This window comes from Oceanicella sp. SM1341, from assembly GCF_003448965.1.
Taxonomy (GTDB): Bacteria; Pseudomonadota; Alphaproteobacteria; order Rhodobacterales; family Rhodobacteraceae; genus Paroceanicella.
Genome location: NZ_QRGC01000007.1, coordinates 1 through 196,103, shown reverse-complemented (window position 1 = coordinate 196,103; position 196,103 = coordinate 1). Strand labels below are relative to the sequence as shown.

Genomic DNA, 196,103 nt, shown 5'->3' with positions numbered 1-196,103 from the left:
GCGAAACGCACTCCCCATCATGAGATGGGTATCACCTCGCAACGCCAGAGCTCATCTACAACGTGGGCCCCAGACGCCGCTTACGAAAGACTTCCATCCAGGCAGCGAAATCTCCGGGCGGATAGGGCTCCGGCTCGCCAATATCGCTCAGATAGCCCGTGCAATAGCGGGACGGAATGTTCATGCAGCGGCAGAAGGCGATGGCGAGATGCGCAAAATCACGGCAAACACCGGCCCGGCCGGCAAGCGTCTGAGAGGCTGTGCGGGTCGCATTCGCCTGCATATAGTCGAAAGCCACAGCCTCGTGGACGAAATCGCAGATCGTCTGGACCCTGGCCCATCCGGGCTTTGTGTTCTCAATCAGCCGCCAGGCTTCGTCGGAAAGAAGATCCGTGTCGCAATATCGGCTGCCGAGCAGATAGACGAGCGTCTCGAAAGGCAGCTCCTGAACCGCGTGTTGGACCGCCCCCGGCGCAACTGGGTCGGGCAACCCGCCATCCCGGAAAACGCCATCCGAAGACAAGGTGAAATCGCCCGCTGGTGCCACCATGCGCGTGCACCAGTTTCCGAATCCGTCACGGTAGCTTTCGAGCGGGACGCTGGGAGAGGTCACGAGATAGTCGGCGCGCTCCAGATCACCGAAGCGCGAGTAGTGCACATTCAACATCGCGATCAATGGCGTCGGCTGGGTCAACGCGTAGCGCAGGCGGCATCCTAAGCTGACGCGCATGCCGGACGCTCGAGAAGGGCCAAAGGCGTGTAGATCATCGTCCACGAGCACAGACCCCATCGGACAATCGAAAGCCTCGGTCACAACTCCAGCGATTGCCTGATCGATCGAGATGGGCGTTCTCCGGCAGCACGATCACGACGCAGTTGCGATCCTTGCGCTCGTATCCTCGCTCACAGCGCCATCCCGGCCCATACGAATCCGTGTCCAGAAAGGCATTTGCCGGTAACACGATGGCATCGCAGCGACCGTCAACCTCGGAAAAGCCTCTTTCGCAACGCCATGTATCGCCGTAATCGGTGTTGGTCAGGTAGCCGTTATCCGGCACGGCAATTGGAACGCACGCGCCATCGCCCGCTGCAAAGCCGCGATCACAGGTCCAGCCTGTGCCTCCGGGATCTTCCGTGAGAAATGCGTGGTCCGGCAGGATGATTGGAACGCAGGTTTCGCGGTCCTGCCGATATCCGCGTTCGCACTGCCAGTCGGAACCGTAAGATTGCAGGAATGCGTGGGCGGGCACAAGGATGGGGGCGCACGATGCCTCACCCCTCTCTTCGTATCCGCGGCGACATTCCCACCCCGTTCCGTAGGAACGACCCGTCGCATAGGCATTCTCCGGCAGTTCGATCGCAAGGCACTCAGCGCCATCCACCCGATACCCCAGGACACAGTTCCACCCTCCGCCATAGCTGCGGGCCTGCGCGTTCTGCGGGATCGGTCCAGTCCCGTCCTGCGCAAAGACCGGAAACGCGAGAGAGGCGATCATGCCGGCCACCGCAGTCAGTTTCGCAAAAAGGCGCCCGAGGGTCCTGCCATGTGAATGCGCATCGTGTGCCATTTGCTCCATCCTTCAAGTTCTGGGGCAGTTCGCTTGCTTGTGGGATTTCGAGCGCATCGGCTGAAGTGTGCCGTTTGCTGCCCCGCCGCCGAGACATTCGGCAACACAGATGCAATATCTGGTCTTGTCGGCATGCCTTCGTTCTCGGCTGCCTGGATCGCAAACTCGCTCGGTCCAGTAGGTTGAATGCCGAGGATCATGGCAGTGACAGCTTTAACAATGCCGCAGCTGCGTTGGCGTGCTCCTCTTGGTGGTAGTCGCCGCGAAAGACGCCGTTGACCGTCACGTGCCATATGCCGTTTCTCTGTTGGACGAGAACCTGGTCGCGTTGCGCATGCGGATCGGAGCCCTCCAATCTGTCGTTTTCAGAGGCGCTAGCGCGTTTCGCAGCCTTCGACGGATCGACCGGCGGCTGGCGCGGTTCACCGAGAAGCATCACGGCGCGGATGAATTCTTCCGCATAGTCGTCGGCCCCCCGATAGTCGTGCTCGTGCCGAGCCATGCGCATCGGTTCCACGAACCGTTCTCTCAGATGATCGACAAACCGCGGCTCAGTTCGGGACATGTATGCGATCAGCGCCTGAAGGACCCTTTCATGAGCGAGCACGCGACGTTCGAGCTCGGTTCTCTCAGCTCGGGAAGCGGAAGACTGTTCCATCGCGGGCAGGGTCTTTTCGTTGCCGATATCCGGGGACTGTTGCATTCGGAGGCTCTAAAATTGGAGCTCTGCGAGACAAGCTTGCGCGATGTCGCGGTCCGGAGCGTCGGTGCCGGGTACGGTCGCCCATCCCGCCTTGATAAGCGCGTCGCGCCTCTGGTAAGTTGACGCAGCCTTGATTGTTTCCATCTTTGCGGCCCGCTCCGGATCAGTCCGGGCCATTTCCAGACAAACGGGCACCATGGCCGCGACAACATCCTCGTGGGCCATGGTCAAGGCTCTGTCGCTCGAAGTTCCGCCGGTCACCCAGCCGCCCCATGTAAATCCGACGACACCGACAATGACCGCGCCGATTACGGCGCCGTAGATGCCGGGTTTGAGCCATTCGGGAGTGTTCATTTCAAGTCCTCCGACGGGGAAAGCGCCGTCTCGCTATCTCGGGTCGGAAATCTCCGGTCCAGGCCAAGTGCCGTTTCCAGATCCCGCTCGCTGGTCGATCGCAGTTCGACCCGTCCAGCCCTTTGCCCCTTTCCTCGAACGGTCAGATACGTCGCCGTCCTTCGGTAAGCCGCGAAGCTGAGACCTTCCAGAAGCTCTTCCTGAACGACCACGTCATAATCGCCAGCGGGCAATTCATCCGTGTAACCGGACAAGAAAAACGGGTGTTTGAACGTCACAGTCGAATTGGTCGAGCGCATGGCCATACCTGATCTCCGTGCTACCTGCAGGGGTCCAGCACCAAGTCCGAGTCCCCCTAGCTTCGGGAAGGAGGCTCACTTTGCTGGTATCAATGCTTCTACCTGGTGATAGGAATTCACGCGCTGACCCAGGTTAGCCTCGCTCGTAATGGTGAGCTTGCAGACATGACCGGGGCCGGTATGGCAGTCAGGAACGACGGCTTGGCGGCAGACTGATCTGCGTCAGCCCGCATAGGGCCGGATTCGGGCAGGATCAAAGCAATCCGAAATATCCTCGGTCGGTCTTGGCGAACCAAATCGTTCTGCGTCTAAACCTGCCGCGATCCGGAGCCACATATCACATATATCGAGGAAACAACGATGTCAGCAGCCGATATTCTCAACCCCCATGACCCCGCACTGGAACGGTTTCTCTTCGCCTCCGTCGGCGAAGACCGAAATGGCTCCATCGTGACCGTGCTCTCTGCGCTTGCCAGGCTAGAGCTCGATCCATGGGAAGTGGCCGCCGAGCTTGCGTCTTCGGGTCGTCAAGCCGCGGTTTCGCGATTGGGAACGCTGCTGTCACGCTGCAAAGACGTGCCTGCACTCGCGACGGAGAATGGAGAGGTGGCCCGCACCCTTGCCCCTCTCCTTCCGGGTGCCGCACCGGCCGCTACGAGTTTTAGCGATGCGTTGCATAAGGGCATCGCCTTCTCGCCGGGAACAATCCTGTCAGTGGCGGTCGTGATACTGATCCTGATCCAGGTAATCCTTTCCGGTACATGGGAGACAGCCGAATGACCCTCCCCGTGCCGCGAAAGACTACTCTCGAGCATGCCGCAAATAAGATCGGCAAGCCCTCTCCAACGGATCAGGAAATTCTCTGGGATATGGAAGAGCGCTTCTGGACCAGTGGCTCCGACAACGCGCGCGCGACAACCGCGGAAAACGCGATCATGATCTTTCCATACCCTCCGGGTATCCTACAGGGTGAGCAGATCTGGCACGGCCTGAAGCGCAGAACCGGCTGGCGGTCCGTGGCGATGACTGGGCGCAGAGCAACGCAATGTGGTGACATTGTCATTCTCAGCTACCATGCCTCCGCTGAGAAGCCCGATCTGCCCATCTATGAAGCACTTTGCGCCTCCACATATCTGAACGATGCGGGTGGCTGGCTCCGCACGTCACACCAGCAAACTCTAGTTGTCTGAGCCGCGGGAGAGATAAGAGAGCCAGCCAGCTCACTCCGCGATCATCAGGTCTAGGTTTTCTGAAGGCAACAGAGCCCAACCTGCCTTCAGGGGAGCATTGCGCCGCAAAAAATTTGGCGATTGTATATTTGACAAACCACTACTCGGACTTGTCGAAATTCCCGATGTTGGCGAACAGGTAGCCAATGAATGCCCCGATAAGGGCCGCGCTGGTCTCTCCGCCGATATAGCCGCCGGTAGCAAGGATCACGACGCCGGGTACAACCATCGCTGCTGCCGTAAACTGGACAAGGCGAACACCGATGCCCTTCCCGGATGCCCGCCGGTTGATGATGACGGCCAAAACCACAAGGGGAAAGACAGCGGCCGACGCAAGCTGTACCCACTCAATCGTCGTTGTCGGCATCGGCTTCTTTCAACTCCGGCTTCTGCTTCGCCAGCTTCTTCAGCCGTTCGTTGAACCGCTCTTCGTCGTCGTCCGTCTCTAGCTGGCGGGCGGCTTCCTTGAAGCGGTCTAGTTGGGATTTGTCCTTGTCCATATGCCCAACGTACTCCGACGCTTGCGACAGAAAAAGGGGCGACCCGAAGGCCGCCCAAGTTAGGTTACATACAGGCACCCGCCACCGAACCGCTAGCGCATAGCCCGGCAGCGCCCAGTCACCACCTCAGATCTGAACCGCGCCGGGTATTCCGGAGGCTGATTTCGGTTAGTTACGCGGCCATGTCTTCAGTTTCCAGAGCGGCGTAGAAGTTTGCCTCTGCTTCAGCCGGAGGGCTGACCGGCACCGCCGTCGCGGGGGTGGGCGAGATCGGCCAAACGTTCGATACCCGGCTTCAGTCCAACCCAGAGAACCTGACCCTGATCTACAGCCTGGGTTACGACTTCGGTGACGCGCCGCTGACCTATCTGTCGCCTACGCACGCCATCGCCTCAAGCCCAACTGTCTATCTTGGCACCGCGGTCCCCGACGCAGAGCCCTTCACGCAATCCGATCTCACTGCGACTGGCGATGATCTGGCGGGTGTAGACGACGAAGACGGCGTGGTGCTTCCGGTGCTGACCCAAGGCACTATCGTCACGATCACGGTCGATGTCGCAGGCGAGGGTTACCTGCAGGCATGGCTAGACTTCAACGGCAACGGACTGTTCGAGAACACCGCGGTCGAGCGGGTGGCAGCCGATTTGCGGGACGATGGCACAGGCGACGACATCGCCGCCGGCGATGGCGAAGTGCAGGTGTCCGTCACCGTACCCGACGACGCCACGACCTCCACGACCTATGCGCGCTTTCGCTGGGCCAGCCAGGCGGGCCTTGGCAGCTCAGCCCCAACACTCGATGGCGAGGTCGAAGACTATTCCTTCGTCATCGTTGCCGCCGACCTGGTCGACCGAGGCGACGCGCCTGCAAGCTACGGCGACCCACGCCATGTGGTGGTGCCCGAGATCTACCTTGGAGCCGGGCTTCCGGATACCGAAACCACGAGCCAGTTCAGCGTCGACGCCCAGGGCGACGACATCGACGGAATCGACGACGAGGACGCGGTCGCCTCCTTTCCCGAACTCGTTGCCGGAACCACCGTGCCGCTGACCGTGCGCACCCACGAGACCCTGAGCCTCCAGTACGACCTGGGCCTGCCGGTACTCGTGCCCGGAATCACCAACCTGCAGATCTGGATCGACTTCGACCGGAACGGCACCTTTGAGTCCAATGAACAGGTGGCGCTAGACTACCGTGATGGCGGCACAGGCGACACCGATGGCACCTTCAACAACCAGATCACCCTGAATATCGACGTCCCTGCAGACATCCAAAGCGGCACGACCTACGCTCGCCTGCGTTGGTCCACCACCAGCGCGGTGACCGCCGATCCGTTCGACGGGCTGAACCTTGATGGCGAAGTCGAGGATTATCTGGTCACCCTGTCAAATCCCGACGGGCCCCTGACCTGTTCGGACACGTTCTACATGATCGCCACTGAAACCTCGCAGAACCTGCCGGCGCTAAGCGCCCTCACCATCTCGGAAAGTGGCGGAACTTACACGCTGTCTCAATCCCTGTTGCCACCCGACTATACCGGCAACTATCTCGTCACCGGATGGGGGTACAATGAGCTCGACGGCTACATCTACGGGGTCCGTCAAAGCCCACGGTCCCTAGTGCGTATCAACGCGTCGGGTCAGGTGCGCGAGGTAGCGGACCTGTCGGCACTTGCCATCGAGTCTCCCGACACGAGCAGCGACATCCTGCCCAACGGTATCCTGGTCTACATGTCCGGTACAAATTTTGGTCGCTATCAGCTGCTCGACATTTCGGATCCGGCCACCCCCGTTGCCCTGGGCGTGCTCGACACCGGGCAGCCCACCATCTACGGGCGCGACATCGCCTATAATCCGCGCGATGGCATGCTGTATTTCATTGACCCCAATCGCGACATCTATGCGATTGATGCAAAGGGCGGCACGCCCGGCGCCACCATCGTAACTTTCGTGGGCAATGTGCCGCTGCCCGCGGGGTATTTTTCCATCGACATGGACTCGGTCTGGTTCGACGGCTCCGGTTTCCTCTATGCCTTTGACAACCAGTCGCGGCAGGTCTTCGCGGTCGAGGTTGGCTCCGAAGGAAGCCGTCCGGCAAGCTTCTCCTTCATCGAGCTTCAGGGCACGGTCGCCGCCCTCACCTACCAGGGTAACGACGGCGCGTCGTGCCGCGCGCCCGGCCCCTTCGCTTCGTCCGTCTTTGCCGAAGGCTCGGTCGCCGGAGCACTTTATCAGGACGCCAATGGTTCGGGTGTTTACGAGGCCGGTGAAACGCCTCTGCCGGCCGGCATTTCCGTCACGCTCTACAACGACAATGGTACCCCTGCCGATATCTCCGACGACGCTCTTGTCGCTACCGCGGAAACCCTTTCCGATGGAACCTACCTGTTCGAAACAGTGGATGCGACACTGACCTACCGGGTAGAAGTCGACGTGAACGACCCCGAGATTCCCGCAGGTCTGACCGTTTCCACAGCAAACCCTTTGACCGGGGTTACGGTTGCGACAGGTTCGACCACCGGCAGCCAGGACTTCGGCTTTGCCGCCGCCCCGGCCTCTGCGGACCTGTCGCTGAGCAAAACCGTTCTGAATGCGGCAAGCGGCCAACCCGCGAGTGAGGCGATCCTCGGCGAGGAGCTGGATCTTCCTTACCGTCACTAACGAAGGACCAGGCAACGCCACCGGCGTCACGGTGCGCGATCTGATCCCCGATGGCTTCGCCTATGTCTCGGACGATGCAACGACACAATCCGACAGCTACGACAGCGGCACGGGCCTCTGGACCCTGGGCGACGTCGCTGCAGGCAGCAGCCACAGCCTGATTATCCGCGTCACTATGCGCGATAGCGGCGAGCACACCAACACCGCGGAAATCACGGCATCCAACCTGCCGGACCCGGACAGCGATCCGCAGACCGGGATACTGGTCGACGATCTGGGCGACGGCATCCCTGACGACGATGAGGCCAACGCGACGGTTGCGCTGAGCGGCACCGGTGCCACCCTTTCCGGCACGGTATTCTTCGACAACGGCGCCGGAGCAACTGCCTATGACGGACTTCAGGAAGGCAGCGAGTCCGGAACGGACAGGGCTACCGTTCAAGTGTTCGACGCGGCCGGAGATCTAATCGACACCCCTGCCCTGACCGCTGACGGGCGATGGAGCCTGACCCTGCCCGCAGGATATGCCGACGCCGTGACTATCACAGTACAACCAAGGGAACGGGCCTATCTGGTGTCAGAAGCGCAACCCGCCCTGCCCGGCTTGTCTAATCCCGACCCGCGCGACGGCAGCGTGATGTTTACCCCCGAAGCAGGGAAAAGCTATGAAGGCATCAACGTAGGGCTGATTACGGAGGCGCGCCTTAACGAAGATCAACAAGGCGTCATCCGAGCCGGACAGGTCGTCGCATTGCGCCATGAGTATATTGCGGACGCTTCTGGTTCCGTCACCTTTGCCATCGACACCCAGGACAGCAATGTCGGCGCAGGATTTTCGGCCGCGATCTACCTCGATCTCTCCTGCGACGGCACAGCGGACCAACCGATCACAGATGCACTTTCGGTCAACGCGGATACGGTAATCTGCATCATCGCAAGGGTATCGGCATCCGCTGCTCTCTCTCAAGGCTCCTATTACGCATTCGACCTGCTGGCGGTGACAACCTATGACGGCGTCGGCATTACTGAAGAAGATCGCAACCGTGATCGTGTCACTGTCGAAGCTTCGCAAGGGACATTGTCCCTGTCCAAGACAATCCGCAACGTGACGCAAGGTACCCCCGAGGGTGTCAGCAACGGCGCGGGCGCTGGAGATGTGCTCGAGTACAGGATCTACCTCGAGAATACTGGGACGCTGCCGGCATCCGATATCCAGATATTCGACAGGACACCGCCCTACACGGTCCTGGCCGGTCCGGTGCCGAGCCCCGTGACGATTTCAAGTGGGGTCACCTGCTCTATCGTATCACCGACCGTAAATAGCCCCGGCTATTCGGGTGACCTTCGTTGGAATTGCTCCGGCTTGTATCCGGCCGGGGCACAAGGTGCGGTGAGCTTTCAAGTGAGGGTCTCCCCCTAGGCGAGAGCAACAGTCTGCCCGTCGAATGCTTACTTTGGCAGGCAGACAATCCGCTCGCCAGAAGAGGCGCGCAACAAGAAACTTGGTACACATGGGCTTGATGCCGTTGTCCTTAGCTCATCGCGCCAATGAGACCTATACAGCCCTTCACGCAACGCAAAGATACGAATACAGATCACAGTCTTGCCAATATGGTAGAGGAATGATATGTTTTCAGATCAATGAGGACTGTATGAATCGCAAAGGTATCCTTCGTGCCTGAAACAACCTCTCTTCACACGATCGGCGCGCAGCTTCGACGGGCGCGGCTGGCCGCCGAGTTGACCCAGGAACAGGTCGCCGAGTTGGCTGGCATTTCCCGCCCGCGCTACCGCGACATTGAGACAGGCGCCGCCGCCGCGCGCGCCACCACGCTGATGAATGTTGCGCGCGCGCTCGGGCTCGAGATGATGTTGATCCCGCAATTCCTGGTGCCGGCGGTCAACACCTTGCTTAACCCCGAGGCTGGGGAGGATGCCCCGGCCTTCATCCCCCAGCCGGAGCCTGACGATGAGCGCTGAGCGCACCGCCGCCAATGTTCAGGCGCTCGACATTTTCCTGAACCAGCACAAGATCGGCACCATCGTCCGAACCCCGGGCGACTTCAACGCTTTCAGCTTCGATCCTGCCTATCGCGCGACAGGCGGATACCCCATCCTCAGTCTGTCCTTCCGGGCGGCGAATGGCGGGCTGCGCAAGGATCCGCGGCCGATCGCAGGTGCCCTGCCGGCTTTCTTTGCCAACCTGCTTCCCGAGGACAAGCTGCGCGACGCGATGGAAAAGCATCACGCCGGGCGCGTCCGTCCCGGGAATGACTTCGACCTGCTCGCAGCGCTCGGGGCCGATCTGCCCGGCGCTGTGCGCGCCCTGCCGGGCGACGGCCCTGCCCTGGCCCCGGCGAAGCCCACGCAGACGGCGCCGAAAGCCCGCTTCTCTCTGGCCGGCGTCCAGATGAAACTCTCGGTGATGAAGAACACCGGTAAGGGCGGCGGGCTGACCGTACCGCTTGGCGACGGCGACGGACAATATATCGCCAAGTTCCCCTCCACGGCTTTTCCGGCGGTGTCGGAGAACGAATTTGCCAACCTCGCACTGGCCGAAGCGATCGGCATGGAGGTGCCCGAGCGCGAGCTGGTTACCCGCGACCAGTTCGACGGCATCCCAGCGGAATTCGAGACCATAACCGAGGGGCAGGTCCTGTTGCTGCGCCGCTTCGATCGCGAGCATGGCGGCCAGCGCATCCATATCGAGGATTTCGCCCAGGTGTTCGGCATTCCTCCCGCGCGCAAGTACGAAGGTGCAGCCTATCACGATATCGCATCAGCGCTCAGCATCGCCATTTCTCCGCTGGCGGCGCTGGAGTTCGTCCGGCGTCTCGCGCTTTCGGTGATCATGGGCAACGGCGACATGCACCTGAAAAACTGGTCGCTGATCTACCCCGGGGACGGCAACGCCCCTGCCCTCGCGCCCGTCTACGACCTGCTCTCGACCATCCCTTATCTTCCTGCGGACAACCTGGCCCTGTCGCTCGGCGGCGAGCGCGCCTTCAAGGCACTGACCTCAGCGCGCTGGAAGGCTTTCGCCAACCGCGCCAAGCTCCCCGAACCCGCCGTTTTGAAGGCGGTTGTCGAAACCGTTCAGGCGGTCGATGCGCATTGGTGGGATCTGCCCGAACGCGCCGTCGTGCCCAACGCAGTGCTGGAGCGCATCGACGCCAATGTCCGGACAATGACGGCCGTTCTGGTCGGGTGACCGGGCGAGCTAGGTCGGCGATTTCCAGACCAGCCTCACTTGGGGATCACGGATCGCAAGCCATATCGGCAATGACGATCGGTCCAGCCTAATGGCGGGACGGACACCTCATTCGGAAGGAGCTTGCGCAGATTACATGAAGATCGGGGTTACGATCGCTGAATCGCAACGTAGCGCACGAATGAGAAGGAAACAAAGCACGAAAACTCGTGTGCAAATACTGCACACATAAGTCATCAAGTGATTGATCTAAAACACAAATCAATCCCATCCATCATCGGGGCGATGGACAGGCAGGCGGCCGTCGATCTGCCGTGCTTCATGCTTTTCTCATCCACTTGCGGGCACCTGCTGTTCGACACTTTTCGGTTCATTGCGGACCAACCCGTCGATCCTGGCGTCCTGTCTGGTCCTGCGGAGCGGACGGGGCCACCGTCACGGGCGCGATCACCACACGCAAACGCAAGGATCTCGGGTACAGGGCACGTGTACGAGTGACGGGCGACGGCACCGTCTATCACGAGACAAGCGCTTTGGACAGACGCCCGGCCGCGACCGCCCGCACCGTGAAGCGCGCGCGGGAAGCGGCCGGGCCGGAGGCCCCGGAGGCAGCCGCACCGCCGCCGCGCCCGGACGGGCGAGCAAAGCAGACCGGACCGACCCCGGCCAAGCCGAACGGCGCTTCGGGCCGGGCGTCGTTCGCCGGAGGATCCACGCGCCGGGGGAGCGCGCGGAAAGAGCGCGGGATCCGGGGGGAGCGGATCGCCGCGCCTTTCGTTGGCCGGACAGCTTTGCCGCCCGGCAGCCGAGCCTGCCTTGCGGGGGCCCGCTCCCGCCCGGTTCCCGGTCAGAACTGCTGGCTGGTCGGGCGCAGAACGATCGCATTGATGTCGACATCCGCCGGCTGTTCGACCGCGAAGGCGATGGCCCGGGCCACGCTGGCGGCCGGGATCGCGCGCTCGTAGAAATCGTGCACCGCCCCCGTCGCGGTGCCCGTCGTGCCGAGCTTGAGCTCGCTCTCCACCGCGCCCGGCTCGATGGAGGTGACGCGGATATGCTCTCCGACTTCCTGACGAAGCCCTTCCGAGATGGCGCTGACCGCAAACTTCGTGCCCGAATAGACCGTTCCGCCCGGCGCGAACACCTTGATGCCGGCCACCGAGCTGAGGTTGATGATGTGTCCGCCCTGCTGATCGAGGAACCGCGGAAGAACGGCGGCGATCCCGTAGAGGACACCCTTCACGTTCACGTCGATCATCTGGTCCCATTCATCGGTGTTCACCTCGCTCATGGGCCGGATCGGCATCAACCCGGCATTGTTGACCAGCACGTCGATCCGCCCGAAATCGGCGACGACGGCTGCCACCACCGCCTCCATCCGGGCCTTGTCGGTCACGTCGAGGGCGTAGGCCCGGGCCGTTCCGCCCCCGGCTTCGATCTCGGACACGACCTCGGCCAGCTTGTCCGCGCGGCGCGCGGCGACGGCGACCCTGGCACCCTTTCGAGCCAGAAGGCGTGCGGTTTCGGCGCCCAGGCCGCTGCTGCCGCCGGTGATGAGGACGACCTTGTCTTCGATGTTGTTGCTCATGTCATTGCTCCGGTTTCATGAAGGCGCATCTCGCGCCATCTGCTTGCTCTGGCGGGGGCGCTCCCGCGCCTCCGCCGGTGTGCTCGTTTCGGATGCTCGGCGGGCGGCCGGACAGACGCTACCCGGCGGCTGCCACCGCCCCGGCCCGGTAGGTCGGGTAGTCGGTGAAGCCTTTCTCCGCGCCGCCGTAGAGCGTCGTCGGATCAAGGGGGTTGAGCGGCCAGCCATTGGCGATGCGCTCGGGCAGGTCGGGATTGGCGATGAAGGCACGGCCGAAGGCGACGAGATCGGCAAGGCCGCTCTCCAGAAGCTTCGCGCCGCGCTCGACCGTATATCTGCCGGCGCAGATCACGCGACCCGAGAACACCTCGCGCACCGCCTCGCGGAAACCGATCGGCAGATCGGGCGCGCCCTCCCAGTCGGCCTCGGCGATCGACAGATAGGCGACGCCCGCCTGCTCGAGGATCCGGATGGCTTCGATATAGGTCGCATGCGGGTCTGACTCGACGAGGCCGATATAGACGCGCTCCTGGTCCGTGCTTTCGAACAGAGGCGTGAACCTGACACCGACGCGGTCGGCGCCCACGGCTTCGGACACCGCGGCGACCACCTCGCGGAGAAACCTCAGGCGGTTCCCGAGCGAGCCGCCGTATTCGTCGGTGCGCGTGTTGGAATGCTCCGAGATGAACTGGTTGATGAGATAGCCGTTGGCAGAATGCAGCTCGACCCCGTCGAAACCCGCCGCGAGCGCGTTGCGCGCCGCCCGGGCGTACATGTCCACGAGGTCGTGGATCTCGGCCACGCTCAGGGCGCGGGGCGTCGGCGGGGCGACCAGTTGCCCCTCACCGGGCGCGGTTTCGATGAAGGCCTTCACCTTCTCGGGCGCGATCGCGGAAGGGGCGACCGGCGCATCGCCGTTCGGCTGCAGCGCATGGTGCGAGACCCGGCCGACATGCCAGAGCTGTGCAAAGATCACACCGCCCTGCGCGTGCACCGCGTCGGTGACCTGGCGCCAGCCTTCGATCTGGGCGATCGAGTAGATGCCCGGCGTCCAGGAATAGCCCTGTCCGCGCGGCTCGATCTGCGTGCCTTCGGTCACGATGAAGCCGGCGCCGGCGCGTTGCCGGTAGTATTCGGCCATGAGCGACGTTGCGCTGTCGCCCGGGCGGGCGGCCCTCTGCCGGGTCAGCGGGGGCAGGACGATGCGGTTGCGAAGGGTGTGACGGCCAAGCGTCACCGGGGTGAAGTAGGGATCGGCATGTGTCATCGGGGTGTCTCCGTTCGGGCAGGCACAGAACGACCCGGCGCCCGGGCGTGGCCGGGAGCGGCGTCCTGAACTCCTGGTGGGTGATGAAGGCGGTGCGGGGACGGCCCCGTCCGGGCCGCCCCCGCTGGCGCTCACTTGTGGATCAGCACGGTCTTGGGATTGGTGAAGAGCTCACGGCCTTCGCGGCCATGCTCGGTGCCCAGACCCGACTGCTTGACCCCGCCGAAGGGAATGTCGACGCCCTGGGTCTGGATCTCGTTGACCCAGACCATGCCGGCCTCGATCCGGTTGGCGACCGCGACAGCGGCCCCGGTGTCACGCCCCCAGACCGAAGCACCCAGACCCCAGATGGAATCGTTGGCGCGCGCCACGACCTCGTCGACATCGTCGTAGACGAGGATCGGCACGATGGGGCCGAACTGCTCCTCCTGGACGATCTTGCTGTCTTCCGGCGGGTTGTCGACGACGGTGATCGGGAAGAAGTAACCCGGCCGGGTCTCGTCGATCTCGCCGCCCAGAACGATGTTCTGCCCGTTCGCCTTGATGTCGGCCAGGAAGGTCTTGAGCTTCTCGAACTGCATCCTGTTCTGGACCGGACCGACACCGACCTCGGCATCGAGGCCGTTCCCGACCCTGACGGTCCGGGCGTAGTCCACGAAGGCCTTCACGAAGTCGGCGTGGATCTTGCGGGGAACGTAGAGCCGCTTGATACCGACACACCACTGCCCCTGGTGGCCGAGGGCACCCCAGAAGAGCTGCGGGATGATCGCCTCGTAATCCGCATCCGGCATCACGATGGCGGCGTCGTTGCCGCCGAGCTCGAGCGTCACGCGCTTGACCGAGCCGGCCGCGGCGCGCAGCACGTGCTTGCCGGTTTCGGTCGAGCCGGTGAAGCTGATCTTGGCGATATCGGGGTGGTTGGTCAGCTGCGGCCCGAGGTCGTCGCCCCCCGTCACCACCGACAGAACGCCTGCGGGCAGCACGCTCTGGGCGATTTCGCCGTAGCGCAGGGCCGTGAGCGGGGTGAACGGTGTCGGCTTCAGCACGAAGGTGTTGCCGGTGATCAGCGCCGGGGCGATCTTCCACAGCGAGAGCAGCACCGGGAAGTTCCACGGCGTGATGCCCCCGACCACGCCGAGCGGGACATGGTGCAGCTCGACGATGTGGTCGGCGGTGTCCTCGACGATCTCGACGGGAATACGGCGTTCGGCGATCTGGCGAATGTATGAAATCGACTGGTCGACTTCCGGCATCGCCATGGTGACCAGCGGCTTGCCCTGCTCGAGGGTCAGCAGATAGGCGAGCTCGTCGCGCTTCTCTTCCAGCGCATCGGCGAACTTCTTGAGGTAGACCTCGCGCGCGTCGTAGCCGAGAGCCGACCAGCTCCGGAAGGCGGTCCTGGCCGCGGCGATTGCCTCGTCCAGCTGTTCGGCGGTCGCCGCAGGGGCCTGCGCGAACACCTCGCCGGTGGCGGGATTGATGACGTCAAACGTCTTCTCCGCCCGTACGAGCCTGCCCGCGATCGAGAGATGGTACGGATCCGAGAAGAAGCTGCTGTCTTCTGCCGGAACGTTTATCGTGGTACGTTCATTCATGATACTACTCCTGGTGGTAGTAAGGGAAGCCCTCGGGCCGTTACATCCTTCAGGTCTTCCCTGACCGGAGGTCGCTTCCCGCGACCCCTTCCGACCGGGTCGTCACCGTTGGCGCGGTGGCGGCCCGGCTTCGCTTCAATCAACCTCGGCCCCGGTGTCCTTTGCCTTGCCCGGGCGCGCGGGCCTCATGAAAACTCCTGTTCCTCCTCCGGCCCGGCGCCGGGCGACGCGGCCTGCCGGAGCGACCGCCTCGCGCCGCCTTCGGGCATCGGGCCATGGCCCGGCTCCTGCCGCCTGCGCGCTACATTGGCGGCCGTACGGTGCTGTCATCGTTGCGGGCCATGCTCCGGTCGCTCTCGATATTAAAACTGACCGGTCGTCTATTACTTGGTGACGAAGCACCGGCTGTCAAGCCGCCCGGGCCCGCTGCTGCTATTTTCCCGACAGCAGCAGGTCCGTCGCGATCATGGCTGCGTCGAAGGGCGCGGGTTTGCGTTCGATCTTCGCCATCACGCTTGCACCGAGCCAAAGCTGATAGAGGGTCTCCGCGATGTCGAACGGGTTGCGCGTGCTCTCGACCGAACCGTCCTCGAGGCCGTCCCTCAGGGTTCGGCACAGGCGGCTGACGATCCTCGACGTGCCCTTGCGAAGCTCAAGGCGCATGTCCTCCGAAATGTCCGACACTTCGGCACCCAGCTTGACCGCCAGGCATTTCCCTTCCGGATCATTGCCTTCCTGGTTCGTCCTCCAGAAGCGCCAGTAGGCCTGAAGCCGCTCGCGCGCGGGTTTCCCCTCGTCCGCCAGCATGGTCTCAAGCTCGGCCAGGTAGCCCTCGAAGTAGTGCTCCAGCAGGGCCCGCCCGAAAGCCTCCTTGGACTCGAAGTAATAGTAGAACGACCCCTTCGGCACGCCGGCTGCCGCAACGATCTCGCTCAGCCCCACGCCGGAGAAGCCGCGCGCCGCAACCAGGGCCTTCGCGCTGTCCAGGATGTGGATCTTCACGTCACCGGATTTGTCAGATGTCCTTGTCCTGGCCATTGCTTGCTCCAAACTAGCCGACTGGTCGAATAAGTGGGGATCGCCCCGGCGGCTGTCAAGGAGCGCCCTGCCCCGCATTGCATCGGCGCCCGGCCGCCTTTGCCGCCGGGCGCGCGAGGCTTCACAGCGCAGGTCGCAGGCCACGGACCGGGCTCACGCTTTCGAGGGTCGAGGCCACGTTGAGGATCGTGGTTTCAGCCAGCCAGCTTCCGACGATCTGGACATTGATCGGCAGCCCTTCCGTGCTGGTGCCGAACCGCATCGAGATGCCGGGCAGGCCGGTGACGTTGAGGGGAACCGTCGCGCCCTGCAGATAGGTCGCGTCGACCGTCCGGCCGTTGATGACGAATTCCTCCTGTCCGTGCTTGTGCGCGGGCAGCGGCAGCACCGGCGTGATCAGCGCGTCGAACTTCGCGAAGTATTCCGCGAACCCGTCGCGAAGACGCTCTGCGGCCTGCTCGGCGGCGATGTAGTCCCCCAGCGACGTATCGGGAAGGGAGAGCATCGTCCTGGACATCTTGTACATCTGGTCCTCGTGCCCCTCCGTCACGGCGGCAAACTCGGGCTTCATCTCCATCACGTGGAGCTTGTTGAAGACATCGAGGGCGAAGTCCTTCTCGAGCGCGGGAATGCGGACGGGCTCGACATGGAGGCCGCTCTCCCTGAGGGCTTCGGCCGCGGCTTCGACTGTCCGCGCCACCTCGGGGTCGATCGGGCCGAAGCCGGGCTCGACCAGCCAGCCGACACGGAGCTGGCGGTACGGCTGACGCCCGATGCCCGCGTCGAACGCCGCGGTGCTCGTGGCGAAGGCGTCCTTGCCATCCGGCCCGGCCAGTTGCGAGAAAGCCAGGGCGAGGTCGCGGATGCTGCGCGCCATCGGGCCGACGTGCCAGAAGCGGCGCGGCGCACGGGGGTAAATGCCGGTCATCGGCACCCGCCCATGCGTGGCCTTGAGCGAGACGATGCCGGTCTGGGCGGCCGGGCCGCGAACCGAGATGGCCAGGTCCGTGCCCAGGCCCAGGGGCGACATGCCCGCCGCGATCGCCGCGGATTCACCGCCGCTGGACCCGCCGGGGGTGCGCGTGAGGTCCCAGGGGTTGTTCGAGCGCCCGGTCAGCAGGTTGTCGCTCTCGATCCAGTAGGAGAACTCGGGGAGGTTCGTCTTGGCGAGGAGGATGCCCCCTGCCCGCTTCAGCCGCGCGACGCTGGTGGCATCGACCTCGGGGACGCGCCCCTTGAAGATCGGCGAGCCACGCTGTGTCAGGACGCCCGCCGTGTCGATCGAATCCTTGATCGTGAAGGGCACGCCATGCAGCGGCCCGACATCCTCGCCCGCCTGTATCGCCGCCTCCGCCCTTCTCGCCTCGGCGAGGGCATTGTCCGCCAGCGTGACGATCGCGTTGATTTCGGGGTCGACCGCCTCGATGCGATCAAGGTGAGCCTGCACGACCTCTACCGGCGACAGTTCCTTGTTTCGAATGCGTGCCGCCAGCCCGGTGGCGTCGGAATAGGTGATGTCTTCGCTCATGGTGCGTCTCCTGATGGATGCCAGGCGCAGGACTGTGCCCGTCGCGTGGCTGCCGAAGCCTACCTAACACTTGGTAGACAGCCAGATAGATCTTCCCCTTCCCGCCGTCAAGGACTATCTAACAATTGGTAGGTAACTCGCAGCGCAGGTCGAAAGGGTCCGCGATGAGCAGGAATGCAAGGGAAGCGATTCTGGCGGCCGCCAGGCAGATGGCGCAGGCGCATGGCTATGGCGGGCTGAACTTCCGCGACCTTGCCAGCGCCGTCGGCATCAAGGCAGCCAGCATCTACTATCATTTCGAGAACAAGGCCGATCTCGGTGCCGCGGTCGCGCAGCGGTACTGGGAGGACACGGCGGCGGAGCTCGACGAGCTGCTGGAGCAGTCGCCCGACCCGAGGGCGGCGCTGGTTCGGTATCCGTGGATCTTCCGCAGGTCGCTCGAGAACGAGAACAGGTTGTGCCTGGGCAGTTTCATGTCAGCCGAGTACGACGATCTCCCGGACACGGTGAAGACGCAGGTGCAGGCGTTTGCCGACGTCAATGTCGCCTGGCTTGGCAAGGTGCTCACCGAGGCCGGGCTGGGCGATGCCGCCTCGCGCGAGGATCGGGCCAGGGCGATCTTCGCGGCCATCGCGGGGGCGCAGCTTCTCGCACGCAGCCGGGCGGACATCGGGCTGTTCGACACGCTGGTGGAGAGCTACCGCACGACGGGCCTGCTGCCGTGATCCGGGCCGGCCGGACCGATCGCGGGCAACGCCGACGCGCCGGCGGCGCGATACCGGCCGCTCCCGCGCCCGAGGCGGCCCCCTCGAGGGAGGCCGCCCGCAGGATCACTCTGCCTCGACAGAGGCGAGGAACGCGCGCAGGGAGGCGGTGACCTCTTCCGGGGCTTCCTCGGCCACGTAGTGACCGGCCTCGGGCAGGTGTTCGAGCCGCGGGTTCACGAACCGCCCCTGCAGGAACTCGACGAGCAGGACGTTGCCCAGCCCGCCGATCCCCAGCGAGGGCACCTCCAGCTTGTCCGGGTAGGTCAGCTGGTCGTCGAGGTCGGTCGGATAGGCCTGATACCAGCCGTTGCCGCCCCGGATGCCGTCCCTGGTGTTGTAGGCCGCGGCATAGACCGCGCGGTCCCGCTCGCTCAGCGCGTCCTGATTGTAGAGCAGCGAGTCCCAGAACCAGTTCTGGTAGATGTGCGCGCGGCCTTCGATCAGCTCTTCGGGCATGTCATGGACCTGGTTGAACGCGAACCACCAGAGGAAGAAATCCTGACGGAACTCCCCGGTCAGCGGCGCGGAGGGCACGAGGCGCATGTCCCGCGTGCTCTGCGGCTGGGCCGACACGTCGAGGAAGCTGACGGAGGTCGTTGCCTCGGGATAGTTCGCGGCGAAGGCATAGGCCACCTGCGAGCCGATGTCGTGGCCGACCAGATGCACCGCGTCGTATCCCAGTTCGCCGATCAGCGCATGGATATCCGCGGCCATGGTCTTCTTGTCGTAGCCGCCCTCGGGCTTGTCGGTCTCGCCCATGCCGCGGATGTCGACGGCGATCACCGTGTGGTCTTCGGCCAGGTCGGGCATGATCTTGTTGAAGGCCCACCAGGTCTGCGGCCAGCCGGGCATCATGATGACGGGCGGACCTTCGCCGCCGGTCACATAGTGCATGCGGATGCCGTTCACCTCGGCAAACCTGCTGGCAAAGCCGTCGAGTTCGCCGACCAGCGCTTCGGTCGAGACGTCGATCCCCTCGTAGGGGCTCCCCTTGTCCGTGGTCTGGGCGGCCGCCGCGACAGGCAGGGCGAGCGACAGGGCGGCTGCCGCGATGGTGCGTTTCGTGGGATGCATGCGTGTGGTCCTTATGCGTGATTTTCGGATGACAGGGACCGGTCCCGTGCCGCGCCTGTGCGTCACGGGGTGATATCCGGTCCGGTGTCGGGAGAGGGTGGGGCTAGGCGCCGGAGTATCCGGCCAGCGCTTCGGCGCGTTTCGCGAGGCCTTCGACCCAGGTCTGGTGATAGTCGTAGAGCGCACCGGGTGCCTTGCGGCCGATCTCCTCGAGATAGAAGGGCCCCTGCAGGGTCTCTTCCGTGAGGATGTGGGTGCCGGTCGCGGTGGGCGTGAGCACCCAGCCGTGGTAGGCGGTCGACCCGGTCTCGTCGCCCTCGACCGTGGTCGACCAGGCCAGCCGGCGCATGGGAACATGCTCGGTGACCCGGCAGCTCATCGCAAAACCGACGGTGACCCGGGTGAAACGCGTGCCGGGGCCCAGCTCCCGCGCGCCTCCGAGGATGCTGATCCGGTTCTCGGCCGGAAAGTGCTCGAACCAGCTCCCGGCCTCGACCAGCAGTTTCCATACCGTCTCGATCGGTGCCCGGGCGTCGATTTCGTTGAGCGCGTAGAGCGAGGAAACCCGTGGGTCGTGATCCGCGGGAAAAATGACTTTGTCGAGCATGGCTCTTGTCCTTCTTCAGATGTGCACCGTCGTGACGTGCCCTGCGGGCGCAGGCCGGCTCCGCCACCACGGAAGATCGGCGGGCCGGCGCCCCCGGCTCCCGGTGGCGCCGGTATTTATGTATCGTTCGACACATAAATAGGTAGAGAGCTTGCCAGACGAGGTCAACGGATTTATGTATCGATCGATGAAGAATTTTCCCGAGGCAGATAAAGGCTCCCGAAGACCCCGCGGTCGGCCGCGGAACTTTGACCGCGACGCGGCGCTCGAAGCCGCGACCCGGCTGTTCTGGGAGCGCGGGTACGAGGCGACCTCGATTTCGGACCTGACGGCGGCCCTGGGCATCGGGTCACCCAGCCTCTATGCCGCCTTCGGCTCGAAGGAGGCGCTCTACGCCGAATCCGTGGACCATTATCGGGCCCGCTACGAGAAACTCGTCTGGGACAGGTTCTTCGCCGCCCCCACGGCCCGCGAAGCGGTTTCGGGCCTTCTGCAGGACTCCGCCGCAGCGCTGAGCGGCGAGGTGGCCGATATCCCGCGCGGCTGCATGGTCACCCTGTCTGCCGTGGGGAGCGAGGGAAACGAGCAGCTCGGCGAGCTGGTTCGCAAGGCGCGCCACCTGACCTATGAGCGGCTGAAGCGCCGCATCGAGACAGCGGTGGACGAGGGCGAGTTGCCCGCCGGCGTGGATGTCGAGGGCCTGGCCCGCTTCGTTCAGACGGTCCAGAATGGCATGTCGATCCTGGCGCGTGACCGGGTGGGCCGGGCGTCGCTGGAGGCTGTTGCCCGGGTTGCCCTGACGGGCTGGGACAGCCAGGTCGCCACGGCATCCCCGGCGGGCTGAAGCGGGCCGAAAGCGCGCCCCTCCCGCGACCGGAGCGCCGCCGGACCGAGCCGGCCGGCCCGGGCAGCCGGTTCCGCCCGGCCGGTCATTCCGGGCACATCCCTTGCGAATTGCGCCTTCGGCAGGCCTTGCGAATTGCGCCTTCGGCAGGACGCGCCCGGGTGCTGGGCCCCGGGCAGGAGCCGGCGCGGGCCTCCCGCCCCCGGCCTGTCCCGGTCGCGATGCGACGGCTTCCGCGGAGGCAGGGGGCGGCGGGGCCCTGCCCGCGTCACGTCCGGGCCATGGCCGCGACGGCATCCGCGATCGGGGTCGGGCCGCCGGTCACTTCGAGGATGATGCGGCTGACGTCCGGCTGGCGCAGAACCTCCACGACCGTCTCCGCGACGTCATCGCGGGTGATCTCCTCGTGAACCTTCGCGAGACCCAGATCGACAAGGCCGGTACCGGGGGCGTTGCTCAGCGCCGAAGGGCGCACGATGACCCAGTCCCGATCGGTGAGCACGAGCTCGACCTCCGCCTGCTTCTTCGCAACCATGTAGTGCTCGAACTCCTCGTCCATGCGCCGCTCGCGCCAGGCCTCCGGAAAGACCGATACCAGGACAATCCGGCTGACGCCGGCGATCGCGGCTGCCCTTGCCAGCTTTCCCGGGCCGGCACCGTCGATCTGGTCGACGGTTTCGGGACCGCCCTCCCCCCCGGCACCCGCCGTGAAGACGGCCGCATCATGCCCGCGTATGATCCCGGCGAGCTCCTCGGCGGAAAGCTTCACGATATCCCCGAGCGTCGCGGCGACACCTTCGGCGGCCAGCTCCTCGACCTGGGCCGGCCTGCGGACCAGCCCGCCCACCTGATCGCCCTGCGCCACGAGGCGCGCTGCAACCCGGCGACCGACACCGCCCGCGATCCCGACAACAAATACTTTCATCATGTCACTCCGTCTCATCTGTTTCCGCGGTCCGGATGGCCGTGTCCCGAGGCGCTGCCGTTGTCAGCACACACGGGTCTCCGCCCCCGCGCCGGCCTCTTGTCCGAGAGACGCACGAACGGCACCCGCACCGCAATGATCGCCACAAGAGCGGTGTGGCCCCGTCGTTCGCCCAGGCGCCCCGGTCACGCCTGCAGCAACCAGCCCGGATACTCGCGGGGCAAGGCGCTGGCCGCATCCAGCCGCAGCATGTCCTCGCGATCCAGCCTGATCCGGGTCGCCTCGAGATTGTCGTGCAACTGTCCGACGCGCTTCGCGCCGATGAGCACGGTCGAGACGACGGGCTGGGCAAGCAACCAGGCAATCGCCACCTGCGCCGGGCCGCTGCCGTGCTTCTGCGCCACCTTGCGCAGTTCCGCGATCAGCGGCTCGCCGCGGGCCCGGTCGATCGGAGGAAAGTCCAGCCCGGTCTGCCGCCCGCCTTCCGCGTCACCGCCGCCCGAGTATTTCCCGGTCAGGTATCCGCCGGCAAGCGGGCTCCAGACCATCAGCCCGACCCCCTCGGATGCCAGCAGCGGCACGAGCTCCCGCTCGAGATCGCGGCCGACCAGCGAATAGTAGGCCTGCAGCGACGTGACCGGAGCGAGATTCCTGGCGCGGGTGATGCCGATCGCCTTCATGATCTGCCAGGCGGCCCAGTTCGAGAGGCCGATGTAGCGCACGTCTCCCGCGCGCACCAGAGTGTCCAGGGCATCCAGGGTCTCCTCGACCGGCGTTTCCGGATCGAAGGCATGGATCTGGTAGAGGTCCATGTGTCCGAGCCCCAGCCGCTTGAGGCTGGCCCGGGCCTCGGACAGGATGTGCCCGCGCGAGGCCCCGCGGCGGTTGGGCCCTTCCCCCATCGCCGAGGCCACCTTGGTGGCGATGACGACGTCATCGCGGGCGACGCCGAGGTTTCGCAGCGATTGGCCGAGGATTTCCTCGCTGCGGCCCTGCGCATAGACATTCGCCGTGTCGAAGAGATTGATCCCGGCATCGAGGGCCACCTTCACCAGGGCGTCGGCATCGTCCTGGCCGAGCCGCCCGACCTGCCCCCAGATGCCATCGCTGCCGCCGAACGTCATGGCGCCGAAGGCCAGCTCCGAGACATGCAGTCCGCTGTTCCCGAGTTGTCGCAGTTCCATCTTTCATCTCCTCGTGTCCATGCTTCGGGCCGATCGGCGCTGCTGTCGGAGATGGTGCGGTTGTCGCGGCCCGGTTTCTATGCGGATCGGATCAGGGAGTGGTGCACTGCTCTCAAACAGCGGAGACTGCCATGCGAAACGCGGCGCGGCCCCGGGCCGCGCGAGGCGGAGACGTCCGACGCTGATCGGATCGCGCTCGGGCTTGATAGGATTTGCATAGCCCCATACGCTCGATGATGGTGTGATCAGATCACGGCCGGGCGAAACACTCGTACCGATCGCATGGGCGCCTCGCCGCCCCCCGCCGGCAGACGAGTTTGCCGTCACGCAACATGTCAGAGGTTGAATCGCCGTGGAAACACCAAGTTTTGCCGATCTGCTGGAAGTCATCGAACGTCACGCCCGGTACGATTTCGAAACGGAGATCCCGGGACTGAAGGTGGTGCGGTCCGACTACCCCACCGAGATCGGCCACTGGCTCTATCAGCCGTCGTTCGGGGTGGTCGCGCGGGGCGAGAAGCAGCTGATGCTCGCCGAGAAGCCCTTTCACTACAGGGCCGGGGGTTCGCTGGTCTGCGCCGCGGATGTTCCGGTGACCTCGCAGGTGACCGAGGCCAGTCCGGCCGCGCCTTACCTGGCGGTCCATCTCGACCTCGACCCGCAGGTCGTGGTCGAGCTGTTGCGCGACCGTTCGGGCCTGCGTCCCGACCCCGACGCGACACCCATCGCAGCCATGCACGAGCTTTCCCCCGACCTGCACGACCCGCTGATCCGGCTGCTGTCCCTGCTCGACCGGCCGCGCGACATCGACGTGATGGCGCCGCTGATCCGGCGCGAGATCACCTGGAGGCTGCTGCACACCGAGCACGCACTGCAGCTGAGCCAGCTCGCCTTCGCCAACGGCCACGCGGCGCGGATCGGGCGCGCGACCGCCTGGATACGGGACAATTTCTCGGAAGCGCTCAGCATCCCCGACCTGGCCGGAATGACCGGCATGAGCGTCCCCAGCTTTCATCGGCACTTCAGGGCGGTGACCTCCATGTCGCCGCTGCAGTTCCAGAAGCGCGTGCGCCTGCAGCAGGCCCGCCGCGACCTGCCCGGCGCCAGCACGATTTCCGCAGTCGCCTACGAGGTCGGCTACGAGAGCCTGTCCCAGTTCAATCGCGACTATCGGCGCCTGTTCAATCTGACGCCGAGCGAGGATTCGGCGCAGCTCCGGGCCACCCTGGGGCAGGAGTTCGTGCCCTCCGGCCACTCCGCCCTCGCCTGACCCCGCGCGGCGGGGCCGGAAACGCGCCCTGCCCCGCCCTGCCCGCAAACCGGCATCCGCCCCGTTTCGCGCGCCCTCCACGAGGACGCGTGTCCCACGGATAGAGGAAATCGCAATGTCCGCCCCCGAAAAAAACTTCGCCGATCGGCCGTCGCGGAGGAGATCGCTCCCGGCTCTTCTCTCGCTTGCCGTGCTGGTGCCCGCTGTCGGGCTCGCGGGTTGCCTGAACTCCGGCCCGATCGCGGTCGCGCAGGAGACGATCGAATTTCCGTCGCAAAACGGCAGCGTGTCGGTGAGATCCGTCCGGCAGATGAGCGTGGGGATCTCGACCGCAGCGGGAGCGATCGTGACCGATCCCACCGGGAGCGCCAGCAGCTACGCGGCGTTCGGCACGCCCGAACTGATCCTGGTCTCGCATGAACACGACGAGCATTTCGACCCGGACACGCTCGAGGATCTCGCCGGGCCGGACACGCGCATCATTGTCCCTCCCTACGTGATGGAACGGCTTCCGGCGGCCCTGCGCGACAGGGCCATCTCGCTCCCCAATGGCGACAGCGCCGAGCTGGGGCGGTTCACGGTCGAGGCCGTGGCCGCATACGGGCTCGGGGGACAGGCCGCGCAATGGCATCCGCAAGGGCGCGGCAACAGTTACCTGGTGTCCTTGGAGGGGCAGCGGCTGTTCATCGCCGGCTCGACAGAGGCCGTTCCCGAGATGCTGGAGCTGCGCGATGTCGATCTCGCCCTGCTGCCGCTCTACCCGCCCTATGCCCTCGGCCCCGAAGACGCGGTGCGGGCGATCTCGATCATGCAGCCGGGCGCCGTCTACATCTACCAGTACGACAGCACCCGCACCCGCGATGCGTTTCTCGACCGGCTGAGCGGCGCCTCGCCGCACCCCGGTGTATCTGCACCCGACATTCCCTGACCGTACCGGGCGGAGGCTCCATGCCACGCGCCGGGGCCCGAACGCCCGGGGGGCGTGACGGACACCCCGACGGGGCCGCGGTGTCACCCCCCCGGCCCCGGGCCTTCGCCGGCACTTCGGGCCGCGCCGGGGCGCATGCCCGCAGTCCCGGCCGATCCTAGCGGGCGGAGCGCAGCTTGTCGGCGCCTCCGAGGAAGGGGGCGAGCAGCACCATCACGAGCGTGACGCCGGCCAGCATCCAGAGCGGCAGCTGCATGTCGCCCGATCGGTCGTGCAGCAGCCCCACCATGAGCGGCCCCAGCGCGCCGACCCCGTAGCCGAAGGCCAGCACGAACGCGTTCCAGGCGGTCGCCTCCTCCGAATCCGACGTGTGGACCAGTGGCAGGGTCATGCCCAGCGTGAACGAGCTTCCCACCCCCAGGGCCAGCAGCGCGACAAAGGCGCAGGGCGGCGCTCCGGGCACCAGAAGCAGCCCCAGGACGCCCGACAGGATGAACAGGGCCGCAAGGCCGATGTGGATTCTCCGGTCGCCCTTGTGCCCGAAGAGCCCGGGCAGCGGATTGGCGATCATGAAGGCGATGGTGTAGGTCGTGAGCGCCAGCCCCGCCGTGGCCGCATCGTGGCCGCGTTCAATGATCAGCGTGACGAGCCAGACCAGGACGCCGAAGAACAGGATGTTGTTGGCCGCGAAGTAGATGGCGATGCGCCAGGCCGCCGGGTTTGCAAGCGGAAGGCGGGCCCGTCTGGCAGGACCGGCGGACACGGGCCGGGCCGGTTCGCGGCGCGATACGATGATCCAGGCCGCGATGGCGGACAGGCCCGGCACGACCCAGACGCCGGCACCCACGCGCCAGGTGTCCGCCAGGCTGGCCAGGGGCCCGGTCAGAGCCGCCGACAGCGTTGCGCCGAGCCCCAGCGACATGGCGTAGAGGCCCATGAACAGGGTCACGCGCTGCGGAAAGTTGCTTTTGACGAACCCCCCGATCAGCGCGCCCGCCACGGCAATGCCCGCGCCGACGGCCGAGGTGGTCACGAACAGCATCAAGCTGGTCTCGATCAACGCCCGCGCCGCCGTGGCGAGGGTCACCAGCAGGATGGCGGCGATGATGACCGGGTTGCGCCCGAACCGCTGCGCCAGCCAGGGAGACGGCAGCGCGAGCACCCCCATCAGGAAAGGCGGAATGGCGGTCAGCACGGCGACCTGCGTGCCGGAGATGTCGAATGCCTCGCTCAGGCTCGGCAGCAGAGGGCCGATCGAAGCGATGGCGGGGCGAAGCTCCACCCCTACGGCGAACACGCTGACAAGGCCGAGCCAGAGCGGCAGACCACTCACGACTGTCGCGGAGAGAGCGGGCTTGCCGCGGCGGGTGTCGACGGGCTCATGCCGTCCGGGCGTCATGTTCATGGTCATGGGACAAACCTTCGAAAGAGGGCTGGTGGCCGGAGCGCTCAGAGCGCGCCGATGCCGGGCCGCGCGACCCGCACGTCCTGGGCCACCGTTCCGGCGCTGGTGCCGATGGCGCCCGTGACGCGGCCATCGCGCATCACCGGGATACCGCCGCCGAAGACGACGACCCGGCCGTCATGTCCGTGCCGGATGCGGAAGAGCTCGGCACCCGGCTGGCCGAGCGCGCCGGGCGCATCGGTGGGCTGCCGGACCATCGCGGCACTCCAGGCCTTGTCGGTGGCGCGCCTGATGCAGCCCGGCTGGCTGCCGCCCCGGCGGGCGAACGCGACGCGCCGTGCCGCCGCGCCGACCACGGCACTGCAATACGCAAGCCCGATGCGCCCGGCCCGCGCCCCTGGCAGGGCGAGCATGGCGCCGACCTCCTCACGGGTGCGTGTTTCGATCGTGCGGGGCATATCCTGTCCTCCGGGCAAGGCGTGGACAGCCGCGCCGCTTCCGCCGCGCGCCGCGGGCGGGGAGACAGGGGCTGACGCGGGAATGGAGATCCCGGGCGGCGTACCGCCCGGGGAGGGATGCGAGCCTGTGCTCAGACACCGTCGATCATGAAGACCCGCGTCTCGCTGCCGGCCAGCCGATGCCGGCGGGCGGCCTGATAGGCCGGGCTGTGATACCAGGCGCGCGCGGCGTCCATGTCCGGAAAGGCCAGGATCGCGGCCCCTTCGAATTCCGGACCCTCGAGCACCTCCCGGGCGCCGTAGAAGGCAACGGGAGAAAGCTCATGACCCTGCCGGGCCAGCGGCGCCTTCTCGCGGTAGAGCGCCATCTCGGCAGGGTCGCCGGTCTTCTCGCGGATCATCACCACGTAGGCAGGCATCACGCGGCGCCCCGTGCCGCGAGCGCGGCAATCACGCGCTGCGCGGCTTCGGCGGAGGACGCGGGGTTCTGGCCGGTGATCAGCAGCCCGTCCTCCACGACGAAGGACCCCCAGTCCTCGCCCTTCACGAACTCGGCGCCCTTCGCCTTCAGGGCATCCTCGACGAGGTAGGGAACGACGTTGGTCAGGCCCACGCCTTCTTCCTCCGTGTTGCTGAAGCCCGTGACCCTGCGGCCCTTCACGATCGGCGCGCCGTCGGCGCCCTTCACGTCACGCAGCACGCCGGGCGCGTGGCACACGAGCCCCATCGGCTTCTCCGCCGCATTGAAGGCTTCGATCAGCGCGATGGAAGCGGGGTCGACCGTCAGGTCCCAGAGCGGACCATGGCCGCCCGGATAGAAGACGGCATCATAGTCGCCCGCGTCGACCTCGGACAGCTTCACCGTGCTGGCGAGCGCCGCGATGGCCCCGGCATCCGCCTCGAAGCGGCGCGTGTCGTCGGTCTGGAAGTCGGGCGAGTTGCTCACCGGGTCCAGCGGCGGCTGGCCGCCCTTGGGCGAGGCCAGGGTGATGTCGGCGCCCGCGTCGCGGAAGGCGAAATAGGGCGCTGCCAGTTCCTCGAGCCAGAAGCCGGTCTTGCGGCCGGTGTCTCCGAGGGTGTCGTGCGAGGTCAGAACGATCAGAACTTTCATCACTTCATTCCTTTTCAGTCGTTTGCGGGGCAATGCGCCCCAGGGAGGACCCTGCTTCGGGCCGGAGCCGGGGCCATGGATGGCCCCGTCCTCATTTCAATTCTGCAGACCGGCCATATCTAGTAGACCAGTCGTCTCTATCCTTGGCACAGATAGGGTCATTCCGGTGCCCGTCAACCCGTGCGATCAGAGCAGCCGGGCTTTCGTGACCTCGAGAGCGGCCCTGAGCGGTGCGTCGCCCTGGCTGATCTTGGCGATCAGGCTGGCCCCGAGCCAGTACTGGTAGAGCTCCGCCGCGAGGTCGCGGGGACGTTCCCTCACCGACAGCGACCCGTCGGCGATGCCGACCTCGATGATCGCGGTCAGCCTGGCGCAGATGTTTCCCGTCCCCTGCAAGAGCACGCGCCGCATCGCCTCGGACAGGTCCGAAACCTCGGCTGCGAGCTTGACGACAAGACATTTGTCCTGCGGATCGTCGGTCGCCTGGGTCTCGACCCAATGCGACCAATAGGCCAGCAGGCGCTCGGCCCCGGTGCTGTCCGACCGGGAAAACTGCTCCTCCATTGCGGCCAGGTATCTTTCGAAATACCGCTCGAGCAGTGCCTCTCCGAAGGCCTCCTTGGAGCCGAAGTAGTGATAGAACGACCCCTTCGGAACATCTGCCGCTTTCAGTATCTCGTTCAGTCCCACCGCCGAAAACCCCTTTCCACTCATGATGGTCTGGGCGGACGACAGGATGTGCTCCCGAACGCTGCTGCTTTGTGTTTCGTCTCTCATGTGCAGCTACATAGCAATAAACAGACCAGTCGTCTAGTGGGTGGTGAACATTTTTCTGCCCACCCGCCGGCCCCGGTGCGCGAGGCCCGCCGCGAGACGATCCTCCTCGCTTTCGCGGAGCGACCTGCCCCGACGCCAGGCGCACCGGCCGCAATCCCTGCGGCGCGGGCCGGAACATCGCGTGTTCGTGGCTGTTAGCCCAATGACACGAACACGGAGAGACGCGATGAACCATCCCAAGCCCCCCTTCCCCGAACAGCCCCAGAGCCCGCCCGGCCGCACCGACCGCATGGAGCCGCGCCCCGATCACGGGGAGGACAGCTACAAGGGGTCCGGCAAGCTCGAAGGCATGGCCGCCCTCGTCACCGGCGGCGACAGCGGCATCGGCCGCGCCGTTGCGCTGGCCTATGCGCGCGAGGGCGCCGACGTGATGATCTCCTGCCTGGAGGAGCACGAGGACGCGGACGTCACGCGTGCGCTGGTGGAAGAGGCCGGACGCCGGGCCTTCGTCATGCCCGGCGACATCCAGAGCGCCGATCACTGCCGCGCGCTCGTCCGCGGCACCCACGAGGCCTTCGGGCGGTTCGACATCCTCGTGAACAACGCCGCCCACCAGATGCATTTCGACACGCTGGAGGACATTCCCGACGAGGAGTGGGAGATGACCTTCCGCACCAACATCCATTCGATGTTCTACCTGTGCAAGGCGGCCGTGCCGCTCATGGACAGGGGGGGAGCGATCATCAACACCGCCTCGATCAACTCCGACAAGCCCAACCCGGGGCTGCTGGCATATGCCGCCACCAAGGGGGCGATCCAGAACTTCACGGCCGGGCTGGCCCAGATGCTGGCGCCGCGCGGCATCCGCGCGAACTGCGTGGCCCCCGGGCCGGTCTGGACCCCCCTGATCCCCGCCACGCTGCCCGAGGAGGCCGTGGCGCATTTCGGCGAGAACAAGCCGATGGGCCGCCCCGCCCAGCCCGCCGAGCTCGCCACCGCCTTCGTCATGCTTGCCGATCCGCTCTCGAGCTACACGAACGGCGCGACGGTCGAAGTCACCGGCGGCATTCCGATGATCTGAGCGCCGCGCCTCGCGATGCCGTCAGGGCAGCCCCCACGGGGCTGGCCGATGGCGGCGCCGGCGCAGGTCGGCACCGGCGATGAACCCGGCACCGTCCTGGCCGCGCGGGAGGAGCGATGCCTCTTCCCGGTGCAGCGCCGGCCTGTCGGCGCGGCAGGAGCGGAGCGCGGAGACCGTCCTTGCGGTGGAGATCCGGCGGGCCTGCCTTCACGGCGCGGGGCGCCGGAGGCCGCGCGGCATGCACTCTCGGGCGGATCAGCACGCGCCGGAAGCGCCAGGGTCGCGCCTCCTCCGTACCGGCCGGACCACCTGGCCGGGATCCCTCGGGCCCGTACATCGAGCGGGGCCCGGCTCGGCCGGGCGGTCGCGGGCCCGCCCGGCCGTAGCCCCAGCTCCCATCCCTCGGCAGGTTTCGGCTCCTCGGCCGCATCCACGCACCCTGCCGGTGCAACGCCATGGGTGCAGTCGCCTGGAGCAACGAGTGTCACCGTCGCGATGGCGCCGCCTCGGCAGGCGCCGGAACGCAGGCAGTCCAGTCGGGTTCCGAACGCGCCCCGCCGCGCGAAGGATGAATTCCCGTTCCCCCCGCACAGCCCCGGGCGCGCCCGGCAGGGGCGCCGGGGATCACGGCGCGTCCGCCTCCCTCTGCCGCTGCTCCCTCCTCAGGATCCCGGCGTCAGGACCACCTTGGTCCACTCGTCCTGATTGGAGTGGAAGTTCCTGTAGCCCCGCGGTGCCTCTTCGAGCGGCAGGCGGTGCGAGATCAGGAAGGTCGTGTCGATCTCGCCCTCCTGGATGCGGCGGAGCAGGTCATGGGTGTACTTCTGCACATGGGTCTGCCCGGTGCGCCATTGCAGGCCCTTCTCCATGAAGGCCCCGGTGGGGAACTTGTCGAGAAAGCCGCCGTAGACACCCGGCATGGAAACCCGCCCGCCCTTGCGCACGGCCATGATCGCCTCGCGCAGCACGTGGCCACGGTCGGCACCGATGCCGATCTTCTGCTTCACCGTGTCCATCGCGTTGTCGGGCTGGAAGCCATGGCTCTCCATGCCGACCGCGTCGATAACCGCGTCGGGGCCGATGCCGCCGGTCATCTCGCGCACGGCCTCCAGCACATGCGTCCGGCGATAGTCGATCACCTTCGCCCCGAGCTTGCGCGCGAGGTCGAGACGGTTGGGATAGTGATCGATCGCGATGACCTGGTGCGCGCCCATCAGCAGCGCGCTCTGCACCGCGAACAGGCCCACCGGCCCGCAGCCCCAGACCGCGACGGTATCGCCCTCCTCGATATCGCAGTTCTCCGCGGCCATCCATCCGGTGGGCAGGATGTCGGAGAGAAACAGCACCTCCTCGTCGGACGGGCCGTCGGGGATCACGATCGGCCCCACGTCGGAGAAGGGCACGCGGACATATTCCGCCTGGCCGCCGGGGTAGCCGCCGGTGAGCTGGGAATAGCCGAAGAGACCCGAGAGCGCCTCGCCGTAGAGCGGCTCGGTGAGGTCCTGCTTCTCGGCCGGGTTCGAATTGTCGCAGGCCGAGTACTGCTGTTTCATGCAGTGGAAGCACTTGCCGCAGGAGATGGTGAAGGGCACCACCACGCGCTGGCCCTTCTTCAGCGTGCTCTCGCGGCCGGTCTCGACCACGCGGCCCATGAACTCGTGGCCCAGGATGTCGCCCCGCATCACGCCGGGGATCACCCCGTCGTAGAGATGCAGGTCGGAGCCGCAGATGGCGGTGGCCGTCACCTCGATCACCGCGTCGCGCGGGTTGACGATCTGCGGGTCGGGCACGGTGTCGACGCGCACGTCGTGGGTTCCGTGATAGGTCAGCGCTCGCATATTGCTCTCCTCAATCTGTCACGCGGTTCCGCGACGTCGCCACCTCACCGGTCTCCATCAGCATCTTCAGCCGCTTGAGTTCATGCCTGCCCTGGATGCGCGGCTCCCTCCCGAACAGCTTCGCGATCATCTGCCCGAGGCGACCGACGGGGGGGACATAGGCGATGACGGCCTCCACCTCGGTGCCGCGTCCGCCGGGCGCATCGCGGAACGACACCTTGCCCTCGGTGTCGATGTCCGAGCCCTCGACCGAGCGCCAGACGATCTCCTCGTTCTCGCGCTCGGAGACGATGCGGGTCCGGACCGTCACGGTGCGCCCCGCGGGGGCGGCGATGGTCCAGGTGGTGAGGTCGCCCTCGGTCTTCACCGCCGCGACGTTGGACATGAAGCGCGAGAGGTTCGAGAAGTCGCGCCAGAAGGCGTAGACCTCCCCCCTCGGGCGGTTGATCGTCACGCTGCGGCCCGAGACCGCGTAGTCGCCGTAGCGGCCCTGCCGGCTGGTCCGCCCCGGCGCGCTGTCGGGCGGCACCGGCGGCCGCGGTTGTCGCGAATGGTGCCAGAATGTCACCGCACCGGCCGCGAGGAGCCCCGTGCCCAGGATCAGGGCGAGGTCACGGCCCCCGAGGCCGCGGTGCCGTCCAGTCTCATGCTTGTTCATCGAGTACCTCCGTTTAAGACCGAAACAGCGATCCGCCGACAATGTTCCCGGGCCGGCCTTCCCGAGACGGCGGCATGGCCCCGCAGCCCGACCGACCGGCGGCGATCGCTCTCCCCGCCCGGGAGGGACCGCGCGGAGAGGCTGCCACTTGCGCGGCACCTTGCTGATCCGGGTGGAAGTGGAGTGACTGTCCGGGGGAACGGCGAGCGATCAGCCCCATCCTTGCGGCGGTCGGGGCACCGGCCTGCGCGATCGGTCAGGCACCGCCCGCGAGATGTCTCGGCGGCCCCGACACCTTGCCCGCCAAGCGAAGGGGAGCCCCACCGGCCGTCCTGCCGGCGGGGCCTGCACGGGCGCGGCCCCAGGCGCGTCGCCTCGGGCGGCCCGACGCCCCCGGCGACCGGTCGCGATTGCCGGCCGCCGGGGAGCTGCCTCAGGCGGCCCGGTTGAGCCGTGCGTTCGCGACCCTGGTGAGCTTCTCGTCGGCGGCCTTCTCCTCCTCGAGGGTCTTCCTGAGGATCTCGGCGCATTCGGGGCGGCCAAGCTCCTCCGACCACGCGATGAGCGTGCCGTAGCGCGTCATCTCGTAGTGCTCCACGGCCTGCGCCGCAGCGGCCAGGGCCGCGTCGAGCACGTTCTGGTCGGCAATGTCGCCGGCCACCTCGTTGGCTTCCTTGATGATGCCGTCGATCGCCGGGCAGGTGGCGCCCTTCGGCTCCTCGCCGATGAGGCGGAACACCTCCTCCAGCCGCTCCACGTGGCCGCGGGTTTCGCCGAGATGCCCTTCGAAGCCGGTCTTGAGCTCGGCGTTGCTCGCCTTCTCGATCATCCTGGGCAGCGACTTCTCGATCTGCTTTTCAGCGTAGTAGATGTCCTGCACCATGTGGAGGTAGAGCTGTTCGAGGGTTTCGATGTCTTTCGAGAACAGTGCCATGGTCCGCTCCTCTGCGTTGAGTGATGACGGCCCCTGAACAGTTCCCGCCGGACTATGTTCCCGCCGCGGCCCCCGGCATCCGCCCCGACGGCCGGTTCGCCGCCCCCGGTGCGCCAGCGCAGGGCCCGCGAGACGCGCCGCCCCCGCGGAGGGGAGCGACCGGAAGGGTCCTCGTCGGGCCGCCGAACGCGGCGTCCGCGGGGACGCAGCCTGCATGACCCGGGGCCCGGCCGCATGCTCCTTCCCGCGTGCCCCGGGGCGGGGCGGGCCGGGCCACCGGCCCTTTCCCCGGGGCGATGGCGATCAGTTCGGCGAGGCGGTGGGGCGGATGGTGATCTCGGTGGTGTCCACCGTCCCGGGCGCCTCGATGATCTGGCGCAGGGCGCGGCCGATATCGGCCGGCTTCAGCGCCACGGCGCGGTAGCCGTCCATCAAGTCGCGGGTCCCGGCATGGGTGATGGTGGCGGCGAGTTCGCTTTCCACCACGCCGGGGTTCACGCAGGTGACCCGGATGTGGTTGCTCTCCTGCCGCAGCCCGTCCGAGAGGGCGCGCACCGCGAATTTCGTCGCCGAGTAGACCGCGGCGGTGGGCACCACCTGCAGCGCCGCGATGGAGGCGATGTTGATCACCTGCCCGGAGCCCTGCCGGTCCATCACCGGCTGCACCGCGGCAATGCCCCAGAGCACGCCCTTGATGTTCACGTCGACCATGCGCTCCCATTCGTCGTGCTTGCCGGCGGAAAGCGGCGAGAGCGGCATCAGCCCGGCATTGTTCACCAGCACGTCGATGCGGCCCCAGAGGTCGAGCGCGGTGCGGGCGAAATCCGCCATCTGGCTGCGGCTCGTCACGTCGAGCTCGAAGACTTCCGCCGTGCCGCCTTCCGCGCGGATGTCGGCCGCGAGTGCCTCGAGCCGGTCGGTGCGCCGCGCGCCGAGCAGCAGCCGCGCGCCGGTGGGAGCGAGAGCGCGGGCGATGCCCTCGCCGATACCGCTCGAGGCGCCGGTGATCAGAATGACCTTGTCCATGTCCGTCTCCTTCTTCGGTGGGGTCCGGGCGAAGATGGCGGCGGTTTCCTGTCGCCTGTAGCCGCCCGATGCTGTACGAACCGGTTAGCAACGCTGGACAATGCCGATGGACCTGAACCTGCTGCCCGTGCTCGTCGCCGTCGCGGAGGAGCGCAACTTCCGCGCCGCGGCCGACAGGCTGGGCGTCACCCGCTCGGCCGTGAGCCAGGCCATCCGCCGGATGGAGGACCAGCTCGGCACCGCGCTCGTGCTGCGCACCACGCGGGCGGTCCACCTCACCGAGGCGGGCGCGAGGCTCGTGGGCGCGCTCGCGGCCCCGCTCTCCGACATCCGCTCCTCGCTCGACGAGGCGAGCGCCGCCACCGGTCCGCGCGGCCACCTGCGCCTCACCGCCACCTCGATCGCCGAGCCCTTCCTCTCCGGTCCGCTGCTCGCGGCCTTCCTCGCGCGCTATCCCGACATCACCCTGGACGTGACCGTGACCGACGAGGACTTCGACATCGTCTCCCGCGGCTTCGATGCCGGGGTGCGGCTGGGAGAGGTGATCGAGAAGGACATGATCGCGGTGCCGCTCGGCGCGGAGCAGCGCGAGCGGGCGGCCGCCGCGCCCTCCTACCTCGCGGAACGCGGCGCACCCGCCCACCCGCGCGACCTCGTGCACCATCGCTGCATCGGCTGGCGCATCGCGCCGGACACGGCGCCGCATCGCTGGGAATTCGTCGAGAACGGCCTGCCCTTCGACGTGGCCGTCGCCCCGCAGGCCACCACGAACGACCTGCGGCTGATGCTGCGCCTCGCGCGCGCCGGCGGCGGCATCACCTTCGCGCCGGAGGAATGCCTGCGCACCTCGTTCGAGAGCGGCCGGCTGGTGCCGCTGCTCGAGGAGTTCCTGCCGCCGTTCCCGGGGTTCTTCCTCTACTTCCCGCAGCGCCGCAACATGGCGCCGAAGCTGCGCGCCCTGGTCGACCACGCGCGCGGCTGGCAGCGCCGGAGCTGAGCGGGAAGCGGGGCCGGGCAGGACGGGCGCTCAGGCCCCCTCCTCTCCGCCCACCAGCTTTTCCAGCAGGCCGGCGAAGGCCGCCCGCTCGGCCGCACTCAGCCGTTGCAGCTTCTCCTCGTAGCGCCGCGACAGCGCCTCGCGCGCCTGGCCGAGACATGCGCGCCCCGCATCGGTGAGCACCAGCCGGTGGCGGCGCAGGTCCCGCGCATCGACACTGCGCGAAATCAGGCCGCGTGCCTGCAACGCCTTGAGATGCTGGGTGAGATTGGGCCGCGACAGCGACAGGTAGCGGGCGAGCGCGGCGGGAAAGGGCCGGTCCTCTATGCCGTCGAGCACGAAGAATTCCTTGCCCGCGAGCCCCAGCGCCTCGAGGTCCGGCGCCATCGCGCTCAGCGTGGCGGTGGAGAGCAGGAAGTTGAGCCGCCACACCCGCGCGGCCGAGGAGAGATCATGGTTCATGACTTGACATAGTTCATTTTTGAAACCACCTCCCGCTCGAAACTTCACATCGGCCTGCAGGAGGTATAGCCCATGCCCGCCACGACACGGAACACCGGCTTCCGCAGCGGGGAGCATTCCCTTGCCGCGGTGCTGCACCTGCCGGAAGGCTTCGAGGAGAGCCGCCGCCACCCCTGCCTGCTGCTCGCCACGCCGGGCAGCAGCGTGAAGGAGCAGGTGGCCGCGATCTACGGCGCCCGGCTGGCGGCGCGCGGCTTCGTGGTGCTGGCGTTCGACCCCTCCTGCCAGGGCGCGAGCGAGGGGCTGCCGCGCGGGCTCGAGGACCCTGCCCTGCGCGTGGCAGACCTGCTGGCGGCAGCCGACCATCTCGCCACCCTGCCCTTCGTCGACGCCGGGCGCATCGGCCTGCTCGGCATCTGCGCGGGCGGCGGCTACGCGGTGCGCGCGGCCCTCACCGACCGCCGTTTCCGCGCGCTCGCCACGGTGGTGGGCTCGAACATCGGCGCCGCCTTCCGCACCATGCTGAGCCCGCAGGCCCGGTCCGAACTGCTCGACGAGGTGGCCCGTCAGCGCAGGGCCGAGGCGCGCGGCGCCCCGCCGCGGCAGGAGCCCTGGATCCCCGACAGCCTCGCCGAGGCGCATGCGCAGGGGGTGAGCGACCCCGACCTGCTGCAGGCCGTCGCCTTCTACCGCGAGCCGCCCTGGCGCCACGAGAATTCCACCAACCGCCTGCATTTCACCAGCTTCGCGCATATCCTCGCCTTCGACGGCTTCCACCTCGTGCCGGAGCTGCTCGCGCAGCCGCTGCTGGTGATCGCGAACGGCAGGCGCGGCGAGACCCGGGCGCATGAGCAGAGCCGGGCGCTGTTCGACATGGCCCCCGGCCCGGACAAGGCCTTCCACGTGGTCGAGGGCGCGGGGCACTACGAGATGTACCACGTCGACGCCCATGTCTCCGAGGCGGTGGAGCATCTCGACGGGTTCTTCACCTCGCGGCTGGCGGCCTGAGCGCCGGGCCGCAAACGCAAGAGGGGCCGGCTGCGGGCCGGCCCCTTCCGTCGTGTCATGGCCGCTGCGGCGCGGCTCAGTGCGCGGGTGCAGCCGCGCGCACCGCGGCGACGTCGCCCGCGCTCACCGGGCCCGCATCATTGCCCCAGGCCTCGCGCAGGAAGCTGCTCAGCGCCGCGATCTCGTCATCCCCCAGCCGGTCGGCGTAGCCCTGCATCGCGAGATGCAGCGGCCGCCTGGCTGTGGAGGGCAGGCTCGCCCCGTGAAGGATGACGGAGATCAGCGGCGCGGTCTGCGCCGAGGTGACGAGGGTGTTGCCCTGCAGCTCGGGGAAGATCTCCGGCGCGCCCTTGCCGGTCACGAAGTGGCAACCGGAGCAATTGTCGAGGTAGAGCCGCGCGCCCAGCGGCATGTCGGGCTGTGCCTCGGTGAGCATCCGGGCGGTCTCCCGGCCGGCGGCATCGGCCGGCTCGGGGGGCATGGCATGGCCGGAGGGCGCGGCGGCCAGCTCCTGCGGCACCTCGCCCACCGCGCCGTCGAGCCCCTTGAGGAAGGCGGCCATGGCGATGTTGTCGGCATCGGAGAGATGCTGCAGCGATTCCGCCACCACGAGCCCCATCTCGCCATTGGCGGCGGAATGCACGTTGCGGCCGCTGGCGAGGTAGCCTGCCAGCGCGGCCACGCTCCAGTCCTTCACCGCGGAGGCGGGCCCGTGCAGCGCGGGCGCGCCCCAGTCCCCCACCACGCCGCCGGCAAGGAAGCCCGCGTCGCCGGCATGCACCCCGTCCTGTGCCATCACCGCGTTGCGCGGGCTGTGGCAGGCGGCACAATGGCCCGGCCCCTCGACGAGGTACTGGCCGCGGGCCTGCAGCGCGTCGGAGGCTTCGGGGTGGAAGCCCGCCTCGCCGCGCAGCGCCACCCAGTTCCACGCCCGGATGCCGAAGCGCAGGTTGAAGGGGAAGGAGAGCTCGGTCTCCGCCACCTCGTTGCGCACCGGCGCCACCTCGTTCATCAGGTAGTCGTAGAGGGCACGGATGTCCTCCTCGCTCATGAAGCGGTAGTTCTCGTAGGGCATCGCGGGGTAGAGATGCGTGCCGTCCGGCGCCACGCCGTCGACCAGGGCCGCGCGGAAGTCGTCGAGCGACCAGCCGCCGATGCCGGTCTCGGCATCGGGGGTGATGTTGGTGGCCCAGATCGTGCCCATCGGGCTCGCGATGGCGCGGCCACCGGCCATGGGCTCGCCGCCCGGCGCGGTGTGGCAGGCGGCACAGTCGCCCGCGCGCATCACGTATTCGCCCTGCCCGGGCTGCGGCGCCCAGTCGGCCGCGAGCTGCTCCGTGGGCGCGGTGCGCTGCACCGGCACGAGGATGAAGGCCAGCAGGGCGACGACGCCCAGAACCACCAGCCCGGCGATGATCTTCAGGAAGGTTTTCATCTGCGCGCTCCTCAGACCAGCGGCCGCGGGTTCGACAGGTACTGGGTGCGGATCGCCTGGACCGTCCAGTAGGCCAGGCCGCCGACGAGGCCGGTCGGGTTGTACTGGGTGTTCTGCACGAAGTTGCCGGCGCCCATGGCGAAGACGTTGTGCGCCTTCCAGGTCTGGCAGTAGCGGTTGACCGCGCCCTCGCGGGCGGTCTCGGACATGATGTGCCCGCCGGTGTTGTGCGTGGTCTGGTAGGGGCGCACGTCGTACTGCGCGCCGATGCCCTTGAAGCTGGACTGCATGACATCCGGGTTCATGGAGGCGGCGAGCGGCTCCATGCGGGATTTCTGGTACTGGTTCATCTTCAGGTCGTTGTCCTGCCAGTTGAACGTCATGCGCATCAGCGGCCGGCCGTGGCGGTCGGTGTAGGTGGGGTCGAGGTCGAGGTGGTTGTTCGCATAGGCCATGTGCGAGCCGTGCGAGCCGATGGACATCGCGTGGCCGTACCACTTGCCGATGCCCTCCTTCCAGCCCGCCCCCCAGGAGGGCGTGCCCTTGGGCAGCGGCATCGAGCGGATGGGCTGGCCGTTGAACGTGCCCGAGCGCCAGTAGGAGCCGCCGATGAAGCCGAGCGCGCCGAAATCGTTCTGGTTCACCGAGAAATCGTCGATGCACACGCCGTTCGCGCCGTGGCCCACGAAGGGGTTGAACTCCGCGTCCTCGAAGAACAGCGAGACGCCGCCGTTCATCTGATAGGCGTAGTTCTTGCCCAGCGTGCCGGTGCCGGTGAGCGGGTCATAGGCCTCGCCCAGCCCCGAGAGCAGCATCAGGTGCACGTTGTTGAGCGAGAAGCTCGACAGGATGACGATGTCCGCGGGCTGGAACACCTCCTCCTGTGCGGCCTCGTCCCAGTAGGTGACACCGGTCGCGGTCTTGCCGTCCTCGGCCAGCTCCACGCGCAGCACCTCGGATTCGGTGCGGTACTCGAAGTTGGGCATGCGCTTGAGCGCATCGAGGATGGCCGTCTGCGGCGAGGACTTGGAGTACTGGTAGCAGCCGTAGCGCTCGCAGAAGCCGCAGAAGTTGCACGGGCCCATCTGCATGCCATACGGGTTCACGTAGGCGGTCGAGGCGATGCCCGCGGAGGCCTGGAACGGGTGGTAGCCGGCCGCGAGGCAGGCGTCGCGGAACTTCGAGCTGTCGTAGGTGGTGGGCAGCGGCGGCATGGGGAACTCCTCGGAGCGCCAGCCCTCGAAGGGGTTTCCGCCCTCCCGGATCTCACCCTTGAGGTTGCCCGCCTTGCCGGAGATGCCGGCCACCTTCTCGAAATGGGTGAAGAAGGGCTCGAGCTCGTCGTAGCTCACCGGGTAGTCGCCGAGGTTCATGCCCTCGGGGATGATCTCTTCGCCCCAGTTCTCGGCCACGTAGGAGCGCAGGCGCAGTTCCTCGGGCTGGGGGCGCCAGTTGAGGCCGTTCCAGTGCGTGCCCGCACCGCCCACGCCGTTGCCCGGCAGGAAGGAGCCGAGCGAGCGGTAGGGCAGCGCCGTCTCGTCGCCGCTACGGCGCACGGTGACGGTCTGCCGGCTCGGCTTCTGCATCATCTTCAGACGCACGCCGTATTTCAGCTCGTCGATCTGGTTGGGATACTTGAAGTCCGGCACCGTGGCCTGGTCATGGCCGCGCTCGAGGGCGAGGATGTCGAGCCCCTCGCGCGCCAGCTCGATACCGGCGATCGACCCGGTCCAGCCGAGGCCGACGATCACCACGTCGCGTTTCTTGTCCTGACGTGCCATGTTCAGGCCCTCTCGCCTTTGATGGACACCGGGCCCAGCGGATATTTCACGTTGTGGCGCTCGGGCCACTCGCGGAAGGCGGCGCGCGCACCCGGGAAGCCGATGTAGACCCAGGACTGCATGCCGTGGTTGCCGCCGTACATCGGGTCGGCGAAGTAGCCTTCCTTGGTGTTGGCGAGCAGGGTGGCGAAGAACGGGCTGAGCTCCGGCGCCAGCGGCACCTCGCCCTTCTGCAGCGCGGTGAGCGCGGCGTCCTGCGCCTGCCCGTCGAGCGCGGCGAAGGCGGCGCCATGGGTCTCGGCACACCAGGCGTCGAAGGCCGGGATGGCCTCTCGGTAGAGCCCGGCCGGGGTGAGCGGCGTCTGCCAGCCGCGGTCGGGCGCGGCCTCCGCGTCGTGCGGGCCGACCATGTACCAGTCGTCGGCGGTGCCGTAGTCACCGGCAAGCTGCAGGTCGATGAACACCGGCACGCGTGCCTCGATGGCGCCCGGCCCGTCGCCCTCGGAGGGGATGAGCCGCGCGGTGGCGGCCATCACGAAGGCCCATTCGTCCGCGGTGAGATATTCGGGTTCGTAACGATCGAGGGGAACCGGGGGCTGGGCGTCCTGCGCCTTCGCGTCGAGCGCGACCCCGGAAAGGGCCAGCCCCGCGGCCGAAACCTTGAGGAAGCCTCGGCGGCTTGGGTAGCCGGGCAAATCTGTCATCAACTCTGTCCTGCCGATGGGTGGAACATGCGACATCCCGTACATGAGATGGATGGTCGCATTACGCGCCCCGTTCCCGATCCGCAACCACTCCCGACCCCATGGAGCGCCAAGAATATTCCGCAGGTATACCACACAAGACGCTGAAATGGCGCGGAAACCAACAGGTTAACAGATTAAGTTCCACATTTCGGTATACCCATGGTATTCGAGCATGGCCGGTATGCCCGTGACGCCTTGCCTCGCATCCCGGCCCGAAACGCCGCGATTCGAGAGGCGCGGATGCCCCTCCGCGAAGGCCATCGGCGACCGGCACGCCCGACCCCCGCGCATCAGACAGCCGGGCTCGGCCCGCAGGCTTCCCGGCCCGCGGGCTGCGGCCCGGTGGCGGGCCGTTTGCCATGTCGGTGTCACCTGCCGGCAGGCCCGGCCGGGCGCGGCAGAGGCGGCGGCGTCAGAGGAGGAGGAGGAGGGAAAGGCGGTGGCGGGCCGTGCCGGCGCTAACCGCCCGCCCCGGGGGCTCACTCGGCGGCCTGCGCCGCCGCCAGCCCTGCCACCGCGGCAGTGAAATCGGCGGTGTTCGACACCCAGCCGAAGAAGGCCTCGACGTTGAACACCGAGGCCGCCTGCATGAACTCGGGGCCCGAGGCACCGGCGGCATCCTCGAGCAGCACGCAGAAATACTCGAGATGGAAACAGTCGCGCAGGGTGGACTCCACGCAGACATTCGTCGCGATGCCGCAGAACACCAGGTTGCGGATGCCGCGGGCGCGCATCTGGCTGTCGAAGCCGGTGTTGAACACGCCCGAGTAGCGCGGCTTGTGCATCACGATCTCGCCGGGCGCGGGCTGCATGCGCTCGATGAGCGCGTGGTCCCAGCCGCCGCGCGCCAGCAGCTTGCCCTGCAGCTCGGGGCGGGCGCGCATGGTGCGCAGGGCGTTCGACTTGTGCCAGTTCGGCGAGCCGGGGCCGCCGGCCTCCACGTAGTCGGGGTCCCAGCCGTTCTGGAAGTAGAGGATGGTCATGCCCGCCGCGCGGCCGGCCTCGATCACCCGCACGCAGTTTTCGATCACCCCCGGCGTGGTGGCCGAGACAAGGCCCGCATGGTCGAGGTAGCCGCCGGGCGAGGCATAGGCATTCTGCATGTCCACCACCACGATGGCGGTCTCGGCGGGGTCCATCAGCAGCGGCTCGGGGCGCGAGGGCAGGCGCAGCCCGGTTCCGGTGCCGCGCGGGTTCGTCTCGATCTGGGTCATTTTCCTGCTCCGGGGGCCCGCCGCGGGTGCTGCGGGCGGTAGGGTGGCGCGGCCCGGCAGGACGCCGGGCCGGATCCCCCTACCCTGACCGCCCCGCGCGCCGGGTCAAGCCCGCGATGGCCGCGGCCGTCCGGCCCCGCGCCGGTCGGGCACGCCGCTCCACCCACCAGCGGCGCAGACACCCCGGGGCGCGGCACCGAGGCCGAGGGTGAAGGCCGCGATGGCCGGGCCGCAGAGCACCAGGCTCACCGAACCGGCCGGAAAGCCGGTGATCTCCCTCAGGATGGAGGCCAGGACGGTGAAGGAGCCGCCATGGCCCGGCGCGGTCAGGCCGAAGGCACCTGTTCCATGAGCCCGGCCGGCGCGGGCCGCGGCCGCAGGGCGGCAATGCCGGCCAGCGCCACCGCGCCCTGGCCCGGAACCTGGCGCGCCAGCCGACCCTCTGCCGGACCAGCGTGCCCGGCTGCCCCCCGGTGAACGTCGGCGCGATGGCCGGGGCGCGGCGGCCTTCCGGCACGGGACAGGCCGCGATCGTGGCCCCGAAGACCCGCGGGACATCCGAGATTCCGCTTTCGCCCGCCCTCCACCCGGAATATGCATGTGCACCTTAACAATTTATTAACCTTTGTGATTGCGTGAGACCCATGGATCTGGACCAGCTTGCGAACGACAGGTTCGACGAGACCGACATCCGCCACCGCCTGACCGGCATGCTCAGCGACATCTTCCTCAACACGGCGCAGAAGGGCTTCAGCGTGTCCGCCCGCGACATCGCGGCGCTTCGCGAGGCCCGCGACGCCTCCGCGGCCCTGGTCACCGATTACTTCGACCGGATGATCGGCCTCGCGGAGGAGCGGCGCCGCAACCTCCCCCTGTTCTGCGGCATCCGCTTCGTCTCGCTCGGCGAGGACTGCTTCGCCCGCACGGTGCTCGCCCGCTGGGGCGTGCGCGGCTTTTCCGGCATCGGCGACCGCAGCGGCCCCTTCGACCTTGCCGTCCACCCGCTGGCCAGTGTCACCGAGCTGATCGGCAACGGCTTCGACGGCTACATGGACCCCGCGAACCTCGCGTTCCGCCCCGAGCGCAACATCTGCGTCAACACCCGCTACGACGTGAAGTTCAATCACGAGGCGGACGAGCGCTTCGCCGCGGAGGACTTCGGCCTGCTGCGCAGCACCTACGCGCGGCGCATGGCGGTGCTCGACGAGATCATGCGCGACCCGGCGCCGGTGGTGCTCGTCGCCCATACCAAGACCCCCGCCCGCGCGCTCGACGCGCCCTTGCTGGCGCTCTGGGAGGCGATCGGCCGGCGCTGGGGCACGCAGGGGCGCATCCTGCTGGGGCTCGACACCTGGCCCGGCGCCAACAACGATCGCGCCGCCGGTGTGCGGCAGATCGCGCCGCAGGTGACCGCCTTCGCCATCCCCCGGCCCGGCGCGGACTACACCTGGCACCGCCCGCGCGCCTGCTTCAGCCCCGAGGGCGAGGCCTTCGAGCGCCGGGTGGTGGATTTCGTCAAACACGCGGCGCAGGCGGCCTTCGCCCCGGCCGGGGTGCGCGAGGCGGAGCCCGTCGGCTGAGCCGCGCGGGGGGCGGAGCGTCCGGCGCTCCCCCTCAGGCGCTCGAGGAGGCGGCCCACAGGTTGATGTCCTCCTCGGTGGCGTAGGTGTCGATCTCGCGCAGCTCTTCCCCGGTGAACTCCAGGTTTTCCACCGCGCCGGCGCAATCGGTCACCTGCTCCGGGCGCGAGGCGCCGATGAGCGCCGAGGTGATGCCGCCGCCCCGCAGCACCCAGGCGATGGCCATCTGCGCCAGGCTCTGGCCGCGGGCCCGGGCGATCTCGTCGAGCTTGCGCAGGTGCTCCACCGCCCGCGCCGAGAGAAATTCGGGCCGCAGCGTCTTGCCCTGCGTCGCGCGCGAGCCCTCCGGGATGCCGCGCAGGTATTTCGCGCTCAGCATGCCCTGGGCCAGCGGCGTGAAGGCGATGGAGCCGATGCCGAGCTCGGCCAGGGTGTCCTTCAGCCCGTCGGTCTCCACCCAGCGGTTGAGCATGTTGTAGCTCGGCTGGTGGATGAGGCAGGGCGTGCCGAGCCCGCGCAGGATCTCCGCCGCCTCCCGCGTGCGCTGGGTGTTGTAGGAGGAGAGGCCGACATAGAGCGCCTTGCCCTGCCGCACCAGCGTGTCGAGGGCACCCATCGTCTCTTCCAGCGGCGTGTCCGGGTCGACCCGGTGGGAGTAGAAGATGTCGACATAGTCGACCCCCAGCCGCTTCAGCGACTGCTCGCAGGAGGCGATGATCTGCTTGCGGCTGCCCCAGGCGCCGTAGGGCCCGGGCCACATCAGGTAGCCGGCCTTGGAGGAGATCACCAGCTCGTCGCGGTAGCCGCGGAAATCACTGCGCAGGATCTCGCCGAAGGCCTCCTCCGCCGCCCCGGGCGGGGGGCCGTAGTTGTTGGCAAGGTCGAAATGCGTGATGCCGAGGTCGAAGGCCGTCCGGCAGATCTCGCGCTTGAGCGCATGCGGCCGGTCCTGGCCGAAATTGTGCCACAGGCCCAGCGATACCGCCGGAAGCTGCAGCCCGGAGCGGCCGCAGCGGCGGTAGACCATGGTGTCGTAGCGTGTGTCAGCGGGGGTGTAGGACATGCGGAATTCCCTCTCGGTGGGCGGATTCGGGTGGCTGTCATGCGCGGGCGGGCGGGCTCAGCCCTCGCCGGCCATCCAGGCGCGGAACGCCCCGGCATGCTCCGGGTGCCAGCGCGACAGCGCAGGGCGGTTCTCCAGGATGTCGCCGAAACTCCAGCGCATGCGGCGCAGGTCGGTCTCGCGGTCGGTCTCGCCGTCGGGGCAGAGGATGTAGAAATCCCCCGCCGCCATCCCGGCCAGAAGCCGCTCCGCCACCTGCTCCGGGGTCCAGGCCGCATCGGGCCGCGCCGCGACCCCGCGCCGGCGGGTGAAGCCGGTCCAGGTGAAGCCGGGGATCAGCAGGTGCGCGCTCACCCGGCCGCCGGTCTCCTGCACCAGATCGTGGGAGAGCGACTCGGTGAGCGCCTTCAGTGCCGCCTTGCTCACGTTGTAGGCGGTGTCGCCGGGCGGCAGGGTGATGCCCTGCTTCGAGCCGGTGCACACCACCGCCGCCGGCCCTCCCGCCGCGATCATGTCGGGCACGAAGGCGCGGATGCCGTGCAGCACGCCCCACAGGTTGGTCTCCAGCGTGTCACGCCAGACCGGCTCCGGCGCCAGGATCCTGCCGCCGCCCTCGCGCCCGGCGTTGTTCATCAGCACGCTCACCCGGCCCAGCGCATCTGCCGCGGCCTTGAGCCCGGCGATCTCCTGCGGGCGGGTGACATCGGTGGCATGGCCGATCACCCGCGCCCCGCCGGCGGCGAGCCGCTCCGCCGCCTGCTCCGGCGCAGCGCCCGGCAGATCGGCGATCACCACCCGCATGCCGGCCGCGGCGAAGGCCTGCGCGGCGGCAAGGCCGATGCCGCTCGCCCCGCCCGTGACCACCGCCACGTTCCCCTCTGCGATTGCCGGATGTGCCATGCCGCGCTCCCCCCCGATGCATGCCCGCGCCGCCGCTCTGCGGCCGGCGATCTGCGGGCAGCATAGGCCATTGCGCGCCGCCAGGCATAGACGCCACGTGCGCCGGGCCCGGGAAGGGGCACGGGAACCGGAAATTTACCTCCCTGCCCTTACCTGATGCGCATCACCGGCAAGGCGGAGCGCAAGCGGATGCACGGCACAGGGGAGACGATGCGACAGGGCGGTGCGGAGCGTGCCCCGGCCGACATGGCCGGGCAGATGGCCACGCGCCTCGCCGGTCTTCACGAGGCTGCCCGGCTGCTGGACCGCGAGGGCGAGCCGGTGGACAGCCCGTTGCGCCTCGCCCTGGCCGAGCGGCTGCAGGACATGTTCGCCGCGCTGCTCGAGCAGGAACCGGTGGCCAGCACGCTCGAGATCGGGGCCTTCGAGGCCGGGATGAGCCGTCGCGCCCTCGCCTTGCGCCCCGACCTCGCCGCCTACGCGCTGGAGGCGAACCCCCATGTCTACGCCCGCTTCGCGCGGGACGCGATCCGCGCCCGGGTACGCTACATCCATGCCGCGGCGGCGGGCAGCATCGGCACCGCGCGCCTGCGCATCCCCCGCGCGATCGACGGGCGCGGCCTGCCTCCGGTCAATCCCATCGGCAGCCTCTGCCCCCGCGCCCAGGGCGAGGTGCGCTACGAGGAGGTGACGGTGAGCACCATCCCCCTCAACGCCCTGCGCCGCATGTATGCCATCCCCGCGCCACACGCGCTCTGGATCGACGTGGAAGGGGCGCAGATGCAGGTGATCCGCGGCGGCGGCCGGGTGCTGGCCGACACCGCGATCCTGTTCATCGAGCTCGAGAGCTTCGGGTACTGGAGGGAGGGCGCCCGCGCCGACGAGGTGACGGAGGCCCTGGCCCAGGCCGGTCTCTTCCCGGTGGCGCGGGATTTCGAGGCCCCCGGACAGTTCAACGTCATCTTCGCCCGGCACGAGGTGATCGAGCGCCGGGCGGAGTTGCTGGACACCGGCCTCGGGCACATCGAGGCCCTGCTCGCCGCCCGGCCGGCCCGGGCGGCGCGATGACGGCGGCGCGATGACGGCGGCGCCTCAGCGGATGCCGGCCTGCGCGAGCAGCGGCAGCACCCGGTCGCGGAAGAAGGGAAACTCCTCCGCGTAATCGACGAAGGACAGGGTGGTGCCGGCAAAGCCCGCCGCGTGCAGGCTCAGGATGCCCTCGACCACCTGCTCGGGCGTGCCGACGAGCGGGTAGCCGCCATGGCCTGCCGCCATCAGGTGGCGGATCTGCGCCAGCAGGTCATGGGGGAAACTCTGGGCATGGGCGAACTGCAGCTTCACCAGGTTGTCCACTGCCTCCCAGTCGGCATTCGTCTCCGCGGTGTGGGTGAGCCAGTCGCGGGCCTCGGCCTCGGTCTCGCGGCAGATCACGTGGGAGAAGGTGAGCACCCCCACCTCGCGCCCCTTGCCCGCCGCCTGCGCCTTCAGCGCCGCGATCTCGTCGACCGAGCGGGTGAGGTCGATGGCCGGGGTGAACAGGTAGTCGGCGTTGCGAGTGGCGAACTCGCGCCCCTGCCCCGAGCCCGCGGCATTCAGGATCGGCACGCCGCCGCGCACCGGCCCCGGCGCGCCCTTCACCCCGCGCAGATGGAAATACTCGCCCTCCCAGTCGAAATGCGTGTCGCTCTGCCAGAGCTTGCGCACCACGTCGAACCACTCCTGCGCATAGCCGTAGCGGGTCTCGTGGTCGGCCGGCAGGTCGAGGCCCAGCGCCTCGTATTCCGGCTTGTTCCAGCCGGCGACGATGTTGAGCCCGGCGCGCCCGCCCCCCACCTGGTCCATGGTGGCGATCTGCTTTGCGGTCACCACCGGGTTGTTCGCCGCCGTGTGCACCGTGGCAAACACCGAGATGCGCTGCGTGGAGGCGAGCAGCGCCGTGGCCCAGACCACCGGCTCCAGCACGCCGCCGTGGAAATCGGTCTCGCCGCCATAGCCGATCCAGCGCGCGATGGGCAGCATGAAGTCGATGCCGGCCTCGTCGAGCATCCGGCCCAGCTTCAGGTTGTTCTCCCAGCTCGCGTCCCAGCGCTCGGGGATCTTCGTCACCGTCATCCCCGAGGAGCAGTTCGAGGAAAACGTGCCGAGCTTGAAGCCCTCGCGGCGCAGCATGAGGTTTTCGGCCATGCGGTCTCTCCTTGTCGGCCGCCGGAAGCCCTGGCGGGCCCGGCGGATATGTTTTGAATTAATTTTTGCATTGAAAGTCTATCCAAACTTGGCATTGCGTCAAGCGTGGCGCTATCGTCATCTGCCGGGCCCCGGCCCTGCCCAGAGGAGCGCGCCCATGACCGACAGCGACGAGCCGCAGCCCCGGCGCGGCGATCTCGACCTTTCCTGGCATCTCTCCGAGAGCCCGCCCGAGGTGGCGACGAGCGAGCTCGAATTCGCCCTGATGCGGGCCTTCGAGGGGTTCAACCGCTGGCAGGCGGAATGCCTCGCCTCGGTGTCCGATCTCGCCGCCACCGGGCCGGAGAACGCGCTGCTGCACGTGATCCGCATGAACGACCGGCCGAAATCGGTGAAGGAGCTCGCCCGGCTCACCAACCGCGACGACATCCCCAACATCCAGTACGCGCTGCGCAAGCTGCTCGGCGCGGGGCTGGTGGAGAAGCAGGGCTCCAGCCGCACCGGCATCACCTGGCGCGCCACCGAGGAGGGCCGGCAGGTGACCGACGCCTACGGCGCCCTGCGCCGGCGCCTGCTCATCGAGGAGATCCACGGCCTGCCCGGCTTTGCCGAGCGCCTCGCCGCCGCCACCCGCACGCTCAACGTGCTCACCGGCATCTACGAGGAGGTGGCCCGCGTCGCCGCCACCCACCGGCGCTGAGCGCGCACCACGGCGCTCAGGGGGCGGGCGCCACCGGCATGTCGAGCCCGGCGCGCACCCTGTCCATCACCACGAGGGTACGGAAGAAGCGCAGGTTCGCGTCGGCGAAGAACACCCGGCGGGTGAAGGCCTCGTATTCGGCCATGCTGCGCAGCGTGAGCAGCAGCACGAAATCCACCTCGCCGGTGACGTAGTAGCATTGCTGCACCTCCGGCGCGGCCGAGAAGGCGCGCTTCGCCGCGTCCAGCAGCTCGGCCGACTCGCTCTCCAGCGCCACTTCCACGATGATGGTGAGCGCGCGTCCCAGCGCCTCGGGCGCCACCAGAGCCACGTTGGCCGTGATCACCCCCTCCGCCTCCATCCGCCGGATGCGCCGCTGCACGGCCGGGGCCGAGAGCCCCACCTCCTCGGCGATGCGCCGCTGCGGCGTGCGGTTGTCGCGCTGCAGGATCGCGAGGATCGCGCGGTCGAAACGGTCGGGCTCCTGCATCGCCGGGGGCCTCCCTCGTGAAGCAAACTTGCATCGGACGGGGTGAAATACAGCGGATTACTCCCCTCCCGTGCAATAGCATTGCGCGGGTCAGCCGAGGAGACCAGCCATGTACATCGCCAATCGCAGCGCCCTGCGCGGCGCGCCGCTCTTGCCCGCGGACGCGGAGCTCTTCGCGCCCGGGGGCGTGGCCCGCGCCGCCGCCTTGCTGCCCCTGCGCCCCGACCACGGGCCCACGCCGCTCACCGCCCTGCCCGGCCTTGCGGCGCGCCTCGGCCTCGGCGCCCTGCACGTGAAGGACGAGGGCGCGCGGCTGGGGCTGGGCAGCTTCAAGGCGCTCGGCGGCGCCTACGCGGTTCAGGTGCTGGTGCTGGAGGAGGCGGCCCGCCGGCTCGGCCGGCCCGTGGCCCCGCAGGACCTCGCCTCCGCCCCGGTGCGCGCCATCGCCGCCGGAATGACCTTCGCCTGTGCCACCGACGGCAACCACGGCCGCTCCGTGGCCCAGGGCGCGCGGCTGTGCGGCGCACGGGCCGCGATCTTCGTGCATTCCGGCGTCAGCGAGGCGCGCGTCGCCGCCATCGCCGCCTTCGGCGCGCGGATGATCCGGGTGCAGGGCAGCTACGACGCCTCGGTGGAGGAGGCGGCGCGGGTGGCGGAGGCCGAGGGCTGGACCGTGGTCTCCGACACGTCCTGGCCCGGCTACGAGCGCATTCCCGGCCTGGTGATGCAGGGCTACACCGTGCTGGTGGCCGAGGCGCTGGCCGCCCTGCCCGCCCCGCCCACGCATGTCTTCCTGCAGGCCGGCGTGGGGGGCTTTGCCGCCGCGGTGGCCGGGCACCTGCAGGCGCTGCTCGGGCCGCGCATGCCGCGGGTGGTCGTGGTCGAGCCGCAGCGCGCGGCCTGCCTGCTCGCCTCCGCCCGGGCCGGCGCGCCGGTGCGCGTGCCCGAGGAGGCACCGACGGTGATGGCGATGCTCGAGTGCTACGAGCCCTCCCGCGTGGCCTGGCGCATCCTCGAGCGGCTGGCCGAGGGTTTCCTCGCGCTCGACGAGGAGAGCGCCCCCGCCGCCATGCGCCGGCTCGCCGCGCCCGAGCCGGGAGACCCCGCCATCGTGGCGGGCGAGAGCGGGGCCGCCGGCCTCGCCGGCCTGCTCCACGCGCTCGACGACGGGCGCCTGGGCGACGCACTCGGCCTCGGCCCCGCCGCCCGGGTGCTGGTGATCAACACCGAGGGCGCGACCGACCCCGCGCTCTACCACAGCCTCACCGGCCTGCGCCCGGAGGCGGTGCTGGCCGGAGCGCGCGCATGAACGCCCCCCTCCTCGCCCGCATGACCGGCTGGCGCCACCGGCTGCACGCGGCCCCCGAGTTCGGCTTCGAGGAACACGGGACCGCCGCCTTCGTGGCCGACACGCTGGAAGCCCTCGGGCTCGAGGTGGCGCGCGGCATCGGCGGCACCGGCGTGGTCGCCACCCTGCGCCGCGGCGCGGGCAACCGCGCCATCGCCCTGCGCGCCGACATGGACGCCCTGCGCATCGCGGAGACCCCCGGCCGCCCGCACGGCTCGCGCAGCCCCGGGCTGATGCACGCCTGCGGCCATGACGGCCACGTGGCCATGCTGCTCGGTGCGGCACACCTTCTGGCGGCGGAAGGCGGTTTCGACGGCACGGTGCGCTTCCTCTTCCAGCCGGCCGAGGAATGGGGCCGCGGCGCCCTCGCCATGCTCGATGACGGGCTGCTGAGCCGCTTTCCCTTCGACGAGATCCACGGGCTGCACAACATGCCGGGCCTGCCGATCGGCCATGTCGCCACCCGGCCCGGCGCGCTCATGGCCGCGGAGGACATTTTCGAGATCACCCTGCGCGGCACCGGCGGCCATGCCGCGCGCCCCGACACCGGGCGCGAGGCGCTGGTGGCGGGCTGCGCCCTGGTGGGCGACCTGCAGGGCATCGTCTCGCGCCGGCTCAGCCCGGCGGAGGCGGCGGTGGTCTCGGTGACCGAATTCCTCACCGACGGCACGCGCAACGTGCTGCCCGGCACGGTGCGGCTCCTCGGCGACGCGCGCAGCTTCACCCCCGCCGTCTCGGCCCGCATCGAGGCGGAGATGCGCCGCCTCGCCGCCGGCACCGCCACCTCCTATGCGCTCGACGTCACGGTGGAGTACCGGCGCGAGTTTGTGCCGCTGCTCAACGACCCCGCGCTGGCGCAGGAGGTGGTGGCCGCCGCCCGCAGCCTGCCCGGCGCCACGGTCTGCGCCGCGGCGGAGCCGGTCTGCGCCTCGGAGGACTTCGCCCGCTTCCTCGCCCATGTGCCCGGCGTCTTCACCTTCATCGGCAACGGCGAGGCCTCGGCGCCGCTGCACAACCCGGAGTACGACTTCGACGACCGCGCGCTGATGCCCGGCGCACAGCTGCTCGCCGCCATCGCGCGCCGGCGGCTTGCGGCGGCCTGAGGCGCGCCTGCCGCGGCGCGTTGCCACGGCCCGGGGCTGCGCCCGGACCTTCGCACCCGGTGTGAGCGGGGCCTGCCAAGCTCCTGATTGCACTACCTTCCGGTGGAATGAAGCGGCCCGCCGCGCCGCGTGCAGCCGCTCACGCAGTGTTCGCGCTTTCGGGAAGCTTCTGGAAATGTTGACGAAGCTGACCATTATTGTCTGTTGCGTTGCGACAGGCCAACGCCACGACACAGGGACCAAGGGGATCAGATGCATCTGAACAGACGCGACATGCTGCGCGGCACTGCCGGCCTCGCCGCTCTTCTTGCCACGCCGCTCGCCGCCCGGCGCGCACTCGCACAGGGCGCCTTGCAGCCCTTCTCCTACGAGGAGCTCGTCTCCCGCGCCGAGGCCGCCGCGAAGGCGCCCTACACGCCCCCCTACCGGCCCATGCCCGAGGTCACCGCGCAGATCGACTACGAGGCGCACGGCAAGCTGAAGTTCAAGACCGACCGCGCCCCCTTCGCCGACCGTCACGGCGCCTACCCGGTGACCTTCTTCCACCTCGGCCAGTTCTTCACCAAGGCGGTGAAGATGCACATGGTCGAGGGCGACACCGCCACCGAGATCGCCTACAGCCCGGACCTGTTCGACATGCCTCAGGACAGCCCGGCCCGGCAGCTGCCGCCCGATTCCGGCTTCGCCGGCTTCCGCCTGCAGGAATGGAACAGCGAGGCCGACTGGCCCACGCAGGACTGGGTGGCCTTCCTCGGCGCCTCCTACTTCCGCGCCATCGGCGCCTCGGGCCAGTACGGGCTCTCGGCGCGCGGCGTGGTGGTGGATGCCGCCCTGCCCGACCGGCCGGAGGAATTCCCCGATTTCACCGAGTTCTACATCGAGGAGACCACCGACCCCGACGCCCCGGTGACCGTCTGCGCCCTGCTCGACGGGCCCAGCATCACCGGCGCCTACCGCTTCCGCATGACCCGCGGCATCGACCGCACGGCCGGCGTGAACATGGAGGTGGAGTGCGCGCTGTTCCTGCGCGCCGACATCGGCCGGCTCGGCCTCATCCCGCTCACCTCGATGTTCTGGTACGGCGAATACGGCCGCGAGCGCATCAACGACTGGCGCCCCGAGGTGCATGATTCCGACGGGCTCGCGCTGTGGACCGGCGCGGGCGAGCGCATCTGGCGCCCGCTCAACAACCCGCCCTTCACCTCCGTCGCCGCCTTCCAGGACCATGATCCGAAAGGCTTCGGGCTGATGCAGCGCGACCGGCTGTTCGACCATTTCCAGGACGGTGTGCGCTACGACCGACGCCCCAGCCTGTGGGTGGAGCCGGTGGAGCCGCTGGGCGCGGGCGCGGTGCAGCTGCTCGAGATCCCCACCGACGACGAGATCCACGACAACATCGGCGCCTTCTGGGTGCCCGAGGCGCCGGCCACCGCGGGCAGCAGCTACCGGCTGCACTACCGGCTCTACTGGCAGGACGGCGAGCCGCACCCGGCCGAGAACATCGCCCAGACCGTCGCCACCCGCATCGGCCGCGGCGGCGAGCCGGGCAAGCCGCGCCCGGCCAACCAGTACAAGTTCGTGGTGGAGTTCGACCGCCCCTCGGTGATGACCAGGATCCCCTACGGCGTCTTCCCCGAAGTGGAGGTGAGCAGCTCGCACGGCCGGGTGATCCGCACCTTCGCCGAGCCGGTGCCCGACGGCAATGTCTGGCGCGCGACCATCGACCTCGAGCTCGAGCCCGAGCAGCAGGCCACCGAGCTGCGCATGTACCTCTCGCTCGACGACGCGCCGCTCACCGAGACCTGGCTCTTCCAGTTCGACCGCCGCAACATCGTGCCGAGCTGAGCGGGGCCGGCTCCCTCCGGCGTGAACACCATCAGAGCGGCCCCGCCCTTGCGCGGGGCCGTCTGCGTTCCGGCCTGGCCGATTCGGCCCGATTCGCCCCCGGCGTGAGTGCGGACCTCCGCGCCGCACGGCGCGAGGCGGCCGAAACCCCTGCGTAACCGACTGGAATCCGGCGGGCTTCGCCCTCCGCGGGTGGGTGGGGAAAATTTAGCTCAAAGGTGGAGCCGGTTCTGTGTTACAGAATGTTTCGTGTCTTCGTTCCGAGCGTGATGATCTGGGGCAGAACCGGATAGAGGCAACGCGCGACGCCGCCATCCGGTGACCTGTCCGACCCACGTACCAGAGCCGACGCCAAACTCTCCGCATATCCGCGGGGCTGGCAACCCGCTCCCGGCAGTGCCCTCCGCGGCACCTGCCCCGTGCTGATCCCGGCGCGGAACGAACGCGACCGCTCCTGCCGCCCGCCCGGGCCGGCATGGGAGTGTCCCGAACAACGCACCGCTGTCCGGCCCCGCCGGGACCGGCGGCCGAATGCGAAAGGACCACGCAGATGACGATCCAGACCCCCGGTATCTCGCATGCCGCGCTCACCCGCACAGGGCAGCGCCGCCGCGCCATCTCCGAGGATTTCCGCCGGCGCTTCACGCCGGAGGACCGCCAGGAGCTGCTCGAGACGCTTTGCATGGAAGACGGTGCCGAGACGGCCTGGGCCGAGGATGGCTGCACCATCGTCATCCTCGGCGCCTCCGCCACCGCCAACTCGCTCGACGAGGCGATCCGCGCCTGGTGCGAGCAGGTCCGCCCGGACCCCGCGCTCAGCCAGGGCGCCTGACCCCTTCCGGGGCCGCCGCGGCGGCCCCGCACCGTCCCCCTCCCGCCGGGCGCCCTCGCGCAGGGCAAGGCGGCTCCCCCCCACGGCCTACTCTGCGGCGAGCGCCCCGGGGCGCGGCCCGTCGAAATAGGCGGCGAGCGCCTCGAGAAAGCTGTTCAGCAGCCGCGGCTTGCGGTCGCCGTAGCGGTCGACCGCGATGAGCTTGGGCCCCGGCAGCGCCTCGTCGATCGGCAGGCGCAGGCAGCCGCTCTCCACCTCCAGCGGCCGGGGCGGGCGCAGGTTCAGCACCGTGCAGCCGAAACCCGCCGCCACCGCGCGGATCACCGTGTTGTAGCTGCGGCTCTGGAAGCTCACCTCCGGGCGCTGCGCGGCGTAGTCGAAGAGCGTGAGCAGGTAGGTGACCGTGAGCGGCTGGCTGAGCAGCACCAGCGGCTCGCGCGCCAGTTCCTCGATGCTCACGCTGGGTTTCAGCGCCAGCGGGCTCGACAGCGGCACCATCGCGTGCGGCGGCGCGCGGCAGATCTCGGTGATGGTGCCCTCGAAGTCCGGCCCGAGGTCGTAGGCCAGTGCCACGTCCACCTCGCCGCGGTCGAGGAAACGCTTCAGCCGCGGCTGGTCCGCCTCCATCACCTCGACGTTGAACGGCCCCACCTGCGCCTTCAGCCGGCCCAGCACCTCGACCATGAACATCGAGCCGAAGGGCTCGAAACAGCCGATGCGCAGCGGCCCGTGCCGGTCGTTCAGCCCCTTCACCCGCGTGTTGAAATCCTGCTCCGCGGCAAGGAGCTGGCGCGCCGCGATCAGGAAGCGCTCCCCCGCCGGGGTGACGACGACACCCTTCGCCCGCCGCCGCTCGAACAGCCGCGCGCCGAGGTCGCTCTCCGCCGCCTCGACCGCGGCGAGGATGGAGGACTGGGAGATGTGCATCGCCTCGGCCGCACGCAGGAAGCTGCCGTGCTCGGCCACTGCACAGACGTAGCGCAACTGTCGAAGGCTCGCGCTCATTTATCCGGCCTTTCTACATTCGATGTATAAACTTTATACAAACAATGCATTTTATCCAGAACCAACCGCACCGCAGCATCCGTTAACCATATCTTAATTCGACGGACGGCCCAGCGTGCAAGACCCTGACACCACCCCCATCGCCGATGCCCCGGAACTCTGCCGCATGGGGGCCCGCGCCCTCGCGGCGGCCTATGCCGAGGGCCGGCTGTCGCCGGTGGAGGTCACGCAGGCCGCGCTCGCGCGGGCCGAGGCGGTGCAGGCGCGGCTCAACGCCTTCTCGATGATCGACGCGGACAGCGCGCTTGCCGCCGCCCGGGCCTCGGAGGCGCGCTGGAAGGCGGGCAACCCGCTGTCGCCGGTCGACGGCGTGCCCTCCACCATCAAGGACATCGTCTCGGTGAAGGGCTGGCCGGCGCGCTACGGCTCCACCACCACCGATGCCGCTCCCAAGGCGGAGGACGCGCCCTCGGTGGCGCGGATGCGCGCGGCGGGGCTGGTGTTTCTCGGCATGACCACCACGCCGGAATTCGGCTGGAAGGCGCTCACCGACTGCGCGCTCACCGGCATCACCCGCAACCCGTGGGACCCGGAGGTGACGCCCGGCGGCTCCTCGGGCGGGGCGGCGGCGGCGGCGGCCTGCGGCGCGGGCGTGTTCCACCTCGGCTCCGACGGCGGCGGCTCGATCCGGGTGCCGGCGAGCTTCACCGGCATCTGCGGCATCAAGCCCACCTTCGGCCGGGTGCCCGCCTATCCCGCCAGCCCCTTCGGCACCGTGGCCCACGTGGGCCCGATGACCCGCCGGCCCGACGACATGGGCCTGATGCTCGACGTGATGTCGGGCCGTGACCGGCAGGACTGGCTGCAGGGCGAGGCGGTGTTCCCCGGGCTCGACCCGGTGGAGGTGTCCTTCGCCGGCCTGCGCATCGGCTACTGGAAAACCCCGCCCTCCGGCACTGTCGACCCCGAGATCGCGGCGCGCATCGACGCGGAGGTGGCAGCCCTCGCCGCCGCGGGCGCAATTGTCGAGGAGATCGCCCTGCCGATGTCCGAGAGCCTGCTCGAGACCTTCAACTTCCACTGGTACGCGGGCGCCGCGAGCCGCCTCTCCGGCCTCAGCCCCGAGCAGCGCGCCGCGGTCGACCCCGGCATGGCCGAGATCGCCGCCGTGGCCGAGGGCTGGTCGGTGCCGCAGTATCTCGCCGCCGTCACCGCCCGGGCCGAATACGGCGCGGCGATGGACAAGCTGCTGGGCGAGTACGACTTTCTCGTCTCTCCCGGTGCCGCGGTGCTGCCCTTCCGCGCCGGCGAGGAGGTGCCGCCGGGCTCCGGCCTGCCGCGCTGGATCGAGTGGGCCGGCTTCTCCTACCCGATCAACCTCAGCCAGCAGCCCGCCGCCTCGCTGCCCGCCGGGCGTTCGGAAAGCGGGCTGCCCATCGCGCTGCAGGTGATTGCCGGCCGTGGCCGCGACGCCGAGGTGATCGGCTTCGCGAAGGCCTACGGCGCCGCCCACCCGGAGCGGTTCCTCTGAGATCCCCGGCGCCCGGCCCCGCGGGGCCGGCGCGCCAGACTGCCAGAACAAGCGACCCGCACCAGAATGCAGGCGCCATCCAACAAGGAGTGCTGACGATGCTGACCAGACGTTCCCTGCTCAGGGGCTCGGCCGCGGCGGGTGCCGCGGGCACCGCCCTGCTCGCCGGTCTCAACGGCGCGCGCGCCCAGGCCGAGGGAGATCCCATCCCCGTGGGCGCCGCCCTGCCGATGTCGGGCATCGCCGCGGCCGACGGCATCGAGTTCCAGAACGGGCTCACCATGGCGGTGGACGAGATCAACGCCGCCGGCGGCGTGCTCGGCCGCCCGCTGGAGCTGCATGTCGAGGACACCGCCGATATGGGCGCCGACCTCGTCTCCCAGGCCATGCAGCGGCTGATCGACCGCTACGAGGCGCCGGTGATCATCAACGGCTACAACTCGGGCACCAACATGGTCGAGATGGACGTGGCGGCGGATAACGACGTGATCTTCTGCCACTACAACACGATGATCTCGCACAACAACAAGTTCAAGGAAGACCCCGAGCGCTACTACGGCTGCTTCCAGGGCGACCCGCCGGAATATTACTACGGCCCCGGCCTGCTCACCTATCTCAACACGCTGATCGAGAGCGGCCAGTGGACACCGCCGAACCGCAAGCTCGCGCTCATCCCCTCGGCCAACGAGTATTCCATCGTGATCGCCAACGCGGTGCGCGACCAGGCGGCGGAATACGGCTGGGAAATCTCGCTCTACGAGACCGTGCAGTTCCCCAACAACCAGTGGGGCCCCACCCTCGCCAAGCTGCGCCAGGACCCGCCGGCGGTGATCGCGGTGACGCATTTCCTGCCCCAGGACCTCGCGCAGTTCATGGTGCAGTTCGCGCCGCAGCCGATGAACAGCCTGATCTACATGCAGTACGGCCCCTCGCTGCCCGCCTTCAAGGAGATCGGCGGCGACGCGGTGAAGGGCGTGCTCTACTCCACCGTGGTGGGCTGCCTGCCCGATGAGTTCTCCGAAGCCTTCCGCAGCTCCTACCGCGAGCGTTTCGGCGAGAATTCCTCCTACCTCACCGGCTCGCAGACCTATGACGGGCTGTGGAAATGGGCGCTCGCCGCCGCCATTGCCGGCGGGCCCGGCGCGCCCTTCGACCGCGAGCAGGCGATGAAGGTGGCCGCCTCGATGAACCGGCTGATCTACCGCGGCGTGAACGGCATCTGCCGCTTCGACCCCGAGGGCCAGTCCGCCTTCTGCTACCCCACCCAGATCGCCGACGCCTCGCTGGGCATGCCGCACCAGTTCCTCCAGCACCAGGACGTGGCCGCCGACCCGGTGATGGTCGCCCCCGGCTCCTACGCCAAGGCGCCGTTCATGATGCCGCCGTGGATGTCGTGAGCCCGGGCGCGGCACCGATCCTGACCTGCAACGCGGTGAGCCGCCACTTCGGCTCGCTGCGCGCGGTGGATGCGGTGTCCCTGCAGGTCGCCCCCGGCGAGGTGCTGGGCATCGGCGGGCCGAACGGCGCCGGCAAGACCACCTTCTTCGACGTGGTGACCGGCATCACCGCCCCCTCCGGGGGGCGGATCGACTTCATGGGCCGCGACATCACCGAGGCGGGCGCGGACGAGATCTGCCACGCCGGCATCGCGCGCACCTTCCAGCTCAACGCCGCCTTCGAGCATCTCACCGTGGCGGAGAACGTGGCGGTGGCCGCCCAGTTCGGCCGCCACGCGCGGCGCTTTCCGGGCCTGCGCCTCTCCGCCGCCTCGCGCGCGGCGGCGGCGGAGGCGCTGGAGTTCGCCGGCCTCGGGCCCAAGGCGCACCTGCGCGCGGGTGATCTGCCGGTGCTCGACCGCAAGCTGCTGATGATCGCCGGCGCCATGGCCACCGAGCCGCGGATGATCTTCCTCGACGAGCCGGTGGGCGGGCTCAACAGCGCCGAGATCGACCTCGTGCAGGAGCTGGTGCGCCGCATGCAGGCCCGCGGCATCACCATCGTGCTCATCGAGCACGTGATGCGCTTCCTGCTCACCCTCTCCACCCGGGTGCTGATCATGCATCACGGCCAGATCATCTTCGAGGGCCCGCCCGACCGCGTGGCCGAGGACGAGACCGTGGTCGAGACCTATCTCGGCCAGGGCGCCGCCCGCCGCCTGAAGCGCCATTTCGCCGGAGCGCCCGCCCATGCCTGAGCCCGACATCGCGCTGAGCCTCGAGGGGCTGACCGCCGGATACGAGGGGCCGGACGTGCTGCGCGGCATCTCGCTCGAGGTGCCCCGGGGCCGCATCGTCACCGTCGTCGGCCCCAACGGCCACGGCAAGTCCACGCTCTTGCGCACCGTCTCCGGGCTGGTGCGGGCGCGCTCCGGCCGCGTGCTGGTGGGGGGCGCGGAGGTGCAGGCCCTCGCCCCGCACCGCATCGCGGCCGCCGGTGTCGCCCACGTGCCGCAGGGTGATCTGCTCTTCCCCGAGATGACCGTGCACGAGAACCTGATGATGGGCGCCTACAGGGAGGCCGACGCGGGCGTGATCGAGGCGCGGCTCGCCGAGGTGCACGCCCTGCTGCCGCGGCTGCGCGAGCGGCACCGTCAGCTCGCCTCCTCGCTCTCGGGCGGCGAGCGGCGCATGGTGGGGATCGGCCGCGGGCTGATGGCGGGCGCGCGCATCCTGATGCTCGACGAGCCCTCCCTCGGCCTCGCCCCCCTCGTGATCGAGCAGATCTACGAGGTGATCGGGCGCCTGCGCGAACAGGGCCGCACCATCCTGCTGGTGGAGGAGAACCCGGCCCGGGTGGCCGAGCTCTGCGACACCATGCACCTGCTCGACAATGGCGAGATCGTCTGGTCCGGCCCGCCCGCGGAGCTGATGGACCGTGACGAGCTGCTCGCCACCTACCTGGGAGGCTGAGATGCTCGACATCCTCACCGCCGTTCTGGTCACCGGCCTCACCAACGGCGCGCTCTACGCGCTGGCCACCGTGGGGCTCTCGCTCATCTGGGGCTCGATGGGCATGCTCAACATGGCCCATGGCGCGATGCTCGCACTCGGCGGCTACATCACCTTCACCGTGGTCGAGACCCTCGGCCTGCCGCTTCCGGTGGCGATGCTGGCGGCCGTGGCGGCCGGCGCGCTTGCCGGCATGCTGCTCTACCTCGGCATCGTGCGCAGCCTGCTGAAATCCGGCGGGCCCGGCTTCGAGACCAGCGTGATGATCGCCACCGTGGGCATCGCCATCGCGCTGCAGAACGCGCTGCTGCTCGTCTATGGCGGCCAGCCGCTGCGCCAGCCCTTCGCCATCTCCGGCGCGGTGGGCGTGGGGGCGGGCGTGGTGCCGCTCCTCAACATCGTCATCGTGGCGGTGGCCGTCGCGGTGATGGTGGCGGTCTCGGTGCTGATCTCGCGCACCCGCATGGGCCGGGCCATCCGCGCCACGGCGCAGAACCGCGACGCGGCGCTGCTGATGGGCGTGCCGGTGGGCCGGGTCTACCTGCAGGTGCTGGCGCTCTCCGGCGGGCTTGCCGGCATCTGCGGCGTGCTGGTGAGCTCGATCACCCAGCTCACGCCGGGCCTCGGGGCCGACCCGATGCTGAAGGCCTTCATCATGTGCGTGGTCGCAGGGCTGGGCAACCTGCCGGGCGCCATCGCCGCGGCCTTCGGCCTCGCCATCATCGAGGCGGCGGTGCAGTTCGGCGCAGGGGCGCGCTGGGGCTTCCCGGTGCTGCTGCTGCTCGTGATCGCCATCCTGATCTGGCGCCCCGCCGGCCTGTTCGGCCGCGCCCAGATCCGCCGCATGTGAGGAGCGAGCCATGACCGACGCATCCCTCCCCGCCGCCGCCCCTGCCCCCCGCCGCGGCATCGCGACCGACCTCGCCGTGGGGGCACTCCTGCTCGCCCTCGCCATCGCCGCCCCCTTCCTGATCGACAGCCGCTACGTGCTGGGCCAGATCGTGCTCGCGCTGTTCTGGGCCTCGGTGGCGGCACAATGGAACCTGCTCTTCGGCTATGCCGGGGTGTTCTCGCTCGCCCAGATGGCCATCTTCGCGGTGGGCGGCTACGCCACCGCCATGCTCGCACAGTATCTCGAGCTGTCGATCTGGGCCGCGATCCCGCTCGGCGCGCTGATCGCGGTGGTGTTCTCGGTGATCGTGGGGCTCGCCTGCCTGCGGCTGCAGGGGGTCTACGTGGCGCTGCTCACGCTTGCCATCGCGCAGGTGCTCTACCTGCTCATCGTCACCGACACGGCCTGCTTCCGCATGGAGGGCACCTCGTGCCGGCAGTTCACCGGCGGGGCCACCGGCTTTGCCCGTTTCGGCGATTTCGGCATGCGCCAGCTGCTGCGCGGCGACTGGATGATGGGCAACTACGCCATCGTGCTCTGCGGCTTCGTGCTCACCATGGTGATGTCCTGGGTCATCATCCGCTCGCCCATGGGCCTCGCCTTCAAGGCGCTGCGCGACAACCCGGCCTATGCCGTGGCGCGCGGGGTGAACCGCTTCCACACCCAGCTCCTGGTCTTCGCGCTCTCGGCCTTCTTCACCGGGCTCACCGGCGGGCTCTATGCCGCGCATTTCCAGGCCATCGGGCCGGGGCTGTTCTCGCTCTCCCAGCTGCTCTTCGTCATCGCCATCGCTGTGGTGGGGGGCGTGGGCACCTTCTGGGGCCCGGTGGTGGGGGCGATCGTGCTGATGCTCGCCGACGAATTCATGCGCGAGGCCGGGGAGTTCCGCACCCTCGGGCTCGGGCTCATCATCGCCGCCGTCACCGTGCTCCTGCCCCGCGGGCTGGTGGGCAAGGCGGCAGACCTCTTCCGACGCCGCCCCTGAAAGGACCGCTGACATGTACGACACAATCATCGTGGGCGCCGGCTCGGCCGGCTGCGTGCTCGCCTCCCGCCTCTCGGCCGACCCCGACCGGCGCGTGCTGCTGCTGGAGGCGGGCGGCGAGCCGCCGATCAACTCGCGCATCCCCTCCGACTGGGTGACCCTGTTCAACACCGCCGCCGACTGGGGCTACTACACCGTGGCCCAGCCCGGCTGCCGCGGCCGGCGCATCTTCTGGCCGCGCGGCAAGATGGTGGGCGGCTCGGGCGCGATGAACGCGATGATCTACATCCGCGGCCTGCCCTCGGACTTCGACACCTGGGAAAGCCTGGGCTGCCCCGGCTGGGGCTGGAAGGACGTGCTGCCCGATTTCATCGCGACCGAGGGCAACACCGGCCAGACCGACCCCGCCTACCACGGCACCTCCGGCCCGCTGCACGTGGAGGACGTGGCCTGGACCCACCCCTGGGAGCGCGCCTGGATCGAGGCAGGTGTCGCCGCCGGCTACCCCGCGAACCCCGACTTCAACGGCCCCGAGCAGGAGGGCTTCGGCTTCTTCCAGTTCACCATCCGCGAGGGCGCGCGCTCCGGCACCTCCCGCGCCTTCCTCGAGGGCGCGCTCGCCCGGCCCAACCTCACGCTCAAGACCGGCGTGCTGATCACGAAGGTGATCATCGAGAACGGCCGGGCGAAGGGGGTGGAGTATCTCGAGAACGGCGTGCCGAAGAAGGTCTACGCCGAGGCGGAGGTGGTGCTCTCCGCCGGCTCCATCGGCTCGTGCCAGACGCTGATGCTCTCGGGCGTGGGCCCGGCGGACGAGCTCTCCGCCGTCGGCGTCACCCCGGTGCTCGACGTGCCCCAGGTGGGCAAGAACCTGCAGGACCACATCAACATCCCCTTCTCCTACTACGCCAAGGAGGAGGGCGGCATCGGCGCCTGGGACGAGGCCTTCCTCACCGCCTCGCAGGAGGAGTGGGAGCGCGCGAAGACCGGGCCGCGCACCTCGGCCTGGGTGGCGGCCGGCGCGCATGTGCGCTCGCGCCCCGACGTGGAGCCCGACCTGCAGTTCTACGGCGCGGCCTCCCCCCACCGGGACTACGCGCGCTTCCTCGCCTCGAAATCCGGCATGACCATGCACTGCACCCTGCAGCGCCCGGAGAGCCGCGGCGAGATCCGCCTGCGCTCGGCAAACCCGCTCGACCACCCGGACCTCGACCCGAAGTATTTCATCTCCGACCCCTCGGGCCGCGACATCGCCACGCTGGTGGAGGCCATCCGCATCCAGCGCCGGGTGGCGGCGACAGAGCCGCTCGCGAGCCTGCTCGGCGAGGAGATGCAGCCCTCCGCCGAGTGCCGCAGCGATGCCGAGCTCGAGACCTACATCCGCGGCCATTGCACCACGCTCTACCACCCCGCCGGCACCCTGCGCATGGGCACCGACGCGGCCGCCCCGGTGGACCCTTCGAGCTTCGCCGTGAAGGGCATCGAGGGGCTGCACGTGGCCGATGCCTCGCTCTTCCCGCGGATGATCTCGGGCAACACCAACACCGCCACGGTGCTCATCGCCGAGCGCGCGGCGCGGGCCATCGCAGGCCGGGTGCCGGCGGCGGCGGAAGCGGGGGCGTGATGGCGACGGGGTTCAACTTCCACGAGCTCTACCTCTGGCACGACACGCGCAACTACGCCGCCGTCTTCCCGCCCGGGCTCACCATCGAGCCCGGGGAGCACGCGGAAAACCCCGCCACCAAGCGCCGGCTGCGCAACCTGCTGGAAGTCTCCGGCATGCTGGAGCACCTCACGCCGCTCCCCGCCACGAAGGTGAGCGAGGAGGACATGCTGCGTGTCCACACCGCGCCCTACATCGCGAAGCTGCGCGCGCTCTCGGAGGCCGAGGGGGGTGACGCCGGCGGCCTCACCCCCTTCGGCCCCGGCTCCTTCGAGATCGCGCGGCTGGCGGCGGGCGGCACATATGCGGTTCTGGAGGCGGTGCTGCGCGGCGAGGTGGCGAACGGCTACGCCCTCACCCGCCCGCCCGGCCACCACGCCGAGAGGGACATCGGCATGGGCTTCTGCCTGCTCGCCAACATCCCCATCGCGGTGAAGAAGGCCCGCGCCCTGCACGGGCTCGGCCGCGTGGCGGTGGTGGACTGGGACGTGCACCACGGCAACGGCACCGAGCAGGCCTTCTGGGAGGACGGCGAGACCCTCACGATCTCGCTGCACCAGGACCGGCTGTTCCCGCTCACCACCGGCGCCGTGAGCGCGCGCGGGGCGGGCGCGGGGCTGGGGGCGAACATCAACATCCCCCTGCCCCCCGGCTCGGGCCACGGCGCCTACGTCGCGGCCTTCGAGCGCATCGTGCTGCCGGCCCTCGCCGCCTTCCGGCCGGAGGTCATCGTGGTGGCGAGCGGCTTCGACGGCTCGGCGAACGACCCGCTGGGCTGCATGATGATGCACTCGGGCACCTACCGCGCCCTCACCCGGGCGCTGATGGACTTCGCCGGCGCGGCCTGCGGCGGGCGCATCGCGATGAACCACGAGGGCGGCTACTCCGCCTCCCACGTGCCCTACTGCGGCCTCGCGGTGATCGAGGAGCTCTCGGGCCACGCCACCGGCATCGAGGACCCGTGGTTCTCCAACATGGCCGCCTATGGCCAGCAGGAGCTCCAGCCCCACCAGGAAGCCGCCATCGCCGCCGCCGCCGAAGACCAGCCCCTGCTCGCACGCTGACGTGCCCGGCGGCCCCGGCCCCCGGGTCGCCCACGGCCCGAGGGGGCTCGATGCCCCCGACGGGACGTATCCCGCGAGAGGCCGGCAACCCGCGCGCAACACCCCGGCCGCAGTGCGGGGCGAAAACGCCCCTCGGGGGCATCGAGCCCCCTTCGGGTCGTCGGCGGCCGGGGCCGCCGGCAGCGGTGAGCGGGTCCCGGTGTCCCGGCCTCAGGCGATGCGGATGACGGGCTCCATGCCGTCGAGCACCTCGCGGGAGAGGTGGCATTTCACCCCGTGGCCATGCCCGAGGTCGCGCAGCGGCGGCACCTCGGTCTCGCAGCGGTCGCCCGGCACCTCGGCCTTGCGCGGGCAGCGGGTCTGGAACGGACAGCCCGGGGGCGGGTTCATCGCCGAGGGGATGTCCCCCTCCAGCACCACGTGCTTCTTCACCACGCTCGTGTCGGCGATCGGCACGGCGGAGAGCAGCGCCTCGGTGTAGGGGTGGTAGGGCGGCGAGAACACCTCGTCGGTGGTGCCGATCTCCACAACGTGGCCGAGGTACATCACCATCACCCGGTCCGCGAGGTAGCGCACGATGGAGAGATCGTGGCTGATGAACAGCATCGTGGTGCGGTTGCGCCGCTGGATCTCGGTGAGAAGCTCGGTCACCGCCGCCTGCACCGAGACATCGAGGGCGGAGACCGGCTCGTCGGCCACCACCACTTTCGGCGTGCCGGCGAAGGCCCGGGCGATGCCGATGCGCTGCTTCTGCCCGCCCGAGAGCTGGCGCGGCATGCGGGAGGCGAAGGCGCGCGGCAGCTTCACCATGTCGAGGAGCTCCAGCATGCGCTCGCGCCGCTCCGCGGTGCTGTTGCCCACGCCGAAGAGCTCGAGCACCCGCATGATCTGCGCCCCCACGGAATGCGAGGGGTTGAGCGTGTCGAACGGGTTCTGGAACACCATCTGGATGCTCGAGACCGTGCCGCGGTCGCGCGCCTCCACCGCGATGTCCTGGATCTCCTCGCCCGCGAGGGTGATGCTGCCGGCGGTCGCCGTCTCCAGCCCCAGCAGCAGCTTGGCGAGGGTGGACTTGCCGCAGCCGCTCTCGCCCACGATGGCGAGCGTCTCGGCCTCGCGCGCCTCCAGGGTCACGCTCTCGTTGGCCTTCACCACCCGGGCCTCGCCGGTGCCGAAGGCCGAGCCCGCCACCTCGTAGTACTTGCGCAGCTCGCGCACGCTCAGCACCACGTCTCCGGGGGTGACCGGCTCGGTGTCGGCGCTCGCCACCGGGCCTGCCAGCCAGTCGATCTCGTCGTGGCGCAGGCAGCGGGTTTCGTGGCGGTCGTCGCCGGGCACGTCGGCCATCGGCACCGGGGCGGCGTCGCAGCGCCCGGCCTGGAAATAGTCGCAGCGCGGCCCGAAGTTGCAGCCCGGCGGGCGCTCGTGCGGCAGCGGGAAATTGCCGGGGATGGCGACGAGCGGCCGGGCGTTCTTGTCGGCCCCCGGCAGGGGGATCGAGCGGAACAGGCCCTGCGTGTAGGGGTGGCGCATGCGGTCGAACACGTCGGCGATCGAGCCGCGCTCCACCGCCTCGCCGGAATACATCACGCAGAGCCGGTCGCAGGTCTCCAGCACCAGGCCGAGGTTGTGGGAGATGAACAGCATCGAGGTGCCGAAGCGCGCGCCGAGGTCCTTCACCAGCTCGACGATCCCGGCCTCGACCGTCACGTCGAGCGCGGTGGTGGGCTCGTCGAGGATCAGCAGCGACGGCTTCGACATCAGCGCCATGGCAATGACGATGCGCTGCTGCTGGCCGCCGGAGAGCTGGTGCGGATAGGCCCTGAGCATGCGCTCGGGGTCCGGCAGGCGCACGGCCTCCACCACCTCGAGCGCCAGCGCCCGCGCCTCGGCCGCAGAGGCGCCCTGGTGGATCATCGGCACTTCCATGAGCTGCCGGCCGATCTTCATCGCCGGGTTCAGCGAGGCCATCGGCTCCTGGTAGATCATCGCGATCTCGTTGCCGCGGATGCGGCGCAGCTCGGCAGCGTTGAGGGAGGTGAGGTCGCGGCCCCTGAAGCGGATGGAGCCGCCGGTGATGCGGCCGTTGCGCCCCAGGTCCTGCATCACGCCCAGCGCCACGGTGGACTTGCCGCAGCCGCTCTCGCCCACGAGGCCCAGCGCCTCGCCGGGGCGCACGGTGCAGGAGAAATCCATCACCGCCGGGATCTCGCCCCCCTGGGTGAAGAAGCTGATCGAGAGCTTGTCGATCTCGAGGATCGGGGTGTCGTCCGTGTCCGTCATCGCCTGTTCCTCTCTGCGTTGCGCCCCGCGGCAGCCGGGCAGGCCCCGGCATCGGCCAGGATTCGGGGGCCGGGGCGCCGTGTCTCCCGCCCCACGGCCCCGCCCCGCGCCGCGGCGTCCCGGGCCTGCCCCGGGACCTCCCGGCCGGTTGCCCGCGCCGCCATCAGTCCTTGAGCGACTGCTCGCGCAGCCCGTCCGCCAGCAGGTTGAGCCCCAGCACCAGGCTCATCAGCGCCACGGCGGGGGCGATGGCGGCATGGGGGTAGACCGAGAGCAGCCGGCGGCCCTCGTTGATGGTCATGCCCCAGGTGGGGCTCTCGGGGGAGATGCCGAGGCCGAAGAAGCCCAGCGTGCCGAACAGGATGGTGGTGTAGCCGATGCGCAGGCAGAAATCGACGATCAGCGGCCCGCGCGCGTTGGGCAGGATCTCCCAGAGCATGATGTACCACGGCCCCTCGCCCCGGGTCTGGGCGGCGGAGACATAGTCGCGCGTCTTGATGTCCATGGTCAGCCCCCGCACGATGCGGAACACCGTGGGCGAGTTCACGAACACCACCGACACGAAGATGTTGAGCAGGAACGGGTCCATGTAGAGGACGCCCAGCGGGTCGGCGTTGAAGGCGAGGCCGAAATAGGCCCAGAGCCCCACCACCAGCGCGAGGCCGAGCCGCGGCGCGAGCTGCGCCGGTCGCCGCCCGAAGCGGGTGCGCAGCAGCATCACCACGAACACGAGCGGGAACAGGAACAGCACCGCCGCCATCATCTGCGGCAGCGACAGGCCGAGCCCGCCGAGGCTCACCATCGGCTCGCGCGCGATCTCCGGTGTCACCAGCAGGTAGAAGAGCAGGATCACCGGGAAGGCGAGCACCAGGTTCGCGAGGAAGCTCAGCGCGGTGTCGAGCCTTCCGCCGAAATAGCCCGCCGGCAGGCCCAGGATGATGCCGGCCATGAAGGCGATCAGCGTGGCCGCCGGGGCGATGATCAGCACCGATTGGGAGCCCCAGACCATGCGGCTGAACACGTCGCGCGCGAGGTTGTCGCCGCCCAGCAGGTAGTAGAGCCCGCCGCTGTCCGGCACCGGGGTGCCGGGCACCTTGTTCTTGAGTGCCGCGATCTGCTCGAGCGGCGCGAAGGGCGCGATCTGCGGCGCGAAGAGCGCGGTGAGCGCCCAGAACAGCACCAGCGCGAGGCCGATCAGCCCGATGGGCGAGCTGAAGAGCTTGCCGTAGAGGCCGAGGTGCCGGCGCGCCGCATATGAGCCCGCGAAGATCACCGCCAGCCCGGCCCAGACCGGCCAGAAGGCGACGAGGATGCCGGAGAGGATGCCGCCCCAGGAAAGTGGTTCCATGCCCTGCCCCCCTCAGCGCACGCGGATGCGCGGGTTGAGCCACACGTAGCCCACGTCGGAGATGAGCTGGGTCACCAGCACCACCAGCACCGCCACGATGGAACAGGAGAGCAGCAGCTCGATGTCGTTGTTGGAGGCGGCCTGCACCAGGGTCCAGCCGAAGCCCTTGTAGTTGAACAGCGTCTCCACGATCACCACCCCGGTGAGCAGCCAGGGAAACTGCAGCATGATCACCGTGAAGGGCGCGATCAGCGCGTTGCGCAGCGCGTGGCGGATGACGATGCTGGGAAAGCTCACCCCCTTCAGCCGGGCGGTGCGGATGTATTGCGCCGTCATCACCTCGGCCATCGAGGCCCGGGTCATCCGCGCGATATAGCCCATGCCGTAGAGCGCCATCGTGGCCACCGGCAGGGCGAAATTCTCGAAGGTGATGCTGTCGGTGGCCGAGGTCGCCACCCCCTTCAGCAGCGTGCCGCGCTCGAGGAAGATCGGCGAGAGCCCGCCGCGCGAGGAGGCGAAGAGCACCACCAGGATCACGCCGGAGACGTATTCCGGCGTGGCGGTGGAGGCGATGGAGAAGGTCGAGAGCGTGCGGTCGGTGCGCGAGCCCTCGCGCATGCCGGCCAGCACCCCGATCAGCAGCGCCGAGGGCACCATCACCACCATCACCCAGAACATCAGCCAGCCGGTGTAGCCCAGCCGCTCGCCCACGATCTCCGCCACCGGCTTGCGGAACACGCTGGAGGTGCCGAGGTCGCCCTGCACCACGCCGCCCACCCACTCGCCGTAGCGCAGCAGCAGCGGGCGGCGGTAGCCGTGGCCTTCCAGCCAGCTCTCGACCTGTTCGTCGGTCATGCGGGCGTTGGCCTGCTCCTTGGCGAGCTTCTCGAGATTGGGCTCGAGGTTGGTGAGCCAGAACACCACGAAGGTGAGGCAGAGCGCGGTGAGCAGCATCACGCCCAGGCGCTTGAGGACGAAGAGGAGCATCTGTCTCCTTCCGGCTGGAGGCCCGCGGCAGGCGGGCCCCGGGCTCAGGCGCCCGCCCGTGCGGGGCGCGCCTGCGGGCCGGGGGGCGGCGGAACCGCCCCCCGCAGGCGGTGCATCAGCTCTCGATCGACCACAGGTCGTGGTGATGCTCGAAGGTCGGGTGCATGTCGGCGCCCTTCACGTATTCGCGGAAGTGCCGGTAGAGCGAGCGCCAGTAGGGCTGGATGATCACCCCGTCCTCCTGGAGCATGGTCTCGACGTCCTTCATCACCTCGCGGCGCTTGTCGGCATCGGCGATGGCGAGGGCCTCGTCGAGCTTCGCGTCGAAATCGGGGTTGGCATAGGCGGTCTCGTTCCAGCTGCCGCCGGTGACATAGGCCAGCGAGAGCACCTGCACGCCGAGCGGGCGCATGTTCCACTCGGTGGCCGAGAACGGGTACTTGGTCCAGTCGTTCCAGAAGGTGGCGCCGGGCAGCACGGTGCGCTTCACGTTCATGCCCGCCTCGCGCATCTGGGCGGCGATGGTGTCGCAGGTGGCGCGCTGCCAGTCATCGTCGATGGAGATGAGCTCGAACTCGAAATCGCTCATCCCCGCCTCCTCGAGCAGGGCCTGCGCGCCCTCGATGTCGCGCTCCTTCTTCGGCAGCTCGTAATACTCGGGGTGCATCGGGCCGACGTGGTGGTTTTCCGCCACCTGCCCCAGCCCGGCATAGCCCAGGTCGAGCACGGTCTGGTTGTCCACCGCCATCTGCATGGCGCGGCGCACCTTCACGTCGGCATAGGGCGCCTTGCCGTCCACCTCGGCGGCCTGGTTGGGCCGCACGCAGAGCGTGGCGGCGGTCACCACCTCCGACATCTCCAGCCCGAGGCTGGAGAAGATGTCCACGAACTCGCCGGTGGACTGGTAGACCATGTCGATCTCCTCCGCCTCGATGGCGGCGACGAAGGCCGAGGGGTCGGTGCCAAGGTCGATGTACTCGATCCGGTCGAGCCCGACATCGCCGCCCCACCACTCACCGCGCTTGGTGAGCACCGCGCCCACGCCCACGTCGACGCTCTCGATCATGAACGGGCCGGTGCCCACGGGGTTTGCCGTGAGGTCGGCGCCGGTGTCATCGAAGCTCGGGTGCACGATCAGGCAGGGATAGTCGGCGAAATTGGGGATGAGCGCGATGTCGGGCTTGGCGAGCTTCACCGCGATGGTGAAATCGTCCACCTTCGTGACCGCGCCCTCGGCGAGCTGGCCGGTTTCCGGGTCGATCATGTTGGTGAGGCGCGAGGCCATGGAATTGCCCTCTACCGAGGTGTCGCACCAGCGGGTGAGGTTGTAGATCACGTCATCGGCGGTGAAATCGTCGCCGTTCGACCATTTCACCCCCTGGCGGACGTGCAGCGTGTATTCCGTCGCGTCGTCCGAGACCTCCCAGCTCTCCAGCAGCCAGGGCTCGAAGGTGAAGTCGCGGGTGTAGCGCACCAGCGTCTCGCACAGGCCGCGCGCGACATTGGACATCTGCGACCAGTCGAAGATCCGCGGGTCGGCGACACGCTTGATCTCCATCTGCACCCGCAGGGTGCCGCCGGTGCCCTGCGCGGCGGCGGGGGACGGCGCCACGAGGCCGGCCAGCCCGTAGGCCCCTGCCCCGGTGACACCCAGCGCCGTGGCCAGGGCGAGGAACTCTCGACGCTCCATGCGGCCTTCCCGGGCCTCGCGGGCGTACATCGGCACGGCCGGGTGCATGGGTTTGCCGTTGATCGTATCGTCAGACATCGTCGTCCTCCTGGGTCTTGTGTAGCCTGCGCCATCGGAACGGGCGCTTGCGGGAGGGCCCGGGGCAAGGCCCGGCCTGGGTTTCAGGTAGCCCGACACCCCGGAAATCGAGCGACTTCCGGCACTTCGGTCTCTCGTGCTGTGCTGCCAGCTAAGCACACACCGGGCCGCGGATGAACCCTGTACGCGCAAGCATCGGCGGATTCCCGCCGCAAGCCGCCCGCGTTTGCGGCGCATGGCGCGCATTTCGCGACAGGCCGGCGCGAGGCCCGGCCGCTCATGCACGCCTGAGGTGCAGCAGCGGCGGGCGGGCGAGGCCTCCCGGCTCCGGCCCGGCGGGCTGCCAGGGCGTTCCGGCATAGTAGCGGTTCGCGCCGGTGTTGCGCAGCGACAGCTCCAGCCAGCCGCTGCCGGGGTGCAGCGGGAAGCGCGCCTCCCCCGCCAGGTGCCGCAGCACCGGGCCGCCGGCAAAGCGCAGCGTGCCGCTGTGGCGGAAGCCGGGCAGTTCCAGCTCCCAGCCCAGCCCGGCCCCGGGCTCGGGCAGCTCCAGCCAGAGCCGGTAGAGCCCCGTGCCGGCGAAATCCGCCCCGCCCTGCCGCTCCCAGCCCGCGCGCACCGAGACCGGGCGGAACGCCGCCCCCGCGGGCAGCGCCAGTTCCCAGCCCTCCTCCAGTGCCCGGCTCTCCGTCACCGGCCCCGGCGGGGCAAGGAGCGGGGCTTCCCTCTGCGCGTCCGGCCCGCGGGCCCAGGCGGGCCCGACCGGTCGCGCCGCCTCCCGGCCCGCAGCCGCGCGAGCCCCTGCCGGGCCGGCGCCGGACAGCGGCTGCCCGGCCGCGCCCGATGCGGCTGCCACGAGGCCGGACGCCGCCGTCGCGGACATGCCGTCCCCGGGCATGGCGCCGGCCTGCTCGCGCGGCGCGAGCGCCAGGCAGGCGCAGGCCCCCGCAGGCAGGTGCAGGCGCAGGCGGCCTTCGCGCAGCCGCGCCGGCCCGATGTCGCCAGTCTGGGCATCCCAGTCGCGCACCGCCCAGGGGCCGGGGGGCAGCGCGATGTCCGGCGCCAGCGGCGCGTCGGTGTCGTTGAACAGGACGAGCTTCCAGCCCGCGCCGTCGCGCAGCACGCAGTTGGGCAGCGTGCCCGGGTGCAGCGCCATGAGCCCGGCGAGGGCGCGGCCACGGGCCGCGATCTCTTCCGGCGTGTCGCAGCGCTCCGCGAGGTCGCCCGGCTCCGCCCCGTCGAGCGTGCGGGCCGGCAAGGGCGCGGAGGCCAACACCCGGCCGCCCGCGGCGCGGAAGGCGGCGATGAGGGCTGCCTCCTTCGCGCTCTCCAGCACCTCCGCCCCCGGCAGCACCAGGGCGCTGAAGCGGCCCGCGGGGGTGACGAGCGTGTCGCCCTCCAGCCGAGCCGCGGCAAGTGCGCGGTGGTCGATCACCTGCCAGCCGACACCCGCGCGGTCGAGCGCCCCGGCCCAGAGCCCGAAGGCATCGCAGCAGGCCGGCGGCGCGGCCCCGGCTGCGCGCAGGGTCCAGAGCGGGTAGAGCAGCGCCACCGGCCGCTCCGGCACCCCCTCCTCGAGGAAGGCCGAGACCCGGGCGCATTCGCTGCCCAGCGCCGGCATGTCCTCCCACCAGGGCTGCAGGTTGAAGCCCGGCGGGAAGTCGAAGCGCGGGTTGAGGAAGGGCACCGGCTCGGCCTCGCGCCCCGCGTCGAGCCAGAGGGCGTGCAGGGTGACGCGCCGCGCGCCGGAGAGCACATGGCGCAGCATCTGCGCGCGCAGCCGCGCGGGCGTGAGGCCCCAGTTGCCCGCCCCGCCGGGAATGCCGCTCTCCCGCCCGGTGGAATACTGCTCCACCGTGCAGCGCGACCGGCCCGAGGCGCGGGCGACGGAATCGCCCATCCGGGCGGAGAGCTGGGGCGCGTAGTCGGCCGCGTCGGCGGTGGTGGCGGCGCGCCAGGCGTCGATGCCGAAGTAATCGAGCCCCGGCATCACGCGCGCATCGAAGCCCGAGAGCCCGTCACGCAGCCCGTAGCCGCCCACGTGGCACAGCAGCTCGTGCCCGGAGAAGGCCACCCCTCGCGCCGCCCACCAGCGCGACAGCGTGCCGAAGAACGCCTCGTGCAGCCGGTTGCCGTAGACCTCCCAGGCCCGGGCGCGCAGGGCCTCCGTGCCCGGGCCCGCCGCACCGGTAAGGGCGGCGAGCACGCTGGCGAGCGGGGCCAGCCGCTCCAGCGCGGGGCCGAGGCGTGCATCCCACAGGAGCGCGTTTCCGGCCGCACCCGCTTGCTGGTCCCAGGTGTAGAAGCCGGCGTGCGGATGGTCGAAGAAGCTCGCCTCCGCCCGGCCGCCAGAGGCCGCGAGCATCGGCGCGCAGACCGCTTGCGCATAGCGCTCCGCCGCCTCGGGCATCAGGTAGTTGATCAGCCGCGAGGTGGCGCAGCGGGCGGCGAGGAACACGGTCACCTCGCCATCGCCCTCCACCACGGCCTCCGCGCCCTCGGGGCCTGCGGCGGTGAGGCGGGCTGCCGCCGTCACGTCGCGCGGGGTGCCGTCAGGCCCGCGGGCGACGGCGCGGACGATCTCCCATTCGTCCCAGGCCGGCCGGCCGCCCTCGTAGAGCCAGTCCTGCCCCACGGGGCCGAGGAAGCCGAGGAAGGGGAAGCGGATGCCGCTGACGCTCAGCGGCGCGCCGGCCGGGCCGGTGCTCCAGAACAGCAGGCGCTCGCGCAGGTGGCCGGCGCCTTCCACCGTGCGGCCGGCGCCCTGCCCCGAGATCCAGTTGTAATCGTCGTAGATCTCCACGCCGATGCCGACACGCCTCGCCCGCTCGGAAGCATGCGCGAGGGCTTCGCACCAGGGGCCGGAGAGCCAGTCGGCCCGCGGCAGCGCGAGCCGGCCCTGCACCAGCACGGCGCCGATGCCGGCGCGGGCCATGTCCTGAAGCCCCGCGTCGATCTCCCCCCGCTCCGGCAGCCGGTGCCAGAACCAGAAGGCCGCGGTGCGAAAGCGCCGCTCCGGCGCGCGAAACCACTCCGGCGCGGGCTCAGGCATCGGGCGCGTGGCAGATCTCGAGCATCGCCCCCTCCGCCGCGGCGGAGATGTCGAAGCTCAGCGCCTCGCCGGTGAGCGGGGTGAGCGGGGCACCGGCGAGCCGGGCCGCGATCAGCGCGCCGGGCCGCACGCCGGGCAGCGTGAGCGTGGCGGCAGCGCCGGGCACCTCGGGGAAGAGCCGGCAGCGGAACAGACCGGGCGCGAGGGTGATCCCGCCCAGCCGGCCGCGGAAATCGGTCTCCAGCAGGCCTGCCTCGCCGCGCGAGAGGCTCAGCCGCCCGGCGGCGCTTTCCAGCAGCACCTGGCCCGCCGGGCTCGTGACCGGGCCGAGGCGCAGGGGCGTGCCGTCATGGCGGATCTCCCAGCCGGCCCAGGGGGTCACGTCCATCACCTGGCCCACGGCCATCAGCGGCAGCATCGCGCCCCAGGTGTAGAACGGGTCGGTGTCCGGCGCGTCACGCACCTCGCCGGTCTCGGCGCTGTAGTTCTCGCCGGCCTCGCGCGCGGCCCAGTTCTGCGCGAACAGCTCCCAGGAGGAGGCGGCGAGCGCATCGGCCTCGGCCGCGAGCCCGGCGCGGCGCAGGCCCTGCCAGACCATGTAGTTCACGTTCGGCCAGATGCGTCCGCGCCAGTAGGTGTTGTCGGCATAGGCGGGCTCCGAGCGCGCGGTGTTGGGCAGCCCGTAGCGGCCGGCGAAGAGCGCGGGGTCGGCGAGATGACCGCGCAGCGCCTCGGTCTGCTCCGCGTCCGCCGCCCCGCACAGCAGCGGGTAGAAGCTGGTGGGCGAGAGGCTGCGCACGAAGCCGCCATGGCGCTGGCGGTTGGCGAAGATGCGCCGCTCGGGGTCCCAGAGCCGGGTGCGGATCAGCGCGCGGGTCTGCGCGGCGAGCGCTTCGAGCTCGGCCGCGCGGGCGCTCTCGCCGAGATGGGCCGCGATGCGTGCGAGCATCTCCGCGTCGAGCGCGAGCGCGCAGTTGAGGCCGAGGTCGAGGGTGGACAGGGTGCGGGTGCGCGGGTCGTAGACCGCCTCGTCATGGGTGGCGGAATTGTCCATGCCGGTCTCGTTGCGCGCGCCGAAATGCGTGCCCTTGTAGAGGCTCGCGCCCACGTCCGACGTGCCGCAGGAGACGAGGCCCTGCCCGTCCGGGTCACGCTCGCGCCGCCACCACATGTGGTTGGCGAGCAGCGCTGGATAGGCCTCGGCCAGCAGGTCCGGGCCGGCCGCGCCGCGCAGGTGCATGAGCCAGAGCATGAAGCTCGCCATTGGCGTCTGCGTGCGGTCCACCCAGGCGTCGCGCGAGGTGACGATGGTGGCGAAATTGCCCTGCGGCGTGGCCGAGGCGAGGGCGGCACGGAAATTCTCCGCCGCGAGGCCCGGCTCGAAGAGCCCGCTCATCAGCGCGGCGTAGGTCTGGTCGTTGAACCACACGGCGAAGGCGCCCAGCGGCCAGAGCCGGCTCACCGAGGTGTAGGGGCGGCGGTTCACCGGGTCCCAGACCGTGTTCCAGCCGATCACGTCGGCCACCGCCTCGAGCGCGCCGGCGAAGGGGCCCTCCTGCACGGGGCGCGGCGCCGCGGGCGCCTCGGCGCGGGCGAGGCGGGCGCGGGCGGCGGCGATGGCGCGCTCGCGGCTGTCGGCCACGGCGGCGGCCAGCGCGCCTTCGGGCATCATCTCGAGGTTGAAGCGCAGGCCCAGCGCCCTGCCCCGCACACCCCGGCTGCCGATGTGCCAGTAGCCGTGCGCCTCGAAATCCTCCGCCAGCGCCTGCGGGCTGTCATGCACGCTCACCTCCACCGGCGCCTCGCGGCACACGAGGGCGAGGTGGCGGGTGCCGATAGTGATGACCGCGGCGCCTGCCTCGGCGTCCCACTCCGCTTCCGAGCCGTCCTCGGCCGAGATGCAGTAGCTGAGCCAGAAGCGCTGGCCCCATTCCGCCAGCCGCCCCCGCGCCCAGGTGCCGAGCACCGACCAGGGCTCGTCGCGCCGCCAGCCGAGGGCGAGCTCGCTGCCCGCGTGCCGCGCCGTGCAGGAGATCTCCGCGCCGTCGGGCGAGTGGGCGTCAAAGCGCAGGGCGGCGGCCGGGAGGAGGCTCGCCTTGCCCTCCCGCGCGGAGAACACCACCGGCGTGAGCCGCAGGCCGAGCGGCAGGAACACCATCTCGGCCGGCCGGTCAGACCAGGTGTTCCAGGCGCGCGAGAGCGGGATGGTGGTGTCGAGCAGCATGGCGGGCTCCCTGCCGGCGGGGGTCATCGGGGCGCGGCCGATCCCAGGGAGAGGCGCCGGGAGGTCGTTCGCACACGAACGGAATAGCCGCCCGTTCCGGGAGATTGCACCGCCGCGCCCCCCGGGGCAACACCCGCGACGGCCCGCGGCCTCTTCGCCCGGGCCCACAGTGGTCCGGGCGACGGCTTCAGGCTCCGCGGGCCGGGTCCGGCCTGTCAGGCAGTCGGCCTGAGGCCGGCGGCTTCAGGCGCTGCGCGCCAGCGCCATGGCGGGGTAGACGGCGCGGCGCACCGTCTCGTCCTCCAGGTCGAGCCCGTGGCGCTCGCGCAGCAGGTCGAGCCGGTAGCGCAGGGTGGAGGGGTGGATGCCCAGCGAGGCGGCCGTGCGGCGGATGCGCCCGCCCTGCTCCACGAACACCAGCGCCGTCTCCGACAAACGCCGGGTGCGGGCGTCGGGCGCCGCGGCCAGCCGGTCGAGGGCCGCGGCGTATTCCGGCGGGCAGAGGGCGCGCAGCGGCGGCTCGGCGCCCGTCGACGGCGCCTGCGCCCGCGCCTCGGCATTGAGCGCCGCGGCGAAGACCGCGGCGAGGGCCGTGAGCAGCTCGCGCTCCGCCTGCCCGGGCCGGTGCACCGGCACCGCGTGCAGCGTGAGCACCCGCGGCAGCGCGCCGGGCAGCGGCAGCAGCGCCACGGCCCGGTAGCGCTGCACCTCGGCGTCGATGCGGTAGAGCGGCCAGCCGGCCTCGGCCCGGATGTCCTCGATGAAGAGCGGCGCCCCGCGCTCCAGCGCCAGCCGCGCCGGGCTCTCGGAGAGCGGCCAGCGCCGCGGCAGCCCCTCGAACAGCGGGCCCTGCGCGCCGTGGCTGCCCTCCAGCCGCACCAGCCCCGCCGCCTGCTCCACCGCCAGCAGGCCGGAGGAGGACCAGGGCGCATGCCCGGTTGCCAGCCGCTCCAGCGCCGCGTCCGTCACCGCGCGGCCGGAGGCGGCCTCCGAATCGAGGAGGGTCGCGAAAGCGGCGAGACGTGTGACCATGGTGGCTTTTCCTGCGTTCCGGCGGAATTTCCGCGGGGCAATTCGGCGCTTGTGGAGGATGTATCAGCGCGCGGTCCGGCGCAATATGTCTCCTCCACGAGCTTCCGGAGACCAGCCCCATGCCCGCCACTGCCCAGCGCCAGATGCACCTCGTCGCCTACCTCAAGACCGGCCCCACCGCCCTGCACCCCGGCGGCTGGCGCCACCCGGAGGCGCGGCTCGACGACATCTTCGAACCTGCGCGCTACGAGCACATCGCCCGGGTGCTGGAGGACGCCTGTTTCGACGGCTGCTTCTTCGCCGACCTGCAGGGGCTCTACGACATCCACAAGGGCGGGTTCGACACCTACGTGGCCCAGGGCGGGCAGATCTCCTTCCTCGACCCGATGACCGTGCTGCCGGTGATGGCGCGGGCCACCAGCCGGCTCGGCCTCGGCGCCACGCTCTCCACCACGCTGCTCAACCCCTACCACATCGCCCGCTCGCTGCTCTCGCTCGACGTGTTCTCCAAGGGCCGCGTGGCCTGGAACATGGTCACCTCCGCGACCGAGCTCGAGGCGCAGAACTACGGGCTCGACGCCCTGCCGCCCAAGGACGCGCGCTACGACCTCGCCGACGAGGTGGTGGAGGCCTGTCTGAAGCTCTGGCGCAGCTGGGATACCGACGCCTTCGTGCTCGACAAGGCGCGCGGCCTCTTCGCCGACCCCGCGAAGGTGCATTACGCCAATTACGAGGGGAAGAGCGTGCGCACCCGCGGCCCCCTCTCCATCCCGCAGAGCGCCCAGGGCCACCCGGTGCTGATGCAGGCCGGCGCTTCCGAGCGCGGGCGCGAGTTTGCCGCCCGCTGGGCCGAGGTGATCTTCGCCGCCCAGCGCGGCATCTCCGACATGGTGGCCTTCCGCCGGGACATCCACGCCCGCATGGGCCGCTACGGCCGCAAGCCGTCCGAGACCGCGATCCTGGTGCAGACCACCTGCATCGTGGGCGAGACCGATGCCATCGCGCTGGAGAAGGCCGCCTTCGCCGAGAGCCTGATCGACGACGAGCTCGCCATCGCCTCCACCTCCTCCTCGGTTGGCGTGGACATGAGCCGCTACCGCGACGGCGAGCCGATCGAGAAGCTGATGGGCAACCAGGGCATGCACGGCACCCTGCAGCTCCTCGAGCAGGCCCAGCGCGACGAGAAGATCTCCCTCGCCGAGGCGGCGAAGCGCCGGCACCCGAACCTGCTCGTCGGCTCGCCGGTCACCATCGCCGACCGGATGGAGGAGATGTTCCGCTCCGGCGCCTGCGATGGTTTCGTACTCACCCCGGTCACCCACCCCTCCAGCCACGAGGCCTTCGCCCGCGCCGTGGTGCCCGAGCTGCAGCGCCGCGGCCTGTTCCGCACCGCCTACCGCGCCGAGACCCTGCGCGGCCACCTGCGCGACGACGCCTGAGCGGCGCACCCCCCGGGGCGGCCGCGCCCCCGGGACCTTCCGGCCGGTGCGGCGGCGCCGGTTGCCCGGCGAAAACTTGTTTGCAGGCAAATGAATTGTATTGACCTTTCCGCCGCAACGCAGAAAAATCCCTCACAATAAGGCACCGCCAGCGGTAAGACTGCGCGGGCCCCGCCAGATGGCACCAACATGGAGATGAGACGATGACGAAGCTGCCCGCGGCCAGGACGGCCCGCTCCCTGCTTGCTACCGCTGCCACGCTCGCCCTCACCGCCGGTTTCGCGCAGGCCGACGAGATCCGGGTTCTGAACTGGCAGGGCTACGGCACCGACGAGGACTGGGCCCTGGAGGCCTTCGCCGAGGCCACCGGCCACACCGTGGTGCATGACTATTTCAACTCCGAGCAGGAGATGCTCACCAAGCTGCGCACCAATCCCGGCGCCTACGACGTGGTGCTGATCAACACCGCCTACACCGGGCAGGCCGCGGCCGAGGGGCTGATCGAGCCGGTGAGCTACGACGACTTCCCCCATGCCGACGGCATCTCCGACGCGATGAAGGAGACCGCGGCGCTCTACCATGACGGCCAGCTCTACGGCATTCCCTGGGTCTGGGGCGTCACCTCCATCGCCTACAACACCGAGGTGGTGAGCGAGGCGCCGCAGAGCATCGAGCTGCTGTGGTCGCCGGAGTTCGAGGGCCGGGTGGGCTGGCGCGACGACGCGGTGGAATCGGTGCAGATGGCCGCCATCTCGCTGGGCCAGGACATCAACAACCCCACCGATTTCGACGCCATCGCCGCCAAGCTCAAGGCGCTGAAGCCGCAGATCCGCACCTTCTGGAGCTCGGAGAACGAGTGGAACCAGTATTTCTCCTCCGGTGAGTTCGACATCTCGGTCTACTGGTCGGGCTCGGCCGCGCGCTCGGCCAACAACTTCGGCCTGCCCGTGGGCTTCGCCATCCCCAAGGAAGGCGCCATCGGCTGGCTCGACGAGCTCTCCGTGGTCAAGGACGCCCCGCACCCCGAGGCGGCGAAGGCCTTCATCGACTACATGATCGACCCCGAGTTCTACGTGAAATGGGACACCGAGGTGGGCGCCCCGGTCTCGGCCAATGCCGATGCGGTCGCCGCCCTGCCCGACAAGGCCTTCAACAAGGTGATGGCCAGCGACGAGGGCGTGGCCGCGCGGCTGAAGTTCCTCGGCCCCATCGAGGACGACGTGCGCCAGAAGATGCTCGAGGTCTGGCAGGCCACGAAGACCGAGTTCCAGAACTGATCCGATGAGCGCCCGCATGACCAGCCCCGCGAAGGGAGCGCCCGGTCAGGCGGGCGCCATCCTTGCCCTCACCGGCCCCGCCTATCTCTGGCTCACGGTGGCGATCCTGCTGCCGCTGTCGGCGATGTTCTACTTCTCCTTCCTCTCCGAGGCGCCGCTGGCCGGCAAGACCGGGGAGTGGACGCTGGCCAACTACCGCGCCTTCTTCGAGCAGGGCTTCTACGGCACGCTGATGCTGCGCTCGCTGCGGCTGGGGGCGGAGGTGGTGTTCTGGTGCTTCGTGCTCGGCTTTCCCTGCGCGCTGGTGCTGGCGAAATCGGTGAAGGGGCGCTGGCGCGAGGCGCTGTTCCTGCTCGTGATCCTGCCCTTCTGGTCGAACGCGCTGGTGCGCATCTTCTCCTGGACGATGATGCTGCGCGGCAACGGCATCCTCGAGCGGGCGATCGACTGGGTGGTGCCCGGCCGCTTCCGCCTCGACATCATGTTTACCTACGAGGCGGTGGTCATCGGGCTGGTGCACTCCTACCTGCCCTACATGATCCTCACCTGCTACATCTCGCTCCAGGCGGTGCAGGACGATCTCATCGAGGCGGCGCGCTCCATGGGGGCCTCGCGCCTCACCATCCTGCGCCGCATCCTGCTGCCGCTGTCGCTGCCCGGCATCCTCGCCGGCGTGGTGCTGATCTTCGTGCCCGTCATCGGCTCCTTCATGGAGCCGCGCATCCTGGGCGGGCGCAACGGCACCTTCATCGGCACGGTGATCGAAGACCAGTTCACCGCCGTGTTCAACTGGCCGCTGGGGGCGGCGCTGTCCTTCATCATGCTGGGCTGCGTGGGGGTGGTGTTTGCCCTCTCCCGCCTCGCACTGGGGCGGAGGGGCTGATGCGCGCATTCTCCCTCGGCGGGCTGGGGCGGGTCTATCTCGTCCTCGTGCTGCTGTTCCTCTACTGCCCGATCATCGTGATGGCGGTGATGTCGTTCAACGAGAGCCAGTTCTACACCCTGCCGGTGAAATGGTCGTTCAAGTGGTACGGGGCGCTGGCGGGCAACGAGCGCATCCTCTCGGCTGCGGCAAACTCGGTGGGCATCGCGGTGCTCACCACCCTCATCGCCTCGGTGCTGGGCACGGCGGCCTCGCTCGCCTTCTTCCGCTACCGCTTCCGCGGGCGCGAGGTGATGCAGCTGCTGCTGTTCCCGCCCATCGCCATTCCCTGGCTCATCACCGGCACGGCGATGCTGCTGTTCTTCTTCTGGATCGGCATCGGGCGCGGCCTGCATGCCATGCTGCTCGGCCACGTGGCCCTCGCGCTGCCTTACGTGATCATCGTCACCTCGGCGCGGCTGAAGGCCTATGACCCCGATCTCGAGCTCGCCGCCCGCTCCATGGGCGCGCCGCCCTGGATGGTGTTCCGCCGGGTCACCCTGCCGTTCCTGGCCCCCGGCTTCCTCGCGGCGGCGCTCTTCGCCTTCGCCGTGTCCTTCGACCAGTTCGTGATCTCCTACTTCCTCTCCGTGCCGGGCACGTCCACCCTGCCGGTGGAGATCTACACCGCCATCCGCAAGGGCTTCACGCCCGAGATCAACGCCATCTCCACCATCGTCATCGGCTTCTCGATGGCGCTGCTGCTGGGCGTGGCGCGCTTCTACAAGTTCGGGGGAGAGCGCAAATGACCGTCATTTCCGTGGAGGGCGTCACCAAGACCTTCGGCAGCCACGATGCCCTGACCGACCTCTCGGTGCAGTTCGACGACGGCGGCTTCTACGCCCTGCTCGGGCCCTCCGGCTCGGGCAAGACCACGCTGCTGCGGCTGATCGCGGGGTTCGAGTTTCCCACCTCCGGCCGCATCCTGTTCAACGGCGAGCACATGGAGGGCCTGCCGGCCGAGAAGCGCGACGTGGGCATGATGTTCCAGTCCTACGCGCTCTTTCCCAACATGAGCGTGTTCGACAACGTGGCCTTCGGCCTCACGGTGCGCAAGCTGCCCGCCGCCGAGATCCGCACCCGCGTGGCGGAGGCGCTCGAGCTCGTCCGCCTCACCGGCTACGACAAGCGCAGGCCGCATGAGCTCTCGGGCGGGCAGCGCCAGCGCGTGGCGCTTGCGCGCGCCATCGTCTTCCGCCCCCGGGTGCTGCTGCTCGACGAGCCGCTCTCCGCGCTCGACAAGGCGCTGCGGCTCGGCATGCAGGTGGAGCTGCGCCGCATCCAGCGCGACGTGGGCATCACCACCATCTTCGTCACCCATGACCAGGAGGAGGCCCTCACCCTGGCCGACCGCGTGGGCGTGCTGCGCGACGGCCGGCTGGTGCAGGAGGGCCCGCCGAAGCAGCTTTACGAACGCCCGGCCTCCGCCTTCACCGCCACCTTCCTCGGCGAGGCGAACCTCTTCACCGGCACCGCCGCCGAGGGCCGGCTCGCCCTGCCCGACGGCACGCTCCTCACGCCCGACCGCCCCGCCGCGCCGGCCGACACCACCTGCGCCGTGCGCCCCGAGCGCGTCGACATCCTCGCCCCGGCCGAGGACCCCGGCGCGCGCAACGTGATCACCGGCACGGTGAGCGAGGTGATCTTCGCCGGCACCAGCCTGCACTACCTGGTGGACTGGCAGGGCCGCAGCCTGAAGGTGACCGCCACCAACCGCGGTGCCGAGGGCGCGGCCGCGGGCGAGACCGTGCGCCTCGCCTTCGCCCCGCGCGACACGGTGCTGGTCACCCCGTGAGCGGCCTGCCCTTCGGCCCGCTGGGGCCCCGGCCGCTGATGGTGTGCATCGACATGCAGCGCCTGTTCCTCGAGCCCGGGCCCTGGCACACGCCGGCCGGGCACGACATCCTGCCCGCCTGCGCGGCGCTCGCCGCCGCCCGGCCCGGGGCGAGCCTCTTCACCCGCTTCGTGCCGGCGGCCAGCGCCGCGCAGGCCCCCGGCGCCTGGGCGCGCTACTACCGCCACTGGGACGCGGTGACGCTGGAGCGCGCCGGGCCGGAGACGGTGGAGCTGGTTCCCGCCCTCGCCGCCCTCGCCACCCCCGACCGGGTGTTCGACAAGCTCACCTACGACGCCTTCGACGCCGCCCCCTTCGCCACGGCCATCGCCGCCGCCGCCCCCACCGCCCTGCTCTTCACCGGCATCGAGACCGATGTCTGCGTGCTCGCCACCCTGCTCTCGGCGGTCGATCTCGGCCACCGCTGCCTCGTGCTCACCGATGCGGTGGCGGGCAGCGACCCGGCCGCCCATGCCGCCTGCCTCGCCCATGTCTACCCGCGCTTCGACCAGCAGGTGGAGCTGGTGACCACCGACGCCGTGATGCCCTTCTGGGCGCCCTGAGCCCCGCCCCCCGCTTGCACAGCGCCCGCCCGGGCACTAGGTTTGGGGGCCAGCCGCCCCGAATGCACGGGGCGTGCGCAAGCTTGCCCGGGCCCCGGGCCGGAGGACGAGATGACCGCACCGAAGCTCACCGACCCGTTCGAGCGCGACATCAGCTACCTGCGCGTCTCGGTGACCGACCGGTGCGACTTCCGCTGCCAGTACTGCATGGCCGAGCACATGACCTTCCTGCCCAAGAAGGAGCTGCTGAGCCTCGAGGAGCTGGACCGGCTGTGCTCGCAGTTCGTGCGCCTCGGGGTGCGCAAGCTGCGCATCACCGGCGGCGAGCCTCTCGTGCGCCGCGGCATCATGGGCTTCTTCAACGCCATGGGCCGGCACCTCGAGAGCGGCGCGCTCGAGGAACTCACCCTCACCACCAACGGCAGCCAGCTGCGCCGCCACGCGGCCGACCTCTACGCCGCCGGCGTGCGCCGGGTGAATGTCTCGCTCGACACGCTGGACGAGGCGAAATTCGCCGAGATCACCCGCTGGGGCCGCCTCGCCCAGGTGCTCGACGGCATCGACGCCGCCCAGGAGGCGGGGCTGAAGATCAAGATCAACGCCGTCGCGCTGAAGGGTTTCAACGACGTCGAAATTCACCGGATGGTGGAATGGTGCGGCGCGCGCGGCTTCGACCTCACCTTCATCGAGGTGATGCCGATGGGCGAGATGGACGCCGACCGGCTCGACCAGTACTGGCCGCTCGACGCGGTGCGCGCCGAGCTCGCCACCCGCTGGCGCCTCTCCGAGAGCTCCCACCGCACCGGCGGCCCCGCGCGCTACATGCGCGTGGAGGAGACCGGCGGGCGCATCGGCTTCATCACCCCCCTCACGCATAATTTCTGCGAGAGCTGCAACCGCGTGCGCCTCACCTGCACCGGCCAGCTCTACATGTGCCTCGGTCAGGACGACGACGCCGACCTGCGCGCGGTGCTGCGCGCCAACCCCTCCGACGACGCGCCCCTCGAGGCCGCGATCCGCGAGGCGATCTCGCGCAAGCCCGAGGGCCACGACTTCGACTATTCCCGCCGCGAGGTGCGCGGCGAGGTCTCGCGCCACATGTCGGTGACCGGCGGCTGAGAGGCCCCTCCCACCCCCTGAACCGGCCCCCGGCAGCATCCCTCTCAAGCGACGAGGGACGCGCCCGACCCTGGGTGGGCGCAGCCACGCCCGTGGTGGGCGCTTTATCCTGAAAGCCCCGGACGAAGGCTGAGCGGCTCAGGCCATCGCCATCGCGCCCTCCCGTGGGAAGGGTCGGGCGCGGCCCGGGCTAGTCGCCCGGGCGAACGGGGCGAGCGGAGAGCAGCCATGCCCACACCCATGAAGGCGCGCCGGACGCCGCAGAGCGCCGACCACCTCCCCATTCAGCGACGAGGGCTGCGTCCGACCTTGGGTGGGCGCCACCACGCGCGTGGTGGGCGCTTTATCCCCAAAGCCCGGGCGACGGCCGAGCGGCAACCGACATCGCCATCGCGCCCTCCCGTGGGGAGGGTCGGGCGCGGCCCGGGCTGGCCGCCCGGGCGGGAGGACGGAGCTTGGACCGGAGAGCGGAGAGCGGAGAGCGGAGAGCGGAGAGCGGCCATGCCCACGATCAATGGAAGCACGGCAATGCCCTCACAGCACTGATCGACACCACCTCCCTATTCAGCGACGAGGGCCGCGTCCGACCCTGGGTGGGCGCCACCACGCGCGTGATCGGCGCTTTATCCCCAAAGCCCCGGACGACGGCCGAGCGGCTGGCGACATCGCCATCGCGCCCTCCCGGGGGGAGGGTCGGGCGCGGCCCGGGCTGGCCGCCCGGGCGAAAGGGGCGAGCGGAGAAGCCCCGCTTCCCACCGCCCGGAAAAGCGCGCCGGATGCCGGAAGGCGCCGGCAACCTCCCCGTTCAGCGCTGAGGGCCGGGCGCCCGGGCGAGCCTCGCCTCAGAGACAGTCGTTGATGAAGCCGATCTGCCGGGCGCGGAAGGCGCGGGCGATGTCGAGGTCGAAGGCATCGAACGCATGCACGCCGCCGGGATAGACAGCGAGCCCGGTCTCGATGCCCGCCCCCGCCCAGCGGGCGGCGAGCTGCAGCGTGTCGTCCATCAGCGGATCGTTGGTGCCGACCTGGAACAGCGCCGGCGGCATGCCCGAGAGGTCGGCCAGCAGCGGCGAGGCCACCGGGCCCGCGCGCGTGGCCGCCTCGGGCATCACGTTGTCGATGAACCAGGCCACCGTGGGGGTGGAGAGCACGAGCTTGCGCGCGCCCCAGTTCGCCATCGAGGCGGTCATGCGCATGTCGAAACAGCCGTAGTTGAACACCGCGCCCGCCACCCGCGCCATGCGGCCCGCGTCGCGCAGCGCCACCAGCAGCGACCCGGTGAGATGCCCGCCGGCCGACTCGCCGCCGATCACCACCGGCAGGTCGGGCCACTCGGCCCGCACCCAGTCGAAGGCGGCGATGCAATCCTCGAGCTGCGCCGGCCAGACATGCTCGGGCGCCAGCCGGTACTTCACCGAGACCACGGTCATGCCCGTGCTGGCGGCGATCTCCTGGTTGGGCATGTCGAAATGCTCCGGGCTGCCCAGCGTCCAGCCGCCGCCGTGGATGTGCAGGAAGATGCCCCGCGGCTCGGCCACCGGGCTGATGCGCACCCGGTTGCCGTTCGCCAGCTCGCGCCAGGACGATCCCTCCAGCGGCCCGCGGATGGGGAAGATGCCCTTGCCCTCCTCGCGCGCCTTGCGGGTAACCTCCACGGGCACCTCGTGGGTGGCGGGCAGGTCGGCGAGCATCGCCTCCAGCCCGGCATTGAACCGCGCGGTCTCCTCCGAAACGGCAGCGGCATCGAAGAGCGCCGGGTCGAGCACCGGCTTCATGTCATGTGTGTGCATGTGCTGCATGCTAGTGCGCGGCCCGGCGCGCGCAAGGGATTCGGCGGCGGGGAAGTGTCATGCCTCATCGCCGCCCCCCGGGCGGCACCGGTCACGCCCGGCCCGGCTGGCAGAGGCGCGGCGCAGGCCTCGCGCCGTGAGGCCGCGAGCGAACCGGCGGCACCCGCGCTCAGGCGCTGCGGGCGCGCAGCAGGCGGGCGCGGGCCTTGGGCACCCCGCGCACCTCCACCCCGGTGAACACGTGCAGGGTGTTGAGATCCTTGTCGATCACCGCGTGGTCGGACACCCAGCCCCCCATCACCAGGTAGGTGCGCAGCAACGGCGGCATGCGCTTCATCGCGAGCTTGAGGTCGGGCTTGCGCAGCCGCAGCCGGGCGGCGAAGCGGAAGACGCGCGGCGCCTTCACCCGCGGCAGCCAGTGCCGCGGCGCGAGATGGCGCTCGGCGAGCAGCGCGAAGGCGTCGTGATACTCCTCCGCCTCGGTGCCGTGGAAGCTCGAGCAGCCGAAGAGCAGCTCCACCCCGTTCTCCTCCACGAACTCGGTCACCGCGGCCCAGGCCACGCGCAGGATGTCCGGGTGCCGCGCCGCGGGGTCGACGCAGAACCGCCCCATCTCCACCATCGGGCCGGTGTAGCTCGCGAGCGGCCCGAGATCGTAGTACTGCGCCGAGTAGGACCGCCCGATCTCCGATCCGTCGCGCAGCGGCAGGATGCGGAAGCAGCACACCAGCCGGCCGTCGCGGGTGTCCTCCACCAGCACGTGGCGGCAGACATCGTCGAAATCGTCGGCGTCGAGCCCGGTCTCGCCCTCGGGCCCCGGCGCGGCGCGGAAGCTGCGGAAGCGCAGGCGCTGTGCCGCGAGGATGTCCTGCGGGCTCGCGGCGAAGCGCGCGGCGTATCGGGGTTTGCGGAAACCGGTCATGGCTGGCCCTCCTGTCCTTCACCGGCGATCCTGCACGAGGCTGGTGTCACAAGCGTGACTATTGCATTTTCGTGCGGCATCGCCACATGGACGTGTCGTTCCCAGGCACAGAATCAATACCCGGAGGAGTCGAATGACCGAAACGACCGACAAGCTCATCAAGTCGGACGCCGAGTGGCGCGAACAGCTGAGCGATCTTGCCTACCAGGTCACCCGGCAGGCCGGCACCGAGCGCGCCTTCTCCCACCCCGGCTTTCCGAAGGGCACAGCGCTGTTCCGCTGCGTGTGCTGCGATGCGCCGCTCTTCGCCTCGGATGCGAAGTTCGAATCCGGCTGCGGCTGGCCGAGCTTCTTCCAGCCGATCTCCGACGAGGCGATCATCGAGCACGAGGACAATTCCTGGTTCATGACCCGCACCGAGATCCGCTGCGCGCGCTGCGACGCCCATCTCGGCCACGTGTTCAACGACGGCCCCGCGCCCACCGGCCTGCGCTACTGCCTCAACGGCGTGGCACTGCGCCACGAGCCCGTGTGAGGCCCCGAGCCGCCACGGCGGGCCCGGCAAGCGCCGGGCCTGCCCTGCCCGCTGCCTTACTGCAGCAGCGAGCCGGAGGAGAAGTTGAACATGTTGCCCAGCAGCTGCTGGACCACGTTGAGCTCCTTGCCGTAGGTCGGGGTGGTGCGGGTGACGAGGTCGATGACCTGGCCGTTCTCCATGCCGAACTGGCGCACGTCCTGCACGGTGCCCTGCTCGTCGAACAGCACCACGACCACGGTACGGTCGACCACCTCGGGAGCGTAGAAGAGATATTCCTTCTCGGTGGAGCCGACGTAGTACCAGGCGTCGTTGCTCACCAGGCCCTGCGTGCCGGGGCGGCCGATCTTCTCGCGCACCGAGCCCTTGGTGTCCTGCCCGGCGACGATGCCGCTCAGCTCGTCGGGTTTCGGCGCATAGCCGTGCCCGCGATAGGTGGCGCTGCACCCGCTGACGGCCAGACAGCCTGCAACAGTGAGAACGAACAGCCCGTTGCGCAGCGTCATGGTCTCTCTCCCGGCAACCCAAATCCCTTGGTGACGTACCTTGCGGATAGTGTAAATTCAAGATGTTCCCGCGGCCCCCGCTCTCGCGGCCGGCCGCCCAGGGTGATGTGAGGAGGACACCAATGCCGAAACACGCCAGGCGCCCTGACCTGCCCCCCGAAACTCCGGAAATGTCGCGGCCCGTGCGGCTCGACCGTCTCGGGGCGTCCGAGCCCCGGACCTATTCCGAAACCGCCACCGACGCGGAGCGCAAGGCGCTCGCGCGCCTGTTCGACGCCCATGCGGTGGACAAGTTCCGCTTCACCGTCACGCTCAGCCCGCTGGGCAGCAACGGCTGGGCGCTCGACGGCACGCTGGAGGCCTCGATCATCCAGAGCTGCGTGGTGAGCCTCGCGCCCGTGCCGGCGAAGCTTTCCGAGCCGATCCGCCGGCGCTTCCTGCCCGAGGGCACCCCGGTGGACCCCGAGCTCGAGGACGAGACCGAGCCGCTCGAATCCGTGGTCGACCTGGGCGGAATCGCCATCGAGACCGCCGCCCTCGCACTCGACCCCTACCCGCGCGCCCCGGGCGCCGGCCTGCCGGCCGATGCGGCGCCCGCACCGCAGCCCGAGGCGGAGGAGGAAACCCGGCCCAATCCCTTCGCCCGGCTCGCCGAGCTGAAGCAGAAACTTGGCGACGGGAGCTGACACCGCAAGAATCCGCTTGCAGACCCGGACTTTTCGAGTATTTTCCGGCTCTCGTTTTTCCGGCTGGCACAGTCCCGGCCCGCGCCCCGTGCGCGGCGGGAACAGGTTCGGCCCCACCCGAGCGCCGCAAGGCCAGACACTGAGGTTGAGACATGGCTGTCCCACAGAACCGCAAGACCAGCTCCAAGCGCAACATGCGCCGTTCGCATGACGCTCTTGTGGCATCGAACCCGAACGAATGCTCGAACTGCGGCGAGCTGAAGCGCCCGCACCACGTGTGCGGCTCCTGCGGCCACTACGATTCCAAGGAAATCGTGGCGGTGGTCGAGGAAGTCGACCTCGACGAAGACGCGGCGTAAGACGACCTGGCGGAACAAGTGGTCTGCACAGCCCGTTTACCCGGGGCTGAAATGGGGGCAGAACCAGAGATATGACCCGCCAGATTGTGCTTTCGATCGATGCGATGGGCGGGGACCGCGGTCCCTCCGTCGTCATCAGCGGCATGGCAAAGTCCGCCGCCAAGAATCCTGACATCAGGTTTCTTCTGCATGGCGATCCGCAGCAGCTCGAACCGCTGCTGCGCCGCCGGCCCAACCTCGACCGCATCACCGAGCTGCGCCCCTGCTCCAGCGTCATCGCCATGGGTGAGAAGCCCAGCCACGCGGTGCGCCACGGCAAGGGCAGCTCGATGTGGAACTGCGTCGACGCCGTCGCACGCGGCGAAGCGGCGGTCGCGGTGTCCTGCGGAAATACCGGGGCGCTGATGGCGCTCTCCATGCTGCGCATGCGCCGCGCGCCGGGCATCGACCGCCCCGCCATCGCGGTGCTCTGGCCCTCGCGGAACCGCGCGGGCTACAACATCGTGCTCGACGTGGGCGCCGATGTGCGCGCCGACGCCGCCTCCCTCAGCCAGTACGCGATCATGGGCGCCGAGTATGCCCGCGTGGGTCTCCATCTCGAGACCCCCCGCGTCGGCCTGCTCAACGTGGGCACCGAGGATCACAAGGGCGGCGCGGAGCGGCACGAGGCCAATGCCACCCTCGCCCGCATCGCCTCCGGCCCCGGCGCGGCCTTTTCCTACCACGGCTTCGTGGAGGGCGGGGACATCACCGGCGACAAGGTTGACGTGATCGTGACCGACGGCTTCACCGGCAACATCGCCCTGAAGACCGCGGAGGGCACCGCGAGCCTGATCGGCTCCTTCCTGTCGGAGGGATTCCGGGCCACGCTGCTTTCACGCATCGCTGCAATTTTCGCCTTCAGGGCCTTGCAGAGGCTCAAGAAACGCATCGACCCCCGCCGCGTGAACGGTGGCGTTTTCCTCGGGCTGAACGGCGCGGTGGTAAAATCGCACGGCAGCGCCGATTCGACCGGTTTCTCCGCCGCGATCAAGCTCGCCTTCCACATGGCGCAGGACGGATTCGCGGAAAAGGTGGCGGCACGGGTTGCATCGGGCCTGCCCGGAGGCATAACTGCGCCCGGGGTGACAAGCGGAGCAGGAACAGATAAATGAGCGTGACACGCGCGGTGACGATGGGCTGCGGACATTACCTGCCGGAGCGCGTTGTCGAGAACGCCGAATTCGAGGCGACACTCGACACCTCCGACCAGTGGATCCGTGAGCGCACCGGCATCGAGCGCCGCCATTTCGCCGCCGAGGGCCAGCTCACCTCCGATCTCGCCATCCGCGCCGCCAAGGCCGCGCTGGAGAACGCCGGCATGACCGGGGCGGACATCGACGGCATCGTCCTCGCCACCGCCACGCCCGACGAGACCTTCCCCTCCACCGCCACCAAGGTGCAGACCGCCATCGGCATGAAGGGCGGCTACGCCTTCGACGTGCAGGCCGTCTGCGCCGGGTTCATCTACGCGATGACCACGGCGAACGCGCTGATCTGCTCGGGCCAGGCCAGGACCATCATGGTGATCGGCGCCGAGACCTTCTCGCGCATCATGGACTGGTCGGACCGCGCCACCTGCGTGCTGTTCGGCGATGGCGCCGGCGCGGTGATCCTGCAGGCGGCCGAGGGCACCGGCGGCGCGGAAGACCGCGGCGTGCTCTCCACCGACCTCAATTCGGACGGCCAGTTCCACGACCTGCTCTATGTCGACGGCGGCCCCTCGAGCACCGGCACCGCCGGCTTCCTGCGCATGGAGGGCCGCGAGGTGTTCCGCCACGCGGTGATGAAGCTCGCCGCCTCCGGCGAGGCCGCGCTGGAGAAATCCGGCCTCTCCGCCACGGACGTGGACTGGATCGTGCCCCACCAGGCCAACCTGCGCATCATCCGCAAGACCGCGGAGAAGATGGGCGTGGGCATGGAGCGCGTGGTGGTGACCGTGCAGGACCACGGCAACACCTCGGCGGCGTCGATTCCCCTTGCCCTCTCGGTGGGCGTGGCGCGCGGCCAGATCAACCGCGGCGACCTGCTGCTGATGGAGGCCATCGGCGGCGGGCTTGCCTGGGGCGCTGCCGCGGTACGCTGGTAACGGCCCCGGAGCAGGGTTTTCCGTGCTCCTTCAAGCCCTTGATATTGACTCTCAAAGCAGTTTCTCCCACGCTTTGGCCAGATCCGGTCCCGGGCAGCGGACTCGGCCATCCATGGGAGAGAGATTTTGAGCAGCAAGACCCTGACCCGTATGGACCTGAGCGAGGCCGTGTATCGTGAGGTCGGTCTGTCGCGCAACGAATCCGCCGTGCTGGTGGAGAGCGTGCTCGAGCACATGTCCGACGCGCTGGTGAAGGGCGAGACGGTCAAGATCTCGTCCTTCGGCACCTTCACCGTGCGCGCCAAGAGCGAGCGCATGGGCCGCAACCCCAAGACCGGCGAGGAAGTGCCCATCGAGCCGCGCCGCGTGCTGGTCTTCCGCGCCTCGCACATCATGAAAGACCGGCTCAACCAGAGCCTCTGAGCTCCCGAGCCACCGGACAGACTATGAGCAAATCGCCCCAGGCGTTTCGGACCATCAGCGAGGTGTCGGAAGTCCTCGACATCCCCGCGCACGTGCTGCGCTTCTGGGAGAGCCGCTTTCCGCAGCTCAAGCCGATGAAGAGCAACGGCGGACGCCGCTACTATCGCCCCGAGGACGTGGACCTGCTGCGCGGCATCCGCGAGCTGCTCTACGATGACGGGATGACCATCAAGGGCGTGCAGAAGATCTTCCGCGAACAGGGCGTGAAATCCGTCATGGTGCGCGGCCAGGACACGGTCGAGCCCGAGGAGGAGGACGAGGACAGCCCCGCCCTGCTCGGCGACGATTTCACCGCCGCCGCCGAGGCCGAGGACGGGCTCGACGACGAGGGCTCGATCTGGGACGATTCGGACATCGAGCCGATCGACAGCGGCTATGACGATGCTCCGCCCCCGCCGCCGCCCCTCGCCGGCCGCCATCAGCCCGACTACATGGCCGAGGACGAGCGCACCGGCGACGATGACGGCTTCGGCCCCGCCGAGGCGGAGGAGGACGAGGAGGAGGACTCCGGTCGACAGGGCGCCTTCCTGCTCGAGCCGCAGCCGCCGCAACGTCCGGCCGCGAAACCCGTGTCCCGCACCCTCGAAGCCGCCGCGCATTCGGGCCCCGAGACCGGCGCACGCACCGCGCGCGATGCGGCCGTGCGCCAGGCGATCACCCGTCTCGAGGCCATCCGCGCCCGCATTCTTCGCGCTCTCGACGAGGAGTGATTTTCCCGCTTGCACCCCCCGCGGAAGGCTTATAGAAACCCCGTCAGTCGGGCCGTGGCGCAGCTTGGTAGCGCGCTTGCATGGGGCGCAAGAGGTCGTGAGTTCGAATCTCGCCGGCCCGACCATTTCGAAACGCCGGCGCCTTCGGGTGCCGGCGTTTTCGCTTGTCTGACGGCCCCGCAGCCGGGGCCCGCCGCGGGAAGAGCATGGGGGAGATGGCGATGAACGCGACAGCCGGCGCACTGCCGTCACAGGCCATCGAGGCGATGATCGCCTCCGGCGAGATCCGGGCCGCGGCCCCGATCACCGGCAATCTCGTGCAGCCCGCCAGCCTCGATCTGCGCCTCGGCACCGAGGCCTACCGGGTGCGCGCCTCCTTCCTCGCCGGCGAGGGGCGCTGCGTGTCCGAGCGGCTGGAAGAGTTTCAGATGCACCGCATCGACCTCACCGCGGGCGCGGTGCTGGAGACCGGCTGCGTCTACCTCGTGCCGCTGATGGAGAGCCTCGCCCTGCCCGCCGATGTCTCGGCGGTGGCGAACGCGAAGAGCTCCACCGGCCGGCTCGACCTCTTCACCCGGCTGATCTGCGACAACGGCACCGAGTTCGACCGTATCGAGCCCGGCTACACCGGCCCGCTCTGGGCCGAGATCTCGCCGCGCAGCTTCTCGGTGCTGGTGCGCCCGGGCCAGCGGCTGAACCAGATCCGCTTCCGCCGCGCCTCCGGCGCGCTCTCCGACGCCGAGCTGCGCGCGCTGCACGCCGCCGCACCGCTGGTCGACGGCACGCCGCATATCGACGGCGGGCTCGGCTTCTCGGTCGACCTTCTGCCGCCCGAGGGCACGCCCGCCGGCTACCGCGCCAAGCCGCATTCCGGGCTGATCGACCTCGATCTCATCGGCCATTACCCGGTCTCGGAATTCTGGGAGCCGGTGTTTCCGCGCCGCGGCGGCGGCATCATCCTCGACCCCGGCGCCTTCTACATCCTGGTGAGCCGCGAGGCGGTGCACGTGCCGCCCGACCATGCCGCCGAGATGGCGCCCTATCTCGCGATGGTGGGGGAGTTCCGGGTGCATTACGCAGGCTTCTTCGACCCCGGTTTCGGCCATGCCGCGGCCGGCGGCGCCGGCTCGCGCGGGGTGCTGGAGGTGCGCTGCCACGAGAGCCCCTTCGCGCTGGAGCATGGCCAGATCGTCGGCCGGCTGGTCTACGAGCGCATGGCCGAGCGGCCGGAAATCCTCTACGGTTCGGGCCTCGGATCCAACTACCAGGGCCAGGGGCTGAAGCTCGCGAAGCACTTCCGCGCCCCCTGAAGCGGAGCCCCGCGATGAGCGACACGCGCAGCGAGAAGCAGAAGATGCTGGCCGGCGATCTCTACCGCGCCGACGACCCCGAGCTGCGCGCCGACGCCGCCCGGATCGCGCGCTGGATGGACCGCTACAACGCCTCCCAGGCCCGCCCTGCCGCGGAAAGCCGCGCCCTGCTCGCCGAGGCGCTCGGCAGTGTCGGCGACAGCGTCACCATCCGCCCGCCGTTCTTCTGCGACTACGGCTACAACATCCACATCGGGCGCGACGTGTTCCTGAACTTCAACTGCGTGCTGCTCGACGTGGTGGAGATCCGCATCGGCGACCGCACGCAGATCGGCCCCGGGGTGCAGATCCTCACCGCCGACCACCCGCGCGGCGCGGCGGAGCGGGCAAGCTTCCTCGAGTTCGGCCGCCCGATCCGCATCGGCGCGGATGTCTGGATCGGCGGCGGCGCGCTGCTGATGCCCGGCGTGACGGTGGGCGACGGCGCGGTGATCGGCGCAGGCGCTGTCGTCACCCGCGACGTGGCGCCGGGCGCCACCGTGGTCGGAAACCCCGCCCGCCCGCGCTGAGCCGGGCGCAGCCGCTTCGCCCGGGCGACCAGCCCGGGCCGCGCCCGACCCTCCCCATGGGAGGGCGCGATGGCGATGCCATCCGCCGCACAGCCGTCGTCCGGAGCTTTCACGATAAACCGCTGACCACGGGCGTGGCAGCGCTCACCGGGGGGCCAGGCGCGGCCTGCGCACCTTGCGGAGCCTGTAGATAAGGGATGGGCACTGGCGAGCGCGGCGCAACGATGCCAGTGCACCGCCGGGCTCAACCCCGCCCACCGGGGCACGGTAGCCCATGGCAACGGCTCGCGCACCGCAATATCAGCGCCTCACCCCTGCGGCCGGACGGTGGGTGGACTCGCAACGGCGCACCGCACCGATCGGCGCTCCCGCCCGGGCGACCAGCCCGGGCCGCGCCCGACCCTCCCCCCGGGAGGGCGCGATGGCGATGTCATCCGCCGCACGGCTGTCGTCCGGGGCTTTCACGATAAACCGCTGACCACAAGCGCAGCAGCGCCCACCCAGGGTCGGGCGCGGCCCTCGGCGCACAGCGGTGAGCGAGCCGTCGATCAATGGACCTCCGCGATTGCGCAAGGCCGGGGAGGCGGTGCCGGTCAGATTGTCCCTGCCCGGGGAGTGAACGGCCGTGGGGCTGCATCATCCGGCAGTGGCGCGCCCTGTGGCCCATGCGCCTTCGCTTGCGGCAGGCCGCCCTCAGCCCTCTTCCCAGCCCTCGATCAGCTCGAGGAAGGCGGGGCCGAAGCGCTCGAGCTTCTGCTCGGTCATGCCGTTCACCCGGGCAAGCTCGGTGATGCTGCGCGGGCGCAGCTCGGCGATGCGGGCGAGCGTGGTGGTCTGGCAGGAGAGGAACTTGCCCAGGCCCTCGGGCCCGCGCGCGAGGCGCACCTGCGCCTCGTGCAGGGCGTCGAAGAGCGAGCCGCCGCCGGCCCGGGCCAGCTTCACCCGGGCGGGATGCGGGCGCTCCATCTCCTCGCCGGCGATGACGGAGAGGAACTCGGTGCCGTAGCGCTCCAGCTTCTTCGCGCCCACGCCGGAGATGCGGGCCATCTCGTCGAGCGTGGCGGGTTTCTTCGAGGCCATCTCGATCAGCGTCGCGTCGGGGAACACCACGTAGGCGGGGGCCCGCTGCGCCTCGGCCAGTGCCCGGCGCTTGGCCTTCAGGGCCGAGAAGAGGGCCTCGTCCGCCTCGCCCACCATGGCGCGCGGCAGGCGCTCGGGCCGGTCGGCGCGGGTGATCGCATCGCGGCGCAGCTGCACCGGCACCTCGCCGCGCAGCACCGGCCGGCCGGCCTCGGTGATGCCGAGCGCGCCGTGCCGCGCCGGGTTGGCGCGCACGATGTCGAGGGCCGCCATCTGGCGGAAGATCGTCCGCCAGGCGGACTTGGAATAATCCTGCCCCACGCCGAAGGTGGGCAGCTTGTCATGCCCCCACTGGGTGATCTTGGCATTCGCCTCGCCGCGCAGGATCGAGATCAGGTGCTCGGCGCCGAAGCGCTCCTCGGTGCGCAGCATGGCCGAGAGCGCCTTGCGCACCGCCTCGGTGCCGTCGAACAGCTCGCCCGGGCGGCGGCACAGGTCGCAGTTGCCGCAGGGCTCGGCGCCGGTCTCGCCGAAATAGGCAAGCAGGGTCTGGCGGCGGCAGACCGGGGCCTCGGCCAGTGCGAGCAGCGCGTTCAGCCGGGCATGGTCGGCCTGCTTGCGCTCGGGCGGTGCCAGCCCCTCGTCGATCTGGGTGCGGCGCAGGCGGATGTCGTCCATGCCGAACAGGGTGAGGGTTTCGGCCGGCGCGCCGTCACGGCCCGCGCGGCCGATCTCCTGGTAATAGGCCTCCACCGACTTGGGCAGGTCGGCATGGGCCACGAAGCGGATGTCGGGCTTGTCGACCCCCATGCCGAAGGCCACCGTGGCGCAGACGATCAGCCCGTCCTCGCGCTGGAAGCGGGCCTCCGCCTCGCGCCGGGTGTCGGGGTCGAGCCCGGCGTGGTAGGCCAGCGCCTCGCGCCCGGCGCCGCGCAGCGCCTCGGCGAGCTGCTCGGTCTTGGAGCGGCTGGAACAGTAGACGATGCCGGCCCGCTCCGGCCGGGCGGCGACATAGCCGAGGATCTGGTCGCGCGGCTTCTGCTTGGGCTCGAAGGCGAGGTAGAGGTTCGGCCGGTCGAAGCCGCGCAGGAACACCTCCGGCGCGGCGTCGAACAGGCGGGTGACGATCTCGGCCCGGGTGTCCTCGTCGGCCGTGGCGGTGAAGGCGGCGGTCTGCACGCCGAGCGCGCGGCGCAGCTCGCCGATGCGCAGGTAGTCGGGGCGGAAGTCATGGCCCCACTGGCTCACGCAATGCGCCTCGTCCACCGCGAGCAGGCTCACGTTGATCCGCCGCAGCAGCCGCTCGGCGCCGGAGAGGCGCTCTGGCGCCATGTAGAGCAGCTTCAGCCGGCCCTCGTCGAGGGCGGCGAAGACCTCCTCGTTTTCCTCCGGCGTGTTGGCGGAGGTGAGGGCGCCCGCCTCCACCCCGTTCTCGCGCAGGGCGCGCACCTGGTCGCGCATCAGCGCGATGAGCGGGGAGATCACCACCGTGACGCCCTCGCGCATCAGCGCGGGCAGCTGGTAGCACAGCGACTTGCCGCCCCCCGTGGGCATGATGGCCAGCACGTCGCGCCCCGCGGCCACGCTCTCGACGATCTCGCCCTGCCCGGGCCTGAACGCGTCGAAGCCGAAGACCGAGGCGAGGAGCGCATGTGCTGAACTGGTCATGGGGAAGTCCGTCCGTGGGGCTGGGCCGGGGGCGCGGCCGGTGCCGGGCACCCCCCGGAAATGCGAGGACCGGCCGCGGGGGGCCGGTCCGTCGTTCTGGCAAGGCCGGGTGGCGCCGGAAGGGCGCTCAGCCGTTGACCACGTCCTTGAGGGCCTTGGCGATCACGACCTTCACGGCACGGTCGGCCGGCTTCTCGATCTGCTCGCCCGTGGAGGGGTTGCGGACGGTACGGGCCGGGCGTTCGCGGCAGACGAACTTGCCGAGGCCGGGAAGCGTCACCGCGCCACCGCTTTCGACCTCACCCGCGACAATGGCGGCGAGGGCGTCGAGCGTCCGGTTGGCGACCGCCTTGTCGATGCTGGCCGCTTCGGAAAGCGAAGCGACGAGCTGGGTTTTGGTCATCGGTTTCTGTGACATGATCACTGCTCCTGTCTTGTCAGTCGGATTCGGTTTAATCCGATCTTTCCGACAGGAACAATCCCTTTCCGTCCGGAACGCCCCGCTCAGATTGAAAAACTGGTACCACAGCCACAGGACGAGGTGGCATTGGGGTTTTCAACCGTGAAGCGCGCCCCGATGAGCTCTTCGGTGAAGTCGATCACCGCTCCGGTGAGAAACGGCAGCGAGGCGGGGTCGATCACCACGCGGGTGTTTCCGCGCTCGAGCACGAGGTCGTCGGTCTCCGGGGCTTCCTCGAGGCGGAAGTCATACTGGAAGCCCGAGCAGCCGCCACCCTCCACGGCCACGCGCAGCAGCGGTGCGTTGAGTTCCTCGAGGCGGGCGAAGGCCCGGTCGGTGACTTTCGGAGGCAGGGCAAGGTCCATGTCTTTGCGCCTTCAATGATATGTTGTATCCCGAATTTAGTTTCTGCCCGCCCTGCCTGCAAGTGAGGACACCGAATGCCTGCCCCCTATGCCTCCGACCCCGGCGCGAGCCGCGGCAGGCTTCATGCCGAAGACCCCTCCGCCCACCGCTCGCCCTTCCAGCGCGACCGGGACCGCATCATCCACTCCTCCGCCTTCCGGCGCCTCAAGCACAAGACGCAGGTGTTCGTGGAGCACGAGGGGGATTATTTCCGCACCCGGCTCACCCATTCCATCGAGGTGGCGCAGGTGGCGCGCACCATCGCCCGCACGCTCAGGCTCAACGAGGACCTGACGGAGGCGGTGGCGCTGGCGCATGACCTCGGCCACACCCCCTTCGGCCACACCGGCGAGGACGCGCTGGCCGAGATGATGGCCCCCTGGGGCGGGTTCGACCACAACGCCCAGGCGGTGAAGATCGTCACGGCGCTGGAGCAGCATTACGCCGAGCATGACGGGCTCAACCTCACCTGGGAGACGCTGGAGGGCATCGCCAAGCACAACGGCCCGGTGGGCAACCCTTCCTTCGCGCTGGCCGAGTACAACGCCATCCACGATCTCGAGCTCGCCACCCACGCGAGCGCCGAGGCGCAGGTGGCCGCCCTCTCCGACGACATCGCCTACAACAACCACGACCTGATGGACGGGCTGCGCGCCGGGCTCTTCCTGGAGGAGGAGATCCGCGAGCTGCCGGTGATCGGCGCCTGCTTCGACGTGGTGGACAAGCGCTGGCCGGGGCTCGAGCCCTCGCGCCGCCAGCACGAGGCGCTGCGCCGCGTCTTCGGGGTGATGGTGGAGGACGTGCTGCGCGAGAGCCAGCAGATCCTCGACCGCTCCGGCGCCGCGAGCCCGGAGGACATCCGCGCCCTCGACTACCAGGTGGTGCGCTTCTCGCGCCCGCTCTGGGAGGACCTGAAGATCATCCGCAAGTTCTTCTTCGACAACATGTACCGCCACTGGCAGGTGCGACGCATGCGGCGCAAGGCGGCGATCGTGGTGAAGGACCTGTTCAACATCTTCCTCGAGGACACCGGCATGCTGCCCGACGAATGGCGCCGCAAGGCGAATTTCGCCGGCGAGGGCGTGGGCCGGGCGCGCGTGGTCTCCGACTACATCGCCGGCATGACCGACCGTTTCGCCCTGCAGGAACACCGCAAGATCATGGACCCCAGCGAGCGCGGCTGAGCCACGGGCGAGAAGCGCCGCCCCCGTCCCCGCGCCTCCCGGGGGGAAACGTCCGCCTCGCCGAGGGGCTTCGCCCCGCAGCTCCGCGGCCGTGGCGAAGGCCCCGAAGGGCCTCCGCCGGTGCGGGCGTCGGTCGGCCCGCCTCGTTCGCGGCCTGACATGACCGATCCGACAGCGGGCTCCCGGCCCCACCCTCCCGCCCGGGCGACCAGCCCGGGCCGCGCCCGACCCTCCCCCCGGGAGGGCGCGATGGCGATGCCGCTTGCCGCACAACCCTCGTCCGGGGCTTTCACGACAAACGCTGACCACAGGCGGCGCTGCGCCCACCCGGGGTCGGGCGCGTCCCTCCGCACCAAGCCCGGAGCGTGCAGCGGCAGGGATTGCCTGCGCTGTGCCCTCCGGGGTCGGGCGTGGCGCTCGGCACGCGGCCAGACAGGGGACCGAGAGGCGCCGATGCCCGGAAGCCCGCGCGGCGCACGCCCGCCCCCGCGGCCAAACCGCTGTGGCGGGGCCGGCGGCCATGTGGTATTCGCCGTCTCGAACCAGAATACGGACGCCGCAGATGAACCTTTTCGCCGATATCAAGACCCTCGTTCTCGACAGTCTCGCCACGCTCACCGCGCAGGGCACCCTGCCCGCCGGGCTGGACCTGGGCAATGTCGCGGTCGAGCCGCCGCGAGACCCGGCGCATGGCGACATGGCGACCAACGCGGCCATGGTGCTCGCGAAGCCCGCCGGCCGGAAGCCGCGCGACATCGCCGAGGCCCTCGCCGCCCTGCTCGCCGACGACCCGCGCATCGCCTCTGCCGAAGTGGCGGGCCCGGGCTTTCTGAACCTGCGCCTCGCGCCCGGTGTCTGGACCTCGGTGATCCCGGCCGCCCTCGCCGCGGGCACCGATTTCGGCCGCTCCGCCATGGGCGGCGGGCTGAAGGTGAACGTGGAATACGTCTCGGCAAACCCCACCGGCCCGCTGCACGTGGGCCACACTCGGGGTGCCGTGTTCGGCGACGCGCTCGCCAGCCTGCTCGACTTCGCCGGCTATGCCGTGACCCGCGAGTATTACGTGAACGACGGCGGCGCGCAGGTCGACGTGCTCGCCCGCTCCGCCTACGAGCGCTACCGCGAGGCGAACGGGCTCGAGCCCAAGATCGCCGACGGGCTCTACCCCGGCGACTACCTCGTGCCCGTGGGCCAGGCGCTGAAGGAGAAATACGGCGACAGCCTGCTCGAGCGCCCCGAAGAGGACTGGCTCGAGGAGATCCGCCTCTTCGCAACGCAGGCGATGATGGACATGATCCGCGCCGACCTCGCCGCGCTCGGTGTGACGATGGACACGTTCTTCTCCGAGAAATCCCTCTACGGCACCGGCCGCATCGAGGCAGCACTCGCCGATCTCGAGGCCAAGGGCCTGATCTACGAGGGCGTGCTGGAGCCCCCGAAAGGCAAGACCCCGGAGGACTGGGAGCCGCGCGAGCAGACCCTGTTCCGCTCCACCCTGCACGGCGACGACGTCGACCGCCCGGTGAAGAAATCCGACGGCGCCTGGACCTACTTCGCCCCCGACATCGCCTATCACTACGACAAGGTCAGCCGCGGCTTCGACATGCTGATCGACGTCTTCGGCGCCGACCATGGCGGCTACGTGAAGCGCATGAAGGCAGCGGTCTCCGCCCTCTCCGAGGGCCGCGTCCCGCTCGACATCAAGCTCTGCCAGCTGGTGAAGCTCTACAAGAACGGCGAGCCGTTCAAGATGTCCAAGCGCGCCGGCACCTTCGTGACCCTGCGCGACGTGATCGACGAGGTGGGCCCGGACGTGACCCGCTTCACCATGCTCACCCGCAAGAACGACGCCGCACTCGACTTCGACTTCGCCAAGGCGCTGGAACAGTCGAAGGACAACCCGGTGTTCTACGTGCAATACGCCCATGCCCGCGTGCACTCGGTGATGGGCCGCGCGGCCGAGGCCGGCATCCCCACCGATGCGGCCGCCATCGCCGGTGCCGACCTCACGCTGCTGGCCCACGAGGCCGAGCAGGGGCTGGCGGCGAAACTCGCCGAATGGCCGCGCATCGTGGAGGCGGCGGCCGCCGCGCATGAGCCGCACCGCATCGCCTTCTACCTCTACGATCTCGCCTCCGACCTGCACGGGCTGTGGAACCGCGGCACCGACGACCCCTCCCTGCGCTTTGTGCAGGAAGGCAACATTCCCGCATCACTTGCGCGCCTGGCGCTGATTCGTGCCGTTTCGGTTGTGATTGCCGCCGGTCTTGGTATTCTTGGCGTCACCCCGGTACAGGAAATGCGCTAGAGGCAGCGCAGGGGGCGGCCGGACACAGGCGACACCGCGGCCCATTGCCGGAAACGGCACGGGACCGCGGGCAGGATCGCCGGGCGGGCGCCCGAATTCCCGGGGTTTGATGCAGGCAAGCCACAGGAGACGTGTGGCAAGAACAGGCGATGGACCCCGATGCAGGACCCGTACGATTCCCACCCCGACGATTCGGATCACACCCGCCGCAGCCGCACCGGCGCGGCCGGCAAATGGCTCGGCGCCGTGGTATCGGTGGCGATGATCGGCGCCGTCGGGGTCTGGACCTACAAGCTCGGTGAGCGCGATGCCTCGGCCGTGCCGGTGATCCTGGCCATGGAAGGCCCGGCGAAAGTGCAGCCGGACGATCCGGGCGGCCTGCAGGCAGCCTACCAGGGCCTCTCGGTCAACGAGGTGATGCGCGGCCAGCCGCCCTCGCCCCGCCCCGATGACGTGACCCTCGCCCCCTCCCCGGCCGAGCCGACCGACCAGGACCTCGCCGTCTCCGAGCTGCTGCCCGAATTCGCCCGCCAGCCGGCGAGCGCGCGCGGCACCTCCGCCACGCCGCCGGCCAGCCGCAGCGCCTCGGCCGCCGCCCCCCAGGCAGGCCCGCAGGCCGCGCCCGAGCCCACGGAGCTGAGCTCGGTCGAGGAGGACGAGGAAGACCTCGGCTTCGCCCCCGCCGGGGAGAGCGCCCGCGCGGTGACCGAGGCCAGCATGCGCAGCGACGCACCCGCCCCCGGGACCGCCCCGGAAACCGCGGCCGAACCCGAGCAGGCCGAGAGCACGCCGCTCGGCTCCGACAGCCAGTACGCGCTCGCCCGCTCGCAGAGCCCGCGCCAGCGCCCGGCCGACCTGCGGCTCGCCGCGGCCACCCCGCAGGAGAGCGCGACGGTTGCCACCGCCGCGGCGGCTCCCGCGCCGGCCGCCGCCCCGCAGCCCGCCGAGGTCACCTCCGAGCTGCCGCGCGGCACGATGATGATCCAGCTCGGCGCCTTCGATTCGCCGGACGTGGCGCGCTCGGAGTGGAAGCGCCTTTCCTCCGCCCATGCCGACCTGCTGGGCAAGCGCCAGCTGGTGATCCAGCGCACCACCTCCTCCGGCCGGGTGTTCTACCGCCTGCGCGCCGCGGGCTTCGACGATCTCGCCGCCGCCCGGGCCACCTGCTCGGCGCTCACCGCGCGCGGGCCGGCCTGCATCCCCGCCCGGCAGGACTGATCTGCATGGCCCGCGCCGCGATTCTCGGCTGCCTCGGCACCGCCCTCACCCCGGGCGAGGCCGCCTTCCTGCGCGACGCAGACCCCTGGGGCTTCATCCTCTTCGCCCGCAACGTGGAGAGCCCGTCGCAGGTTTCGGCCCTCGTCTCGGCCCTGCGCGAGACCGTGGGGCGCAACGCCCCGGTGCTCATCGACCAGGAGGGCGGCCGGGTCGCCCGCCTGCGCCCGCCGCACTGGCGCGACTGGCAGCCGGTGCGCGACATGATCGGGGCGCTGCCCGCCGAGGCCGACGTGATCGAGGCGCTGTACCTGCGCTACCGGCTCATCGCGCATGAGCTCGCCGCCCTCGGCATCGACGTGAACTGCGCCCCGCTGCTCGACGTGCCCCAGCCCGGCTCGCATGACGTGATCGGCAACCGCGCCATCGGCGACGAGCCGGCGCGCATCGCCCTGCGCGGCCGCGAGATCGCCACCGCGCTGCTCGATGGCGGGGTGCTGCCGGTGATCAAGCACATCCCCGGCCACGGCCGCGGCATGGCCGACAGCCACCTCTCGCTGCCTTCCGCAGAGGCGAGCGCCACCGAGCTGCGCGCCACCGACTTCCTGCCCTTCCGCGCCATGCGCGACCAGGTGCTGGGCATGACCGCACACATGGTCTACCCGGCCATCGACCCCGAGCGCTGCGCCACGCTCTCGCCCGCGGTGATCTCGGTCATCCGCGGCGAGATCGGCTTCGACGGCCTTCTGATGACCGACGATCTGTCGATGAAGGCGCTCTCGGGCAGTTTCGGCGAGCGCACGCGCCTCTCGCTCGCCGCCGGCTGCGACATGATCCTGCATTGCAACGGCGATCCGGCGGAAATGCGCGCCGTGATGACCGAGTGCCCCGCGCTCTCCGGCCCTGCCGCCGCGCGCGCCGCCCGGGCCGAGGCCGCGCGCCGCGCGCCCGCGGCTTTCGACGCCGCCGCGGCCGACGCCCGTTTCGCCGAACTCACCGGGGTCACCGCCGATGCCTGAGGACTTCCCCGACATCTCCGCCGGCGGCGGCGGTGCCGAGGCGGCCAGTGTCGCGGAGCGCATGGCGGCGGAGGCGCTGCTCGTCGATGTCGACGGGTTCGAGGGCCCGCTCGACCTGCTCCTCACCCTCGCGCGCACCCAGAAGGTGGATCTGCGGCGGGTGTCGATCCTCGGGCTCGCCGAGCAATACCTGGGCTTCGTGGCCGAGGCGAAGCGGCTGCGCATCGAGCTTGCCGCCGATTACCTGGTGATGGCCGCCTGGCTCGCCTTCCTGAAATCGCGCCTGCTGCTCCCGCCCGACCCGGAGGCCGAGGGCCCCTCGGGCGAGGAGCTGGCCGCCCATCTCGCCTACCAGCTCGAGCGGCTGGAGGCGATGCGCCGGGCCGCGGCGCGGCTGATGGGGCGTGACCAGCTCGGGCGTGACCGGTTCGTGCGCGGCATGGCGCAATCCATCACCATGAAGCGCCGGGTGATCTACGACGCCTCGCTCATCGACCTGCTGCAGGCCTATGCCCGGGTGAAGACGCGGGACGAATACGAGCCCCTGCACGTGAAGCGCGGCGTGGTCTACACCATGGAGCAGGCGCTGGAGCGGCTGCGCGGGCTCATCCCGCAGGCGGTGAACTGGGGTGTGCTCGAGGCCTTCCTCCCCGAGGGCTGGCGGCTCGACCCCGAGAAGCGCCGCACCGCCACCGCCGCCACCTTCGCCGCCATGCTGGAGCTGGTGAAGGACGGCCGCGCCGAGATCCGCCAGGACGATGTCTTCGCCCCCATCATGGTCCGGGCCGTGCGCCGGGTGGAGCATGACTGAGGAGCTGCCGCCGGACGAGCCCGCGCCGAGCCTGTTCGAGGCGCCCCCGCAGGGCGAGCAGGAGCGCATGGTCGAGGCCATCCTCTTCGCCTCCGCCCAGGCGCTCACCGAGCGCGAGATCGCCGAGCGCCTGCCGCATGGCTGCGAGGTGCGCGTGGCGCTGGAGGCCCTGCGCGCGCATTACCGCGACCGGGGCGTGGCGCTGGCGCGAGTGGGCGAGGCCTGGGCCTTCCGCACCGCGCCCGATCTCGGCTTCCTGATGCACAAGGAGGCGGTGGAGACGCGGCGCCTCTCGCGCGCGGCCATCGAGACGCTGGCCATCATCGCCTATCACCAGCCGGTGACCCGGGCCGAGATCGAGGAGATCCGCGGCGTGTCGGTCTCGCGCGGCACGCTCGATCTGCTGATGGAGCTCGAATGGGTGCGCATCGGCCGGCGGCGGATGACGCCGGGGCGGCCGGTGACCTTCATCGTCACCCCGGTGTTCCTCGACCATTTCGGGCTCGAGAGCCCGCGCGACCTGCCCGGCATCCGCGAGCTGCGCGACGCGGGCCTGCTCGACAACCGCCCGCCCCCCGGCCACGGGCTCGACCTCGGCCCCGACAGCAACGCGGATGACGGGCCGGAGGAGGACGAGGACGAGGACGACAACCGCCGCGACCAGGACGACATGTTCGACTGAGCCCCGGCGGAGCGGGATGACCGGGCCCGGGCGCCTCGCCCTGCCGAAGCAGATCCGGACCCGGGACGAAGGCTGAGCCCGTGATTCTCCGCAGGCCCGCTTCCGATCACCGTCCCCGCGGCCCGCTCTCCGCCGGCGCACTCTGCCCGGCGCGCCACAATGCACGGAGGGACGCGGCCGACCCTGGGTGGGCGCAGTGCCGCCTGTGTCAAAAGCCCCGGGCGAGGGCTGTGCGGCTCAAGACATCGCCATCGCGCCCTCCCGGGGGGGGGGGAGGGTCGGGCGCGGCCCGGGTTGGTCGCCCGGGCAGAAGGGCTGAGCGAAGGCGGCAGCGGGGCACCCGGCGGAACCGGCGCCTCGGGGGGCATCGAGCCCCCGCTCGGCGCCCGCCACCCCCCTTGCGGGGCGCGGCGCGCCCTGGCCCGGGCCGCACCCCCGGCGCGTGCATCGGCCGCCCGGGCCGGGGCCGGATCCTCGCCGAGTTTGCATTTCAATCCGTGGGCCTTTTGCTCTAGAGCAGGGACATAAGCTGACATGGGGGACCTGGCGCATGCGCATCGCGAGCTACAACATCAACGGCGTGAAGGCCCGGATCGGCGCGCTCACCCGCTGGCTGGAGGCGGAGAAGCCCGATGTCGTGGTGCTGCAGGAGATCAAGTCGGTCGACGAGGCCTTCCCGCGCGAGGCGATCGAGGACCTCGGCTACAATGTCGAGACCCATGGCCAGAAGAGCTTCAACGGCGTGGCCATCCTCTCGCGCAGCCCGATGGAGGACGTGACCCGCGGCCTGCCCGGCGACGAGGAAGACGAGCAGGCCCGCTGGATCGAGGCCACCGTGGTGGGGCCGAAGGACGCCCTGCGGGTCTGCGGCCTCTACCTGCCCAACGGCAACCCGGCGCCGGGGCCTAAATACGACTACAAGCTCGCCTGGATGGAGCGCCTGCGCACCCGCGCGCGCGCGCTGCTCGCCGCCGAGGAGCCCGCGCTGATGGCCGGCGACTACAACATCATCCCCCAGGCCGAGGACGCGGCGAAGCCGGAGGCCTGGGCCGAGGACGCACTGTTCCTGCCCGCCTCGCGCGCCGCCTTCCGCCGCATCGAGACCCTTGGCTTCACCGACGCCTACCGCGCACTCAACCCCGGACCGGGCGCCTACACGTTCTGGGACTACCAGGCCGGCGCCTGGCAGAAGAACAACGGCATCCGCATCGACCACATCCTGCTCACGCCCCAGGCCGCCGACCGCCTCACCGCCTGCGGCATCGACCGCGACGAGCGCGACAAGGAGAAGCCCTCCGACCACGTGCCGATCTGGTGCGACCTCGACATCTGATCCGGCAGACCGGCCCGGGCCGGGAGCCCTCTCCGGGCCACGGGCACCAGCCCTGAGAGCGATCGGGCAGGCGGAGGCCCGAGCCCGCGAACTTCTTGATCAGCCACGGGGCGATCCCACCCCTTCCCGGCAACCGGGGCCGGACACCGGCGACCTTCAAGCCAAGTCGGGCATCGGCCTGCAGGAAACGCGCAGAGCCGGGCACTCCGGCCTCAAGCCGCGTCCCCTCGCTTGCCGCATGGCCGCGGCCTTGCCCCGCCTGCCTATGCCGGCACTACAGTGCGAGCGCTTCCCACGCCAATGCCCAGCCAGCCCGTCAGCCCTGGAAACCCGCGCGTTTACCGCCCGGGCCGGAGACCTGCAGCAAGGCGCTTGTCGTTTCCCGGCATGTGTCGGGGTGCATCCCGGGGCGCGGCGCGCCCCGGCCGGCCCGCCTGCGGGCCGGCACGGCCCAACGCGGAGGGGGCTTCCGCGCGCAGCGCGGCTGTCACCGGAGGGGCGGGAGGCCTCCGTGCCGCGCGCAAACGTCGACCCGCAGCGCTGCGCGATGGGTTTCGGAGAAAGGGTGTCGCTCAGCGCCCGGCGCTGCGCCGCCAGATGCGCGAGGGCAGGCGCAGTTCGGCGAGGTAGGACTGCGCCCCGAGGTCTTCCCAGAGCCGCGCGCCCAGCAGGCCGGCGGAAAGGTGGTCGGGGCTGCTCATCGCGCGATCGGCAGGCATGTCGGCCTCGCCGGTCTCGCGCCAGACGATGTCGAGCCAGGGGCCGTCGACCTCCCAGCTCAGCACCGCCCGGCCGCCCGGGGCGATCTCGTCCATGGTCCGGGTCCAGCCGAGGAGGATGAGCGCCACCACCGCATCCGCGCCCTGCAGCAGTTCCGGCGCGCCGGCGCCCGCAAGGCAGGTCACGTCGAGATGCGGCCTGCGTGCACGCACCACCCGATGCACGAGCGGCTCGAGCGGCACTCCCGGCGGACGCAGGAGCGTGGAACCGTCAGGCCCGATTTCGTGCAGTCTTCGGATGTTTCCGGCTCCCAGATGCGTTTCGTCCAACTCGCTGGCGCCTCGAACAAGTCCCATCGGCCCCTCGTACAAAACCAAAGAATACCTGCAGATCACACGAGAATGTATTCACTGGCCGGCAAATGCCATCAATTTTTCATCATCTGGCGCAAATCACGCAAAATTCCTCGACGCGACCGCCGCTCTGCGGCTAATCAGGGCGGTGACAATCGGCGCTGCAGCGCGACATCGCGCTGTGGCCTTCTGGAGATGCAGACCGGGAGCGCGGCCTTCATGGAGTCCGACCTGCGGGGACTGACCGCCTGCCACATCTGCGACGCCCTGTGCCGGGACGAGACCCCCGCGCCGGGCCAGCGCGTGCGGTGTCCGCGCTGCGGCACGCCGCTGCGCACCGGGCATGCGCGCGCCATAGACCAGTTGCTGGCGATCTCCCTCGCGGTGCTGGTGCTGATGGGCACGGCCCTCGCCCTGCCCTTCCTCGGGCTGGAGGGCGGCGGCCTCGCGCAGGAGGCGACGGTGCTCGACGCGGCCGAGGCGATCGGCTCGGGCCGGGCCTGGCCGCTGGGCGTCGCGGTGGGCGCGCTCATCTTCGCCGTGCCGCTCACCCGGGCGCTGGCGCTGTGCTACGTGCTGCTGCCGCTGCGCCACGGCCACCCGCCGCGCCCGCATGCCCGCGCCGCCTTTCGCCTCGCCATCGAGCTGCGCCCCTGGTCGATGGCGGAGATCTTCGTGATCGGCGTGGCCGTGGCGCTGGTCAAGATCGCCGGCCTCGCCACCGTGCAGCTCGAGCCCGCCTTCTGGATCTTCGTGCTGCTCGGCGTGCTGGTGACGCTGGAGGACATCGCGCTCTGCCGCCGCTCGATCTGGACCATGCTCGGATGAGCTCCACCCAGCCCCCCACCATGCCCGAGGAGATCATCGGCACCACGAAGCCGCGCCCGGCGCATGACGCGCACGTGCTCACCGCGCGGCGCGCCGGGCTCGTGGGCTGCACCGTCTGCGGGCAGGTCTCGCACCGGGGCACGGCGCATTGCCCGCGCTGCGGCTCGGTGCTGCATTCGCGCGCGCCCGGCGGCACGCAGCAGGTCTGGGCCTGGCTGCTGGCGGGGCTGGTGTTCTACATCCCGGCAAACCTCTATCCCATGCTCATCACCCGCACGCTGGGCCAGGAGATGGCGAGCACCATCGTCGGCGGCGCGCTGGAGCTGATCGAGTACGGCGACTGGGGCGTGGGCATCATCGTGCTCACCGCCTCCGTGGGGATCCCCATCGGCAAGTTCATCGCCATCACCCTGCTCGCCCTCGCGGTGGACAAGCACTGGAAGCTCGACCGGCACCGCCTGCTGCAGCTCTACGAGATCGTGGAGTTCATCGGCCGCTGGTCGATGATCGACATCTTCGTGGTCGCCGTGCTCTCCGCCCTGGTGCAGCTGGGCTTCGTGGCCTCCATCTCGCCCGGGCCGGCGGCGGCGTGTTTTGCCGCCTCGGTGGCCTTCACCATGCTTTCGGCCCGCGCCTTCGACACCCGCATGATCTGGGATCGCATAGGAGAACAGAGTGACTGACGAGAGCCCCGAGCCGGAAAGCCCGACGATCCAGGATAAGACCCGCCTGCCATCGGTCGTCTGGCTCGTGCCGATCGGGGCCATCGCGGTTTCGCTGTTCCTGCTGTGGCAGAACTTCGCCGACCGCGGGCCGCTGATCGAGATCACCTTCGCCAAGGCCTCCGGCATCACCCCCGGCCAGACCCGCATCAAGTACCGCGACGTGGACGTGGGCCATGTCGAGACGGTGGGCTTCTCCTCCGACCTCGAGCGCGTGCTGGTGACCGCGCGCATGGACAAGACCGTGGCGCCCTTCCTCGACGACAGCGCCCGCTTCTGGGTGGTGAGCCCGCAGATCACCGCGCAGGGCATCACCGGGCTCGATACGGTGATCTCCGGCAGCTACATCGAGGGCGCGTGGGACAACACGCCCGGCGAGGAGCAGTCCCGCTTCAAGGGGCTCGACGAGACCCCCCTCACCCCGGCCGACACGCCGGGCCTGCGCGTGGTGCTGCGCGGCACCGACGGCGGCTCGCTCGCCGTGGGCGCGCCGGTGATGTTCCGCGGCGTGGAAGTGGGCAAGGTGGAGAGCAAGCGCCTCACCGCCGACGGCCGCGCGGTGGAGTTCGACGTGTTCATCAACGCGCCCAACGACGAGCGCCTGTCCACCAGCACCCGCTTCTGGAACGTCTCGGGCGTGAGGTTCACCCTCGGGCCGCAGGGCGCCCAGCTGCAGGTGGCGAGCCTCGCCTCGCTCATCCAGGGCGGCGCCTCCTTCGACGAGATCGGCACCGGGGCGGCGGCCGAGGACGTGGAGGAGGGCCATGTCTACACCCTGTTCAACTCCGAGACCGAGGCGCGCGACCTGGTGATCGAGGGCGACCTCGAGGACCAGCTCCAGCTCAGCGTGCTGTTCACCGGCTCGGTGCGCGGCCTGCAATCGGGCGCCAACGTGGAGTACCGCGGCATCAAGGTGGGACAGGTGGTCGATGTCTTCGCCTCCGTCGACCCCACCGACAGCAGCTTCCGCACCCGCACCACCATCGCCCTGCAGCCCCAGCGCCTCGGGCTGGAGCGCGGCGACCGGCAGGCCACGCTCGACTTCGTGCGCAACGCGGTGCAGAACGGCCTGCGCGCCAAGCTCGCCATGGGCAACCTGCTCACCGGCTCCCTCTACGTGAACCTGGTGGATGCGCCCGAGGCCGCGCCGGCCAGCCTCGACGAGAGCGAGCGCCCCTACCCGCTGCTGCCCTCCGTGCCCTCCGACCTCACCGAGATCACCGGCTCGGTCGAGGGCGTGCTCGACCGGGTGAACAGCCTGCCCATCGAGGCGCTGCTCAACAACGCGGTGACCCTGCTCGACAACGTGAACGCCATCGTGGCCTCCGACGGCGCGCGCGAGGCGCCCGAGCGCATCGCAGGCATCCTCACCTCGGTGGAGGCGCTGGTCTCCGACCCGGCGCTGCAGCAGAGCCTTGCCGACACCCAGGCCGCCCTCGCCGCGGTGCGCCAGTTTGCCGAATCGCCCGAACTGCAGGCGAGCCCGGCCACGCTCTCGGCCCTTCTGAACACCATCGAGGACATGGCGAACCGGCTGCAGCAGAACGGCACGGTGGAGAACATCACCGCCGCCGTCTCCGCGCTGCGCGGCATCGCGGAGGACCCCGACCTCGCCGCCCTGCCCGCCTCGGTGCGCGGCGGCGTGGACGCGCTCACCGCCCTGCTCGACGATCCGGAGACGCGGGCCCTGCCCGGGCGCATATCCGCCAGCCTGGAGAGCCTGCGCGGCCTGCTCGACGAGCCCTCCACCCGGCAGCTCCCGGCCGAGATCAACGCCTCGCTCGCCTCGCTGCGCGCGCGGCTGGCGGACCCGAAGCTGGCCGAGGCGGTGGCCGCCATCCCGCCCACGCTCGACGCCGCGCGCGAGACGCTCTCGCAGTTCTCGCAGCACGCGGACCCGCTGCTGGCGAGCCTGCGCGGCATCCTCGACGACCCCGGCACCCGGGCGCTGCCCGGCGAGGCCGCCGAGGCCCTGCGCGCCGCGCGCGAGCTGATGGACGACGCGGGCCTGCGCGACGCGCTGGGCGAGGCCGGCAGCACGCTCGCCTCCCTGCGCGCCATCCTCGACCAGGACAGCACCCGCCAGACGCCGCAGCAGCTCTCCGACACGCTGGAGGCGGCGCGCGAGATGCTCACCTCGCTCGAGCGCGAGGGGGCGGCGCAGAACCTCTCCGCGGCGCTCGCCTCGGCGCGCAACCTGCTCGACGACCCGGCGCTGCGCGAGGTCTCCACCCAGCTCAGCCAGACGCTGGAGGCCCTGCGCGCCGTGCTCGGCGCCCCGGGAGTGGAGGAGCTGCCCACCGCCACGCGCGACGCGCTGCGCTCGGCCACCGCCCTGCTCGACGACCTGCAGCGCGAGAAGCTGGGCGAGGCCGCCTCCGCCGCGCTGCGCGGCGTGCAGGAGACCACCGTGGTGGCGCGCCAGTCGCTCTCCGAGCTGCCGAACCTGCTGCGCCGGCTGGCCTCGCTCTCCCAGCAGGCCGACGACGTGCTGGCCTCGGTCAGCGTCGGCTCGGAGCTGAACTACCAGGCGGTGAGCGCCATCCGCGAGATCCGCGACGCGGCCCGCGCGGTGACCGATCTCGCCGACCTGATCCAGCAGCAGCCGAACGCCATCATCATCGGCAAGTAGCGCCCGGCGCCGGCCCCCTCCGCCAGGGCGGGGCCGGCGCGGCTTTCCCTCCACAGCGCCCTCCTGGTCCATCCACACCCCCGCGCGCCGGTCTTCCGGCGGGCGCGCCTTGTGGCTGCGCCGGGCCCGCGGGAGCGCCTGCGGCTGCACTCTCCCATGGGGCGAGCGGATTTTTCCACATTGCCCTGCCGCCGTGCCGCGGCATCACACGACGCCGCAGTGCGAAAGCACCGCGCGCGCACCCGCTTCCGAAACCCTTTACGAAACACGGATTTACAGGGCTTTTCCGGAGGTTCCGACCCGTTGTTGCCGCGCGGCCGCCGCCCCGGCCCACAGGGTGCCAACAGGGTTTCCCCCGGTCCCTCCCCCGGATGCCCACAGAGTTATCCACAGTTTATTACCTGTCGGTTAACGGCACTGCGGCCTCGGGGGACGGGGGCGGGTCCCACAGCCGGCGCACAGCTTGCCGACAGGGATGTGCACAGGGTTATCCACAGGTCGGCCACCGGCCCGCGTGCATCGCCATGCTCGACCCGCGCGCCACTCGTGCTAAGCATGAACATCATCCGCACCGCGCCACACATACCGGGAAGACATGATGCCGGACCTCCTGACCGCCTGCCGCACCCGCCTGCGCCGCCTCCTCCTGCCCGCAGCCCTGCTCGCGCTCGCCGGCTGCGCCGAGGCGACGGGCCCGTCCTACTACCTGCTGGAGCCCGCGCAGCCGGAAACCTCGACCCGCGAGCAGGACACCGACGGCCCGCTCATCGGGCTGCGCGAGGTCGGGCTGCCGCTCTACGCCCGCCGCCCGCAGATCGCGGTGCTGCAGCCCGACGGCACGATGATCGCCTCCGATCTCAACCGCTGGGCCTCCGACCCCGCCCGCGGCGCCACGGTGCTGCTCTCGCGCCAGCTCTCCAACCGGCTCGGGCAGCCGGTGGTGACCGAGCCCTGGCCGCTGGGCACCCGGCCCGAGCGGCTGGTGCAGGTGGAGGTGGACTATTTCGCCGGCAGCCTCGGCGGCACGCTGCGCCTCTCGGGTCAGACCCGCGTCTCGGCCTACGGGCGGGGCGACGACACCCGCAGCCGCGGCTTCGACATCACCGTGCCCGTGGCCGACGAGAGCTACGCCGCCCTCGCCCGCGCCCATGGCGAGGCGCTCTCGCGGCTCGCCGGCCAGATCGCCGCGATGATGGCCCCCCTGGCGCAGTAACCGCCCCCCCGGGCAGCGCCCGGCTCGCGGCATCGCCGGCAGCCCGGCCGCCGCACTCCGCCGCGCGATGACGGCCGCGGCGGGTCCCCCGTTCGGCGCAGCACGCGGGGCGGGGCCCGACGGGCCGAATTCACCCCCGCGCCGCTATGTTGCGCGGCGTCAACCGGTTCCCCTCTCACCCAAATTTGACAGTCCGCGTCAAACATCTACCATTCAGGGCAAGCAGAACCCTGCCCTCAGGGCGATCTCGGATGGGAGAGGAACTTAGCCATGAAACTCGGATTATTTGTTGGCGCCGCAAGTATTGCGGCCGGGACTTTCGTGACGACTGCCAGTGCCGAAGAGATTTCCATTTCCTGCGGCGCGCTGGGTATTGAGCTTACTCTTTGCAAGGACGGCGTGAAGAAATGGGAGGAGCAGACCGGCAATACCGTGAAGGTCGTCTCCACCCCCAACTCCAGTTCGGAGCGGCTGGCGCTCTACCAGCAGATCCTCGCCGCCGGCGCCGGTGACATCGACGTGCTGCAGGTCGACGTGGTCTGGCCCGGCATCCTCGGCAACCATTTCATCGACCTCAAGCCCTACACCGAGGGCGCGGAGAACGACCACTTCCAGGCCATCGTGGAGAACAACACCGTCGACGGCGAGCTGAAGGCCATGCCCTGGTTCACCGATGCGGGCGTGCTGTTCTACCGCACCGACCTGCTGGAGAAATACGGCCGCGAGGTGCCCACCACCTGGGAGGAGATGGCCGAGACCGCCCGCATCGTGCAGAAGGGCGAGCGCGAGGAGGGCGACGACGACCTCTGGGGCTACGTCTTCCAGGCCCGCGCCTACGAGGGGCTCACCTGCAACGCGCTGGAGTGGATCGACAGCTACGGCGGCGAGATCGTCGATGCCGAGGGCGAGGTGGTGGTCGATTCGCCCGAGGTGGTGAGCGCCGTCGCCGAGGCCGCCTCCTGGATGGAGGACATGGTGCCCCCGGGCGTGCTCAACTACACCGAGGAGGAGAGCCGCGGCGTGTTCCAGTCCGGCAACGCGGTGTTCATGCGCAACTGGCCCTACGCCTGGGCGCTGGCCCAGTCCGACGACAGCCCGATCAGGGGCAAGGTCGGGGTGGTGGCCCTGCCCAGGGGCGGCGAGGACGGCAAGCACACCGGCGTGCTCGGCGGCTGGAACCTCGCGGTGTCGAAATACTCCGCCCACCCCGAGATCGCCGCCGACCTGGTGATGTTCCTCACCTCTCCCGAGGAGCAGAAGCGCCGCGCCATCGAGGGCTCCTACAACCCCACCATCACCGACCTCTACCAGGACGAGGAGGTGCTCGAGGCCGTGCCCTTCTTCGGCGACCTCTACGCCACCTTCGAGAATGCCGTGGCCCGGCCCTCCGGCGTGACCGGCGAGAAGTACAACCGCGTCTCCGCCGCCTTCTGGGGCAAGGTGCACGAGGCGCTGGAGGGCAACGAGGACCCGGAGACGGCGATGTCCGACCTCGCGGACGAGCTGGGGTCCGTGAAGCGGCGCGGCTGGTAAGCCACGCCCATGCAAGGCTCTGAACTCACCCGCGCCAAGGTGCGCTCGGCGCTGGTCTTCCTCGCGCCGATGCTCCTGGCGCTCGCCCTCGCGGCCGGCTGGCCGCTGGGGCGCACCCTGTGGTTCGCCTTCACCGACGCCAGCCTCACCGACAACGGCTATTCCTTCATCGGCTTCGAGAACTTCTGGAACTCCGAGTGGGGTGGCCTGCTGGAGGACGGCAACTGGTGGCAGGCGGTGGGCAACACGCTCTACTTCACCTTCGTCTCGGTGGCGCTGGAGACGGTGCTGGGCGTGGGCATCGCGCTCGCCCTCGACGTGCCCTTCCGCGGCCGGGCCATCGTGCGCGCCGCCGTGCTCATCCCCTGGGCCATCCCCACCGTGGTCTCGGCCAAGATGTGGGGCTGGATGCTGCATGACCAGTTCGGCCTGATCAACGACCTCGGCATGAGCCTCGGCCTGCTCGACCAGCCGGTGGCCTGGATGGCGAATTCCGCCACCGCCCTCACCGCGATCGTGGCGGTGGACGTCTGGAAGACCACGCCCTTCATGGCGCTCCTGGTGCTCGCCGCCCTGCAGATGCTCCCGCGCGACATCTACGAGGCCGCGCGCATCGACGGCATCCACCCGGTGCGGGTGTTCTTCCGCGTCACCCTGCCGCTCATCCGCCCGGCGCTGATGGTGGCGGTGATCTTCCGCGGCCTCGACGCCCTGCGCGCCTTCGACCTGATGTATGCCATGACCGCGAACAACGAGAGCACCATGACCATGTCGGTCTTCGCCCGCCAGCAACTCGTCGATTTCCAGGACGTGGGCTACGGCTCGGCCGCCGCGGCCCTGCTCTTCGTGATGGTGGCCGTGCTCACGGCGGCGGTGCTCACGCTCGGCCGGGTGCGGCTGACGGGAGGTGCGCGATGATGCCCAGAACCCTTGCCGGGCGCGCGGGCTTCTACGCGTTCATCCTCGTCATCATGCTGTTCTCGGTGTTCCCGTTCTATTACGCGGTGGTGTCGAGCTTCAAGACCGGCTCGGAGCTGTTCGAGGTCACCTACTGGCCGACGTTCAACATGGAGAACTACGTCTCCATCTTCACCGAGCAGCCCTTCGGGCGGAACATCCTCAACTCGGTGATCGTGGCCTTCGCGGTGGTGGCGATCTCGCTCACGCTGGGGGTGCTGGCGAGCTACGCGCTGGCGCGGGTGAGCTTCCGCGGCCGCGGGCTGCTGCTGGTCACCATCCTCGCGGTGTCGATGTTCCCGCAGGTGGCGGTGCTCTCGGGCATGTTCGAGATGATCCGGGTGCTCGGCATGTTCAACTCGCTACCGGGGCTGATCCTGGCCAACATGGTGCTCACCCTGCCCTTCACGGTCTGGGTGCTCACCACCTTCATGACCGAGCTGCCGAAGGAGCTGGAGGAGGCCGCCTTCGTGGACGGCGCCACGCCGTTGCAGGTGGTGCGCCGGGTGTTCCTGCCGCTGATGGGCCCGGCCATGGCCGCCACCGGCCTGCTGGCCTTCATCGTGGCCTGGAACGAGTTCCTCTTCGCCCTCACCTTCACCCTCTCCAACGAGATGCGCACGGTGCCCGTGGCCATCGCGCTCATCACCGGGGCCACGCAATACGAGCTGCCCTGGGGCAACATCATGGCGGCCTCGGTGATCGTGACCGTGCCGCTCATCGTGCTGGTGCTGATCTTCCAGCGCCGCATCGTGGCGGGCCTGACGGCCGGCGCCGTGAAAGGATGACTGACCTATGACCGAGCTTTCCCTGCGTGGCCTGCGCAAGTCCTTCGGCGGGCACGAGGCGATCCACGGTGTCGACCTCGACATCCCCTCCGGCGAGTTCGTGGTGTTCGTCGGCCCCTCGGGCTGCGGCAAGTCCACGCTGCTGCGGCTCATCGCCGGGCTGGAGGACATCTCGGCCGGCGAACTTTCCATCGACGGCGCGGTGGTCAACGCCCTGCCCCCGGCAAAGCGCGGCGTGGCGATGGTGTTCCAGAGCTACGCGCTCTACCCGCACATGACCGTGTTCGAGAACATCGCCTTCGGCCTCACCCTCAAGCGCCGCGACAAGGCGGAGGTGGACAGGCGCGTGCGCGAGGTGGCCGCCACGCTCGAGCTCACCGAGCTGCTGGAGCGGCTGCCGCGCGAGCTCTCGGGCGGCCAGCGCCAGCGCGTGGCCATCGGCCGGGCCATCGTGCGCCAGCCAAAGGTGTTCCTGTTCGACGAGCCGCTCTCCAACCTCGATGCCTCCCTGCGCACCCAGATGCGCGGCGAGATCGCCAACCTGCACGAGCGCCTGCCCGACGTGACGATGATCTACGTCACCCACGACCAGGTGGAGGCGATGACGCTGGCCGACCGCATCGTGGTGCTGCGCGACGGGCGGGTGGAGCAGGTGGGGCGGCCGCTCGAGCTCTACCACCAGCCCGCGAACCTCTTCGTGGCGGGCTTCATCGGCGCGCCGAGCATGAACTTCCTGGCCGTGCAGGTGTCGGCCGCGGCGGAGGGCGGGCTCGCCTGCCGCTTCGGGGAAGGGCTGGAGACCACGCTGCCGCTGGGCATCGGCGGCGCGCCGGAGGGGGTGAAGACCCTCGGCATCCGCCCCGAGCACCTGGAGGAGCACCCCGAGGGCGCGCTGGCGGTCACGGTCGAGCGGGTGGAGAACCTCGGCGAGAGCCATCTCGTGCACGCGAGGCTGCCCGGCGGCGCCACCCTCATCGCCCGCGGCTCCGGCGCGGTGGAGGCGAAGGCGGGCGCGAAGCTGCGCTACGCCCTGCCGCCCGGGCACGTGCATCTTTTCCTCGAGGACGGCCGCAGCGCCGCGGCGCGCCAGCTCTGAAGCCTGCGCGCCTTCAGGCGGGTGCCTTCAGGGCGTGGCGAGGTAGGAGAGCAGGGTGAGGAAGCCGAGCCCGATCAGCAGCATCAGCGCCTCCATCCAGGCCGAGCGCAGCCGGGGCGTGCCCCGCCGCCGCGCCCGGATGGAGGCGTAGCGCCCCACCCCGCCGCACAACGCCAGCGTGCCGAAGACGATGGCGAGCCAGAGCGCGCTCGGCCCGCTGCTGGTGTCCTCGCTCACCGCGCTGGCCAGCAGGAAGCCCGCGCAGGGCACGAGCGCGATGGCGGTGAGCAGCGCGAGCCAGCCGGAGGTGCGCGCGAAGACGGGCAGCAGGAAGACAAGTACGGCCACAGCCGGAATGAGCGCGTCCATCGTCACCTCTGCCACGGGACGCGCGCCCGGCCGCCGGCCGTGCTGCATCCGTTCCCCCCCGGGCCGCACCGGCCTCGGGCAGAGACCGGGGGGCAGCGCCCCGTGCGTGACGCGGCGCAACCTCGCGCCCGCCTCACGCCTGCCGAGACTAACCCATCCTGAGGATTTCACCAGCCCTCGCGGGCGCGCTGCCCCGCAAGGGCCGCCGGGCCCGCCCCCGGTGCGGGGAGCGGGCCCGGTGGCCTTGCCCTGTGTCCGGGACTGGTCCGGCCGGACCATGCGGGGGAGCGCGCGGCCCGGCCGGTGGGCTCCCCCTCAGTCGGCCCCGGGGGATAGCACGGCGCGCAGTCCTGCCGCCCGGCCCTGGGCCGGCAGCAGCCGCGGAGGCGCGGCCCGGCCGCGCCGGCGCAGGGGCGCGCCGTTGAACAGGAACAGCGCCAGCCGCGAGCGCGAGATCAGCTCGTGGAACAGCACCGGCGCCGCGATCCCCACCGCGCAGAGCGCGAGGAACTCGGCGAACACCGGCGCATCCACCGTGGTGAACCAGGCCCCGAGCAGGCAGACCACCGGCATGTGGAACAGGTAGATCGTGTAGGAGGCCCGGCTCATGCGCGAGACCGCGCGGTTCTCAGCGGTGCAGTAGCGCCGGAACAGCCGCATCAGCTCGTGGCTCACCAGCACCGAAAGCACGGCGGAGGTGGAATACCACAGCAGCTTGTTCAGCTCGTCGGGCTGGTTGAACGCGCTGGCGCAGCCGACGGCCATCAGCGCCATGATGATGTAGCGCCCGTTGCCCGGCTCCGCGAAGGTGAGCGAGCGGAAGGCGAACCCCACGAGGAAATACGGCAGGAACAGCGCCCAGGCCTCCAGGTTCATGATGCCGAACAGCCGGAAATCGAAGCCGGTGAGCCGTTCCACCCCGAAGGTGCCGGTGCGCACCGCCAGCGTGTAGATCACGATGATCACGCAGAGGGCGTAGAGGCTGATCTGCCGCCCGCCCTCGCCGCCCCGGAGCCTCCGTATCGCCCGCGTGTCGCGCAGCGCGTGCAGCCCGGCGGCGATGAGGAAGTAGAAGGCCAGCGCGTAGAGAAACCACAGGTGCCCCACCCAGTTCTGGTCGATCAGGGCCATCTCCGCCAGCAGGCCGGGCAGGATGTCGCCCTCCGCCCCGCCCCCCGCGAGGAAGACCTGGTGGGCGAGCATCACCAGCGGGCTGATGAGCAGCGTCGCCACCGCCAGCGGAACGAGCAGCCGCGTGAGCCGCGACAGGGTCCAGTCCCGGGTGCTGCCCGTGCCGATGGTGATGGCGGCCAGCATCCCGGAGATGATGAAGAAGGCCGGCATGCGGAAACTGTTGGTGAGCGAGGCGAAATAGGTGAGCAGCGCGCTCTTCTCCTCCGAGTGGATGAACCACTCGGTGCCGTGGGAATAGATGAGCGCCGCGTGATAGGGCACCCCGAGCGCCATGAGAAAGGCGCGCATCCAGTCGATATGGTGCATGCGCGGCCTTCCAGAAGCCTTCGCAGACGGTGGGGTCATGATGGGTTCCGCTTCCGAATAGTTGCGATGTGGCACAGGGCGGCGCGCGTCCTGCCGCAACTGGCGGCGGACAACGGCACCGTCGGCACGCAACGGCCCGGTTCACGGCAAGGCCGTGGAGGGCTGGAAAACCTGCAAGACTGCCAGGTGCTACGCCGTGGAAAATACCCGGATCAGGCGCGGCGACCGACCGCCGTTCCGAACGCGTGATGCAAAAAGCAAACCCGTACGTGGGGCCGCCCGCACAGCGGCGGCGCCGAAGCGTGTCACCTCGATGACAGCATCCCTGTTCCCCCCAGGGAGGGCCCGCGGAACAATGCCGGGCCCGGGCACCCCTCGGGGCGCCCCTGAAAATGGAGGGTAGGAAGGCATTTTTCGATAGTCAATTTAATTTGCTTATCCGCTCTCCGGGCAAGACTTCACGCTGCGTCAATGGGATAGGCGGAATATTGCCGGTCGAGCCGGTGGCTTTGCGCATCGCCGCCTATTGCACGCGAGGCGTGCAGAAATCCGGAAACAAAGCCCCGCTGCGCCGGCGGCCGGTCGCGCAGGGCGGGACAGAGACAGGGGCGGCGGGGCACGCGCGGTGCGGGGCCGCCGGGCCCCCGCGACGTGGTGTCATCCTCCGATCGGCCGTATTGCGGGCCGCCCGGGGGTGCGTGCGCCCCGACGCCGACCTCCGGGCGATTCGCGGCCACGGGCTGCGGCGCGGGGGGATGGCGACGGTCCGGCCGCTTCGGGCCGCCCGCTTCCCGCCCCGTACGATGCGCGTGGCCGCCCCTGGCCCGGCGCGATCATCGGCGCGCCATGCCCGGAGCGGGAGCCCCGCGCCGGTCCCGGGCCACCGCCGCGGCGCGCCCCCGTGCTTCACGCACCGCGCCATGTCCGCCGCGCACGGCGGCGCCCGGCAGATCCGGGCCGGACCGACCCGCCGGGGCACCGCGAAAAATCATTGCCGGTGGACCCGCCGCGTTAACACTTTCCGCCGGGAAATCGGGTAGCGCTTTCACCGTGGGTTTGCCTGTGTGCGAACGAGATTTCGAATCAGTACCATTCGAGGGGCAGTGGAGCGCAGCAGATGCTGAATTATCAGAAGTGGCTGGACGACATCAGCGACAGCTATAATGCGGCGGATTTCGACGCCTACCAGGCGGCTTTCGAGCTGCCGGTCACCATGATCACCAGCACCGCCAACATCCAGGTGTCGGAGGCGGAGGGGCTGCGCACCGGCTTCCACGCCCTGTGCCGGATGCTCTCGGGGGAGGGCATCACCGACACCATCCGCCTTGCCTCCGACGTGCGCCCGCTGGGTGCCAACCTCATCGTCGGCCGCTACGAGACGCATTTCATGCGCGGCGCCACCCGGCTGTTCGACCCGCTGCAGAGCACCACCACCCTGCGCCGCGGCCCGGACGGGCGCTGGCGGGCCTGCTGCTTTGCCCTCGACCTCGCGAACGCGCGCTGGCCGTTCCACACGCTGATGATCTCCGGTGCCCAAAGCGCCTTCGCCGCGGCCTGAGCGCCCCGCCGGAGGACTGACGGCATTGACGAGATCGCAATACGGCCGGGCCGGGAACTGGTATATGTAGCCTGTGTCCCGGCCTCGCGGGAAGAACCGCCTGCGTTCAGGAGCCTGCGACCTCAGCCATGGACACCTCTCGCGACGACGCTCCGACAGCCGCCGGGCCGGAGGCCGATGCCCCCCCGGCCCGCGCCCCCCGCCGCGCGGAGGCCGAGGAGACTGTCGCCGGCGACATCAGCCTGCTCGCCGGGCTCATGCAGCGCGGCGCCGGGGCCGACATGCGGGCGCGGCGCACCGCGCTGATCGCGCGGATCTCCGAGCAGCTCTCCCGCCCCGCCGCCGCGCCGGCAGGCCCCGCGCTGCCGGACAGCCTCGCCGCCTGCGAGAGCCCGGCCCAGCCGGACCGGACCTGCTCCGACCAGAGCTGCGGCCTGCAGCTCGAGGGGCACTGCTCCTTCCCGCACCGCAAGCCGCGCTGAGGCCCGCCCCGGGCCCCGAAACTTGCGGCCCGAAACCTGCCGCCCGGGACCTGCGACTTGACGGGCGCGATTTATCTGACTTAAGTCAGACATCATGTCGCTCGATCCCGTCGCCCGCTTCCGCCGCTTCAGCCGCGCCGTCACCTCCGAGGTGGGCGCGCTCGACAGCTCGTTTCTCGGCCGGGGCCGCCCGCTGGGCGCGGCCCGGGTGCTCAACGCCATCGGCAACGGCCACGAGGACGTGGGCGAGATCCGCGCCTATCTCGGCCTCGACTCGGGGCTGATGAGCCGCCTGCTGCGCGGGCTGGAGGCCGAGGGGCTGGTGCGCACCGCGCCGCATCCCGGCGATGCCCGGCGCCGGGTGGCCGCGCTCACCGATGCCGGCCGGGCGGAGTTCAGCGAATACGAGACGCTCTCGGACGCCCGCGCCGGCGCCCTGCTCGCCTCCCATCCGCGCCCCGAGGCCCTGCTCGCCGCGATGGACCTGGTGGCCTCGGCGCTGGGGCGCGATCGCATCACCCTCGGCCAGGCCGACCCGCGCGGCGCGGCCGCCCGCCACTGTCTCGGCGCCTACTACGCCGAGCTGGCACGGCGCTTCGAACAGGGCTTCGACGTCGCCCTCTCGCGTGACCCGGAGGCAGCCGACATGTGCCCGCCCCGCGGTGCCTTCCTCGTGGCGATGTCCGACGGGCTGCCCCTCGGCTGCGTGGGGCTCAAGGGCAACGGCGGCACGCAGGCCGAGGTCAAGCGGCTCTGGGTCGCGCCGTCGGCCCGCGGCCTCGGCCTCGCCCGCCGGCTCATGGAAGGGGTGGAGGAGGCGGCCCGCGCGCTCGGCATCGACACGCTGCGCCTCGACACCAACAGCGCCGCCCTGCCCGAGGCCGCCCGCCTCTACCGCGCCGCAGGCTGGACCGAGATCCCGCGCTTCAACGACGACCCCTACCCCGACCTGTTCTTCGAGCGCCGGCTCTGAGCGGCCGGCCTCCGGCCAAGCGCCTTGCTTTCCCCGCCCGGCTCGATCACGATCTCGTCAGTGGGCACACGATTGGCCGGAGGGGGCGAGGCGGTGCGCCCCGCCGGGGCCGGCCTGTCCTCCGCCCGCTCTCCCCGCGTCCGCTTCCCCCGGCCCACGAGACAGGGAGATTCAGCAATGAAGCATTCGGCACTTCTCGCCGGCGCATTCGCGCTCGGCTGGGCAGGCGCTGCCGCAGCCCAGGACACCGCACCGGCATCCGGGCTCTGGGGCGCCTACGAGACCATCTTCAAGGGGGCGAAATACGTCGACCTCACCCATGTCATCACGCCGACCATCCCGGTCTGGCCCGGCTTCGGCGATTCGACCTTCGCCCCGGCGGAAGCCGGCGCCGCCCTCGGCGACTATGCCGCGGCGGGCGACACCTTCACCTATGACAAGCACGGGTTCGTCGCCACCGGCTACCTGCTGAAGACCGACCAGCTCGGCACCCAGCTCGACCCCCCGGCCCACTGGGCGCCCGAGTACCCCACCATCGACGAGCTGCCCGCCACCTACACCCTGCGCCCGCTCGTGGTCATCCCGATGCAGGACAAGGTGGCGGAGGATTTCGGCTACGCGCTGCAGGTCTCCGACATCGAGGCCTTCGAGGCCGAGCACGGCACCATCCCCGAGGGCTCGGTGGTCTTCGTGCGCTCCGACTGGTCGAAGGGCTGGCCGGACAAGGAATTCGCCGCCCGCACCCCCTTCCCCGGCGTGGGCCTCGATGCGCTGAAGTTCCTGCACGAGCAGCGCCACATCCTGTTCCACGGCCATGAGCCGCTCGACACCGACGCCACCCCCACGCTGGAGGGCGAGTACTGGCTGATGCACAACGGCTACGCCCAGGCCGAGGGCGTGGCCAATCTCGACAAGGTGCCGCCCACCGGCTGCCTCGTCGCCATCGGCTACCCGAAATTCAAGGGCGGCGTGGGCGGCTATGCGCGCTACATCGCCATCTGCCCCCCGGAGTGGGAATACGGCGTGAGCATCTCCGCCGCGGATGCGCCGCTGCCCAGGAGCGACAAGCCCCTGCACTGGGACGCGGAAGCGGGCATGCGCGTGCGCTGACCGCCGCCGGGCCGGCCGGGTGCACCGGCCGGTTCCCCCGGGCCCCCGCGCCCCCCATATGCACCGCAGCGCCACAGGCAGGAGAGAGGAGCCGCCATGACACTGACCAACGAGGACGAGTTCGACGGGCTGAAGCAGATCGGCCGGATCGTCGCCAACACGCTGCGGGAAATGGGCCGGGCGATGACCCCGGGCATGACCACGGCGGAACTCGACGAGATCGGCCGCCGGGCGCTGGAGCGCGCCGGCGCCCTCTCCGCCCCGCACGCCACATACGGCTTCCCCGGCGCCACCTGCATCAGCGTGAACGAGGAGATCGCCCACGGCATCCCCGGCCCGCGGGTGATCGCGGCGGGCGACCTGGTGAACATCGACGTCTCGGCCTCGAAGAACGGCTTTTTCGCCGACACGGGCGCGAGCTTCCGCGCCGGTCCGGTCTCGCCCGAGCTGGACCGGCTGTGCCGCGACGGCCGGCGCGCGATGGAGATCGGCATCTCGCGGGTGGCGACGGACCGGCCGCTGGCCGGCATCGGCCAGGCGATCGAGCGCTTCGCCACCGCCCGCGGCTACACGCTGATCCGCAACCTCGCGAGCCACGGCGTGGGCCGGTCGCTGCACGAATACCCCGAGGAGATCGCCACCTGGGCCACCCGCGGCGACCGCCGCCGCATCACCCGCGGCATGGTGCTGACCGTGGAGCCCTTCCTGTCGCGCGGCGGCCGCTGGGCCGGCGAGAGCGGTGACGGCTGGACCCTCTGTGCCGAGCCCCGTGCCCCGGTGGTGCAATACGAGCACACCGTGGTGGCGACGGACCGCGGTGCCGTGGTCGTCACGCTGCCCGGCTGAAGCCCGCATGACCCCCCCGATCTTCCGTGTCGAGACCGGCGCGCCGGGCATGCTGTTCATCATGCCCGCACCCTCGGGCGAGAGGCTCGCCGGGGACATCGCGCATTTCCGCGCCATGGGGGCCGACACGGTGGTCTCGTTGCTCGAACCCTCCGAGATCGCCGAGCTCTCGCTGGCCGCGGAACCGGAGGCCTGCCGGGCAGCGGGCCTCGACTTCCTCCACCTGCCAGTGCCCGATTTCGGCCTGCCGGAGCGGGCGCCCTTCGAGGCGCTGGCGGCCGAGCTGGGGGAACGGTTGCGGCGCGGGCGGGGCGTGGCGGTGCATTGCCGGGGCGGCATCGGCCGCTCGGGCACGCTGGTGTCCTGCGTCACCGGCGCCTTCTGCGGCTCGGCGGAGGAGGCGATCGCCCGCGTGACGCGCGCGCGCGGCGTGCCGGTGCCCGAAACGCCCGCACAACGCGACTTCATCCTCGCCGGCCCGGGCCGCGCCGCGGACAGGGGCTGAAACCCGGGCCCGGACGCAGCAGAACCCACCTCGCCGCTCCGCCGGGGGGGGGCCGCCTGCCGCCCGATGCCCTCCGGGCGCGGGAACAGGGGTGCGGCGCCGGGCGGCCGGCGGATCTCCGCCCGGACGCCGCCGGGTCTCCACGCATTGCACACCGGCCTGCCCCGGGGCGCGCGCGGAGACCGCCGCCTCCGCGGAGTTTACTCGGCGCCGGCGCAGCGATAGCCTGCCGGCGATCCCGCCCCTTTCCGGAGACCCCCGATGAGCGTCGAATACCTGCTGACCGCCTTCATCATCTGCCTCTCGCCCGGCATCGGTGTCGTCTACACGCTGTCCTCCACGCTCGGCGGCGGTCTGCGTGCCGGCTTCTGGGCCGCTGCCGGCTGCACCATCGCGACGGTGCTGCACCTTCTCGTCGCGATGGCCGGCCTGGCGGCAGTGCTGCACACCAGCGCCGTGCTGTTCCAGGCGATCAAGTTCGCGGGCGTGGCCTACCTGCTCTGGATGGCCTGGGCGATCCTGAAGGACCGCGGCGGGCTGTCGGTGCGCCCGTCGGAGCCGGTCCCGGCCGGCACCCTCCTCCGGCGCGGCATCCTCCTCAACATCCTGAACCCGAAGCTCCCGCTGTTTTTCGTGGCGTTCATTCCCCAGTTCGTGCCGCTGGGCAGCCCGGCCGGGCTGCTGGTCGAGCTGGGGCTCGGCTTCACCGCGATGACCTTCATCGTCTTCATGGGGTATGCGGCCGTCGCGGCGACGGGCCGGGAGCGTGTGCTGCAGAGCGAGCGTGCGATGACCTGGCTGCGCCGGGTCTTCGCGGCCTCCTTCGCGGCGCTCGGGCTCAAACTGGCCGGCGACACCGCCTGAAGCCCCGGACCGGGGGGGGACACCGGCCGCCGGCTGGCGCGCAGCGCGTGCCACGGCCGGAGGTCGCGCCCCGCCGGATCGGGCGTCCCGGGGGGAAGATGGTCGGGGCGAGAAGATTCGAACTTCCGGCCTCTGGTACCCAAAACCAGCGCGCTACCAAACTGCGCCACGCCCCGACTTGCGCTGATGTAGCGCGGCACGTCACGGAAGGAAAGAGCGCATCACTCCGCGTCGCAGGGCCAGGCGGCGGTGGCGGGATCGAAGGCGGGATGGCGCATCACGTCGCCTTCCTTCAGGCCCAGCCGCGCGGCGAGGCCGCCGTTGATCTCCAGCACCGCCAGCGCCGGGCCCCCGGAGGGAATCGGCGTGAGGTCGCCCGGCACCGCCTCGGAGTGGATGTGGCGCACCGTGCCGGTGGCGTCGAGAAACAGCATGTCGAGCGGGATCAGCGTGTTCTTCATCCAGAAGCTCGCCTCCTCCGCGCGGTCGTAGACGAAGAGCATGCCGGAGAATTTCGGCATGCTCTCGCGGAACATCAGCCCGCGCGCCCGCTCCTCGGCGTCATCGGCCAGCTCGACCGAGAAGCGCACGGTGCCGAATCCGCCGCGCAAGTCCGCCGTGGCGGGGTTGCAGGCGGCGAGCAGCGGCCCCGCGAGCCCGGTGCACAGGGCCGCGGCGGCGACGAGCTTGAAGACGTTCATGGACACACTCCGTTCACACAGGCCATTCGACGGGCCGCAGCCCCGGCAGGCCTGCCGCGGCGTCAGCCGATGGAGCCGCCCCTTGCCTGGTTCTCGCCGATGGCGCGTTCCCAGACGCAGACCTCGGCGGCCATGTGCCCGCGCGGCCCCTCGATGATGCGTACCGCCACTGCCTCGCCCGGCGCAAGGTCGCCGATGGCGCTGCAGCGCAGCACCTCCATGTGAACGAAGACGTCACTGGGGTTTCCGAACACGTTCACGAAACCGAAGCCCTTGACCTTGTCGAACCATTTCACCCGCGCGGGCTGCAGGGGTGTGTCGACATCGGCGGCCGCGACCAGCTCGGTTGGCCGCGGCTCGCGGCTCTGCGAGGCCGGGTCCGCCGGCGTCGCCTGTTCAAGAGACAGGATGCTCACGGCCTGGCGGCCGCGTTCCGTCGTCTGAGTCTCGAGCGTGACGGTACTGCCCTCTGCTGCGGTCGCGTAGCCATGCGCCCGCAGGACATTCGCATGGAGAAGGATGTCGCCCCCTCCATCGTCAGCAACCACGAAGCCGTAACCCTTCGATGCGTCGTACCATTTGACGACGCCGACAACAACTTTGCCCAATCCAGGCATCATCCCTCCGATTGCATAACCGGACATCGCGCAAAAACAACCGCGACCATTCCAAACCAAATGCAGTCGCCGCAAACCGCAGCAAAAAGACCTTGAGTGCAATAATGCGCGACAAGGGTCTGAAAGCAAGATAATGTTTCCGGAAACGACAGCAGGCAAGACGTATCGATGACCCAGCACCGGGCCCGCACGGGCCGGCTCCTTCCGCTCGTCCTCGCGGCACCGCTCCTCATGGCCTGCGCCGGAGCGCCCGGCCCGGCCACCCCGCCGCTGGCAGGCGGGCCGGCGCCGCAGCGCTATCTCCTCGCGGACATGCTGCCGCCCCTGGGGGTGGACGATGCCGCGGCGCGGCAGGATGCCGCCGCCATCGTCGCGCGCGTGGCGCAGGCAGGGCCCGGCGGCCGGGGCGAGGCGCTCTCGCCCGAGTTCGTGCCCCTGCTGTTCAACGCGCCCGAGGGGCGCGACTTTCTCGGGCTGACCGAGCCGAAGGTGCTGGTCACCGGCACTCCGGCGCGGCAGTGCCCGGCGCTGGTGCCGGGCGCCGGCCCCACGCTCGGGGCGGCGCTCGAGGACGGCGCCCAGGCCTGCCGGGACGCGCTTCGGGCCGCCGAAGCCCCCGAATCCTGCGGTTGCCGACTGCTTGCCGCCGATCACGTGCTCACCGGCGACCGGGCGGACTACGCCTATGCGCGCGGCATCCCGGCCCGGCAGACCCTCGATGGAAGCCTCTCGCCGCTGCGCCTGGTCGCGGAGCAGCAGGGCGCCCACGCGCTGGTGCTCTACGCCGGCAGCCGGGCGATCTGGGAAGTGGGCGAGCCGGAAGCCGGGCGCGCCACGCTGCGCGCCCTGGCCGTGGATGGCCCGGTGAGCGCCGGCACCCGCATCGAGGCGAGCCGCCGGCGGGTCGGGCTCGATCGCGGCCGCTATGCCGAGCGCATCGACGCGCACCTGCCCGACGGCCGCAGCCTCACCCTGCTCATCGGCCAGTGACCCGGCGCGGAACCGGCCCCGCGGCGGGCCGGCGGGGGCATCGCCCTCCGCGTGCATTGTTTCCAGATACGCGTCAATGGTGTGGTCGCGGCAGCGGCCTCAGACGTGCTGGCCGCCGTTGATCTCGATCTCCACGCCCGAGACATAGGAGCTTTCCGGGGTGCAGAGATAGTAGATGGTGCGCGCCACCTCCTCCGGCCGGCCGAGCCGGCGCAGGGGGATGTCGGCGGCAAGCTCGGCCGTGCCGGGCGAGAGGATGTCGGTCTCGATCTCGCCGGGGGCGATGGCGTTCACCCGGATGCCGAAGGGGCCGAAGTCGTTCGCCATCTCGCGGGTGAGCCCGGCGAGCGCCGCCTTAGAGGTGGCATAGGCCGAGCCCGCGAACGGGTGCACGCGCGAGCCCGCGATGGAGGTGACGTTCACCACCGCGCCCTTCGCCGCCTTCAGCTCCTCGATCAGCCCGCGCGCGAGCACGATGGGCGCGAAGAAGTTCACGTGGAAGACCTGGCCCCAGCTGCGCAGGTCGGTGTCGATGGTGTTGAGCCGCGCGCCGCCCTCGCCCTTGGGCGAGATGCCGGCGTTGTTGACCAGCGCGTCGAGCCGGCCCTCGGGCAGGCGCCGGCGGATCTCCTCCACCGCCTGCATGGTGGCGTTGGGGTCGGAGAGGTCGACCTGGATGTGGTCTTCCGGGCCCATCTCCCAGGGGCAGTCCTCCGGGAACGGGTGGCGCGAGCAGGAGATCACCCGCCAGCCCGCCGAGGAGAAGCGCTTCACCGTGGCATGGCCTATGCCCCGGCTGGCGCCGGTCAGGAGCAGGGTCTTGCGCTGGTTGGTGTCGGGCATCGGGACTCCGGGTGCTTGGGGGTTCGCGGCAGAGAGTGGTGCCGCCCCGAGAGAAAGGCAAGGGGCGGCGCGGCCCTGCCCCTGCGGCAGGCGGCGCGGCATCGGGGGCATCGCCGGCGCCCGGGAGCCGGCGCCTCAGGGGTTCAGCCGGGTGATCTCCCACTCGGTCGCGGAGGGGTCTGCCCGGGTCCAGCGGAAGCGGTCGTGCAGCCGGTGGGCGCCGTCGGCCCAGAACTCGATCTCCACCGGGCGGATGCGGAAGCCGCCCCAGAACGGCGGGCGCGGCGGGTTGGGGCCCTTGAGCGCCGTCACCTTCGCCACCTCAGCCATCAGCGCACCGCGCGACTTCAGCGGGCGCGACTGCTTCGAGGCCCAGGCGCCGAGCCGGCTGGGCAGCGAGCGGGAGGCGTAATAGGCGTCGGCCGCCGGGCCCTCCTCCTTCTCCACCAGGCCGCGCACCCGCACCTGGCGGCGCAGGCTCTTCCAGTGCATCACGAAGGCGGCCTTGCCGGTGGCGATGATCTCGCCCGCCTTCACGCTTTCGTAATTGGTGTAGAACACGAAGGCGTCGTCCTCGATGTCCTTGAGCAGCACCATGCGCACATTGGGCAGCCCCTCGGGCGAGACGGTGGCGAGCGCGATGGCGTTGGGGTCGTTCAGCTCGCTCGCCCCGGCCTCCGCAAGCCAGGCGCGGGCGAGGGAAAACGGGTCTTCGGCGGCGAATTTGCCCGATGGTGCATCTGTCTGCGACATGGCCTGTCCTCTCGCGCGCCGCCCCCCGCGCGCGGCCCTTCGGGAAGGCGGGGCGAGCCCCGGCCACGGGGCCGGGACGGGGCGAAAATAGATGCCCCGGCGCACAAGTCCATGCCCCATGTCTTGCGGCGGCCAGCCAAACACCTTAAAGGCAGGGAAACCAGAAGATAAGTGCGAGGTCGGAATGGTCGGTGCGGCGGGTTTGATGAGCGGCAAGCGCGGGCTGATCATGGGTGTTGCCAATGATAAGTCCATTGCCTGGGGGATTGCCCGGGAGTGTGCGGCCGCCGGAGCCGAGATAGCGTTCACCTACCAGGGCGAAGCGCTTGAGAAACGGGTGCGGCCGCTGGCCACGTCGATCGGGTCGGACATGATCCTGCCCTGCGACGTGACGGACCCGGCGTCGATCGACGCCGTGTTCGCGGAGATCGAGGCCCGCTGGGGCAAGCTGGACTTCATCGTCCACGCAATCGGTTTTTCCGACAAGAACGAGCTGCGTGGCCGCTACGTGGACACGAGCTACGCGAATTTCGAGCTCACCATGAACGTGTCGGTGTATTCCTTCACCGCCGTGGCGCAGCGCGCGGAAAAGCTGATGGGCGACGGGGGCTCGATGCTCACCCTCACCTATGCCGGCTCCGAGCGGGTGATGCCGCATTACAACGTGATGGGCATCGCGAAATCGGCGCTGGAATGCTCGGTGCGCTACATGGCGATGGACCTCGGGCCGCGCGGCATCCGGGTGAACTCGCTCTCCGCCGGGCCGATCAAGACGCTGGCGGCCTCGGGCATCGGCGATTTCCGCTACATCCTGAAGTGGAACGAGCTGAACTCGCCCCTGCGGCGCAACGTGACCACCCAGGACGTGGGCAAGGCGGGGCTCTACCTGCTCTCCGACCTCTCCTCGGGCGTCACCGGCGAGAACCACCACGTGGACTCGGGCTACCATGTCGTGGGCATGAAGGCCGAGGACGCGCCGGACATCGACGTCGTCTCGGGGCGCAAGGAATGACCGACCGGCTGCCGCACGAGAAAGGGTTCCACGTCTCGTGGGACCAGATCCACCGCGACAGCCGCGCGCTCGCCTGGCGGCTCGACGGGCACGGGCCCGGCGAGGGCGGCAGCTGGAAGGCTGTCGTCGCCATCACCCGGGGCGGCATGGCCCCGGCGATGATCCTCGCGCGCGAGCTCGACATCCGCACCGTCGACACGATCTCGGTGAAGAGCTACGACAACCAGACCCAGGCCGAGGCCCATGTGCTGAAATCGCCCGACGCGGCGATGATGGGCGACGGCACCGGCATCCTCGTGGTCGACGACCTGGTGGATTCGGGCAAGACGCTGGAGCTGGTGCGCAACCTCTACCCCAAGGCGCATTTCGCCACCGTCTATGCCAAGCCCAAGGGCCGGCCGATGGTCGACACCTTCATCACCGAGGTGAGCCAGGACACCTGGATCTTCTTCCCTTGGGACATGGCGCTGCAATACGTCGAGCCCTACCGGGGGCGCTGAGCCGCCCCCCGGCCACCCTTCACGGACCCATCACGCGCGATCACGCCCTGCGGGGCGGGCGGGCGCGTGCTTGAGGCTTTGCCGTCGGGCGTTATATCCTTAGCCATGTTCAGCAATTTCTTCGAATCGCTCCGGGCCGCCTCGGGCGGGGAGCGCCGTCTCCACGCCGATGACGAACGCCTGGCCCTCGCCGCCCTGCTGGTGCGCGTGGCCCGCGCCGACGGCGTGTACGAGGCCTCCGAGCGCGCCGAGATCGACCGCGTCCTCGCCACCCGCTTCGGCCTCGACGCGGCGGGGACGGACGCCCTGCGCACTGAGGCAGAGGCGGTGGAGGCCGACGCGCCGGACACGGTGCGCTTCACCCGCACGCTGAAGGACGCGGTGCCCTACGAGCAGCGGCTCGGCCTGGTCGAGGCGCTGTGGCAGGTGGCGCTGGCCGACGACCGGCGCTCGAACGCCGAGAACAACCTGCTGCGGCTGGTGGTGAACCTGCTCGGCGTCGCCGACCGCGACAGCGGCATCGCCCGGCAGAACGTGCAGGACCGGCTCGACGCCGAGGGCACGGCACCGCCGCGCAACGCAAGCTCCGGCGGCCCCTGGGGCGCCTGAAGCCTCCGCCCCTTCCCCCCGCCCCTTCCCCACCGTATCGCCCCGCACGGGGCCCTCGCCCTCGGGGGCATCGAGCCCCGTCGGGCAAGCGCCGGCCTTGCGGCCGGCGGCGCCCGGCCCCTGCGCGCGCCCCCCGTGACATGCGAAAGGGCCCGCCTTTCGGGCGGGCCCTTCGTGGTGACGGCGCGTTTGCGGGCCGCCTATTTCACGATGGTCTCCGGGCCCATCAGGCTGGTCGGCAGCCAGGTGCTGAGCCAGGGGATGTAGGTGACCATGATCAGGAAGACGAAGAGGATGGCGACGAAGGGCAGTGCTGCCTTCACCACCCGCAGCACCGACATGCCGGCCACGCCGGAGGTGACGAACAGGTTCAGCCCCACCGGCGGCGTGATCATGCCGATCTCCATGTTCACCACCATGATGATGCCGAGGTGGATGGGGTCGATGCCGAGCTCGATGGCGATGGGGAAGATCAGCGGCGCCACGATCACGATCAGGCCCGAGGGCTCCATGAACTGCCCGCCGATGAGCAGGATCACGTTCACCACGATGAGGAAGCTCCACCAGCTCAGGCCCGCGTCGAGCAGCGAGGTGGCGATCTGCTGGGGGATCTGCTCGTCGGTGAGCACGTGCTTGAGGATGAGCGCGTTGGCGATGATGAACATCAGCATCACCGTGAGCTTGCCGCTCTCGAACAGCGCCTTGCGGGTGTCGGGGTGGAAGAAGGCGGTGAGCGGGCTCAGCGGCCGGCGGTAGAGGGGCAGCGGCCGGCCGTCGGTCCCGGCGAGCGGCCCCATGTCGCGGTAGACGAAATTCGCCACCAGGAAGGCGTAGACGGCGGCGACGGCGGCAGCCTCGGTGGGGGTGAAGAGCGCGTTGGTCACCCCGGGGATGCCGTAGATGCCCACCATGATCACCACGATCAGCAGCAGGCCCCAGAAGGCGTCGCGCGCGCCGGAGCCCACCTCGCCCCAGCCGGCCCATTCGCCGCGCGGCAGGTCACGCACGCGGGCGACCACGTAGATGGCGATCATCAGCATCAGCCCGGCCATGATGCCGGGGATGACGCCCGCGAGGAACATCCGCCCCACCGAGACATCGGTGGCCGCGGCATAGACCACCATCACGATGGAGGGCGGGATCAGGATGCCCAGGGTGCCGGCGTTGCAGATCACGCCGGCGGCGAAATCCTTCGAGTAGCCCTGCTGGCGCATGGCGGTGATCACGATGGTGCCGATGGCGACCACGGTGGCGGGCGAGGAGCCCGAGAGCGCCGCGAACATCATGCAGGAGAACACGCCGGCGATGGCGAGCCCGCCATGCACATGCCCCACGCAGGCGATGGCGAAGCGGATGATGCGCCGCGCCACGCCCCCGGTGGACATGAAGGTGGAGGCGAGGATGAAGAACGGAATGGCGGTGAGCGTGTAATGCCCGGCCATCGCGTTGAAGAAGGTCTGCGCGATGGAGCCGAGCGAGGCATCCGAGAGCGCCAGCAGGAAGACCATCGAGGAGAAGCCGAGGGCCACCGCGATCGGCACGCCGATCAGCAGCAGGCCGATGATCATGATGAAGAGCAGTGCGACGTCCATGTGATCAGCCTTCCCTGTCGGCCCGGCCGGCCGCTTCCTCGACGAGCTCTTCCGCCTCGTGGCTCGCGATCACGTTCTCGATCTCGCCGCGCGCCAGCCGCACCCCGGCCTGCACGAAGCGGAAGGTGAGCAGCACGAAGCCCACGGGCAGGATGAGATAGGGCAGCACCCGGGGGATCTTCTCGTACTCGTCGCCGTCGTTGAACCAGCCGGAGAGGAACTCGAGGACCGCGGGCATGGGGATGTCGTTCACCTCGTACCAGCCCTGGGGGAGGAACTGCGGCACGAAGCCGGTGGGCAGCCAGCGCCCGGTGGTGGGCGGCAGGTTGGCGAAGGGGGCCCAGTAGTCCCAGCTGCCCTTCAGGAGCAGCAGCGAGTAGGCCACGCACACCGCCACCGCGATCGCCGCCAGCGCCCGGCGCACGGGCAGCGGCAGCACCATGATCAGCGCGTCCACCCCGAGATTGGCCGAGACCTTCACGCAGTAGCTGATGCCGAAGATCACCAGCCAGGCGAAGAGGTAGCCGGTCATCTCCACCGCCCAGAGAAACTCCACCCGCGGCAGGATCACCCCGTTGAACAGGTAGCGGATCGGCACGTTGATGAAGGTGATGAGTGTCATGAGCCCGAGGATCACGGCGATGGCCGTCTCCTCGAACCCGTTCACGAAGCGTCCGACCGGGCCGGCCGGCGCGTCTGTCTTGCCGGACATGGCCGGTCCTCCCTTCTGGCGGGCCGGGACGCCCGCGGACAGCGCCCGCGGGCGGCACGCCCCCGCGGGTTCGGGCGACGGGCAGCGGGAGAGCCGGCACCGCGGCCGCCTCCCCCGTCCCGCCCGTCACGGGTGTCAGTGCTTGTCGTTGATCTCCTGGGCGAGGGCGATGAACTCGGCGCTCACGTCACCCTCGAAGCGCTCCCAGACCGGCTTCATCGCGTCCACCCAGTCCTGGCGCTGCTCGGGGGTGAGCTCGCGGATCACGCCGCCCGCGTCGAGGATCGACTGGCGCGCCGCCATGTCCACCGCGTTCACCTCGGCGTTGCGCTCGTCGGACACCTCGTCGAGGATCTGGGAGATCTGGGTGCGCACGTCCTCGGGCAGGCCCATCCACCACTGGGCGTTCACCGCCACCAGGTAGTCGAGCAGGCCGTGGTTGGTCTCGGTGGTGCCGTCCTGCACCTCGAAGAACTTCTGGCCGTAGATGTTCGACCAGGTGTTCTCCTGCCCGTCGACGACCCCGGTCTGCAGCGCGCCGTAGACCTCGGAGAAGGCCATCTTCTGCGGGCTGGCGCCGAGCGCGTCCATCTGCGCCACCAGCACGTCGGAGGACTGCACGCGGAACTTCAGCCCCTTCGCGTCCTCCGGCTCCAGCAGCGGCTTGTTGGCGGAGAACTGCTTCAGCCCGTTGTGCCAGAAGCGCAGCCCCATCACGCCGCGCTTGACCATGCTGGACTTGAGCTCCTGGATCTCCTCCGTGCCCTGGAACTCGTCCACCGCTTCCATGTTCTTGAACATGAACGGCAGGTCGAAGATGCGGAACTTCTTGGTGAACTGCTCGAATTTCGACAGCGAGGGCGCGATCATCTGCACGTCGCCCAGCAGCAGCGCCTCCATCTCCTTGTCATCGCCGTAGAGCGAGGAGTTGGGGTAGACCTCGACGCAGACCTTGCCGTTCATCTCCTCGTTCACCCGTTCGGCGAAGAGAGCGGCGGCAAGCCCCTTGGGGTGCTTGTCGGCATTGGTCACGTGGCTGAACTTGATCACCGTCTCGCCGGAGTCGCACTGGGCGAAGGCGGAGCCTGCCGCGAGGGTGAGCGCCGCCGCGGCGGCGAAGGTCGCAAAACGCATCTGTGTGTCCTCCCAGACAATTCGTTGGCCGGCTCGCACCGGCATCCGGCCAGCTTCGACCGGCGCGTGGAGCGATAACAGCAGAGTGAAACCGGCGTGTGCAAGCATGCTGAGCCCACCCCGCTCCGGGGTGGTTTTTCATTTTCTTTCAATGCCTTGCATTGTCATGCACATACCGCAGTGCAGCACGGCGCGCGACGTTGCGGAAAACTGCACAGGCCCGCCCGGGGCATTCCGGAAACCCGCCCGGCCCCGGCCCGCGCGCCGAATCAGCCCGCGTCGGCCTCGCCGCGGAACAGCTCGGGCTGCAGCCCGTGGCGCTTGAGCTTGTCGTAGAGGGTCTTGCGCGGCAGGGCGAGCAGCTCGCAGGCCTCCGCCACCGAGCCCCCCGCCGAGCGCAGCGCCTCGGCGATGAGCGTGCGCTCGATGCGGTTCACCTGGCCGGCAAGGCCGGGCTCCTCCTCAGGCGCCGGCGCCTCGCCCAGGCCCAGCACGCGCCGCTCGGCCACGTTGCGCAGCTCGCGCAGGTTTCCCGGCCAGGGGCGGGCCAGCAGCGCCGCCATCTCGCCCGGCTCGGGCGGCGGCACCGGCCGGGCGAAGCGGGTGGCGGCCTCCTCGCAGAAATGCCGGTAGAGCATGGGGATGTCCTCGGCCCGGGCGCGCAGGGGCGGCACCTCCAGCCGGCCCACGTCGAGGCGGAAGAACAGGTCGGCGCGCAGCGCGCCCGAGCCCACGAGCGCCTGCGGGTCGGCGTTGGTGGCCGCGATCACCGAGAGGGTGCAGGCCTCGGTGCCGCCGGGGCGCTGGATCTCGCGCGCCTCCACCAGCCGCAGCAGCGCGGGCTGCTGGGCGGGGGGCATGGAGCCGATCTCGTCGAGGAACAGCGTGCCACCCTCGGCCCGGCGCGCCGCCCCCTCCTGCCCCGCGCCGCCGAACAGCACCGGCTGGGCCTGCTCGGCGGTGAGCAGCGCGCAGTTCACCGCCACGAAGGGCGCGCCGGGGTGGCGCAGGTCGTGCAGCACGCGGGCGGCGAGCTCCTTGCCGGTGCCGGTCTCGCCGGTCACCAGCAGGTCGGCCGGGGTGGCGGCGAGGGTGCGCACCCGGGCGCGCAGCCGCTCTGCCGCCTCCGAGCCGCCGATCAGCCGCGCCGCGGGGTCGGCCCCCGCAAGCGCCGCGCGCAGCCGGCGGTTTTCCAGCACCAGCCGGCGCTTCTCGCAGGCCCGGCGCGCGACATCGACCAGCTGCGCCGGCGGGCAGGGTTTCTCGAGGAAATCATACGCCCCCGCCCCCATCGCCCGCACAGCCATGGGAATGTCGCCATGCCCGGTGAGCAGCACCACCGGCAGGTCGGCGTCGAGCGCGCGGATGCGGGCCATCAGCTCGAACCCGTCGCGCCCGGGCATGCGCACGTCCGAGATCACCGCGCCGGGAAACCCCTCCGAGACATGGTCCATCGCCTCGATCAGCGCCGAGGCGGTGCGCACCTCGAAGCCCGCGAGGTCGAGCGTCTGGGCCAGCGCCGTGCGCACCGCGCGCTCGTCGTCCACCAGCAGGACGAGGGGGAGGTCTTCGCTCATGCGGCCGCTTCCTGTGTGCCGGCCGCGAGGGTGACGGTGAACACCGCGCCGCCGCCGGGATGGTTTGCCCCGCGGATCGCGCCGCCGAAGCTCTGCACGATGCCGTAGGAGATCGACAGGCCGAGGCCGAGCCCGTAGCCCTCCCCCACCTGTTTCGTGGTGTAGAACGGGTCGAACAGCCGGCCCTCGGCGGCCTCGGTGAGGCCGGGGCCATGGTCGCGCACGCTTAAGGAAACGCGGCCACCCTCTTCCGTGGCCGAGACCTCGATGCGCGGGTCGGGGTGGCCGCGCATCGCGTCGGCGGCGTTGGAGAGCAGGTTCACCAGCACCTGCTGCAGCCGCACGCCGCCGCCGCGCACCACGAGGCCCGAGGGCTGCCAGCTCACTGCCACGCCCTCCTCGGCAAAGCGCGTGGAGAGGAGCGCGAGACTGTCCTCCACCACCCGGTCGAGGGCGACATCGCGCAGCTCCTCCCCCTCCTTGCGCACGAAGGCGCGCAGGTTGCGGATGATGCGGGCCATGCGGGCGGTGAGATCGGCGATCTGGGTGAGGTTCTCGCGCGCCTCCGCCTCGCGGCCGCGGTCGAGCAGGATGGTGCCGTTCTCGGCGAAGGAGCGGATGGCGGCGAGCGGCTGGTTCAACTCGTGGCTGATGCCGGCCGACATCTGGCCCAGCGCCGAGAGCTTGCCCGCCTGCACCAGGTCGTCCTGCGCGCGGCGCAGCGCCTCCTCTGCCGCGCGGCGCTCGGCCACCTCGCCGGTGAGGCGGTGGTTGGTGCGGGTGAGCTCGCGCGTGCGCTCGCCCACGAGGCGCGAGAGCTCGGCCCGCGTCTCCTCCTCGAACTGCAGCCGGGCGGCGAGGGCGGCGCGGCGCTGGGCCAGCAGCAGCCAGCCCAGCCCCAGCACCAGCACCACCGCCCCGGCCGAGACCCCGGCCAGCCGGGCGCCCGCCAGCGCCTCCTCCATGTCGATGAGGATATGGGCGTCGAAGCCCAGCGGGTTCACCGGCTGGCTGAGGTGCAGCGCCTCGCCCGCGCGCAGGCCGAACTGCGCCCATTGCGCGCTCACCCTCCAGCTCTCGTGGCCCTCGATGCTGCCGCGGGCGAATTCCGGCAGGTTGCGCAGCGGCGCGCGGTCGTACTGGCGCGACAGGATCATCTCGGTGAGCTCGCGGTCGCTGAGCCAGGAGGTGGTGCGGAACACCAGCTCGGGGCGCGAGGCGATGAACACCACCGAGTTGCGGTCGGTGAACCACACCAGGTCCGGCTCGTCGCGCCACTCGTTCTCCAGCACTTCCACGTCGACCTTCACCGCCACCACGCCGGTCACGCCATTGTCGGGCGCGCGCACGGGGCTGGCGAAGAAATAGCCGCGCAGCTCGGTGATCGAGCCGCGGGCGTGGTAGCGCCCGAGGCCGCCGGCCAGCGCGTCGCGGAAATAGGGGCGGAAGGTGTAGTTGTTGCCGATGAAGGTGGGCTCGCGCCGCCAGTTCGAGGCGGCGATGGTGAGGCCGTCGGGGCGCATGAGGTAGATGTCGAGCGCGCCGGTGAAGCCCGCGAGCCGCTCCATCAGCTCGTTCGCCTCCGCGATGGCGCCCGGCTGCCCCTCGAGGCTGCGGGCGATGGCGGGCATCTCCGCCACCAGCCTCGGCAGGGCGCGGTAGCGGTCGATCTGGCCCTCCAGCCGGTCGCGCGCGAGGCGCAGCGTGTTCTCGCCGCGCGCCGCCAGCCTGTCGAGCCCGGCGCTGCGCCCGGCCCACCAGCCGAGCCCCCCGGCCAGCAGCGTGGCCGCGAGGATGAGACAGAACGGCAGGTAGCGGCGCATCTCTCCTCCGGGTAGCAGCAGGGCGGCGGGCAGCAGGGCGGGCGGGCAGCAGGGCGGGCGGGCAGCAGGGCGGGTCCCCGAGATTAGGGGCTTCCCCCCTCCCGCGGAAGGCCCCATGGTCGACAAGCCGGGCCGGGCCGGTTAACCATTGCCCGACCCGGGGAGGAGAACCGCTACATGAAACCTGAAATTCTGATGATGGGGCCCATGCACCCGCTGTGCATGGAAGCCCTGGAGGCCGCCTATACCGTCCACCGCTACTGGGAAGCGGACAACAAGACCGCCTTCCTGGCGGAGAACGGCCCCGGCATCCGCGCCGTGGCCACCAACGGCCACCTCGGCTGCCCGGAGGCGATCATCACCGCGCTGCCCAAGCTGGAGATCATCTCCAGCTACGGCGTGGGCTATGATGCGATCCCGGTGAAATTCGCCATCGAGCACGGCGCGAAGATCACCAACACCCCCGACGTGCTGAACGACGCCGTGGCCGAGATGGCCATGGGGCTGATGCTGGCGCTGTGCCGCCGCATCCCGCAGGCCGATGTCTTCGTGCGCGAGGGCAAATGGGCCAAGGGCGGCTACCCGCTCACCGGCGAGCTGACCGACCGCACCGTGGGCATCCTCGGGCTGGGCCGCATCGGCAAGGAGATCGCCAGGCGCTGCGAGGCCTTCAAGATGAAGGTGGTCTACCACGGCCGCCGCGCCCAGGAGGGCGTGGAGTGGACATACTACGCCGATCTCGAGGAGATGGCCCGCGACGTGGACTGGCTGGTGGTGATCGCCCCCGGCTCGGCCGAGACGAAGGGCATCGTGAGCCGCAAGGTGCTCGAGGCGCTGGGGCCGGACGGCGCCATCGTGAACGTGGCGCGCGGCACGCTGATCGACGAGGCGGCGATGGCCGAGCTGCTGGCGAACGGCGGGCTGGGCGGGGCAGCGCTCGACGTGTTCGAGGAAGAGCCCCTGCCCGACCCCGCGCCCTTCCTGCTCGACAACGTGGTGCTCTCGCCCCACCAGGGCTCGGCCACCCACAAGACGCGGGCGGCCATGGGCCAGCTCGTGGTCGACAACCTCGCCGCGCATTTCGCCGGCAAGCCGCTGCTCACCGAAGTCACCGAGTGACGCGCCGGCCCCGCCCGCCCGGGCGGGGCCGCACCCCCTTCGCTCAGTGCGCCGGCGCCGAGCCTGCCTCTGCGCCGGGCTTGCGCACCAGCGGCAGCATGAAGAGCATCAGCGCGAACATCACCCCCAGCAGCAGGAACACGTCGGCGAAGGACATCACCATCGCCTGCTGCTGCACGATGCCCGCCACCTGGGAAAGCGCCGCCTGCTCCGCGTCGCCGCCCAGCACCGGCTGGAAGGCGGCGGTCATGCTCTCCACCTGCTGCTCGGCCCAGGGCGACCCCCAGGAGACATGCTCCGACAGCCGCTCGTAATGCATGTCGGTGCGCGAGTTGAGCATGGTGTTGATCCAGGCGAGGCCGAAGGCGCCGCCGAGGTTTCGCGTGAGGTTGAACAGGCCGGAGGCGTTCTTGATGCGGTCCGGCGGCAGGGTGCCGAGGGCGAGCACGTTGATCGGGATCATGCACAGCATCAGCGAGACGCCGCGCAGCGCCTGGGGGAAGAACAGCTCCCAGAACGCCCAGTCCTTGGTGATGGGCGTGAGCTCGTAGCACGAGGCGGCGAAGCCGAAGAGCCCGGCCCCGATGATGTAGCGCGGGTCCACCTTGCGGGCGAGATTGCCCACGATGGGCGCGGTGAGGAACATGAACAGCCCGCTCACGAACACCGTCTCGCCGATCTGCAGGGCCGAATAGTCCCGCACCCGGCTGAGGTAGAGCGGGTAGAGATAGGTGAGCCCGTAGAGCCCCACGCCCAGCACGAAGGTCATCAGCGAGCCCACGGCGAAGTTGCGGTCCGAGAAGGCGCCGAGATCGACGATGGGCGTGTCGCGGGTGAAGGCGCGCCAGAAGAAGATGATCGCGCCGATGCCGCTCGCCACCGCCAGCAGCGAGATCGAGCTGTCCTGGAACCAGTCGTTCTTCTCGCCCTCCTCCAGCACGTATTCCAGCGCGCCGAGGAACACCGCCATGGCGGCGAGGCCGACGTAGTCGAACCGGCTCAAGAGCGCGTGGTCCGGCTCGTCGAAATCGACCAGGAACCAGGCCAGCAGCGTGGCGGCGATGCCGGGGACCACGTTGACCAGGAACAGCCAGTGCCAGGAGAAGATCTCGGTGAGATAGCCGCCCACCGTGGGCCCGATCGTGGGCGCGAGCGTGACCGTGAGCCCCACCACCGCCATCACCGGCCCCTGCAGGCGCCTGGGGAAGATGGTGTAGGAGGCCGCGAAGGCCGTGGGGATCATGCCGCCGCCGATGAAGCCCTGGATGGCGCGGTAGAGGATCATCTCGTTGATCGAGGTCGCCGTGGCGCAGAGCACGCTGGCCGCGGTGAAGCCCGCCGCCGAGATGGTGAACAGCACCCGTGTCGACAGCCCCCGCGACAGGAACCCCGAGAGCGGGATCATGATCACCTCGGCGATCAGGTAGCTCGTCTGCACCCAGGAGATCTCGTCGGGCGAGGCGGAGAGCCCCGCCTGGATCTCGGAGAGCGAGGAGGAGACGATCTGGATGTCCAGGATCGCCATGAACATGCCGAACACCAGCGCCGCGAAGGCGATGATCTTGCGCGGCGTGACTTCCGGCTCGCCCGGTTCGGCCCCGGCCATGGCTCAGCCCTCCCCTCGCCCGCTTACGGGGCGGCCCGCGTGTCGGCCGTCACCACGACCGAGAGGCCCGGGCGCAGCCAGCCGGCCTCCGCCACGTCGCGCGGCACGGAGATGCGCACCGGCAGGCGCTGCACGACCTTGGTGAAATTGCCGGTGGCGTTTTCCGGCGGCAGCAGGCTGAACACCGCGCCCGAGGCCGGCGAGAGCCCCTGCACATGGCCGGTCACGTGGCGGTCCGGGTAGGCATCCACCTCGATGTCCACCGGCGTGCCGGGGGTGAGCCGGCCGATCTGCGTTTCCTTGAAATTCGCCTCGATGTAGATCTCGCTCAGCGGCACCACGGCCAGCAGCCGCTTGCCCGGCGAGATATAATCGCCCGCCACCACGGAGGTGTTGCCCACCACCCCGTCGAAGGGCGCGCGCAGCACCGTGGCGTCGAGGTCGCGCTGGGCCTGGTCGCGCTGCGCCTCAAGCCCGGCGAGCGAGGCCTCGGCCTCGGTCTTCTCGGCCTTCACCACCTCGAGGTTGGCCTTCGCGGCGGCCACGCCGGCCTCGGCGGATTTCACCCCGGCCTTCGCGGTGGCCAGCGTGGTGCGCGCCTCCTGCTCCTGCTGCACCGAGGCTGCGCGGGTGGTGGCGAGGTTGGCGTAGCGGTCATAGTCGACCTGCGCGAACTCGGCGCTGGCGCGGGCCGATTCGAGCTCGGCCTGCGCCTGGTCGATGCTCACCCGCGCCGCGGCCACCTGCTGGGAGATGCGGTCCACCGTGGCGCGCTGCGCGGAGAGGCTCGCCTCGGCCTGGCGCAGGGCGATGCGGTAGTCGCCGTCATCCATGTTCACCAGCGCGTCGCCCTTGCGGACCTCCTGGTTGTCGATCACGGGCACCGAGGCCACGTAGCCGGAGATCTTCGGCGAGAGGATGGTGTAGTCGGCCTGCACATAGGCGTCGTCCGTCTCCTCGAGGAAACGGCCCACGGTCCAGTAATCGTAGCCATACCAGGCACCGCCGGCGATCACCGCGGCAAGCACCGCGAAGAGAATGATGCGCTTCCGGCCGCCCTTGCCCCCGCCCTCGTCCGCGGCGGTCGCGTCGGTGGCGCCGGTGTCCTGCTGCGCCGGCGGGCGGGCGCCGGGCGCCTCCTGCCGGTCCTGCGGATCCTTGTCGCTGTCGTAATCCCTTGCCATGGAACGGTTCCCGGTACGCGTTGCGGTGGAAGTGGCTGGTCGCCTCATGACCGAACGGTTCGGTCAGAGCTTGACTTAGAGGGTTGCCGACCCGATTTCAAGGTGACCGAACGGTTCGGTCAATTTCATGCGAGACGGGTGAACTTCTGCCCCGAAACATGCCACATAGAACCGGACGGCAGTTTTGAAGGGCGGGACCACACAGGTGAACGAGACGCTAGACGACGGCACGGCCCGCGCCGACACGGCCAAGCGCCGGCAGATCCTCAACGGCGCGGCGGAAATGTTCCTCGCCCAGGGGTTCGACGCGACCTCGATGGGGCAGATCGCGAAGCATGCCGGCGTGTCCAAGGGCACGCTCTATGTCTATTTCGACAGCAAGGAAGCGCTCTTCAGCGAGATGGTCACCTGCTACAAGCAGCGCACCGCCGAGCAATGGCTGCTGCCCGACCCGGAATGCACCGACGTGGAGGCGACGCTGGTGGAGCTGTCGCGCACCCATATCGAGCGGCTGACCGAGGCGCGGCACGTGAAGCTGGTGCGCATGGTGATCGCGGCCTCCGAGCGCTTTCCGGAGGTGGGCCAGCGCTTCTACGCGGCCGGCCCGGCGCTGGGAACGGCGCGGCTGCAGGCCTGGCTCGACATCCAGGTGACGCGCGGGGCGCTCGCCATTCCGGACACGCACATGGCCGCCTGGCAGCTGCTGGGCATGATCCACCACCCCACGCTGGTGGCGGTGGCGATGGGCAGCCAGCCCGCGCCGGAACAGGCGGAGATCGACCGCGTGGCGCGCGGGGCGGTGCGCACCTTCATGGCCGCCTACGGGCCGCGCTGACGCCCCGGGCCCCGCCCCCCCTGTCAGCCCCCCCTGTCAGCCCCGCCCGTCAGCCGCGCATGCGCGCCCCGTCGGCGTCGAAGAGCGGCGTGGTGACCAGCCGCGCCGGGCGCAGCCGGCCGAGGATCTCGATCTCCGCCTGTAGCCCCTCCCGCGCCCGCTCCACCGGCACGAAGCCCAGCGCCACCGAGGCCTGCGCGTGATGCGCATAGCCGCCGGAGGTGACGAAGCCCTGCACCGCGCCGTCGATCCAGATCGGCTCGTAGGCCACCACGTCGGCCTCGTCCGCATCCACCACGAAGGCGCAGAGCCGGCGCGCGGGCATCTCCGCCGCCGCGGCCTCCGCGCCGATGAACCCGCCCCGCGCGTGGTCGACGAACCGGCCCAGCCCGGTCTCGCCGGGCATGTAGTCCGGCCCGTATTCGCGCAGCCAGGAGCCGAAGAACTTCTCCAGCCGCAGGCTCATCATCGCCCGCATGCCGAAAGGCTTCGCCCCCAGCCCCTCCGAGGCCGCCATCAGCGCGTGGTAGAGCGCGAGCTGGCTCTCCCAGTCCACGTGCAGCTCGTAACCGAGGTCGCCGGTATAGGACACCCGCTGCACGAGCGCGCGCACCGGGCCGATGTCCATCTCCCGCGCGTCCATGAAGCGCAGCCCGCCCACGTCGCCATGCGCGACCCGGCCCAGCCACTCCCGCGCCCTCGGCCCGGCGATCTGGAAGCCGATGCGCCGGGTGGAGACATTCTCCACCCGCACGCCGGAGGGCGGCAAATGGCTCTCGAACCAGCGCATGTGGAAGGCCTGGGCGCCGAAACTGGCGGTGAGCTGGTAGCGCTGCGGCCCGAGGCAGGTGATGGTGAAATCGCCGATGATGCGCCCGCGCGGGCTGAGCATGGGCGAGAGGGTGATGCGCCCCGGCTTCGGCAGGCGCCCGGCCATCACCTTCGCCAGCCAGCCCTCGGCCCCCGGGCCGGTGACGAGGTACTTGCCGAAATTGTGGATCTCGTTGATCCCCACCGCCCCGCGCACCGCGGCGCATTCGCCGGCCACCGCCTCGAAGGCGTTGGAGCGGCGGAAGGAGGGCACCTCGTGCGGCAGCTCGCCCGGCCGGGCGAAGTAGTTGACCACCTCCATGCCCGAATGCGCGCCGAAGACCGCCCCCTGCGCCTTCCATTCGGAATAGACCGGGGTGGTCTGGAAGGGCCGCGCGGCGGGCAGCTCCTCGTTGGGGTAGCTCACCGAGAAGCGGCGCTGGTAATTCTCCTTCACCTTCAGGCGGGTATAGCCGGGGGTGATCCAGCGCCCGGCCGTCGCGTCGCGGTGGAGCATGCCGAAACGGGCGACATCCATGGCGAAGACATCGCGCTCCGGCTCGCCCTCGATCATCCATTGCGCCAGCGACAGGCCCACGCCGCCGCCCTGGCTGAAACCCGCCATCACCGCGCAGGCCGACCAGTAGTTGCGCAGGCCCGGCACCGGGCCCACGAGGGGGTTTCCGTCGGGCGCGAAGGTGAAGGGGCCGTTGATGATCGTTTTTATCCCCGCGCGCTGCAGCACGGGGAAGCGGCGATAGGCGAATTCCACCGAGTCGGAGATGCGGTCGAGCTTGTTCTCCAGCAGCTCGTGGCCGAAGTCGGCCGGGGTGCCGTCCACCGCCCAGGGGTCGCAGGGCTGCTCGTAGAAGCCGATGCACAGGCCCCTGCCCTCCTGGCGCAGGTAGCTCTCGCCGCCGGGGTCCATCACATGCGGCAGCTCGGCGCCGCGCTCGTATACTTCCGGGGTCTCCTCGGTGACGAGATACTGGTGCTCCATCGGGTGCAGCGGCAGGGTGAGCCCGGCCAGCGCCCCCACCTCGCGCGCCCAGAGGCCGGCGGCATTCACCACGTGCTCGGCATGGATGGTGCCGGCGGGGGTTACGACATCCCAGGTGCCGTCGGGGCGGGGGTTGGTCTCGAGCACCGGGGTGCGCAGGATGATCTCGGCGCCGGCCATGCGCGCGGCCTTCGCATAGGCATGCGTGGTGCCCGAGGGGTCGAGATGGCCGTCGAGCGGGTCGTAGAGCGCGCCGAGCACGCCCTCGGTGTTGGTGATGGGCGAGAGGGCGCGGATCTCCTCCGGGCCGATGATCTCGGTCTCCAGCCCCATGTAGCGGTGCTTGGCGCGCTCGGCCTTGAGGTAATCCAGCCGCTCCGGGCTGTCGGCGAGGGTGACGCCGCCCACATGGTGCAGCCCGCAGGAGAGGCCGGTGATCTCCTCCAGCTCGCGGTAGAGGCGGATGGTGTAGCCCTGCAGGGCCGCCATGTTGGTGTCGGCGTTGAGGGTGTGAAAGCCCCCCGCCGCGTGCCAGGTGGAGCCGGAGGTGAGCTCGGAGCGCTCGACCAGCACCACGTCCGACCAGCCCAGCCGGGTGAGGTGATAGAGCACCGAACAGCCGACCACCCCGCCGCCGATCACCACCACGCGCGCCGTCTGTCTCATGAAGTCCCCTCCCCCTCGCGATGCCCCGGACAGGTGTCCAGCCTAGGCGCGGCCCCCGCGCGGCGCGGCGCGGTTTGCGACATGCGCGCGCCCCGGGCCGACCTGCCCCCTCACACCGAGGAGCCGGTGCCCTCGATGATGCGCACGCCGTCGATGCGCCAGCCGGCGTCCGTCTCCACCATCGTGTACTCGGCGATGTGGGACAGGCCGCGGGCGTCGCGCAGGAAGACGGTCTGCACCGGCTTGCCGTCGCGCATCACCACCGGGCCCATGGTGACCTCCTCCGGGCGCCAGACCATCGGGTAGCCGTTGCGCACCATGGCGCCGAAGTTTCGCGCGTCGTGGAACATCTGCCGGATCATCGGCGAGGCGAGGGCGAAGGCGCCGTCCAGGTCCTCGGCGCGGAAGGCCTCGATCTGCCGGGTGATGACGGCGGCGATCTGGTCCTCGCGCTCGCCGGCCGGGGCGGGCGCGGGCACGGCGAAGGCCAGAAGGACGGCGAGTGCCGCGGCCTTCGGGCCGGCGCGGAGGGCTGCGGGGAAACCGTGTCGTCTCATCGCCGGGCTCCTGTGGCTGGATGCGCGCCCACAGCATGCGGCGGGCGGCGCGCGAACCCAAGCGGAAATCCTGATGGAAGGGGCTGTTTTACATTCAAGTTCGTGAATATATAAGCAGGAGAGAGGCAGCGGCACGGGAGATCGACATGCCACAGGACTGGGTGAACGGGCTGGCGGGCGGCGGGCTGATCGGGCTCGCGGCGGCGCTCTACCTGCTGATGAACGGGCGTATCATGGGGATAAGCGGCATCCTCGGCGGGGTGCTGGCACCGGGCGGCGCGCGCAGCCTGCGGGCGGAGCGCGCGCTGTTCGTGGCCGGAGTGATCGCGGCGCCGCTGCTGCTGGCGCTGGCGGGAGACGGCGTGGCGCTGGAGGTGACCGGCGCGCCGGCGCTGCTGGTGGCCGGCGGGCTGCTGGTGGGGTTCGGCACGCGCATGGGCTCGGGCTGCACCTCGGGCCACGGGGTGTGCGGGCTGTCGCGGCTCTCGCCGCGCAGCATGGTGGCGGTGGCGGTGTTCATGGCCTGCGCGGTGGCGACCGTGGGCGCGCTGCGGATGTGGGGGGGTTCGTGATGCTGCGGGCGTTGATGGCGCTGGCCTGCGGGCTGATGTTCTCCGCCGGGCTGATCGTCTCGGACATGGTGAACCCGGCGCGGGTACAGGCCTTCCTCGATATCGCGGGGGACTGGGACCCGACGCTGGCCTTCGTGATGGGCGGCGCGGTGATCGTGGCGGCGCTCGGCTGGTGGCTGGCGCGCGGCCGGCAGACGGCGGTGCTGGGCGGTGCGCTGCCCGGGCCGGCGGCGGGGCGGATCGATGCGCGGCTGGTGGCGGGCGCGGTGCTGTTCGGCACGGGCTGGGGGCTGGTGGGCTTCTGCCCCGGCCCTGCGCTGGCCGCACTGGGCACCGGGCGCACGGAGGCCTGGATCTTCATGGCCGCGATGCTGGCCGGCATGCTGGGCTGGCAGATGCTGCCCGCGCGGGCGGCGCGGGACTGAGGCCGGGCCGCGGGACTGACGCCGGGGCGGCCGGGGCCTGTTCGCGGGACTGAGGCCGGGCCGCGGGGCGGCTGGCCGGCGCCTCGGGGGGCATCGAGCCCCCGCTCGGCGCCCGACCGCCCGGGGTGCCCCCGGGCGGCGCGCGGCGTTACCGGCCCGGGATGTGCCGGGCCGGGTCGGTATGTCAGGCGGTGAGTGCGCCCTCCAGGGCCCGGTCGATCAGCGCCACGGTTTCCGGCACGCCGTAGAGGGCGATGAAACCGCCGAAGCGCGGGCCCTGGCTGGCGCCCAGCAGCACTTCGTAGATCGCCTTGAACCAGTCGCGCAGCGGCTCGAACCCATGCGCGTTGCCCACGGCGAAGACCTCGTCCTGCAGGGCCTCGGCATCGGCGCCGCCGGTCCAGGCGGCGAGGCGGGCGCGCAGGTCGGCGAGGGCGGCGCGCTCGCGCTCGTCCGGCGCGCGGAAGCTCTTGGTGGGCTTCACGTGGTCGTTGAAGTAGCGCACGGCCTGGCCGGCGGCGGCGTCGAGGCCCGGGTGGGTCTCCGGGCCCGCATCCGGCGCGTATTTGCGGATGAAGCCCCACATGGTCTCCGCGGTCTCGGCCGAGGCGGCGGAGGCGAGGTTGAGCAGCATGGAGTAGGACACCACCATGTCCGATTCCGGCACGTTGCCGGAGTGGATGTGCCAGGCGGGGTTTGCCAGCTGCTGGGCGGGGTCCTGGCCCGGGAAGGCGCGCAGGTGGGCGTGGTACTCGTCCACCGCCTTGGGGATCACGTCCCAGTGCAGGCGCTTCGCGGTCTTGGGCTTCTGGAACATGAACAGGCTGAGGCTCTCGGGGCTGGCATAGGTGAGCCATTCCTCGATCGACAGGCCGTTGCCCTTGGACTTGGAGATCTTCTGGCCGGTGCCGTCGAGGAAGAGCTCGTAGTTGTAGAGCTCGGGCGCCGGGCGGCCGAGCGCACGGCAGATCTTCGTGCCCAGCTCGGCCGAGGGGATCAGGTCCTTGCCGTGCATCTCGTAGTCGACGCCCAGCGCCGCCCAGCGCATCGCCCAGTCGGGCTTCCACTGCAGCTTCACATGGCCGCCGGTGACCGGCACCTCGATGCGCTCGCCATCGGGCTCGGCATAGACGATGGTGCCCTTCTCCAGGTTGCGCTCCAGCGTGGGCACCTGCAACACCTTGCCGCTCTTCGGGCTCACCGGCAGGAAGGGCGAGTAGGTGTCGCGCCGCTCCTCGTTCACGCCGCCCAGGGTGGGGAGCATGATCTCCATCACCTTGTCGTATTGCGCGAGCACGGCGAGCAGCATCTCGTCGAAGCGGCCGGAGCGGTAGTACTCGGTGGCGGAGGCGAACTCGTACTCGAAGCCGAAGGTGTCGAGGAAAGCGCGCAGGCGGGCGTTGTTGTGCTCGCCGAAGGAGGGGTGCGTGCCGAACGGGTCGCGCACCTTCGTGAGCGGCAGGTCGAGGTCGAGCGCCAGCTCCTCGCGGTTGGGCACGTTGCCGGGCACCTTGCGCAGGCCGTCCATGTCGTCGGAGAAGCACAGCAGCCGGGTGGGGATGTCCGAGAGGGTCTCGAAGGCGTGGCGCACCATGGTGGTGCGGGCCACCTCGCCGAAGGTGCCGATATGCGGCAGGCCGGAGGGGCCGTAGCCGGTCTCGAACAGCACGTAGCCCTTTTCGGGCGGGCGTTTCTCGTAGCGTTTGACCAGACGCAGGGCCTCCTGGAAAGGCCAGGCCTTGGAGTTGAGGGCAGTTTCGCGCAGTCCGGTCATGTCAGAGATCCTCACGGGCCCGGGCCCATCCCGGGTGGCGGACTCCTATTGCCCCTCAGGTCCATGGTCAATAATGTCCGGCCTGTTTGCAAACCCCGGAGGGCCCTCATGGACGTGGAACATTCCTTTTCTCCCCAGGACGCGCTTGTCGCCGTGATGGTGGCAACCTCGGCGGCGGACGAGAACCTCTCCACGCCCGAGCTGCTGGTGATCACCCGGATCATCGACACGCTGCCGGTGTTCGCCGGCTATGACGGCGACCGGCTGAAGACCGTCTCGCAGAGCGTGTTCGACCTGTTCGAGGTCGAGGACGGCATCGAGGCCCTGCTCGGCCTGGTGCGCGAGGCCCTGCCGGAGGGCTTCAACGAGACCGCCTATGCGCTGGCCTGCGACGTCGCCGCGGCCGACGGCAACGTGAAGATGTCCGAGCTCGAGTTCCTGCAGATCCTGCGCCACGACCTCGGCGTGGGCCGGCTGGCAGGGGCAGCCATCGAGCGCGGCGCGCGGGCACGTTTCCAGCGGCTTCCCGCCGAGTGAGCCGGCGGCCAGCGCGGCGAAACGGCAACGTTTCGCCGGCGAAATGATGCGGCGCGGAACAATTCCTCTTCCCGCCGGCGTTTACCCCCTGTAAACCCATGCAACCGGTCTCTGGGGGAATTCAATGTCGCTCTACCTTCGCGTGTCGCTCTTCGTCGCCGCTCATGCGGGATTCATCGCCCTGATCGCCCTCGTGGCCCGCGGAGCGCTCTGATCGCCGGGCGCGAGACGCGCCCCGCCCAGCCTCCCTGACATCAGCACGAAGCATTCGAAACGCCCCGCTCGGTCCGGGGCGTTTCGACTCTCACGCCGGCTCCGCCCGCGCCCCTCGCCTTCCACCCGTCCACGCCGCACGCTGGCGGTCTCGGCACACGCGTCATCTCCGCCTTGCCGAGCCCGCGCAGCCATCCCGGGCGGCAGGCGGCAGGCGGCAGGCGGCAGGCGGCAGGCGGCAGGCGGCAGGCGGCAGGCGGCAGGCGGCAGGCGGCAGGCGGCAGGCGGCAGGCGGCAGGCGGCAGGCGGCGAACCTTCGTTCAGGCGGCGAACCGCGCAACCCAGGAGCGCAGCAGCCTGCGTTCCTGATAGCGCGCGCGGGCGATCCAGGGCCGGCTGCCCGGCGGGATCTCGATGGAATCATCCGCCTTCGCCCGTGCCTCCATCTCGGCCGAGTAGATGGCGAAGGCGAAGCGCCGGCCGTTCGGCCCCTCGAAATAGCCAGCCAGGCCGCGCACGAAGTTCAGCGTGCCGGTCTTGGCCGAGGCCAGGCCGGTAAACGGGATGTCGCGCTCGCGCGGCCCGGCCTGCAACGGCACGTCATGCATGAGGCCCATCAGGCGGCCGGGCGAGCGGCGCTCGGCAGCGGAGAGCAGCTGCACCGTCTGCAGCGGCGAGACGCGGGTGTCGGCAGTGAGGCCGGAGTGGTTGTGAAACTCCATCGGTCCCTTCAGCCCGGCATAGTCGCGCAGCCAGGCTGACATCGCGGCGCCGCTTTCGTGCAGCGACCGCGGGCCGAGCCCCCGGGCTCGGCTCGCGGTGAGGCCGAGTGCCTCCGCGGTGATGTTGGTGGAATAGCGCAGCATGTCGCGGATGATGGTGTCCAGTCGGTCGCTCTCCCAGCGGCCGAGCTCGGCGCCGGCGGTGAGCCCCGGCGTGCCGCGCGGCAGGGTCAGGCCCTGCGCCTGGGCCACGTGGCGGAAGACGTCGGAGGCATAGCCCACCGGGTTGCGCACCGGCAGCCAGCGGCCGCCGTCCTTGCCCAGCGCGCGTTCCGAGACGGTCCAGACTTCCTGAGGGGCCTGCCAGTTCCAGATGAACACCGGCGACTGGCTGGGAACGGTCGAGATGGCGATGCCGCTCACCTCCGGGCTGTAGCGCCGGGCGCGCGCCTCGAGGCTGAGTTCGCGGGCGCCGCCGCTCCTGCCCCATTCGAAGAACACCCGGTTGTAGTTCAGGTTCAGCCCCGAGATCGACGGATTGTAGGCCACGTATTGCGGCTGCTGCGGGTCGATCTCGCGCAGCAGCGGCAGGGCGGAGGCGTCGACATTGAGCCGGCCGGTGATGCTGGTCACGCCGGCGCGCAGGGCCTGGTCGGCCAGGGCGGCAAGGCCGTCCGTGTCCAGTGTCGGGTCACCACTGCCCGAGAGCACCAGATCGCCTTCCAGCCCGCGGCCGCTCAGCAGCCCCGTGGCGCAGAGCCGGGTCGCGTAGCGGAAGTCGTCGCCGAGCGTCTCGAGCGCGTAGAGCGTGGTCGGCACCTTCGACACCGAGGCGGGAATGAACAGGCCCTCGGGATCGTAGGCCTCGAGCAGCGTGCCGCTCTCCACGTCCATCATCGCGAAACCGGTCCTTCCCGCGAGCCCGATCTCGCGCCGGATTTCCTCGGCCGTATCGAAGCCCGTCGCGCGCGCCGAAGGCGTGGCCATCGCCTGCCCGGGCCGAGGCCGCGGCACCAGCGCGGATACGGGAGAGGCCCCTGCCGCGGCTGCGGGCAGCAGCGCGGCCATGCCACTCAGGATAACGGACCGACGGGTGGGAGTTGCGCTGCTCAATTCGTCTCTCATGTGCTGGATGACCGGAGATCTCGGCGTCCCCGCCGGGGCAGACCTACCAGAATGCCCGGCTGCGCAAAAGTGCCCGTGGGCCCCGTCGGCACAGACAGCGCGCTGCCTCCCCGCCGTCTTTCCCCCCCGCGGTTCCCGTCGCGCCGGCACCCACCACGCCGCCCCGGACCGGCGGCAACCCGGCGCGCCCGGGCGGCAAGCCCTCTCGCCCCGGCGGCTTGCGGCGGAACACGCCTGCGCATCGCGGCCCGTTTGGCAACATGCTGGCCTCGCGCCCGCCGCTCCCCTGCCGCACCACGAGGATCGGTGGCGGGAGATGCGGGCGGGACACTCAGGCCACCTTGAGGCTGGCCGCCGAGGAGCGATCCGTCTTGGTGCGGAAGGCCGAGACGAGCGAGGCGAGCTCACCGATCTCCTGCGACAGGCTCAGCGCAGTGGACGCGGACTGGTCCGCCAGACCCGAATTCTGCTGGGTCATCTGGTCCATGTGGGAGATCGACTGGTTGACCTCCTCGATGCCGATCGACTGTTCGCGCCCTGCCGAAGCGACATCGGCGATGGCGGCGAGCAGCGGACGGATCGACTCGGAGATATCGGTGAGCGCCGCGCTCGTGGCCCGCACGCTCGAGACACCGGCCGTCACCTGCTGACCGCTCTCCTTGATCAGCTTGCTGATCTCGCTCGCCGCCTCAGCGGACCGCTGCGCCAGGGTCCGGACCTCGGAGGCCACCACCGCGAAGCCCTTGCCGGCATCGCCGGCCCGGGCGGCCTCGACCGCGGCGTTCAGGGCGAGGAGGTTGGTCTGGAAGGAGATCGATTCGATCACCGATATGATGTCGGTGATCTGGGCCGAGCTCTTCTCGACCTGCGCCATGGTCTCGACCGCGACATCGGCAGCGCGCGCACCGGCTTCGGTCTTGCTCGAAACACTGCCCGACAGCTGCTCGGCCCGCGACAGGCTCTCCGAATTGGACCGCACCGTGGAGGCCATCTCCTCCATCGCGGCGGCGGTCTCCTGCAGGGCCGCGGCCTGGGTCTCGGTCCGGCTGGAGAGCTGGCCCGCCCCTTCGGCGATCTCGTGCGCCCGGCTGGCCGTGTCGGTCGCACTGTCGCGGATGCGCCCGACCAGTTCGGCAAGGCGGTCCGCCGTGGTCTCCGCGTCGTCGCGCAGCTCGGCGAAGGCGCCTTCGAGATCGGCGCGCATCCGGAAGGTGAGATCGGCGTTCGCGAAGGCGCTGAGCACCTGGCGGATCTCGCCGATACCGGATTCGGTGCTGTCCATCAGCGCATTCACCCCGTTCGCCAGCGACTGGATCTGGGGGTCTTCGAAGGTTGCGGTCACCCGGGTGGTGAAATCGCCGCGCGAGGCGGCACTCACCACCGAGCCGATGCCCTGCGCAAGGTCGCGGAACATCGCGGCGCGCTGCTCGCGCGCCGCGCGCTCGTTCTCCTCGTTGCGGCGGTGCAACTCCTCGACCTTGAGCGAGTTCTCGCGGAACACCGTCAGGGAGCGGCCCATGCTGGCGATTTCCTCGGCCTTGCGTTCGAAGTCCGGCACGGGGCTCATGTCGCCGCGCGAGAGACGCGAGGTCGCGGCGGTGAGATCGTTGAGCGGGCGCACGACGGTGCGCAACATCATCACCAGCGCCGCAAGCGCCGCGATGACGCCGATCGCACCGAGGATGCCCGCGCCCAGGCGCGCCTTGGCGATCTCCGAGTAGACGGCCTCGCCCGAGGCCTCGATGAGATCCATGCTGTTCAGATTGAGAGCGCTGACCTTGTCGGACATCGCGCGGATACCGTCGATCGCGGTGTGCTGCAGGGCGGTGGAGCGCTCTTCGGCGTCGAAGGCGGCGCGCATGCGGGCCGGGATGCCCGAGGCGCTGTCGCCGGCCGCGAGAAGCCCGTCGAGAATGGGCACGAACTCCGCGCCCGCGGCGATGCTGAGGCTGTTGAGCTCCATCGCCGCGAGATTGAGCGCCGCCTCGGCCGCGTCGAGATCGGCGCGGGTGACAGCGGCCGCGGCACGCAGCCCGGAGGCCACGTAGATCTCGAGCGATGCCTTGAGCGTGAGCATGCGGCGGATCTGCTCCACCTGGCCGCGGATCAGCCCGTGGATCGTGTCGGCATTCTCGGTCGAGGCGGCCTCGGCCCCCATGGTGAGCTCGAAGATGCGGTCGTCGAGCACGGTGGCGAGCACCAGCTCGACCTCGCGCCGGGCATCGAGAAAGGCGCTGCGCTGCGCCTGCGTGTAGCGGCCGGAGCCGCGCAGTTCCTCATAGGCGGCGAGGAGGCTGCGCAACGCCGTCACGCCCTCCTCTGGAAAGCCGGCCTCCTCGAGCGGCCCGAGCCGGCCGCTCAGCCGCTCGGCGGCACCGAGTCCGAGATCCTGCAGGATCGACTGCAGCGTGGCATCGGGCGAGAAGGTCTCGCTCAGCGCCATGCCCGCGAGCAGGTTCATCTCCGCCTGGGTATTGAGCAGCAGGCGCACCGTGGTGAAGTCCTGCTGGACGAGCTGGTCGAGCGTGCCGCCGATGCGCGATATCGCCGCCTCCCCGCCCCGGATCATGTCGAAATTGGCCGTGTTCACGCGCGGGGAAATGAACAGGTCCGCCGCGGCGGACTGGGTCGCGAGATCGGCCATGATGCCGGTCACCGCCCGGCGCGCCGCGATCTCGCCCGCGACGGCCGCGCCCAGTTGCTCGACCTCGCCTTCCACCCGGGCGAGCAGCGCGGCCAGGTCCCCGGCCTCGCCGAGCCTGGGGTCGGCGATATGCCCGGCGAGCTCGGCCGACCGGGCTTCGAACCCGGCCTGCACCGCCGCGAGGCTCTCGTCGTCGTGAAGGTTCTGGAAGGCGGCCACGGCCTCGATGAGCTTGCCGGTGCTGATGGTGACCTGCGAGGCCGCGCGCATCTGGGGAAGGCGTTCGTCCGAGAGATGCGCAAACACGCGTTCGATCGCTCCGAAGGCGAGCAGGCTCAGCCCGATCACCGCGACGATCACCAGAGCGAGGCTAACCAGTGCCACGGTGACGCGGCTGCGGATCGTCCTGAAACCCATCTTCATGTTCCTCATTCTCGGGCTCCCCGCCCGTTCGGGGGCCGCTTGTCGGGCATGCTCGCGCTCACGAGCCGGATCCCACGGAAATCGCCTCGAAGCCGCCTTCGCCGGTGATGCGGGTGAGGAAGACCTCCTCGAGCCCCTGGTTGTCGCCCGGGCCGAAGCGCATGCCCAGCCCGCCGAGGTCGATGTCCCCCAGCGCGCGGAACGCCGCGAGGAACCCGGCCCGGGTGGGCTCCGGCCCGGCGCGTTCGAGCGCGAGCAGTGCCAGCCGGCCGACGAGATATCCCTCGAGCGTCACGAAGCCCGGGGTGGATTGTGCGTCATGCGCGGCGAGCGCGGCATGGTAGCTCGCCACCACCGGCAGGCTCTCGTCCCAGGGGAAGGGCACGACCTGGCTGATGATCACGCCCTCGCCATCCGGCCCGAGGGCGGCGGCGAGCGCGTCGGACCCCACGAAGGAGATGGTGACGAACATCGGCGAGAATTTCAGCGAGCGCGACACCTGGATGAACTTCGCGATGGGGGCATAGGCGCCCACCATCACCACCGCCTGCGGGCGGAGCTGGCGCAGCTCGAGCAGCGCGGCCTTCACCGCGGTGGTGTTGCGCACGTAGGCGCCCTGTCCCGCCAGCGTCATGTCGCGCCGCGCAAGGGCCGCGCGCACGCCGGCCAGGCCCACGCGACCGAAACCGTCGTCCTGGTAGAGGATGGCGATCTTCTTCATGCCCAGCCGGTCGACGAGATGGGCGATCCAGGCCTCGGTCTCGGCGCCGTAGCTGGCGCGCAGGTTTATCACGTTGTCGAGCGCCGCGCCGCGCAGGAAGCCCGCCCCGGTGAAGGGCCCGATGTAGGGCATGCCGGCGGCGGTGGCCACGGGCTGGCTGGCGGCGGCGGTGGGCGTGCCCACGCTGCCCAGCAGGCCGAAGGTACGCCCTTCGGCGATCACCTGCCGCACGGTCTCGGCGGAGCGGCCGGGCTCGTAGCCGTCATCGTGCGATTCGAGCTCGATGCGGCGGCCGTGCACCCCGCCCTCGCGGTTCGCCTCCCCGAAGGCGGCGAGCATCCCCTCCCGCATGCCGGTGCCGAGCGCCGCGGCCGGCCCGCTGAGGGCGGCGACCTGGCCGAAGATCACCCGGTCGGGCAGCACACCGGGCTCGGCCATCACGGCCCGGGCGGCCAGGAACAGTGCCGCGAGCACCGCGAGCAGTCTGTGCAGGATCATCTTCCGCGCTCCGTTTGCAGTGGAAATCCAGCGCAAACTGACCGACAGAAGTTCAGAAACAATTACGCGGCCGCCCCCCGCCGCGCCCGGGCCTCAGACCGTGAGCCAGCGGCGCACCTCGGTCTCCTCCATCTCCGCGCGGGTGCCCGAGAGCACCACCTCGCCGCGGTCCATCACCACGTAGGTGTCGGCGAGGTCGCGGGCGAATTCGAAGAACTGTTCCACCAGCACGATGGCCATGTCGCCGCGCGCGCGCAGGAAGTCTATGGCGCGGCCTATGTCCTTGATGATGGAGGGCTGAATCCCCTCCGTGGGCTCGTCGAGCACCAGCAGCTCCGGGCGGGTGACGAGGGCGCGGCCGATGGCGAGCTGCTGCTGCTGCCCGCCCGAGAGATCGCCGCCGCGCCGGCCCATCATCTGGCCGAGCACGGGGAAGAGCTCGAACACCTCGTCGGGCACGTGGCGGTCGCGCCGCGGCAGGCGGGCATAGCCGGTCTCGAGGTTTTCCTTAACCGTGAGCAGCGGAAATATCTCCCGCCCCTGGGGCACCGAGGCGATGCCGGCGCGGGCGCGATTCTCCGGCGCCATGCGGGAAATCTCCTGGCCGTTCCACTCGATGGACCCCGCGGAGATGCCCTGCCGCCCGACGATGGCGCGCATCAGCGAGGTCTTGCCCACGCCGTTGCGCCCCATCACCGTGGTGACCCGGCCCTTCTCGGCGGCGAGGGAGACCGATTTCAGGGCCTGGGCGGCGCCGTAATGCAGGTTTATGCGGTTCACGTTGAGCATGGTTCAGCGCCCCAGATAGACTTCGACGACCTGCGGATTGGCCGAGACATGGTCGAGCGAGCCCTCCGCCAGCACCGCGCCCTGGTGCAGCACGGTCACCTTGCAGTCGAGCGCGCGGACGAACTCCATGTCATGCTCGACCACCACCACGGTGTGGCTGCCGGCGAGGCTGCGCAGGAGCTCGGCGGTGCGCATGGTCTCGTCGTCGGTCATGCCGGCGGCGGGCTCGTCGACCAGCAGCAGCTCGGGCTCCTGCGCCAGCAGCATGCCGATCTCGAGCCACTGCTTCTGGCCGTGGCTGAGGTCGGCGGCGGAGCGGCGGCGGTCGGCGGAGAGGCGGACGAGCTCGAGCAGCTCGCTCACCCGCGCGGCCTGTTCGGCGGACTGGCGGTTCAGCAGCGTGCCGAACACCGAGCGGTCGTCCTTCAGCGAGATGGCGATGTTCTCCTCCACCGTGAGGCTCTCGATCACCGTGGGTTTCTGGAACTTGCGCCCGATGCCGAGCCGGGCGGAGCCGGCCTCGTCGACCTTGGTGAGATCGACAGTGCCGTTCCAGAACACCTCGCCGGTGTCGGGGCGGGTCTTGCCGGTGATGATGTCCATCATCGTGGTCTTGCCCGCACCGTTGGGCCCGATCACCGCGCGCAGCTCGCCCTTGTCGATGGCAAGGCTCAGCCCGTTGATGGCCTTGAACCCGTCGAAGCTGCGGTGGACGTCGTTGAGATAGAGCTGGACACTCATGCCTCGGCCTCCTTCGGCGGCGTGCGCCGCCGTGCCCTGCCCATGCCGCCCTCGATGGCGCCGAGCACGCCCTGCGGCAGGAAGATGGTGACGATGATGAAGAGCGCGCCCAGCACGTAGAGCCAGGCCTCGGGCAGCCAGCCGGTGAGCAGGGTCTTGGCCGCCGCCACGATGATGGCGCCGATGGCCGCGCCCACCAGCGTGCCGCGCCCGCCCAGCGCCACCCAGATCACGATCTCGATGGAGTTGGCGGGGGAGAACTCGCCGGGGTTGATGATGCCCACCTGCGGCGCGTAGAGCGCGCCCGCAACGCCCGCCATCATCGCCGAGACCACGAAGACGAAGAGCTTGTAGCCCTCCACCCGGTAGCCGATGAAGCGGGTGCGGCTCTCCGCGTCGCGCACCGCGACGAGCACCTTGCCGAGCTTCGAGGTGGTGATCCACTTGCCCAGCAGCAGCCCCCCCGCCAGCGCCACGGCCGAGAGCACGAAGAGCCCGGCGCGGGTGCTGTCGGCCGAGAGGTCGAAGCCCAGCACGTCCTTGAAATCGGTGAGGCCGTTGTTGCCGCCGAAGCCCATCTCGTTGCGGAAGAAGGCGAGCATCAGCGCATAGGTCATCGCCTGGGTGATGATGGAGAGGTAGACGCCGGTGACACGGCTGCGGAAGGCGAACCAGCCGAAGACGAAGGCCAGCGCCCCGGGCACCGCCAGCACCATCAGGCAGGCGAACCAGAACTGGTCGAACCCGAGCCAGAACCACGGCAGCTCCTGCCAGTTGAGAAACACCATGAAATCCGGCAGCACCGGGTTTCCGTAGACGCCGCGCGGCCCGATCTCGCGCATCAGGTGCATGCCCATCGCGTAGCCGCCCAGCGCGAAGAAGGCGCCGTGGCCCAGCGAGAGGATGCCGCAGAAGCCCCAGCACAGGTCCAGCGCCACCGCGAGCAGCGCGTAGCACAGGTACTTGCCAAGCAGCGCCACGATGTAGCTGGGCACGATGCGCCCCTCCACCGCCAGGTTGCCCGCCGGCACCAGCACCACGAAGACGAAGAGGACCGCGAGGAAGATCCCCATCCGGAAGTCGATCAGACGACGAAGCATGTCAGCCCTCCACCGAGCGGCCACGCAGCGCGAAGAGCCCGCGCGGACGTTTCTGGATGAACAGGATGATGGCGACCAGGACGATGATCTTGCCCAGAACGGCACCGGTGTAGGGCTCGAGGAACTTGTTCACCACGCCCAGCGAGAAGGCCCCCGCGAGCGCGCCCCAGAGGTTGCCCGCCCCCCCGAAGACCACCACCATGAAACTGTCGACGATGTAGCTCTGCCCGAGGTTGGGCGAGACGTTGTCGATCTGGCTCAGCGCCACGCCGGCGAGCCCGGCCACCCCGGCGCCGAGGCCGAAGGTCATCGCGTCGACCCGCGCGGTGCGGATGCCCATGTTGGCGGCCATGGCGCGGTTCTGGGTGACGGCGCGCATCTGCAGGCCCATGGGCGTGCGGTTGAGCAGCGCCATCAGCGCCGCGAAGACAACGAGCGCGAAGACGATGATCCACATCCGGTTCCAGGTGACGGTCATCGCCCCCACCTGGAAGGCGCCGGACATGAAGTCGGGGTTGCCCACCTCGCGGTTGTTGGGCCCGAAGATCGTGCGCACCGCCTGCTGCAGGATGAGCGACACGCCCCAGGTGGCGAGCAGCGTCTCCAGCGGCCGGCCGTAGAGGAAGCGCACGATGCCGCGCTCGATGGCCACGCCCACGGCGCCCGCCACCAGGAAGGCGAGCGGGGCCGCGATCAGCAGCGACCAGTCGAACAGCCCCGGCAGGTGGGTGCGGATCACCTCCTGCACCACGAAGGTGGTGTAGGCGCCCAGCATCACGAGCTCGCCATGCGCCATGTTGATCACCCCCATCACCCCGAAGGTGATGGCGAGCCCGATCGCCGCCAGCAGCAGCACCGAGCCGAGCGACAGCCCGTACCACACGTCCTGCCCGAAGCCCCAGAGGCGCTGGATGCGGGCGATCTCGTCGATGGCCGCCTGCGCCGCCTCGCCCAGCTCGGGGTCGGCGGCGTAGCGCGAGAGGATGGACTGCGCATCGCGGTCGCCCCGGTCCGCCAGCACCTCGATGGCGCCGAGCTTCTGCTCGGTGGGCCGGTCCGACTGCAGGATGGCGGCGGCAAGCGCCTGCTCCATCGCGAGGCGCACCCCGCCATCCTCCTCGGTGGACAGCGCCTGCTCCAGCGCCGGGATCTGCTCGGCATCCGGGGCGCGGAAACCGGCCTCGGCGGCCGCGAGCCGCCTGCCCGGGTCCGGGTTGGTGAGCGAGAGCACGCCGATCGCCGCGCGAATGTCGCGCCGCAAGCCGTTGTTTACCCTGATGCGCTCGGTGTCGCGCCGGCCCACCTCGCCGATCTCCTCGCCGGTGAGCGCATCGGTGGCGATGGTGTCGCGCCCCTGCTTGGAGAGGATCACGATGCGCCCGTCGGCGTTCATCTGCTCCAGGTCGCCGTCGAGCAGCGCGGTGAGCACGGTGACCGCCCGCTCGTCGCCCGTGGCGGCGATGGCGGCCACGGTCTCGCCGCGGTCGGCGTAGTTCCCCTCCGGCAGGGCGTTGACGAGGCGCTCGAACTCCTGCGCGCGGGCGGGCTGCGCCAGCGCCGCGGTACAGACGAGAAGCAGGGCGATCAGCGGGGCGAGGAGGTGGCGCATCTGCGGATCCGTTCTTTGCCTTGGCCCGGGCGGCGGGCTGCGGCCCCCGGGCGGAGTGCGGTCACGGGCGCGCGTCGGCAGCGACGCCCGTGAGGCGAGACAGCGGGACAGCGGCTGGCGCCCTGCCCCCGGTGCGCGCGGCCGGCGCCGGACCCGCGACGCGCTCCCGCACGGGAGGCACGCACCGGCCCGGCCGCTCCCCCCGGGGCTCAGCCCCGCGGGGTGCTCCGCGAAGCCGGCCCGGCGCACGGCCGGGCCCGCGGGGCGCTTACTGCGCTGCCGCGCCGCCGCACTGCCCGGTGCTGGTGTTGAAGTTCCCGCAGGACATCGGCGCGCGCCAGTCGGAGATCAGCACCGCGGATTCGGGCAGGAAGTCCGACCAGGCGTCGCCCGGCACCAGGCCCGGGGTTTCCCAGACCACGTCGAACTGGCCGTCGTCCTGGATCTCGCCCACCAGCACCGGCTTGGTGATGTGGTGGTTGGGCATCATCGCCGAGTAGCCGCCGGTGAGGTTGGGCACCGAGACGCCGACGAGGCTGTCGATCACCGCGTCGGGCTCCACCGTGCCGGCCGCCTCCACCGCCTTCACCCACATGTTGAAGCCGATGTAATGGGCCTCCATCGGGTCGTTGGTCACGCGGTCCTCGTTGCCGATGAAGCCGTGCCAGGCGTCGATGAAATCGGCGTTCACGTCGGTGTCGACCGACATGAAGTAGTTCCATGCCGCGAGATGGCCGACCAGCGGCGCGGTGTCGAGCCCGGCGAGTTCCTCCTCACCCACGGAGAAGGCGACCACGGGGATGTCCTCCGCCGAGATGCCCTGGTTGGCGAGTTCCTTGTAGAAGGGCACGTTCGCATCGCCGTTGATGGTCGAGACCACGGCGGTCTTCTTGCCGGCCGAGCCGAAGTTCTTGATGTCGGAGACGATCGTCTGCCAGTCGGAATGGCCGAAGGGCGTGTAGTTGATCATGATGTCCTCGGGCGCCACGCCCATGGACTGCAGGTAGGCCTCGAGGATCTTGTTGGTGGTGCGGGGGTACACGTAGTCGGTGCCCGCGAGCACCCAGCGCTCCACGCCCTCGTTTTCCATCAGGTAATCCACCGCCGGGATGGCCTGCTGGTTGGGGGCGGCACCGGTGTAGAACACGTTGCGCTGGCTCTCCTCGCCCTCGTACTGCACGGGGTAGAACAGGATGGAGTTGAGCTCCTCGAACACCGGCAGCACCGACTTGCGCGAGACCGAGGTCCAGCAGCCGAACACCACCGACACGCCGTTGCCCTCGATCAGCTCGCGCGCCTTCTCCGCGAAGAGCGGCCAGTCGGAGGCGGGGTCGACGACCACGGCCTCGAGCTGCTTGCCCAGCACGCCGCCGTTCTTGTTCTGCTCGTCGATGAGCATCAGCATGACGTCCTTCAGGGTCGTCTCGGAAATAGCCATCGTGCCCGAGAGCGAGTGCAGGATGCCCACCTTGATCGTGTCTTCCTGCGCCACCGCCCCGCTCGCTGCCAGAGCGAGGGCGGCCGCTGCCAGCCCCTTGAATACCTTCATGTAACCGTCTCCAGAATATGGTGCTGCCGGACATGCCGAACCGCCGCCTCCCGCGCGCTGCGCGGGCCGCGTGTTCTCCCTGGGTCCGGTATCGGCAGCATTCCTGTTCCCCGCGCGCCACGCGCCTGCCTCCGCGCGGAAGCCGGGCGGGCGTGCAACCCTGTTTCTTCGCAACCGACACTTTCCGTGCCGGCAACGACCCCTTCATCACACGCTCGCGAGGAAACAAATCAAGCTTATACGCTTTGGTTATGCGTCAATAAGTGAAACTGCCCAGAATCTCGGCGAGATTCCGGGCAGGTTGTTCAGTTTTTATGCGACAGTCCTGTGAACGCGCCGCTAATTAAGGCAAATGAATGGCAGGCACTTCCGACAACTTGAATCAGGCCGGCCTGAACCGGCCGAGACTGTCGAGCAGGTCGGGTGAGCCGAGCACGGCGGTCATCTCGGCCCGGTCGAGCCAGGAGAGCGCCTCCTCGATGGTCTCCGCCGCGTCGATCTTGGCGCGGGCGGTGAGCCGGGCGAGGTGCTCGTCGCCGCGCGGCTGCGGGCGCATCAGCAGCGTGGCGGCATGGCGGTCGCGCAGCCCCGGCAGCTTCACCAGGTCGGGCAGGCGCACGGCGCAGACCTTGGCGAAGGCGCGGCGGGCGGCCTCGGCGCGCTGCAGCACCTCCGGGGTGCGGCGCTCCTCGGGGATGGAGAGCAGGCCCAGCTTCGCCAGCCCCTGCCCGATCTCCGGCGAGCCGCTCCAGCGCGACAGCGGGGCCGCCAGCAGCAGCCCCACCAGCACCGGCGAGAGCCACAGCAGCTGCTCGGGCGCGAGATAGGCCAGCCCGATCGCCGGCACGATGGCGATGGCCATGTGCTTCCAGTGCCGGGCCAGCGCCTCGGTCCAGGGCATGGCGGCGCCCTCGCGGCTCTGGGCCGACCAGCCGGAATCCTTGCCCATCAGGATCTCCGCCACCTGGCTCACCTGCAGCAGCATCAGCACCGGGGCGTAGAGCGCGGAGAGCAGCACCTCGGTGACCGCGCCCACCGTGAGGCGGATCGCCCCGCCCATCGCCCGGCGCTTGCGCGTGCTCAGCAGGCTCGAGAGCAGGCCCAGCGCCTTGGGCAGAAGCAGCATGCCCAGCGAGAGCGCGAAGAGGTACCACATGCGCTCGGCGTCAAACACCGGCCATTCCGGGAACATCTGGAAGGTCTGCGGGAAGTACTGCGGCTGCAGGATCAGCGCCTGGCCGGTGAGCGCGAGGCCCACCAGGATCATCGCCAGCCAGATGGTGGACATCAGGTAGGAGCCGATGCCGATGCCGAAATGCGCCCGGTTCGGCCAGCGCAGCCCGGCGGCGCCGATCACCTTGATGTGCTGCAGGTTGCCCTGCGCCCAGCGCCGGTCACGCACCGAGAGGTCGAGCAGCGAGGGCGGCGAGCCCTCCCAGCTGCCTTCGAGGTCCGGGTCCATGCGCACGTCCCAGCCGCCGCGGCGGATGAGGGCGGCCTCGACGAAATCATGGCTCATCACGTGGCCGCCGAAGGGCAGCCGGCCGGGCAGCAGCGGCAGGCCGCAGTTCTCGGCGAAGGCGCGCACGCGGATGAGCGCGTTATGGCCCCAGTAGTTGCCGTCATTGCCCTGCCAGGCGGCGGTGCCCCGCGCGATGGCCGCGCCGTAGACGCAGCCGGCGAATTGCTGGAGCCGGGCGAAGAGCGTGCGTCCGCCGCAGAGCATCGGCACGGTCTGCAGGATGCCGAGGTTGGGCTCGGCCTGCATGCGCCGCGCCATCTCGATCATCGTGTCCGGGTCCATCACGCTGTCGGCGTCGAACACCAGCATCGCGTCGTAGCGCGCGCCCCAGCGCTCCACGAATTCCTGAAGGTTTCCGGCCTTCTTCGCGACGTTCTTCTCACGCCGGCGATACCAGACGCTGATCTTGCCGGCGAGCTTGTCGCGCAGCTCGGAATAGGCCGCGGTCTCCTGCAGCCAGGTTTCCGGGTCGCGCGTGTCGGAGAGGATGAAGATCTCGAAATCGTCGCCATGGCCGCGCTCGGCGATCATCTCGCCCATCGCGAGCAGCGCGCCGCAGGTGGTGGCGGGGTCTTCCGAGTAGACCGGCATGAGCAGCGCGGTCCTGAGCGTGAGCTCGCCCTCCGCCCGCTTCGGCCGGCGCTGGAAGAAGCGCATCAGCGAGGAGAGCGCCGCCGCCGCCGAGAGCGCGATCCAGCCGAAGGTGACGGTGAACAGCACCAGCAGGCAGCCCTGCAGGAAGGAGTTCACCTGCCCCCCGAACACCAGCATCATCTGCTGGAAGCCGAAGACGGTGAGCGCCACCGCCCCGCCGAAGGTGATGATCCGTGCCGTCCACGTGAGCAGGCTCGACTGCCGGAAGCGAACTTTCGGCGCCTCGTGCAGCGACTGCGTGGGCATCACGAGTGGCTGTTCTGGTGGCGTCGCCGTCATCGTGGTGCCGAGGGCACCGTGATGTGTCAGGTCGTCCATCGGTACATCCATGTTTCCGACGCGGGGCCGTCGGGGGTTTCAAGGAACAGGCTGAACTCTGCACTCGTCGCGTCGCCGGGCACGTATTCGAAGGACACCCGCACGTCGCCGTCTCTGGGAAGCTGCTGCACGGACACGTTCCGCGCGGAGCCGGTGGAAATCTCCAGCTTCGGGGTCACGTCGCGCGCCGCCGCCGGGCTGCCGCGGAAGTCGATCACGTAGAGCCGGTTGCCATCGCCCCCGACGGCGCCGGAGCGCGTGGCCATCACCCGCGCCAGCGCCATCTCGTCACGCGTGGCGCCCGACCAGAACAGGCGGTACGCGTACTCGTAACGCTCGCCGGCCCGCAGAGGATCCTTCGGGCGCCAGAAGGCGACGATATTGTCATTGAACTCGTTCTGCAGCGGGATCTCGACCAGCACCACCGCGCCCTCGCCCCAGTCTCCCAGCGGCTCGACCCAGGCGGAGGGGCGACGCTCGTAATGCGCCTTCACATCCTGGTAGTCGTCGAAGGCGCGCTGGCGCTGGGTGAGGCCGAAGCCGGTGGGGTTGAGGTCCTGGAAAGCCGAGGTCTGCAGGGTGGTGGGGTTGGTGAGCGGGCGCCAGAGCCGGCGCTCGTGGCCGGTCACCATCTGCAGGCCGGAGCTGTCGTGCACCGCGTTGCGGAAATCGTCGATGCGCGAGCGGCGGTCGGTGCCGAACAGGTACATCGAGGTCAGCGGCGCGATGCCCACCTGCTCGATGTCGTTGCGCGGGAAGAGCACGGAACGGATGTCCATCGTCGTCTCGCCGCCGGGACGGATGATGAAGTCATACGCGCCGGTCACGGACGCGCTCTCCAGCAGGGCGTGGATGCGCAGGTCCTGCGCGCCGGGCTGCGGGCGGTGCACCCAGAAGGCGCTGAACCAGGGGAACTCCTCGCCCTTCTGGTCGCCGGTGCCGATGGCGAGCCCCCGGGCGGAGAGGCCGTAGCGCGTGTCGCGCGCGATGGCGCGGAAATAGCTCGCGCCCTGGAAGATGGCGAAATCGTCGAACCCGTCCGGCCGGTTGAGCGGCGCCCAGAGGCGCAGGCCGGTCCAGGACAGGCCGGAGGAGCCGTTGGCGTCCGGCCGGCCGCGGTTGGAGCCGTCGAAGACCGCGGGGTCGAAGTCGAGCAGGTCGGGGTTGAAGGGCAGCGCGGTGGCGCCCTCGGGGCTGACGATGTTGATCGTCACCGGCCGGTCATAGACCATGCCGGGGGCGCGCAGGTCCATCTGGAAGGGCAGGCCGTCGTTGCGCCAGATCCTCGCGTCCTGGCGGAAGCGGATCGACTGGTAGTCGTTTATGTTCAGATTCTGGAAGGGGCCGTTGAAGGTCATGCGGCGGTCGTCGTAGGATTCGCCGGAGAGCTGCTGCGCGCGCTCCACCACCCGGGCGAAGACATCGTCCGGCGAAAGGCCCGCGAGCTCGTCAGCGTCACGGGCGAAGGCTCGGTGTGTTCCCTGGACGGCGGCGGCGCCGGCGAGCGCCGAGAGAATGAAGTTCCGCCGGTTCATGCGTCCACCCCGCGGCCAGCGCCACACCCACGGCGGCCGTTTGTTCCAATCATCAATAGCTCCTCCAAAATGCACCCTGCTGGCCGGCCGGCGGCGTGGTCGGGAGGGGTGCATGACCGGGAAAACGTGGCAAGGCCGGAAAAGTTCCCGGCCTGTGGAAGCGCCCCACGAAAAATCCTTGGCACATGATCCGGTTACCGGGTGCCTCTCCACCCTCCCCGACAGTCGCGCCCAATGCGCGAGTCGATCAAACGGCACATTAGACAAGCCTGCAAAGACTGCCAGAGCCCTCTTGCAGATACGCTTGCATGGCAGCCATCGCGCTGGCGGGGGATATGGCGCCCACACCGGCCCTGCACAGCTCTCTTCACGAAGTTCTCAACACAGTTCCCGCCCGCGACAGCTTGCGGGCGGGACCCCCGAACCCTGCGCCCCCCTGCCGGGCGCCGCTCAGGCGGCGTCGCGGCGGCGCTGCGGGGCAACCGGCACCGGCTCCGCGCGCACCCGGGCGCGCATCGCCTGGGCCGCGCTCGCCCGGGCCTCCAGCAGGCAGGCCGCACCGATCAGCAACACGGTGAGCAGGATATCCGTTCCGAGCCGCGCCGCAACCCCGCCGCCGGCCGCGGTGTTGATCGCGTCGCCGGTGACCGTGAGCATCACGCCCAGGATGAAGCAGGGCAGCCCGTGCCGGCCGACGAGCGAGACGGTGCGCCCGGCCCGCGAGGTCGCCATGCCGTCGAGCAGGCGGCGACCGGGCACGGCGGCCAGCCAGGCCATGGCGAGCAGGCCGATGAAGCGCACCTCGTCGAGCGACCACTTGTCGATGTCGCCGAAGGTGGTGCGGAAGGCCTGGTAGACCGCGCTGTCGCCGATGGCGGGGATCTGCCGGCCCAGCCCGTAGTAGAGGCCGGCCGCACAGACCATCGCCGCCGCGCCGGTCACGGCCGTCGCATGCGGGCGCAGGGCCTCCATCAGCGCGCGGCCGTGCACCGCGATCGCGGCACCGGTGAAGAACAGCAGCTGCCAGCCGAAGGGGTTGAACAGGAAGCCGCCTTCCTCGGTGGGCAGCAGGGCGTTGAGCGGGCCGGCGAAGTACCACAGCAGGCCCGAGCCGGCGAGCGTGGCCAGCGGCCAGCGGATCAGCGCCGGGATCACCGCGCAGCTCATCAGCATCACCGCCACGTAGAGCAGCAGCACATCGGCCAGGTTGGGCTGGGTGAACAGGCTCGCCACGTCGAACAGGAAGGCGAAGGGCGATTCCGCCATGCGGTCGGCGAAGCCGGAGAACACCACGGTGTGCTCGAAGCCCGTGCGGCTGAGCAGCACCGAGAGCCCCACCATGCCGACGGCCCCCACGAGATAGGCGATGTAGAGCTCGCCCGCGCGGGTGAAGAAGCGCCGGCGCGCGGCACTCTCGCCGCCCTTCGCGCGGATGCGCATCCAGATCGACCCCACCAGCCAGCCGGCCACGAAGACGAAGATTTCCGCCGCGTCGCTGAAGGCGAGATGCGAGATAGTGGCATGCGAAAGCACGCTCCCGGGGACATGGTTGATCATGATGCACACCAGTGCATAGCCACGGATCATATCGATGTACTCGATGCGTTTCATCAGAACGCTCCCTGGATGGGTGTCGGCCAGCGTTGCCCGGCTGCTACAGTCGGGCCCGGAAGTGCCGCGCTACGAGTTGTGAAGCCCGGCGAGGATGAAAAAGTTCCCCGATTGGGCTATGGAGACCTCCGGGGCCCGCCGGAAGGCCGGCCCGTTTTTCGCCGAAAATCGACAGGAAGAGCATGAAACAACGGGTTTTCGCCGCGGTTCTCTGTGCGGCCACTTCACTGACGGGCATGTCCAGCGCCCTGCGTGCCGAGACGCTTCTCACACAGCTTGGCTGCGGATCCGGTCTGGTGACCGGGCCCGGCGGCGCGGTCACCCTGCCCGAGCGGGCGCTGGCCGACGGCTCTTTCGACGTATTGATGATCGGGTCCTCCTCGACGGCCGGCGTGGGCAGCGGCGTGGAGCGCGCCTACCCCGCCGTGGCCGGACATCTGCTGGCCGAGCGCCTCGGCGACGCGGCCTCGGTGCGCGTGGTGCCGCGCGGCGTGGGCGGCGAGCGGGCCGACGGCGCGCTCTCGCGCCTCGCCCGCGAGATCGACGAGACCCGCCCCGACCTGCTGGTCTGGCAGGTGGGCACCAATGACGCGGTCTCCGACGTGACGCTGGACGCGCTCGAGCAGACCGTGACCCGCGGCATCGCCATGGCGCGCGACGCGGGCATCGGCGTGATCCTGATCGACCCGCAGTTCTACCCCCGCGTCTCCACCAACCCGCGCTACGCCGACGTGGTGGCGATGATCGACCGGCTGGGCGACGCGGAGGGCGTGCCGGTGGTGCGCCGGTTCGAGCGCATGCGGCGCGCCGAGACCCTGGGCCCCGAGCAGATCAACGCCCTGCTCGCGAAGGACGCCTTCCACATGAGCCCGCTCGGGCATGAATGCCTGGCGCGCGACCTCACGGCCACCATCCTCTCCAGCGCCGCGCTCGACCCGCGGCTGAACTGAGGCGCCTGCCGCCCCCGCCGGCGGCACGGGCTCCCTCACCGCCCGCGCAGGTGCAACCGGCGCGCCCGGCGCCGGGGCCGCCCGATGCCTCGCCCCGCCTGACGGCGGCAGGCAATCTCTCGCCGTCCGCCCCGGGGCCGGGGTGGCGGGGAGTGCCCCGGCCCGCGCGTCTGTGGGCAGCGCTGCGGTCCGCGCGGCGGTGGGCCGGCTCATCGGTGCCCGCGCGGGCACCGGGCCGGCATCACGGCCCGCCCGCCCGCCGACCGGCGGGAGGCAGAGGTGCATCGCGGCCGCCCGGGCCCTGTTGACAGCTGTCAACTCCGGGCGCGCCCCGTCACGGCCTCGGTCACCCAGGTCTCGCTCAGCGCCGCGTCGCCGCGGCGCAGCCAGGCGCGCAGGCCGCAGGGCGCCTCGCCGTCCGGCGCGAAGTCGAAGGCCAGCCGCCAGCGCCGCGTGCCCAGCACCGGGCGGGCCGAGGGCTCACCCACCAGCCGGCCGCCGTCGACCGAGACCACCGCCTCCACGCCGTCCTCCAGCGTCAGCCCCTCCAGCACCGGGCCCTCGAAGTCGATCACCATGGTGTCGACCCCCTCGGGGATCTCCTTGCCGGGCCGCCCGCCCTGCCCCTGCCGCGTGGCCTGCACCCAGGCCACCGACGCCGGCTCGGGGTCGCGCGCGGCCCAGGTGATGCGGTAGTCGAAGGCAAGCTCGGTGCCCGGCCCCGGCCCGTCCTGCGGCGACCAGAAGGCGACGATGTTGTCGGAGGCCTCGTCCTGCGTCGGGATCTCGACGAGCTGCACCCGGCCCGGGCCCCAGTCTCCCTCCGGCTCGATCCAGGCGGAGGGGCGGCGGTCGTAGAACACGCCGTCGTCCTGGTAGTTCTCGAAGTCGCGGTCGCGCTGGATGAGGCCGAAGCCGCGGGGGTTGCGGTCGAGAAAGCTCGAGACGCGCACCTCGCCGGGGTTGCGCAGCGGGCGCCAGATGCGCTCGCCCCTGCCGGTGTGCAGCGCGAGCCCGTCGCTGTCATGCACCTCGGGGCGCCATTCGTCGGCCAGGATGTGGTCGCGCTCGGAAAACCAGTACATCGAGGTGAGCGGGGCGATGCCCAGCCGCTGCACCCGCTCGCGGAAGAACAGCCGGTTGCTCACCCGGGTGACCTTGGCCGTGCCGTCGGCCGGCCCCTGCGCCCCGATGCGGAACGCGCCGGCGACGGAGGGGCCCTCGAGCAGCGCCCAGATCGTCACCGTGTCGCCCTCCGCCTCCGGCGGCCCCACCCAGAAGGCGGAGAAGCGGGGGAATTCCTCGGAGCCGCCGAGCCCGGTGTTGATCGCGATGCCGCGCGCGGAGAGCCCGTACTGCCGCTCCGGCCCGTCGGTGCGGAAGTAGGAAGCGCCGAGGAAGGAGATCCAGTCCGGGCCGATGCCGGCATCGCGCCCGGGCTCGCGGCGCATGATGCGCAGGCCGGCGAAGCCCACGTCATGCGGCAGGGCCTGCGCCGGGCTGTCCTGCGGCATGTCGAAGTAGGAGCGGTCGTAGATCACCTCGCGCGCCTGGCCGTTCTCCACCAGGTGCACGCGCACCGGCTCCTTGAAGAAGCGGCCGGGGTGGAAGAGCTGCATAGGCGCGTCGGTGCCCGGCACGGTGACGGAGGCGTCGTTGCGGAAGCGGATCTGCCAGTGGGCGTCGTAGCCGATCTTGTCGATCTCGGCCTCGGCGGCGATCTTCGGCGCGACATAGGGCCTTTGCGCGATGTCGCGGGCCCGCGCCACCAGCCGGTCGAAATCGAACGGCTCCGGCTCGCCCTCGACCAGCGGCACGTTGGCCAGCGCGCCGCGCGGCAGCATCCCTGCCGCCACCAGCCCCGCGACAGACGCCAGAACGGAGCGCCTCGACATCTTCGACATACGACCTCTCGGACCTTTCCTGCACCGCCCGGGGCGCGCCAGCCTGCCGGGTGTCCGGCAGATCTGGTGCACAGGGGCACGATGGCAATGCCCCGGACTGCGGTTTGGTTGCATGCATCGCCGCCCTGCGGCGCCGGGACGCGGCGTCACCCGCCCCTTCCGCGGGCCGGGTGCCGTGCCGCGCGGGCGCGGGCCGCGTCAGCCTGTGGCGGGGCTCAGCTGCGGCGCAGGACCAGCGTGGTCCACTCGCCGATGCGCTCGCGGCGGATCACGTTCAGCCCGTGGCCGCGGTAGACCGCCTCCACTCCCGGGGCCTGGCGGTTGAGCAGGCCGGAGAGGATGGCGACGCCGCGGGGCGCGAGATGGGCCGCCATGTCGCCCGCGAGCCGCTTCAGGGGCGCGGCGAGGATGTTGGCGAACACGAGGTCGTAGGGTGCCCGCTCGCGCAGCAGCGGCGCGTTGAACCCGGCCGAGAGCCCGGTGCGGATGAAGGGCGTGAGCCCGTTCGCCTCGGCATTGGCGCGGGCGGTCTCGACCGCCACCTGGTCGATGTCGGTGGCGACGCAGGGCACGTGCCAGAGGGCGGCCGCCCCCATGGCAAGCACGCCGGTGCCGCAGCCCACGTCGGCCACGCGGCGGGCGCGCAGGCCCTGCCGGTCGAGCCAGTGCAGCGAGCGCAGGCAGCCCAGCGTGGTGCCGTGGTGGCCGGTGCCGAAGGCCATGGCCGCCTCGATGCGCAGGCCGATGGCGTTCATCGGCACCTTGTCGGCGTCGTGGCGACCGTGCACGAAGAACGGCCCGGCGACGACAGGGGTGAGCTCGCGCTGCACCTGGGCTACCCAGTCCCGGTCATCGAGCTTCGAGACCGCGAAATCCGCCGCGCCATGCATGGAGGAGAGCAGCGCCAGCCCCGCCACGTCGGGCCGCTCGGTGAAGTAGCCGCCGACCTCCCAGAGCCCCGAGCCGTCCTCGATCTCGAAGACACCGATGCCGGTCGGCGTGGGATCGAGCTCCTCCATGGCCTCGCCCAGGGCCTGGGCCGCGGCCTCGGTGGAGAGGGTGGTGATGGCGGTATAGGTGGTCATGGCGCGCTCCGTCCGGCGGGAAGGCTCCCCGATAGGACAGCGCGGGGGATTGGTCAATGCCCGCGGGGGCAGGCTGCGGGTCCGCCGCGCGCCCCCGCCCGGGCCCTGCCCCGGCTTTCGGCCGGCGGGCGGCGGCCGCGCGCGGGGGGCGCGGCCGCCGGGCGGGGGACATGCTCCGCCGGCCCGGTTTGCCGCGGGCGGCTGCTGAAACGAGAAGCCGCGCCGGAGGCGCCGGCGCGGCTTTCGGGGCTGCGGAGTGTCAGACGCTCACGCCCACCGGGCAGGTGACGCCGGTGCCGCCGATGCCGCAGTAGCCGCCGGGGTTCTTGGCGAGGTACTGCTGGTGGTAGTCCTCGGCGTAGTAGAACACCGGGGCGGGCAGCACCTCGGTGGTGATCGGCCCGTAGCCGGCGGCGGTGAGCCGGGGCTGGAACTGCGCGCGGCTGGCCTCGGCGAGCTGGGCCTGGGTGTCGGAGAAGGTGTAGATGCCGGAGCGGTACTGCGTGCCGGTGTCGTTGCCCTGGCGCATGCCCTGCGTGGGGTCGTGGCCCTCCCAGAACACCCGCAGGAGGTCCTCGTAGGAGGTCACGGCGGGGTCGAACACCACCAGGACGACCTCGTTGTGGCCCGTGGCGCCGGAGCAGACCTCCTGGTAGGTGGCGTTGGGCGTGTAGCCGCCGGCGTAGCCCACGGCCGTCACCCAGACACCCTCGAGCCCCCAGAACATGCGCTCCACGCCCCAGAAACATCCCATGCCGAACATCGCCTGCTCGAGGCCTTCCGGGAACGGGCCCTTCAGCGGGCGCCCGTTGAGGAAATGCGTCTCGGCGGTGGGAATGGGCTCCGGGCGGCCGGGCAGCGCATTGTCGGGGTCGGGCATCTCGAGCTTGCGGGACAGAAACGAGAACATGCGAGCCTCCTGACGTGACGGGGAACGCCTAATGTGGCGTCGCGCGGCCCACATGCAAGCCCCGCACCGCTCACCGCGCCGCGAGGCCGGGGCCCTGATCCCCCGGGGTGCTTGCGGCCGCGGTATCAGCCGGCGGCCGTGCCGCGGCGGCTCCGCAGCGATGCCGTGGGGCGGCAGCCGGGCCCGGGCGCCCGGCCGGTGTTCCGCGAGGTCCGGCTCGCCCTCCGGGGCCGGTTCACCGCGCGCGGCGGGCGAGCAAGGGGATCATCCGCCGCCAGCCCTTGCTCCCCGACGGAGGCGCCGCGCCCGACCCTCTCGCCCGGGCGACCAGCCCGGGCCGCGCCCGACCCTCCCCCCGGGAGGGCGCGCTGGCGATGTCATGCACCGCACAGCCCGAGTCCGGAGCTTTGGAGATAAACCGCTGACCACAAGCCGTGCTGCGCCCACCCAGGGTCGGGCGCGGCCCTCAGCGCCTGGCCCGGGGCGTACAGGCGCAGGGCTTGCCCGGCTCCGGCCCCGGCCCCCGGCCCACAACGAAAAAGGCCGCGCCCCGGGGGGCACGGCCTTTCCTGATCTCGGTTGATCCGGGGTGCGGATCAGTTCTTCGCGTAGAACTCGACCACGAGGTTCGGTTCCATCTGCACCGGGTACGGGATGTCCGACAGGGCCGGGGTGCGCACGAAGGTGGCGGTCATCTTGGAGTGGTCCACCTCGAGGTACTCGGGGGTGTCACGCTCGGCGGAGGCGGCGGCCTCGAGCACCAGGGCGAGCTGCTTGGAGGCAGGCTTCACCTCGATGACGTCACCTTCCTTCACCCGGTAGGACGGGATGTTGACGCGCTGGCCGTTCACGAGCACGTGGCAGTGGTTCACGAACTGGCGGGCGGCGAAGATGGTCGGCACGAATTTCGCGCGGTAGACCACGGCGTCGAGGCGACGCTCGAGGAAGCCCACCAGCGCCTCACCGGTGTCGCCACGGGTTTTCGCGGCGTCGGCGTAGATGCGGCGGAACTGCTTCTCGGTCAGGTCGCCGTAGTAGCCCTTGAGCTTCTGCTTGGCGCGCAGCTGGGTGCCGAAATCCGACAGCTTGGACTTGCGGCGCTGGCCGTGCTGGCCCGGGCCGTACTCGCGGCGGTTCACCGGGGACTTCGGACGGCCCCAGATGTTCTCGCCCATGCGGCGGTCGATCTTGTATTTCGCGGACGTACGTTTGGTCACGTCGCGGCTCCTTTCACGTTCAAAATGAGGCGCCCTCCTTTCCCCTCCCCATGAGGGGCGACAGGATCCCCCTTGCGGAGGCCTCGCGCGCCGGCAGTGCCACCACCCCAACAGGTGGCGGATCGCGGCCTTATAAGCGCATCGGGGGCGGAGTCAACCTCCCCCTCGGCCGGGGCCGTGCCCTTTCCCCGCGCGCGTGCAGGGTCTACATAGCCCGGCAGAGGGGGCGCCTGCCCCGCCCGCCAGCCCGAGGGAGTTCGCCATGAAGATCGACGGTACCGCCTATCGCACCATCTGGCTCAACGCCGACGGCGAGGGGGTCGACATCCTCGACCAGACCCGCTTCCCGCACGCCTTCGAGGTGGTGACCCTGCGCGACCTCGACGCCGCCGCCACCGCGATCCGCGACATGTGGGTGCGCGGCGCGCCGCTGATCGGCGCCACGGCCGCCTACGGCATGGCGCTGGCCCTGCGCGCCGACGCCTCGGACGCGAGCCTCGCCGCCGCCCATGACCGGCTGCTCGCCACCCGCCCCACCGCCATCAACCTGCGCTGGGCGCTGGAGCGCTGCCGCGCCCGGCTGGCGCCGCTCTCCGAGCGCGACCGGCCGGGAGCAGCCTACCGGCTCGCCGCCGAAATCTGCGACGAGGACGTGGCGATCAACGAGGCGATCGGCGAGGCCGGGCTGCCGATCATCCGCGAGATTTCCGCGCGCAAGGGCGGCGCGCCGGTGAACATCCTCACCCATTGCAACGCCGGCTGGCTGGCGACGGTGGACTGGGGCACCGCCACGGCGCCGATCTACAAGGCGCATGACGCGGGCCTTCCGGTGCATGTCTGGGTCGACGAGACCCGCCCGCGCAACCAGGGCGCCTTCCTCACCGCCTGGGAGCTGGGCCGCCACGGCGTGCCGCACCACGTGATCACCGACAATGCCGGCGGCCACCTGATGCAGCGCGGCGAGGTGGACATGGTGATCGTGGGCACCGACCGCACCACCGCGCGCGGCGACGTGTGCAACAAGATCGGCACCTACCTCAAGGCGCTGGCGGCGGCGGACAACGGCGTGCCCTTCTACGTGGCCCTCCCCTCGCCCACCATCGACTTCACGGTGGAGGACGGCCTCGCCGAGATCCCGATCGAGGAGCGCTCGGGCCGCGAGGTGACCCATATCGCCGGCCGCGCGGCAGACGGCGAGACCACCGAGGTGCAGCTCACCCCCGACGGCAGCGAGGGCTTCAACCCCGCCTTCGACGTGACCCCGGCCCGCCTCGTGACGGCCCTCGTCACCGAACGCGGCCTCTGCCCCGCGACCTCCGACGGCATCGCCGCGCTGTTCCCCGAGCGGGGTGCCCTCAGCGCCTGAGGCGCGGACCCTCACGGGGCGCCTGGGGCGCCGAGCTTGGCCGGGCGCCCGGGGCGCTGATCCCGGATGAACGCCCGAGGTCCGGGGCCCGGCCCTGTCGGGCCCGCCGAGCAGGCGGAGCGCTGGCCTGGCCCGGCGCCCCGGGGCGCCGGCCCGGACCGTGGCGCCGACTGGCCCTGACGGGCGATGGCCTTTTCCTCGGGGGCATCGAGCCCCCTTCGGAAAAGCACCGGCTGCGCCGGTGTCGCCCGGCCGGTGCGCGACCTTGTGGCGCCCCTTCCGCTTTCGAGTGAAGCTGCCGGGTACTCGGCCCGGCACATGCGCCGAGCCGTTGTGCGGTCCCGTCAGGGCCGGGGCCGGGCCGTGGAGGGCGCCCGGACCGCGCCGGGTGTGGTGCATGCTCCACGGCAGCGCGAGGCACACGAACCCTTGCCGATCGAGCGCCACGGTCGCCGGTCCGCGGTGACCGGCCCGCCCTCCATCCTGCCGCGGCATCGGAGCGGAGCGCCGGCGCGCCCGGCAGCCGGTCTCCGGCTGCCCTTCTGCGGGCCTCGCCCGCAGAAGCCGCGTGCGGGGCACCCGCACGCGGGGGCGCGCTCCCGCCCTGGCCCGGCCGGGCGGGGCTCAGCGCGGGGGATAGTAGTCCTTCAGGAAGCCGTAGTCGGCGGCGCAGTATTCGCGCAGGCCGCGCTGCACGCCGGCGGGGAGATCGGCGAAGTCGATCTTCTTCTCGCTCACCATGCGTTCGGGCAGGGTGAGGGCGATGCCGGTGCGACGGGAGAGCTCGCCCACCATCTCGTCGAGCTCTTCCAGCCGATAGATACGGTCGAACCAGCCGAGATCGGGGCCGAGGAAGCTCGCCGTCGGGTCGGTGTGGTTGCGGATCGGGGCGGAGAGCGCGCGGTACTGGTCGATCTTGAACACGAACTGGCGCAGGCTGGGGTTGAGCGGCACGTCCAGCGCCTCGGCCGCGGCCGGGCTCACGTGCTTCTCCGAGAGCACCTTCCGCTGCAGCACCCGGTTGGTGTAGGCGGAGATGATGCGCTTGATCGGGTCGCGCACCACGGCGAGCTTCGTCCAGCCGTCGAACCGGCCCAGCTCCACCCGGTGGAAGCGGGTCGACTGGTAGCCCTCGCCATGCGCCTTCACCTTCTCCTCGCCCTCATCCGGGGCGCGGCCGGTGTTGGCCACGTGGAAGACATGCTTGAGCGAGGTGCTCGCCACCTTCGGGATCGGGAAATAGACGATCCTGTGCGCGTCGATCGTGGCGGTCATGCGGGCCCTCCGGCAGCGGGTTTCCAGCGGGGGCGCAGGCCGGCCCCCGCGCTCACCATCCTCAGCGCGGCGGCCGCGTCAACCCCCCCGGCGCGCGGGGCATTTCCGGGCGTGACGCCGCCGGGCGCCGCGGGCATTCTGGCGCCCGACTCGCCAACCCCCCGGAGGAGGCCCGATGCCTTACGCCTACGACGACCAGAACATCTTCGCCCGCATCCTGCGCGGCGAGATCCCCAACAAGACCGTGCTGGAAACCGAGCATTCCCTCGCCTTCCACGACATCGGCCCGCAGGCGCCCTGCCACGTGCTGGTGATCCCGAAGGGCGCCTACGTGAGCTACGACCATTTCACCGCGGAAGCCTCCGACGCCGAGATCCTCGATTTCTCCCGCGCCGTGGGCGAGGTGTGCCGGATGATGGAGGTCTCCCCCGCAGGCGGGGGCAAGGGCTACCGGCTGATCTCCAACACCGGCGCGCACGGCCACCAGGAAGTGCCGCACCTGCACGTCCACGTGCTCGGCGGCCGCTCGCTGGGCCGGATGCTCGAAGCGCTCGACTGAAGCACGGCGCAGACGAAAAGGGGCGGCCCCGCGGCCGCCCCTTCGCGTTTCGGGACGCCCCGTTCCACCCCCCCGCTTCAGGAGGCCTTGCCGAGCGGGGCCGGCCCGCCCTCGGGCGCCTTCGTCGAGGTGAGCGCCACGAAGATGTCCTCGAGGTTGGGCTCCTCGCTCGCCACGTCGGCGATGGTGATGCCGGCGGCGCGCACGGTGTCGAGCACGCGGCCGGCACTCATCGCGGTGCGCGAGTAGCTCAGCGCGAGGCGGCCGTCGGGGCGCAGGGCGGCGCGCAGGCCCTCGGGGAGGTCGGCGGGCACGGCGGCCGGGCGCTCGGGGGTGATGACCAGCGTCTTGGTGTCCATCCGCCCGATCAGCGCCGATTTCTCCTCGTTCGCCACCAGCGTCCCGTCGGCGATGATGCCGATGCGGTCGCACATCTGCTCGGCTTCCTCGAGATAATGGGTGGTGAGGATGATGGTGGTGCCGGCGTCGTTGAGCTCGCGCACGTAATCCCACAGCATCTGGCGCAGCTCGATGTCCACGCCCGCGGTGGGCTCGTCGAGCACCAGCACCTGGGGCGCGTGCACCAGCGCCTTGGCCACCAGCAGCCGGCGCCGCATGCCGCCCGAGAGCGTGCGGGCATAGGAATCGGCCTTGTCGAGCAGCCCGACCGACTTGAGGATGCTCTCGGTGCGCCGCTCGCGCGCCGGCACGCCGTAGAGCCCGGCCTGCAGCTCCAGCGCCGCGCGCGGGCTGAAGAACGGGTCGATGTTGAGCTCCTGGGGCACCACGCCGATGGCGGCCCGGCTCTGGCGCGGGTTCACGTCCTGGTCGAAGCCCCAGATCTTCACCGAGCCGGCGGACTTGCGCACCAGGCCCGCCATGATGTTGATCGTGGTGGATTTCCCCGCTCCGTTCGGCCCCAGCAGGCCGAAGACCGAGCCCGCGGGAATGTCGAGGTCGAGGCTTTTCAGCGCCTCCTTGTCCGGCGCGCCGCCGGTGCCGGGGTAGACCTTGCGCAGGCCGCGCAGTTCGATGGCATTCTGCGGCATGATGGTGTTCCCTTCGCATCTGTTGCAGCGGCGTCGCGGAGCGGCCCGGCCGGGCCCGGCCGGCCGATCGCGCCTTGCCGCGCGGCGCGGGATCGCTATCATGCGCCACCTTGAGCGGTCAACGCCGCGACCAGACCCGGAGACCCTGCGCATGACAATCGAGGCACCCGAAACCCAGGAAGTCACCAAGAGCCGCATCGCCTGCGACGGCGGCGGGCCGGCCACCGGCCACCCCCGGGTCTGGCTGACGATCCCGCCGGAGACCGGGTTCGTCGAATGCCCCTATTGCGACAAGAAATTCGTGCTCAAGCCCGGTTCGGTCGACGAGCACTGAGCCGCCCCGGCCCCGGCCGGAGCGCACCGCGGCCTGCCCGCGCCCTCTCCCCCCGGGGAGGGCGAGAGGGCCCTGCGCCCATCCGAACTGCCCTGACTGCCCGCGAGAGGCCCGAGCCCGCGGCACCCCCGAATACGGAGACCCCTCAATGAGCGACACCAGCACGGATGCGGCCCCGGGGGGCACCGGCCTCGGCATCGGCCCCGGCGACCACCTGCACCTGATCGACGGCTCCGGCTTCATCTTCCGCGCCTACCACGCGCTGCCGCCGCTCACCCGCAAGTCCGACGGGCTGCCGGTGGGCGCGGTCTCGGGCTTCTGCAACATGATCTTCAAGCTGGTGGAAGACGCGAAGGGCGAGGACGCGCCGACCCATGTGGCGGTGATCTTCGACTATTCCTCCAAGACCTTCCGCAACGAGATCTACCCCGAGTACAAGGCCCAGCGCCCGCCCGCGCCGGAAGACCTGGTGCCGCAGTTCCCGCTGATCCGCGACGCGACGCGCGCCTTCAACCTGCCCTGCATCGAGATGGACGGCTTTGAGGCCGACGACATCATCGCCACCTATGCCGCCCAGGCCACGGCGGCGGGCGCGAAGGTGACGATCATCTCGTCGGACAAGGACCTGATGCAGCTCGTCGATGACAGTGTCTCGATGCTCGACGGCATGAAGAACCGCCGCATCACCGCCGAGGAGGTGGTGGAGAAATTCGGTGTCGGCCCCGAGCGGGTGATCGACGTGCAGGCGCTGGCGGGCGACTCGGTGGACAATGTCCCCGGCGCGCCCGGCATCGGCATCAAGACCGCGGCGCTGCTGATCAACGAATACGGCGACCTCGACACGCTGCTGGCCCGGGCGGAAGAGATCAAGCAGCCCAAGCGCCGCCAGACGCTGATCGACTTCGCCGAGCAGATCCGCGTGTCGCGCCGGCTGGTGACGCTGATGCGCGACGTGCCGCTGGAGGAGCCGATAGGCGCCCTCGCCCTGCGCGAGCCGGACCCGCAGATGCTCATCGACTTCCTCGCCCGGATGGAGTTCCGCACGCTGGCGAACCGCGCCGCGGGCAAGCTGGGCGTCGAGGCGCCGGTGATCACCGAGGCGCCCGCGGCCCCCGCCGCCACCCCCGCCCCGCAGGCCGAGGCCGATGCGCCGCCCCCCATCGACCCCGCCGGCTACGTGACCGTGAGCGATGCCGCCACGCTGCAGGAGTGGTGCGCGCTGGCGCGCGAGCGCGGCCGGGTGGCGGTGGACACCGAGACCACCTCGCTCGACGAGATGGTGGCCGAGCTGGTGGGCGTGTCGCTGTGCGTGGAGGCAGGCTCGGCCTGCTACATCCCGCTGGGCCACGTGGAGGGCACGGGCGACCTGCTGGGCGCGCGCAGCCCCGCCCCCGGCCAGATGGACCGCGAGGCGGCGCTCGCCCTGCTGCGCGACATCCTGGAGGACGAGGCGATCCTGAAGATCGGCCAGAACCTCAAGTATGACCTGAAGGTGCTCGCCCGCGCCGGCGTGAACGTCTCCCCCATCGACGACACGATGCTGATCTCCTACGCGCTCGATTCCGGCCTCGGCGGCCACGGCATGGACGCGCTCTCCGAGCGCCACCTGGGCCACAAGCCCATCCCGATCAAGTCGCTGCTGGGCACCGGCAAGTCCGCCATCAGCTTCGACCAGGTGCCGATCGCCGCCGCGACCCCCTACGCGGCGGAGGACGCCGACATCACCCTGCGCCTGTGGCAGCACCTCAAGCCGCGGCTGGTGCGGGACCGGCTCACCACCGTCTACGAGACGCTGGAACGCCCGCTGGTGCCGGTGCTGGCGCGCATGGAGATGGAGGGCATCAAGGTGGACCGCGACCACCTCAGCCGCATGTCCAACAGCTTCGCCCAGCGCATGGCCGGGCTGGAGGCGGAGATCCACGAGCTCGCCGGCGGGGCGTTCAACGTAGGCTCCCCCAAGCAGCTCGGCGAGATCCTCTTCGAGCGCATGGAGCTGCCCGGCGGCAAGAAGGGCAAGGCCGGCGCCTGGGGCACCGGCGCCGACGTGCTGGAGACGCTGGCCGCCGAGGGCCACGAGCTGCCCGCCCGCGTGCTCGACTGGCGGCAGATGTCGAAGCTGAAGTCCACCTACACCGACGCCCTGCCCACCCATATCAACGCCGAGACCGGCCGGGTGCACACCTCCTTCAGCCTCGCGGCCACCACCACCGGCCGCCTCGCCTCCACCGACCCGAACCTGCAGAACATCCCCGTGCGCTCCGAGGAGGGCCGGCAGATCCGCGAGGCCTTCATCGCCGAGCCGGGCAACCTGATCGTGAGCCTCGACTACAGCCAGATCGAGCTGCGCATCCTCGCCGAGGTGGCCGGCATCGAGGCGCTGAAACAGGCGTTCCGCGACGGGCTCGACATCCACGCGATGACCGCCTCCGAGATGTTCGGCGTGCCCATTGAGGGCATGGACCCGATGATCCGCCGCCAGGCGAAGGCGATCAACTTCGGGGTCATCTACGGCATCTCGGCCTTCGGGCTGTCGAACAACCTGCGCATTCCGCGCGCCGAGGCCCAGGCCTTCATCGACCGCTATTTCGAGAAGTTCCCCGGCATCCGCGACTACATGGACAGCACCGTGGAGGGGGCGAAAGCAAGGGGTTACGTCGAGACCCTCTTCGGCCGTCGCATCCACACGCCGGAGATCAACGCCAAGGGCCCCGGCGCCGGCTTCGCGAAACGCGCCGCGATCAACGCCCCGATCCAGGGGGCGGCGGCCGACGTGATCCGCCGCGCGATGATCCGCGTGCCGGCCGCGCTCGAGGCCGCCCGCCTGCCGGCCCGCATGCTGCTGCAGGTGCATGACGAGCTCCTCTTCGAGGTGCCCGAGGCGGCGGTGGAAGACACGATCTCCACCGTGCGCGCGGTGATGGAGGGCGCGAGCCACCCGGCGGTGCATCTCGACGTGCCGCTCGTGGTCGACGCCGGCTCAGGCCCGAACTGGGCCGCCGCCCACTGAGACCGCGGCCCGGACCACCCCCGGAAGGCTCGCCACCAAAGCGCCTTTCCCGGCGGAGGACCGGCGAGCGCCCCGGTCTTCCGCCGCGCCAGACCACGCCTGCCGCGAGACGCCTGTCTGCGTGAGTTGGCCGGGGCCGCGCAGGCAGGCCCTGTCCCGCAAAGCGCCCCGCTCACCCCTTCCGCCCGGGCGACCAGCCCGGGCCGCGCCCGACCCTCCCCCCGGGAGGGCGCGATGGCGATGTCGCTTGCCGATCAGCCGTCGTCCGGGGCTTTCACGATAAACCGCTGACCACGGGCGTGGCGGCGCCCACCCAGGGTCGGGCGCGGCCCTCAGCGCGCAGCTCGGATGAATTAAGTTTCCGAGAATCTGTGGCAGGAGTTCAAAATAAGTATTTGAAAATATAATATTCCATAAGAAACGCTCGCCCATCGCGCTGTGCGCAACAGCACTGCGCAGGCGCCCGCAGCCCGGCACTGAGGAGCACGGGCATTCCGCCCGGTGCGAGGTTTCCCGATGTCTCCCGAAGCGGCGCCGCCGTCCTCCCTCCTGCTGCTCGCGATCGCCTGCGGCTCGGCCGTGGCCTATACCGTGTCGATGGTGGCGATGAAGTTCTGGTCCAGCGGCCCGCCCGCCCTGCTCGCCCCGGTGATCGCGCTGGCGCTGCTGGTGGCGGTGGCGCTCGAGATCGTGGCGCTGCGCCACGAGCGGCTGGGCCTGATCTACATCGCCATCCTCGGCATCGAGGTGGTGCTGATCGCCGCCGTCACCAGCCTCGTCTTCGGCGAGCAGGTGAGCGGGCGCGAGCTCGCAGGCTGCCTGCTGGTGATCGCCGGCACCGCGCTCGCCTGGAGCTGAGGCGCCGGCGGGCGGGCTCAGGCGAGGCCGAGCACGTCGATCATCGTGTACTCGCCGGGCTGTTTGTCGAGCCCCCAGAGCGCGGCCTTCACCGCGCCGCGGGCGAAGATCATCCGGTCGGAGGCGATGTGGCGCAGGGCGATGCGCTCGCCCAGCCCCGCGAAGATCACCTCGTGCTCGCCCACCACGTCGCCGCCGCGCAGGGCGGCGAAGCCGATGTCGCCGCGCCGGCGCGCACCGGTCTGCCCGTCGCGCCCGCTGTCGGAGACCTGGCCGAGCTCCACGCCCCGGCCCTCGGCCGCCGCCTCGCCCAGCATCAGCGCGGTGCCGGAGGGGGCGTCGACCTTGTGGCGGTGGTGCATCTCGACGATCTCGATGTCGAAATCCGCGTCCAGCGCCGCGGCGAGCCGCTTCGTGAGCAGCGTGAGCACGTTCACCCCGAGCGACATGTTGCCGGCGCGCACGATGGTGGCGTGGCGCGCGGCGGCGGCGAGGCGCGGCAGCTCGGCCTCCCCGATGCCGGTGGTGCCGATCACGTGCACCGCGCGGGCCTGGGCTGCGAGGGCGGCATGGGCCAGCGTGGCGGTGGGGCTGGTGAAATCGATGGTGGCGCGCGAGCGGGCCAGCACCTCCAGCGGGTCGTCGGAGACGATGAGCCCGCGCGGCGCGCCGCCGAGGCATTCGCCGAGGTCGCGCCCCACCCATTCGTGCCCGGGCCGGGCGGTGACGCCGCAGAGCTCGGCCTCCGGGTGCTCGTCCACCGCGGCCACCAGCATGCGGCCCATGCGGCCGGCCGCGCCGAGAACGGAAATCGGGGTCTTTTGCATCGTCGCCTCCTCGCAATCGCCCTCCCGATAGCACGCCGAGCGGGGCTGTGCGAGGGGCGCGCGCTTGCCCCGCCCCCCCCCGTCCCCCTACATGAAGGGATCAGGCCGGCAATCGCCGGCAGTGGAAGGTCAGCATGCAACAGCTCGCGCCCCCCGCGATCACCGAGGAGGAGATGGCCCGCAGCGCCCGCGAGGCGGCACTGCTGCTGAAGGCGCTGGCCCACGAGGGCCGGCTGATGATCCTGTGCCATCTCGCGGCCGGCGAGAAATCGGTGACCGAGCTGGAGGCCCTGCTCGGCACGCGGCAGGCCGCGGTCTCGCAGCAGCTCGCCCGGCTGCGGCGCGAGGGCATGGTGGCGCATCGCCGCGAGGGCAAGTCGATCCTCTACCGGCTCGAGGACCCCCGCGCCGCCCGGCTCATTCACCTGCTCTACGACATGTACTGCGGCCCCGACCCGAGCGGCGCCCCCGGCTGAACGCCCCTGCCGGGAACGCGGCCACGGGCTCCCCCTGCTGCCGACCGGCATCGGGCGGAGGGGGGCCCGTCGCGGCACCTTCCCCTGCGCCGCGCGCGGGCGCCTCCGGGCCCTGCCGGGGGCATGACGGGGAAGCGGTCCTGGCGCCGAGCGGCGCCCTGCCCGGCAACGCCCCGCGCGCAGGCTCCCTGCCCTTCCCGATGCCCGGCGTCAGGATTGGACCTTGCCGCACATCGTTCCGCCGCGCAGACCGACATCGTGCGCGGACGGGATCCGGCATATCAGTGCCGCCACCCGGGGCGACGCCCGTTTGCGGGCGGGACATGCCGGCAGGTGAGGATCGGCGAGGTCCGGCTCCGACCCGCACCCGGCGTAGGGGCTCACCGCGCGACGGGCCGCCCGGCCCGCACAGGCACCCGACGCACAGGATTTCTCTGAGCAGCGGGCGGGCCGATCCTGGCATCGAGGCGACGCCCGGAAGGCATCGGGGGGCTCTGGCGCCCCCAGGCGCGGTTGAACTGCCGCAAGGAGCCCGGAGGCGGCATTGACTGACCGCAAGCGCGGCACCCGGGAGGAGGGCATCACCCGACAGAAAGCGCGGCCCCGAGGGGCCTGCGCCGGCGCGGCCCTCAGCGCGCGCCGATGGACTGCCGGTAGCTCAGCGCCTCGGCGAGATGGCCGCGGGCGATGCGCTCCTCGCCGGCGAGGTCGGCTATGGTGCGGGCGACGCGCATCACCCGGGTCACGCCGCGGCCGGTGAGATTGAGCTTGTCGGCCGCGAGCTGGAGGAGCGCGCGGGCCGGCTCGGGCAGCTCGGAGACATCCTCGAGGTATTGCGGGCCGGCCTCGGCGTTGCAGCGCGGGCCGGCGGGGCCGTAGCGGGCCACCTGCCGGGCGCGGGCACGGGCCACGCGGCGCGCCACCACGGCGGAAGCTTCGCCAGTGGGGGCTGCAGCCATCTCGGCGATGGAGACCAGCGGCAGGTCGAGCCTGATGTCGATGCGGTCGAGCAGCGGGCCGGAGATACGGGCCTGGTAGTCCCGCGCGCAGTTGGGCGCCCGGCCGCAGGCGCGGGCCGCGTCAGACAGCCAGCCGCAGCGGCAGGGGTTCATCGCGGCCACGAGCTGCACGCGCGCGGGGTAGGTCACGTGCGCGTCGGCGCGCGCCACGGTCACCTCGCCGGTCTCCAGCGGCTGGCGCAGGCTCTCGAGCACGCGGGAGGAGAACTCGGGCAGTTCGTCGAGGAACAGCACCCCGTTGTGCGCCCGGCTCACCTCGCCGGGCAGCGCGCCGCGCCCGCCGCCGGTGAGGGCGGCGTGCGAGGCGCCCGGCGCGGGGTCGCGGAACGGGCGCTGGCGGCTCACCTTGCCGCTGCGCAGGTCGCCCGCGACGGAGGCGATCATGCTCACCTCCAGCGCCTCGCGCGCCGAGAGCGGCGGCAGCAGGCCGGGCAGGCATTTCGCCAGCATCGATTTCCCGGCCCCCGGCGGCCCGACCATGATGAGGTTGTGCCCGCCGGCCGCCGCCACCTCGAGCGCGCGGCGGGCCATCTCGTGGCCCTTCACCTGCGCGAGGTCGACACGGCCGGGCGGTGCGTCTTCCGGCCGGGCGGGCTCGGGCGGGGTGAGCGGCGCCTTGCCGGAAAAATGGTTGAGCAGCGAGAGCAGGCAGGGCGGCGCGAGGATCTCCAGCTCGCCCACCAGCGCGGCCTCCGGCCCGCTCTGCGCCGGGCAGATCAGGCCCTTCTCGAGGCTCGCCGCCGCCACCGCCGCGGGCAGCGCGCCCACCACCGGGTTCAGCCGCGCATCAAGCGTGAGCTCGCCCATCGCCACGTAGCGGGCGCATTCATCGGCCGGGATCACCTCCATCGCCGCGAGCAGGCTGAGCGCGATCGGCAGGTCGAAATGCGAGCCCGCCTTGGGCAGGTCGGCGGGCGCGAGGTTGATCACGATGCGCCGCGAGGGCAGCGAGAGGCCGAGCCCGCTCAGTGCCGCGCGCACCCGCTCCCGGCTCTCGGCCACCGCCTTGTCCGGCAGGCCGACGACCTGAAAGGCCGGCAGCCCGCCGGAGAGCGCGCATTGCACGTCGACCTCGCGCGCCTCGGTGCCTTCGAAGGCCACTGTGTAGGAATGAGCCACCATGGCAGGACTTGGCCGCGATTCAGGTTAACGGGCCCTTAAGGCCGCGGGTGATCGCCGGGCTGGCGCAAGGGCCCGCGCGCCAGCCTGCTCGCCCGCCCCCGCGGCAACCGCAGCAACTCTGCCTCGCCCGGACATGCCTCCGGCGCTTGCACTTGTGCGCCTCCGGTGCATGCAGGTACGCGCCTCCGGCACTTGCAGGTACGCGCCTCCGGCGCTTGCAGGTACGCGCCTCCGGCGCTTGCAGGTACGCGCCTCCGGCGCGATGCCCTGCCCCCCGCCCCCCGCCTGCCACCGGGCGCGCCCGCGCGCCGCGGGGCGGATGGCGCGCGCAGGCTTTGCCTCCGGCGCCACGGCGTGCCAGAAGGGCGGGCAAGACCCTGCTCGAAAGGCTTCCCATGTCCTCACTCCCCCGGGACGCGCTGCGCGGCCACGCGGCGATGCTGATGTTCGCCATGCTCGTCTCCGGCTCGTTCAGCCTCGGCGGCATGGCCGCGCCCTTCATCGACCCCGCCGCGCTGAACGCCATCCGCTTCGCCATCGCCACCGGGGTGATGGGCGGGCTGGCGCTGCGCGCGGGCGCGATGCGGCGCGAGGCCTTCGCCGCTCCCTGGCGGCATCTCATCCTGGGCGGGCTGCTGGGCCTCTACTTCGTGCTGATGTTCCGCGCCCTGCAGATCACCGACCCGGTATCGACCGGCGCGGTCTTCACCCTCACGCCGGTGATGTCGGCCCTCTTCGGCTGGCTGCTGCTGCGCCAGGTCACCACGCCGCTGATGGCGCTGTCGCTGGCGCTTGCGGCGGGCGGCGCGCTCTGGGTGATCTTCCGCGGCGATCTGGACGCGCTGATGCGGCTGGAGATCGGCCGGGGCGAGTGGATCTACTTCATCGGCTGCATCGCGCACGCGCTCTACACGCCGCTGGTGCGCAGGCTGGGGCGGGGCGAGCCGCTGCTGGCCTTCAGCTTCGGCACGCTGGCCGCCGGCGCGCTGCTCATCGGGGCCTATGCGCTGCCGAGCCTCGGAGAGACCGATTTCACCGCCCTGCCCGGCACGGTCTGGGTGGCGATCCTCTACACGGCGGTGTTCACCACAGCCGTGACCTTCTACCTGCTGCAGTTCGCCGCCCTGCGCCTGCCCAGCGCCAAGGTGATGGCCTACACCTACCTGGTGCCCAGCTTCGTGATGGTGTGGGAGGGCGCCCTCGGCCACGGCTGGGTGGCGCCACAGGTGCTGCCCGGCGTGCTGGCCACCGTGGCGGCCCTGCTGGTGCTTATGCGCGCCTGACCCCGAAGGCGGCCCTGCGGGAGATGGGGGGATGGCACCCCCCGCGATCGCCCCACGGCCCGCCGCCGACGGAGGCCGGCTCGGCGCCTCCCGCCGGCGCAGACATGGCACGACCCGGGGCTGCGTGCCCAGGCGCGAGGACAGGCGCCGCCGCTCAGCGCGGCGCGAGGGCGCGCAGGAACAGCGTGTCGAGGAAGGCCTGGGCGCCGTCGATGGCAGCGCCTTCGTCGGCCGAGAGCACAGCCTGCACCTGCACCTGGAAATCGGCGTAATGCTGGGTGGTGGCCCAGATGGCGAAGAGCAGGTGGCGGGGCTCGACCGGCGCCATGCGGCCCTCGGCGATCCAGCCCTCCAGCACCGCGGCCTTCTCCTCCACCAGCTCACGCAGCGTGCCGGTGAGCTCCTCCATGATCAGCGGCGCGCCGCGGATCACCTCGTTGGCGAAGAGCCGCGAGGCGCGCGGGTTCTCCCGCGACATCTCCAGCTTGCGGCGCAGGTAGGCGCGGATCTCGTCGAGCGGCTCGCCCGCGGGGTCGATGCGGCGCAGCGGGTCGAGCCAGCCGTCGAGCGTGGCATCGAGCACCGCGCGGTAGATTTCCTCCTTCGAGCGGAAATAATACAGCAGGTTGGGCTTGGACATTCCCGCTTCCTGGGCAATCCTGTCGATGGTGCTGCCGCGGAACCCCTCGGCGGAAAACACCTCCAGCGCCGCCTCGAGGATTTTCTCCTCGTTCTCGCGCTGGATGCGTGTCTTGGCCCTCACGGCCGGGTCTGGCGCGGATTCAGTCATGCACCTGGTCTCCCCTGCACTCTTTACGGGCAGACTCCGCCAGTTTGACCGCATGGTCAACAATTCCTTGACGCCCCGGGGTGCTGTGATAGCGTTTTTTCCGTCCAACAGCCGGCGGAGCCCCCGTGCGCCGCCCCAGGAGAGAGCCATGGTCGCCCGCAGCCTGCCCAGCCAGACCGCCCCGCGTGCCCCAGGGGCCGCGCGGTCTTCCGCGGCGGCCCGGGCGGTGGCTCCCTCGCGGATGTTCCCGCGCCGCGCGAGCGGCGCCTCCTCCCAGCCAGCCTTCCCGAAGGATACCAGATGACCGACCGCCCGCAGGCCACCCCCACCGTGCTTCTCGACGATGCCGACATGGTCGTCACGCGCTGGGACTTTCCCCCGGGCGGCGAGACCGGCTGGCACGTGCACGGGATGAACTACGTGGTGACCACCATGACCCCCTGCCCGATGCTGGTGGAGGAAGTGGGCGGCGGCACCCGCCAGAACCACAGCCCGGCCGGCCGTGTCTACCGCGGCTGCGAGGGCGCCGAGCACAACGTGATCAACGAGGGAACCGAGCCGATGAGCTTCATCGAGCTCGAACTGAAGAAGAAGGACTGAGAGGCATGACCGCTCCGGGCAAGAACCTCACCGTGAACGCCGACCGCCTGTGGGAGAGCCTCGATGCGATGGCGCAGATCGGCCCCGGCCTGCGCGGCGGCTCCAACCGCCAGACGCTGACCGACGCCGATGCCGAGGGCCGCGCGCTGTTCCAGGCGTGGTGCGAGGCCGCCGGCATGACCATGGGCGTGGACCAGATGGGCACCATGTTCGCCCGCCGCGAGGGCACCGACCCCGAGGCGCTGCCGGTCTACGTGGGCTCGCATCTCGACACCCAGCCCACCGGCGGGCGCTATGACGGCGTGCTCGGCGTGCTCGGCGCGCTGGAGGTGATCCGCTCGCTCAACGACCTCGGCATCCGCACGAAACACCCGATCGTGGTGACGAACTGGACCAACGAGGAAGGCGCGCGCTTCGCGCCTGCCATGCTCGCCTCCGGTGTCTTCGCCGGGCTCCACGCGCAGGACTGGGCCTATGACCGGGTCGACGCCGAGGGCAAGCGCTTCGGCGACGAGCTGGAGCGCATCGGCTGGAAAGGCGAGGAGGAAGTGGGCGCGCGCAAGATGAAGGCCTTCTTCGAGCTGCATATCGAGCAGGGCCCGATCCTGGAGGCCGAGGGCAAGGACATCGGCATCGTCACCCATGGCCAGGGCCTGTGGTGGCTCGAGGTCACCCTCACCGGCAAGGACGCCCACACCGGCTCCACCCCGATGAACATGCGGGTGAACGCGGGCCTCGGCATGGCGCGCATCACCGAGCTCGTCCACACCATCGCGATGGAGGCCCAGCCCGACGCGGTGGGCGCCATCGGCCAGGCGAATGTCTACCCCAACTCGCGCAACGTGATCCCCGGCAAGGCGGTGTTCACGGTGGACTTCCGCTCCCCCGACCAGGGCAAGCTCGACGCCATGCGCGCGCGGCTCGAGGCGGAGGCGCCGAAGATCGCGGCCGAGCTGGGCCTCGGCATCGCCATCGAGCCGGTGGGCCATTTCGACCCCGTGACCTTCGACGAGACCTGCGTCGCCGCCCTGCGCGGCGCGGCCGAGCGGCTGGGCTTCAGCCACCGCGACATGGTCTCGGGCGCGGGCCACGACGCCTGCTGGATCAACCGCGTCGCGCCCACCGCGATGGTGTTCTGCCCCTGCGAGGGCGGTCTTTCCCACAACGAGGACGAGAACATCACCAAGGACTGGGCCGCCGCCGGCGCCAACGTGCTGATGCACGCCGTGGTCGAGACCGCGGAGATCGTGGGGTGAAGCCCGGCCTCGCCGCGCTCCTGCTGCTGGCCGCCTGCGGGGCCGGCCCCGCTGTCTCCCGGCAGGGCGGCTCTGCGCCTGCCGGGGCGGCGGACCAACGTCCCGCCCTCCGGCCAGGGGTGCGGGACGCAGGCGCGGCGATGGCGAACCTGCGCGCGGGGCAGACGGCGGACTACCGGATAGAGGCCGGCGGCGTGGATGCCGTCGGCACTTTGCGCCTCGAGGTTGCGGAGGTCACCGACCGCGAGATCACCCTGCGGTTCTGGCTACTCGACATCCCCGAGGACGAGAATGGTGCCGATGGGCGGATCTGGCCGGATGGCCGTCAGTCCTCGCTGCTGCGCGAGGAAGTGTTCGACCACGAGGGTCACCGGCTGCGCACGCACCAGCCGGAGGGTGACTTCAACCGCCTCTTCAGCCCGCATGATTGCCGTTTCGAAGACCTCGGTTGCGTGACGCAGGCCGAGTTCCGCGATTCCGGCATGCTGGACGCCCAAGCCACCATCGACCCGAAGTGGCGCTTCGCGGAGGGCGTCTGGCACGGGTTCTGGGAAGACGTGGATTTCCGGGGGAACATGAATCCCGATCCGGAGACGGGAGGACTGTTCATCCCTTTCATGGCCGAGGCCGTGTCCTTCTCCGAGGATGGCTTTCCGCTCGACTATGCCGAGAAAACCCGGACTTACGAGCTCGTGATGCGGAGAGAAGGACCATGACCCGCCTGCCCGCCCTCTTTGGCACCGCGCGCGGGGCCCTTGCCGCGCTGCTGCTGCTCGGCGCCTGCGCGCAGGAGGCGCCGCAGGCCCCTGTCGTGCTGCCCGAGGCCCGGCCGGGCGTGAGCGACATTTCCGCCGCCGTCGCGAACCTGCGCGAGGGCCAGCTCGCCAGCTACCGGTTTGCGACCATCGCCCCGGACGGCAGCCTCACCGACCTGGGCCCGGTCTGGCTCGAGGTGATCGGGGGCGGCGATGGCGTCGTCAACCTGCTGGCCTGGAAGGACATCGGGGAGGATCCGGCCTCCGCGCCCGAGGCCGAGCGAGAGGCCCTGCACGCGATCGCGATGCGGATCGGCCGCACCGCCCCTGCAGCGCTCGACGGACATGCCCTACTGGCGTGGTCGGTTTCGACCGTCGACAGCGAGGGACGACTGCTCGCGCTCAGCGACTTCTCCGGCGACCTCGAAATCTACAAGCCGCATGACTGCAGCTTCACCACGGAACCCTGCAGCTCGAAGGCCTCCATGCTCCGGGGCAGGACACCGCTCACGCTCGAGGCCAGCACCACCGGGCGGTTGGAGGGCGGCGTCTGGGCGGGCTTGACCCGCGCCCGCATCTCCGTGGCGCCCTCGGCAAGTGCTCCGGCCGTCAACACCACCCAGCGGCGCTCGGTCTCGGCAGACGGGTTCCCGCTCGACATCATCACCTACACCGACACCGGCGGAACCATCTGGCAGCGCACCGACGCCCCGACCCCGCCGCCAGCAGAGGGCGCGTGAGCCGCGCCGACAGGGAGACACGCATGACCAAAGTCATCAAGAACGGCACCATCGTCACCGCGGACCGCTCGTACAAGGCGGACGTGCTGGTGGACGGCGAGACCATCCGCGAGATCGGGCCCGACCTGAAGGGCGACGAGTACATCGACGCCGAGGGCGCCTATGTCATCCCCGGCGGCATCGACCCGCACACGCATCTCGAGATGCCCTTCATGGGCACCACCGCGGCCGAGACCTTCGAGAGCGGCACCTTCGCCGCGGCCGCCGGCGGCACCACCATGCTGGTGGATTTCTGCCTGCCCGGGCCCGACGGCTCCCTCGTGAACGCGATCAACGACTGGCACCGCAAGTCCGCCCCGCAGATCAGCGTCGACATCGGCTACCACATGGCCGTCACCGGCTGGAACGAGACCATCTTCGCGGAGATGGAGCAGGCGGTGAAGATGGGGGTGAACACCTTCAAGCACTTCATGGCCTACAAGGGCGCGCTGATGGTGGAGGACGACGAGATGTTCGCCTCCTTCAAGCGCTGCGCCGAGCTGGGCGCCCTGCCGCTGGTGCATGCGGAGAACGGCGACATCGTGGCCGCGCTGCAGGAGAAGTACATGGCGGAGGGGCTCACCGGCCCCGAGGGCCACGCCTATTCCCGGCCCCCGGAGGTGGAGGGCGAGGCGACCAACCGCGCCATCATGATCGCCGATGCCGCCGGCGTGCCGCTCTACGTGGTGCACGTGAGCTGCGAGCAGAGCCACGAGGCCATCCGCCGCGCGCGCCAGAAGGGCATGCGGGTGTACGGCGAGCCGCTCATCCAGCATCTCACCCTCGACGAGGGCGAGTATTTCAACCGCGACTGGGACTATGCCGCCCGCCGGGTGATGTCGCCGCCCTTCCGCTCGAAGGACCACCAGCAGAGCCTCTGGGCGGGCCTGCAGTCCGGCTCGCTGCAGGTGGTGGCCACCGACCATTGCGCCTTCACCACCGAGCAGAAGCGCTTCGGGCTCTCTGGCTTCCCCTCGATTCCCAACGGCACCGGCGGCGTGGAGGACCGGCTGGCGGTGCTCTGGACGCAAGGCGTGGAGACCGGGCGGCTCACGCCGGAGGAATTCGTCGCCGTCACCTCCACCAACATCGCCAAGATCCTCAACGTCTACCCGCGCAAGGGCGCGATCGTGGAGGGCGCCGACGCCGATATCGTGGTGTGGGACCCGAAACTCTCGCGCACCATCACCGCGGCGAGCCAGAAATCGATCATCGACTACAACGTCTTCGAGGGGTTCGAGGTGAGCGCGCAGCCGCGCTACACCCTCTCGCGCGGTGACGTGGTCTGGGCACATGGCCAGAACAGCCAGCCGCAGCCGGGCCGGGGCAAGTTCATCCCGCGGCCGCCCTTCCCCTCCGCCCACAAGGCGCTGTCGAAGTGGAAGGAGCTCACCACACCGCGCAAGATCGCGCGCGACCCGCAGAACATCCCCTCGGGCGTCTGACGCCCGGAACCCGGCATCGGGCGTCACGCGCCCGTGCCTGAAGGGGCGGCCCACCGCCCCCTCTGCCCCCCGGGGCCGCGCCCGCGGCCCTGAGCATTCCGCAACCTGCGAGAGACCCGCGTGAGCAGCCAAGTCATCCAGGCCAGGGGCCTCGACCTCACCTTCCGGACCGCCGACGGCCCGGTGCACGCGCTGAAGGACGTGAACCTTTCCGTGCAGCGCGGCGATTTCGTGTCCTTCATCGGGCCCTCGGGCTGCGGCAAGACCACCTTCCTGCGCGTGGTGGCCGACCTCGAGCAGCCCACCGGCGGCGAGATCACCGTGAACGGCATGAGCCCGGCCGAGGCCCGCCGCGCCCGCGCCTATGGCTACGTGTTCCAGGCCGCCGGCCTCTACCCCTGGCGGACCATCGGCGGCAACATCCGCCTGCCGCTGGAGATCATGGGCATCCCGCGCGCCGAGCACGCCGCCCGCGTGGCCCGCGTCCTCGAGCTGGTCGAGCTCACCGGGTTCGAGAAGAAATACCCCTGGCAGCTCTCGGGCGGCATGCAGCAGCGCGCCTCCATCGCGCGCGCGCTCTCCTTCGACGCCGACATCCTGCTGATGGACGAGCCCTTCGGCGCGCTCGACGAGATCGTGCGCGACAAGCTCAACGAGGAGCTGCTCGGCCTGTGGCGCCGCACCGGCAAGACCATCGGCTTCGTCACCCATTCCATCCCCGAGGCGGTGTATCTCTCCACGAAGATCGTGGTGATGTCGCCGCGCCCGGGCCGGATCATCGACGTGATCGAGAGCGACCTGCCGGCCGAGCGCCCGCTCGACATCCGCGAGAGCCCGGAGTTCCTCGCCCTCGCCCGCCGGGTGCGCGACGGGCTGCGCGCGGGGCACGGCTATGACTGAGCGCGCACGGGAGGCGGACATGGCTACCAAGACCGATCTTGTGACATGGGTTGCTCAGGCGCTGACGGAGCTCGGCGGACGCGGAAGCGTAGTCGATGTGGCGAAGATAATCTGGCGCGACCACAGCGAGGACCTGCGTGCCTCCGGTGATCTCTTCTACACTTGGCAATACGACATGCGATGGGCGGCGCAGTCTCTGCGGGACACGGGCCGGGCGACTCGTGACGGGCGAACCTGGGTGCTGCTGTGAAATGCGTCGTCCCCGTGCTCACCGTGCTCGTGGTTTTCGTCGCGCTCTGGTACGCCTTCGCCGTGGTGCTCAACGCCCCCTGGGCGCGCGACCGGGCCGAGCGCGCGGGCACCGAGCTCAGCTTCACCGCGCTCGTGGCCGACACCTGGGCGCAGGAGAAGCCGCTGCTGCCCGCCCCGCACCAGATCGCCGCCGAGGTCTGGCACACCACCGCCGAGATGCGCATCACCTCGAAGCGCAGCCTGGTCTGGCACGCCTGGGTGACGCTCTCGGCCACCTTCGCGGGCTTCGCCATGGGAGCGGCCCTGGGCATCCTGCTCGCGGTGGGCATCGTGCACAGCCGGGTGATGGACCTCTCGGTGATGCCCTGGATCATCGCCTCGCAGACCGTGCCGATCCTCGCCGTGGCGCCGATGATCATCGTGGTGCTCTACAACATCGGCGTGCAGGGGCTGGTGGCGAAGGCGGCGATCTCGGCCTACCTGAGCTTCTTCCCCGTGGTCGTGGGCATGGTGAAGGGGCTGCGCAGCCCCGACCGGATGCAGCTCGACCAGCTCCACACCTGGAGTGCCAGCCGCACCCAGGTGTTCGGCAAGCTGCGCCTGCCCGCCTCCATGCCCTATCTCTTCACCTCGCTGAAGGTGGCGGTGGCCATCGCCCTCGTGGGCGCGATCATCGGCGAGCTGCCCACCGGGGCGCAGGGCGGCTTCGGCTCGCGCATGCTCTCGGGCAGCTACTACGGGCAGACGCTGATCATCTGGTCGGCGCTCGTCGGCGCCGCGGTCTGCGCCGGGGCGCTCGTCGGCCTCATCGGCCTCGTGCAGCGCCTGGTGCTCAAGCGCATGGGGATGGCGACATGACCCCTCGCCACGCCCCCCGCCCGCGCCCCGCTGTCCCGGGCCTGCCCCGGGACCTCGCGGGCACAGAGCGTGCCCTCGCCGCCGCCTCCCGGCGCCGAAGCACCTCCATACCCGCCCCACACTCCGCTGCCCCGGGCCTGCCCCGGGGCCCCGCGGGCACTGGGCGCGCCCTCTGCGCCCGCCCCGACCGCAGGCCCACATCGTCGCGCCGACCCGTCCTCCCGGCACCCCCCTTCCCCACGGAGGCCCCGGCATGAGCGGCATCCTCCTCTTCGCGCTGGCCTTCTGGCTCGCCGCATGGGCGCTCAACGTGGTGCTGGCGCGCCACCCGTCGCGGGCGGTTCGGCTGGTGGTGCCGGTGCTCTTCGGCGCCGCGGTGCTGATGCTCTGGGAGGGGGTGACACGCGGCCTCGGCGTGCCGCCGGTCATCCTGCCGCCGCCCTCGGCCATCTGGGCGGCGCTGATCTCCTCCGGCCCGATGCTCTGGGCCGATTTCGTGCAGACCTTCCTGCGCGCCGCCCTCACCGGCTACGTGCTCGGCTGCGGTGCGGCCTTCCTCTGCGCCATCGCCATCGACCGCTCGCCCTTCCTGCAGCGCGGCCTGCTGCCGCTGGGCAATCTCGCCGCGGCGCTGCCCATCGTCGGGCTCGCGCCCATCATGGTGATGTGGTTCGGCTTCGACTGGCAGTCCAAGGCGGCCGTGGTGGTGGCGATGACCTTCTTCCCCATGCTGGTGAACACGGTGGAGGGGCTGCGCGCCGCCGACCGTATCCAGCACGACCTGATGCGCACCTATGCCGCGAGCTGGTGGCAGACGCTGGTGAAGCTGCGCCTGCCGGCCGCGGCGCCGTTCATCTTCAACGCGCTGAAGATCTGCTCCACCCTGGCGCTGATCGGCGCCATCGTGGCGGAGTTCTTCGGCACGCCCACCGTGGGCATGGGCTTTCGCATTTCCACCGAGGTGGGGCGGCTGGCGCTCGACACGGTCTGGGCCGAAATCGCGGTGGCGGCCTTGGCCGGTTCCGCGTTCTATGGTGTGGTATCGCTCATCGAGAAGGCGGCCACGTTCTGGCACCCGAGCCAGAGGGGATAAGGGCTCCGGGTGCAGATGTTCAACAGGAGAGACACATGAAGAAACTACTGGCAGGCGCGGCCCTCGCGGCCGTCTCCGCCCTCGGCGCCCAGGCCGCCGACGAGGTGACGCTCCAGCTCAAGTGGGTCACCCAGGCCCAGTTCGCCGGCTACTACGTCGCCCTCGACCAGGGCTTCTACGAGGAGGAGGACCTCGACGTCGAGATCAAGCCCGGCGGGCCGGACATCGCCCCCGCCCAGGTGATCGCCGGCGGCGGCGCCGACGTGGTGATCGACTGGATGCCCTCCGCCCTCGCCAGCCGCGAGAAGGGCCTGCCGCTGGTCAACATCGCCCAGCCGTTCAAGAGTTCCGGCATGGAGCTCACCTGCCGCAACGACAGCGGCGTCACCTCACCCGAGGATTTCCCCGGCCAGACCCTGGGCGTGTGGTTCTTCGGCAACGAGTACCCGTTCCTGAGCTGGATGGCCAAGCTCGGCCTCCCGACCGACGGCGGCCCCGAGGGCGTCACCGTGCTCAAGCAGGGCTTCAACGTCGACCCGCTGCTGCAGAAGCAGGCCGCCTGCATCTCCACCATGACCTACAACGAGTACTGGCAGGTGATCGACGCCGGCCTCACCCCGGACGAGCTCACCGTCTTCAAGTACGAGGACCTCGGCGTCGCCACGCTGGAGGACGGGCTCTACGTGATGGAGGACAAGCTCGAGGACCCCGCCTTCGTCGACAAGATGGTCCGCTTCGTGCGCGCCTCGATGAAGGGCTGGAAATGGGCCGAGGAGAACCCGGAGGAGGCCGCCGGCATCGTGCTCGACAATGACGCCACCGGCGCCCAGACCGAGGAGCACCAGGTGCGGATGATGAAGGAGGTCGCCAAGCTCACCGCCGGCTCGAACGGCGCGCTCGACGAGGCCGATTACGAGCGCACGGTGGAAAGCCTGCTCTCCGGCGGCTCCGACCCGGTGATCACGAAGGAGCCCGAGGGCGCCTGGACCCACGCGATCACCGACAAGGCGCTGGACTGACCCCGCGGTCTGCCCCCTGAGCCGCTCTCGCCGGCGGGGGGCAGACACCGCGCCGGCTTGCGCCCGGGCCCCGGCTCTTCCGCCCCCGGGGCCCGGCGCGAGCCCCGGCCGCGGCGCTGCCGCCGCGCGGCAC

178 protein-coding genes and 2 tRNA genes are annotated in these 196,103 nt (G+C 70.2%); 94 read left to right on the top strand and 86 right to left on the bottom strand.

Annotation, left to right across the window (positions count from 1 at the left end; genetic code table 11):
• Positions 1-55 precede the first annotated feature (55 nt).
• The 5 genes from D3P35_RS09425 to D3P35_RS09410 form a co-directional block, all read right to left on the bottom strand.
• Complete coding sequence (locus D3P35_RS09425) at positions 56-730, bottom strand: transglutaminase family protein (protein ID WP_118134458.1); 675 nt, start codon at positions 728-730, stop codon at positions 56-58.
• A gap of 34 nt (positions 731-764) precedes the next feature.
• Positions 765-1,568, bottom strand: a complete 804-nt coding sequence (locus D3P35_RS26095; protein ID WP_157982086.1) for a hypothetical protein — start codon at positions 1,566-1,568, stop codon at positions 765-767.
• Between the two features lie 196 nt (positions 1,569-1,764).
• On the bottom strand, positions 1,765-2,271 hold the full coding sequence (locus tag D3P35_RS09420) for a hypothetical protein (protein WP_232830442.1): 507 nt from the start codon (positions 2,269-2,271) through the stop codon (positions 1,765-1,767).
• Between the two features lie 9 nt (positions 2,272-2,280).
• On the bottom strand, positions 2,281-2,625 hold the full coding sequence (locus D3P35_RS09415) for a hypothetical protein (RefSeq protein ID WP_118134457.1): 345 nt from the start codon (positions 2,623-2,625) through the stop codon (positions 2,281-2,283).
• Entirely contained in the window at positions 2,622-2,930 is a 309-nt protein-coding gene (locus D3P35_RS09410) for a hypothetical protein (protein ID WP_043870064.1), read from the bottom strand. The genes D3P35_RS09415 and D3P35_RS09410 overlap by 4 nt, the downstream gene beginning before the upstream one ends.
• Before the next feature lie 354 nt (positions 2,931-3,284).
• Here D3P35_RS09410 and D3P35_RS26090 point away from each other — a divergent pair, with 354 nt between their 5' ends.
• Together D3P35_RS26090 and D3P35_RS09405 are read left to right on the top strand one after the other, a co-directional pair.
• Positions 3,285-3,704 carry a hypothetical protein gene (locus tag D3P35_RS26090; protein ID WP_157982085.1) on the top strand — a complete coding sequence of 140 codons (420 nt, stop codon included), beginning with the start codon at positions 3,285-3,287 and terminating at the stop codon, positions 3,702-3,704.
• The gene (locus tag D3P35_RS09405) at positions 3,701-4,114 is read left to right on the top strand and encodes a hypothetical protein (protein WP_232830441.1); all 414 of its coding nucleotides are present in this window, start codon (positions 3,701-3,703) and stop codon (positions 4,112-4,114) included. The genes D3P35_RS26090 and D3P35_RS09405 overlap by 4 nt, the downstream gene beginning before the upstream one ends.
• Positions 4,115-4,253: 139 nt before the next feature.
• Here D3P35_RS09405 and D3P35_RS09400 read toward each other — a convergent pair whose 3' ends face one another.
• Both D3P35_RS09400 and D3P35_RS26510 read right to left on the bottom strand, forming a co-directional pair.
• On the bottom strand, positions 4,254-4,520 hold the full coding sequence (locus tag D3P35_RS09400) for a hypothetical protein (protein ID WP_118134455.1): 267 nt from the start codon (positions 4,518-4,520) through the stop codon (positions 4,254-4,256).
• On the bottom strand, positions 4,501-4,653 hold the full coding sequence (locus tag D3P35_RS26510) for a hypothetical protein (protein WP_198670529.1): 153 nt from the start codon (positions 4,651-4,653) through the stop codon (positions 4,501-4,503). The genes D3P35_RS09400 and D3P35_RS26510 overlap by 20 nt, the downstream gene beginning before the upstream one ends.
• Positions 4,654-4,913: 260 nt before the next feature.
• On the opposite strand from D3P35_RS26510, the gene D3P35_RS09395 reads away from it, so the two are divergent.
• The 4 genes from D3P35_RS09395 (at position 4,914) to D3P35_RS09380 (ending at position 10,524) form a co-directional block, all read left to right on the top strand.
• Positions 4,914-7,313 (top strand): GEVED domain-containing protein, encoded by a 2,400-nt coding sequence (locus tag D3P35_RS09395; protein WP_118134454.1) that lies wholly within the window; start codon positions 4,914-4,916, stop codon positions 7,311-7,313.
• A gap of 31 nt (positions 7,314-7,344) precedes the next feature.
• On the top strand, positions 7,345-8,733 hold the full coding sequence (locus tag D3P35_RS09390) for a DUF11 domain-containing protein (RefSeq protein ID WP_232830440.1): 1,389 nt from the start codon (positions 7,345-7,347) through the stop codon (positions 8,731-8,733).
• 254 nt (positions 8,734-8,987) lie between these two features.
• Positions 8,988-9,293, top strand: coding sequence for a helix-turn-helix domain-containing protein (locus D3P35_RS09385; protein ID WP_118134452.1), 306 nt, complete (start codon positions 8,988-8,990; stop codon positions 9,291-9,293).
• The gene (locus D3P35_RS09380; RefSeq protein WP_118134451.1) at positions 9,283-10,524 is read left to right on the top strand and encodes a type II toxin-antitoxin system HipA family toxin; all 1,242 of its coding nucleotides are present in this window, start codon (positions 9,283-9,285) and stop codon (positions 10,522-10,524) included. Before D3P35_RS09385 ends, D3P35_RS09380 begins: the two co-directional genes overlap by 11 nt.
• Positions 10,525-11,371: 847 nt before the next feature.
• Here the strand turns inward: D3P35_RS09380 and D3P35_RS09375 are convergent.
• The 5 genes from D3P35_RS09375 to D3P35_RS09355 all read right to left on the bottom strand — a co-directional run bounded on the left by D3P35_RS09375 (position 11,372) and on the right by D3P35_RS09355 (position 17,540).
• Entirely contained in the window at positions 11,372-12,112 is a 741-nt protein-coding gene (locus D3P35_RS09375; RefSeq protein WP_118134450.1) for an SDR family oxidoreductase, read from the bottom strand.
• Positions 12,113-12,230: 118 nt separating this feature from the next.
• Complete coding sequence (locus tag D3P35_RS09370; RefSeq protein ID WP_118134449.1) at positions 12,231-13,379, bottom strand: alkene reductase; 1,149 nt, start codon at positions 13,377-13,379, stop codon at positions 12,231-12,233.
• 131 nt (positions 13,380-13,510) lie between these two features.
• The gene (locus D3P35_RS09365) at positions 13,511-14,974 is read right to left on the bottom strand and encodes an aldehyde dehydrogenase family protein (RefSeq protein WP_118134448.1); all 1,464 of its coding nucleotides are present in this window, start codon (positions 14,972-14,974) and stop codon (positions 13,511-13,513) included.
• Positions 14,975-15,406: 432 nt separating this feature from the next.
• Positions 15,407-15,976, bottom strand: coding sequence for a TetR/AcrR family transcriptional regulator (locus tag D3P35_RS09360; protein ID WP_232830439.1), 570 nt, complete (start codon positions 15,974-15,976; stop codon positions 15,407-15,409).
• A 157-nt stretch (positions 15,977-16,133) separates the two neighbouring features.
• A complete protein-coding gene (locus D3P35_RS09355; protein ID WP_118134447.1) occupies positions 16,134-17,540 on the bottom strand; it encodes an amidase in 1,407 nt (468 codons plus the stop codon).
• Between the two features lie 164 nt (positions 17,541-17,704).
• On the opposite strand from D3P35_RS09355, the gene D3P35_RS09350 reads away from it, so the two are divergent.
• Positions 17,705-18,265: a TetR/AcrR family transcriptional regulator gene (locus tag D3P35_RS09350; protein WP_118134446.1), complete on the top strand. Its 561-nt coding sequence runs from the start codon at positions 17,705-17,707 to the stop codon at positions 18,263-18,265.
• A 105-nt stretch (positions 18,266-18,370) separates the two neighbouring features.
• Here D3P35_RS09350 and D3P35_RS09345 read toward each other — a convergent pair whose 3' ends face one another.
• Entirely contained in the window at positions 18,371-19,381 is a 1,011-nt protein-coding gene (locus D3P35_RS09345) for an alpha/beta fold hydrolase (RefSeq protein ID WP_118134445.1), read from the bottom strand.
• Positions 19,382-19,484: 103 nt separating this feature from the next.
• On the bottom strand, positions 19,485-19,988 hold the full coding sequence (locus D3P35_RS09340) for an SRPBCC family protein (protein ID WP_118134444.1): 504 nt from the start codon (positions 19,986-19,988) through the stop codon (positions 19,485-19,487).
• Positions 19,989-20,139: 151 nt separating this feature from the next.
• Here D3P35_RS09340 and D3P35_RS09335 point away from each other — a divergent pair, with 151 nt between their 5' ends.
• Entirely contained in the window at positions 20,140-20,832 is a 693-nt protein-coding gene (locus D3P35_RS09335; protein ID WP_198670527.1) for a TetR/AcrR family transcriptional regulator, read from the top strand.
• Positions 20,833-21,100: 268 nt separating this feature from the next.
• On the opposite strand, the gene D3P35_RS09330 is transcribed toward D3P35_RS09335, so the two are convergent.
• Both D3P35_RS09330 and D3P35_RS09325 read right to left on the bottom strand, forming a co-directional pair.
• Positions 21,101-21,760: an NAD(P)H-binding protein gene (locus D3P35_RS09330; RefSeq protein ID WP_198670526.1), complete on the bottom strand. Its 660-nt coding sequence runs from the start codon at positions 21,758-21,760 to the stop codon at positions 21,101-21,103.
• 182 nt (positions 21,761-21,942) lie between these two features.
• On the bottom strand, positions 21,943-22,941 hold the full coding sequence (locus D3P35_RS09325) for an aldo/keto reductase (RefSeq protein ID WP_118134442.1): 999 nt from the start codon (positions 22,939-22,941) through the stop codon (positions 21,943-21,945).
• A gap of 352 nt (positions 22,942-23,293) precedes the next feature.
• Between D3P35_RS09325 and D3P35_RS09320 the strand changes: the two genes are divergently transcribed.
• Both D3P35_RS09320 and D3P35_RS09315 read left to right on the top strand, forming a co-directional pair.
• The gene (locus D3P35_RS09320; RefSeq protein ID WP_118134441.1) at positions 23,294-24,211 is read left to right on the top strand and encodes an AraC family transcriptional regulator; all 918 of its coding nucleotides are present in this window, start codon (positions 23,294-23,296) and stop codon (positions 24,209-24,211) included.
• A gap of 115 nt (positions 24,212-24,326) precedes the next feature.
• Positions 24,327-25,139, top strand: a complete 813-nt coding sequence (locus D3P35_RS09315) for an MBL fold metallo-hydrolase (RefSeq protein ID WP_118134440.1) — start codon at positions 24,327-24,329, stop codon at positions 25,137-25,139.
• 157 nt (positions 25,140-25,296) lie between these two features.
• On the opposite strand, the gene D3P35_RS09310 is transcribed toward D3P35_RS09315, so the two are convergent.
• The 5 genes from D3P35_RS09310 to D3P35_RS09290 all read right to left on the bottom strand — a co-directional run bounded on the left by D3P35_RS09310 (position 25,297) and on the right by D3P35_RS09290 (position 28,890).
• Positions 25,297-26,550, bottom strand: a complete 1,254-nt coding sequence (locus tag D3P35_RS09310) for a CynX/NimT family MFS transporter (RefSeq protein ID WP_198670525.1) — start codon at positions 26,548-26,550, stop codon at positions 25,297-25,299.
• Between the two features lie 38 nt (positions 26,551-26,588).
• Positions 26,589-27,002: a heme-binding protein gene (locus tag D3P35_RS09305; protein ID WP_118134439.1), complete on the bottom strand. Its 414-nt coding sequence runs from the start codon at positions 27,000-27,002 to the stop codon at positions 26,589-26,591.
• 131 nt (positions 27,003-27,133) lie between these two features.
• Positions 27,134-27,421 (bottom strand): DUF1330 domain-containing protein, encoded by a 288-nt coding sequence (locus D3P35_RS09300; RefSeq protein WP_118134438.1) that lies wholly within the window; start codon positions 27,419-27,421, stop codon positions 27,134-27,136.
• Complete coding sequence (locus tag D3P35_RS09295) at positions 27,421-28,113, bottom strand: type 1 glutamine amidotransferase domain-containing protein (protein WP_118134437.1); 693 nt, start codon at positions 28,111-28,113, stop codon at positions 27,421-27,423. Before D3P35_RS09295 ends, D3P35_RS09300 begins: the two co-directional genes overlap by 1 nt.
• 186 nt (positions 28,114-28,299) lie before the next feature.
• A complete protein-coding gene (locus D3P35_RS09290) occupies positions 28,300-28,890 on the bottom strand; it encodes a TetR/AcrR family transcriptional regulator (RefSeq protein ID WP_118134436.1) in 591 nt (196 codons plus the stop codon).
• A 226-nt stretch (positions 28,891-29,116) separates the two neighbouring features.
• Here D3P35_RS09290 and D3P35_RS09285 point away from each other — a divergent pair, with 226 nt between their 5' ends.
• On the top strand, positions 29,117-29,971 hold the full coding sequence (locus D3P35_RS09285) for an SDR family oxidoreductase (RefSeq protein ID WP_198670524.1): 855 nt from the start codon (positions 29,117-29,119) through the stop codon (positions 29,969-29,971).
• Between the two features lie 662 nt (positions 29,972-30,633).
• Here D3P35_RS09285 and D3P35_RS09280 read toward each other — a convergent pair.
• The 4 genes from D3P35_RS09280 to D3P35_RS09265 form a co-directional block, all read right to left on the bottom strand.
• Complete coding sequence (locus tag D3P35_RS09280) at positions 30,634-31,809, bottom strand: zinc-dependent alcohol dehydrogenase (protein ID WP_118134435.1); 1,176 nt, start codon at positions 31,807-31,809, stop codon at positions 30,634-30,636.
• A 10-nt stretch (positions 31,810-31,819) separates the two neighbouring features.
• A complete protein-coding gene (locus D3P35_RS09275; RefSeq protein WP_118134434.1) occupies positions 31,820-32,467 on the bottom strand; it encodes an SRPBCC family protein in 648 nt (215 codons plus the stop codon).
• Between the two features lie 433 nt (positions 32,468-32,900).
• Complete coding sequence (locus D3P35_RS09270; protein ID WP_118134433.1) at positions 32,901-33,401, bottom strand: ferritin-like domain-containing protein; 501 nt, start codon at positions 33,399-33,401, stop codon at positions 32,901-32,903.
• A 303-nt stretch (positions 33,402-33,704) separates the two neighbouring features.
• Entirely contained in the window at positions 33,705-34,427 is a 723-nt protein-coding gene (locus tag D3P35_RS09265; RefSeq protein WP_118134432.1) for an SDR family oxidoreductase, read from the bottom strand.
• A 106-nt stretch (positions 34,428-34,533) separates the two neighbouring features.
• Between D3P35_RS09265 and D3P35_RS09260 the strand changes: the two genes are divergently transcribed.
• Positions 34,534-35,424: a LysR family transcriptional regulator gene (locus D3P35_RS09260; RefSeq protein ID WP_198670523.1), complete on the top strand. Its 891-nt coding sequence runs from the start codon at positions 34,534-34,536 to the stop codon at positions 35,422-35,424.
• Between the two features lie 30 nt (positions 35,425-35,454).
• On the opposite strand, the gene D3P35_RS09255 is transcribed toward D3P35_RS09260, so the two are convergent.
• Entirely contained in the window at positions 35,455-35,886 is a 432-nt protein-coding gene (locus tag D3P35_RS09255) for a MarR family winged helix-turn-helix transcriptional regulator (protein ID WP_157982084.1), read from the bottom strand.
• 72 nt (positions 35,887-35,958) lie between these two features.
• On the opposite strand from D3P35_RS09255, the gene D3P35_RS09250 reads away from it, so the two are divergent.
• Positions 35,959-36,894 (top strand): alpha/beta hydrolase, encoded by a 936-nt coding sequence (locus D3P35_RS09250; protein ID WP_118134430.1) that lies wholly within the window; start codon positions 35,959-35,961, stop codon positions 36,892-36,894.
• A 76-nt stretch (positions 36,895-36,970) separates the two neighbouring features.
• Here the strand turns inward: D3P35_RS09250 and D3P35_RS09245 are convergent, their stop codons facing one another.
• The 4 genes from D3P35_RS09245 to D3P35_RS09230 all read right to left on the bottom strand — a co-directional run bounded on the left by D3P35_RS09245 (position 36,971) and on the right by D3P35_RS09230 (position 42,070).
• Positions 36,971-38,329: a cytochrome c gene (locus D3P35_RS09245; RefSeq protein WP_118134429.1), complete on the bottom strand. Its 1,359-nt coding sequence runs from the start codon at positions 38,327-38,329 to the stop codon at positions 36,971-36,973.
• Between the two features lie 11 nt (positions 38,330-38,340).
• The gene (locus tag D3P35_RS09240; RefSeq protein WP_118134428.1) at positions 38,341-40,110 is read right to left on the bottom strand and encodes a GMC family oxidoreductase; all 1,770 of its coding nucleotides are present in this window, start codon (positions 40,108-40,110) and stop codon (positions 38,341-38,343) included.
• A 2-nt stretch (positions 40,111-40,112) separates the two neighbouring features.
• On the bottom strand, positions 40,113-40,814 hold the full coding sequence (locus D3P35_RS09235) for a gluconate 2-dehydrogenase subunit 3 family protein (protein WP_118134427.1): 702 nt from the start codon (positions 40,812-40,814) through the stop codon (positions 40,113-40,115).
• A gap of 521 nt (positions 40,815-41,335) precedes the next feature.
• Entirely contained in the window at positions 41,336-42,070 is a 735-nt protein-coding gene (locus D3P35_RS09230; RefSeq protein WP_118134426.1) for an isochorismatase family protein, read from the bottom strand.
• A gap of 644 nt (positions 42,071-42,714) precedes the next feature.
• Between D3P35_RS09230 and D3P35_RS09225 the strand changes: the two genes are divergently transcribed.
• Positions 42,715-43,650: a DUF1796 family putative cysteine peptidase gene (locus D3P35_RS09225; protein ID WP_118134425.1), complete on the top strand. Its 936-nt coding sequence runs from the start codon at positions 42,715-42,717 to the stop codon at positions 43,648-43,650.
• A gap of 34 nt (positions 43,651-43,684) precedes the next feature.
• On the opposite strand, the gene mgrA is transcribed toward D3P35_RS09225, so the two are convergent.
• Both mgrA and D3P35_RS09215 read right to left on the bottom strand, forming a co-directional pair.
• Positions 43,685-44,713, bottom strand: a complete 1,029-nt coding sequence (gene mgrA / locus D3P35_RS09220; protein WP_118134424.1) for an L-glyceraldehyde 3-phosphate reductase — start codon at positions 44,711-44,713, stop codon at positions 43,685-43,687.
• A 57-nt stretch (positions 44,714-44,770) separates the two neighbouring features.
• Positions 44,771-45,613, bottom strand: coding sequence for an SDR family NAD(P)-dependent oxidoreductase (locus D3P35_RS09215; RefSeq protein ID WP_118134423.1), 843 nt, complete (start codon positions 45,611-45,613; stop codon positions 44,771-44,773).
• A 210-nt stretch (positions 45,614-45,823) separates the two neighbouring features.
• On the opposite strand from D3P35_RS09215, the gene D3P35_RS09210 reads away from it, so the two are divergent.
• Positions 45,824-46,681, top strand: coding sequence for an FkbM family methyltransferase (locus D3P35_RS09210; protein ID WP_157982083.1), 858 nt, complete (start codon positions 45,824-45,826; stop codon positions 46,679-46,681).
• A gap of 24 nt (positions 46,682-46,705) precedes the next feature.
• On the opposite strand, the gene D3P35_RS09205 is transcribed toward D3P35_RS09210, so the two are convergent.
• On the bottom strand, positions 46,706-47,797 hold the full coding sequence (locus D3P35_RS09205) for an LLM class flavin-dependent oxidoreductase (RefSeq protein ID WP_118134421.1): 1,092 nt from the start codon (positions 47,795-47,797) through the stop codon (positions 46,706-46,708).
• A gap of 157 nt (positions 47,798-47,954) precedes the next feature.
• Here D3P35_RS09205 and D3P35_RS09200 point away from each other — a divergent pair, with 157 nt between their 5' ends.
• Complete coding sequence (locus tag D3P35_RS09200) at positions 47,955-48,497, top strand: winged helix DNA-binding protein (RefSeq protein WP_118134420.1); 543 nt, start codon at positions 47,955-47,957, stop codon at positions 48,495-48,497.
• A 16-nt stretch (positions 48,498-48,513) separates the two neighbouring features.
• On the opposite strand, the gene D3P35_RS09195 is transcribed toward D3P35_RS09200, so the two are convergent.
• The gene (locus tag D3P35_RS09195) at positions 48,514-48,987 is read right to left on the bottom strand and encodes an Lrp/AsnC family transcriptional regulator (protein WP_118134419.1); all 474 of its coding nucleotides are present in this window, start codon (positions 48,985-48,987) and stop codon (positions 48,514-48,516) included.
• Between the two features lie 109 nt (positions 48,988-49,096).
• On the opposite strand from D3P35_RS09195, the gene D3P35_RS09190 reads away from it, so the two are divergent.
• The 4 genes from D3P35_RS09190 (at position 49,097) to D3P35_RS09175 (ending at position 54,115) form a co-directional block, all read left to right on the top strand.
• Positions 49,097-50,296, top strand: coding sequence for a diaminopropionate ammonia-lyase (locus D3P35_RS09190; protein WP_118134418.1), 1,200 nt, complete (start codon positions 49,097-49,099; stop codon positions 50,294-50,296).
• Positions 50,293-51,438 (top strand): amidohydrolase, encoded by a 1,146-nt coding sequence (locus D3P35_RS09185; protein WP_118134417.1) that lies wholly within the window; start codon positions 50,293-50,295, stop codon positions 51,436-51,438. Before D3P35_RS09190 ends, D3P35_RS09185 begins: the two co-directional genes overlap by 4 nt.
• 252 nt (positions 51,439-51,690) lie before the next feature.
• Complete coding sequence (locus tag D3P35_RS09180; protein ID WP_118134416.1) at positions 51,691-53,283, top strand: glucan biosynthesis protein; 1,593 nt, start codon at positions 51,691-51,693, stop codon at positions 53,281-53,283.
• 550 nt (positions 53,284-53,833) lie between these two features.
• The gene (locus D3P35_RS09175; RefSeq protein ID WP_118134415.1) at positions 53,834-54,115 is read left to right on the top strand and encodes a hypothetical protein; all 282 of its coding nucleotides are present in this window, start codon (positions 53,834-53,836) and stop codon (positions 54,113-54,115) included.
• Between the two features lie 87 nt (positions 54,116-54,202).
• Here D3P35_RS09175 and D3P35_RS09170 read toward each other — a convergent pair whose 3' ends face one another.
• Positions 54,203-55,120, bottom strand: coding sequence for a LysR family transcriptional regulator (locus tag D3P35_RS09170; protein WP_118134414.1), 918 nt, complete (start codon positions 55,118-55,120; stop codon positions 54,203-54,205).
• 115 nt (positions 55,121-55,235) lie between these two features.
• Between D3P35_RS09170 and D3P35_RS09165 the strand changes: the two genes are divergently transcribed.
• The 8 genes from D3P35_RS09165 to D3P35_RS09130 all read left to right on the top strand — a co-directional run bounded on the left by D3P35_RS09165 (position 55,236) and on the right by D3P35_RS09130 (position 64,203).
• Positions 55,236-56,651 carry an amidase gene (locus D3P35_RS09165; protein WP_198670522.1) on the top strand — a complete coding sequence of 472 codons (1,416 nt, stop codon included), beginning with the start codon at positions 55,236-55,238 and terminating at the stop codon, positions 56,649-56,651.
• 98 nt (positions 56,652-56,749) lie between these two features.
• The gene (locus tag D3P35_RS09160; protein WP_118134412.1) at positions 56,750-58,048 is read left to right on the top strand and encodes an ABC transporter substrate-binding protein; all 1,299 of its coding nucleotides are present in this window, start codon (positions 56,750-56,752) and stop codon (positions 58,046-58,048) included.
• Complete coding sequence (locus D3P35_RS09155; RefSeq protein ID WP_232830438.1) at positions 58,036-58,845, top strand: ABC transporter ATP-binding protein; 810 nt, start codon at positions 58,036-58,038, stop codon at positions 58,843-58,845. Before D3P35_RS09160 ends, D3P35_RS09155 begins: the two co-directional genes overlap by 13 nt.
• Positions 58,838-59,560: an ABC transporter ATP-binding protein gene (locus D3P35_RS09150; protein WP_118134411.1), complete on the top strand. Its 723-nt coding sequence runs from the start codon at positions 58,838-58,840 to the stop codon at positions 59,558-59,560. Before D3P35_RS09155 ends, D3P35_RS09150 begins: the two co-directional genes overlap by 8 nt.
• A gap of 1 nt (position 59,561) precedes the next feature.
• Positions 59,562-60,449, top strand: a complete 888-nt coding sequence (locus tag D3P35_RS09145) for a branched-chain amino acid ABC transporter permease (protein WP_118134410.1) — start codon at positions 59,562-59,564, stop codon at positions 60,447-60,449.
• A 10-nt stretch (positions 60,450-60,459) separates the two neighbouring features.
• Positions 60,460-61,476: a branched-chain amino acid ABC transporter permease gene (locus D3P35_RS09140; RefSeq protein WP_118134409.1), complete on the top strand. Its 1,017-nt coding sequence runs from the start codon at positions 60,460-60,462 to the stop codon at positions 61,474-61,476.
• A gap of 13 nt (positions 61,477-61,489) precedes the next feature.
• Positions 61,490-63,100: a GMC family oxidoreductase gene (locus D3P35_RS09135; RefSeq protein ID WP_118134408.1), complete on the top strand. Its 1,611-nt coding sequence runs from the start codon at positions 61,490-61,492 to the stop codon at positions 63,098-63,100.
• Complete coding sequence (locus D3P35_RS09130; RefSeq protein ID WP_118134407.1) at positions 63,100-64,203, top strand: class II histone deacetylase; 1,104 nt, start codon at positions 63,100-63,102, stop codon at positions 64,201-64,203. The genes D3P35_RS09135 and D3P35_RS09130 overlap by 1 nt, the downstream gene beginning before the upstream one ends.
• Before the next feature lie 210 nt (positions 64,204-64,413).
• Here the strand turns inward: D3P35_RS09130 and D3P35_RS09125 are convergent, their stop codons facing one another.
• The 7 genes from D3P35_RS09125 to D3P35_RS09095 form a co-directional block, all read right to left on the bottom strand.
• Positions 64,414-66,486 carry an ABC transporter ATP-binding protein gene (locus tag D3P35_RS09125; RefSeq protein WP_118134406.1) on the bottom strand — a complete coding sequence of 691 codons (2,073 nt, stop codon included), beginning with the start codon at positions 66,484-66,486 and terminating at the stop codon, positions 64,414-64,416.
• Between the two features lie 163 nt (positions 66,487-66,649).
• The gene (locus tag D3P35_RS09120; protein WP_118134405.1) at positions 66,650-67,834 is read right to left on the bottom strand and encodes an ABC transporter permease; all 1,185 of its coding nucleotides are present in this window, start codon (positions 67,832-67,834) and stop codon (positions 66,650-66,652) included.
• Positions 67,835-67,846: 12 nt separating this feature from the next.
• On the bottom strand, positions 67,847-68,821 hold the full coding sequence (locus D3P35_RS09115; RefSeq protein ID WP_118134404.1) for an ABC transporter permease: 975 nt from the start codon (positions 68,819-68,821) through the stop codon (positions 67,847-67,849).
• A gap of 115 nt (positions 68,822-68,936) precedes the next feature.
• A complete protein-coding gene (locus D3P35_RS09110; protein ID WP_118134403.1) occupies positions 68,937-70,589 on the bottom strand; it encodes an ABC transporter substrate-binding protein in 1,653 nt (550 codons plus the stop codon).
• Positions 70,590-70,866: 277 nt separating this feature from the next.
• Positions 70,867-73,638: a hypothetical protein gene (locus D3P35_RS09105; RefSeq protein WP_118134402.1), complete on the bottom strand. Its 2,772-nt coding sequence runs from the start codon at positions 73,636-73,638 to the stop codon at positions 70,867-70,869.
• Positions 73,631-75,862, bottom strand: coding sequence for a trehalase family glycosidase (locus tag D3P35_RS09100; protein ID WP_118134401.1), 2,232 nt, complete (start codon positions 75,860-75,862; stop codon positions 73,631-73,633). Before D3P35_RS09100 ends, D3P35_RS09105 begins: the two co-directional genes overlap by 8 nt.
• 243 nt (positions 75,863-76,105) lie before the next feature.
• A complete protein-coding gene (locus tag D3P35_RS09095; protein ID WP_118134400.1) occupies positions 76,106-76,894 on the bottom strand; it encodes a helix-turn-helix domain-containing protein in 789 nt (262 codons plus the stop codon).
• Between the two features lie 119 nt (positions 76,895-77,013).
• On the opposite strand from D3P35_RS09095, the gene D3P35_RS09090 reads away from it, so the two are divergent.
• The 7 genes from D3P35_RS09090 (at position 77,014) to moaA (ending at position 84,048) form a co-directional block, all read left to right on the top strand.
• Positions 77,014-78,333 carry an NtaA/DmoA family FMN-dependent monooxygenase gene (locus D3P35_RS09090; protein ID WP_118134399.1) on the top strand — a complete coding sequence of 440 codons (1,320 nt, stop codon included), beginning with the start codon at positions 77,014-77,016 and terminating at the stop codon, positions 78,331-78,333.
• Positions 78,334-78,536: 203 nt separating this feature from the next.
• The gene (locus D3P35_RS09085; protein WP_118134398.1) at positions 78,537-79,610 is read left to right on the top strand and encodes a PotD/PotF family extracellular solute-binding protein; all 1,074 of its coding nucleotides are present in this window, start codon (positions 78,537-78,539) and stop codon (positions 79,608-79,610) included.
• Between the two features lie 16 nt (positions 79,611-79,626).
• Complete coding sequence (locus D3P35_RS09080; RefSeq protein WP_118134397.1) at positions 79,627-80,493, top strand: ABC transporter permease; 867 nt, start codon at positions 79,627-79,629, stop codon at positions 80,491-80,493.
• Complete coding sequence (locus D3P35_RS09075; protein WP_118134396.1) at positions 80,493-81,281, top strand: ABC transporter permease; 789 nt, start codon at positions 80,493-80,495, stop codon at positions 81,279-81,281. The genes D3P35_RS09080 and D3P35_RS09075 overlap by 1 nt, the downstream gene beginning before the upstream one ends.
• Entirely contained in the window at positions 81,278-82,327 is a 1,050-nt protein-coding gene (locus D3P35_RS09070; protein WP_118134395.1) for an ABC transporter ATP-binding protein, read from the top strand. The genes D3P35_RS09075 and D3P35_RS09070 overlap by 4 nt, the downstream gene beginning before the upstream one ends.
• The gene (locus D3P35_RS09065; RefSeq protein ID WP_118134394.1) at positions 82,324-82,929 is read left to right on the top strand and encodes a cysteine hydrolase family protein; all 606 of its coding nucleotides are present in this window, start codon (positions 82,324-82,326) and stop codon (positions 82,927-82,929) included. The genes D3P35_RS09070 and D3P35_RS09065 overlap by 4 nt, the downstream gene beginning before the upstream one ends.
• Before the next feature lie 111 nt (positions 82,930-83,040).
• Positions 83,041-84,048, top strand: a complete 1,008-nt coding sequence (moaA, locus tag D3P35_RS09060) for a GTP 3',8-cyclase MoaA (protein ID WP_118134393.1) — start codon at positions 83,041-83,043, stop codon at positions 84,046-84,048.
• 842 nt (positions 84,049-84,890) lie between these two features.
• Here the strand turns inward: moaA and D3P35_RS09055 are convergent.
• Positions 84,891-85,838: an alpha/beta hydrolase gene (locus D3P35_RS09055; RefSeq protein ID WP_157982082.1), complete on the bottom strand. Its 948-nt coding sequence runs from the start codon at positions 85,836-85,838 to the stop codon at positions 84,891-84,893.
• A gap of 169 nt (positions 85,839-86,007) precedes the next feature.
• Positions 86,008-86,760, bottom strand: coding sequence for a GNAT family N-acetyltransferase (locus D3P35_RS09050; RefSeq protein ID WP_118134391.1), 753 nt, complete (start codon positions 86,758-86,760; stop codon positions 86,008-86,010).
• 133 nt (positions 86,761-86,893) lie between these two features.
• Between D3P35_RS09050 and msrB the strand changes: the two genes are divergently transcribed.
• Complete coding sequence (msrB, locus tag D3P35_RS09045; protein ID WP_118134390.1) at positions 86,894-87,295, top strand: peptide-methionine (R)-S-oxide reductase MsrB; 402 nt, start codon at positions 86,894-86,896, stop codon at positions 87,293-87,295.
• Positions 87,296-87,351: 56 nt separating this feature from the next.
• On the opposite strand, the gene bamE is transcribed toward msrB, so the two are convergent.
• Positions 87,352-87,801, bottom strand: a complete 450-nt coding sequence (gene bamE / locus D3P35_RS09040) for an outer membrane protein assembly factor BamE (protein ID WP_118134389.1) — start codon at positions 87,799-87,801, stop codon at positions 87,352-87,354.
• Positions 87,802-87,971: 170 nt separating this feature from the next.
• On the opposite strand from bamE, the gene D3P35_RS09035 reads away from it, so the two are divergent.
• The 9 genes from D3P35_RS09035 (at position 87,972) to D3P35_RS08995 (ending at position 94,046) form a co-directional block, all read left to right on the top strand.
• Positions 87,972-88,487 carry a DUF177 domain-containing protein gene (locus D3P35_RS09035; protein WP_157982081.1) on the top strand — a complete coding sequence of 172 codons (516 nt, stop codon included), beginning with the start codon at positions 87,972-87,974 and terminating at the stop codon, positions 88,485-88,487.
• A gap of 152 nt (positions 88,488-88,639) precedes the next feature.
• The gene (gene rpmF / locus D3P35_RS09030) at positions 88,640-88,846 is read left to right on the top strand and encodes a 50S ribosomal protein L32 (protein ID WP_118134387.1); all 207 of its coding nucleotides are present in this window, start codon (positions 88,640-88,642) and stop codon (positions 88,844-88,846) included.
• A 71-nt stretch (positions 88,847-88,917) separates the two neighbouring features.
• The gene (gene plsX / locus D3P35_RS09025) at positions 88,918-90,000 is read left to right on the top strand and encodes a phosphate acyltransferase PlsX (protein WP_118134386.1); all 1,083 of its coding nucleotides are present in this window, start codon (positions 88,918-88,920) and stop codon (positions 89,998-90,000) included.
• Positions 89,997-90,974 (top strand): beta-ketoacyl-ACP synthase III, encoded by a 978-nt coding sequence (locus D3P35_RS09020; RefSeq protein ID WP_118134385.1) that lies wholly within the window; start codon positions 89,997-89,999, stop codon positions 90,972-90,974. Before plsX ends, D3P35_RS09020 begins: the two co-directional genes overlap by 4 nt.
• A 126-nt stretch (positions 90,975-91,100) precedes the next feature.
• Positions 91,101-91,397 carry an integration host factor subunit alpha gene (gene ihfA / locus D3P35_RS09015; RefSeq protein ID WP_118134384.1) on the top strand — a complete coding sequence of 99 codons (297 nt, stop codon included), beginning with the start codon at positions 91,101-91,103 and terminating at the stop codon, positions 91,395-91,397.
• 23 nt (positions 91,398-91,420) lie between these two features.
• Positions 91,421-92,167: a MerR family transcriptional regulator gene (locus D3P35_RS26505; RefSeq protein WP_198670521.1), complete on the top strand. Its 747-nt coding sequence runs from the start codon at positions 91,421-91,423 to the stop codon at positions 92,165-92,167.
• Between the two features lie 48 nt (positions 92,168-92,215).
• A tRNA-Pro gene (locus D3P35_RS09005) sits at positions 92,216-92,292 on the top strand.
• Between the two features lie 90 nt (positions 92,293-92,382).
• Positions 92,383-93,477, top strand: coding sequence for a 2'-deoxycytidine 5'-triphosphate deaminase (locus tag D3P35_RS09000; protein WP_118134464.1), 1,095 nt, complete (start codon positions 92,383-92,385; stop codon positions 93,475-93,477).
• A 14-nt stretch (positions 93,478-93,491) separates the two neighbouring features.
• Positions 93,492-94,046 carry a sugar O-acetyltransferase gene (locus tag D3P35_RS08995; protein ID WP_118134383.1) on the top strand — a complete coding sequence of 185 codons (555 nt, stop codon included), beginning with the start codon at positions 93,492-93,494 and terminating at the stop codon, positions 94,044-94,046.
• A gap of 693 nt (positions 94,047-94,739) precedes the next feature.
• Here the strand turns inward: D3P35_RS08995 and recQ are convergent.
• The 3 genes from recQ to D3P35_RS08980 form a co-directional block, all read right to left on the bottom strand.
• Complete coding sequence (gene recQ, locus D3P35_RS08990; RefSeq protein ID WP_118134382.1) at positions 94,740-96,794, bottom strand: DNA helicase RecQ; 2,055 nt, start codon at positions 96,792-96,794, stop codon at positions 94,740-94,742.
• Between the two features lie 127 nt (positions 96,795-96,921).
• The gene (locus D3P35_RS08985) at positions 96,922-97,212 is read right to left on the bottom strand and encodes an HU family DNA-binding protein (protein ID WP_118134381.1); all 291 of its coding nucleotides are present in this window, start codon (positions 97,210-97,212) and stop codon (positions 96,922-96,924) included.
• A gap of 86 nt (positions 97,213-97,298) precedes the next feature.
• Positions 97,299-97,619 carry an iron-sulfur cluster assembly accessory protein gene (locus D3P35_RS08980; protein ID WP_118134380.1) on the bottom strand — a complete coding sequence of 107 codons (321 nt, stop codon included), beginning with the start codon at positions 97,617-97,619 and terminating at the stop codon, positions 97,299-97,301.
• A gap of 75 nt (positions 97,620-97,694) precedes the next feature.
• Between D3P35_RS08980 and D3P35_RS08975 the strand changes: the two genes are divergently transcribed.
• From D3P35_RS08975 to xth, 7 genes are all read left to right on the top strand, one after another.
• Positions 97,695-98,843 carry a deoxyguanosinetriphosphate triphosphohydrolase gene (locus D3P35_RS08975; RefSeq protein ID WP_118134379.1) on the top strand — a complete coding sequence of 383 codons (1,149 nt, stop codon included), beginning with the start codon at positions 97,695-97,697 and terminating at the stop codon, positions 98,841-98,843.
• A 562-nt stretch (positions 98,844-99,405) separates the two neighbouring features.
• A complete protein-coding gene (gene argS / locus D3P35_RS08970) occupies positions 99,406-101,151 on the top strand; it encodes an arginine--tRNA ligase (RefSeq protein ID WP_118134378.1) in 1,746 nt (581 codons plus the stop codon).
• A gap of 159 nt (positions 101,152-101,310) precedes the next feature.
• The gene (locus tag D3P35_RS08965) at positions 101,311-102,369 is read left to right on the top strand and encodes an SPOR domain-containing protein (protein WP_118134377.1); all 1,059 of its coding nucleotides are present in this window, start codon (positions 101,311-101,313) and stop codon (positions 102,367-102,369) included.
• 5 nt (positions 102,370-102,374) lie between these two features.
• Positions 102,375-103,385 (top strand): beta-N-acetylhexosaminidase, encoded by a 1,011-nt coding sequence (gene nagZ, locus D3P35_RS08960; RefSeq protein WP_118134376.1) that lies wholly within the window; start codon positions 102,375-102,377, stop codon positions 103,383-103,385.
• Positions 103,378-104,196, top strand: a complete 819-nt coding sequence (locus D3P35_RS08955) for a ScpA family protein (protein WP_118134375.1) — start codon at positions 103,378-103,380, stop codon at positions 104,194-104,196. The genes nagZ and D3P35_RS08955 overlap by 8 nt, the downstream gene beginning before the upstream one ends.
• Complete coding sequence (gene scpB, locus D3P35_RS08950; protein ID WP_118134374.1) at positions 104,189-104,878, top strand: SMC-Scp complex subunit ScpB; 690 nt, start codon at positions 104,189-104,191, stop codon at positions 104,876-104,878. Before D3P35_RS08955 ends, scpB begins: the two co-directional genes overlap by 8 nt.
• Positions 104,879-105,428: 550 nt before the next feature.
• Positions 105,429-106,211 carry an exodeoxyribonuclease III gene (gene xth / locus D3P35_RS08945; RefSeq protein WP_118134373.1) on the top strand — a complete coding sequence of 261 codons (783 nt, stop codon included), beginning with the start codon at positions 105,429-105,431 and terminating at the stop codon, positions 106,209-106,211.
• 572 nt (positions 106,212-106,783) lie between these two features.
• Here the strand turns inward: xth and D3P35_RS08940 are convergent.
• Positions 106,784-107,143 carry a hypothetical protein gene (locus tag D3P35_RS08940; RefSeq protein ID WP_157982080.1) on the bottom strand — a complete coding sequence of 120 codons (360 nt, stop codon included), beginning with the start codon at positions 107,141-107,143 and terminating at the stop codon, positions 106,784-106,786.
• A gap of 360 nt (positions 107,144-107,503) precedes the next feature.
• Here D3P35_RS08940 and D3P35_RS08935 point away from each other — a divergent pair, with 360 nt between their 5' ends.
• The 8 genes from D3P35_RS08935 to D3P35_RS08900 all read left to right on the top strand — a co-directional run bounded on the left by D3P35_RS08935 (position 107,504) and on the right by D3P35_RS08900 (position 117,053).
• Complete coding sequence (locus tag D3P35_RS08935) at positions 107,504-108,112, top strand: paraquat-inducible protein A (protein WP_118134371.1); 609 nt, start codon at positions 107,504-107,506, stop codon at positions 108,110-108,112.
• Entirely contained in the window at positions 108,109-108,795 is a 687-nt protein-coding gene (locus D3P35_RS08930; protein WP_370030716.1) for a paraquat-inducible protein A, read from the top strand. The genes D3P35_RS08935 and D3P35_RS08930 overlap by 4 nt, the downstream gene beginning before the upstream one ends.
• Positions 108,788-111,466: a PqiB family protein gene (locus D3P35_RS08925; RefSeq protein WP_118134370.1), complete on the top strand. Its 2,679-nt coding sequence runs from the start codon at positions 108,788-108,790 to the stop codon at positions 111,464-111,466. The genes D3P35_RS08930 and D3P35_RS08925 overlap by 8 nt, the downstream gene beginning before the upstream one ends.
• A 598-nt stretch (positions 111,467-112,064) precedes the next feature.
• Positions 112,065-112,679: a membrane integrity-associated transporter subunit PqiC gene (locus tag D3P35_RS08920; protein WP_157982079.1), complete on the top strand. Its 615-nt coding sequence runs from the start codon at positions 112,065-112,067 to the stop codon at positions 112,677-112,679.
• 321 nt (positions 112,680-113,000) lie between these two features.
• Entirely contained in the window at positions 113,001-114,212 is a 1,212-nt protein-coding gene (locus D3P35_RS08915) for an ABC transporter substrate-binding protein (protein WP_198670520.1), read from the top strand.
• A 9-nt stretch (positions 114,213-114,221) separates the two neighbouring features.
• Positions 114,222-115,130, top strand: a complete 909-nt coding sequence (locus D3P35_RS08910) for a carbohydrate ABC transporter permease (RefSeq protein WP_118134367.1) — start codon at positions 114,222-114,224, stop codon at positions 115,128-115,130.
• Complete coding sequence (locus D3P35_RS08905; RefSeq protein WP_232830437.1) at positions 115,127-115,957, top strand: carbohydrate ABC transporter permease; 831 nt, start codon at positions 115,127-115,129, stop codon at positions 115,955-115,957. The genes D3P35_RS08910 and D3P35_RS08905 overlap by 4 nt, the downstream gene beginning before the upstream one ends.
• A 7-nt stretch (positions 115,958-115,964) precedes the next feature.
• On the top strand, positions 115,965-117,053 hold the full coding sequence (locus D3P35_RS08900) for an ABC transporter ATP-binding protein (RefSeq protein ID WP_118134366.1): 1,089 nt from the start codon (positions 115,965-115,967) through the stop codon (positions 117,051-117,053).
• A 27-nt stretch (positions 117,054-117,080) separates the two neighbouring features.
• On the opposite strand, the gene D3P35_RS08895 is transcribed toward D3P35_RS08900, so the two are convergent.
• Positions 117,081-117,422, bottom strand: a complete 342-nt coding sequence (locus tag D3P35_RS08895) for a hypothetical protein (RefSeq protein ID WP_118134365.1) — start codon at positions 117,420-117,422, stop codon at positions 117,081-117,083.
• A 315-nt stretch (positions 117,423-117,737) separates the two neighbouring features.
• Entirely contained in the window at positions 117,738-118,922 is a 1,185-nt protein-coding gene (locus D3P35_RS08890; protein WP_157982078.1) for an acyltransferase family protein, read from the bottom strand.
• A 1,117-nt stretch (positions 118,923-120,039) separates the two neighbouring features.
• On the opposite strand from D3P35_RS08890, the gene D3P35_RS08885 reads away from it, so the two are divergent.
• The 7 genes from D3P35_RS08885 (at position 120,040) to D3P35_RS08855 (ending at position 125,260) form a co-directional block, all read left to right on the top strand.
• Entirely contained in the window at positions 120,040-120,480 is a 441-nt protein-coding gene (locus D3P35_RS08885; RefSeq protein ID WP_118134363.1) for a hypothetical protein, read from the top strand.
• Positions 120,481-120,608: 128 nt separating this feature from the next.
• Positions 120,609-120,962, top strand: coding sequence for a hypothetical protein (locus D3P35_RS08880; RefSeq protein ID WP_118134362.1), 354 nt, complete (start codon positions 120,609-120,611; stop codon positions 120,960-120,962).
• Positions 120,963-121,056: 94 nt separating this feature from the next.
• A complete protein-coding gene (locus tag D3P35_RS08875; RefSeq protein WP_118134361.1) occupies positions 121,057-121,935 on the top strand; it encodes a bifunctional helix-turn-helix transcriptional regulator/GNAT family N-acetyltransferase in 879 nt (292 codons plus the stop codon).
• A gap of 177 nt (positions 121,936-122,112) precedes the next feature.
• Positions 122,113-123,045 (top strand): cyclase family protein, encoded by a 933-nt coding sequence (locus tag D3P35_RS08870; protein WP_118134360.1) that lies wholly within the window; start codon positions 122,113-122,115, stop codon positions 123,043-123,045.
• 96 nt (positions 123,046-123,141) lie between these two features.
• Positions 123,142-123,891 carry a type I methionyl aminopeptidase gene (gene map / locus D3P35_RS08865; protein ID WP_118134359.1) on the top strand — a complete coding sequence of 250 codons (750 nt, stop codon included), beginning with the start codon at positions 123,142-123,144 and terminating at the stop codon, positions 123,889-123,891.
• A 7-nt stretch (positions 123,892-123,898) separates the two neighbouring features.
• Positions 123,899-124,396, top strand: a complete 498-nt coding sequence (locus D3P35_RS08860) for a dual specificity protein phosphatase family protein (RefSeq protein ID WP_118134358.1) — start codon at positions 123,899-123,901, stop codon at positions 124,394-124,396.
• A 261-nt stretch (positions 124,397-124,657) separates the two neighbouring features.
• Positions 124,658-125,260, top strand: a complete 603-nt coding sequence (locus tag D3P35_RS08855; protein WP_118134357.1) for a LysE family translocator — start codon at positions 124,658-124,660, stop codon at positions 125,258-125,260.
• Between the two features lie 99 nt (positions 125,261-125,359).
• Here the strand turns inward: D3P35_RS08855 and D3P35_RS08850 are convergent.
• The 3 genes from D3P35_RS08850 to D3P35_RS08840 all read right to left on the bottom strand — a co-directional run bounded on the left by D3P35_RS08850 (position 125,360) and on the right by D3P35_RS08840 (position 126,578).
• Positions 125,360-125,436, bottom strand: a tRNA-Pro gene (locus D3P35_RS08850).
• A 45-nt stretch (positions 125,437-125,481) separates the two neighbouring features.
• Complete coding sequence (locus D3P35_RS08845; protein WP_118134356.1) at positions 125,482-125,961, bottom strand: DUF192 domain-containing protein; 480 nt, start codon at positions 125,959-125,961, stop codon at positions 125,482-125,484.
• Between the two features lie 62 nt (positions 125,962-126,023).
• On the bottom strand, positions 126,024-126,578 hold the full coding sequence (locus D3P35_RS08840; RefSeq protein ID WP_232830436.1) for a cold-shock protein: 555 nt from the start codon (positions 126,576-126,578) through the stop codon (positions 126,024-126,026).
• Positions 126,579-126,746: 168 nt separating this feature from the next.
• Here D3P35_RS08840 and D3P35_RS08835 point away from each other — a divergent pair, with 168 nt between their 5' ends.
• Positions 126,747-127,568: a hypothetical protein gene (locus D3P35_RS08835; RefSeq protein ID WP_118134354.1), complete on the top strand. Its 822-nt coding sequence runs from the start codon at positions 126,747-126,749 to the stop codon at positions 127,566-127,568.
• Positions 127,569-127,667: 99 nt separating this feature from the next.
• Here D3P35_RS08835 and D3P35_RS08830 read toward each other — a convergent pair whose 3' ends face one another.
• Both D3P35_RS08830 and pdxH read right to left on the bottom strand, forming a co-directional pair.
• Positions 127,668-128,411 (bottom strand): SDR family NAD(P)-dependent oxidoreductase, encoded by a 744-nt coding sequence (locus D3P35_RS08830; protein ID WP_118134353.1) that lies wholly within the window; start codon positions 128,409-128,411, stop codon positions 127,668-127,670.
• A 135-nt stretch (positions 128,412-128,546) separates the two neighbouring features.
• Positions 128,547-129,164 (bottom strand): pyridoxamine 5'-phosphate oxidase, encoded by a 618-nt coding sequence (pdxH, locus tag D3P35_RS08825; protein WP_118134352.1) that lies wholly within the window; start codon positions 129,162-129,164, stop codon positions 128,547-128,549.
• A gap of 184 nt (positions 129,165-129,348) precedes the next feature.
• On the opposite strand from pdxH, the gene fabI reads away from it, so the two are divergent.
• The 3 genes from fabI to D3P35_RS08810 all read left to right on the top strand — a co-directional run bounded on the left by fabI (position 129,349) and on the right by D3P35_RS08810 (position 131,285).
• Entirely contained in the window at positions 129,349-130,176 is an 828-nt protein-coding gene (gene fabI / locus D3P35_RS08820; protein WP_118134351.1) for an enoyl-ACP reductase FabI, read from the top strand.
• Positions 130,173-130,676 carry a xanthine phosphoribosyltransferase gene (gene gpt / locus D3P35_RS08815; protein WP_118134350.1) on the top strand — a complete coding sequence of 168 codons (504 nt, stop codon included), beginning with the start codon at positions 130,173-130,175 and terminating at the stop codon, positions 130,674-130,676. Before fabI ends, gpt begins: the two co-directional genes overlap by 4 nt.
• A 105-nt stretch (positions 130,677-130,781) precedes the next feature.
• Complete coding sequence (locus tag D3P35_RS08810) at positions 130,782-131,285, top strand: TerB family tellurite resistance protein (protein WP_118134349.1); 504 nt, start codon at positions 130,782-130,784, stop codon at positions 131,283-131,285.
• A gap of 200 nt (positions 131,286-131,485) precedes the next feature.
• Here the strand turns inward: D3P35_RS08810 and D3P35_RS08805 are convergent, their stop codons facing one another.
• The 5 genes from D3P35_RS08805 to D3P35_RS08785 form a co-directional block, all read right to left on the bottom strand.
• Positions 131,486-132,877 carry a TRAP transporter large permease gene (locus D3P35_RS08805; RefSeq protein WP_118134348.1) on the bottom strand — a complete coding sequence of 464 codons (1,392 nt, stop codon included), beginning with the start codon at positions 132,875-132,877 and terminating at the stop codon, positions 131,486-131,488.
• 4 nt (positions 132,878-132,881) lie between these two features.
• Positions 132,882-133,589 (bottom strand): TRAP transporter small permease, encoded by a 708-nt coding sequence (locus tag D3P35_RS08800; protein WP_118134347.1) that lies wholly within the window; start codon positions 133,587-133,589, stop codon positions 132,882-132,884.
• Between the two features lie 135 nt (positions 133,590-133,724).
• On the bottom strand, positions 133,725-134,723 hold the full coding sequence (locus D3P35_RS08795; protein WP_118134346.1) for a TRAP transporter substrate-binding protein: 999 nt from the start codon (positions 134,721-134,723) through the stop codon (positions 133,725-133,727).
• Positions 134,724-134,992: 269 nt separating this feature from the next.
• Positions 134,993-136,300 (bottom strand): sigma-54 dependent transcriptional regulator, encoded by a 1,308-nt coding sequence (locus D3P35_RS08790; protein WP_118134345.1) that lies wholly within the window; start codon positions 136,298-136,300, stop codon positions 134,993-134,995.
• Positions 136,297-138,123, bottom strand: coding sequence for an ATP-binding protein (locus D3P35_RS08785; RefSeq protein ID WP_198670519.1), 1,827 nt, complete (start codon positions 138,121-138,123; stop codon positions 136,297-136,299). The genes D3P35_RS08790 and D3P35_RS08785 overlap by 4 nt, the downstream gene beginning before the upstream one ends.
• Positions 138,124-138,300: 177 nt before the next feature.
• Here D3P35_RS08785 and D3P35_RS08780 point away from each other — a divergent pair, with 177 nt between their 5' ends.
• On the top strand, positions 138,301-139,242 hold the full coding sequence (locus D3P35_RS08780) for a 2-hydroxyacid dehydrogenase (RefSeq protein WP_118134343.1): 942 nt from the start codon (positions 138,301-138,303) through the stop codon (positions 139,240-139,242).
• Positions 139,243-139,285: 43 nt separating this feature from the next.
• On the opposite strand, the gene D3P35_RS08775 is transcribed toward D3P35_RS08780, so the two are convergent.
• Both D3P35_RS08775 and D3P35_RS08770 read right to left on the bottom strand, forming a co-directional pair.
• A complete protein-coding gene (locus tag D3P35_RS08775) occupies positions 139,286-140,848 on the bottom strand; it encodes a DHA2 family efflux MFS transporter permease subunit (protein WP_118134342.1) in 1,563 nt (520 codons plus the stop codon).
• A 23-nt stretch (positions 140,849-140,871) separates the two neighbouring features.
• The gene (locus D3P35_RS08770) at positions 140,872-142,032 is read right to left on the bottom strand and encodes an HlyD family secretion protein (RefSeq protein ID WP_157982077.1); all 1,161 of its coding nucleotides are present in this window, start codon (positions 142,030-142,032) and stop codon (positions 140,872-140,874) included.
• A 205-nt stretch (positions 142,033-142,237) separates the two neighbouring features.
• Between D3P35_RS08770 and D3P35_RS08765 the strand changes: the two genes are divergently transcribed.
• Positions 142,238-142,867: a TetR/AcrR family transcriptional regulator gene (locus D3P35_RS08765; protein WP_198670518.1), complete on the top strand. Its 630-nt coding sequence runs from the start codon at positions 142,238-142,240 to the stop codon at positions 142,865-142,867.
• A 49-nt stretch (positions 142,868-142,916) separates the two neighbouring features.
• On the opposite strand, the gene D3P35_RS08760 is transcribed toward D3P35_RS08765, so the two are convergent.
• Together D3P35_RS08760 and D3P35_RS08755 are read right to left on the bottom strand one after the other, a co-directional pair.
• Positions 142,917-145,343: an FAD-dependent oxidoreductase gene (locus D3P35_RS08760; protein WP_118134340.1), complete on the bottom strand. Its 2,427-nt coding sequence runs from the start codon at positions 145,341-145,343 to the stop codon at positions 142,917-142,919.
• Between the two features lie 110 nt (positions 145,344-145,453).
• On the bottom strand, positions 145,454-145,900 hold the full coding sequence (locus D3P35_RS08755) for a DUF4864 domain-containing protein (protein WP_118134339.1): 447 nt from the start codon (positions 145,898-145,900) through the stop codon (positions 145,454-145,456).
• A 146-nt stretch (positions 145,901-146,046) separates the two neighbouring features.
• Here D3P35_RS08755 and D3P35_RS08750 point away from each other — a divergent pair, with 146 nt between their 5' ends.
• Together D3P35_RS08750 and D3P35_RS08745 are read left to right on the top strand one after the other, a co-directional pair.
• On the top strand, positions 146,047-146,472 hold the full coding sequence (locus D3P35_RS08750) for a YeeE/YedE family protein (protein WP_118134338.1): 426 nt from the start codon (positions 146,047-146,049) through the stop codon (positions 146,470-146,472).
• Positions 146,472-146,897, top strand: coding sequence for a DUF6691 family protein (locus tag D3P35_RS08745; RefSeq protein WP_118134337.1), 426 nt, complete (start codon positions 146,472-146,474; stop codon positions 146,895-146,897). The genes D3P35_RS08750 and D3P35_RS08745 overlap by 1 nt, the downstream gene beginning before the upstream one ends.
• Positions 146,898-147,081: 184 nt before the next feature.
• Here the strand turns inward: D3P35_RS08745 and D3P35_RS08740 are convergent, their stop codons facing one another.
• Entirely contained in the window at positions 147,082-148,671 is a 1,590-nt protein-coding gene (locus D3P35_RS08740) for a lysine--tRNA ligase (protein ID WP_118134336.1), read from the bottom strand.
• Positions 148,672-148,779: 108 nt separating this feature from the next.
• Here D3P35_RS08740 and D3P35_RS08735 point away from each other — a divergent pair, with 108 nt between their 5' ends.
• Positions 148,780-149,208 carry a tellurite resistance TerB family protein gene (locus D3P35_RS08735; RefSeq protein ID WP_118134335.1) on the top strand — a complete coding sequence of 143 codons (429 nt, stop codon included), beginning with the start codon at positions 148,780-148,782 and terminating at the stop codon, positions 149,206-149,208.
• Positions 149,209-149,741: 533 nt separating this feature from the next.
• Here D3P35_RS08735 and dacB read toward each other — a convergent pair.
• The 11 genes from dacB to D3P35_RS08680 all read right to left on the bottom strand — a co-directional run bounded on the left by dacB (position 149,742) and on the right by D3P35_RS08680 (position 166,982).
• Positions 149,742-151,130: a D-alanyl-D-alanine carboxypeptidase/D-alanyl-D-alanine-endopeptidase gene (gene dacB / locus D3P35_RS08730; RefSeq protein WP_157982076.1), complete on the bottom strand. Its 1,389-nt coding sequence runs from the start codon at positions 151,128-151,130 to the stop codon at positions 149,742-149,744.
• A gap of 469 nt (positions 151,131-151,599) precedes the next feature.
• Positions 151,600-154,344 (bottom strand): methyl-accepting chemotaxis protein, encoded by a 2,745-nt coding sequence (locus D3P35_RS08725; protein ID WP_157982075.1) that lies wholly within the window; start codon positions 154,342-154,344, stop codon positions 151,600-151,602.
• Positions 154,345-154,393: 49 nt separating this feature from the next.
• Positions 154,394-155,554 (bottom strand): ABC transporter substrate-binding protein, encoded by a 1,161-nt coding sequence (locus D3P35_RS08720; protein WP_118134332.1) that lies wholly within the window; start codon positions 155,552-155,554, stop codon positions 154,394-154,396.
• Positions 155,555-155,647: 93 nt separating this feature from the next.
• Positions 155,648-156,343, bottom strand: a complete 696-nt coding sequence (gene urtE / locus D3P35_RS08715) for an urea ABC transporter ATP-binding subunit UrtE (RefSeq protein WP_118134331.1) — start codon at positions 156,341-156,343, stop codon at positions 155,648-155,650.
• 3 nt (positions 156,344-156,346) lie between these two features.
• Positions 156,347-157,084, bottom strand: a complete 738-nt coding sequence (gene urtD / locus D3P35_RS08710) for an urea ABC transporter ATP-binding protein UrtD (RefSeq protein ID WP_118134330.1) — start codon at positions 157,082-157,084, stop codon at positions 156,347-156,349.
• The gene (gene urtC, locus D3P35_RS08705; RefSeq protein WP_118134329.1) at positions 157,081-158,184 is read right to left on the bottom strand and encodes an urea ABC transporter permease subunit UrtC; all 1,104 of its coding nucleotides are present in this window, start codon (positions 158,182-158,184) and stop codon (positions 157,081-157,083) included. Before urtC ends, urtD begins: the two co-directional genes overlap by 4 nt.
• Position 158,185: 1 nt before the next feature.
• The gene (gene urtB, locus D3P35_RS08700; RefSeq protein ID WP_118134328.1) at positions 158,186-159,793 is read right to left on the bottom strand and encodes an urea ABC transporter permease subunit UrtB; all 1,608 of its coding nucleotides are present in this window, start codon (positions 159,791-159,793) and stop codon (positions 158,186-158,188) included.
• A gap of 268 nt (positions 159,794-160,061) precedes the next feature.
• The gene (gene urtA, locus D3P35_RS08695) at positions 160,062-161,342 is read right to left on the bottom strand and encodes an urea ABC transporter substrate-binding protein (RefSeq protein ID WP_118134327.1); all 1,281 of its coding nucleotides are present in this window, start codon (positions 161,340-161,342) and stop codon (positions 160,062-160,064) included.
• Between the two features lie 382 nt (positions 161,343-161,724).
• Positions 161,725-163,836: a glucans biosynthesis glucosyltransferase MdoH gene (gene mdoH, locus D3P35_RS08690; protein WP_118134326.1), complete on the bottom strand. Its 2,112-nt coding sequence runs from the start codon at positions 163,834-163,836 to the stop codon at positions 161,725-161,727.
• On the bottom strand, positions 163,824-165,371 hold the full coding sequence (locus D3P35_RS08685) for a glucan biosynthesis protein (protein WP_157982074.1): 1,548 nt from the start codon (positions 165,369-165,371) through the stop codon (positions 163,824-163,826). The genes mdoH and D3P35_RS08685 overlap by 13 nt, the downstream gene beginning before the upstream one ends.
• A gap of 450 nt (positions 165,372-165,821) precedes the next feature.
• On the bottom strand, positions 165,822-166,982 hold the full coding sequence (locus D3P35_RS08680; RefSeq protein ID WP_118134324.1) for an OpgC domain-containing protein: 1,161 nt from the start codon (positions 166,980-166,982) through the stop codon (positions 165,822-165,824).
• A 296-nt stretch (positions 166,983-167,278) separates the two neighbouring features.
• Here D3P35_RS08680 and D3P35_RS08675 point away from each other — a divergent pair, with 296 nt between their 5' ends.
• The gene (locus D3P35_RS08675; protein WP_157982073.1) at positions 167,279-167,932 is read left to right on the top strand and encodes an SGNH/GDSL hydrolase family protein; all 654 of its coding nucleotides are present in this window, start codon (positions 167,279-167,281) and stop codon (positions 167,930-167,932) included.
• Between the two features lie 314 nt (positions 167,933-168,246).
• Here the strand turns inward: D3P35_RS08675 and D3P35_RS08670 are convergent, their stop codons facing one another.
• The 4 genes from D3P35_RS08670 to rpsD all read right to left on the bottom strand — a co-directional run bounded on the left by D3P35_RS08670 (position 168,247) and on the right by rpsD (position 173,048).
• Positions 168,247-169,836 (bottom strand): glucan biosynthesis protein, encoded by a 1,590-nt coding sequence (locus D3P35_RS08670; protein WP_118134322.1) that lies wholly within the window; start codon positions 169,834-169,836, stop codon positions 168,247-168,249.
• A 215-nt stretch (positions 169,837-170,051) separates the two neighbouring features.
• Positions 170,052-170,921, bottom strand: a complete 870-nt coding sequence (locus tag D3P35_RS08665; protein WP_118134321.1) for a 50S ribosomal protein L11 methyltransferase — start codon at positions 170,919-170,921, stop codon at positions 170,052-170,054.
• 259 nt (positions 170,922-171,180) lie between these two features.
• Positions 171,181-171,831: a peptide-methionine (S)-S-oxide reductase MsrA gene (gene msrA, locus D3P35_RS08660; RefSeq protein WP_118134320.1), complete on the bottom strand. Its 651-nt coding sequence runs from the start codon at positions 171,829-171,831 to the stop codon at positions 171,181-171,183.
• A gap of 596 nt (positions 171,832-172,427) precedes the next feature.
• Complete coding sequence (rpsD, locus tag D3P35_RS08655) at positions 172,428-173,048, bottom strand: 30S ribosomal protein S4 (RefSeq protein ID WP_118134319.1); 621 nt, start codon at positions 173,046-173,048, stop codon at positions 172,428-172,430.
• Positions 173,049-173,310: 262 nt separating this feature from the next.
• On the opposite strand from rpsD, the gene mtnA reads away from it, so the two are divergent.
• Complete coding sequence (mtnA, locus tag D3P35_RS08650; RefSeq protein ID WP_118134318.1) at positions 173,311-174,414, top strand: S-methyl-5-thioribose-1-phosphate isomerase; 1,104 nt, start codon at positions 173,311-173,313, stop codon at positions 174,412-174,414.
• A gap of 624 nt (positions 174,415-175,038) precedes the next feature.
• On the opposite strand, the gene D3P35_RS08645 is transcribed toward mtnA, so the two are convergent.
• The gene (locus tag D3P35_RS08645) at positions 175,039-175,689 is read right to left on the bottom strand and encodes a sulfotransferase family 2 domain-containing protein (RefSeq protein WP_118134317.1); all 651 of its coding nucleotides are present in this window, start codon (positions 175,687-175,689) and stop codon (positions 175,039-175,041) included.
• A gap of 175 nt (positions 175,690-175,864) precedes the next feature.
• On the opposite strand from D3P35_RS08645, the gene D3P35_RS08640 reads away from it, so the two are divergent.
• On the top strand, positions 175,865-176,248 hold the full coding sequence (locus D3P35_RS08640; RefSeq protein ID WP_118134316.1) for an HIT domain-containing protein: 384 nt from the start codon (positions 175,865-175,867) through the stop codon (positions 176,246-176,248).
• Between the two features lie 77 nt (positions 176,249-176,325).
• Here the strand turns inward: D3P35_RS08640 and D3P35_RS08635 are convergent, their stop codons facing one another.
• Positions 176,326-177,297, bottom strand: coding sequence for an ABC transporter ATP-binding protein (locus D3P35_RS08635; protein ID WP_118134315.1), 972 nt, complete (start codon positions 177,295-177,297; stop codon positions 176,326-176,328).
• Between the two features lie 151 nt (positions 177,298-177,448).
• Here D3P35_RS08635 and D3P35_RS08630 point away from each other — a divergent pair, with 151 nt between their 5' ends.
• The 3 genes from D3P35_RS08630 (at position 177,449) to D3P35_RS08620 (ending at position 181,496) form a co-directional block, all read left to right on the top strand.
• On the top strand, positions 177,449-177,631 hold the full coding sequence (locus D3P35_RS08630; protein WP_118134314.1) for a zinc-finger domain-containing protein: 183 nt from the start codon (positions 177,449-177,451) through the stop codon (positions 177,629-177,631).
• A 148-nt stretch (positions 177,632-177,779) separates the two neighbouring features.
• Positions 177,780-180,638 carry a DNA polymerase I gene (gene polA, locus D3P35_RS08625; RefSeq protein ID WP_118134313.1) on the top strand — a complete coding sequence of 953 codons (2,859 nt, stop codon included), beginning with the start codon at positions 177,780-177,782 and terminating at the stop codon, positions 180,636-180,638.
• A gap of 516 nt (positions 180,639-181,154) precedes the next feature.
• Complete coding sequence (locus D3P35_RS08620) at positions 181,155-181,496, top strand: hypothetical protein (protein WP_232830435.1); 342 nt, start codon at positions 181,155-181,157, stop codon at positions 181,494-181,496.
• 17 nt (positions 181,497-181,513) lie between these two features.
• Here the strand turns inward: D3P35_RS08620 and dapB are convergent, their stop codons facing one another.
• Positions 181,514-182,323, bottom strand: a complete 810-nt coding sequence (gene dapB, locus D3P35_RS08615) for a 4-hydroxy-tetrahydrodipicolinate reductase (RefSeq protein ID WP_118134312.1) — start codon at positions 182,321-182,323, stop codon at positions 181,514-181,516.
• Between the two features lie 134 nt (positions 182,324-182,457).
• Here dapB and D3P35_RS08610 point away from each other — a divergent pair, with 134 nt between their 5' ends.
• Positions 182,458-182,799 carry a metalloregulator ArsR/SmtB family transcription factor gene (locus D3P35_RS08610; protein WP_118134311.1) on the top strand — a complete coding sequence of 114 codons (342 nt, stop codon included), beginning with the start codon at positions 182,458-182,460 and terminating at the stop codon, positions 182,797-182,799.
• Between the two features lie 629 nt (positions 182,800-183,428).
• On the opposite strand, the gene D3P35_RS08605 is transcribed toward D3P35_RS08610, so the two are convergent.
• Positions 183,429-184,940, bottom strand: coding sequence for a YifB family Mg chelatase-like AAA ATPase (locus D3P35_RS08605; RefSeq protein WP_118134310.1), 1,512 nt, complete (start codon positions 184,938-184,940; stop codon positions 183,429-183,431).
• Between the two features lie 395 nt (positions 184,941-185,335).
• Here D3P35_RS08605 and D3P35_RS08600 point away from each other — a divergent pair, with 395 nt between their 5' ends.
• Positions 185,336-186,223, top strand: coding sequence for a DMT family transporter (locus tag D3P35_RS08600; protein ID WP_118134309.1), 888 nt, complete (start codon positions 185,336-185,338; stop codon positions 186,221-186,223).
• A 154-nt stretch (positions 186,224-186,377) separates the two neighbouring features.
• On the opposite strand, the gene D3P35_RS08595 is transcribed toward D3P35_RS08600, so the two are convergent.
• Positions 186,378-187,013: a TetR family transcriptional regulator C-terminal domain-containing protein gene (locus D3P35_RS08595; RefSeq protein ID WP_118134308.1), complete on the bottom strand. Its 636-nt coding sequence runs from the start codon at positions 187,011-187,013 to the stop codon at positions 186,378-186,380.
• Positions 187,014-187,313: 300 nt separating this feature from the next.
• Between D3P35_RS08595 and D3P35_RS08590 the strand changes: the two genes are divergently transcribed.
• From D3P35_RS08590 to D3P35_RS08545, 10 genes are all read left to right on the top strand, one after another.
• Positions 187,314-187,613 (top strand): cupin, encoded by a 300-nt coding sequence (locus tag D3P35_RS08590; protein ID WP_118134307.1) that lies wholly within the window; start codon positions 187,314-187,316, stop codon positions 187,611-187,613.
• Between the two features lie 5 nt (positions 187,614-187,618).
• Positions 187,619-188,869, top strand: coding sequence for a Zn-dependent hydrolase (locus D3P35_RS08585; RefSeq protein WP_118134306.1), 1,251 nt, complete (start codon positions 187,619-187,621; stop codon positions 188,867-188,869).
• Positions 188,866-189,585, top strand: coding sequence for a hypothetical protein (locus D3P35_RS08580; protein ID WP_118134305.1), 720 nt, complete (start codon positions 188,866-188,868; stop codon positions 189,583-189,585). Before D3P35_RS08585 ends, D3P35_RS08580 begins: the two co-directional genes overlap by 4 nt.
• Positions 189,582-190,364: a hypothetical protein gene (locus tag D3P35_RS08575; protein ID WP_118134304.1), complete on the top strand. Its 783-nt coding sequence runs from the start codon at positions 189,582-189,584 to the stop codon at positions 190,362-190,364. The genes D3P35_RS08580 and D3P35_RS08575 overlap by 4 nt, the downstream gene beginning before the upstream one ends.
• A 23-nt stretch (positions 190,365-190,387) precedes the next feature.
• A complete protein-coding gene (gene hydA / locus D3P35_RS08570) occupies positions 190,388-191,848 on the top strand; it encodes a dihydropyrimidinase (RefSeq protein ID WP_118134303.1) in 1,461 nt (486 codons plus the stop codon).
• A gap of 120 nt (positions 191,849-191,968) precedes the next feature.
• Entirely contained in the window at positions 191,969-192,748 is a 780-nt protein-coding gene (locus D3P35_RS08565; RefSeq protein WP_198670516.1) for an ABC transporter ATP-binding protein, read from the top strand.
• 19 nt (positions 192,749-192,767) lie between these two features.
• Entirely contained in the window at positions 192,768-192,998 is a 231-nt protein-coding gene (locus D3P35_RS08560; RefSeq protein ID WP_118134302.1) for a hypothetical protein, read from the top strand.
• Positions 192,995-193,858, top strand: coding sequence for an ABC transporter permease (locus D3P35_RS08555; protein ID WP_118134301.1), 864 nt, complete (start codon positions 192,995-192,997; stop codon positions 193,856-193,858). The genes D3P35_RS08560 and D3P35_RS08555 overlap by 4 nt, the downstream gene beginning before the upstream one ends.
• 253 nt (positions 193,859-194,111) lie before the next feature.
• Complete coding sequence (locus D3P35_RS08550; protein WP_118134300.1) at positions 194,112-194,951, top strand: ABC transporter permease; 840 nt, start codon at positions 194,112-194,114, stop codon at positions 194,949-194,951.
• A 35-nt stretch (positions 194,952-194,986) separates the two neighbouring features.
• Positions 194,987-195,970: an ABC transporter substrate-binding protein gene (locus tag D3P35_RS08545; RefSeq protein ID WP_118134299.1), complete on the top strand. Its 984-nt coding sequence runs from the start codon at positions 194,987-194,989 to the stop codon at positions 195,968-195,970.
• The last annotated feature ends 133 nt before the right edge of the window (positions 195,971-196,103 follow it).

Excerpts from the sequence above, each read along its gene's own strand:
- D3P35_RS08680 (WP_118134324.1), bottom strand. The coding sequence starts at position 166,982 with ATGAAACGCATCGAGTACATCGATATGATCCGTGGCTATGCACTGGTG.
- D3P35_RS09105 (WP_118134402.1), bottom strand. The coding sequence starts at position 73,638 with ATGCCTGAGCCCGCGCCGGAGTGGTTTCGCGCGCCGGAGCGGCGCTTT.
- D3P35_RS09160 (WP_118134412.1), top strand. The coding sequence starts at position 56,750 with ATGCTGACCAGACGTTCCCTGCTCAGGGGCTCGGCCGCGGCGGGTGCC.
- D3P35_RS09235 (WP_118134427.1), bottom strand. The coding sequence starts at position 40,814 with ATGACAGATTTGCCCGGCTACCCAAGCCGCCGAGGCTTCCTCAAGGTT.
- D3P35_RS09210 (WP_157982083.1), top strand. The coding sequence starts at position 45,824 with ATGCGACAGGGCGGTGCGGAGCGTGCCCCGGCCGACATGGCCGGGCAG.
- D3P35_RS08725 (WP_157982075.1), bottom strand. The coding sequence starts at position 154,344 with ATGAGGAACATGAAGATGGGTTTCAGGACGATCCGCAGCCGCGTCACC.
- D3P35_RS08610 (WP_118134311.1), top strand. The coding sequence starts at position 182,458 with ATGCAACAGCTCGCGCCCCCCGCGATCACCGAGGAGGAGATGGCCCGC.
- D3P35_RS08980 (WP_118134380.1), bottom strand. The coding sequence starts at position 97,619 with ATGGACCTTGCCCTGCCTCCGAAAGTCACCGACCGGGCCTTCGCCCGC.
- D3P35_RS09180 (WP_118134416.1), top strand. The coding sequence starts at position 51,691 with ATGCATCTGAACAGACGCGACATGCTGCGCGGCACTGCCGGCCTCGCC.
- D3P35_RS08720 (WP_118134332.1), bottom strand. The coding sequence starts at position 155,554 with ATGATCCTGCACAGACTGCTCGCGGTGCTCGCGGCACTGTTCCTGGCC.
- map (WP_118134359.1), top strand. The coding sequence starts at position 123,142 with ATGACACTGACCAACGAGGACGAGTTCGACGGGCTGAAGCAGATCGGC.
- D3P35_RS08810 (WP_118134349.1), top strand. The coding sequence starts at position 130,782 with ATGTTCAGCAATTTCTTCGAATCGCTCCGGGCCGCCTCGGGCGGGGAG.
- D3P35_RS09135 (WP_118134408.1), top strand. The coding sequence starts at position 61,490 with ATGTACGACACAATCATCGTGGGCGCCGGCTCGGCCGGCTGCGTGCTC.
- D3P35_RS09420 (WP_232830442.1), bottom strand. The coding sequence starts at position 2,271 with ATGCAACAGTCCCCGGATATCGGCAACGAAAAGACCCTGCCCGCGATG.
- D3P35_RS09115 (WP_118134404.1), bottom strand. The coding sequence starts at position 68,821 with ATGCTCCTCTTCGTCCTCAAGCGCCTGGGCGTGATGCTGCTCACCGCG.
- D3P35_RS08740 (WP_118134336.1), bottom strand. The coding sequence starts at position 148,671 with ATGACCGGACTGCGCGAAACTGCCCTCAACTCCAAGGCCTGGCCTTTC.
- D3P35_RS26505 (WP_198670521.1), top strand. The coding sequence starts at position 91,421 with ATGAGCAAATCGCCCCAGGCGTTTCGGACCATCAGCGAGGTGTCGGAA.
- xth (WP_118134373.1), top strand. The coding sequence starts at position 105,429 with ATGCGCATCGCGAGCTACAACATCAACGGCGTGAAGGCCCGGATCGGC.
- D3P35_RS09195 (WP_118134419.1), bottom strand. The coding sequence starts at position 48,987 with ATGCAGGAGCCCGACCGTTTCGACCGCGCGATCCTCGCGATCCTGCAG.
- moaA (WP_118134393.1), top strand. The coding sequence starts at position 83,041 with ATGACCGCACCGAAGCTCACCGACCCGTTCGAGCGCGACATCAGCTAC.
- D3P35_RS09190 (WP_118134418.1), top strand. The coding sequence starts at position 49,097 with ATGTACATCGCCAATCGCAGCGCCCTGCGCGGCGCGCCGCTCTTGCCC.
- D3P35_RS08875 (WP_118134361.1), top strand. The coding sequence starts at position 121,057 with ATGTCGCTCGATCCCGTCGCCCGCTTCCGCCGCTTCAGCCGCGCCGTC.
- D3P35_RS09340 (WP_118134444.1), bottom strand. The coding sequence starts at position 19,988 with ATGCTCGACAAAGTCATTTTTCCCGCGGATCACGACCCACGGGTTTCC.
- D3P35_RS09070 (WP_118134395.1), top strand. The coding sequence starts at position 81,278 with ATGACCGTCATTTCCGTGGAGGGCGTCACCAAGACCTTCGGCAGCCAC.
- urtD (WP_118134330.1), bottom strand. The coding sequence starts at position 157,084 with ATGAGTGTCCAGCTCTATCTCAACGACGTCCACCGCAGCTTCGACGGG.
- urtB (WP_118134328.1), bottom strand. The coding sequence starts at position 159,793 with ATGCGCCACCTCCTCGCCCCGCTGATCGCCCTGCTTCTCGTCTGTACC.
- D3P35_RS08985 (WP_118134381.1), bottom strand. The coding sequence starts at position 97,212 with ATGTCACAGAAACCGATGACCAAAACCCAGCTCGTCGCTTCGCTTTCC.
- D3P35_RS09405 (WP_232830441.1), top strand. The coding sequence starts at position 3,701 with ATGACCCTCCCCGTGCCGCGAAAGACTACTCTCGAGCATGCCGCAAAT.
- urtA (WP_118134327.1), bottom strand. The coding sequence starts at position 161,342 with ATGAAGGTATTCAAGGGGCTGGCAGCGGCCGCCCTCGCTCTGGCAGCG.
- D3P35_RS09080 (WP_118134397.1), top strand. The coding sequence starts at position 79,627 with ATGACCAGCCCCGCGAAGGGAGCGCCCGGTCAGGCGGGCGCCATCCTT.
- D3P35_RS09380 (WP_118134451.1), top strand. The coding sequence starts at position 9,283 with ATGAGCGCTGAGCGCACCGCCGCCAATGTTCAGGCGCTCGACATTTTC.
- pdxH (WP_118134352.1), bottom strand. The coding sequence starts at position 129,164 with ATGTCGCAGACAGATGCACCATCGGGCAAATTCGCCGCCGAAGACCCG.
- D3P35_RS08755 (WP_118134339.1), bottom strand. The coding sequence starts at position 145,900 with ATGAGACGACACGGTTTCCCCGCAGCCCTCCGCGCCGGCCCGAAGGCC.
- D3P35_RS09140 (WP_118134409.1), top strand. The coding sequence starts at position 60,460 with ATGACCGACGCATCCCTCCCCGCCGCCGCCCCTGCCCCCCGCCGCGGC.
- fabI (WP_118134351.1), top strand. The coding sequence starts at position 129,349 with ATGGTCGGTGCGGCGGGTTTGATGAGCGGCAAGCGCGGGCTGATCATG.
- D3P35_RS08845 (WP_118134356.1), bottom strand. The coding sequence starts at position 125,961 with ATGAACGTCTTCAAGCTCGTCGCCGCCGCGGCCCTGTGCACCGGGCTC.
- D3P35_RS08935 (WP_118134371.1), top strand. The coding sequence starts at position 107,504 with ATGGAGTCCGACCTGCGGGGACTGACCGCCTGCCACATCTGCGACGCC.
- D3P35_RS08595 (WP_118134308.1), bottom strand. The coding sequence starts at position 187,013 with ATGACTGAATCCGCGCCAGACCCGGCCGTGAGGGCCAAGACACGCATC.
- D3P35_RS08770 (WP_157982077.1), bottom strand. The coding sequence starts at position 142,032 with ATGGCAAGGGATTACGACAGCGACAAGGATCCGCAGGACCGGCAGGAG.
- D3P35_RS09145 (WP_118134410.1), top strand. The coding sequence starts at position 59,562 with ATGCTCGACATCCTCACCGCCGTTCTGGTCACCGGCCTCACCAACGGC.
- D3P35_RS08585 (WP_118134306.1), top strand. The coding sequence starts at position 187,619 with ATGACCGCTCCGGGCAAGAACCTCACCGTGAACGCCGACCGCCTGTGG.
- dacB (WP_157982076.1), bottom strand. The coding sequence starts at position 151,130 with ATGGCCACGCCTTCGGCGCGCGCGACGGGCTTCGATACGGCCGAGGAA.
- gpt (WP_118134350.1), top strand. The coding sequence starts at position 130,173 with ATGACCGACCGGCTGCCGCACGAGAAAGGGTTCCACGTCTCGTGGGAC.
- D3P35_RS09225 (WP_118134425.1), top strand. The coding sequence starts at position 42,715 with ATGGATCTGGACCAGCTTGCGAACGACAGGTTCGACGAGACCGACATC.
- D3P35_RS09365 (WP_118134448.1), bottom strand. The coding sequence starts at position 14,974 with ATGAATGAACGTACCACGATAAACGTTCCGGCAGAAGACAGCAGCTTC.
- D3P35_RS08790 (WP_118134345.1), bottom strand. The coding sequence starts at position 136,300 with ATGAGCGAAGACCTCCCCCTCGTCCTGCTGGTGGACGACGAGCGCGCG.
- D3P35_RS09410 (WP_043870064.1), bottom strand. The coding sequence starts at position 2,930 with ATGGCCATGCGCTCGACCAATTCGACTGTGACGTTCAAACACCCGTTT.
- D3P35_RS08870 (WP_118134360.1), top strand. The coding sequence starts at position 122,113 with ATGAAGCATTCGGCACTTCTCGCCGGCGCATTCGCGCTCGGCTGGGCA.
- urtE (WP_118134331.1), bottom strand. The coding sequence starts at position 156,343 with ATGCTCAACGTGAACCGCATAAACCTGCATTACGGCGCCGCCCAGGCC.
- D3P35_RS08785 (WP_198670519.1), bottom strand. The coding sequence starts at position 138,123 with ATGCGCCGCTACCTGCCGTTCTGTCTCATCCTCGCGGCCACGCTGCTG.
- D3P35_RS08685 (WP_157982074.1), bottom strand. The coding sequence starts at position 165,371 with ATGAACCGGCGGAACTTCATTCTCTCGGCGCTCGCCGGCGCCGCCGCC.
- D3P35_RS09120 (WP_118134405.1), bottom strand. The coding sequence starts at position 67,834 with ATGGAACCACTTTCCTGGGGCGGCATCCTCTCCGGCATCCTCGTCGCC.
- D3P35_RS09255 (WP_157982084.1), bottom strand. The coding sequence starts at position 35,886 with ATGAACCATGATCTCTCCTCGGCCGCGCGGGTGTGGCGGCTCAACTTC.
- D3P35_RS09230 (WP_118134426.1), bottom strand. The coding sequence starts at position 42,070 with ATGACCCAGATCGAGACGAACCCGCGCGGCACCGGAACCGGGCTGCGC.
- D3P35_RS09185 (WP_118134417.1), top strand. The coding sequence starts at position 50,293 with ATGAACGCCCCCCTCCTCGCCCGCATGACCGGCTGGCGCCACCGGCTG.
- D3P35_RS08590 (WP_118134307.1), top strand. The coding sequence starts at position 187,314 with ATGACCGACCGCCCGCAGGCCACCCCCACCGTGCTTCTCGACGATGCC.
- D3P35_RS08995 (WP_118134383.1), top strand. The coding sequence starts at position 93,492 with ATGAGCGACACGCGCAGCGAGAAGCAGAAGATGCTGGCCGGCGATCTC.
- D3P35_RS08910 (WP_118134367.1), top strand. The coding sequence starts at position 114,222 with ATGCAAGGCTCTGAACTCACCCGCGCCAAGGTGCGCTCGGCGCTGGTC.
- rpmF (WP_118134387.1), top strand. The coding sequence starts at position 88,640 with ATGGCTGTCCCACAGAACCGCAAGACCAGCTCCAAGCGCAACATGCGC.
- D3P35_RS09200 (WP_118134420.1), top strand. The coding sequence starts at position 47,955 with ATGACCGACAGCGACGAGCCGCAGCCCCGGCGCGGCGATCTCGACCTT.
- D3P35_RS08620 (WP_232830435.1), top strand. The coding sequence starts at position 181,155 with ATGTCTCCCGAAGCGGCGCCGCCGTCCTCCCTCCTGCTGCTCGCGATC.
- mgrA (WP_118134424.1), bottom strand. The coding sequence starts at position 44,713 with ATGTCCTACACCCCCGCTGACACACGCTACGACACCATGGTCTACCGC.
- D3P35_RS09245 (WP_118134429.1), bottom strand. The coding sequence starts at position 38,329 with ATGAAAACCTTCCTGAAGATCATCGCCGGGCTGGTGGTTCTGGGCGTC.
- hydA (WP_118134303.1), top strand. The coding sequence starts at position 190,388 with ATGACCAAAGTCATCAAGAACGGCACCATCGTCACCGCGGACCGCTCG.
- D3P35_RS08805 (WP_118134348.1), bottom strand. The coding sequence starts at position 132,877 with ATGGACGTCGCACTGCTCTTCATCATGATCATCGGCCTGCTGCTGATC.
- mtnA (WP_118134318.1), top strand. The coding sequence starts at position 173,311 with ATGAAGATCGACGGTACCGCCTATCGCACCATCTGGCTCAACGCCGAC.
- D3P35_RS08750 (WP_118134338.1), top strand. The coding sequence starts at position 146,047 with ATGCCACAGGACTGGGTGAACGGGCTGGCGGGCGGCGGGCTGATCGGG.
- D3P35_RS08800 (WP_118134347.1), bottom strand. The coding sequence starts at position 133,589 with ATGTCCGGCAAGACAGACGCGCCGGCCGGCCCGGTCGGACGCTTCGTG.
- D3P35_RS09300 (WP_118134438.1), bottom strand. The coding sequence starts at position 27,421 with ATGCCTGCCTACGTGGTGATGATCCGCGAGAAGACCGGCGACCCTGCC.
- D3P35_RS08900 (WP_118134366.1), top strand. The coding sequence starts at position 115,965 with ATGACCGAGCTTTCCCTGCGTGGCCTGCGCAAGTCCTTCGGCGGGCAC.
- urtC (WP_118134329.1), bottom strand. The coding sequence starts at position 158,184 with ATGCTTCGTCGTCTGATCGACTTCCGGATGGGGATCTTCCTCGCGGTC.
- nagZ (WP_118134376.1), top strand. The coding sequence starts at position 102,375 with ATGGCCCGCGCCGCGATTCTCGGCTGCCTCGGCACCGCCCTCACCCCG.
- msrA (WP_118134320.1), bottom strand. The coding sequence starts at position 171,831 with ATGTTCTCGTTTCTGTCCCGCAAGCTCGAGATGCCCGACCCCGACAAT.
- D3P35_RS08965 (WP_118134377.1), top strand. The coding sequence starts at position 101,311 with ATGCAGGACCCGTACGATTCCCACCCCGACGATTCGGATCACACCCGC.
- mdoH (WP_118134326.1), bottom strand. The coding sequence starts at position 163,836 with ATGGACGACCTGACACATCACGGTGCCCTCGGCACCACGATGACGGCG.
- msrB (WP_118134390.1), top strand. The coding sequence starts at position 86,894 with ATGACCGAAACGACCGACAAGCTCATCAAGTCGGACGCCGAGTGGCGC.
- D3P35_RS08640 (WP_118134316.1), top strand. The coding sequence starts at position 175,865 with ATGCCTTACGCCTACGACGACCAGAACATCTTCGCCCGCATCCTGCGC.
- D3P35_RS09240 (WP_118134428.1), bottom strand. The coding sequence starts at position 40,110 with ATGGCACGTCAGGACAAGAAACGCGACGTGGTGATCGTCGGCCTCGGC.
- bamE (WP_118134389.1), bottom strand. The coding sequence starts at position 87,801 with ATGACGCTGCGCAACGGGCTGTTCGTTCTCACTGTTGCAGGCTGTCTG.
- D3P35_RS08545 (WP_118134299.1), top strand. The coding sequence starts at position 194,987 with ATGAAGAAACTACTGGCAGGCGCGGCCCTCGCGGCCGTCTCCGCCCTC.
- D3P35_RS09415 (WP_118134457.1), bottom strand. The coding sequence starts at position 2,625 with ATGAACACTCCCGAATGGCTCAAACCCGGCATCTACGGCGCCGTAATC.
- D3P35_RS08560 (WP_118134302.1), top strand. The coding sequence starts at position 192,768 with ATGGCTACCAAGACCGATCTTGTGACATGGGTTGCTCAGGCGCTGACG.
- D3P35_RS08670 (WP_118134322.1), bottom strand. The coding sequence starts at position 169,836 with ATGTCGAAGATGTCGAGGCGCTCCGTTCTGGCGTCTGTCGCGGGGCTG.
- D3P35_RS09250 (WP_118134430.1), top strand. The coding sequence starts at position 35,959 with ATGCCCGCCACGACACGGAACACCGGCTTCCGCAGCGGGGAGCATTCC.
- D3P35_RS09055 (WP_157982082.1), bottom strand. The coding sequence starts at position 85,838 with ATGCACACACATGACATGAAGCCGGTGCTCGACCCGGCGCTCTTCGAT.
- recQ (WP_118134382.1), bottom strand. The coding sequence starts at position 96,794 with ATGACCAGTTCAGCACATGCGCTCCTCGCCTCGGTCTTCGGCTTCGAC.
- D3P35_RS08745 (WP_118134337.1), top strand. The coding sequence starts at position 146,472 with ATGCTGCGGGCGTTGATGGCGCTGGCCTGCGGGCTGATGTTCTCCGCC.
- D3P35_RS09110 (WP_118134403.1), bottom strand. The coding sequence starts at position 70,589 with ATGTCTGACGATACGATCAACGGCAAACCCATGCACCCGGCCGTGCCG.
- D3P35_RS08835 (WP_118134354.1), top strand. The coding sequence starts at position 126,747 with ATGACCCAGCACCGGGCCCGCACGGGCCGGCTCCTTCCGCTCGTCCTC.
- D3P35_RS08975 (WP_118134379.1), top strand. The coding sequence starts at position 97,695 with ATGCCTGCCCCCTATGCCTCCGACCCCGGCGCGAGCCGCGGCAGGCTT.
- D3P35_RS09090 (WP_118134399.1), top strand. The coding sequence starts at position 77,014 with ATGCCCGCCACTGCCCAGCGCCAGATGCACCTCGTCGCCTACCTCAAG.
- D3P35_RS08665 (WP_118134321.1), bottom strand. The coding sequence starts at position 170,921 with ATGACCACCTATACCGCCATCACCACCCTCTCCACCGAGGCCGCGGCC.
- D3P35_RS09130 (WP_118134407.1), top strand. The coding sequence starts at position 63,100 with ATGGCGACGGGGTTCAACTTCCACGAGCTCTACCTCTGGCACGACACG.
- D3P35_RS09375 (WP_118134450.1), bottom strand. The coding sequence starts at position 12,112 with ATGAGCAACAACATCGAAGACAAGGTCGTCCTCATCACCGGCGGCAGC.
- D3P35_RS08830 (WP_118134353.1), bottom strand. The coding sequence starts at position 128,411 with ATGCCCGACACCAACCAGCGCAAGACCCTGCTCCTGACCGGCGCCAGC.
- D3P35_RS09270 (WP_118134433.1), bottom strand. The coding sequence starts at position 33,401 with ATGGCACTGTTCTCGAAAGACATCGAAACCCTCGAACAGCTCTACCTC.
- D3P35_RS08645 (WP_118134317.1), bottom strand. The coding sequence starts at position 175,689 with ATGACCGCCACGATCGACGCGCACAGGATCGTCTATTTCCCGATCCCG.
- D3P35_RS08795 (WP_118134346.1), bottom strand. The coding sequence starts at position 134,723 with ATGCGTTTTGCGACCTTCGCCGCCGCGGCGGCGCTCACCCTCGCGGCA.
- argS (WP_118134378.1), top strand. The coding sequence starts at position 99,406 with ATGAACCTTTTCGCCGATATCAAGACCCTCGTTCTCGACAGTCTCGCC.
- D3P35_RS08635 (WP_118134315.1), bottom strand. The coding sequence starts at position 177,297 with ATGCCGCAGAATGCCATCGAACTGCGCGGCCTGCGCAAGGTCTACCCC.
- D3P35_RS09290 (WP_118134436.1), bottom strand. The coding sequence starts at position 28,890 with ATGAGAGACGAAACACAAAGCAGCAGCGTTCGGGAGCACATCCTGTCG.
- D3P35_RS09100 (WP_118134401.1), bottom strand. The coding sequence starts at position 75,862 with ATGCTGCTCGACACCACCATCCCGCTCTCGCGCGCCTGGAACACCTGG.
- D3P35_RS09085 (WP_118134398.1), top strand. The coding sequence starts at position 78,537 with ATGACGAAGCTGCCCGCGGCCAGGACGGCCCGCTCCCTGCTTGCTACC.
- D3P35_RS09330 (WP_198670526.1), bottom strand. The coding sequence starts at position 21,760 with ATGATGAAAGTATTTGTTGTCGGGATCGCGGGCGGTGTCGGTCGCCGG.
- D3P35_RS08860 (WP_118134358.1), top strand. The coding sequence starts at position 123,899 with ATGACCCCCCCGATCTTCCGTGTCGAGACCGGCGCGCCGGGCATGCTG.
- D3P35_RS09170 (WP_118134414.1), bottom strand. The coding sequence starts at position 55,120 with ATGAGCGCGAGCCTTCGACAGTTGCGCTACGTCTGTGCAGTGGCCGAG.
- D3P35_RS26095 (WP_157982086.1), bottom strand. The coding sequence starts at position 1,568 with ATGGCACACGATGCGCATTCACATGGCAGGACCCTCGGGCGCCTTTTT.
- D3P35_RS09275 (WP_118134434.1), bottom strand. The coding sequence starts at position 32,467 with ATGAACAAGCATGAGACTGGACGGCACCGCGGCCTCGGGGGCCGTGAC.
- D3P35_RS08780 (WP_118134343.1), top strand. The coding sequence starts at position 138,301 with ATGAAACCTGAAATTCTGATGATGGGGCCCATGCACCCGCTGTGCATG.
- D3P35_RS26510 (WP_198670529.1), bottom strand. The coding sequence starts at position 4,653 with ATGGACAAGGACAAATCCCAACTAGACCGCTTCAAGGAAGCCGCCCGC.
- D3P35_RS08630 (WP_118134314.1), top strand. The coding sequence starts at position 177,449 with ATGACAATCGAGGCACCCGAAACCCAGGAAGTCACCAAGAGCCGCATC.
- D3P35_RS09000 (WP_118134464.1), top strand. The coding sequence starts at position 92,383 with ATGGCGATGAACGCGACAGCCGGCGCACTGCCGTCACAGGCCATCGAG.
- D3P35_RS09125 (WP_118134406.1), bottom strand. The coding sequence starts at position 66,486 with ATGACGGACACGGACGACACCCCGATCCTCGAGATCGACAAGCTCTCG.
- D3P35_RS09260 (WP_198670523.1), top strand. The coding sequence starts at position 34,534 with ATGGACCTGAACCTGCTGCCCGTGCTCGTCGCCGTCGCGGAGGAGCGC.
- D3P35_RS09355 (WP_118134447.1), bottom strand. The coding sequence starts at position 17,540 with ATGAGCGAAGACATCACCTATTCCGACGCCACCGGGCTGGCGGCACGC.
- D3P35_RS09205 (WP_118134421.1), bottom strand. The coding sequence starts at position 47,797 with ATGGCCGAAAACCTCATGCTGCGCCGCGAGGGCTTCAAGCTCGGCACG.
- D3P35_RS09350 (WP_118134446.1), top strand. The coding sequence starts at position 17,705 with ATGAGCAGGAATGCAAGGGAAGCGATTCTGGCGGCCGCCAGGCAGATG.
- D3P35_RS08605 (WP_118134310.1), bottom strand. The coding sequence starts at position 184,940 with ATGGTGGCTCATTCCTACACAGTGGCCTTCGAAGGCACCGAGGCGCGC.
- D3P35_RS08890 (WP_157982078.1), bottom strand. The coding sequence starts at position 118,922 with ATGCACCATATCGACTGGATGCGCGCCTTTCTCATGGCGCTCGGGGTG.
- D3P35_RS08760 (WP_118134340.1), bottom strand. The coding sequence starts at position 145,343 with ATGAGACAGACGGCGCGCGTGGTGGTGATCGGCGGCGGGGTGGTCGGC.
- D3P35_RS26090 (WP_157982085.1), top strand. The coding sequence starts at position 3,285 with ATGTCAGCAGCCGATATTCTCAACCCCCATGACCCCGCACTGGAACGG.
- D3P35_RS09035 (WP_157982081.1), top strand. The coding sequence starts at position 87,972 with ATGTCGCGGCCCGTGCGGCTCGACCGTCTCGGGGCGTCCGAGCCCCGG.
- D3P35_RS08550 (WP_118134300.1), top strand. The coding sequence starts at position 194,112 with ATGAGCGGCATCCTCCTCTTCGCGCTGGCCTTCTGGCTCGCCGCATGG.
- D3P35_RS08775 (WP_118134342.1), bottom strand. The coding sequence starts at position 140,848 with ATGGCCGGGGCCGAACCGGGCGAGCCGGAAGTCACGCCGCGCAAGATC.
- D3P35_RS09400 (WP_118134455.1), bottom strand. The coding sequence starts at position 4,520 with ATGCCGACAACGACGATTGAGTGGGTACAGCTTGCGTCGGCCGCTGTC.
- D3P35_RS08575 (WP_118134304.1), top strand. The coding sequence starts at position 189,582 with ATGACCCGCCTGCCCGCCCTCTTTGGCACCGCGCGCGGGGCCCTTGCC.
- D3P35_RS08955 (WP_118134375.1), top strand. The coding sequence starts at position 103,378 with ATGCCTGAGGACTTCCCCGACATCTCCGCCGGCGGCGGCGGTGCCGAG.
- D3P35_RS09425 (WP_118134458.1), bottom strand. The coding sequence starts at position 730 with ATGCGCGTCAGCTTAGGATGCCGCCTGCGCTACGCGTTGACCCAGCCG.
- D3P35_RS09280 (WP_118134435.1), bottom strand. The coding sequence starts at position 31,809 with ATGCGAGCGCTGACCTATCACGGAACCCACGACGTGCGCGTCGACACC.
- D3P35_RS09295 (WP_118134437.1), bottom strand. The coding sequence starts at position 28,113 with ATGAAAGTTCTGATCGTTCTGACCTCGCACGACACCCTCGGAGACACC.
- D3P35_RS08855 (WP_118134357.1), top strand. The coding sequence starts at position 124,658 with ATGAGCGTCGAATACCTGCTGACCGCCTTCATCATCTGCCTCTCGCCC.
- D3P35_RS08920 (WP_157982079.1), top strand. The coding sequence starts at position 112,065 with ATGCCGGACCTCCTGACCGCCTGCCGCACCCGCCTGCGCCGCCTCCTC.
- D3P35_RS08905 (WP_232830437.1), top strand. The coding sequence starts at position 115,127 with ATGATGCCCAGAACCCTTGCCGGGCGCGCGGGCTTCTACGCGTTCATC.
- D3P35_RS08840 (WP_232830436.1), bottom strand. The coding sequence starts at position 126,578 with ATGCCTGGATTGGGCAAAGTTGTTGTCGGCGTCGTCAAATGGTACGAC.
- D3P35_RS09315 (WP_118134440.1), top strand. The coding sequence starts at position 24,327 with ATGTCCGCCCCCGAAAAAAACTTCGCCGATCGGCCGTCGCGGAGGAGA.
- dapB (WP_118134312.1), bottom strand. The coding sequence starts at position 182,323 with ATGCAAAAGACCCCGATTTCCGTTCTCGGCGCGGCCGGCCGCATGGGC.
- D3P35_RS09265 (WP_118134432.1), bottom strand. The coding sequence starts at position 34,427 with ATGGACAAGGTCATTCTGATCACCGGCGCCTCGAGCGGTATCGGCGAG.
- D3P35_RS09310 (WP_198670525.1), bottom strand. The coding sequence starts at position 26,550 with ATGACCATGAACATGACGCCCGGACGGCATGAGCCCGTCGACACCCGC.
- D3P35_RS08880 (WP_118134362.1), top strand. The coding sequence starts at position 120,609 with ATGGACACCTCTCGCGACGACGCTCCGACAGCCGCCGGGCCGGAGGCC.
- D3P35_RS09150 (WP_118134411.1), top strand. The coding sequence starts at position 58,838 with ATGCCTGAGCCCGACATCGCGCTGAGCCTCGAGGGGCTGACCGCCGGA.
- D3P35_RS09020 (WP_118134385.1), top strand. The coding sequence starts at position 89,997 with ATGAGCGTGACACGCGCGGTGACGATGGGCTGCGGACATTACCTGCCG.
- D3P35_RS09050 (WP_118134391.1), bottom strand. The coding sequence starts at position 86,760 with ATGACCGGTTTCCGCAAACCCCGATACGCCGCGCGCTTCGCCGCGAGC.
- D3P35_RS08600 (WP_118134309.1), top strand. The coding sequence starts at position 185,336 with ATGTCCTCACTCCCCCGGGACGCGCTGCGCGGCCACGCGGCGATGCTG.
- D3P35_RS09095 (WP_118134400.1), bottom strand. The coding sequence starts at position 76,894 with ATGGTCACACGTCTCGCCGCTTTCGCGACCCTCCTCGATTCGGAGGCC.
- D3P35_RS08885 (WP_118134363.1), top strand. The coding sequence starts at position 120,040 with ATGCTGAATTATCAGAAGTGGCTGGACGACATCAGCGACAGCTATAAT.
- D3P35_RS09285 (WP_198670524.1), top strand. The coding sequence starts at position 29,117 with ATGAACCATCCCAAGCCCCCCTTCCCCGAACAGCCCCAGAGCCCGCCC.
- plsX (WP_118134386.1), top strand. The coding sequence starts at position 88,918 with ATGACCCGCCAGATTGTGCTTTCGATCGATGCGATGGGCGGGGACCGC.
- D3P35_RS08930 (WP_370030716.1), top strand. The coding sequence starts at position 108,109 with ATGAGCTCCACCCAGCCCCCCACCATGCCCGAGGAGATCATCGGCACC.
- D3P35_RS09325 (WP_118134442.1), bottom strand. The coding sequence starts at position 22,941 with ATGGAACTGCGACAACTCGGGAACAGCGGACTGCATGTCTCGGAGCTG.
- D3P35_RS09370 (WP_118134449.1), bottom strand. The coding sequence starts at position 13,379 with ATGACACATGCCGATCCCTACTTCACCCCGGTGACGCTTGGCCGTCAC.
- polA (WP_118134313.1), top strand. The coding sequence starts at position 177,780 with ATGAGCGACACCAGCACGGATGCGGCCCCGGGGGGCACCGGCCTCGGC.
- D3P35_RS09345 (WP_118134445.1), bottom strand. The coding sequence starts at position 19,381 with ATGCATCCCACGAAACGCACCATCGCGGCAGCCGCCCTGTCGCTCGCC.
- scpB (WP_118134374.1), top strand. The coding sequence starts at position 104,189 with ATGACTGAGGAGCTGCCGCCGGACGAGCCCGCGCCGAGCCTGTTCGAG.
- D3P35_RS09305 (WP_118134439.1), bottom strand. The coding sequence starts at position 27,002 with ATGCCCCGCACGATCGAAACACGCACCCGTGAGGAGGTCGGCGCCATG.
- D3P35_RS09075 (WP_118134396.1), top strand. The coding sequence starts at position 80,493 with ATGCGCGCATTCTCCCTCGGCGGGCTGGGGCGGGTCTATCTCGTCCTC.
- D3P35_RS09175 (WP_118134415.1), top strand. The coding sequence starts at position 53,834 with ATGACGATCCAGACCCCCGGTATCTCGCATGCCGCGCTCACCCGCACA.
- D3P35_RS08735 (WP_118134335.1), top strand. The coding sequence starts at position 148,780 with ATGGACGTGGAACATTCCTTTTCTCCCCAGGACGCGCTTGTCGCCGTG.
- D3P35_RS09215 (WP_118134423.1), bottom strand. The coding sequence starts at position 45,613 with ATGGCACATCCGGCAATCGCAGAGGGGAACGTGGCGGTGGTCACGGGC.
- D3P35_RS08895 (WP_118134365.1), bottom strand. The coding sequence starts at position 117,422 with ATGGACGCGCTCATTCCGGCTGTGGCCGTACTTGTCTTCCTGCTGCCC.